The sequence below is a fragment of the Streptomyces sp. BJ20 genome (genome assembly GCF_022869105.1).
GTDB classification, from domain to species: Bacteria; Actinomycetota; Actinomycetes; order Streptomycetales; family Streptomycetaceae; genus Streptomyces; species Streptomyces griseoincarnatus.
Genome location: NZ_CP094918.1, coordinates 3,135,210 through 3,362,736, shown reverse-complemented (window position 1 = coordinate 3,362,736; position 227,527 = coordinate 3,135,210). Strand labels below are relative to the sequence as shown.

Below are 227,527 nucleotides of genomic sequence, written 5' to 3'. Positions count from 1 at the left end.
CGCTGGCCGTGTATCCGGGTGCCGTGGTGGCCGTGTCCCACGACCGCGGCTTCCAGGCGCGCTTTCCGGGTGAGCGGCTTCGGTTGCGGGAAGGGCGGCTGATCTGACCGCGCGTGCTCGCCCCTCCTGCGACCGCGCCGAGCTGAGTCCGGCGGCACCGTCCATGGGTGTGTGGCGTCGGGCCCTCGCTCGGGTCCGCGGTCGTGTCCTTGGGTGCGGGCACACCCTGTGCCGGGAGTCGGCCCTGCCGGGTCTGGCGTCTCCTGCGGACCACGGAGGAGACGCCGGAGCGGGTGGTGACACGGCCGCGGGGCCGTCAGGCTCCGGCCGCACCGGCCCCCGGCTGCACCAGCCCGAAACGGAAGAGGCTCTCCGCGGTGTCGACGACGGTCTGCGCGGCGTCGCGGGGCTCCCAGCCCAGGAGGGAACGGGCCTTCGTGTTGTCGATGACCGGGACACGGCCCCTCAGCGTCGCGGCCTCACGGAGCGAGGGCTCGGTCCGTGCCCGCTCCACCACTTCCCCGACGGTGAGTTCGCGTACGGGAAGGAGGTCGGCGGCAGCCGGGTACCTCTCCCGCAGGATGCCTGCCATCTCCCAGAAGCTCAGCGCGGGTCCGCTGACGCCGATGAACCGTTCGCCCGCCGCCCGGGGATGGAGCATGGCCCGCAGGTGGAGGTCCGCGGCGTCCCGCACGTCGACCACACCGAAGTGCATGACCGGCACGACAGGCATGTCGCCGTTCAGCATGGCGCGTACGAGACCCGCCGAGGCGGAGGGCCGGTCGCCGAGCACAGGTCCGAAGATGCCCGTGGGATTGACGACGGTCAGCTCGACGCCGCCCTTGTCCTTCACGTACTCCCAGGCGGCTCGTTCGGCGAGGGTCTTGGACTTGTGGTACGGGGGCAGGCCCTCGGTGTCGGGATCGGTCCAGTCCGCTTCCGAGTAGTGGCCGTCCTCCTTCACCGTGTAGCCGATGGCGGCGAAGGACGACGTCATCACCACGCGGGCCACGCCGGCCTCCCGGGCCGCGCCGATGACGCGGAGCGCGCCGTCCCTGGCCGGACGGATCAGCTCGTCCTCCGTCTCCGGTGGGGTGAACGGGAACGGCGAGGCGAGGTGAAGCACGTGGCCGACGCCGTCCATGGCGTCGGACCAGCCCCGGTCCTCGTCCAGGGAGGCCGTCCCGAACGTCAGCCCGCCGGCCGGATCGACACCGGCCTGACGGAGCGCTTCGAGCACGTCATCCCGCTGGCTCTCCTTCCGGATCGTCACTCGGGTGGGTACGCCCTCCCGGAGCAGACGGGCCACCGTGTGGCCGCCGAGGTATCCGGTGGCACCGGTGACCAGTACGGGTTCTCCGGCTTCCGCGAGCCGCTCGAGGTCTTCAGGGAACATGTGGGTCGTCCTTGGCATCGTGTGGGGTGGGCCGTGCCGCGGTGGCGGCCGGCCGTCTGGACACGAGCCTCCGTGACCTGAAGCGCTTCAAGTCAAGCGACGCGGACCGGCACGGCCGGACGCGGTCGCCGGGGCGCCTCCCGCGCCCGACACGGCGTCGTCCGTCGCGTGCGGCGGGTGGTACGCAGGGCGTCCCCGCGGCCGCCGCCGCGTCAGCGAAGGCCCTCGCGGGCGGCGGCGATCTCGGGCACGATCCGGCTCTCACCGTCGGCATCGCCACGCTCCCGCGCGGCCCACAGCTCCGCCTTGAGCGCGAGGTACCTCCGGCGGACGTGCATGCGCTCGATCTCCTCCTGGATTCTGGAGACGTTGCGTTCGAACAGTTCGCGCATCAGTGCGGCGTTGTCCTCACGGCCGTCCAGGAACCGCAGGTAGTCGCGCATGTCCTGGACACTCATACCGGTCGCCCTGAGGCAGCCCAACGCCTCGATCATCACCACCGCGTGTCCGCCGTAGCGACGATGGCCGCTGCTCTCGTCACGGGGAACGGGCCCGATCAGACCGATCTTCTCGTAGTACCGCAACGTCGCCTCGGACAGGCCACTGATCTTCGACATGTCCTGGATGCTCACCGAGGCCCTGTCGCCGTCCGTCGTCGTCATACCTCCAGCCTTGCCCACCTGAAGCGCTTGAGGTCAAGCGGGGCCCGGTCCCCGACGCCGACGATCCGGCAGCGAAGCCCTTGAGGGACGCCGGGGACGACCCCGGGCGCGATGCGGCGTGCGTCGCCGGCCGGCGACGGGTGACCGCGGCACGGGTGCGTTCCACCTCGCAGGCCGCGGTCGGCTCACCCGGCCTCTCGACGGCGAGCGACCGCTCGGAGGGCGAGCCAGCCGGCGCACGCGCCGACCGCGTACCAGAACAGGTCCGGTGCGTTGAAGGTCGAGCCGAGGACCAGGCGGGCGGCGGTGCTGCGGGCGGACAGTCCGGCGGGCAGTCCGGTCAGCTGGAGCAGCTCCACCGCCCAGCTCACCGCGAGCGCGATCCCCGCCGCCCGCGCTGGCGTCGAACGCGGCGCCAGCAGCACGACGAGGGTGAGGATCAGCAGGGTGTACAGCGCGTCCCCGCCGTACTTCGCGACGTCGCCCGTCGCCACCGCCCGCAGGCCCAGTCCCGCACCGACGGTCACCAGCGCCGCGACCGCCGCCAGGAGCCGCGTACGGCCCGTCGCCTCCGGTGCGGGCGGCCCGCTCCTGTCTGCGGGGCGGGCCGGCCGGACAGCTCTGTCGCTCATGGGGGACGAGTCTGCCAGCCGCCAACCGGAGGACCGTTGCCGACCTGTGTCCTACGGGGGCCCGAACCGCTGAACGGGGCGGTCGGCACGCACGTTAGTGAAGGGCGGACGGCCTCCGCGCCGCCCCCTTCCTCTACCCTGCGCACCGGCCACTGCAAGGAGTTCCACCATGGGCGTCACCGACCGGCTCGACCGTCACCAGCCACTGGTCCTCGGTCTGTTCCGCATCGTCATCGGGCTGCTGTTCACCAGTGAGGGTGCGGCCACCCTGTTCGGTGTGCTGGACCGGGACGCCACGCCCGCCGGTGACTGGCCCTTCTGGTACGCGGGGGTGATCGAGCTGGTCTGCGGCGCGCTCATCCTGCTCGGGGTCCTCACCCGGGCCGCCGCGTTCCTCAGCTCGGGCGCCATGGCCTTCGCCTATTTCACCGAGCACCAGCCGGACGGCCTCTTCCCCCTCCAGAACGGCGGCCTGTCACCGGCGCTGTTCTGCTGGGGGTTCCTGCTCCTCGTGTTCTTCGGGCCCGGGTCCCTGGCCCTGTCGGGCCTCTTCCGCCGCGATGCCACGGCCACGGCCGCGTCCGGAGTCCGCGGCTAGCCGAACCGGAAGCCGCCCCTGGCAACTCGCCGGGGGCGGCTTTCGCATGGCCGAAGCCGGTTTTCGCGGGACCGAAGGAGGCTTTCGCATTGATAGGCAAGCGAGCACTTGCCTATAGTGGGGGCGTGGCCGACGACCTCTTCAAAGCTCTGGCGGACGGAACCCGCCGCACGATCCTCGACGAGCTGACGGAGAAGTCCGGACAGACACTGTTCGAGATCTGTGCGCGCCTGAGCATGAAACACGGGCTCGGCATCTCACGCCAGGCGGTGTCACAGCACCTCGCCGTCCTGGAGGCGGCCGGGCTCGTCGAGACCCGGCGGGAGGGCCGGTACAAGTTCCACGACCTGAACGTCGCGCCGCTGCGGCACATCACCGAGCGCTGGCTCGACCCCCCTGCCCCCGCACCGGAGGAGGACCCCTCATGAAGATCCACCTGACCAGCGTCTTCGTCGACGACCAGACGAAGGCCCTGCGCTTCTACACCGACGTCCTCGGCTTCGTGAAGAAGCACGACGTCCCGCTGGGCGAGACGGACCGGTGGCTCACCGTCGCCTCGCCCGAGGAGCCGGACGGCACCGAGCTGCTGCTCGAGCCGTCCCACCACCCCGCGGTCAAGCCCTACCGGGACGCCCTCGTGGCCGACGGCATCCCCCTCGCGGTGTTCGCGGTGGACGACGTTCGGGCGGAGTACGAGCGTCTGCGGGAGCTGGGCGTCCGCTTCACCCAGGAGCCGCTGGAGATGGGACCCGTCACGACTGCCGTCTTCGACGACACGTGCGGGAATCTGATCCAGATCGCCTCACAGGCATAGGCCCGGCCCCCTCGGCCGATCCTGACCTCGCTCCACCCCGCATTGAACGTGTTCAAAAATGCGGGATAGGGTGAGGGCACTCGAAAAGGCCGGAGGGGCCCATGAAGATCGTTCTGCCCGGGGGAACCGGACAGGTGGGCACGATCCTGGACCGTGCGCTGAGCGCGGCCGGGCATGAGGTCGTCGTGCTGACCAGGCGGCCTCGTCGCCCCCAGGACGTCGCGTGGGACGGGGCGACCCCGGGCCCCTGGACCGAGGCGCTCGACGGCGCGGACGTCGTGGTCAACCTGGCGGGACGGAGCGTCTCCTGCCGGTACACCCCGGAGAATCTCCGCGCCATGATGGACTCCCGCGTCGGCTCGGCGCGGGCCGTGGGCGAGGCCATCGCCGCTGCTCGTCGGCCGCCGAAGGTGTGGCTCCAGATGAGCACCGCGACGATCTACGCCCACCGTTCCGACGCCGCGAACGACGAGGCGACGGGCGTCATCGGCGGCACGGAGAGCGGCGTGCCGGACTACTGGGCGTACAGCGTCGAGATCGCGAAGAACTGGGAGCGGGCGCAGGAGGAAGCGGCGACGCCCGGCACGCGGAAGGTGGCCCTGCGGGCGGCGATGGTGATGAGCCCTGACCGGGGCGGGGTGTTCGACATGCTGTCGTGGCTCGCCCGGCTCGGGCTGGGCGGACCGGTCGCCGGCGGCGGGCAGTACGTGTCGTGGATCCACGACGAGGACTTCGTGCGGGCGGTGGAGTTCCTGATCGCCCGGGAGGACGTGGAGGGCGCGGTGAACCTCGCCGCGCCCTGTCCGCTTCCTCAGCGGGAGTTCACGCGGGTGCTACGGAGGGCTTGGGGCGTGCCGGTGGGGTTGCCGGCGAGCCGGTGGATGGCGGAGGTCGGCGCGTTCGTGCTGCGCTCGGACACGGAGTTGCTGTTGAAGAGCCGGCGGGTGGTGCCGGGGCGGTTGGGGGACGCGGGGTTCGAATACGTCTGGACCGGGTGGGAGGGGGCGGCGGGAGATCTCGTGCGGAGGGCGCGGGGTGCGCGGACGGGGTCCGGTCGTCGTCGGGCGCGGGCGGGTGGGGGTTTGTCGCGCAGTTCCCCGCGCCCCTGAGAGTGGCCGCGTGCGGATCGGTGGGGGCCGGTCGCGCAGTTCCCCGCGCCCCTGAGAGCGTTCGCGTGCGGATCGGTGGACGTTGATCGCGCAGTCCCCCGCGCCCCTGAGAGTGGCCGCGTGCGGATCGGTGGGGGCCGGTCGCGCAGTCTCCCGCGCCCCCTTGGAGCACTTCACACGAAGCGCCATTTGTGGTCCTCAGTGCCGGTGTTCGCGAACCGCACCACCCGGGCGCTGTTCTCGGTGGACGTCCCGTCCACGGCGAGGACCTTGCCGCGGTGCCGGTTCTCGGTCCGGCGGTACGGCGGCTCCGGCGTCCAGGGCCGCCCGTCCGGGGACGCCGTGGGGAAGGCGGTGATCCGCCCGGTCGCGGGATGCGGACGCCCCGACGGGGCGGGCGGGTTGCGGGAACGGTCGATACGGGCATGACTGGGGCCGTAGGATCAAGTGATCTCGTGGGGGTGGTCATGCTCAGGCGGCGTCCGGGCACACCGACGCTCGAGGAGGTGGCGGCGCTCGCCGGTGTGGGGCGGGGCACCGTCTCCCGCGTCATCAACAACGCGGCGGGAGTCAAGGACACCACCCGCCGCGCCGTGCAGCGCGCCATCGCGGAGTTGGGGTACGTCCCCAACCTGGCTGCCCGCACGCTGGCGGGACGGCGCGCCGACGCGGTCGCGCTGGTCATGACGGAGCCGGACTGGCGGCAGTTCGGCGAGCCCTTCTTCTCCGAGATCGTGCGGTCCGTCGGGGACGCCCTGACGGAGACCGAGGTGCAGTTGCTGCTCACCCTGGTGCGCACGGACGCGGAACGGCAGCGGCTCGTGGAGTACGCGCGCGGCGGCCGGGTCGACGGCGTGATGCTGATGTCCGTGCACGCGACGGACCCGCTGCCCGACATGCTGGCCGAAGTGGGCCTGCCCACCGTGCTGCTGGGGCGTCGCTCGGGCGACGAGAGCGTGACCTACGTCGACGCGGACAACGTCGGAGGGGCGCGCGCCGCCGTGTCGCACCTGCTGGACACCGGCCGCCGCGCGGTCGCGACCATCACGGGGCCGCCCGACATGTACGTGGCCCAGTGCCGGCTGCGCGGTTACCGGGAGGCGATGGAGCGGGCGGGGGCCGAACCGCGGGAGTCCTGGACCGTGCGGGGCGACTTCTCGGCGGACAGCGGGCACCGCGCGATGGCCGAACTCCTCGAGCGGGCACCGGAGATCGACGGGGTGTTCGCCGCTTCGGACACCATGGCGGCGGGCGCGCTGGGAGCGCTCCGGGCCGCGGGCCGGCGGGTGCCGGACGACGTGGCGGTGATCGGGTTCGACGACTTCCCGCTCGCCCAGCACACCGACCCGAAACTCACGACGGTCCGTCAGCCGCTGGACGAGATCGGGCACGCGATGGTGCGGCTGCTCCTGGAGGAGATGCGGGAGCCGTCGACGGCCTGGCGGCACGTCATCCACCGCACGGAACTGGTGCTGCGCGACTCCGCCTGACCCGGCGCGGAATCCCGCGCCGTCGCGCGCGTGTCGAAAGTTTCGGGAGCGCTCCCGTCGTCCGAGGTCAAGTGGATCATCGCGTTGACCTGCGACTTCGAAAGGCGTTCGACGGATTGGCGCGCACAGGGTTGTCAGGGACATGGACGCCTTCTACAGTCCCCTCCCGGAACACCATTGGGAGCGCTCCCATCAATGGGGAGGCGGGAGCGCTCCCGCCGGTATCCCGCACCCCCACCCGAGAGGTCCCCCCATGCCACGGTTACGGCACCACCCCCGCACCCTGCGCGCCGTGTCGGCGGCGCTCCTCACCGCTCTCGCCGCGCTCGCGGCGATGCTGACCGCGACCGCCCCCGCCCAGGCCGACACCACGATCTGCGAGGAGTTCGGCTCGACCGTCATCCAGGGCCGCTACGTCGTCCAGAACAACCGCTGGGGCACCGGCGCCACCCAGTGCGTCACCGCCACCGACTCAGGCTTCCGGATCACGCAGGCCGACGGCTCGGTGCCGACCAACGGCGCGCCGAAGTCGTACCCCTCGGTCTTCAACGGCTGTCACTACACGAACTGTTCGCCGGGCACCGCGCTCCCCGCGCGCATCAGCGGCATCTCCTCCGCGCCCAGCAGCATCTCGTACAGCTATGTCAACAACGCCGTGTACAACGCCTCGTACGACATCTGGCTGGACCCGACGCCCCGCACCGACGGGGTGAACCGGACCGAGATCATGATCTGGTTCAACCGGGTGGGTCCGATCCAGCCGATCGGCTCGCAGGTGGGCACGGCCAACGTGGCCGGGCGCACCTGGGAGGTATGGTCCGGCGGCAACGGCACCAACGACGTGCTGTCGTTCGTCGCTCCGTCCGCGATCGGCAGCTGGAGCTTCGACGTGATGGACTTCGTCCGGGAGTCCGTCGCCCGTGGGATGGCGGGCAACGACTGGTACCTGACGAGCATCCAGGCCGGTTTCGAGCCGTGGCAGAACGGCGCGGGCCTCGCGGTGAACTCCTTCTCCTCGACCGTCAACACGGGCGGATCGCAGAACCCGGGCGACCCGAACGGACCGGGCACGCCGGCCGCCTGCACGGTGTCGTACGCGACGAACGTGTGGCCGGGCGGCTTCACCGCGAACGTCACGGTCACCAACAACGGTTCGGCTCCCGTGGACGGCTGGCGGCTCGGCTTCACCCTGCCCCCCGGGCAGAGCGTCGTGCACGCCTGGAACGCGTCCGTCACCCCCGCCTCGGGCGCGGTCACGGCGACCGGACCGGCCGACAACCCACGGATCGCCGCCGGCGGCAGCCAGACCTTCGGCTTCCAGGGCACCTACAGCGGCAGCTTCGCGCAGCCGGACGCCTTCCAGCTGAACGGCACCTCCTGCCGCACCGCCTAAGGGGTCACGGCCGCCTCATCCGCCGTGACCCCCCGCTTCCGGGGCCCGCTCTTCCCTCCCTGCACCGACGGGGCGGGCCCCTAAGCGCGTACGTCCCGCCGAGGGGGCGGCCCGTGAGCCGCGACCGCCGCCCCCGCCTCTCCGCGCCGCGGACGGCCGTGCCGGCGGCGGGTGCCGACGCACCCGCCGCCGGGCGGTCCCCTTCCGCCGCGGGACGGCCCCCGATCCCCCCGCCCGTCCGGTTGGCGCCCTCCCCGGCCGGGCGGGGCTCCAACCCCCGCTCCCCTACCCCTCTCGCACCACCCATGAAGAACTCAGCATCGGGACAGGAGACTCCATGGCTCTGAGAAGCAGACTGGTCTCTCTGGCAGCGGTACTGGCGACCCTCCTCGGAGGGCTCGGTCTCAGTTTCCTCTGGCAGAAGGACGCACAGGCGCACGGCGTGGCGATGATGCCCGGCTCGCGCACCTACCTGTGCCAGCTGGACGCCATCACCGGCACCGGCGCGCTCGACCCGACCAACCCCGCCTGCGAGGCCGCACTCAACCAGAGCGGCGCCACTGCCCTCTACAACTGGTTCGCCGTCCTCGACTCGCAGGCCGGCGGACGCGGTCCGGGCTACGTCCCGGACGGCACGCTGTGCAGCGCGGGCGACCGCTCGCCCTACGACTTCTCCGCGTACAACGCGGCTCGCTCCGACTGGCCGCGCACGCATCTGACGTCGGGCTCGACGATCAAGGTGCAGTACAGCAACTGGGCCGCGCACCCGGGTGACTTCCGGGTGTACATCACCAAGCCCGGCTGGTCGCCCACCTCGCAGCTGAAGTGGAACGACCTGGAGCTGATCCAGACCGTCACCAACCCGCCCCAGCAGGGCTCCCCGGGCACCAACGGGGGCCACTACCACTGGAACCTGAACCTGCCCTCGGGCCGCTCCGGTGACGCCCTGATCTTCATGCAGTGGGTGCGCTCGGACAGCCAGGAGAACTTCTTCTCCTGCTCCGACGTGGTCTTCGACGGCGGCAACGGCGAGGTCACCGGCATCCGCGGCTCGGGCAGCAACCCGGACCCCGGCACCGACCCCACCCCCGACCCGAGCGACCCGCCGCACACCGGTGAGTGCATGGCCGTCTACAGCGTGACCAACTCGTGGAACGGCGGTTTCCAGGGCTCCGTCGAGGTGATGAACCACGGGACGTCGCCGCTGAACGGCTGGGCCGTGCGGTGGAAGCCCGGGCAGGGCACCACGATCGGCAGCGCCTGGAACGGCACCCTCAGCACCGGATCGGACGGCACGGTGACGGTGCGGAACGCCTCCCACAACAGAACGATCGCCCCGGACGGGAGCGTGTCGTTCGGCTTCACGGCCACGTCCACCGGCAACAACTTCCCGGTGGGCACGATCGGTTGCGTCAATCCGTAGCGTCCGCGCGATGAACGGGTGAAAGGTCAGGTCCGGTGCGCCGTCCGCCCCTCCCCACCGGGGGGGGCGGACGGCGCTTCGCCGTTCCGGGGCCCGCCCGGTCGGGGCGGGTTCCCGCACCGGTGCGCAGGCACGGCGGGCGGCCTTCCGGCCGGCCCTGGTGCAGGGGTGCCGGCACGGCAGGGCCGACGACCGCGACGAACACGAAGAAGGCACCGGACACGGTCGCGCCGGCCGACAGCCCGGTCATCGACCCGCGCGCGGCCACCACGGCGCCGGGCGCCGGCGCCCCGATGCCCTGGGCGGCGTGTCCGACGAGGCAGCCGCCGGACACCATGCCCGCCGCCAACTGCGCGCCGTCGCCCCGCAGCTGAAGACCGGTGCGGTCGGGGGCGTCGTCCCGGGCGCACCGGCCGTTTCCGCATCGAGACGCACCTGCAACACCCCGTGCCGCACGTTTCCGCCTGCCGCGCCGTCACAGTCACTGAAGCGGCGTCGACCGACACAGGGGGTACACAGGATGAAGCGGCACGGGACACGACGGCCGGCCGGGGTGCTGCTGGCACTCACCGCGGCCTGCGGGCTGCTGCTCACCGGATGCAGCGGGGACGACGGCGGCGGGGCGCAGAAGAGCGACGCCTCCTACGGGGGCGGCAGCCACGACATGCCGCCCCCGCCCGCCCCGGAAGGCTCGAACCGGTTTGAGGGCGGCGAGCGGGAGGGCGAGCAGGAGTCACGGGAGGTGACCCCGGAACCCGACTACCTGTCGACGTTCGCGCTGGACGTCGACACCGCCTCCTACGGCTACGCGCGACGCACCCTCGACGAGGGCCGGCTGCCCGACCCGTCGACCGTGCGCCCGGAGGAGTTCGTCAACAGCTTCCGGCAGGACTACCCGCGCCCCGAGGGCGACGGCTTCAGGGTCACCGTGGACGGCGCCCGCACCGACGAGGAGGACTGGTCGCTGGTGCGGGTCGGGCTCGCCACCCGGACCGCCGAGGCGGACGGCGAACGGCCGCCCGCGGCCCTCACGTTCGTCATCGACATCTCCGGCTCGATGGGTGAACCGGGCCGGCTGGACCTGGCCCAGGAGGCGCTGGGCACCATGACCGACCGGCTGCGCGACGACGACTCGGTCGCCCTCGTCACCTTCAGCGGCGAGGCGGAGACCGTGCTGCCCATGACCCGGCTCGACGGCAACCGGGGTGAGATCCACGACGCGATCGACGGCCTCGAGCCGACCGACTCCACCAACCTCGGCGCCGGTGTCGAGACCGGTTACGAGGCCGCCGTGGAGGGGCTCCGCGAGAGCGCCACCAACCGGGTCGTCCTGGTGTCCGACGCGCTCGCCAACACCGGGGAGACGGAGGCCGACGCGATCCTGGAGCGCATCGCGGAATCCCGGCGCGAGCACGGCATCACCTTGTTCGGCGTCGGCGTCGGCAGCGACTACGGCGACGCCCTCATGGAGCGGCTCGCCGACCGGGGCGACGGCCACACGGTGTACGTGTCCGACGAGGAGGACGCCCGCGAGGTGTTCTGCGAGGAACTCCCCCGCAACATCGAGCTGACCGCCCGGGACGCCAAGGCGCAGGTGGCCTTCGACCCGGCGACGGTCGCCGAGTTCCGCCTGGTCGGCTACGACAACCGCAGGGTGGCCGACGAGGACTTCCGCGACGACCGGGTCGACGGCGGCGAGGTCGGCCCCGGCCACACCGTGACCGCCCTGTACGCGGTGCGCACCCGTCCAGGCGCCGGAGGGCACCTGGCCACGGCGACCGTGCGCTGGCTCGACCCCGACAGCCGTACCCCGCACGAGGAGACCGGCGACCTGGAGACCGACGGCCTCGAGGAGTCGGTGTGGCGGGCGCGGCCCCGGCTGACGGTGACCGCGACGGCGGCCTACTTCGCCGACGCGCTGCGCTCCCCCGGCCACCGGGACAGCGCGCTGCCGGGCGCCCCGGGCCTCGGCGAGCTGTCCGAGCGCGCCGGGTCGCTGGCCGCGCGGACCGAGGACGCGGACGTGCGGGAGCTGGCGGAGGCGATCCGTACGGCGAACCGGCTGGACTGATCGCCCCCGGACCGTTGACTCGTTCCTACGCACGGGTAAGTTGACTCCGGAGTAAGTAAGCACGGGCAGTACCAGCAGGACAGTCAGCCGCGACCGGGAGCCGTCATGGGCGTACGCAAGGATCTGAAACGGGCGAAACGACGGGCCGATCTGGCGGGCCGCACTTCGGTGGAAACCGTCAAGGACGAACGCGGGACCGTCCGCGAGGTCCGCACGGAGGTCCTGGCCGCCCACCCCGTCACGGGCACGACCGCCGACGTCCCGTTCACCAACGCGGACGAGGCGCCCGACGCGGTCGTGCTGCGCCGCGAGGAAGGGGGCGCCTGGCGCCCGGTCACGGCGGCGGCCTTCGCCGGGGAGGTCACCGCCGTGGCCAAGGGCCTGGTCGCGGCCGGTCTCGAGCCGGGCGACCGGGTCGCCGTGATGTCCCGGACCCGCTACGAGTGGACGCTCCTGGACTTCGCGATCTGGGCGGCCGGCGGGCAGACCGTGCCGGTGTATCCGACCTCCTCGGCGGACCAGGTGGAGTGGATCGTCCGGGACGCCGGCGTCCGGTACGTCGTCACGGAGACCCCGGACAACACCGCCACGGTTCGCGCCGGCACCGCCGCCCTGGACCCGGCGCCCGAGGTGTGGGAGCTGGACGCGGGCGCCGTGGACGGCCTCGTCGCCCGGGGCAGCGACGTCCCGGACGAGGAGGTCACCAAGCGGCGCACCGCCCTCACCGCCGACACGGTGGCGACCGTCTGCTACACCTCCGGCACCACGGGACGCCCCAAGGGCTGCGTGCTCACCCACGGCAACCTGTACGCCGAGTCCGCGAACACGGTCGAACTGCTGCACCCCGTCTTCAAGGCGGTCACCTCCCAGGCCGCCTCGACGCTGCTGTTCCTGCCGCTCGCCCACATCCTGGGCCGCACCCTGCAGATCTCCTGTCTCATGGCCCGCATCGAGACGGGGCACTGCCCGAGCATCAAGCCCGACGAACTGCGGCCCGCGCTCAAGTCGTTCCGCCCCACGTTCGTGGTGGGGGTGCCCTACCTCTTCGAGAAGATCCACGACACCGGGCGGGCCACCGCCGAGAAGATCGGGCGGGGCGCGTCCTTCGAGCGCGCCCACCGCGTCGCCGTCCGCTTCGCACGGGCCCACCTCGACCGCTTCCTCGGCCGAGGCAAGGGCCCCGGGCCCGGCCTGTACGCCGCGTGGGCGCTGTACGACCTGCTGGTCTACCGCAGGGTCCGCAAGGAGCTCGGCGGGCGCCTGCGGTACGCCATCAGCGGCGGCTCCCCGCTGGAGAAGGACCTCAACCTGTTCTTCTACGCGTCCGGCATCATGATCTACGAGGGCTACGGGCTCACCGAGACCACCGCCGCCGCGACCGTCGTCCCGCCGCTGTCCCCGCGCCCCGGCACGGTCGGCCGGCCGGTCCCGGGCACCGCGGTGCGCATCGCCGACGACAGCGAGGTGCTGATCAAGGGCGGCATCGTCTTCGGCTCGTACCGGAACAACCCGGTGGCCACCGAGGAGGTGCTGCGCGACGGCTGGTTCGCCACCGGGGACCTCGGCTCCCTCGACGAGGACGGCTATCTGACCATCACCGGCCGCAAGAAGGACATCATCGTCACCTCCGGCGGCAAGAACGTCTCCCCCTCCGTGCTGGAGGACCGGCTGCGCAGCCGCCCGCCGGTCGGGCAGTGCCTGGTCGTCGGCGACAACCGGCCCTTCGTGGCCGCGGTGGTCACCCTCGACCCGGAGACGGTGGCCCACTGGCTGTCGGTGCGCGGGAGGCCCGCCGACACCCCGATGTCCGAGGTGGTCCGCGACCCGCGCATGCACGCCGACGTGCAGAAAGCGGTGGACTACGCCAACGAGGCCGTCTCCCGCGCGGAGTCCATCCGTAAGTTCGTCGTCGTCGAGGGCGAGTTCACCGAGGAGAACGGTCTGCTCACCCCGTCGCTGAAGGTCAAGCGGAAGGCGGCGCAGGAGGCGTACGCGAAGGAGATCGCCGCACTGTACGTGTGAGCGGGACAGCGCGTGCCGTGCGCGTGAGCCGTCGGCCGGGCCGCCCGTGCCGTGCGTCGTGTGTCCTCAGCGCAGGTCGAGCCGCATCAGCACGCGGGGGTGGCCGGACAGCACCGAGGTGGTATCGGCGGCGTGGGCGAATCCGGCCCGCTCGAAGTTCTTGCGAAGCCCCGGGTAGGCCATGGTCAGGTCGACGCGGGCGTCGCCGTTGTCGAGGGGGTAGGCCTCGACGGCGGGGGCGCCCTGCGCGCGGGCGTACTCGACGGCTCCGGCGATCAGGGCGTGCGAGAGGCCCTCGCCCCGGTGGCCGGGGCGCACCCGGATGCACCACAAGGACCACACCGGCAGGTCGTCGACGTGCGGGATCTTGCGGTTGCGGGCGAAGGAGGTGTCCGCGCGCGGGGCGACGGCGGCCCAGCCTACGGGCGCGCCGTCCTCGTAGGCGAGCACTCCGAGGGGAGCGCCTGAACGAAGCAGCTCGGCGACGTGCTCGCCGCGGGCGGGGCCGCGCAGCTCGCGGTTGAGCTTGCTGGGGATGCGGTAGCTCAGGCACCAGCAGACGTTCGCCTGCGGCGACTTGGGACCGAGCAGGGCACGGACGTCCTCGAACTCGGAGGCCGGGCGGACTTCGACGGTCATGCGTCCACGATGGCACGAACGGCCCGCCGGCGCCGCCGTACGAGCGGCGCGGGCGGGCCCTGGTGTCAGTGCGCGGCCGGGGTCTCCTTCAGGAAGGCCGCGAGGCCTTCGAGCAGGCGGTCGACGTCCTCGTCGGAGGTGTAGCAGGCGAGGCCGACGCGCAGGCCGCCGGTGTCGCCGAGGCCGAGGTGGCGGGAGGCCTCCAGGGCGTAGAAGTGGCCGGAGGGGGCGTGGACGTTCCGTCCGGCGAGGAAGCGGTAGGCGTCCTCGGTGCGGCGGCCGTCGAGGGTGACCAGCAGGGTCGGGGTGCGGCGGGCGGCACGGGAGTGGACGGTCACCCCGTCGAGTGCCGCCAGGCCCTCCTCCAGGCGGGCCCGCAGCCGCGCCTCGTGCGCCCCGATCGCCTCGTACGCCGCGCCGAGCCGGGCGCGGCGGTCGCCGTCGCCCGGCCCGCCGAGCCCGGCGAGGACGTCGACGGCCGCGCGGGTGCCGGCCAGGAACTCGTAGGGCAGGGTGCCCAGCTCGAACCGCTCGGGTACCGCGTCCGAGGACGGCAGGAGCTTGTCCGGGCGCAGGGTCTCCAGCAGCTCCGGTGCGGCGGCCAGGACGCCGTGGTGCGGGCCGAGGAACTTGTACGGCGAGCAGACGAAGAAGTCCGCGCCCAGCGCCCGCACGTCGACCGGCGCGTGCGCCGTGTAGTGCACGCCGTCGACGTGGAGCAGGGCGCCCGCCTCGTGGACCAGCCGCGCGATCTCGGCGACCGGGGGCATGGTGCCGATCAGGTTGGAGGCGGCGGTGACCGCGACCAGACGGGTGCGCGGCGAGAGCTGGGCGCGGACGTGGTCGGCGGTCAGCTCCCCCGTGGCCGGGTCGAAGTCCGCGCGGCGGACGGTGGCACCGGTCCGTTCGGCCGCCTGTACCCACGGGCGGATGTTGGCGTCGTGGTCGAGCCGGGTGACCACCACCTCGTCGCCCTCCGCCCAGCCGGCGGCGAGGGTGCGGGCGGCGTCGTAGGTGAGCTGGGTGGCGCTGCGGCCGAAGACGACGCCTGCCGGGTCGGCGCCGAGCAGGTCGGCCATGGCGCGGCGCGCCTCGACGACGAGGGTGTCGGCGTGGCGCTCGCCGGGGAGCAGGCTGCCCCGGTTGGACAGCGGCCGCGCCAGGGCGTCGGCGATCGCCTCGATGACGGGGCGCGGCGTCTGGGTGCCGCCGGGGCCGTCGAAGTGGGCGGTGCCCGCGGCCAGCGCGGGTATGTCGGCGCGCAGGGCGGTGAGGTCGTACGTCACGGGAGCTTCCTGGAGGTCGGAGGGCGGTCAGGCGGCGGGGGCGTCGGGCGCCGGGGACCGCGGTGCCGTGGGCTGCGGCGCCGACGGCTGCGGAGGCCGGGGCGCCGACGGTTCCGGGGCCGGGGGCTGGGGTGCCGGCGGGTCGGTGAGCTGTTCGCGGAGGTAGTTCCAGACGACCGCGATCAGGGCGGCGACCGGCACGGCGAGCAGACTGCCGACGATGCCGGCCAGGCTGCCGCCCAGCGTCACCGCCAGCAGGACGACCGTCGCATGCAGACCGAGGCCGCGGCTCTGGATCATCGGCTGGAACACGTTGCCCTCGAGCTGCTGCACGACAATGATCACGGCGAGCACGAGCAAGGCGTTGACCAGCCCGTTGGACACCAGCGCGATCAGCACGGCGACGAACCCGGCGAACAGTGCGCCGACGATGGGCACGAACGCGGACACGAAGGTCAGGACCGCGAGCGGCAGGACCAGGGGCACGTCGAGGATCCACAGGCCGATGCCGATGAGCACGCCGTCGATGAGACCGACGAGCGCCTGCGACCGGACGAACGCGCCGAGGGTGTTCCAGCAGCGGGCGGCTACGGCCGGAACATCGGTGGCGAGCCGGCCGGGCAACTGGCGGCGCAGCCACGGAAGGAAACGCGGCCCGTCCTTCAGGAAGAAGAACATGAGGAAGAGCGCCAGCACGGCCGTCACGACGCCGCTGACGACGGTGCTCACCCCGGTGACGGCGGTGGTGGCGATGGACCCGGCGCTGTCCTGGAGACGGGCGATGGCCGCGTCCAGGGCGCTGGAGATCTGGGCGTCGTCGATGTTCAGCGGCGGGCCCTCCGCCCAGTCGCGCAGCTTCTGCACGCCCGCGACGACACCGTCGCCGAGTTCGCCGGACTCCGACGCGACGGGCACGGCGATGAGCGCCACGGTGCCCGCGCCGACCAGCAGGAACAGCACGGTCACCAGGGAGGCGGCGACCGCGGGGCGCAGTCCGCGCCGGAGCAGCCAGCGGGTCGGGGGCCAGGTGAGCGTGGTGAGCAGCAGGCCGACCACCAGGGGCCAGACCACCGACCACATCCGGCCCAGCAGCCAGAGGGCCACTCCGGTCGCCACCAGGACCAGCAGCAGTTCACCCGAGATGCGTGCCGAGGTGCGCAGCGCGGCGCGGGTTTTACCGGCGTTCAACGAGGCAGACATGGTGGAACCTTATGGTGCCCGCGGGGCGCGCGGTGATCGCGGGGCACAACGGGCAAGTACCGACGGGCCGTCAGGCGGGTGCCACCCCCTCCGGCGGGCCGGCGGGGGCGGCGTGCGGGGAGGGTCAGTCGAACGGGTCGAGCGTCAGGGACGCCCCCCGCGGGTCGCCGTCGTGGACGAGCGACTCGTGGGCGCCGACGTCGTCGAAGGCGAAGGCGTACGCCTTCCCGTCTGCCATGTGCGCGTGGACGGTCCGCGCGTAGTGGTTGGTGACCGGCTCCTGGTAGAAGCCTGCCGCGCTCCGGTCGGGCTGGTTCGGGTTGGCCAGCAGGGTGGTGCGGTTGAAGCCCGCGCACAGGGTGCGCGAGATCGGGCCGCGCACTTGGTCGTTGGGCGCGTCGAGGAGGCGGTGGCAGCCGAAGACGGACGAGGCGTCCGGCTTCTGGAAGGCGGTGACCTCGTTGCCGGCGCCGTCCCTGAAGCGCAGGACGCCGCCGGAGACCCGGCCGGTGTACCGGACGTCGGGGCGGTCGGCGAAGGGCGTGACGGTCAGGTCCGTGCCCGTGTACTTGTCCCAGACGCGGTTGACGTAGTCGTCCATGACGGACGCCGGGAGGGCGCCGGTCTCCACGCCGTACAGCGGGGACAGGGCGCGCAGCACGGTGCCGTCGGAGCGGGTCTGGATGAGGTTCGCCCAGCCGCCCGACTGTGCTCTGAGCGCGTTGAACACGCCCTTGTAGCCACCGGGCTTGAGCTTGCCCGCGCTCAGCGTGCTGCCGTCGCCGCGCCGCACGCCCACCGTGTAGGGCGCGGAGAACATGTCGACCTGGGTGCTGTTGATCCACAGTCCGGAGTCGTTGAGCGTGTACTCGGACCAGTTGAAGAGGATGTCGCGGTTGGGGTCGGTGGGGTTCTGCACGGCGGGCTGCACGAGGCCGCCGGTGGTGAGCCGGAACTCCATCTTGCGGCCGTAGGAGAAATAGATGCGGCCGGAGAACTTGGGGATCTGGATGGTGGTGGACCGGCCGGGTGCGGGGCCCGGGATGGAGGCGTCGGGCGCGGGGGTGGGCGGGTTGCCGCCCGCGGGCCAGGGGTGGAAGGCGCCGCTCGCGTCGGCCCAGCCCTGCCGGCCGGACGACAGCTCGGTGCCGAGGTTGTAGATGTGGACCTGTTCGGCGCGGCCCGAGTTGTTGGTGATGGTCAGCGGGATGGTGGCCGGGACCGCGGCGTGCGCGGGGGAGGTGACCCCGGCGGCGAGCCAGCCGCCGCCCAGCGCGGTGGCGATGCCCAGAGCCACGGCGGTGACCCGGCGTCTGAGGGTGCGCAGCATGGTCGTGCTCCGTTCGACGAGTGGCCGACTACAGGTGTGAGAGCGCTCTCAGGGAGCGTCCCGCCCTGGTATGGACCTGTCAACAGTTCAAGCACACATTGAGGAGGGGAAGATTCCGCATCTCGCGTGGGCGTGCTCCGGAAGTCGCGGTTCAGTCGTGCTGGACGACTCCGTGCGCCGAGAAGCTGACTGGGCCTCGGGAGGCCAGGTCGCCGGGTGGGAAGCCGGGGTGGTGACCCTCCTGGGCCCTTTCCGCCCCGCCCCCGCGCGGGGCACCCGGCCCCAGGGCGAGCCGGGAGACGATGCGGTAGCGGTCGCCCCGGTAGACGGAGCGGACGCACTCCACCGGACGCCCCTCGGTGTCGGTGGTGAGACGCTCGAACAGGAGAGCCGGCGACAGCTCGGGCACGTCGAGCAGCTCCGCCTCCGCGCGGGTCACCACGGTCGGCTCGACCGACTGGACGGCCTCGACGACCCGCACCCCGTGCCGGTCACGGAAGTGCTCGTACAGGTCGCCCTGTTCGAGCTCCGCCTCGGTGAGTCCCGGCACCAGGGCGGCGGGAAGATGCAGGTGCTCGATGGCCATCGGGGCGCCGTCCACCAGCCGCAGCCGGGCCGCGTACCGGACCTCGGCGGCCGGTGACACGCGCAGCCTGCGGCCCACGCGGGCACCGGCCGGGAGGGTGCGGAACTCGAGGATGCGGCTGGTCCACACGCCTTTGGCCTGCGGCACGGTCAACGCGGCGTGTTCCGGGACGAGTTCCTGGGTGATCTTCTCGGCGGCGACGAACATGCCCCGGCCGTGCTCACGCACCAGCAGCCCCGCGACCACGAGTTCGTCGACCGCTGCCCGCACGGTGGGCCGTGAGACCCCGAGTCGGGCGCAGAGGGCCCGCTCGGAGGGGACGGCCTCCCCGGGGCTGCGGGCCTCGATGAGTTCGAGGAGCGCGTCGCGCACCCGTTCACGCTTGAGCACCGCACCCGAGGCGGCGGGATCGATGGCCATACGGGTCTCTCCTCGTCGTCTCCCCGGGCGGGACGTGGGCGACTGGTATGCCCCCGACCTTAACTGGTCCGGTCACCGCCGGGACTCCTCCCGGTGCGAACAACTCCCCTCTTCACGCGCGGGGTTGACGCGCACATTGGTCTATGCCACCTTCTCTCGACAACAACTGGTAAGGCCCCGGCGGGCAACTGGTCAGTTCCGAGGACCGGTCCGTCACCGCGAGCCCCGCGCCGGGTGGCGCCCCCACGCCCGCCGCGCGGACGCACCCCCGTGCGCCACCCCCCACCGCGAAAGGACCACGGATGCGTACTCGTCCCCCCGGCCGCCGCGCCCGCGCGGCACTCGCCCTCACCGCCCTGCTGGGCGGCACCGCCCTCACCGGGTCCCCCGCCCCGGCCGCCACGGCCGCGGCCGGCCCGATCGCGGTGCAGTACCGCACCAGCGCCGCCGGTGCGACCGCCGACCAGAGCGAACCCTGGCTCAAGGTCCGCAACACCGGTTCCGCGCCGGTGCAGTTGAGCCAGGTGAAGATCCGCTACTACTTCAAGGCCGACGCCCCGGACACCGCGTACCGCTTCGCCTGCTCCTGGGCGGTCGTCGGCTGTGCGGCCGTCACCGGCACCTTCGGCACGCTCCCCCAGCCCACCGGGACGGCCGACCGCTACCTGGAGATCGGGTTCACGCCGTCCGCCGGGACGCTCGCGCCGGGCGCCGACACCGGGGACCTGCAACTGCGCTTCCACCGGGCCGACTGGCGGACGGTGCGGCAGAGCGACGACTACTCCTTCGGCGCCACGCGGACGTCGTACGCCGACTGGGACAAGGTGACCGCGCGGCTCGCGGGCGCCACCGTGTGGGGCGCGGGTCCCGGGGGCGACGAGCCGACCGACCCCACGGACCCGGCCGACCCGCCCGGCGAGGGCGGTCAGACGCTGTTCGACGACTTCGACTACGCGTCGCACACCGACCCCGATCTCGCGGCGCACGGCTGGAGCGTGCGCTCCGACGCGGGCGGCCCCGGGGTGCCCGGCGCCACCTGGGACCCCTCGAAGGTGACGTTCTCCTCCTCGGGCGGCAACTCGGTGATGGACCTGGAGACGTCCACCGCGGGCACCGGCGCGTCCACCACGCACACCGAGATCCTCACCCGGAGCATGAAGTTCGCGTACGGCACGTACGCGGCCCGGGTGCGCTTCTCGGACGCGCCCGTCTCCGGCCCGGACGGCGACCGGGTGGTGCAGACGTTCTTCACCATCAACGACCTCAAGGCTCCGATGGCCGACGACTACGCCGAGTACGACTTCGAGTACCTGCCCAACGGCGGCTGGGGCGAGCCGTCGTCGATCCTGTACACGACGTCCTGGGAGACCTACGCCCCGGACCCCTGGCAGGCCGTCAACCAGCACAGCGAGAGCCGCCGCAGCTTCGCCGGCTGGCACGACCTGGTCGTCACCATCGACGACTCCGGCATCACGTACTACGTCGACGGCAGCCACTTCGGCACGCATGACGCCGCGTACCTGCCGGAGCGTCCGATGTCGATCAATTTCAACCAGTGGCTGATCGACCTGGAGGGACAGCCGTCGACCACGCCCCGTGCGTACCACCAGCAGGTCGACTACGTTCTGCACGTCAAGGACGAGGTGCTGACGCCCGCGCAGGTCGCTGCGAAGATCGACGCGTTCCGCGCCTCGGGCACGTCCTTCGTGGACGAGGTGCCCGCGCCCTGACGGGCCGACGCGCCGGCCGGGCCTGCCTGTCGCGGGTCCGGCCGGCGCACCGCGTGACGTTCCCCGCGATTCAACTGATCGTCTCCCGGGGCTTCCGCCCGCGACGCCGGGGCGCTGGACTGTAGGCCACGACCCGAGCAACCGGGTTACGAGCAGACAACGTTGTCAGCACCTCACGGAAGGCAGGGAAGACCCCCGTCATGTGGAGAGCCACCGAGTCGCCCGCGCCGACGCCGCCTCCGGGCCGTCGCAGACTTCTCACCGCCGCCCTGGTCCTCGGATCGCTGGTCGCCGGGCTGGTACCGGCGTCCGGGGCGGCCGCCTCCCCGGACCGGAGCGACGTCGCGGCGTTCGACGCCGTCGACCCGTTCATCGGCACGCGCCTGGACACCTCCCAGAACAAGGGCAACAGCGCGTACGGCAACACCTACCCGGGAGCCACCGTCCCGTTCGGCATGGTGCAGTCCTCCCCCACCACGTACCGCTCGTCGGACGGGGACCAGAAGGGCGGCTACGAGTACACGGCGGACAGGCTCCGCGGCTTCGGCATGACCCGGCTGTCCGGCACCGGCTGCGAAGGCCGGTTCAGCGGCTTCGACTTCCCCGTGCTGCCGTACACCGGCGCGCTGCCCGGAGGCGCCCTGCCCACCGCGCCCGCCGACCGGATCACCGACTACCACCTCGGCTTCGACCACGCCGACGAGAAGGCCGACCCCGGCTACTACTCCGTCGGCCTCGCGAACGGCGTCGACGCGGAACTGACCGCGACGACCCGCACCGCGGTGAGCCGCTTCGACTTCCCCTCCGACGGCGGCGCGACGCTGCTGTTCGACGTCGCCGGGTCCAACAACCGGGTGTTCGGCAGCGAGGTGACGGTCGAGGGCGACACCGTGAGCGGCTGGGTGGAGGCCGCTTCGGTGTGCGACGAAGGCGGACGCTACCGGGCGTACTTCTCGACGACGTTCGACCGTCCGGTCCGCTCCCACGGCACCTGGCAGGGCTCCGAGGTGCACCCCGGGGCGGACACCGCCTCCGGCGGCACGACCAAGCACGGGGCGGGCGCCTACCTGGTGTTCGACCGGGGCGTCCGGGTCACCGCGAAGACCGGCCTGAGCTACGTGAGCGTCGAGGGCGCCGCGCGCAACGCGGCGGCGGAGACCCGCGGCAGGTCCTTCGACGCCGTCCGCGCGCAGTCCGCACGCGTGTGGCGGGACGCCCTCGGCACGCTGCGCGTGGACGGCGGCAGCCGGGAGCAGCGCGTCAAGTTCTACACCGCGCTGTACCACGCGCTGCTGCATCCGAACGTCTTCGACGACGTGAACGGCGACTACCGCGGCTACGACGGCAGGCTGCACCAGGTCGAGCGCGGCCGGCACCACTACGTCACCTACGCGGGCTGGGACATCTACCGCAGCCAGGCGCAGCTGGTCGCGCTGCTGTTCCCGAAGGTGGGCAGCGACATCAACCAGTCGCTCACCGACATGGCCCGGCAGACCGGCACCTGGCCCAACTGGCCGCACCTCAACCAGTCCCAGCAGAAGATGAGCGGCGACTCGCTGCAGTCGGTGGTCGCCTCGCTCGACGCGTTCGGCAGCACGGACTACGACCGGCGCGCGGCGCTGGAGTCGATGCGGTCGACGCAGACCCTGCCCGCCGACGCCACGCTGCGCCGGCACGCCTACCAGTACGCGACGGTCGGCTTCGTCGAGAGCCGCAAGGGCGACTCGGCGACGTCGAAGACGCTCGAGTACGCCGTGGACGACTTCGGCATCGCGCAGCTGGCGAAGCGGCTGGGCGACGAGGAGACGTACGACCGGTTCATGGTGCGGGCGCAGAGCTGGCGACACGTCTTCGACGACGCCGGCGGGCACATCCGGCCGCGTGAGCGTACCGGCTTCGACCGGGACTTCGACCTGGGTGAGCGGGGCAACCAGTTCGAGCAGGCGACGGGGTACCAGTACGGCTGGATGGTGCCGCACAACGTGGGCGCGCTGATCGAGAAGCGGGGCGGTACCGAGGCGGCCCTGCGGGACCTGGACGAGCACACGCGTGAGCTGGACGCCGGGGTGTACGGCACCAAGGGCGCCTATCTGAGCAACCAGCCCAGCTTCACCATGCCGTTCGTGTACCACTGGCTGGGCCGGCCGGACCGCACGGGCGAGGTGCTGCGCCGCGCGGCGGACGAGATGTACGGCACGACGCCCTCGGGGCTGCCCGGCAACGACGACCTCGGCTCGCTGAGCAGCTGGTACGTGTGGGCGAACATCGGCCTCTTCCCCGCGATCCCGGGCACCGCCGACCTGATGGTGAGCAGCCCGGTGTTCGAGCGGGTGGTGGTGGACAGTGCCGACAGCCGGCGCCGGATCACGCTCGACGCCCCCGGTGCCGGGCGGGCGCCGTACGTGGCGGCGCTGAGGGTCGACGGACGGGCCACCTCGAAGTCCTGGGTGTCCGCGGACTTCACCCGTGAGGGCGGCCGCCTCGACCTGCGGATGGCGCCGCGGCCCGGCGCCTGGGGCACCGGCGCGCGGGACCTGCCGCCGTCGTACGCGGACGGCACGGACGCCCGGAACAACATCGGCGTCACCCCGGACGGTCACGGGAACCTGGGGTCGCTCGACCTGAGCGACAACTCGCTGTCCCGGGAGCGGCTGGCCGAGGCGGGCGCGGCGCCGGGTGCGAAGCTGCCGCTGGGAGACACCGGGGTGGTGTTCACCTGGCCGGACACCGGGCCGGGCGAGCCCGACAACTGGATCCCGCACGGCCAGCGCGTCCCGCTGGGCGGCCGGCAGGCCACCGGGATCTCCTTCCTGGGGCTCGCCACCAACGGCCCGTCGCAGGGCACCGCGGTGGTCGAGTACACCGACGGCTCGACGCAGAGCGTGCCGGTCGGCCTCACCGACTGGACGCCCGGGACCGACCACCGGTTCGGCAACGAGCCGCTGGTGGTCACGACGGGCCGCAACCGGGCGGCGGGCGGTTCGGACACCGCGCAGACCAAGGTGTTCGGGACGCGTCCCGTGGCACTGGACCCGGCGAAGCGGGTGGCGGCCGTCGTGCTGCCGCGGGGCACCGACCGGGGTGTGATGCACGTCTTCGACGTGGCGCTCACCGACCGGCCGGTCGCTGCGGACGGGCAGGACGGCTGACGGCTGACGGCTGACCGTCGTACGCACGGAAGCCCTCGTTCCGATCGGAGCGGGGGCTTCTCTTGCCGTCGGCGGACGGGTGGCGCACGCTGGACCCATGAGTGCGAGCCCGACGCTCATCTCCTCCGTGCAGCGGGCCTTCCGGCTGCTGGAGGCGGCGAGCGCGCACGAGACGGGCGCACCGGCCAAGCAGCTGGCGCGGGAGACGGGTCTGCCCCTGGGCACCGCCTACCACCTGCTGCGCACCCTGGTGCACGACGGCTACCTGCGGAAACTCGACGACGGCGGCTTCGTCCTGGGCGACCGGCTGCAGTCCCTGCACGCCGGCGGCCGCAGCCAGGCGCTGCTGGCCCGGGTCCGGCCGGTCCTCTCCGCCTTGCGCGACGAGCTGTCCAGCGCCGCCTACCTCACCTTCTACGAGGACGGCGAGATCCGGGTCTCCGAGGTCGTGGACGGACCCCGCGCCCCGCGCGTCGACCTGTGGGTGGGGTTCGAGGACGCCGGCCACGCCACCGCGCTCGGCAAGACCGTGCTGCGGGAGCTGGACGACGACTCCCGCCAGGAGTACCTGTCCCGGCACACACTGAACGATCTCACCCCGCACACGGTCACCACGCCCGTGGAGCTGATCCGCAGGCTGGAGAACACGCCCCTCGCCCCGGCCGTCACGGACCTGGAGGAGTACGCGCTGGGCACGGTGTGCGTGGCGGTGCCGGTGTACAGCGGCGGCACCGTGGGCTCCCTCGGCGTGTCCATGCCCCGCAACCGCCTCGACCGGATCGACGAGGTCCGCGAACGTCTGCTGCCGACCGCCCACCGGATCACCCGCAGCCTGTCTCTCACTATGTGAAAACCGTGTCCTTGTGACGCCGGGCACCATCACTTTTCCTTGAAGAGGCACGCAAACCGGACACGCGCACAGGTGAGGAACCGGACAGCACATGAGTCACGCCCGTCAGCATGGACGCGACCACTCGCCCATACGGCCGTACCCGCGCGTGCTCTCGTGCCTTCGATCCCCAGGTGCCCGGGCGTGCGCGCACTGGGTCGCCGAGACGCCGGCGCTGCCCGTCCTGGTCCTCTGCGTCATCGTGGCCATCGACATGGCGGCCGGCACGGGCCGGATCTGGCTGCCCTTGCTCGCCACGGGCCCCGCGCTGGCGGCCGCCACCAGCCGGCCCCGCGGGGTACTGGGCGTGGGCGCCCTGGCCGTCCTGCTCGGCACGGGCATCGCCCACCGGCACGACATGGCCCTGGCGCACCTGTCCGTCGTGCTGGCCGCCCTGGTGACCGTCACCCTCGCCGGAACCCTCACCAGCGCGCTGCGCGCCCGGCGTGAGCGGGTGCTGGCCGCCGTGCGCTCCGTCGCGGAGACCGCGCAGCACGCGCTGCTCCAGCCGGTGCCGGAGACGGTCGGCCCGTTCCAGGCGGCGGTGCGCTACAGCGCTGCCGCCGCCGAGGCCAGGATCGGCGGCGACCTCTACGCCCTCGTCCCCACCCCGTACGGCGTGCGGATGATCGTCGGGGACGTGCGGGGCAAGGGCCTGCCCGCCGTGGGGACGGCCGCCCTGGTGCTCGGTGTGTTCCGGGAGGCCGCGTACGACGAGCCGGACCTGCTGGACGTGGTGGGCCGGATCGAGCGGAGCCTGGCCCGTAACCTGGGCGGCGACGACTTCGTCACCGCCGTCGTCGCCGGCTGCCCGGAGCCCGGACGGCTGGAGGTGGTCAACTGCGGCCACGCTCCCCCGCTGCTGATCCGCGGCACCGAGGTCACGGCCGTCGATCCCGTCCGTCCCACGCCCCCGCTGGGCCTGCGGGCCCTGTCGGAGGACACTCCCCGCCTCCAGGTGGTGCCCTTCGGAGACGGGGACCAGCTGCTCCTCTACACCGACGGCGTCACGGAGGCGCGGGACGCCGACCGCGCCTTCTACCCCCTGACCGAGGGGGTCACGCGGCACCTGTGTGACGAGCCGGCCCGGACGCTGGCCGCGCTGCACGAGGACCTGCTGGACCATGTGGGCGGCCGGCTGCACGACGACGCGGCGCTGCTCCTGCTGCGCAGGCCGGCCGCCGCACAGGGCGGGGAGCCCGCCGGGGCGCCCCTCGTGCCGGACGTGGACGGCGCCACGGCCGCTCGAGGGGCGTCCGCTTCAGGGCCGCTGGCTCCCAGGGCCGCTGATCCTCACGGTTGTTGAGCGGCGATCACGCGCCGGTACCCGTGACAGCTCTCCTTGAGGCCGCGCCGTGGGGTGGCGTGGCCGACGCGGAGAATGCCGTGCGGTGGTCACTTGACCGAGCCTCCGGTGATGCCGGCGGCGATGTATTTCTGGGCGAGGACGAGGAGGATCGCGGCGGGCACGGCGGAGAGCACGGCCGCGGCCATCACCGAGCCCCAGTCCCCGACGTGGGCCCCGATGTACTGGTAGATGCCCAGCGTGATCGGCTTCACGTCGTCCGTGGTGTTCAGGGTGAGGGCGAACATGAAGTCGCTCCAGGCGAACAGGAAGGCGAACAGGCCCGAGGTGATCAGGGCGTTGCGGCTCATCGGCAGCACCACCCGCAGGAACACCCGGACCGGTCCCGCCCCGTCGATCTCGGCGGCCTCGATCACCTCGCCGGGGATGGACACCATGAAGGAGCGCATCAGCACGATGGAGAAGGGGATGCCGAGCGAGGCGTCGGCGAGCATCAGCCCGGCGTAGGAGTTGACCAGGCCGAGGTCGACGTAGGAGGTGTAGAGGGCGTTGGCGATGACGATGCCCGGCACCATCTGGGTGATCAGGGTGCCGAAGACGATGGTGCGCGAGCCGCGGAGGCCGAAGCGGGCCAGGCCGTAGGCGGCGGGCGCGGCGACGGCGAGGCAGATCGCGACGGCGCCGGCGGACACCAGCAGGGACGTCAGCAGGTTGCCGCCCTGGTCGGTGAAGGCCTTGGTGAAGCCGGACAGGTCGAGTCCCGAGGGCACCGGGTCGACCTCGAGGAGGCCGGAGTCGGGCTGGAGCGCGGTGTTGAGCATCCAGTACAGCGGGAACAGCATCACCGCCAGGACGAGCAGACCGGCGACGGTGGAGCCCCAGCGGCGGCGGGAGGCGTTGGGCGCGTGGGCGGCCATGGCGGTCACTTCCCCTCGGTGCGGTTGGCCCGCAGGTAGAACACCGCGAACACGGCGGAGATCAGGATCAGGACGTTGCCGACGACCGCGCCGGCGCCGAAGTCCAGCTCCACGAAGGAGTTCTGGTAGGTGAGCGTGCCCAGGGTCTGGGTGGCGTCGGCGGGGCCGCCGTCGGTGAGGGCGAGGATCAGATCGAGGATCTTCACCGTCGACATGAAGCCCAGCACCAGCACGACCGTGATCACCGGTTTGAGCATCGGCAGGGTGACGGAGCGGAAGGCGCGCCAGGCGGAGGCGCCGTCCAGGGATGCGGCCTCGTACAGCTCCTTGGGGATCTCCTGGAGGCCGCCGTAGAGGATGACCATGTTGAACGGGATGCCGATCCAGATGTTCACCAGGATCACCGAGAGCAGCGCCATGCCGGGGCTGGTGAGCCACGGGGTGTGCCCGCCGAGGCCGAGGGTGTCGAGGAAGGTGTTCAGTACGCCGGTGTCCTGGTCGAGGACGCGGCGCCAGACGACGCCTGACACCACCATGGGTACCAGCCAGGGCAGCAGCATCAGCGAGCGCAGGACTCCGCCGAGGGGGAAGCGCCGGTTGAAGAAGACGGCGAGGGCGAGGCCGATGCAGAACTGGCCGAGCAGGGAGCCGGCGGTGAAGACGAGGGTGTGCCGGAGGGCCTTGCCGAAGAGGGCGTCCTGGAAGACGGACGACCAGTTGTCGGTGCCGTTGAAGGGCGCCTCGCCGGTGAAGAAGGTCTTCGGCGTGTAGTGCTGGAAGCTCATCACGACGTTGCGGACGAGCGGGTAGCCGAAGAACAGCAGCATGAAGACGACGGCGGGCGCGACGAAGCCCCACTGGGCGAGCCTGCGGCGCCGGCGGGCGCGGGCCGGGTCCGGCGCGGTGTCCTTCCGGTGCGCGGCGGCAGGCGGGGCGGTGACGGTGGACGTGGTCATGGGTGCGTACCTCAGTTCCCGCTCGTGGCCCGCTGCTGGGCCCGCTTCAGGGCGGCCTCGCTGGACTGGCCGGTCAGGGCGGACTGGAAGGCGCTCTGCAGGGCGAGGGAGACGGCCGGCCAGCCGGCGCCGAGCTGTGCGGTGCGGGAGCGGGCGGCGGCGACCTGGTCGGCCAGCGCGTCGAGTTCGGGCACCTGGGACCGCCACTCGGCGGCGGCCCGCTCGTCGGCGGGGACCATCCAGCTGTTGAGGGCGTAGGTGAGCTGTTCCTTCTCGCTCGTCAGGCAGGCGACGATGCGGCCGGCCGTGTGCTGGCGGCCGTCGTCGCCGGTGCGGGGCACGGTGAGCACGGCGCCGCCGAGCGGGGCGACGGAGTCGGCGCCCGCCTCGGGGACGGGGATCTCGGCGATGCCCCAGTCGAGGCCGGGGTCGCTGTTGAGGGTCTCGACCTGCCAGGGTCCGTTGATCATCATGGCGGCGTTACCCGCCATGAACTGGTCGTTGACGTCGGCCTGGGTCCAGTTGACCGTGGACCGGGAGAGCGAGCCGTCCTTCAGCAGCGCCTTCCAGAAGTCGAGCGCCTCGACCACCTCCGGGCTGTCCAGCTCGCGCTCGTCGCCGCCGTTGGACCACATGAACGGGGTGAACTGGAAGACGCCGTCCTCGGCGCCGCCCGCGCTCAGCGCCAGCCCGTAGCGCTTGCCGCGGGTCAGCTCGCGGGCCGCCTCGCGCAGTTCGTCCCAGGTGGGGGGGGTGCGGACGCCCGCCTCGGCGAGGACGGTCTTGTTGTAGAAGAGGGCGAGGGTGTTCACGGAGCGGGCGGCCCCGTAGTACGTGCCCCGGTAGGAGCCGAAGTCGACGATGCCGTCGGGGACGTGTTCGGTCGACAGGCCGAGGGTGCGCAGGTCGACCAGTCCGCCGGCCTCGGCGAACACCGGCATCTCGGAGGCGTCGAACTGGACGACGTCCGGCAGTGACTTCGACGAGGCCATGCGCAGCGCCTTCGTCATGACCTGGGACGCGGGGACGCTCTGCTGCTCGACGGTGACCCCGAGCCGCTTCCCGCAGCGGGCCATCGCCTCCGCGTCCCAGCGGTGGTAGGTCTCGTCGGTCGAGGAGTTCAGGACGGTGTACACGTCGTCGTCGCGCTCGGCTGCGCAGCCGGTCAGGGCCGCCGAGGCGACGAGGGCCGCGGCGGCGGCGAGCGAGGTGACGGCTCTGCGGGCGCGTCCGCGAGGGCGTGGACGACGTGCGGCAACCGTTGGATGTGCTGTCACGGTGGGTGCCCCTGGGTGGGACCGGCCCGGCGGGTACCGAGGCCGGCGGCTCTGTGGAAGGGTAGGTGAAGCGCTTCGACAACGGGCCCCCACGATCGAGGTCTCGTCTGGCGCTGCACCGGGGTGTAATTTGTTTTGCCTGATAACTAATACGCTGGCGCGCGTCGGTCGCGCTAGCCCCCCAGTGGCACGATCTTCTCGCGCCAGGGCGTGACAGGTTCTGCGGATCCTGTCATAGTTCCTGGTCAGAGGTTCCCCTCGCACCTCCTTCGCCCTCCCCATCCCGAGGAAGACCATGAAATTCACCGACGGCTTCTGGCGTATCCGCGACGGCGTCCAGATCTCGTACGCCACCGAGGTGCGAGACGTCCGCGCGGAATCGAAGCGCTTCACCGGCTATGCGTCGACGACGAAGGTGACGCGCCGGGGCGACACCCTGAACGCCCCACTGGTCACGGTCGACTGCTTCTCCCCCGCCGAGGGCGTCGTCGGCGTGCGGGTCACCCACCACGCCGGGAAGCGCCGACCCGGACCGGACTTCGCGCTCGCCGCCGAGGCCGGCGGTGCGGGCGAGGTGCGGCAGGACGGCGCGGTCACGGAGCTGACCAGCGGCCCGCTGACCCTGCGGCTGGACGCGGACAGCGGCTTCGGGCTCGCCTTCCTCGACGCGCACGGGCGGGAGCTGACCCGGGCGGGTGCCAAGAGCACGGCGTACGCCACCACCGCCGAGGGCGAGCACCACGTGCTGAGCCGGCTGTCCCTCGGCGTCGGCGAGCACGTCTACGGCCTGGGCGAGCGCTTCACCCCGTTCGTCAAGAACGGCCAGACCGTCGACGTGTGGCAGGCCGACGGCGGCACCAGCAGCGAACAGGCCTACAAGAACGTGCCGTTCTACCTGTCCTCACGCGGCTACGGCGTCTTCGTCAACCACCCCGGCGCGGTCTCCTTCGAGGTCGGTTCCGAGTCCGTCGGGCAGGTGCAGTTCAGCGTCGAGGACCAGACGCTGGAGTACTACGTGATCGCGGGTCCGACCCCTAAGGACGTCCTGGGCCGGTACACCGCGCTCACCGGCCGCCCGGCGCTGCCGCCCGCCTGGTCCTTCGGCCTGTGGCTGAGCACGTCGTTCACCACCTCGTACGACGAGGCGACCGTGACCTCGTTCGTCGACGGCATGGCGGAGCGCGGCATCCCGCTGTCGGTGTTCCACTTCGACTGCTTCTGGATGCGCGAGTACCAGTGGTGCGACTTCCGATGGGACCCGGAGGTGTTCCCGGACCCGGAGGGCATGCTGGCCCGGCTCAAGGACAAGGGCCTGCGGGTCAGCGTCTGGATCAACCCGTACATCGCGCAGAAGTCACCGCTGTTCGACGAGGCCGCGGCGCTCGGGCACCTGGTGCGCCGGCCCGACGGGGACGTGTGGCAGTGGGATCTGTGGCAGGCCGGCATGGGTCTGGTCGACTTCACCAGCCCCGACGCCCGCGCCTGGTTCCAGAGCAAGCTCAAGGCGCTGCTCGACCAGGGGGTGGACTGCTTCAAGACGGACTTCGGCGAGCGCATCCCGACGGACGTCGTCTGGCACGACGGCTCGGACCCCGCGCGGATGCACAACTACTACACCCACCTCTACAACCGCACCGTGTTCGAACTGCTGGAGAAGGAACGCGGGCAGGGCGAGGCGGTCCTCTTCGCCCGGTCTGCGACCGCCGGCGGCCAGCAGTACCCGGTGCACTGGGGCGGCGACTGCTGGTCGTCGTTCGAGGCGATGGCGGAGTCCCTGCGCGGCGGTCTTTCGCTGTCGCTGAGCGGGTTCGGCTTCTGGAGCCACGACATCGGCGGGTTCGAGGGCACGCCCGACCCGGAGGTGTTCAAGCGCTGGCTGGCGTTCGGGCTGCTGTCGTCGCACAGCAGACTGCACGGCTCCACGTCCTACCGGGTGCCGTGGGAGTTCGGCGACGAGGCGGTGGACGTCGCCCGGCAGTTCACGCTGCTGAAGCACCGGCTGATGCCGTACCTGTACGGCGCGGCGGCCGAGGCGCACCGCACGGGCGTGCCGATGATGCGGCCGATGCTCCTGGAGTTCCCTGCCGATCCGGCGTGCCGCCCGCTGGACCGCCAGTACATGCTGGGCCCCGACCTGCTGGTCGCGCCCGTGTTCGGCGCCGACGGCGACGTGGAGGTCTACCTGCCCGAGGGCACCTGGACGCATCTGCTGAGCGGCGAGCGGGTGACGGGCCCCTGCTGGCGCACCGAGCGCCACGGCTACGACAGCCTCCCCCTGTACGTCCGTGAGGGCGCGGTGCTGCCGCTGGCCGGGGACGACTCCCGCCCGGACGGCGACTGGCTGGAGGCGCCGGTGCTGCTGGTGCACCCGTCGGATGCGCCCGACTACGCGGCGGAGGTCACCGTCCCGGACGCGGCGGGCCTTCCCGCTGCGACGTTCCACGTCCGGCGGGACGGGGACGCGCTCCGGGTGACCGCGTCGGGCACGGACCGGCCGTTCACCGTGCGGGTGCCGGGCGGGGCGGAGGCTTCGGGCAGCGGGGAGGTTTCGGTGCCGGTGGGCTGAGGCTCCGGTGCGGTGAGGGCGGCCCGTTCCGGTGAGGGGGTCGGCGGGGCCGGGCGGTTCGTCGCGGGCGCGGCCCGGGCGTGCTCCCGCGCCGCGCGGTGGCCGCGAGCCGCCCGGCGGTGGGTGTCGCCGCCGGGCTCACGACCCCGGCCGCTGCTCGTCCGGGTGGGTGCCCGGGCCGTGGCCGGGGCCGGCCAAGGGGGTCGGGGACAGGGCCTCGGGTTCCTCGCCCGGCTCCAGCAGGGTGTGCGCCGCACCCACGATCAGCGGGTCCGGCTTGCCGAGCGCCTCGTGGTCCTTGGACGGGTAGTCGCAGCGGTCGAGGAGGCTGCGCATCGCCTCGAGGCGCCCGCGCCGCTTGTCGTTGTTCTTCACGACCGTCCACGGCGCGTGCGGGGTGTCCGTGGCGCGGAACATCTCCACCTTGGCCTTGGTGTAGTCGTCCCAGCGGTCCAGCGACTCCAGGTCCATCGGCGACAGCTTCCAGCGCCGCAGCGGGTCGACCTGGCGGATGGCGAACCGGGTGCGCTGCTCGGCCCGGGACACCGAGAACCAGAACTTCACCAGCATGATGCCGTCGTCGGTGAGCAGCCTCTCGAACTGCGGGGTCTGCTCCAGGAACAGCTGGTACTCCTCCTCCGAGCAGAAGCCCATCACCCGCTCGACGCCGGCCCGGTTGTACCAGGAGCGGTCGAAGAAGACGATCTCGCCGCGGGCCGGGAGATGGGCGACGTAGCGCTGGAAGTACCACTGCCCGGCCTCCCGCTCGGTCGGTTTCTCCAGGGCGACCACGCGGGCGCCGCGCGGGTTGAGGCGTTCCATGAACCGCTGGATGGTGCCGCCCTTGCCGGCCGCGTCGCGTCCCTCGCAGACGACGACCATCCGCTGGCCGGTGTCCTTCACCCACCGCTGCATCTTCAGCAGCTCGATCTGCAGGACACGCTTGGTGCGCTCGTACTCGGACCGGCGGATCTTCCGGTCGTACGGGTGGTTCTCGCGCCAGGTCTCGATGGGGGCGCCGTCGGCGTCGAGCAGCACGGGCCGCTCCGGCCGCCGGGCGTCCACCTCCAGCCCGTGCAGCAGGTTCTCGCCGGTGACGCGCGACTGCTTCGTTCCCGCGTCCGCGTCCGCACGGCCCTCGTGCGCGTCCGGGTGGTCACGCCCCTGTCGCTCGTCCGGGTGGTCGGCCGTCACGTCGTCTCCCGTCTTCCGGGGTCCCGTCCCACCGGGTTCCCCCTCGTGCAGCGTATGCCCGGACGGGCGTGCGCGGTGGTCCGGAAGCGTGTGCCCGCGCAGAGCGCGCCGAAGCATGGCGGCGGGTGTGATTCGGCGGCGGGCCGAGGGGAAGTCGGGGCGGGTGGAAAGGCGCGCCCGCGCGGGCGGTGGTCCGCGTGCCGCGCCGCCGCATCCGGCTGGAGAGGGTGAGGACGTGCAGATCGATCTCAAGGGCCGCACCGCGCTCGTCACGGGTTCCACCCAGGGCATCGGGGCGGCGATCGCCGCCGGGCTCGCGCGGGCGGGGGCGCGGGTCGGGGTGAACGGGCGGTCGGAGGAACGGGTGCGGGAGGGCGCGGCCGCGCTGGAGCGGGAGGTGCCCGGTGCCGAGGTGGTGCCGGTCGCGGCGGACGTGACCACGGAGGAGGGCGCCCGGCGGGTCGTGGAGACGCTCCCCCAGGTGGACATCCTGGTGAACAACCTCGGTGTGTTCGGGTCCGCCGACCCGCTGGAGATCAGCGACGACGAGTGGCGCCGCTACTTCGAGGTGAACGTCCTGGCGGCCGTGCGGCTGATCCGTCTCCTGCTGCCCGGGATGACCGAGCGCGGCTGGGGCCGGGTGCAGAACATCGCCAGCGACTCGGCGATCGTCACCCCGGCCGAGATGATCCACTACGGCATGTCGAAGACCGCGCTGCTGGCCGTGAGCCGCGGCTTCGCCAAGCAGGCGGCGGGCACGGGCGTCACGGTGAACTCGGTCGTCGCCGGACCCACGCACACGGGCGGGGTGGAGGACTTCGTCTACGAACTGGTGGACCGCGACCTGCCGTGGGACGAGGCGCAGCGCGCCTTCATGCGCGAGCACCGGCCGCAGTCGCTGCTGCAGCGGCTGATCGAGCCGGAGGAGATCGCGAACATGGTCGTGTATCTGGCCTCGGAGCAGGCGTCGGCGACGACGGGCGGTGCGGTGCGGGTGGACGGCGGGTACGTGGACTCGATCCTGCCGTGAGGTGACCCGGGCGGGGCGGGCCGGCACCCGCGGGGCAGGTGCCGGCGCGTCTCACCCTCGCCGCCGGCGTCCTAGGACCTGATCCGGTCCCGGATCCAGACGCCTGCGGGCTTGAGCGACCGCGTGCCGGCCCACGGGCCGTCCGCGGCGCAGGTTCCCGGGGTGAACACCGCCCCGCTGCGGTGGTCGTCGGAATAGTTCCAGTTCACCCAGCTGATCTTCTTCTGCGCCATGAGGTCGAGGTAGCGTCCGGACATCGCGAAGTCGTCGGCGCCCTCCCCGGCGTAGTTCTGCGTGCCGAACTCGGTGACGAACACGGGGATCCGGTCGGCGGCGCGGGAGAGGGCCGCGAGGTACTCGTCGCGGTGCGAGGCGGCGTAGAAGTGGAACGTGTACATGATGTTGGCCGCGTCGACCGGGTCGTTCACGACCTCCGACTCGTCGGCGCCCTCGGACACGCCGAACGAGGACCAGGCCCGGGTGCCGACGAGGACGAGCGCGTCGGGGTCGTTGCCGCGGATGACCGGGATGATCCGCTCGGCGTACTCCTTGATGCGGGACCAGCTCACGCCGTTGGGCTCGTTGGCGATCTCGTAGAGGACGTTGACGCGGTCCTTGTGGCGGCTCGTGATGTCGGTGAAGAACCTGGTGGCGCGGTCGAGGTTGGCCATGGGGTCGCCGGGGGTCAGCGTGTGCCAGTCGACGATCACGTAGAGACCGCGGTCGCTCGCCTGCCGGATCAGCCGGTCGGCGAGGGCGGTGAAGTGTGCGGGGTCGGTCTCGTAGCCGCCCTCCTGGACGTAGGTGGAGACGCGGAGGACGTCGGCGCGCCAGTCGTGGGCGAGGGCGTCGAGGGAGGCGTCCGTCAGGCACTGGGCGTACCACTGGGTGCCGTGGGTGCTCATGCCGCGCAGCTGGACGGGGACGCCGTGCTGGTTGCAGAGCCGCGTGCCGCAGACCTGGAGGCGGCCGCCTGCGTCGACGGGGGTGGCTGCGCGGTGGGTGATCGGCACGTCCGCACCGTAGCCGGTGGGGCGGGCGGCGGTGGCGGGGAGGGCGGCGGTCAGGAGGAGGAGCAGGGCGCCGGCGAGGACCGTGAGGAGCGCGGCGAGGCGCGGGCCCGGCTTCGGGTGGGGTTTCGGGCAGGCCGATGCCGTGTGGGGGGCCGGTGTCATGTGGGGGGACTCCGTCCGGGACATGGATTGTCAGGAAAGTTTCCTGACACGAGGAAACTGCTGTCGCGCGCGGACGACAAGGGGCGTGCTGAAGCTTTTGTGGCGCCGTGGCGCGCTCCGGCGCCTCAGCGCACGACGAGCTGGACGAGGGCGACGGTCCCCACGGCGACGACGAGGGCGCGCAGAACGGCGGGGCGGAAGCGGCGGCCCGTGGCGGCGCCGAGCTGGCCGCCCAGCGTGGAGCCGGCCGCGATGAGGGCGACGGCCGTCCAGTCGAAGTCGGCGACGAAGAGGAAGAAGACGGCGGCGACCGCGTTGACGACGGCGACGAGCACGTTCTTGACGGCGTTGAGCCGTTGGAGCGGCTCGTCGAGGAGCAGTCCCATCAGGGAGATGTAGATGATCCCTTGCGCGGCGGCGAAGTAGCCGCCGTAGACGCTGGCGAGCGTCAGCCCGGCGAACAGCGTCCGCCCGCCGTCCCGCCGCACGGGCCGGTCCGCGGACCGGCGTTCCCGGACCTTGCGGCCGATCAGCGGCTGGAGGGCGACGAGGACGAGGGCCAGCCCGACCAGACAGGGCACGATGGTCTCGAACGCCTCGGCGGGCAGCGCGAGCAACAGGACGGCGCCGGTGATCCCGCCGAGCGCGGAGCCGACGGCCAGTTTCCGGACACGGCGGCCCTGCCCGGCGAGTTCACGGCGGTAGCCGACGGCCCCGCTGACGGCGCCGGGCACGAGGCCGAGGGCGTTGGACACGGTGGCGGTGAGGGGTGACAGCCCGGCGGCGAGCAGCACGGGGAAGGTCACGAGCGTGCCGGACCCGACCACGGCGTTCAGGGCCCCGGCCCCGACGCCGGCGCCGAACACCCCCACCATCTCGAGCGGGGTCACGCCACGCCTCGCGCGGGCGGCGAGGGGCGGTGACGGAAGGGGGACGTGGGGACGCTCATGGGGGCACGCTAGCTGGCGGTCACTTCGGCGCCCGCCGAAACATGGCCGCAACGGGTCGCCTTGTCGCTTTCTCGGTATGTCACTGGGAGCACATCCCGGTGGCAACGTTTGCGACGCCGGGTGCCAGGCTTACCGCATGCGGATCGAGGGATACGAGGCCGGCCCGTTGGCCGCCGGGGAGACGATGCTGTCGCGCCCCGGGTTCTGGGCGCACCACCTGCTGGGAATCTGCGGCGACTGGCGCGGGGCCGAGCGTCCCGGCGCGGAGTCGTTCGGCGGCGACGGCGTCGACGTCGACGCCTTGGCGGACACTCTTCTGGACCCCGGGTGGTGGCCGGTGTTCCGTGTGACCGCGTCGAACGGCTCCGGAGTCGTCGTCGTGTACCGCAACGCGGTCGAGGACTACGGAATCGACCACTTGTTCGTGGAGCCAGGCCGGGACGCTGCCCGGCGCATCGTCGCCTGGGACGCGGACGTGTCGGGGGCCGGGCTGACGTGGCAGGACCTGCTGGCACTCGCGGACGATCCCGCGACGACGGCCGAGGGTGTCCACGACCCGGCCGCCCGGCTGCTCCTGCTCCTCCCCCTCCTCGCCGACCCGACGGTGCCCGACGGAGCACCGGCGCGCGTCGGCGCCGCCCTTGCCGCCGTGGGGGCACCGGAAGACACGGCCACGAGCACAGCCGAGTTCCTACTGGCCCGGCTGACGAGCAGGGCGTGGCACGACCCGGCGTGGACGTCGCCGCTGAGCGGCAGCTGATCGGCATGCGCAGGCGGGCACGGCGAGGAACTGCCGTCTCCTGCCGGTGCCGAGGGCTCACGGCGACCGATCGCGTGATGCCTGGCCACCGGTGCTCCCGGCGGTGTTCGGCCCAGGCCGCAGCGAGCGCGTGCCGTGCGGACCTGGCCGAGGCCTCCATTCGCCCGTGGGCGCGGTCGGGCATCTGGTCGTCCTGGCGCCGGCGCCGGGCGGAGGACACCGCCCCGTTCGGAGCGCGGCACCGCTGGACCGGACGGAGCCGGGCGTCCGGGCCGTGCTGTGCCGCGGACGGCCCGCCCGCCTCCGCGCACGGTCGCGCGGCGGCGGGCGGGCCACCCGGTTCTGTCGGCAGGTCTACGCCGCGCGGTCCATCGACGGCTTCGTACGCGGCTTGCGGCGGGGTGCCGCGTCGTCGCCGCGGCGGGCGCGGCCGCCGGCGGTGCGGTCCTGGGCGGACTGGGCGCCGCCCTTGGCCGTACCGCCCTGGCCCTGACCCTGGCCCTGCCGGCCCGGCGCGCCGCGACGGCGGCGGTTGCGGGACGGGGAGGAGGCGGCGCGGCGGGGGCGCTCCACGACCGGGACCGTGATGACGACCGGGACGCCGGAGGGCGTCCGCGCCCCGGTGATGCGGGTCAGCTCGTCGTCGCCCGGGCGTACCTGCGTGATGCGCGGGGTGATGCCCGCCTGGGACATCAGCCGGCTGACGTCGCGCCGCTGGTCCCGCGTGACCAGGGTGATCACGCTGCCGGACTCGCCGGCGCGGGCCGTGCGGCCGCCGCGGTGCAGGTAGTCCTTGGGGTCGCCGGGCGGGTCGACGTTGACGACCAGGCCGAGGTCGTCGACGTGGATGCCGCGCGCCGCGACGTTCGTCGCCACCAGCACGGTGACGTGACCGTCCTTGAACTGGGTGAGCGTCCGCGTCCGCTGCGGCTGCGACTTGCCGCCGTGCAGACCGGCGGCGCGCACGCCGTTGTTCAGCAGGTGCTTGGTGAGGCGGTCCACCGCGTGCTTGGTGTCGAGGAACATGATGACCCGGCCGTCGCGCGCGGCGATCTCCGTGGTCGTCTGCCGCTTGTCCGTCTCGTCGATGTGCAGCACGTGGTGCTCCATGGTCGTCACCGCGCCCGCGGACGGGTCGACGGAGTGGACCACCGGGTCGCTGAGGTAGCGGCGGACGAGCTGGTCGACGTTGCGGTCGAGCGTGGCGGAGAACAGCAGGCGCTGGCCGTCGGGGCGCACCTGGTCGAGCAGCCGGGTGACCTGCGGCATGAAGCCCATGTCGGTCATCTGGTCGGCCTCGTCGAGCACGGTGATGGCGACCTCGTCGAGTATGCAGTCGCCCCGGTCGACCAGGTCCTTCAGCCGTCCCGGCGTCGCGACGACGACCTCGGCGCCGGCGCGCAGCGCGGACGCCTGCTTGCCGATCGACAGTCCGCCGACCACGGTGGCGACCCGCAGCCGCACGGAGCGGGCGTACGGGGTCAGGGCGTCGTTGACCTGTCCGGCGAGTTCCCGGGTGGGGACGAGGACGAGGGCGAGCGGTTTGCGGGGCTCGGCACGGCGGCCGGCCGTGCGGGCGAGGAGCGGCAGGCCGAAGGCGAGGGTCTTGCCGGAGCCGGTGCGTCCACGGCCGAGCACGTCACGGCCGGCCAGGGAGTTCGGCAGCGTGGCCGCCTGGATGGGGAACGGCGCGGTGACGCCTTGACTGCCGAGGGTGGCGAGCATCTCGCCGGGGAGGCCGAGGTCCTCGAAGGCCTCCACCGCGGGGAGCGCGGGGGTGATCGTCTCGGGGAGGGCGAACTCCCCCGACGTCACGGTCCTGCGGCCCGAGCCTCCCTTGCCCTGCCCCTGCCGGGGCGCACCGCCTCGGCCGCCGGAGCCACCGAAGCGGCGGCCGCCGCTCTTGGGGGCGCCCTTGTAGGAGGAGCGTGTGCGGCCTGATCGATCGTTCGCGCGTGCCTGTGTCACGGAGAACCTTCCTTGATGTGGCGCGTCTCAAGGAATGTCCGCCGCAGTGGGACGCGGGGAATTGCAAGAACGAGCCTGGGTGAATGGGGCCGCGAGGGCGGTTCCGCCCGGTGAGGGCGCGGCCCGTGAGAAGCAGCGACGGGAGTGTGCACCTCTCCGTGTGATCCGTGTGAGATCTTGCTGCGCAGTAGGCGCCGGTGCTGGCGCAGTGCCGGTCCCTCCGACCCCGCGGGTCGATGACCGCACGACTACAACAGAGATCGACACTAGCACGGCGATCGCCGGAACACTGTGACGGGCGTCGCCCGCCCCTCCCCCCCCGGTCTTGAATTCGCCGCCTGCGGCTGGGAATATCCAGCCGGTGGAACGACCCTTGCTGTTCCTGGACGTGGACGGCCCTCTCAACCCGTACGCGGCCCGGCCCGAGAGGCGCCCCGAGGGCTGCATCACCCTCAGGGTGCCCCGTAACGGCGCCCTGGTCGACGAGGTGAGCCTCTCGTCCCGCCGGCGCCCCCTGCGCGTCTGGCTCAATCCTGAGCACGGACGTGACCTGCTCCGGCTGGAATACGACCTGTGCTGGGCGACGACATGGATGGACGAGGCCAACCACTGGATCGCACCGGCCCTCGGCCTCCCCGAACTCCCCTTCGTCGACTTCGGCGACACGCTGTTCCGGGAGCGCCCCGACGGAGTCCACTGGAAGACCGCGCCACTGGTGGAGTACGCCGGCGGCCGCCCCTTCGCCTGGGTGGACGACGAGCAGACCGAGCCCGACCGGGCCTACGTCGACGCCCACCACCGCGGGCCGGCGCTCCTGCACCACGTCGACCCACGCGTCGGCCTCCGCCACGACGACTTCCGCGCCCTCGCGGACTTCGTGGACGACTCATGTGACACCGGCCCTCGCCTGGTCCGTCAGGACGGCGTCACAGCCGCGCCCCCTCCCTCCTGGCGCCCGTGACGACACGCCGGAAGGGAAACGCGATGAGCAGCGCGGCCCCGACGAGGAGGCCGGCCGCGTAGAGCGGTCCCAGGGGTCCGGCTTCGGTGCCGAGCGTGGCTCCGGCCGCGACGGGGCCGACCGCGGCGCCCGCGTTGAGTGCCGCCGTCGCGTACGAGCCGGCCATCGTGGGGGCGCCCGCGGCCTCGTGGAGGACGCGGGCGATCAGTGTGCTGCCCAACGCGAACGACAGCGCACCCTGCGCGAACACGAGCGGGAGCAAGGCGGCCGGCTCGTGGGCCAGCACCGCCAGGGCCGGCCAGCCGACCAGCAGCGATGGGCCCGCGAGCGCGACGACCGGGCCGGGGTTCCGGTCGGACAGCCGTCCGGCGACGGTGACGCCCACGAACGAGCCGGCACCGAAGAGCACCAGCGCGACGGACACCCACAGCTCACCCAGCCCGGCCGTGTCGGTCACCACGGGTGCGAGGAAGGTGAGGCCGCCGAAGGTGCCCGCGTTCACCAGCGCGCCGAGCAGCATCACCAGGATCAGCCGTGGCCGGGCGAGTTGGGCGAGTTCCGTCCGCAGCGCCGGCTTGCCGGTCGCCTCGTGCTCGTCATGTGCCGCCGGGGTGCCTGCGAGGACGCCGACAGCCGCCGGCAGGCAGAGCGCGGCGACGGCCCAGAAGGTGGCCTGCCAGCCGGCTTCCGCGCCGAGCACCGCCCCGCCGGGCACGCCGGCGATCGTGGCCAGCGTCGTCCCGGACAGAAGAACGGCCAACGCGCGTCCCTTCCTGTCGGGCGGGACCAGGGTGGCCGCGGCCGTCAGGGCGACGGCGAGGAATCCCGCGTTCGCGAGCGCGGCGACGACTCGGGTGGAGAACAGGAGGGCGAAGCTCGTGGACAGGGCACCCACGGCGTGGGCCGCGGCGAAGGCGAGCAGGAAGCCCAGAAGGGCCGGGCGCCTGGGCCAGTTGCGGGCCGACGCGGCCACCAGCGGGGCTCCGACGATCATGCCGATCGCGTAGGCCGAGGTGAGCGAGCCCGCCGTCCCGACGGTGACGCCGAGATCCAGGGCGATGTCCGGCAGGAGGCCGGCGAGCATGAACTCCGAGGTGCCCATGGCGAAGACCGCCAGGGCAAGCAGGTACAGCGGAAGGGGCATCGAGTGGCTCCGGGGTGAGGAGAGGCACGAGAGGGTCATCTCGTCACCGCGGCCAGCCGTGAACACACGCACGTCCCACCGCGGGAGGCGGTGCGACGACGGAACGACGACTCGGTGGGTTCAGGGGCTGACGGCGTGACCGACAGCCCCCACCTCGTCCGACTCAGGACTCGACATGTCCTGCACGCTACCCGACCGATGTCTGCCGGAGCATCGCGGTTCTCCCCGGACGCCGTCCCGGGACCGACGAGCCGGCACCTCCGGGTCGTGGCAGGCGGCCACCGACTCGGCCGTGCGCTCGCCCCTTACGCCGTCCCGCCGGACGGCACCCTCGCCACCCCCGCGTGGATCCCGCTGTCCTCCTCCGCGGGCGCGGGTTCCGTACGGAACCATTCCGGGGCTGTGACCAGGCCCGGGTCGACCAGGTCGAGGCCGTCGAAGAAGCGGGCGACCTCGTCACGTGTGCGGAAGCCGAGGCGGATGCCGGCGCGGGCGTACTCCTCGGTGACCTGGCGGGCCAGGTCGGAGTGGAGGTCGGACGCGGCGTGGGACAGCACGAGGGCGCTGCCCGGCGGCAGCGCGTCCACCAGCTCCCGGACGATGCCCTGCGGGTCCTGGTCGTCGGGCAGGAAGTGGAGGAGGGCTATCAGGGACAGGGCGACGGGGCGTGAGAAGTCGAGGACGTCGCGGGCGTGCCGCAGTATCCCACCGGGGTCGCGCACGTCGGCCTGGACGTACTCCGTGGTGCCCTCGGGGCTGCTGACGAGCAGCGCCTCGGCGTGACGCAGCACGATGGGGTCGTTGTCGACGTATACGATCCGCGCCGCGGGGACCACGCGCTGCACGATCTGGTGGAGGTTCGGCTCGGTGGGGATGCCGGTGCCGATGTCGAGGAACTGGTCGACGCCCTGGTCGGCGAGCCAGGCGGTGGCGCGGTGCATGAAGGCGCGGTTCTGCCGGGCGGCGTCCTTGGCCTGCGGCGGGAGTCTGCGTCCGACGGCCTCGTCGACCGGGTAGTTGTCCTTGCCGCCCAGCAGCCAGTCGTAGACCCGCGCGGGCTGGGCCCTGGTGGTGTCGGTCCGCGGCGGGGTGGGGGGTGTGCCCGTCGGCATGACACGTCCGTTCCGGTGGGTACGACGGCTCCGACGCCCTGACGATCATCGAGTCTGGCACATCAAAGCCCCTGACGTCAGGGGTGGTTGACCGCTCGACGACCGCGCCCCGCGTCGGGAACGCGCTCGCGGAACCCCTCAGCGCCCCGCCGGCGGCGGAGCCGTGCTCTCCCTCAGCACCAGCCGCGCCGGCACCAGCGTGGTCCCCCGCTCCGGCCCCTCCTGCCGCATCTTGCGCAGCACCGCCTGCACACACAGCCGCCCCACCTCGGCGAAGTCCTGGTGCAACGTGGTCAGCGGGGGCAGGAACGACGACGCCTCCGGGATGTCGTCGAAACCGACCACGCTGACGTCTTCCGGCACCCGTCTGCCGTGCTCGTGCAGCGCTCGCAACAACCCCAGTGCCATCTGGTCGTTGGCGGCGAAGACGGCCGTGCAGTCCTCGCGGGCGGCGAGTTCGAGGCCGGCCCGGTGGCCGGACTCGGCCGACCAGTCGCCACGGACCAGCGGCGGCAGCTCCCGGCCCGCCTCGGTGAGCGCGGCACGCCAGGCGTCCGTACGGCGCTGCGCGGCGAACGAGTCCTCGGGGCCCGCGAGATGCCACACGGTGCGGTGGCCCAGGCCGAGCAGGTGCCGTACAGCGGCGCGGGTGCCGCCGTGCTGGTCGGTGTCGACGACCGTGTAGCGGTCACCGGCGTCGGAGTCGACGACCACCACCTGCACGTGCGGCGGGAGTTGGACCGTCGCCGCGTCCAGGAGGTGCACCTCCATGATGACGATCACGGCGTCGACGGCGAGTTCCTCGAGGCGGGTGAACGCGCCGCGCACCTCGTCCTGCGTGGGCACGGCGACCGGCAGCAGGGTCACCGCGTACCCCTCGTGCGCGGCGGAGTTGGCGATGGCCTCCAGGGTGCGCACGTTGCCGGTGGTGGAGAGCGAGAAGGTGATGACGCCGATGGTCCGGAACTCGCCGCGCTTGAGGGCGCGGGCGGCGCTGTTGGGCCGGTAGCCGAGCTCCTTCATCGCGGCGAGGACCTGGCGGCGGGTCTCCTCGGTCACCCCGGGGTAGCCGTTGGAGACGCGGGAGACCGTCTGGGCCGAGACCCCCGCGAGCCGTGCCACGTCCGCCATGGAGGCGGTGGCGCGGGCCCGGGTGCGGCGCCGGGGGGCGGGCGCGGCCGTCCCCCGGCCGTCTCCCGCCGTCGCGGCGGCCGGGCCGCCCGGGTTCACCACCGCGTCGTCGACCGTCTCCACGTGCTTCCCCCCGCCTTCCTGTCTCTCGTGTCACGGTCCGTCTGAGGACCCTTGACCGTCGTCATCGGGGCAGTGTAGACATGCCGCCACCAGATGTTTACGTAAACATAACAGCTCCACGCACCTCCCGGCCGAGCGATGTTTACGCAACCATCCGGACCGGGCGACCTGCCGCCCGGCTTCGTGCCGGGTGCCGAGCCGCTGGTTACCGGAACGCCGAACAGCGAGGAACGACATGACGACGCTGCAACCGCCGGCGGCCGCAGGGCCGCGGCCGGCCCCGCCTCCGGTGAGACGGGACCGGCGCTCGTGGAAGGGCTGGGGCTTCATCGGCCCGTTCGCGGCCGTGTTCGCCCTGGTGTTCCTCGCTCCGATCGCCTACTCGATCTACCTGAGCCTGTTCCGCGACCAGCTCATCGGCGGCACCACCTTCGTCGGGTTCGACAACTACCAGCAGGCGCTGAAGGACGAGCTGTTCTGGGCGTCGCTGGGCCGGGTAGCGCTGTTCCTGGTGGTCCAGGTGCCGATCATGCTGGGCATCGCCCTGCTGGTGGCGCTCGCCCTGGACAGCGGCCGGCTGTACGGCAAGAGCTTCTTCCGCATCACGATCTTCCTGCCGTACGCGGTGCCCGCCGTGGTCGCCACCCTGATGTGGGGCTTCATGTACGGCACCAAGTACGGCCTGGTCGGGGACTTCAACTCGGCCTTCGGCTGGTCGCTGCCCGACCCGCTCTCCGCCGACCTGGTGCTGGCCTCCATCGGCAACATCGTCACGTGGGAGTTCGTCGGCTACAACATGCTGATCTTCTACTCGGCGCTGCGGGTCGTCCCGCACTCCCTGTACGAGGCGGCGGAGATCGACGGTGCGAGCCAGTGGCGGGTGATCACCGCGATCAAGCTGCCCGCCATCCGCGGCGCACTGGTCATCGCGACGATCTTCTCCATCATCGGCAGCTTCCAGCTCTTCAACGAGCCGAGCATCCTGCGTCCGCTGGCCCGCAACGCCATCACGACCGACTACACGCCGAACTTCTACACGTACTCGCTGTCCTTCAGCGGCCAGCAGCACAACTACTCCGCGACCGTGGCCATCATCATGGGCCTGATCACGATGGTGGTCGCCTACGTCGTGCAGCTTCGTGGCATGCGCAAGGGAGCGTGACCCGATGACCACCCCTGTCACCACCCCCGCACCCGCCGCCACGGCCCCCGGCGCGGTGAAGAGCGCCCCGCGTCTGCGACGCGTCAAGGAACACCGCCCGGGCCGCCCGCGGCGCAGCAAGCTGCTGACCGTGCTGACCTCGCTGGTCGTCCTCTACACCGTGGTCCCGCTGATCTGGCTGGTCGTCAACGCGACGAAGACGCAGTCCGGGCTGGCGAGTTCCAACGGCCTGTGGTTCGCGGACGACTTCGCGCTGTGGGACAACATCCGGGACACGTTCACCTACGGCGACGGCATCTTCACCCGCTGGCTGCTCAACACCCTGCTGTACGTGGTGCTGGGCGCCGGCGGCGCGACCCTGCTGGCGGTGCTCGGCGGGTACGCGCTGGCGAAGTTCGACTTCCCCGGCAAGCGCGGCGTCTTCGCCACGGTGATCGGCGCGGTGGCGGTCCCGGGCACCGCGCTCGCCGTCCCCACCTTCCTGATGTTCAGCAAGATGGGGCTGACCGACACCCCGTGGGCGGTCATCCTGCCGTCGCTGGTGTCGCCGTTCGGCCTCTACCTGATGTGGGTCTTCGCCAGCGAGGCGATCCCCACGGAGCTGCTGGAGGCCGCCCGGATGGACGGCGCGGGCGAGGCGCGGACCTTCTTCACCGTCGCGCTCCCGCTGCTCGCCCCCGGCATCGTGACCGTGCTGCTGTTCACCACGGTCGCCACCTGGAACAACTACTTCCTGCCGCTGATCATGCTCAAGGACCCGGACTGGTACCCCCTGACGCTGGGCCTGAGCGCGTGGAACTCCCAGGCGGAGACCGTCGGCGGCGAAGTGATCTTCAACCTGGTGATCACCGGTTCGCTCCTCACGATCCTGCCGCTCGTCGTCGCGTTCCTGTTCCTCCAGAAGTACTGGCAGTCGGGTCTCGCCGCCGGAAGCGTCAAGGAGTGACCCGGAGGCCGGCCCGCCGGCCCCCACGACCTCACACCACCCCCACGCCCTGTCTCCCCCACCCCCCTCCCCTGTCCCACCCACGAAGAAGTGGATCCACACTCATGCGCAGAAGGACCAGCCGCCTGCTGGGCGGCATCGCCCTCGTGACCTCCCTCGCCCTCGGCGCCACCGCCTGCGGCGGCTCGGACGACGGCGCCGGCACCGAGCCGGTCTCCGCCGAGGACATCCAGGCGGCCCTGGACAAGGGCGGCACGGTCACCGTCTGGTCGTGGGAGCCCACGCTGAAGACGGTCGCCGCCGACTTCCAGAAGAAGCACCCCAAGGTCAAGGTCAACCTGGTGAGCGAGCGCTCCGGCGACAAGCACTACACGGCGCTGTCGAACGCCATATCCGCGGGCAAGGGCGTGCCGGACGTCGCCCAGCTCGAGTACTTCTCCATCGGCCAGTACTCCCTCACCAAGGGCCTGACCGATCTGTCCGGCTTCGGCGCGGACGAGCTGGCCTCCAAGTACACGCCGGGTCCGTGGAACGCCGTCACCGAGGGCGAGAAGGTGTACGGCCTGCCGATGGACTCCGGTCCGATGGCGCTGTTCTACAACAAGCAGGTCTTCGACAAGCACAAGATCGCCGTCCCGACCACCTGGGACGAGTACCTGGACGCGGCCCGCAAGCTGCACAAGGCGGACCCGAAGGCGTACATCGCCAACGACACCGGTGACGCCGGCTTCACCACCAGCCTGCTGTGGCAGGCCGGTTCGCGGCCCTACAAGGTCGACGGCACCAACGTGAAGATCGACTTCGGTGACGCGAACGCCAAGAAGTTCACGGACGTCTGGCAGAAGCTGATCGACGAGAAGCTGCTGGCGCCCGTCACCAGCTGGACCGACGACTGGTACAAGGGCCTCGGCGACGGAACCATCGCCACGCTGTCCACCGGGGCCTGGATGCCCGCCAACTTCGAGTCCGGCGTGCCGAACGCCTCCGGCCAGTGGCGTGCGGCCCCGCTGCCCGCGTGGGCCAAGGGGGACAAGGCCAGTGCGGAGAACGGCGGCAGCGCGCTGACCGTGCCCGCGCTCGCCAAGAACAAGGAACTGGCCTACGCCTTCGTGGAGTACGCCAACTCCGGTGAGGGCGTCGCCTCCCGTGTCTCCGAGGGCGCCTTCCCCGCCACCCAGGCGGAGCTGAAGTCCGCCGAGTTCCTGGGCAAGGAGTTCCCGTACTTCGGCGGCCAGAAGGCCAACGAGATCTTCGCCGACTCGGCCGCGAACGTCGCCGACGACTGGTCGTACCTGCCCTTCCAGGCGTACGCCAACTCGATCTTCAACGACACCGTCGGCAAGGCCTACATCTCCGGCACCCGGCTGGAGGAGGGCCTGAAGGCCTGGCAGGACGCCTCGGTGAAGTACGGCGAGGAGCAGGGCTTCACCGTCGAGAAGTAGCGGACACGCACCACCCCGCGGGGCGGCGCGCACCACGCCGCGCGCCGCCCCCGACGCGCCCACCGGAAGGACCACCATGATCTCCACCCTCCTGTCCCGCCGCGGCGGGCCGGACGGTGACACCGCCCCCCGTCTCCTCTTCGGCGCCGACTACAACCCGGAGCAGTGGCCCCGCTCCGTGTGGGAGGAGGACGTCCGGCTGATGCGGGAGGCCGGCGTCAACGTCGTCTCCGTCGGGATCTTCTCCTGGGCACGGCTCCAGCCGACGGCGGACACCTGGGACTTCGGCTGGCTGGACGACGTGCTCGGCCTGCTGCACGAGGGCGGCGTCGGCGTCGACCTGGCCACCGCGACCGCCTCCCCGCCGCCGTGGCTGACCACCGCCCACCCGGAGGTCCTCCCGGTGACCGCGACCGGCGAGACCCTGTGGCCGGGCGCCCGCCAGCACTGGCGGCCCACCTCGCCCGTCTTCCGCGAGCACGCGCTGCGCCTGGTCCGCACGCTCGCCGAGCGGTACAAGGACCACCCGGCACTGGTCGCCTGGCACGTCAGCAACGAGCTGGGCTGCCACAACGTGTACGACTACTCCGACGACGCGGCCCGCGCCTTCCGGGAGTGGCTGCGCGAGCGGTACCGCACGCTGGACGCGCTCAACGACGCCTGGGGCACCGCGTTCTGGTCGCAGCGCTACTCCGCGTGGGAGCAGATCCTGCCGCCGCGGCTCGCCGCCTCCCACCCCAACCCGACGCAACAGCTGGACTTCAAGCGCTTTTCGTCGGACGCGCTCAAGGACCACCTGCGCGCCGAGCGGGACCTCCTGCGGGAGATCACCCCGGACGTGCCGGTCACCACCAACTTCATGGTGATGGGCAACACCAAGGGCATGGACTACGCGGACTGGGCGGACGAGATCGACTTCGTCTCCAACGACCACTACGTGCACCCCGGCCCGCAGGACCGCGACGAGCTCTCCTTCTCCGCCAACCTCACCAGCGGCATCTCCGGCGGCCGGCCCTGGTTCCTCATGGAGCACTCCACCAGCGCCGTCAACTGGCAGCCGGTGAACGTGGCCAAGCGCCCCGGCGAGCTGGCCCGCGACTCCCTGCTGCACGTGGCGCACGGCGCGGACGCGGTCTGCTTCTTCCAGTGGCGGCAGTCCGCGGCGGGCGCGGAGAAGTACCACTCGGCGATGGTGCCGCACGCCGGCGCGGACAGCGACCTGTTCCGCGCGGTGACCGAACTCGGCGCCACGCTCAAGAAGCTGGCGCCGGTGGCCGGCAGCGAGCGGGAGCCCGCCCCGGTCGGGATCGTGTACGACTGGGACTCCTGGTGGGCGAGCGAGCAGGACTCGCACCCCACGGCCCTGCTGCGGTACCGGCAGGAGGCCCTCGACTGGTACTCGGCGCTGCTCCGTCTCGGCATCCGCGCCGACCTCGTCACCACCCGCTCGGACCTCCGGCGCCACCAGGTGCTGATCGCGCCGGTGCTCCACGTGGTGCCCGCCGACCTGGCGAAGACCCTCACCCGGTACACCGAGCAGGGCGGCCACCTGATCACGACGTACTTCTCCGGGGTCGTCGACGAGCACGACCACGTGTGGCTCGGCGGCTACCCGGGCGCCCTGCGGGACCTGCTGGGCATCCGCGTCGAGGAGTTCGGGCCGCTGCTCGCCGGGGACAGCGTGGAGCTGGACGACGCCACCACCGGCACCCTCTGGACCGACCGGATCACGGTGACCGCCGACGACACGGACGTCCTCGTCCGCTACCGCACCGGCGAGCAGGCCGGCCGTCCCGCCGTCACCCGGCGTCCCTCGGGCCGCGGCACCGCCGCGTACGTCTCCACGCGGCTCGGCGTGGACGGGCTGGCGGCGCTGCTGCCGCGTCTGCTGGCACCGGCCGGCGTGGAGAGCGAACTGCCCGCCGAGGCGCGGGGCTCGGTCGAGCCGGTGGTGCGCCGGGGTCCCGAGGGCCGGTTCCTGTTCCTGGTGAACCGGACCGACGACACCGTCCCGGTGCCGGGGCTCGACGGCGAGGTGCTGCTCGGCGACACCGGCGACGACGACGCCCTCACCCTGGGCCCGCGCGCCGTCGCCGTCCTGCGGCAGCCCGCCTCCTGACCGGCGGTCGTACCCCCCGGAACGGCACGGGCCGTTCCCGGGGGCCTCTTTCTCCCGGCCGTGTGCGCGGCCGGGCGTACCACCAGAGCGCGACCCACACACCCCACTGTTGGGAGCACACCGATGGCACGCACCCGCGACAGACGGCTCCTCACGGCCACCGGCCTGACCGCGGCCCTGGTCGCCGGGGCCGCGCTGGCCTCCGGCCCCACGTCCGCAGCCGAGGCCGCCGACCCGCCGTCCGTCACCGTACGGCCCGACCCCTCCTACCGGCAGCAGCCCTTCGAGGGCTGGGGCACCAGCCTCGTCTGGTTCGCCAACGCCACCGGCGACTACCCGCCGGAGATCCGCGAGAAGCTGGCGCGGCTCGTCTTCGGCGACGACGGACTGGCCCTGAACATCGCCCGCTACAACGTCGGCGGCGGCAACGCCCCCGACGTCGAGGACTACCTGCGGCCCGGCGGGGCGGTCGAGGGCTGGTGGAAGGCGCCCGCCGGCACCACCCGCGAGGACACCGGCTGGTGGGACCCGGACGACCCCGCCGACTGGAACGGCCGGGCCGACGCCACCCAGCGCTGGTGGGTCGACCGGATCAAGAAGGACATCACCCACTGGGAGACCTTCAGCAACTCCCCGCCCTGGTTCATGACGGTCAGCGGCTACGTCTCCGGCGGCTTCGACGCCACGCGCGACCAGTTGAGGAACGAGTCGGTCGACGACTTCGCCGCGTACGTGGCGGGCGTGACCCGGCGGCTGGAGAAGGCGCACGGCATCGAGGTCGCCACCGTCGACCCCTTCAACGAGCCGAACACCGACTACTGGTCCACCCGTCTCGGCCCCGACGGCGAACCGGTCGGCGGCCGCCAGGAGGGCGCCCACATGGGCCCCGAGCTCCAGGAGAAGGTGATCCGCGCGCTCGCCCCGGCGCTGCGCGAGGCGGGCACCAAGGCGCGGATCTCGGCGATGGACGAGACCAACCCGTCGCTCTTCGCCCGCAACTGGTCCGTCTACGGGCCCGAGACGCGGTCCCTGGTCGGCCAGTTGAACGTCCATACCTACGGCACCGGACAGCGCACCACCGTCCGTGACATCGCCAAGGCCGAGAACAAGCGGCTGTGGATGAGCGAGGTCGAGGGCGACTGGGGCGACGGGCAGAGCTTCACCGACATGCGCCCCGGGCTCGGCCTCGCCACGCGCATCGTCGACGACCTGCGCGAACTGGAGCCCCGCGCCTGGGTTCTGGCAGCCGGTCGAGGACCTCGACAACATGAAGCCGGGCGGCGAGTCCGCCAAGGGCGGCAACTGGGGCGAGATCCAGGTTCCGTTCAGCTGCACCGCCGAGGACACGCCGGCGACGTGTCCCGTCCGCACGAACACGAAGTTCGACACCGCCCGGAACTTCACCCACTTCATCCGGCCCGGCGACCGGCTGATCAAGGTGGACGACACCTCCAGCGCGGCGGCGGTGAGGCGGGACGGCAAGGGCGCCTCGGTCGTCCACGTCAACGACACGGCGACGGCGCGTGAGGTGACGGTGGATCTCTCCAAGTTCCGCCGGATCGTGCCCGAGGCGACCGTCACTCCCGTGGTGACCAGCGCCGACGGCAAACTGGTGCGGCACCGGGCGGTCCCGGTCACCGGCGGGTCGGCCACCGTCACCGTGCCCGCGCAGTCGGTGACGACCTTCGTGGTCGACGGCGTCCGCGGGGTCGCCGAGGACGCCCCGCTGCTGCGCGAGGGCCGCACCTACACGCTGACCGGCGCGCAGAGCGGCAAGGCGCTCACCCTGGCCGGCAACGGGACCGGTCTCGTCATCGCGGGCGGCGACGGCTCGGGGGCCCAGCGGTGGCGGCTCGGTGCCGTGCACCGGGACGACGGGACGCGCCAGCGGTACGAGTTCACCAACGGCGACCGGCGTCTGACCGTAAGGGACGACGTGCCGGTGGCCGCGCCCCGCACCGGGCGGCCCGATCCGGCCGCGCAGTGGATCGCGTCCACGACCGGCGACGGCACCTGGACCCTGGTCAACGCGGCCACCGGACGGCTGCTCGAAGTCGGCGGTCAGGCCACGCACGAGGGCGCGGCGGTGACCACGTGGCCGCCCAACTCCGGGGCGAACCAGCGGTGGAGGATCGCGGACGCGACGAGCTGATCCCGCTCCGGTGTGACTGGCGGCCCGGCGCGTGACGCACCGGGCCGCTCATCCCTGCGGCTGGCCGACGGTGACCACGCGCGCCCACTCCGGCGGGGTGTCCCGCCGGTACTCGGGATCCTCCTCGCGGGTCCTGCGAGGCGGGCGGGGGAACAGGCCGACCACCGTGCGGCGGAGCGGCCGTGACGGCGGCCAGCGGGTCTGGCCGTCGGTGAGGACCACGAGCACGTCGGGGCGGGGACGCGCGCCGAGCGCCCGGGTGACACCGGCCCGCAGATCGGTGCCGCCGCCTCCGACGAGCGGAATGCCCTCCGCGCGGCACAGCCGGTGCACCTCGTGGGGCGCGGCGTCGCACGGCACCACGGACACCAGGTCGCGGCGCCCGCCTACGGCACGGGAGATCGCCGTCACCTCCAGCAGGGCGCTGCCCAGTTCGGCGTCGCTGACCGAGCCGGAGGTGTCGACCACGACGGACACCCGGGGCGGGGTGCGCCGCAGGCTGGGCAGCACCGCGCCGGGCACACCGGCCGATCGCCTGGAGGGCCGGCCGTAGCCGTAGTCGTCGCCCGAGCCGGACGCGGAACGGCGGAGCGGAGCGCCGCGCCGAGCAGCTCCCACCAGGGCTGCGGCGGGTGGAACACCTCCTCGGCCCATCGCCGCCAGCGATTCGGCGTCCTGCCGGGCCGGCCGACGATGCCCTGGGCCACCCGGAAGCGGACCGCGTCGCGTTCCTGGTCGGTGAGGGCGTGCGCGCCGTCCGGGCCGAGGTCCCACTCCCGTTCGAGGCCGTCGGCGCCGCTGCCGCAGTCCAGCCAGACCATGGTGCGGGTGTGCGCGCCGAGGCGGAACCGGCACAGGTGGTCCTCCATCAGCAGCCCGGACTCCAGGCCCAGCGCCCCCGGCAGGACGACGCCCTCGGGCTGCGGCAGCACGTCCCCGTACGCGTCGTCGTTGATCTCGCAGTCGGCGGCGATGTTCATCCGCAGCCGCTCCCCCGGCCCGTCGATCCCGCGTGCGCGGGCCACGCGATCGCCGCGGCCGTGATGGTCGCCCAGCAGGTGGGACACCTCGTGCACCCAGACACCGGCCAGCTCCTCCAGCGACGTGGCGGCGACGAACGTGGGCGAGGCGTAGCACCGCCAGTACCGGTCGACGGCCATCGGGCCGCGGCGCACGCCCCGGCCCCGGTCGCCGGAGCGGCGGCGGGCGGTCGCGGTCTCGGTCATGGTGGGCGGCACGGCGTACTCGCGTACGCGCCGCCAGAGGGAGAGACGGGAGTCCTCGTCCACGGGGCGTGGGTGCATCAGCACTCGCCTTGCGTGGACGGGACCTCCCTTCTGTGAAGGAAGGAGGTGGTCATCGCCGTCAGATCAGTGCGCCGTGGATCACCCTGTCAGGTGGTTTTTCCGGAACGGGGCTGCCATGTCGTCGGAAACGTGCGGTAGTTGCGGTGTGAGTCGACCACTCGTACGGGAATCAATTGTCATGAACCTGCGGCCCGACGGTCGGGCCGCGGTCTCATGGAGGTGTGGGATGCACCGAAGACTCGCCGCCGCACTCGCCACCCCGGCCCTCGCCCTCGTGGGCGTCCTCGGCACGGCCACCGCCGCGGACGCGGCTCCCGCCGACAAGCCACAGGTCCTGGCCGGCTGGACCCAGACCAGCGCATCCAGCTACAGCCAGTGGGCCGCCGCACGCTCCAACCAGGGCGCCTGGTCCGCCTACGGGTTCGACTGGTCCACCGACTACTGCTCCTCCTCCCCCGACAACCCCTTCGGCTTCCCGTTCTCGAACGCCTGCGCCCGGCACGACTTCGGCTATCGCAACTACAAGGCCGCCGGTTCCTTCAGCGCCAACAAGTCCCGGCTCGACAGCGCCTTCCACGAGGACCTCAAGCGCGTGTGCAACGGCTACGGCGGCGCCACCAAGTCCGCCTGCAACAGCACCGCCTGAACCTACTACCAGGCCGTCAAGGCCTTCGGCTGACCCTCGTCCACCGAGCAGACACCGAGAGAGCACCGCGGGACACCGCGGGCCTCGCAGCCGGGTGACAACTCCCCGCCGCGAGGCCCGTGGTGACCTCCCGCGTCCGTCAACGGCGGGCGCGCACCAGCACGTAGAGGAAGTACGGCGTGCCGATGACCGCCGTCATCAGGCCGGCGCCCAGCTGCGCCGGGGCGATGACGGTGCGCCCCAGCAGGTCCGCCGTGCACACGAGCACGGCGCCCAGCAGCACCGCGACCGGCAGCACCCGGGTGTGCCGGCGGCCGACCAGGGCCCGCGCCGCGTGCGGAGCCACCAGGCCGACGAAGCCGATGGTGCCCGCGGCGGCCACGGCGGTCGCCGTCAGCAGCACGCTCAGCACGAGGAAGCCGAGCCGGCCCCGCGCGAGGTCGAGGCCGAGGAGTCTCGGTGTGTCCTCGTCCAGGGAGACCAGGTCGAGCTCCCGGTGCCGTACGCCCGCCGCAGCCACGCCGACCGCGAGCACCGCCGCGAGGGGCAGCACGTCGGGCAGGTCACGGCCGTAGGTGGAGCCCGACAGCCAGGTGAGCGCCTTGGTGGCGTTGAACGGGTCGGTGAGCACGATCAGCAGGCTGATCACTGCGGTCGTCCCGGACGCCACCCCGATGCCGACGAGCACCAGCCGGTTCTGCTGGAAGCCTCCGCGTGCCGCGAGCCCGAACACGAGGACCGCGGTGAGCGCGGATCCCGCGAAGGCGGCGGCCGAGACGCTCCATCCCCCGGCCATCGGGACGGTGGTCACCAGGACGACCGCGCCGAGCGCGCCGCCTCCGGAGACGCCGAGGACGGCGGGTTCCGCGAGCGGGTTGCGGGTGACGGCCTGGACGAGCGTGCCGGCCAGCGCGAGGGCGGCGCCGGCGAGGAGCGCGGCGAGCACCCGCGGGGTGCGCGTGTCCAGGACGAAGGAGACCGTCCGGCCCGCGTTGCCCCGCGCCCAGTGGGCCACGTCGCCCAGCAGCAGTTTGTGGTCGCCCAGCAGCAGCCCCGCGACGGCGACGCCGGCCAGGGCGAACACCAGCGCCGTGAGCGTGACGACGAAGACCCTACGGCTGCGGATGCTGAGCCTGTCGGGTGCGGCTGTGCCGCCCGTGTCGCGCAGCCGGGCCGCCATCACCACCAGGAACGCCGCCCCCACGAAGCTGGTGACCACACCGGTGGGCACCGCGACGGCGGTGTCGGCGTCGATCATGGCGCGCAGCAGCACATCCGCGCCGAGCACCAGCGCGGCACCGACGAGACCGGTGACCGCGGCGCCGACGCGCAGGCGCCGAACGCCGCGGACCCAGCGGGCGGGCGGGCGGGCGAGCGCCGGGGCGCACAGGCCGACGAAGCCGATCGGTCCCGCGAGGGTGACGGCCGCGGCGGACAGCAGCGTCGCCAGCACGACGGCCGTGACGCGGGTGGCCCGCACCGGCACGCCGAGGCCGCGCGCGGTGTCGTCGCCGAGCGCGAGGGCGTCCACCCGGCGCGCGACGAGGAACAGCCCGGCGAGCCCGATGACGACGACGGGCAGCATCTGCAGCACGCCGTCGAAGCCGTTCTGGCCGATGCTGCCCTGGTTCCACTGGTAGAGGCCCTCGGTCTCCTCCGGGAACAGCAGGAGCAGCCCCTCGGTGACGGCGGTCAGGCCGAGCGCGAGCGCGGTGCCGGCCAGCACGAGCCGTACGGTGCCCGCGCCGAGCCCGGACAGGCCGAGGACGACGGCCGCCGCGCCCAGACCGCCCGCGAAGGCGACGGCCGAGGAGGCGATCAGCGGCAGCGACAGGCCGGTGACGGCGACGACGCCGAGGGCGAAGTAGGAACCCGCGTTGACGGCGAGGGTGTCCGGGGACGCCAGGACGTTGCGGCTGACGGCCTGGAGGGCGAGGCCCGCGACGCCCAGGGCGGCGCCCACGAGCAGCCCCGCCGCCATCCGGGGCAGCCGCGAGGCGATGACGACGGACGCGTCGCCCGGGTCGGCCCGGCCGGTGAGGGCCTTGAGGACCTCGGCCGGGCCGACCGCGGCCGTGCCCTGCGTGACGTCGACGACGGCGAGGGCGGCGACCAGGAGCACGAGCGCGGTCGTCACCGCGGCCGCGCCCGCCCGGGACGGAACCGTCTCCGGGCGGACGGTGGGAGGGGTGGCGGTGACGGCCATGGGCTACTTCGTCAGCGCCGCGACGAGGGCGTCGACGTAACGCTCCATCGAGCCGGTGCCGCCGAACATCCATATGCCGTCGTCGAGGCGGTGCACGTCGCCGGACTTCACGAACGGCAGCGACTTCCACACGGCGTTGTTCTTCAGTTCGTTGCCGAACGGGTCGCTGGCGGCGTCCTGCTCGTTGCCGATGTAGGCGAACTGCACCGTGCCCAGGGCGGTCAGGCCCTCGACGTCGGTGGCGGCGAGGCCGTACGCCTCGTCGCCCTTGAGCTTCCACGCGTTCTTCAGGCCGAGCCGCTCGTTGACGCCGCCGATGAGCGAGCCGGAGGTGTAAGGGCGCAGGGAGACCTGGTTGGAGACGACGTAGCCGTCGGAGAAGGCGATCTCGGCGCCCTTCAGGCCGGCGTCCTCGAGGGCCTTGGCGCCCTCGGCGAGCTTGGCGTCGAAGTCCTTCTTCAGGGTGGCGGCCTGCTCGGTGGTGCCGGTGGCCTCGGCGATGAGGTCGAGGTTCTCCAGCATCTGCCCGACCGGGTCGGAGGCGTCGGCGGACTTCACCTCGAGGACCGGGGCGATCTTGCGCAGCTGCTTGACCGCGTTCGGCTGGAGGTCGGTGGTGGCGACGATGAGGTCGGGGTTCAGCGCGGCGATGGTGTCCGTGCTGGGCTCGCCGCGGGTGCCGATGTCCTTGGCGTCGTTGGTGAGCGGTACGGCGCTGTCCCAGGTCTTGTAGCCCTTGACGTCGGCCACGCCGACGGGCTCCACGCCGAGGGAGAGGAGATGCTCGACGACGTTCCACTCCGTGCCGACGACCTTCTTGGCGGGGCCGTCGAGCTCCACCTTGGCGCCGGACGCGTCGGTGAGGGTGATGGGCTCGGCCGACGCCTTGGGCGCCTCGTCGGCCGCGGGTTCGGTGGTGCCGCAGGCGGCGAGCAGCAGGGCAGCGGCGGCGGCCAGGGGCGCGGTGCGCAGGAGGCGTCTCATGAGGTGGTGCTGAGCCTTTCGCTTCGGGTGTGGTGACGGCCGAGGGCGCGGGTGCGCAGGCGGCCGGTGAGGGGGTCGGTGTCGACCTCGATGCGGATGCCGTAGACGGCGGTCAGCCGCTCGGGGGTGAGGACGGCTTCGGGTGCTCCCTCGGCGACGACGCGTCCGTCCGCCAGGAGCACGATGCGGTCGGCGACGGCGGCCGCCTGGTCGAGGTCGTGCAGCACGACCCCGACGGCGATGCCCTGGTCGTCCGCCAGGTCGCGTATCAGGTCGAGGAGTTCGACCTGGTAGCGCAGGTCGAGGTAGGTGGTGGGCTCGTCGAGGAGCAGCACGCCGGTCTCCTGGGCGAGACAGCCGGCCAGCCAGACGCGCTGGAGCTGTCCGCCGGAGAGGTGTTCGGCGCCGCGGTCGGCGAGGTCGGTGACGCCGGTGAGGGCGAGGGCGCGGTCGACGGCGGCCCGGCCGCCCGGGTCGGTGCCGCCCCAGCGGCCGCGGTGCGGGTAGCGGCCGAACTCCACGACGTCGCGCACGCTGAGGCCGCTGGGGGTGGGCCGGCTCTGCAGCAGCAGCGCGACGTGGCGGGCGAACTCCCGGGGGCCGAGCGCGAGCGCGTCGGTGGCGGCGTCGAGCGTGAGCGCGGCGTGCCGGGGGCGCTGGAGCCGGGCGACGGTGCGCAGCAGGGTCGACTTGCCGCTGCCGTTGGGGCCGACGAGCGCGGTCACCTCGCCGGGGCGCAGTGTCAGCTCCGCGGCGTGCACGACGTCCGTGCCGTCGTACGCCACGGTCACGCCGGTGGCCGCCAGTTCATGCCCTCGCAGGCCCGAGGACGCGTCTTCACCTGGAATCACGCGGCAAGGTTAGCCTACCCTTAATTCGGGTGACAGGGGGGTGGCCCGCGGGAGCCCGAAGGCGCGGGGCGCGTCCGGGCGCGCGGGGCGTCAGAACGCGTAGCGCACGCCCAGCCAAGGGGTGCGGCGCTCGATGAGCTCGCGGAGTCCCGCGAGGGCCTGGCGTTTGACGCCCGCGTGGTAGCGGAGGTTGAGGGCGCCGTTCTGGGAGCGCTTCGTCTCCTGCAGCCCGGGCTGCCACAGGACGTCCTCGCCGCGCGGGTGCCAGCGGAGGTTGACCTCGTGCAGGTCCGCGTTGTGGGTGAGCATGATGACCTCGGCCAGCGCCTGGCGCTTCACCCGCTCGGGCAGGACGTCGTCCATCTGCCGCAGCAGTTCGTCCCACGCGTCCTGCCAGCCGGGGCGGACCACGACGGGCGACAGGTTGAAGTGCACCTCGTAGCCCGCGTCGAGGAAGTCGGCGGCGGCGGCGATCCGCCGGTCCACCGGGCTGGTGCGCAGGTCCAGCAGGCGGGAGTCGTCGGCCGGCATGACGGAGAAGCGGATGCGGGTCCGGCCGCGGGGGTCCAGGTCCAGCAGGTCCGGGTTGACGAACTTGGTCGCGAACGACGCCTTCGCGGTGGGCCAGTCGCGGAAGGCGTGGATCAGGTCGGCGGTGTTGTCGCAGATCAGGGCGTCGACCGAGCAGTCGCCGTTCTCCCCGATGTCATACACCCACGCCTCGGGGTCGCACTGGTTCGGTTCCGTCTTGGGGCCCTGCGCGGCGACGTGACGGCCGAGGTGGGCGACGAGGGCGTCGATGTTCGTGAACAGCGTGATGGGGTTGGCGAAGCCCTTGCGGCGGGGGACGTAGCAGTACACGCAGGAGAGGGCGCAGCCGTTGGAGGGGCCGGGGGCGATCCAGTCCGCGGAGCGGCCGTTGGGGCGGGTGGTGAGCTTCTTCCTCACGCCGAGGACGAGAGTTTCCCGCTTGACGCGCATCCAGCGGTCCGCGCTGCCCTCGTTGCCGTGCAGGTCGGGGATGCGCCAGTGGGAGGGGACCTCGACGAGGCGGGCCTCGGGGAAGCGGGCGAGGATCTGACGGCCTCGGGGGGAGGCGGCGGCGGCCGGTTCGGCGTGGATCTCCTTCACCGCGAGGAGGCGGTGGGCTTCGCGGGAGTCGCGGAAGTGCGAGGAGGTCGGTGCCGTCGGCTCGGGGCGGGGCATCTCGTCGATGCCGAAGAGGGGCTCTTGGTGGGGCATGGGTCGGCTTCCCGGGTGGAGGTGACGGGCGCTGCCGCCGCTGTCCAGGGTACGGCTGCGGGCCGGTGGGAGCCTGCCGCGCCGTTCCCCGCGCCCCTTGAGGGGTGGTACCGGCCCGGTACGGGTTCGGGCCCGGTGGGGGTTGATCGCGCAGTTCCCCGCGCCCCTCTTGGGGCGGCACCGGTCCGATTACGGGTGCGGGTCCGGTGGGGGCCGAGCGCGCAGTTCCCCGCGCCCCTGAGGGTGTGCACTCACGGTGAGTGCAGCCCACCCAAGGGGCGCGGGGAACTGCGCGATCAACCCCCACTCGGCCGCAGCCGCCCCGCGACCGCGGGCCCAGGGGCCGTGGGCGCTGCCGTTACCCGCCGGAGGTGAACCGTTCCCAGACCCGGTGGGAGGCGAGGAGCGTGCGGACCTGGTCCAGGGCCGACGGGCCGGAGTCCGTCACCACGACACCCGGCGCGTCGGCGGGAACGCCAGCCGACGCGAGTGCCGCCTCACCCCCCGCCCACGCGGCGATCGCCTTCCCGTGCCGGAACGCCTCCTGGAGGAGCTGCACGACCCGGGGATCCGGCGCGGCCGGCGCAGCCCCCGGCGCACCCTTCCCGTCCGTGGCGCCCGGCGCGTCCGGCCCCGCCGCCGGCGGCCCGGCGAGCATCACCGCGTCGAACTCGATCGACCGCGCCGTGACGTGGCTGCGCTGCGCCGTGAGGGCGTGGTCGCCCGTACCGACCGTGCCGCCCGTCGGCGCGACGACCAGCGGGATCATGCCGGCCTCCAGCACGGCGTCCCGCACCGCGTGCACCCCTTCGAGGTCGCCGTCGGGGCCGGTGAGGATGCCGATGACGCGCCCGTCGACCGGCCAGGTCCCGCCGACCTGGGACAGCGCCGGGCTCGGCTCGACGTCGGCGAGCGGCACCGTCGGCTCCGGTGCGGGCAGGCCGAGGCCGTCGGCGACCCGGGAACACAGCTCGGGGTCGATGTTGGCGAGCACCTGGAGGGTGCGCACCCGGATGGCCTCCTCGTAGCACTTGCCCAGCTCGAAGGTGTACGCGCCGATGATGTGCTCGCGCTCGACCGGGCTCATGGAGAGCCAGAAGCGGCGGGGCTGGCTGCAGTGGTCGGAGAAGGACTCCGGCGCCTCGCGTACCTTCCGTCCCTCGGGGACGGTCACGGGCGTCTCGATGTAGGCGCCCATGTCGGCGCCCGCGGTGAACGGGCAGCCGCCGTCGAGGGAGTTGGGCTGGTAGGGCGCGACACCCCGGTGCACGGCGGTCTGGTGCATGCCGTCGCGCAGCATGTCGTTGACGGGCGCGTGCGGCCGGTTGATGGGCAGCTGCGGGAAGTTGGGGCCGCCGAGCCGGGTGATCTGCGTGTCGAGGTAGGAGAACAGCCGGCCGGCGAGCAGCGGGTCGTCGGTGACGTCGATGCCGGGCACGAGGTGGCCGACGTGGAAGGCGACCTGCTCGGTTTCGGCGAAGAAGTTCGACGGGTTGCGGTTGAGCGTCATCAGCCCGATCGGCTGCACCGGCGCGAGTTCCTCCGGCACGATGTTCGTCGGGTCGAGCAGATCGATGCCCTCGAAGGTCTGGTCCGGGGTGTCGGGGAAGGTCTGGATGCCCAGCTCCCACTGCGGGTAGGCGCCCGCCTCGATCGCGTCGGCGAGGTCCCGGCGGTGGAAGTCGGGGTCGTTGCCGTTGATGAGCTGCGCCTCGTCCCACACCAGGGAGTGCACGCCCAGCTTGGGCTTCCAGTGGAACTTCACCAGGGTGGTCCTGCCCTCCGCGTTGACGAGGCGGAAGGTGTGGACGCCGAAGCCCTCCATCATCCGGTACGAGCGCGGGATGCCGCGGTCGCCCATGAAGAAGAGGGTGTGGTGGGTGGCCTCGGTGTGCAGGGAGACGAAGTCCCAGAAGGTGTCGTGGGCGCTCTGGGCCTGGGGGATCTCCCGGTCGGGGTGCGGCTTGGCGGCGTGCACGACGTCGGGGAACTTGATGGCGTCCTGGATGAAGAAGACCGGGATGTTGTTGCCGACCAGGTCGAAGACGCCCTCGCTGGTGTAGAACTTCGTCGCGAAGCCGCGCGTGTCGCGCACGGTGTCGGCGGAGCCGCGCGAGCCGACGACCGTGGAGAAGCGCACGAAGACCGGCGTCTCGACGTCCGGGGCGAGGAACCCGGCCTTGGTCACGGCGGACGCGGTGCCGTAGCTCTGGAAGACGCCGTGCGCGCCGGCGCCGCGGGCGTGGACCACGCGCTCCGGGATGCGCTCGTGGTCGAAGTGCATGATCTTCTCGCGCAGGTGGTGGTCCTGGAGCAGGACCGGGCCGCGCGGGCCCGCCTTGAGCGAGTGGTCGGTGTCGTACAGCCGGGTGCCCTGGGCGTTCGTCAGATGGCTGCCGGACTGGGCCATGCGCGCCTGGTCGGCGCCCGTGGGGGATCCGGTGGGCGAGACGGTGGCCGGACCGCTCTGGTCGGGCTTGGGCGGCAGCGGCTCACGGGGTTCCACCGGCCGCTCCACCGTGGGCGGTTCGGGGGCGGGACGGCCGGGGATGCCGTCGGCCGGGGCCGACGTGCCGCCCTGCAGGGTCTCGGTGACCTTCTTGGCGGCGCGACGGACGGGGTTGGCCTCGCTCATGGATGAATGCTCCTCCGCTTCGGACCGGCCACGTCGGGGTGGCCGTGCTGCTTCACGTGCCGACTGCGGGTGACCCCGGGACGCAAGGTGCGAAAGGGACGTCGACCTCCGTCAACGTCTCATGGCTCGTTGTCCCGCGCAGGAGTCGCCCGCCGTTGGAGTGACCCCGGACCCCCGGCCCCCGCGTCACACCGGGCGGCTCTCCGCGCACCCTCCCTCTCCGTGGTCCGACCGCTCCCGCCGCGTACCCCTCACACCGGCTTCAAGACACATCGATTTCACGCCGCCGTACGGCGGAGGTGGCCCGTGGTCAGAAGAGCTGCCCCTGCTGGGCGTCGGGGGCCGTCCGGCGCGGGGCGGCGCGGCGCGGGGCGGGACGGCGCTCCGGGACCTCGTCACCGAAGAGCGGAGCGGTGCCGTACTCGTCCGGCTCGGCGGGGACGACGACGGGACCGGTGCCCACGTTGAGGCAGAGCGGGGCCTCGCTGTCGAAGTCCCCGGGCGTCATGGCCGTCCAGTCGCGTTCCCGACGCTCGCCCACCCGGCACCCCCGCTCCCCGTCCACCCGGAAAGGTTATCGGCAGGTCCGGTGCCCGCCGGACGCCGCGTCGTACGACGACACGGAGCGATGAGACGTAGGTCACACATGGAGGGCTGTCACACATCGCCGGGCTGTTCCGTCAGTGAAGCGACACCGCAACGACGGACCGACCTTGGAGAGCACATGAACGCGCGTATCGACTTCTTCGCCAACCCCGTCGCCGGCAAGGTGCTGCGGCACATCAACTCGGCGGGCAAGGCGGCGGGGGACGCCGGTCTGCCGCACGCCACCCAGGAGCTGGTGAAGATCCGCGCCAGCCAGATCAACGGCTGCGGCTTCTGCACCGACATGCACACCAAGGACGCCGCCGCCGCGGGCGAGACCCAGTTGCGCCTCAACCTGGTCGCCACCTGGCGCGAGGCCACCGTCTTCACGGAGGCGGAGCGCGCCGCGCTCGAACTGGCCGAACAGGGCACCCGCATCGCGGACGCGGCCGGCGGGGTGAGCGACGAGGCGTGGGCGAACGCCGCCAAGCACTACGACGACGACCAGCTCGCCGCGCTGATCTCGCTCATCGCGATCATCAACGCCTACAACCGGATCAACGTCATCAACCAGCAGCCCGCGGGCGACTACCAGCCGGGCCAGTTCGGCTGACGTCTCCCGCGAGCAGCTCACGTCTCCCGGAGAAGGGGCCCCTCCCGCCAAGGGAGGGGCCCCTTCCCGTCACATCTGGCCGAGCGCGGTGCGCAGGGCCGCCGGGGTGGCCGCCGCCCACGCCTGCGGCGAGCAGGAGTGCGGGTACGGCACCGGGGCGGGGGCGTCCGTGCGGCCGTAGCCGGCGAAGACCTCGGGCAGCCGGTAACCGCAGCGGGCGGCGGCCGCCGCGAGCCCGTCGGCGAGGGCACGCACCTCGTCGCCGAGGCCGTACCGGGCGAGGCCCAGCGCGATCAGGGCGTTGTCGTGCGGCCAGGCGCTGCCGCGGTGGTACGACAGCGGGTGGTAGGGCGTCTGCCCACTGGCCAGGGTCCGCACGGCCCAGCCGGAGAAGAAGTCCGGCTGCAGCAGCCGCCGCCCGGTGACGCGGGCCCGCTCCTCGTCGAGAATCCCCGACCACAGCAGATGACCCGCGTCGGAGCCCAGGGCGTCGGCCTGCCGGCCCGCGCCGTCCAGGGCGAGCGCGGGGAAGCCGGCCTCCGGCATCCAGAAGTCCCGCAGGAAACGCTCGCGCAGTCCCGCCGCGAGGTCGTCGAGGCGGCGGGCGTAGTCCTCGTCGTCCCAGACGTCCCTGGCCAGCCGGGCGGTGCGCAGCAGCGCGTCGTAGGCGTAGCCCTGGACCTCGGAGACGGCGAGGGGGCCCTCGGCCACCGTGCCGTCGGCGAAGCAGATGGAGCCCGGGGAGTCCTTCCAGTTCTGGTTGAGCAGGCCGCCCGGGTCCGGGGTGTAGACGAGGTAGCCGCGCTCCTGGAGTCCGCCGTCGGTGAGCATCCAGTCGACGGCGCGGCGGGCGTGCCGCTCCAGACGCGCGGCGAGCGTACGGTCGCCGGTGGTCTCCTGGTGGGCGTGCAGCAGGACCAGGAAGAGGGGCGTGGCATCGACGGTGCCGTAGTAGCGCCCGTAGGGGATCTGCCGGAAGTGGGCGAGTTCGCCCTTGCGCACCTCGTGGACGATGCGGCCGGGCTGCTCGCCGCGGAACCCGTCGTAGGTCTGTCCTTGGGTGGCGGCGAGCGCGCTGAGCGTGGCCGCCGCGGTCTCCGGCGCGTAGGGCAGCAGGAAGTGCGAGGTGAGGAGGGAGTCCCGGCCGAACAGGGTGAGGAACCAGGGGCTGCCGGCCGCGGGGACCGCGAGGTCCTCGCCGTCGACGCCGGCGGCGTGGACGGTCAGCAGGTCGAGGTCGGTCATGCCCTGGTCGAAGGCGCGGTCCAGGTCGGACGCGCCGGGCCCCGGGGTCTGCCGCGCCCGGGCCTGCTCGCGGGGGACGGGTGGGACCGGGGCGTGCGGTCGGGCGTGCACGATCAGGCGCAGCTCGGCCCGGCCGTGGGGCTCGAGGGAAAGCCGCCAGCGCAGGGTGCGGGCCGTGCCGCCGTCCGGCGTCTCGCGCACGGAGTCGGGGGCGGGCGCGCACTCCACGACCGTGCGGGCGTGCCAGTCGTCCCTGCGGTGGTCGAACCGCACGCCCCCGTGCACCGGCCGGGCGCTGTGCTCGGCACCCTGCCTCTCGTACGTCCGCCGGTCGGCGCGGAGTTCGAACAGGTCGGCGAAGTCGGCGTCGGCGGTGAGCTCCAGCTCGGCGGTGACCGGCTCGGGGAGGTTGCTGACGAAGGTGAGGCGCTCGGTGAGGCTCCCGCCCGTCACACTCTGGTCGCGGAACACCGTGTAGGCCGGCGGGGCCTCGCGGGTGCCGGGGGGCGTGAGGACGCTGACGGACGAGGCGCCGGCCGGGTCCTCCTCGGCCGGCCGGAGCGTGACCGGCGCGGCCCCGGCGACGCGGAGCTGCCAGCGGCTGAGGTGGCGCGCGTCGTGGGCGAACAGTCCGTCCGGCGCGGTGCCGCCCACGCCGTCGATGTCGCCGGCCGGGCCCAGTCGGGCGAGCGTGCCGTCGCGCACGAGCTGCACGCGCCCGGCGGTCTCGGTCATCGGGAGAGCTCCTCTTGGTCGGTGAGCGGCAGGTCGTACCCGGTGAGCACCGGGTCCGGGGCGTGGCCGGCCGGCGTCGGACCGGGGTCGTCACCCGTGTGGAGCAGGTCCAGGGCGAGGGCGGCCGTCCAGGAGAACTGCCGGGCGCCGCGGCCCTCGCCGGTCAGCGGGTCGACGTACTCGGCGAAGCCGGTGCGTCCGGCCTCCGCGACCACTGCCTCGCGCAGGCTCCGGGCGCGCGCGCCCCGGCCGTGGGTGCGCAGTCCGCGTTCGACGAGCCAGGCGGTGTTGAACCAGGCGGGGCCGCGCCAGTAGCGGGTGGCGTCGAAGGCCGGTCCGGTCAGGTCGTTGCTGGGGACGAGTCCGGTGGCGGGGGCCTGGAACCGCGGGCCGTCCAGGGTGTCCGTCAGGGCGCGGACGACGTCGGCGGGCAGGCCGGGCACGACGAGCGGCAGGAGTCCGGCGACGCCGGTGTGGTCGACCAGCGTGTCGTCGGCGAGGTCGCGCGCGCGGAAGATCCCGGCGGCGTCGTCCCACAGGCGGTCCACGAGCCTGCGGGTCAGCTCGGCGGCGCGCTCCGTGTGGCGGGAGCCGTCGTGTCCGAGGTGGTCCGCCATGCGGGCCAGGGCGAGTTCTCCGGTGACGAGGAGGGCGTTGAAGCCCGGGTCCTCCAGGGCGAACCGGTGCGTGGTGGCCCGGTCGTCGTAGCCGGCCGCGCGGTAGGTGGACGCGAGCCGCACGTAACGGCCGTAGTCCAGGTCGGTGGGCCGGTCGGCGGGGTCGCCGTGGTCGAGGTCGGCGCGGCGGAAGGTGTCGGCGGCCGGTTCGACGCGGGCGAGGGCACGGTCCCAGGCGGGGCTGTTGTCCATGCCGGGCTCCCACGGGTGGACGACCGCCGCCAGTCCCCCGCCGCCGAGGTCACGGCGGGTCAGGAGGTAGTCGTGCCAGGCGGTGAGGCGGGGCAGCACGCGGGACAGGAAGCCGCGCCGGGCGGACTCGGCGGGGTCGGCGCGGTGCACCAGCCAGGCGGCGAGGGCGTGCACCGGCGGCTGCACGATGCCGGAGGTCTCGGGCGCGGCGGGGGCGCCCGCGTCGTGGCCCGCGCGGGAGGACTGCCAGAAGTCGGGGCTCGGGAAGTAGGCGCCGTACGGGACTTCGGGGTTGAACACGATGTGCGGGATGCGTCCGTCGGCCCACTGGCCGGCCAGCAGGGACTCGAGTTCCTGCTGGGCGCGGCGCACGGAGAGGTGGCGCAGCCCGATGGCGACGAACGCCGAGTCCCAGCTCCACTGGTGGGGGTAGAGGGTGCGGGAGGGGACGGTGGAGGCGCCGGTCCAGTTGCCGAGGAGGACCCGCGCCGCACCGCGCCGCAGTGTCAGGTGGTCCGCGGGCGCGGTGGGCGCGGGCCGGCCGAGGGGGGTCTGCCGGTCGAGGAGGGACTTCACGCGCCGGACCTCTTCAGGAAGGCGGGGACGGAGCGGACGGCCTCCACGGGGTCGCCGGTGAGCCGGCATTCCAGGGCGAGGTGGCCGTCGTAACCGACGGTGTGCAGGGCGGCGAGCCAGGCGCGCCAGTCGAGGTGTCCCGCGCCGGGCTGGAAGCGGTTGGAGTCGGAGACCTGCGCGTGGCCGACGAGGTCGGCGTGGGCGAGGATCGCGGCGGCGGGGTCGGACTCCTCGATGTTCATGTGGTAGCTGTCGATGCCGATGCGCACCGAGTCGAGACCGGTGGCGCGGATCAGGTCGGCGGCCTGGTCGAGGCGGTTGACCATGTGGTCCTCGTAGCGGTTGAGCGGTTCGAGGAAGAGCGTGACACCTTCCCGGCGCGCGTGCTCGCCGAGTTCGGTCAGACCGGCGAGGAGGATCTCGCGGTCCTCGGCCTCGCCGCGCGGGGGTTCGAAGGGCGGCAGGCGGCGGGAGAACATGCCGTAGGAGGCGGGGGTCTGCGCGCCGGTGCCGCCGATCTCGGCGATGACGGTGAGCTGGGACTTCATCTGGGTGAGGGCGTCGCGGCGCAGGTCTTCGTCGAACGCGCCGAGGAAGTGGAGCATGTCGACGCACACGGTCGGCATGACGACGCCGTCCTTGCGCGCCTGCTTCAGCTCGTCGAGGCGGGAGGCGAAGTGCAGGTCGCCCTTGCCGCGGAGTTCGATCGCGTCGTATCCGGCCTGCTGGGCGAACTCCCATTTGGCCTGGAGGGTGTCTCCGGGCAGGAGTTGCTCCTGTACGGCGGTCTTGAGCATGTGGGGGGCCTTTCGGGCTCTCAGAATTCCAGGACGACCTGAAGGGCCTCGGCGGGCCGCTCGTCCAGCAGGACGTAGGCGTCCGCCGCGTCGGCGGCCGGGACGACATGGCTGACCAGGGAGGTGACGTCGACCTGGCCCTCCGCCACCAGCCGCAGGAAGGTGCGCTGGAGGCGTTCGACGCTCCAGCGTCCGGAGAGCTGGGGCGGCACGCCTCCGATCTGGGAGCAGACGAGCTGGACGCGGTTGTGGTGGAACTCGTCGCCGAGCCGGAGGCCGGTCCCGTCGCCCTGGTAGAAGCCGGAGGCGACGACGCGCCCGCCGACGGCGACGGAGCGGAGGGCCTCGTGCAGGGCGGGGTAGGCGCCGCTGATCTCGATGGCAAGGTCGGCGCCGAGTCCGCCGGTGGCCTCGCGGACGCGTTCGGCGACCTGGTCGGTGCGGGCGTTCAGCGTGGTGTGGGCGCCGTGGCGGCGGGCGGTGTCGAGGCGGCCGTCGAGGGCGTCGACGGCGGTGACGCGGGCGCCGCTCAGCTGGGCGAGACGGGTGGTGAGCAGGCCGATGACGCCCTGCCCGAAGACGGCCACGTCCTCGCCGAGGTGGATGTCGCCGGCCAGGACGGCGTTGTACGCGATGGCGCCGACCCGGGCGAAGGCGCCGGCCAGCGGGTCGAGACCGGCCGGGAGAGTGTGACCGATGACACGTTCGGCGGGAACGATTCCTTCGCTGCGATGTCCCCATATGCCCCATATGAGGTCACCTGTGATGGGAAGTCCGGGAGTGCCGTCCAGCTCCGGGGAGACCTCGACGACCTCGCCGACCTCGGAGTAGCCCCAGCCGGCCACCGGGTACTCGATGCCGGCCGCACCCTCGCGGAAGAGGCGCGCCTCCGGGTCCCAGGTGCGGGTCAGGTACGGGTTCGTGCCGCGGTACGCGGTGAGTTCGGTGCCCGCGGAGATGCCCGAGTAACGGGTGCGCACCCGCAGATGACCCGGCGGCAGGGGCTCTCTCTCGTGCTCGGCGATCTCCACATGACGGGGGCCGGTGAACTGGACGACGCGTTCCACGGATGGCTCTCCGGAGGGTGCGGTGGGCGGGTTGCGTCGACGATAGCTCTTACTTATGTCTTGTCAACAAGCAAAAGGGATGCTGAGATGCGCTGTCAGCAGACGTAAGTCGACACAAGGACGTGCAATGCGCTTGAGGACCCTGCGGTCGCGGATGACCGCGGTCGGCGTCGCGGCAGCCCTGGGGAGCGGGTTGCTGGCCGGCTGTTCCACCGGCGGCACCGGGCCCGGCGCCCCGGACCGCGAGATCAAGGTGTGGTCCCTGGAGAACCTCCCGGACCGGGCTGCGGCGACACGGAAGACCGTCGCCGGGTTCGAGAAGAAGACCGGGATCGACGTCCAGCTCGTCACGGTCGACGAGGGCCAGCTGCCCCAGCTGATCATGTCCGCCGCGGCGGCCGGTGAACTGCCCGACGTCATCGGCGCCGTGCCGATGGGCCAGGTCTGGCAGATGTACAGCAACGGCCTGCTCGACACCGAGATCCCGAAGCAGGTCATCGACGGGCACGGCCGGGACACCTTCAACGCCAACGCCCTCGAGCTGACCTCGGACGGCGCGACCAGCCTCAGCGTCCCCTCGGACTCCTGGCTCCAGCTGCTGGTGTACCGTCAGGACGACTTCGACGACGAGAAGCTGGCCGCGCCCGACACCTACGAGCGGGCGCTGACCGCCGCCGAGGCCCTCACCACCAAGGGCCACGACGGCGTCTCGGCCGCCACCGACCCGGGTGACGTCTTCACCTCGCAGAGCTTCGAGAGCATCGCCCTCGCCAACGACTGCCAGCTCGTCGACGACGACCACGAAGTGGCCCTCGACTCACCGCGGTGCCGGACCGCGTTCCGCACCTACGACAAGCTGGCCCGGGAGTACGGCGCCCCCGGCACGCAGACCGTCGACTCCACCCGCGCCACGTACTTCTCCGGCCGGTCCTCGATGATCGTCTGGTCCTCGTTCCTGCTGGACGAGCTGGCCGGCCTGCGCAAGGACGCGCTGCCCAGCTGCCCCGAGTGCCGCGAAAACCCGCGCTACCTGGCCGGCCACAGCGGCATCGTGACCTCCCTCAAGGGCCCGGACGCCGCCGAGCCCGCGCAGTTCGGCGAGATCACCTCCTGGGTGACGACGAAGACCGCGGAGACTGCCGCCTCCCGCGAGTTCATCCAGTACATGACGAGCGACGGCTACGAGTCGTGGTTCGGCATGGCCCCCGAGGGCAAGATCCCGGTCCGGCGCGGCACACGGGAGGACCCCGACCGCTACCTCGACGCCTGGCGCAACAGCGAGATCGGCGTGGACACCAGGAAGCCGTTCGACGAGGTCTACCCGCCCGAGCTGCTCGACCAGCTCGCCGACGGCGTCACCAACCTGCGCCGCTGGGGCATCACCCAGGGCGACGGCGCCCTGGTCGGCGCGACCAACGGCGAACTGCCCGTCCCCAAGGCCGTGGGCGCGATGACCAGCGGCCAGTCCTCCCCCGAGGAGACGGCACGCGAGGCCGACGAAGAGATCTCCGAACTGCAGCAGTCCCTCCAGTAGCAGCTTCCCGCACGCACGCCGCAAAGGTCCTTCCATGACAACTGCCCCCGCCGGCGCACAGAAGCGCCGGACCCCGTCGCCCCGGCCCACGGGCGGCCCCGGCAGGCCGGGCCGCCGCCCCGCGACCGCCCGAAGCCGCGCCAACCGGGCGGGCCTCGCCTTCGTCTCCCCCACCTTCCTGGTCGTGCTGGTGGTGGTCGTCCTGCCCATCGCCTGGACGGTGCTGCTGGCCTTCCAGGACGCCAAGCTCGTCGACATCCAGGGCATGGGCCTGTTCGGCAACTGGTCGCTCGACAACTTCGGCGACGTGTTCGCCTCGGCCGGCTTCTGGTCGAGTCTGAGGACCACCCTGATCTACACCGCGGGCAGCACCGCCGGCTCCGTCCTGCTCGGGCTGGTCGCCGCGCTCGCGCTGCGCAAGCCGTTCCGCGGACGCGGCCTGCTCCGGGCCGCGATGCTGCTGCCGTACGTGGCGCCCGTGGTGGCCGTCGCGTTCGTGTGGGAGGTCGCGCTCAGCCCGCAGTACGGCATCGTCAACGACTGGGGCCGCCGCCTGTTCGGCTGGGACGACCCCATCGCCTTCCTCTCCACCCGCGCGTACGAAGTCAACGTCCTCGGGGCGCACTTCGACATCCCGCTCGCGCTGCTCACCGTCATCGCGTTCGAGTGCTGGCGGTACTTCCCCTTCGCGTTCCTCTTCATCCTCGCCCGGCTCCAGGCCGTGCCCTCCGTGCTGGAGGAGGCCGCGACCGTGGACGGCGCGACGCCGCTCCAGCGCTTCCGGCACATCCTGCTCCCCCAGCTGATGCCGGTGATCGCGCTGCTGTGCGTGCTGCGGTTCATCATGACCTTCAACAAGTTCGACGACGTCTACCTGCTGACCGGCGGCGGCGCCGGCACCGACGTCGCGGCCGTCCGGGTCTACGACTTCCTCACCGCCCGCTACGACGTCGGCGCCGCCGCGGCGCAGGCCCTCGTGCTGGCCGCCTCGCTGATGATCCTGCTGGGCTTCTACTTCAAGTTCTTCGGCAACAAGGTCCAGGAGGAAGCGTGACCGGCAAGACCGCCCTGTCCCGGGCCCAGGTCGAGGACCGCGTCCTCGGCGTCCTGAAGTGGCTGGTGATCGCGTTCCTCGCGGCCATCACACTGCTGCCCTTCTACTACATGCTCCTGCTGTCCCTGAAGCCCATCGACGCGCTGCTGCTGGACCCCGGGTCGCTGTGGCTGTCGGCGAAGGACTTCACGGTCGCCACCTACCAGGACGTCATGCGCTCCACGGACGCGGGCGGGCAGGGCTTCGTACGCTTCCTGCTCAACTCGGCGCTGGTGTCCCTGGGCACGGTGCTGCTGACCCTCGTCGCCGCGGTGCCCGGTGCCTACGCGGTCAGCCGGCTGAAGTTCTTCGGGCACCGGCAGGTCAGCGCCCTGTTCCTGGCCGTCTACCTGTTCCCGGCGACGCTGCTCGCCGTCCCGCTGTTCGTGATCTTCGCCAGGATGGGGCTGTCCTCCAGCCTGGTGGGCCTCGCCGTGGTCTACGTGGCGCAGACGGTGCCGGTGTCGGTCTACATGCTGAAGAACTACCTGGTCACCATTCCGTACTCGATCGAGGAGGCGGCGGCGCTGGACGGGTGCAGCAGGCTGCAGACCGTGCGCAAGGTGATCCTGCCGCTCGCGCTGCCCTCGCTGATGGCGACCGGCCTGTACGTCTTCATGATCGCCTGGAACGAGTTCCTCTTCGCCCTGCTGTTCCTGGCCGCCGACCCGGACAAGTGGACGGTGTCTCTCGGTCTCGCGCAGCTCTCCAACGGCGTCGAGGTGCCCAAGACGGTTCTGATGGCCGGTTCGGTGGTGCTGACCATCCCCGTGGTATTCCTGTTCTTCGCCGCCGAACGGCTGCTCACCGAAGGCCTCACCAGCGGCGCCGACAAGAGCTGACGCCATGGGGGAACGTGTGACGACGCCGCAGCCGGTCAGCGCGGGCGGACTGCTGGACCTGATCCGCAGCGGACGCGCCAACACCCGGGCCGCCCTGCAACGCGCCACCGGGCTGTCCCGGTCCACCGTGGGACAGCGGCTCGACCTGCTCAACCGGGCCGGCTGGCTGCGGCACACCACGGGCACCTCCACCGGGGGCCGCCCCTCGGAGCGGATCGCCTTCGACCCCACGCACGCCTCGGTCCTCGCCGTGGACCTGGAGACACGGCACGCCCGGGCGGCGGTGCTCGACCTGACCGGCACGATCATCGCCGAGCACACCGGGCCGCTGGACATCACCGAGGGGCCGGACCACGTCCTGGACCATGTCACCCGGTGGTTCCCCGACCTGATCGCCGCGGCGGGCGCCGATCCGTCCCGCGTCTGCGGGGTCGGCCTGTCGGTGCCCGGCCCGGTCGACTGGGAGGTCGGCCGGGTCGTCGAGCCGCCCATCATGCCCGGCTGGGACCGCTACCCCATCCGCGAGCGCCTCCAGGACGCGTACGCGCGGCACGTGGGCGCGAGCCTGGAGGCCGGCCCGGTGCCCGTCCTGGTGGACAACGACGCCAACCTGATGGCGCTGGCCGAGCAGCAGGCCAACCACCGGGACTGCTGCGCGTTCGTGCTGGTGAAGGTCTCCACCGGCATCGGCGCCGGCGTGGTCGTCGACGGCCACGTCTACCGCGGCATAGACGGCGGCGCCGGCGACATCGGGCACATCCGGGTGCACGACCGGGCCGACGCGCTGTGCATGTGCGGCTCGTACGGCTGTCTGGCGGCCGTGGCGAGCGGCCGGGCCCTGGCGAAGGAGCTGTCCGGGGCGGACGGCAACGCCGCGTCCGGCTCCGACGTGAGACGGCTGCTCGCCGAGGGGCATCCGGACGCGATCCGGCTCGCCCGGGAGGCGGGCCGCCGGGTGGGCGAGGTGCTCGTCACCGTCGTCACCCTGCTCAACCCCGGTGTGCTGATGCTCGCCGGGGACCTGTCCGGGGTGCCGTTCATGACCGGGGTGCGTGAACTGCTCTACCAGCGGGCCATGCCCCGCACCACGGCCAACCTCCAGATCGTCACCTCCCGCCTCGGCGACCACGCCGGCCTCATAGGGGCCGCGACCACGGTCGTCGAGCACCTCTACTCCCCCGCGCGTGCGGACGCCCGGCTCGCCCGGATCCTCACGCAGTCAGGACGACCGTGACCTTCTCCCCCTGGACCCGCCGGCCCGTCGAGGTCGGCCTGGTCGGCGCGGGCCCCTGGGCCCGCGCCATGCACGCCCGGATCCTCGCCGCAGGACCCGAGACCCGGCTCACGGCCGTCTGGGCCCGCCGCGCCGAGGCGGCGCACGCGACGGCCTCCCCGTACGGGGCCGACGTGGCCGGTTCCTTCGAGGAGTTGCTCGACCGGTGCGAGGCGGTGGCGTTCGCCGTGCCGCCCGCCGTGCAGGCCGGGCTGGCGCCCCTGGCCGCGAGGCGGGGCAAGGCGCTGCTGCTGGAGAAGCCGCTCGGGCCGGACCTGGACGCGGCCCGGCGCGTCGCGGACGCGGTGGCCGACTCGGGCGTGGTCTCGCAGCTGGTGCTGACCAAGCGGTACCACCCGGTGACCCGGGCGTTCCTCGCCGCCGCGCGGGACGCCGAGGTGTCCGGCGCCCGGTCCTGCTATCTCCACGGCGCTTTCCGGGGCGGCGAGTTCGCGACGGGCTGGCGGCTGGAGCAGGGCGCGCTGCTCGACCTGGGCCCGCATCTGCTGGACCTGCTGGACGCCGCGGTCGGTCCGGTCAAGGCGATCCGCGGCACCGGCGACTCCCGTACCTGGCTGGAGCTGACCTGCGAGCACGAGAACGGCGCGGTCAGCCAGGCGTCGCTGTCCGGCGCGGTGAACGTGCCCCGAGCGGTCACCCGCGTCGAACTGTTCGGCGCCGGGGAGCCGTTGGTGTACGACACGTCGGAGATCGACCACGAGGAGTGCTGGCCGGTGCTGCGCCGGGAGTTCGCGACGGCGGTGCGCACCGGCGTCACGACCGCCCCGGACGCGGCACGCGGACTGTACCTCCAGGAGCTGATCGCGCGGGTGGCGTGACGGCACGTCACCCGCCCGCACGACGAAGGGGGCGCGCCCGCCGTGCGGGCGCGCCCCCTGTCGTGTACCGCCGTCGGCTCAGGACGCCGCACGCCTCGGCAGGCGCCAGCCGGGCCGCGGGAAGTGGCAGGTGTAGCCGTCCGGGTAGCGCTGGAGATAGTCCTGGTGCTCCGGCTCGGCCTCCCAGAAGTCCCCGGCCGGGGTCACCTCGGTGACCACCTTGCCGGGCCACAGTCCGGACGCCTCGACGTCGGCGATGGTCTCCTCGGCGACGCGCTTCTGCTCGTCGTCGTGGTAGAAGATCGCGGAGCGGTAGCTCATGCCGATGTCGTTGCCCTGGCGGTTCTTCGTCGTCGGGTCGTGGATCTGGAAGAAGTACTCCAGGATCGTCCGGTAGTCGGTGACCGCCGGGTCGTAGGTGATCTCGATGGACTCGGCGTGGGTGCCGTGGTTGCGGTAGGTCGCGTGGGGGACGTCGCCGCCGCTGTATCCCACCCGGGTGCTCAGCACGCCCGGCAGCGTGCGGATCAGCTCCTGCATGCCCCAGAAGCATCCGCCCGCGAGCAGCGCCCTCTCCTCGGTCCTTGTCATCGTGTGTCGCCCTTCTCCCAGGTGTGCTGCGACGTTCCTCAGTGAGAACCGCGCCGGGACCTGCATTGTTCCGGCCACGCCCGGTCCGCGGGACACCGGGTCGCGCGGTCCTCACGGGGAGCTCCGGGCGGGGGTCAGCGTCCCGGCCCCGAGGCGCACTCCAGGTCCTTCGGACGGACCTCGTCGGCCATCGCCCGCATGCCCTCGTCGGTGAAGTGGAGGTGGTCGCCGTTGTCGTGGGCGGGCCGGATGGACTCCGGGTCGCCGGGGTCGCGCACCGCCCGGTCGAAGTCGGCCACGGCGTCGAACAGTCCTCCGGTGCGGATGAACGCGTTGACCTCCTGGCGGACCGCCTCGGCCTGCGGGTCCCACTCGGGCCAGCCCTTGAACGGCGCGATCGTGGCGGCGACCACGCAGTGCCCGGCCGCGTGGACGCGGTCGGTGAGCAGGCGGTAGCCGTCGATCAGGTCCTGGGCCGTGACGCCGGTGTGCGCCTTGAGGTCGTTGACGCCCTCGAACAGCAGGACCGTGCGGACGCCCGGGTGGGACAGCACGTCGCGGTCGAGGCGGTTCAGGGCGCTGGGCGATGCGGTGTCGGCGAGCACCTTGTTGGCGGAGATGCCCGCGTTGGCCACGCCGCGGACGGTGGTGGCGTGGGAGTGCTGGAGGCGGCGGGAGAGGTAGTCGGGCCAGCGGCGGTTGAGGTCCGTGGTGGACTCCCAGCCGTCGGTGATGGAGTCGCCCAGCGCGACGACCGCGCCGGTGCGGGCGGGGGTGCGGACGGTGACGGCGTCCAGGTAGAACCAGGACGTGACAGTGGTCGTCCAGGGGGCGGCGGACTCGTCGGCGGTGTGGTCGCCCTGGGTGACGTACGAGGTCTGCATGGCCAGCCGGTGCCCGGTGGCGGGGCCTGCCGCGTCGGGGCTGTGCACGCTGACGACCAGGTTGGTGCGGGCCCGGACCCGTCCCGGGAGCGGGTCGCTGAGGACGAGGCCGCCGGGCGGGACCGTCACGCTCGTGCGGCCGTCGAAGGTGAGCCGGCGGTTGCTGCCGGGGACCAGGGCGGCGCCCTCCCGCTGGAGACCCGCGTACGCGCTGTCGAAGGTCAGCGGCCGGTCACCGAAGGCGTTGGAGAGCCGTACGCGCATCCGGTCGCCGCCGACGCTGGTGTGCACCACCAGCCGGTAGGCGCGGTCGGGCACGCCCGTGCCCAGCCGGAACGCGCTGGTGGCCCAGGTGACCACGTCGTGCCGGGGCGGTGCGCTCCCGGCCGCCGTGGGGGCGGGGCCGAGGAGGGCGGCGAGCAGGGCCAGGACGAACAGCCCGCGCAGCCGGGTCCCCCGCGGGGGAAGCCTTCGAGGGTGGAGCGTCGTGGTGTTCAGCGTCGCCTCCCACGTGTCCCGTGGTGTTGTCGTGACCCGTAGTGAGATTAGCGGCACCGGTCCGGTCCGGCACCGCCTGCATCAGGCCGTCATCGGCCGTTCATCTCCCGGTCTCCGGGACGGCGGGCGTCAGCGGCCGACGAAGGACTGGATGGCCGTGGCGGCGGCGCCCCGGGCCCACTCCTCGAACGGCAGCGGGCGGGTGCGGATCTCGCAGCGGGCGGCGGAGCCGAAGGCGGCCGCGGCGAAGGCGTCGCGGATCTGCCCGGCGAACAGGTCGTACGCGGCAAGTCCCTCACCGGAGATGATCACCCGTTCGGGGCCGAGCAGGTTGGCCACCGTGGCGATCCCCCGGCCGATGGCCTCCCCCGCCCGGGCGTAGACGGCGCGCGCCCCCGCGTTCCCCTGGCGCGCGAGAGCGAGGGCGTCCGCGGCGTCGACGACCGGGACTCCGGTCACCTCGCGGACCCGGGCGGTGATCGCCGCGTCGGAGGCGACGGCCTCCAGGCAGCCGCGGTCGCCGCAGTGGCAGGGCGGGCCGTCCGGGACCACGGGGACGTGGCCGATCTCCCCCGCGACGCCGTGCGCGCCGGAGACGACCCGCCCGTGCACCACGAGCCCGCAGCCGATGCCGGCGCCCACGGTGACGACGGCGAAGTCGGCCAGGCCCACGCCGTCGCCGAACCACTGCTCGGCCACGGTCAGCGCGCGGACGTCGTTGTCGACGGTGACCGGCAGCCCGGTCGCCTCCTCGGCGAGGCCGGCGAGGGGGACGTCGCGCCAGTCCAGGAAGGGTGACCGGCGCACCGTGCCCGCGGTGCGGTCCACGTCCCCGGCGACCGCGATGCCGAGCCCGAGGACCCCGACGCCGAACCCCTCGGCCTCGGTCAGCAGTTCCCGTACGAGGTCCGCGACGACCGGGAGGACCTCGGAGGGCGTCCGTCCGGGCAGGGGGACGCGCCGGGCGACGCGGATGCGGCAGCACAGGTCGGTGAGCACGCCGATGAGCTCGTCGCCGGTCGCCTTGAGCCCGGCGAACAGCGCCCGCCCGCCGTCGACCCGCACCGGGTTGGCCGGGCGGCCGACCGCCGGGCGGACCTCCGCGCCCGCGTCCTCCACCAGGAAACCGGCCTCGATCAGCGGCCGTACGGCCTTGGTGACCGCCGCCGGGGACAGGCCCGCCCGCCGGGCCGCCTCCTGCCGGGTGAGCGGGCCGTGCGTGAGGACGGTGGTGAAGATCTGGGAGGCCGCCGGGGTGTGCGCCGGGAACGTCCCGGCGGGCGAGGTCGAGGGCATGGCCGGGAACCTAGGCGCCTTATTTTCCACTGTCAATGAAAGAGGCCGTCTTTCTTTCGAAGGCCATACAGAGCGCCCTTTCACCTTGTAAATGCAAGAGTCGACCCCCTCTTGACACGTGATCGAAGGTCACGTTTGGGTGTGCGGTGCAACCCCTGACGCTGATCGTGAGGCACCATGCCGCTCATCACCCGCTCCCCGGACACCGGGGTCTGGCTGCTGACCACCCCGCGCACGTCGTACGCGCTGCGGATCGACGGGACCGGCGCGCCCTGTCATGTGGCGTGGGGTCCTCGCCTCACGCCGGAGGAGGCGGACACGCTCGCGGCGACCTTCGCGGAGCCGTCGAACAGCTTCGAGGGGCGGCCGCCCGTGGGCGAGGAGCTGCCCGTCGACGGCGGCACCCGCTACGGGCCGCCCTCGCTCCAGGTGCGGCACGCGGACGGATCCCGCGCCTTCGAGTGGAAGCCGGCCGGCCACCGGGTGGACGACTCGGTGCCGGGCCGCGAGGAGCTGGTCCTGGAGTTCCGGGACCGGGTGGTCCCGCTGGCGGTCGCACTGCACTACCGGGTCCGCGCCGACACGGACGTGATCGAGCGCTGGACCGTGCTGCGCAACGACGGCGACGAGCGCGTGGACCTGCTGCGCGCCGACTCCGCCGCGTGGACGCTGCCGCCGCTGGCCGACTACCGGCTGAGCCATGTCACCGGCCAGTGGTCGGCGGAGACGCGGCTGCGCCGGGAGCGGCTGGCGCACGGGGAGACCGTGCTGACCAGCCGGCGCGGCATCACCAGCCACCACGCCAACCCGTGGACCATGCTCGACGACGGCACCGCCGACGAGGACCGCGGCCGGGTGTGGAGCACGGCCCTGGCGTGGAGCGGCAGCTGGCGGATCACCGTGCAGCGCACGCCGGACGATCGGGCGGGGCTGACCGGCGGCGTGGGGCACGAGGGGACGTTCGTGCCGCTCGCACCGGGTGAGGAGTTCACCACGCCGGTGGCGGCCGGGCTGTTCACCGACGGCGGTTTCGGCGCGGCGAGCCGGGCGTGGCACGCGTACGTCCGGACGCATGTGCTGCGGCACGCCGACGAGACGGCGCCGGTGCTCTACAACTCCTGGGAGGCCACCGGCTTCGACGTGGACGAGGCGAGCCAGCTCGCGCTCGCCGAGCGGGCGGCCCGGCTCGGGGTGGAGCTGTATGTCGTGGACGACGGCTGGTTCGGCGCGCGCCGCAGCGACCGGGCGGGCCTCGGCGACTGGGCGCCGGCACCTGACCGCTTCCCGCACGGTCTGCGGCCGCTGTCCGACGCCGTGCACCGGCTCGGCATGCGGTTCGGCCTCTGGGTGGAGCCCGAGATGGTCAACCCGGACAGCGACCTGTACCGGGCGCACCCCGACTGGGTGCTGCATCTGCCGGGCCGTCCGCGCACCGAGCTGCGCAACCAGCTCGTGCTGAACTTCGCCCGGCAGGACGTCGCCGACTGGGCCTTCGGCCGGCTCACCCGGCTGGTCGCCGAGCACCGCGTGGACTTCCTCAAGTGGGACATGAACCGTGTCTTCGGCGAGTCCGGCTGGGCGGGCCCGGAGGGCGGCAACGACCGGCTGTGGACGCGCTACGTGCACCAGCTGTACGGCGTGCTGGACCGGCTGCGTCAGGCGCACCCGGAGCTGCGGATCGAGACGTGCAGCGGGGGCGGCGGCCGGGTCGACCTGGGCATCCTCGCCCGCACCGACCAGGCGTGGACGTCCGACAACACCGACGCCGTGGACCGGCTGGGCATCCAGCGGGGCTTCAGCCAGGTGTATCCGGCGCGGGTGATGTCGGCGTGGGTGACGGACGTGCCCAACCAGCTCACCCGGCTGTCCGTGCCGCTGCGGTTCCGGTTCCACGCGGCGATGGCCGGGCTGCTGGGTCTCGGCGGCGACCTCACCCGCTGGAGCGAGGAGGAACTGGCCGAGGCCGCGGCACTGGTGGCGCGGTACAAGGAGATCCGGCACCTGGTGCAGCACGGCGACCAGTACCGGATCGGCGACCCGTACGGCGACGGCGCGTCGGCCGTGCAGTACGTGGCCGCGGACGGGGGTGAGGCGGTGGTGCTGGTCTTCCGCGCCAGCCCGCGGCACGGGTCCCCGCGGGTGCCGCTCCGGCTGCGCGGTCTGCCGTCGGGCGTCCGCTTCCGGGACACGGGGACGGGAACGGTGCACCACGCGACGGTGCTGACGGAGTACGGACTTGACGTCGGACTGCCGAGCGGCGACTGGGCGAGCGCCGTGATCCACCTGGAGCGGGTGCCGGACGGCGCCGGGGACCGGGCGGAGCGCTGAGAAGGGGAGGCGGTCAGGCGGAGAGGGCGATACGCGCGGTGATGCTCTTGCCCTCCGCCTCCTGACGGACGTCGAGGGCATCGGCGACGGCCATGACGATCTCGAGACCGTGCTGCCCCACCCGGCCCGGGTCGGCGTCCCGGGGCCGCGGCGCCTCCGGGTTGCCGTCGTGGACGACCACCTCCACGGCGTCGCCGAAGACCCGCAGGTCCAGCCCGACGGGGCCCGGCGCGTACTTGCGGGCGTTGGTCACCAGTTCGCTGACCACGAGCTGGGTGATCTCCACCACCCGATCCGGCACCGGCAGGCCGTTCTCCGTCCGCGCCCGCTCGAGGAACTCGGCCGCCAGGTGGCGTGCCTGCGCTATCCACGCGCCCTCGGCGTCCAGGGCGTAGGAAGCCCTCAGCCGAGGCACGCCAGGCATCGTCTCCCCCTCGTCGACAGAAACTGATTCCATCCGGTCCGCCTTTACTCGATCACACCGCGCGACTACCCGCATCGCTCCCCCGCACGCCCAAGAAGTGTGACAGGTCCGTCGGACAGGTCAGCCTGCCAGGTGCCGCTCGAGCCAGTCACCTGCGGTGCGGCGGAACAGACGACGGTTGTCGGCGCGGCGGAAGTCGTGACCTTCGTCACGCAGCAGGAGCAGCTCCGCCTCCAGGCCGCGTTCCCGCGCGGCCCTGACGAACTGCTCGGACTCACCGGGCGGCACGTTGGTGTCGTGCTCGCCGTGCACGGCGAGGACCGGGGCACGCAGGGCGTCGACCCGGCTCATCGGCGACAGGGCGCGCAGCAGGTCGCGGTCGCGTTCCGGATGGCCGTACTTGTGCGCGGCGGACTGCGCGATCCAGGGCTCGGTCCCGGCGAAGAAGGTGGTCAGGTCCGACATGCCGCACACGGCCACGCCGGTGCGGAACAGGTCGGGGTGCCACACCAGGGACGCCATGGTGAGGTAGCCGCCGTAGGAGCGGCCCATGACGGCCATCCGGCGGGGGTCGGCGAGGCCCTGCACCATGACGTGCGCCGCGCAGTCCGCGACGTCGTCGATGGCCGAGAAGCGTCCGGCGCCCAGGTCGGCGTCGGTGAAGCTGCGGCCGTGGCCGGAGGAGCCGCGCACGTCGGGGGCGAACACGTCCAGGCCGCGGCCGAGCAGCTCCAGGTAGAGCGGTTCGAGGACGGGGCGTTCCTGTTCCTCCGGCCCGCCGTGCAGATGCAGGACGCAGGGTGCGGGTTCGCCGGGTGAACGGCCGGGCGCGCGGTAGTACCAGCCGCCGAGCTGGAGGCCGTCCCGGGCGACGGGCCGCACGGGCGTGGGGCGCACCGGGGTGAGGCCGGGCGGGAAGGCGTCCTCGTCGCGGGAGGACCAGGGGGTGCGCAGGGGCGCGCCGTGCGGCAGCCACCAGACGCCGGGGTGACGTCCCGACCCGGACAGCGCGACGACGGGCGCGTCGGGGCCGGCGGTGGGCGCGATCCGGGTGACGACCTCGTGCGGCAGGTCGACGCGGCGCGCGTCACCGGCCGAGGGCGGGGTGACCGAGCGGGGCGCGGCGCCGTACGGCGGGGCGGCCTTCAGCGCGCGCAGTTCCAGTTCGCTGACCCCGAGCCGGTTCCACGACAGCACGGCGCGGCGGCCGTCGCGGCCGAGGGCGAGGAGTTCGAGGCCGCAGTCGTCGCGTTCGGCGACCACCCGGGTGCTGTGGAGCCCGCCGCGCGTGTCGAGGTGGGCGGCGAGCAGGGCCGCGTACTCGCGTCCGGCGTCGCTGCGCAGCCAGAGCGTGCCCGCCGACGGGGCGAAGCCGCCCACCCAGGGGTCTCCGTCGGCGACCGGGAAGGCGCAGGTCACGGCCGAGTCCACGGTGCGGACGACCAGGGCCTCGCGGCGTCCGCGGGGGCCCCGGTAGACGAGGGCGAGGCGGCCGTCGCGGCTGAGGTCGCACACGCGCTGGTTGGCGGCGCCGCGTTCGCTGAACAGCAGGACGGGCGCGGCGGTGCCCTCCGGGTCGACGAGGTAGGCGGACAGGGTCCGCTCCTCCAGCTCACGGCCGGACCCGGGCAGCACGCCGCCGTCGGCGGAACCCAGCCGCCCGCCGGCCGGGTCGAGCAGGACGGCGCGGCCTCCGCGGCCCGCCCACTGCGGCGCGTGCTCGGTACCGGGCGGTCCGGGCGCCTCCGCGTGGTACCGGTCGGCGTGGCCGGGCGGTGCGGACTCGGTGACGGTCACCGCGATCGCGGAGCCGTCGTGCTGCCAGCAGCCGAGCCGCGCGGACGTGCCCGACTCACCGCCGGCCAGCAGATGCCGGCCGCTGCCGTCGGGGCGTACGCACAGCACCCGGGTCAGCTCGCCGCCGCCGGGCGCCGTGGTGTAGGCGATCCACCGGCCGTCCGGCGACCAGGACACCTCAGTGACGGGGTGCGGGTCGCCGTCGAGCCGACGCACCTCCGGGCCGTCGACAGGACCGGTCCACAGCTGCGGCACCCCGGCCCGGTCGCAGATGAAGGCGACGTGCCGGCCGCTGGGGTCGGCGGAGGGGTACCAGCAGCCGTGCACCGCCGGGGGCGGCAGGTCGTACGGCGCCGAGGTGTCGGCCAGGGGGGCGGACTCCGGGGCGTGGAGCGCGCTGCCGGGGTTGCGGGTCGCCGTCATCGGATCCCGTGGGTCTGGAGCCACGTCTCGAGCAGGGCGATCTGCCACAGGGCGTTGGCGCCGCGCCGGGTGCGGTGGGCGTCGGGCTCGGCGAGGAGCCGCTCCACGTACTCGTCGCGGAACACGCCGCGCGCCCGGGCCTCGGGGGCGGTCATGGTGTCGCGGACCCGCTGGAGGACGGGCCCGGCCATGTGCCGGATCGCCGGGACCGGGAAATAGCCCTTGGGCCGGTCGACGACCTCCCGCGGCAGCACACGGCGGCCCGCGGCCTTCAGGACGCCCTTGCCGCCGTCGGCGAGCTTCAGCTCGGGCGGGCAGGCGGCGGCCAGTTCCACCAGCTCGTGGTCGAGGAACGGCACCCGGGCCTCCAGACCCCAGTCCATGGTCATGTTGTCGACCCGCTTGACCGGGTCGTCGACCATCATCACCAGGGTGTCCAGGCGGAGTTGGGCGTCCAGGGCGGTGTCGGCGCCGTCCTGCGCCATGTGCTCGCGGATGAACTCCGCCGAGGTGTCCCGGTCGGGCAGCATCTCCGGGCGCAGCACGTCCGCCATGTCGGCGTGGGAGCGGTCGGCGTAGGCGTCGACGTACGCCTCGGCGGCCCGCTCGCGGGGCGCGCCCGCCATGGCCGGGTACCAGTCGTAGCCGGCGAACACCTCGTCGGCGCCCTGCCCGCTCTGCACGACCTTGACCTCCTTGGCGATCTGCTCGGACAGCAGGTGGAAGGCGACCACGTCGTGGCTCATCATGGGTTCGCTCATGGCGCGGACGGCTCCGTCGAGGGCGCCGGCGACCCGGTCGGAGGGCACCATCAGCTGGTGGTGGCGGGTGTCGAAGTGCCGGGCCACCAGGTCGGAGTAGTGGAACTCGTCGCCGTCCTCGTCGCCCTCGGACTCGAAGCCGACGCTGAAGGTCGCCAGGTCCCGCTGCCCCTCGTCGGCCAGCAGCGCGACGATCAGGCTGGAGTCCAGCCCTCCGGAGAGCAGCACGCCCACGGGCACGTCGGCGACCATGCGGCGGCGCACGGCGGTGCGCAGGGCGTCCAGGACCGCGTCGGTCCAGTCGTCGGCGGTGAGGTCCGCGTAGGCGGGGCGCCGGGTGTGGAGGGGGTGCCAGTAGCGGCGGTCGTGCTGGGTGCCGTCGGGCTCGACGACGCGCACGGTGGCCGGGGGCAGCTTGCGGACGCCGTTGAGGACGGTGCGGGGCGCGACGACCGTGGCGTGCCAGCTCAGGTACTGGTGCAGCGCGACCGGGTCGAGGGAGGTGTCGACGCCGCCGCCCGCGAGCAGGGCGGGCAGCGAGGAGGCGAACCTCAGCCGCTCGGCGGTGGCCGAGAGGTAGAGAGGCTTGATGCCCAGCCGGTCGCGGCCGAGGACGACGCGGCCGGTGTCCTGCTCGACGATCACGAAGGCGAACATGCCGTGGAAGCGGTCGACGCAGTCGGCGCCCCACTGCTGGTACGCCTTCAGCACCACCTCGGTGTCGGAGTGCGAGAAGAAGCGGTGCCCGAGGGCGTGCAGTTCGTCGCGCAGCTCACGGTAGTTGTAGACGCAGCCGTTGAAGACCCCGGTGAGGCGGGCGCCCGGGTCGGTCATGGGCTGGGCGCCGCACTCCGACAGGTCGATGATCTTCAGCCGCCGGTGTCCGAGGGCGACCGGGCCCTGGGACCACAGGCCGCGTCCGTCCGGGCCGCGCGGTGCGAGCCGGTCGGTCATGCGCTCCACCGCCGCGATGTCGGGCCGGCCACCGTCGAGCCGTATCTCCCCGCTGAGGCCGCACATCAGCAGTTCCTCCCTTCCCTCGGTTCCCGGTCCCTCGGGGCGGTGTCCTGCTGGATGACGGCGTGGCTGTTCTCGGACATGGGGTGGTGATCACTCTCCTGGTTCGGGATCGGGTGGCGGGCCCGCCGCCGGACGCGGCGCGGCCGGTGCGCCGGATCAGCCCGGCGTGACCGGGTGGAGGCGGGAGCGGCCGCCCGCGTGCCGGGTGGCGGCCTGGGGGCGCGCGCGACGGGTTCCGGCGCGGGCCTGGAGGCGGTCGCCACGCGTCTCGGTGACGAGCAGGTCGATGCCGGTCGGCAGGTCGGCCTCGCGGACCGTGCGGCGCAGCCGGTCGGCCGCGCTGCCGGCGGCGAGAGCCTCGTCGAGCAGGTCGCGCACGGTGACGAAGTCGCCGGACGCCTCCAGGGCCGGGCGCAGCCGGTGCAGCATGCGGCGCAGCACCAGGTGGGCGGGGGCGGCGCGGCGGGTCCACGGGTCGACCAGCGGGCCTTCCAGGCCGGAGCGCGCGGCGCGCCAGCCGGCGGCGCGCAGCCATTCGTGGTGACCGTCGCAGCGCGGGTCTGCGCCGCGTTCCAAGCGGTGGCAGGCGTCGCGCACCAGCGCCCGGAAGAGGCCGGCGATCAGCACGACCGTCTCGGCGCGCGGGCAGGCGTCGCCGATCCGCAGCTCCAGCGTCCGCTGGTGGGCGGAGGGACGTACGTCCTGGTAGAGCATGCCGGTGTCGCTGATGACGCCGGAACCGATCAGTTCGGCGACGGCGGCGTCGTACGCGGCGGCGTCCCGGTAGCAGCCGGCCGGGCCGGCGGTGGGCCAGCGCTGCCAGAGCATGGTGCGCCAGGAGGCGTAGCCGGTGTCGGAGCCCAGCCAGTACGGGGAGCTGGCGGACAGCGCGAGCAGCGGCGGCAGCCAGGGCGACACCAGGCACATGGCGCGGACCGCGGTGTCGCGGTCGGGCACGTCGGCGTGCACCTGGGCGCTGCAGATGAGCTGTTCGTCGGCGACCCGGCGGTACTCCTCCGCCATCCGCCGGAAGCGGGGGTCGGCGGTGACGTCGCGCGGGGTCACCCGGGCCAGCGGTACGGTGCCGGCGGCGACGACGGCCAGGCCCTCATGGGCGGCCGCGGCGGCCAGGCGGCGCCGGGTGCCGGACAGGTCGGCGTAGAGCCCGTCGAGGGTGTCGTGGACCTCGCTGTTGCTCTCCACCGCGGACTGCTGCAGCTCGCTGCTGAAACCGGTGGTGCCGAGTCTTTCCAACAGCCGTCCGGCCCGTGGCACGAGTCGCCCGCTCTCCGCGTCCAGGACGTGGAATTCTTCCTCTGCTCCGATACGCACCGTCACCGCCGGTTTCCCCTTGCCCTAGTCCTGTGCCGGCCCCGCGACGGCTCAGGAAGCCACCGGCGGCGCTTTCGGCACACCCCGGGTGCCCCGGATGGCGCAAGAGCAATCGAACAGCCCTCGTCAACGGCGTACGGACCACCGAGTGCGGGGGGCGGTCAGCTCGTTCGGAGGCGGTGGCTGTCGCGCAGGTCGAAGACCTCGTCGAGGCCGGTGAGGTGGAGCAGCCGGCGCAGCGCCTCGGGCACGGCCACGAGGATCAGTCCGGCGCCCGCCGCGACGACGTGGTTGCGTACGGCGATCAGCGCGGTGATGCCGCTGGAGTCGCAGAAGCCCAGCTCGCCCAGGTCCACCACGAGCATCAGCCCGGCGGAGACGACCGCGCCGACGGCGGCCCGGCGCAGTTGGTGGGCGTTGCTGTGGTCGAGGTCGCCGGCCACCTCGAGGAGGGCGCCGGCGGGCGTGCGGGACGAGACGATCGTCAGGGGTTTCATGGGGGTCGCTCTGTTCGTTCCGTGAAACTCGTGCTGAGAAGGGTGGTCGGGGGGCCGGTATCAGGCGGTGGCGGGGACGCCGATCGCGAGGAGCGCGGTGTCGTCGTCGAGGCCGTCGCCGAAGTCGCTCAGCAGCCCGGTGAGGGCGTCGACCAGGGCGCGGCCGCCCGCGGGGGCGCGCGCCGCGGCGAACGACCGCAGCGCGTCGTAGCCGTAGAGCTCCCGGTCGGGGCCGACGCGGGCCTCGGTGAGGCCGTCGGTGTAGAGCAGCAGCGTGTCACCGGGCCCCAGCACGGTGCTCACCTCGACGAACTGCGCCGTGGGGAGGACGCCGACCAGCATGCCGCCGAGGGTGCTCAGGAACTCGGCCGTGCCGTCGGCGCGCAGGATCAGCGCGGGGGGATGGCCGCCGGAGGCGAGCCGGATTTCCAGGGTGTCCCCCACCCGTTCGAACACGCCGGCCACGGCGGTGCAGTAGCGGGGGTCGTCGCCGGTGTAGCGCGCCATGAGGGCCTTGTTGAGGGTCCGCAGGTCGTCCACCGGGTCCGCGTCCTGGATCATGGCGGCGCGGAGGGTGTAGCGGGTGAGCGAGGTCAGGGCCGCGGCCTGGGGGCCCTTGCCGCAGACGTCGCCGAGGAAGAAGGCGGTCCGGGTGTCGTCCAGGGCGAACAGGTCGTAGAAGTCGCCGCCGAGCTCCATCGGGGAGGCCGTGTGGTAGTAGCCGGCCGTCTCCACCCCGGGGAGGTCGGGGAGGGTGTCGGGCAGCAGGCTGCGCTGGAGCACGGCCAGGGCCTCGCGCAGCTGGGCGCGGTCGGCCTCGGCCTGTTCGCGCGCCTCCTCGGCGGCCCGGCGGGCGCGCAGCAGTTCCTGCTCGTAGGCGCGCCGGTCGGTGGCGTCGAAGACGGTGGTGCGGATCAGCAGCGGCTCGCCGTCGGAACCGCGCTTGAGGGTGGAGGTGACCAGCACCGGCAGCCGGGGTCCGGCGGCGGTGCGCATCTCCAGCGCGACGCCGCCGAGATGTCCCTGCATGCGGAGCAGCGGGGCGAAGTGCGTCTCGTGGTAGAGCCGGCCGCCGACCGTGAGCAGGTCGCTGAAGCGCTTGCGGCCGACGACCTCCTCGCGGGAGAGGCCGAGCCAACCCAGCAGGGTGGCGTTGATCTTGGCTATGGTGCCGTCCATCAGGGTGGACAGGTAGCCGCACGGCGCCGACTCGTACAGGTCCTCCGCCGAGTCCTCCAGCAGGGCGCTGAACGCGGGGCCGGTGCCGGTCGTCTCCGCGTCGGGGTCGTCCGCGGCGCCCGGGTTCAACGGGCTCCTGAGGACAGGAAGGCGCGGATCGCCGATGCGGTGGCCTCGGGGGCGCTGAGCTGCGGGCAGTGGCCGACGGCGTCGAGGGTGACCAGTTCGCTGCCCTCCACGGCGGCGTGGACGTACGCGCCGACCTCGCGGGGCGCGATGGCGTCCTGCTCGCACTCCAGGATCAGGGTGGGCACGGTGACGGTCTCCAGGTCCTTGCGGCTGTCGGAAAGGAAGGTCGTGCGGGCGAAGACCCGGGCGATGTCCGGGTCGGTCGCGCAGAAGCTGTTGGTCAGCTCCTCGCCGAGCTCCGGGCGGTCCGGGTTGCCCATGATGAGCGGTGCCATGGTGGCCGACCAGCCGAGGTAGTTGGACTCCAGCGACTCCAGCAGCTCGTCGATGTCCTCGGCGCTGAAGCCGCCGCGGTAGCCGTCCTCGTCGATGTAGCGCGGCGAGGGGCAGACCATGACCAGGGCGCCGATGCGCTCCGGGGCGGCGGCCGCGGCCAGCACGCCGGTCATCGCGCTCACCGAGTGGCCGACGACGATCGCGTCGCGCAGGTCGAGCTCCTCGCAGACCTCCACCAGGTCGCGGGCGTAGCCGTCGAGGGAGGAGTAGCGGTCCTCGCTCCAGGCGGACAGGTCGGAGCGGCCGGCGCCGACGTAGTCGAAGAGCACCAGCGGGTGGTCCTCTGCGAGGAAGGGCTCGACCAGGCGCCACATGTTCTGGTCGCAGCCGAAGCCGTGGACGAGAACGACGGGCCGCCCGGTGGCGGCACCGGTCACCCGGACGTTGTTCCTGCGCAGGATGCTCATCCGCCCATGCTCGCACGCCGGGCACGGTGGCCGTCGACGGCCTCAGACGATGACGTCGCCCGGGGGACGGGCCCCGTCGGCGCGTGCCCCGCCGGTGCGGGCCTCCAGGGCGCGCAGCACGGCCACCATGTCCTCGTCGCCGTGTCCGCCCGTCACGGTCTCCTCGAAGAGGGCGTGGCACACGTCGAGCAGCGGGGAGGCCACCCCGGCCGCGCGGGCGGCCTCGGCGATCAGCCGGTTGTTCTTCAGCACGTCGGTGGCGGCGGCCTGGACCGCGAAGTCCCGGGCGAGCAGCTTGGGCGCCTTCATCCGGGACACGGAGCTGGCCATGGGGCCCGCGTCCAGCACGTCGAGGAAGCGGGCGCGGTCCAGTCCGTGCCGGTCGGCGAAGTGGAACGCCTCGGTGAGCCCTGTGACCTGGGTGATCAGGAAGATGTTGACGGCGAGCTTCATCAGCAGGGCGCCCGGCACCGGCCCGCAGTCGAAGCTCTCCCTGCACATCGGGGCGAGCAGCGGGCGCACGTCCGCGAGGACGGAGTCCTCGCCGGCCAGCATCGCGACGAGTTCTCCCTGCTCGGCGGGGACGCGGGAGCCGGACACGGGGGCCTCGGCGTAGGCGCCTCCGGCGGCGCGTACGTCCTTCTCCAGCGCGGCGGAGTACTCGGCGGAGGTGGTGCCCATGTGGACGACGGTGCGTCCGGCCAGGCGCGTTCCGAAGGCGGGGGTGCCGCGGCCGAGCACCGCGTCGACGGCCGCCTCGTCGGCCAGCATCAGCAGCACGGTGTCCGCCCGCTCGAAGACCTCCGCCGGACTCGCGGCCACCTCGGCGCCGGCCTCGCTCAGGGGCGCGCACCGCTCCAGGGTGCGGTTCCACACGACGAGCGGGATGCCGGCGCGCGCGAGGTTGAGCGCCATGGGCCGCCCCATGACCCCGAGTCCGACGAAGCCCACACGCATGCCGCACCATCCGTTCCCCGGCTCTCCGCTATGACCGCTGTCATAGTAGCGCCCTTCATGACGGCGGTCATAGGGTGGATCGACGGGACGCTCGACGAGATGCGGGAGGCCGGGATGGCAGGGGCCGAGCGGGGGCCGCGGGAGCGGATGGTCTTCAGCGCCGCCCAGCTGATCCGGCGCGCGGGGGTCGGCGCGACGGGCATGCGCGAGGTGGCCGCCCACGCGCGGGCGCCGCGCGGCTCGCTCCAGCACTACTTCCCCGACGGCAAGGAGCAGCTCGTCAACGAGGCCGTCGGCTGGGCCGGGAGGTACGCGGGGAACCGGGTCCCACGGTTCCTCGCCGCGCTGCCCGAGCCGACGCCGTCCGGCCTGTTCTCCGAGATGGTCCGCCAGTGGACCGACGAGTACGAGACCGAGGGGTTCGAGGGCGGCTGCCCGGTCGCGGCGGCCACGGTGGACTGCGCCCGTACGGCGGACTCCACGCGGCAGGCCGCGGAGGCCGCCTTCACCCGGTGGACGGGCGCGGTGGCCGGCGCCCTGACGGACATGGGCGTGCCCGAGGAGCGCAGCCGCCCGCTCGCCACGCTGATGATCAGCTCTCTCGAAGGGGCGCTCCTGATCGCCCGGGCCGAGCGCAGCGTCCGCGCCCTGACGACGGCGGTCCGCGAACTCGGCCCCTTGCTGGACGCGGCGGTGCCCCGGCCCGCGGCTGACGGCGGAACGGGCGAAGCCGTCGGAAGCTGACGCCGCGTTGACTACAGTGATCGCGCCAGTATCCGGCGTTTCCTGGACCTATGGATCTGTGAGGTAATCGCGAACCATGTCGACCGAAACGTTTGAGTTCCAGGTAGAGGCTCGTCAGCTGCTCCAGCTGATGATCCACTCGGTCTACTCGAACAAGGACGTCTTCCTCCGTGAGCTCGTCTCCAACGCCTCGGACGCGCTCGACAAGCTGCGGCTGGCCAAGCTGCGCGACGACACGCTCGACGCCGACGTCTCCGACCTGCACATCGAGCTGGAGACCGACCGGGAGGCCCGGACGCTCACCGTGCGGGACAACGGCGTCGGCATGTCGTACGACGAGGTCGGCGAGCTGATCGGGACCATCGCCAACTCGGGCACGGCGCAGTTCCTGAAGGAGCTGAAGGAGGCGCAGGACGCGGCCGGGGCGGAGGGGCTGATCGGGCAGTTCGGCGTCGGCTTCTACTCCGGGTTCATGGTCGCCGACGAGGTGACCCTGGTGACCCGCAAGGCCGGGGAGAAGCAGGGCACCCGCTGGTCCTCGCGCGGCGAGGGCACGTACACGCTGGAACGGGTCGACGACGCACCGCAGGGCACCTCCGTCGTGCTGCACCTCAAGCCCGCCGATCCGGACAACCAGCTGCACGACTACACGTCGGTGTGGAAGCTCAGGGAGATCGTCAAGCGCTACTCGGACTTCATCACCTGGCCGATCCGGCTCGTCGGGGAGAAGGACGGCGAGGGCGACGACGGCGAGGCCGCCGAGCCCGAGACGCTGAACTCGATGAAGGCGCTGTGGGCGCGCCCGCGCGACGAGGTCTCCGAGGACGAGTACCACGAGCTGTACAAGCACATCGGCCACGACTGGCGCGAGCCTCTGGAGACGATCCAGCTGCACGCGGAGGGCACCTTCGAGTACCAGGCCCTGCTGTTCGTCCCGTCGCACGCCCCGCACGACCTGTTCCGGCAGAACATGCGGCACGGCCTCCAGCTGTACGTGAAGCGCGTGTTCATCATGGACGACTGCGAGGCGCTGCTCCCGTCGTACCTGCGGTTCGTCAAGGGCGTGGTGGACGCGCAGGACCTCTCGCTCAACGTGTCCCGCGAGATCCTCCAGCAGGACCGGCACATCCGCATGATGCAGCGCCGCCTCACCAAGAAGGTGCTGTCCTCGGTGAAGAGCATGATGACCGCGGACGCGGAGAAGTACGCCACGTTCTGGCGGGAGTTCGGCGCGGTGTTGAAGGAGGGTCTGGTCACCGATCCCGACAACCGGGACGCGCTGCTCGCGGTGGCGTCGTTCGCCTCCACGCACGAGGACGGCGAGGCGGTCACGCTCAAGCGGTACGTCGAGCGGATGCCGGAGGGCCAGGACGACATCTACTACATCACCGGCGAGTCCCGCGAGACGGTCGACAACTCCCCGCACATGGAGGCGTTCCGGGAGCGCGGCATCGAGGTGCTGCTGCTCACCGACCCGGTCGACGAGGTGTGGGCGGACGCCGTCGGCGAGTTCGAGGGCAAGCGGCTGCGGTCGGTCGCCAAGGGCGAGATCGACCTGGACGCGCGCGAGGACGACAGGAGCGAGGACGAGCAGAAGCAGCAGGCGGAGGCGTACGCGGCTCTGCTCGGCTGGATGCGCGAGCGGCTGGACGACGACGTCAAGGAGGTCCGTCTGTCGACGCGGCTCACCCGCTCCCCGGCCTGTCTAGTCGCCGACGCGGACGACCTCACTCCGGCGCTGGAGAACATGTACCGGGCCATGGGCCAGGAGGTGCCGCACAGCAGGCGCATCCTCGAGCTCAACCCGGACCACGCCCTGGTGAAGGGGCTGAACGAGGCGTACGCGGAGCGGGAGGACCGCTCGGAGCTCGCCGACACCGCCGAACTGCTGTACACCCTGGCCGTGGTGGCGGAGGGCGGCCGGCCCAAGGACCCGGCACGGTTCGTGCGGCTGACGGCGGACCGCCTGGAGCGCACGCTGTGAGGTGAGGCGGCTCTCCTGGACGCCGCGGCCCGCCGTCCCCGCCCGTCAGACGCGGGCGGGCCCGGCGGGCCTCCCCTTGCGGGCCGCTTCCCGCAGCCGCCTGCCGCGGCGGGTCGCGCCCCAGGGCTTCAGGACGGAGATCGCCGTCATGAAGACGTAGGCGGACAGGGACACGACCGGGCCCGTCAGGACGTCCCCGCCGTCCGGCAGCGCGTGCCCGGCGGACACGGCCGCCACCGCGTCGTTCACGCCCGGCCGCAGCGCGAAGACGGTCGCGGTGGTGGTGGCGAGAGTCAGCCAGAACTTGGTCCACACCCAGCGGTGCCGGGCCAGCCCCCAGGGCGTGCCCAGGGCCAGGACCAGACCGCTGACGAGGGTCAGCAGCGCGATCGGCAGCAGCAGCCGGTCGGCGAACAGCTGCATGGACCGCACGGCCGCCTCCACCGTGGCGGGCGACCCTGTGGTGTTCGCGGCCACGCCGAGCGCGAGCAGCCCGGCGGAGAGCCCCAGCCAGCCGGCGGAGGCGACGACATGGACGACGAGGAAGGCCCGGCGTGCGGGGCGGTCGAGTCTCACGCCGTCCACGGTGCCGGTCCCGCCCGGTCAGGACATCCCACGACGGGAGTAACCGCGCGTACCGACATGGGCGTACGTCGCGTAGGGCGGGGGCACACGTGAGCGGTGACCACAGCAGACCTCCTCTTCGCCCTCCTCGGCGCGGTCGCCCTGGCCGCGGCCGTGCTCCCGCGGCTGCTGGCCCGCAAGCCGCTGTCGCTGCCCCTGGTGTTCCTGGCGCTCGGCGCCGCCGTCCAGCTGCTGCCGCTCCCGCTGCCGGACATCGACCCGGTGGCGGACGGGGTGTGGGTGGAGCACGTCGCGGAGATCTGCGTGGTCCTCTCCCTCATGGGCGCGGGCCTCGCCCTGAACCGGCCCTTCGGCCGCGCGACCTGGCAGGGCGTGTGGCGTCAGCTCGGCATCACGATGCCGCTGACCATAGCCGCCGCCGCCGCCCTCGCCTGGGGCCTGCTGGACTGGCCGGTGGCAGCCGCGCTGCTGCTGGCGGCGGTGCTCGCGCCGACCGACCCGGTGCTCGCCTCCGAGGTGCGCGTCGGTGAGCCCACGGACGCCGAGCACGACGAGGACGAGGTCCGCTTCACCCTGACCGGTGAGGCGGGGCTGAACGACGGGCTCGCCTTCCCGTTCGTCGCCGCCGCGACGGCCCTCGCCGCCGCGGGCGGGCAGATCACCGGCGGCGGTGTCGGCCACTGGCTGCTGGTGGACGTGCTGTACAAGTGCACGGCGGGAGTGGCCGCGGGGCTGGCCGTCGGGGCGCTGCTGGGCCGGCTGTTCTTCCGGGCCCGGTGGCGGGCGATGCGGCTGTCGGAGCACAGCGAGGGGTTCGTCGCCCTCGGCGTGACGTTCCTCGCGTACGGGGTGACGGAGCTGGTGCACGGCTACGGCTTCCTGGCGGTGTTCGTCACCGCCTGCCGGATCCGCTCGGCGGAGCGCACGCACGGCTACCACGGGGTGCTGCACGACTTCGTGGAGCAGATCGAGCGGCTGCTGACGGCGGGGCTGCTGTTCCTGGCGGGCGCGTTCGTCGCCCAGGGCGGTCTGGGACCGCTCAGCTGGCAGGGCGCGGCGGTCGGCATGATGCTGCTGCTCGTCGTCCGCCCGCTGGCCGGGTGGGTCGCCCAGTTCGGCGCGGCGGCGGGCCCGCGGGAGCGGGTGGTCACGGCGTTCTTCGGCATCCGCGGCATCGGCTCCCTGTTCTACCTGGCGTACGCGCTGGACTCGCACGACTTCGGGGTGCCCCCCGAGGTGCTGTGGGCGGTGGTGACCTTCACGGTGGTCGCCTCGGTGGTGCTGCACGGGGTGAGTGCCACGCCGGTCATCTCCCGTCTGGACCGGTTGCGGCTGCACCGGGCCAGGACGAACGGCGCCGGGCCTGATCCCCACGACCACGAGGTGGCGGGCGAGCGCCTCTGAACGCCCCGCGCCACGGGCGTCCGGCGAGCGGTCCGTCCCGATGTGCGGGGCCGCCGGGTTCGGTGTTGTGTGGGGATCATGCGGCGCGAGGACGGGCGGCCGGGCCCCGGGGACGACGTCGAGGCGGTCCTCGACGAGCTGTACGCGCTGCCGCCGTCGGAGTTCGTCGCCCGGCGGGAGGAGCGCGCGGCGCGGGCCCGGACACGGCGCCGCGTCCAGGACGCCCGCCGTATCCACGCCGCCCGCCGTCCCACCCTCGCCGGGTGGGCCGCGAACCTTCTGCGGCGGTCGCGGCCCGACGAGGCGCAGCGCTTCCTGGAGCTGGGGCGCGCGCTGCGGGAGGCGTACACCACGCTCGATCCGAGCGGTCTGAAGGAGCTGTCGGCGCAGCGGCGGCGCATCGTCTCCGAGATGTCACGGCAGGCGGCGGCGCTGGCGCGGGAGGCGGGTCGTCCGCTGTCGGACGCGGTGCAGCGGGACGTCGAGACGACTCTGCGGGCGGTGCTGGCCGACCCGGAGGCCGCCGCGGTGTGGGAGGCGGGCCGGGTGGAGGGCGTGCTCACCCCTCCCTCGGAGTTCGGCGCGGACGCCGTCGCCGCCGTGCCGCCGCGCCGCGAGTCCACGCCCGCCCGGACGTCCCGCAAGGACGCGACGACGGCGCGCGGGAAGAAGGACGAGGAGGCCGAGCGGCGGCGCGCCGAGCGGGAGGAGCGCGCCGCCCGGGCCCGGGAGGAGGCGCGGGACGCCGAGAAGCGGCTGCGCGAGCGGCGCACGGCCCGCGAGGAGGCCGCGGCGGCGCTGGAACGGGCGGACGAGCAGGAGCGGGAGGCGGGTGAGCGGGTGGCCGCCCTGGAGGAACAGCTCGCCCGGGCCCGTACGGAGCGGGAGCGGACGCACGCGGAACTCGGCGAGGCGCGCGAGCGCGACCGGGCGGCGGAGGTGGAACTGGCGGAAGCCGAGCGCGAGGCGGCGGCCACCGCGCGCCGGGCCGCACGGGCGGAGAGGGACAACACGTGACCGGGCAGCACGGAAGACGGCGGAGCGGGGAGAGACAGGTGCGGCGCTGCGGGTACGCGGGAACCGCACCCGCCTGCCGGCACGCCCGGGCGGGGCGGCCGGACGGAGCGGAGCACGGGAGGTGCGTCACGTGACGGAGCGGGGACGGGCCGCCCGCCGGACGGGGGCCGCGGCATGACGCACGACGACACGCGGGGCCCGGCGGACGGTGTCGCCCGGGCCGTGCCGGCGTCGCTGCCCTCGCTGCTGGCGTCCCTCGACGCCGGCGCGTACGTGGTGGACGCGACGGGCGCGGTCGTGGCCGTGAACGCGCGGGCCGAGGAGCTCCTGGGGCGGCCGGCCGGGGACTTCCTGGGCCGGGACGCGCACGAGCTGCTGCACCGCAGCCGGTACGGCGCCACCCTGCCGCTCGCCCAGTGCGGGATGCGGCGGGCCTACATGGCGGGCCGCACCGTGCAGTCGGAGGAGGAGTGGTTCGAGCGCGGCGACGGGTCGCTCCTCCCGGTGTCCTGGCTGGTCACACCGTGCCGCACGGACGACGGGACGGTCCGCACGCTGGTGGTGTTCCACGCGCCGCACGACCCGGAGGAGACGCGCACCCCGGGCGACCGGTTCAGCAGCCCGCTGCCCGAGCTGGAGCGGCTGGCCCTGCTGGCGGAGACCACCACCCAGCTGACCGCCACCCTGGACGTCGAGCAGGCGCTGCGCAGGCTGGTGCGGCTGGTCGCGCCGCAGCTCGCCGACTGGGCGGTCGTCGACCTGGTCACCGAGCGCGGCCGGGTCCACCGGTCGACCGTCGTGCACGCGCGGGACGGCGACCTGGTGCGGCGCGAGGACCTCGAGGGGCCCCTCCCCTCCGTCCCGGAGGACTCGCTGCTGCCGCTGGCGCGGGCGCTGCGTGGGGTCTCCGCCGCGCTGGCAGGGCCCTCCCCGCGGCTCGCGTCGGACTCCCCGCTCGGGGCGCGGCAGGCCCGCCTGTTCGCGGAGTCGGGCATCCACTCCGCGGCCGTCGCGCCGATCCGGGGCGTGCGGGAGGTGCTGGGCGCCCTGACTCTGGGCCGCTCGGACCGGCGGGAGGCGTTCACCCCGGATGATCTGCCCTTGCTGGAGGACATCTGCCGCCGGGCGGGACTGGCGCTGGACAACGCCCGGCTCTACGAGCGGCAGCGCACGGTCGCCGAGACCATGCAGCGCCATCTGCTGCCGCAGCTCCCGCACGTGCCCGGCCTGGAGATGAGCGCCCGGTACCTGGCCGCACCGGACGCCTCGCAGGTGGGCGGCGACTGGTACGACGCGTTCATGCTGCCGGACGGGGCGACCGCGCTGGCCGTCGGGGACGTCGTCGGGCACGACCTGGACGCGGCGGCGGGCATGGCGCAGCTGCGCAACGTGCTGCGTGCCTACGCGTGGGCGCAGCAGGAGCCGCCGAACGCCATCGTGTCGCGGCTGGACCAGGCGGCCATGCACATCACCGACGTCACCATGGCGACCCTGCTGTTCGCCCGCCTGGACCGGGAGGACGACGGGCGGTGGACGCTGACGTGGACCAACGCGGGTCACCCTCCCCCGCTGCTGGTCACCCGGGACGGCGAGGCGCGCTTCCTCACCGGCGGGCACGGCATGCTGCTCGGCACCGCCCTGGAGCGGCCGCGCCCCGACGGTCAGGCCGAAGTGCCGCCCGGAGCCACGCTGTTGTTGTACACGGACGGCCTGGTCGAGGAGCCGAGCCGGTCGCTGGACGACGGCCTGGAGCTGCTGCGCACGCATGCGGCCACGCTGGCGGAGCACCCGCCGGCGCGGTTCACCGACCTGGTGCTTGAGCGCACCCGCCCGGCCGGCAACGACGACGACGTCGCCCTCCTCACCGTGCGCGTGCCCGTGGAGTAGGACGCCCGCCCTGGTAGCGGCCTGCGCCCACACAACCGGCGACTTGGCATAGACCTGCCATGATCCAGTCGCTAGGCTTCGCCCCAACTCGTTAGAGAGCGCTCTCAGACGTGTGTGTTCCACCCCCACCTCTGCTGGAACGACGAAGGGCGACCTTCCATGAGACGACGCACCGGACTCACGCACGCGGCCGTGGCCGCGGCACTCCTGATCGGCAGCTGGACGGCGGCCGGCACGCTCCCCGCCTCGGCGCAGGAGGCCCCCGCCTCCACCGCGGCCGACGCCTCCGCGCCCGCCTCCCCCGCACTCCTCGACGCCATGCGGCGCGACCTCGGCCTGACCCGCGCCGAGGCGGAGGACCGGCTGGCCGCCGAGCGGCGGGCCACCGCACTGGCCCCCACGGCACGCAAGACCGCCGGATCCGCCTACGGGGGCGCCTGGTTCGACGCCCGGAGCGGCAGGCTGACCGTCGCCGTCACCCCGGACGCCGGCGCCACGACCGTCCGCACCCTGCGCGAGTCCGGCGCCGCCGTCCGCACCGTCGAGCACACCGAACAGCAGCTGGACACGGCCAAGTCCCGCCTGGACCGGCTCGACGCCCCGGCGGGCGTGGCCAGTTGGGCCGTGGACCCGGCCGCCAACACGGTCGTGGTGAACGTGGTCGAGGACGCACGGAGCGACAACGATGTCCGCGCCTTCGTGCGGAAGGCACGCGCGGCCGGCCCGGTGACCGTACGGACGGTCGCGGACGCGCCGTCCACGTTCGCCGCGGGCACGGTCGGCGGCGACCCGTACTACACGGGCAACGTCCGTTGCTCCATAGGCTTCTCGGTGCACGGCGGGTTCGTCACCGCCGGGCACTGCGGGGGCGTCGGCCAGCAGGTGCGCGGCTGGGACGGTTCGTACATCGGGAACTTCCAGGGCTCCTCGTTCCCGGGCAACGACTACGCCTGGGTGAACGTGGGCAGCGGCTGGTGGACCGTGCCGGTGGTGCTCGGCTGGGGCACCGTGCCGGACCAGCTGGTGCGCGGCTCGGCCGAGGCCCCGGTCGGCGCCTCGATCTGCCGCTCGGGTTCGACGACCCGCTGGCACTGCGGGCGCGTGCTGGCCAAGAACGAGACCGTGAACTACGCCCAGGGCGCGGTGCACCAGATGACGAAGACCAGCGTGTGCGCCGAGGGCGGTGACTCGGGCGGGTCGTTCATCAGCGGCGACCAGGCGCAGGGCGTCACCTCCGGCGGCTGGGGCAACTGCTCCAGCGGGGGCGAGACCTGGTTCCAGCCGGTCAACGAGATCCTCAACCGCTACGGGCTGACGCTGCACACGGCCTGACGGCCGCCCCCCTCCGCACCCCAGCGGGCCCCGCCGAACTCCTCGGCGGGGCCCGCTCCTTGCGCTGTCCGGACACCCCACGGCACGCACTCCACAACAGTTACCGGTCCGTAACTCACTCGCGGGTTACCGCCGGTAAGTGAGCGCTGTTAATTTTCGGATTCATCTTCTGCAGCCGCAGCGAGGAGAGAGCCGTGAGCCGTATCAGCAGCGTGCTGACCACCGTCGTCGCGACGACGGCCTGTGTGTGCGCGTCCGCGTCGCCCGCCGCGGCGAGCGACCCCGTCGTGTCGCGGGGTGTCACCATCCCCGCCTTCTACACCCCGCCCGCCGAACTCCCGCCGGGCAACGGCAAGCTGATCCGCCATGAGCCCCTGCGCCTCGGGCTGAGCCTGCCCGGCCTGAACGGCCGCCGCCTGCCGGGCACGGCCACCCGCCTGATGTACACCTCCACCGACTCGAACGGGCAGCCGGTGGCCGTCACCGGCGCCTACATCGAGCCGTCCGCCGGCTGGAAGGGCTCCGGACCGCGCCCCCTGGTCGTCGTCGGCTCCGGCACCATGGGCCAGGGCGACCAGTGCGCGCCCTCCCTCGCCCTGGAGAACCCGCTCACCCTCACCGGGCAGACCGTGTCCTTCGGTTACGAGACCCTCGCGGTCCACCGGCTGCTCGCCACCGGCGCGGCGGTCGTCGTCACCGACTACGTCGGCCTCGGCGCCACCGACCGGCTGCACACCTACGTCAACCGCGTCGACGAGGGGCACGCCATGCTGGACGCGGCCCGGGCGGCGCGCTCCGTGCCCGGCGCGTCCGTCACCGCCGCCTCCCGCGTGGGGATGTACGGCTACAGCCAGGGCGGCGGGGCCAGCGCCGCCGCGGCCGAACTCCAGCGCACCTACGCGCCCGACGTCCCGCTGGTCGGCACCTACAGCGGCGCGCCGCCCGCCGATCTGACGGAGGTGACGAAGGGCATCGACGGCAGCGCGCTCGCCGGTGCGCTCGGTTGGTCCATCAACGGGTTCGCCCAGGCAGCGCCGGCGCTGCGGGAGGTCGTCGAGGCGAACCTGAACGACGCGGGGCGCAAGGCGCTGAAGGACATCTCCACCACCTGCGTGGGCGACGCGATCCTGGGCTACGGCTTCACGAAGAGCACCAGATGGACCACGAGCGGGAAGTCCGTCGGCGAGATCATCGCGGGAGAGCCCGCCGCCCGGGCCGTCCTGGACGACCAGCGTCTCGGCCGGCTGCAGCCCACCGGCCCGGTCCGCCTGGCGACGGGGACACAGGACGACATCGTGCCGCACGCGCAGGCGCGGCAACTGGCCGTGGACTGGTGCAAGAAGGGCGCCGACGTCACCTACAAGGCGGTCAGACTGCCGAACCTGGGCGACAAGCTGCTCACCAACCACCTGGTGCCGCTGCTGACCGACCAGGGCGACGCGGTGGACTGGCTGGCCGACCGGCTCAAGGGCAAGGCGGCGCGCTCCAACTGCTGGACCATGCCCGCACAGCCGTGAGCACCCGGGAATGACATGAGCCCCGCCCCGCGGTTGCGGGACGGGGCTCATGAGCGGAGCGCCGGGCAGGCCTTGCACCTGCATCTCCCCGCAGGAAGCGGGGCGTCTTTCCTTGGACCACCAACGCACGGCCGGGCGGCGGAGATTCGTTCTCGCCGTGACCTGAGAAAACCATAGCGGAGATCGGCTCACCCGTCACATCGGTCACATGGACAGCCCGGCCGGGGCGCGTGCGAACTTCTCCTCGACCTCCGCCCGCTCGGCCGCGTCGGGCCGGGCGGACCGGCAGGACGGCCCGGCGCTGGCGCCGGACATCAGTTCGGAACACGGGCCCGGCTTACGGTCCGGCAGGCCCAGGACGTGGCCCAGTTCATGGGCGGCGATCCGGACCGTGGAGTGACCGTCCGCCACCGCCTCCCGGCCGAAGTACACGGTGCCGCTGCCCAGGCCGCCGGGCACGGCGCGCGGCCAGCCGTCGACGACGACGATCCGGATGTCCGCCGCTTCGCCGGACGCCGCCGGACGCAGCTCCACCACGTCGACGCTGTCGTTCCAGATCGCCGCGCCCCGGTCGACGGCGGAAGCGAACTCCCCGGCCCGGCCGGTGTCGTAGGTGAGCACCCGGGTCTCCCCCGGAGGGGCCGCCGAGTCGACCGTCCTGACGGCCACGGCCTGTCCCCCCACCACGGGGCCCGCCAGGACGAGCACGGCGGCCACGGCGCCGGTGAGCGTACGGATCCGCATGGTCGACCTCCTGTGGGGGGCAGGCGGCGGTCGAAGTGCCGCTTCGGAGCGGCTTCCCGCCGCCCGGCCCGTCAATCACGGGACCCCGGCGATTCAGAAGTCACGCTGCTCAATCCCATGCGACGTACCGGTTGGACTTCCGGTTCGCTCGGGGGCACTGTGGGCCCAGGATCAGCACCGTCCCACGGGACACCCCGCTCGCACCACCGGAGACCGCACCGATGAACCACCTCGCCGCCCCCGACCGCTACGACGGCGCCATGCGCTACCGGCGCACCGGGCGCTCGGGGCTCGACCTGCCCATGCTGTCGCTCGGCTACTGGCACAACTTCGGTGACGACCGGTCCTTCGAGAGCCAGCGGGCCATCGCGCTGCGCGCCTTCGACCTGGGCATCACCCACCACGACCTGGCCAACAACTACGGCCCGCCCTACGGCTCCGCCGAGATCAACTTCGGCCGGCTGATGAAGCGGGACCTGGCGCCGTACCGGGACGAGATGGTGATCTCCACCAAGGCCGGCTGGGACATGTGGCCCGGCCCCTACGGCCAGGGCGGCGGCTCCCGGAAGTACCTGCTGGCCTCCCTGGACCAGTCCCTGAAGCGGATGGGGCTGGAGTACGTGGACATCTTCTACTCGCACCGGCTGGACGCCACCACGCCGCTCGAGGAGACCATGGGCGCCCTGGACACCGCGGTGCGCCAGGGGAAGGCGCTCTACGTCGGCATCTCCTCGTACGACGCCGAGCGCAGCCGGCAGGCCGCGGAGATCCTGCGCGACCTGGGCACCCCGCTGCTGATCCACCAGCCGTCGTACAACATGCTGAACCGCTGGATCGAGACGGACGGGCTGCTGGACGTGGCCGACGAGGAGGGCTTCGGCGTCATCGGGTTCACCGCACTGGCGCAGGGACTCCTCACCGGGCGCTACCTGGACGGCGTGCCGCAGGACTCGCGGGCCGCGGCAGGTACGTCGTTCGACGCGGGCTGGCTGACCGACGACATGCTGCGCAGGCTGCGCGCGCTGAACGACATCGCCGCCCGGCGCGGGCAGACCCTGGCGCAGATGGCGCTGGCCTGGGCGTTGCGCGACCCCCGGGTGACGTCGCTGGTGATCGGCGCCTCGCGGACCGAGCAGCTGGAGCAGAACGTGGCCGCGCTGGAGAACCTCGACTTCACCGCCGAGGAACTCGCGGAGATCGACTCCTGCGCCACGGACGGCGGCGTGGACCTGTGGCGGGACGCCCGCCTCGGCGCGCTCGGCTGACCGGCGGCCGGTCGGGGCGAGGTGTGCCCGGCCCGGTTCTGGGAACTGAGGTGCTCTGAACGGCTTGGCCCCCACCTCCCGGACGGCCGCACATGCAGACCTTCCTCCCCTACCCCGACTTCGGCGGAACCGCGCTGGTCCTCGACCGCAAGCGGCTCGGCAAGCAGCGGGTGGAGGCGCTCCAGGTCCTGCGCGGGCTGATCGTGCCGGGCTACGGCTGGCGCCGTCATCCCGCGGTGCGCATGTGGACGGGGTACGAGGAGGCGCTGGTGCGCTACGGCCTGGAGATCTGCCGGGTCTGGCGCGAGCGGGGCCACCAGGACAGCTGTGCGGCCACCCTGGTCGCCGACCTGGCCACGGTCCGGCCCGGGGCGGCGGTACGGGAGCAGGACGAGCTGGCCGGGGCCGGTGAGCTGCCGCCGTGGCTCGGCGACGAGGCCGTGCACCGCAGTCACCGCTCCGCGCTGGTGCGGAAGGACCCCGAGGTGTACCGGGAGCTGTTCCCCGACGAGCCGGACGACCTGCCGTACTTCTGGCCGTCCTCCGACCGCGACCCGGAGGCGGCGGCCGGCTGAGCCCCGGCGCGACTCGCACGCGCGCCGGGGCTCACCTGTGCCTCAGCGGGAGGACAGGTAGTCCTCGACGCCGGGGGCGGTGTGCGCGTCCTCCGCGTTCACCACGCCGCCGACCGCCTTCGCGTCCGGCTTGAGCACGTACGTCTCCACGCTCGCGGGCCGGTTCACGTCGGAGAAGTCCTGCGGTGTGCCGAGCCCGGTGTCGGCGTTCGACTGGGAGCGGTGCGCCTTGACGACGTCCTCCCTGGTCAGGCCGCCCGCCTCGCACGCCTTGGCGAGGTCCTCGCCGATGAGCTTCGCGGCGTTGTAGCCGGACAGCACGCCGGAGTCGACGGGCGAGTCCGGGTACTTCTTCTTGTACGAGGCCACCATCTTCTCCACCCCGGGCAGGTCGGAGCTGACGGCGGGCGCCGCGCTGACCACGCTCAGCAGGGCCGCGAGGGCGGGCGCGGCCGGCGTCTCCATCAGCTGGGGCGCGAACCCGGGCGCGCTGCTGACCACGGGGACCTTCAGGCCGCGCGAGGCGGCGACGCCCACGAGGGACGCCGTCTGCGCCGGGCCCGCGCTGATCAGGACGGCCTTGACGCCCTGCTTGCGCAGCGCCGACACCTGCGCCGACAGATCGGTGTCGGTGGCCTGGATCTTCTGCCCGGCCACCTTCATCCCGGCCCGCTCCGCCGCCCAGGTGGAGCCCTCCAGGGCGTTGGCGCCGTAGTCGCCCTCGAAGTAGACGTGGCCGATGGTGTCGCCCTTCTTCAGGCCCTTGGTGCGGGTGAGGAAGTCGACGGCGGCGATCATGTCGACGTCGTAGGTGGTGCCGAGCACCTGGACGGCGTCCTTGCCGAGCAGGGAGGCCGCCCAGGCCTGCGGGAAGGTGAGCATCTTGTCCCGCTGGATGTCGTCGAGCAGGGCGGCCACCACCGGGGAGCCGATGACCTGCGGCAGCGCCACCACGTCGGGGGCGATGTCGGCGTAGGCGGTGACGGCCTTCTGCACGTCGTAGCCGTGGTCCTTGACGACGATCTCGACCTTGCGGTCGCAGATGCCGCCCTCGGCGTTGGTCTCGTCGGCCCACATCTGCTGGGCCTGCACGATGCTCTTGCCGAGCGTCGCGTAGGGGCCGGTCAGGTCGGTGAGGGCGCCGAGCTTGATCGTGTCGTCGTCGACGCCGGGTCCGGTGCGGACGCCGTCGGCGGCGTCGCCCTTGCCGTCGCCCTCCGCCTTGGAGCTGCACCCGGTGGCGGCGAGCAGCAGCGCGAGGGTTCCGGCGAGGACGGCCCCGGCGGCGCGGACGCGGGGGCGGCGGGTGTGTCTGGTGGTCACGGGGTGTGCTCCTTGGGTCGTGCGGCCGCGGCCGGCGGCGGGGGCGAGGGAAGGACGGTGTCCTGAGTGGTGGTCGGGGTGCGGCGGCGCCGCAGGCGGTCGCGGGCCCGGCGGGCCAGACCGTGCAGCCCGTCGGGGGCGTACAGCAGGACCAGGACGATGGCGGCGCCGTACAGGTAGCGGGCGGCCTCGGTGGGGCCGACGGCGCCCTCGGCGGAGCCGGGCGCGGCGACCAGCGGGAGCTGGTCGGCGTAGCGGGTCATCAGCAGCGGCAGCGCGGTGACGAAGACGGCGCCGGCGGTGGCTCCGGCGACCGAGCCCAGGCCGCCGATCACGATCATCGCGAGGTAGTCGACGGACAGCACAAGACCGAAGTAGTCGGGCACCACCCGGCGGAAGGCGAGCGCCAGCAGCACACCTGCGAGGCCCGCGTACATCGACGAGACCACGAAGGCGGCGGAGCGGTGCCGGGCCACGTCGACGCCCATCACGGCGGCGGCGGTCTCGCTGTCGCGGAGGGCGGCCAGCGCCCGGCCGGGGCGGGAGCGGAGCAGGCCGCGGGCGGTGAACCAGGTGAGCGCGAACAGCGCCAGGCCCAGGAACCACAGCCGCTCCTCCGCGCCGAACGGCACACCGAGGACGGTCAGTTCGTCGCCCGTGTCGAAGGTGAAGCCGCCGAGGGACAGCGGGGGCACGGAGCGGCCGTTGAAGCCGCCGGTGACCGACTCGGCGGTGAGCAGGACGTGGTGGCCGAGGAACACCAGGGCGAGGGTGGCGATGCCGAGGTAGATGCCCTTGACCCGGCCGGCGACGGGACTGAACAGCCCGCCGGCGAGGCCCGCCATCAGTACCGCGAGGGGCACGGCGAGCGCGGTCGGCAGGCCAGGACCCGGGTCGCCGGCCAGCCAGGTGTAGCCGTAGGCGCCGACGGCCAGGAAGAAGGCGTGACCGAGGGAGAGTTGTCCCGCGGTGCCGCTGAGCAGGGCGAGGCCGATGGCGCCGATGGCGGCCGCCATCGAGAACAGGCCGATGCGCAGCCAGAAGGCGTCCAGATAGAACGGCGGCAGGCACAGCAGCACGGCGACCGTCAGCAGGGTGGCGCGGCGGCGGGTGAGGAGCGCGCGGAGACGGTCAGACACGGGCCGCTCCCTTCGCGCCGAACAGCCCGTTGGGCCGCACGAGGAGCACGAGCAGCATCACGGCGTAGGGGGCGACATCGCCGAACCCGTCGCCGAGCACGTGCAGTTCGGACTGGTAGCCGACGACGAGCGCCTCGGTCAGCCCGATGACCAGACTGCCGGCGAGGGCGCCCGTCGGGGAGGCGAGTCCGCCGAGGATGGCGGCGGGGAAGGCGTTGAGCGCGATCTGGCCGGTGGTGCGCTCCAGACCGGGGGCGGGGAACGCCGCGAGGAACACCGCGGCCAGCGCGGCGAGCGCGCCCGCCAGGCACCAGGCGCCCGCCCGCACCCGGCCGAGGTGGACGCCCATCAGCGCTGCGGCCTCCATGTCCTCGGCCGCCGCCCGCAGCGACAGGCCCCAGGGGGTGAACCGGAACAGGGCGAAGACCCCGGTGATGACGACGGCCGACACGGCGATCGCGGCGAGCCGGCTGTCCGCGACGGTGACCGGGCCGAGTTCGGTCACCGCGTCGCCCCAAGGGTCGCCGAGCGTCAGCAGGTCCCCGCCGATGCGCCGGGCCAGCTCGGTGAGCAGCACGATGTCGATGCCTATGGTGACGATGGTCTGTACGTGCGCGGAGTGCGCGTCGTGGCCGCCGCGCTGGAGCAGGAACCGGTCCAGCGCCCCGGCCAGGGCGGCCGTCACGATCACCGCGAGGGCGAGCGCCCCGGCGAAGCCCAGGTCGTCGTGGAGGACGGCGACCAGATAGCCGCCGAACAGCAGCAGCGAGCCGTGGGCGAAGTTGAGCACGCCCGAGGCCTTGAAGATGACGACGAAGCCGAGGGCGACCAGCGCGTACACCGCGCCGAGGGCCAGTCCGCCCAGCAGGCTGTCCAGGAGATCCGTCATGCCGCGTCCTCCCCGGTCGCGTCGGTGCCGAGGTAGGCGCGCAGGACCTCCGGGTCCCGGCGGACCTCGTCGGGCGTGCCGTGCGCGATGGTCCGGCCGAAGTCCAGCACGGTGACCTCGTCGGCGAGACGCATCACCAGACCCATGTCGTGCTCCACGAGGACGACGGAAAGGCCGAGTTCGGCACGGAGTTCGGCCACCACCTCGGCGGTGCGGGCGCGTTCGGCGGCGTTCATGCCGGCCACCGGTTCGTCGAGCAGCAGTACACGGGGCTCCAGGCAGAGGGCGCGGGCGAGTTCGACGCGCTTGCGGTCGCCGTAGGACAGCAGGCCGACCGGTGAGTCGAAGTGGGCTCCGAGGCCGGTGAGTTCGGCGATCTCGCGGGCGCGGGCGAGGTGCTCGCGCTGTTCGCGCCGGGCGCCCGGCAGCCGGAGGGCGCTCGCGGTGAATCCGGCGCGGGTGAGGGCGTGCCGGCCGAGCATCAGGTTGTCGGCGACGGTGCCCTGGGTGGTGACGATGTTCTGGAAGGTGCGGGCCATGCCGAGCGCGGCGATGCGGTGCGGTGCGAGCCGGGTCAGCTCCGTGCCGCCGAGGGTGACGGTGCCGGATGCGGGGCGGCACAGCCCGGACAGCACGTTGAAGCATGTGGACTTGCCGGCGCCGTTCGGGCCGATGAGCGCGTGCACCGAGCCGGGGGCCACGGTGAAGGAGACCCCGTCGAGCGCGGTGAGCCCGGCGAAGCGGACGGTGACGTCCCGAACGGTGAGCTCGGGCGGGGCGGTGGTGGTGCGGGCCTTGACGGTGCGGGCCTCGGTGGTGCGGGCCTTGCTGCTGCGGGCCTCGGTGGTGCGGTCGTTCACGCGGCCCCCTGGTCCTGCGCCGACTCGCCCAGGTACAGGCGGCGTACGGCGTCGGTGCGGGCGAGTTCGTCGGCGGGCCCGGACAAGCGGGTCTCCCCCACCTCCAGGACATGCGCGTGGCTCGCGAGCGAGAGCGCCATGCCGGCGTTCTGCTCGACGAGCAGCACGGCGGTGCCCTGCGCGTTGATCTCCCGGACCACCTCTGCGATGCGGTGCACCATCTGCGGGGCGAGGCCCAGGGAGGGTTCGTCCAGGAGCAGCAGGCGGGGCGCGGCCATCAGGGCGCGGCCGATGGCGAGCATCTGCTGCTCGCCGCCGGACAGGAGCCCGGCGGGCTGGTGGGTGCGTTCGGCGAGCCGGGGGAAGAGCGTGAAGACGCGGTCGCGGGCCTCCTGGACCTGGGCGCGTCCGCGCCGTCCGAGGCCGAGGCCGCCGGAGCGGAGGTTCTCGTCGACCGACAGCCCGGCGAACACCCGCCGTCCCTCGGGTACCTGGACGACGCCGGCGCGGACCGCGGCGACCGGGTCCTTGCCGTCGAGCACCGTGTCGCCGTAGCGGATGCGGCCGGCCGTGACCGCGCCGCGGTGCAGGCGGAGCGTGCCGGAGACGGCGCGCAGCAGCGTGGTCTTGCCGGCGCCGTTCGCGCCGAGCAGGGCCACGACCGTGGCGGGGGGCACGGTCAAGGACACGGAGCGGAGGGCGGACAGGGCTCGGCCGTACGTCACGTCGACGTCCTCGACGTGCAGGGTGGGGCCACCGTCCGGTGGTGCTTCGGGCATCACGACTCCTCGGGGTCGTCGCGTGGGTCTGCGACGGCTTCGGGGGAAGGGGTGCTTACGACAGCACGGGGGTGCGGAGGGGGTACAGCGGTCTGTGGCCGCACGCTGCGGTGTACCAACGGGGGTGGGGGTGGGTTGTGCGGATGCCCATGCGGGCGGCTCGTTGGTCGGTACGCCCGGGCGGCGGTGGTTCTTGTTGTGGCGCGGCTGCGGGGCGGTGGGGGCTGAGCGCGCCGTTCCCCGCGCCCCCTGCGGGCGCACCCGGCTGCGGGGCGGTGGGGGCTGAGCGCGCCGTTCCCCGCGCCCCCTCGGGCGCACCCGGCTGCCGGACCGTGGGGGCTGAGCGCGCCGTTCCCCGCGCCCCCTGCGGGCGCACCCGGCTGCGGGGCGGTGGGGGCTGAGCGCGCCGTTCCCCGCGCCCCCTCGGGCGCACCCGGCTGCCGGACCGTGGGGGCTGAGCGCGCCGTTCCCCGCGCCCCGGCGGGGCGCTCTATGGCTCCTGGCGGTGGAGGAGGTTGTGGGCTGTCAGGGCCAGGGTGGTTTCCACCAGGTCTGTGGGGCGGGAGAGGTTGCGGCCTGTCAGCTGTTCGTAGCGGCGGAGGCGGTTGAGGACGGTGTTGCGGTGGCAGTAGAGGCGTCGGCCCGCCCGCTGGGCGGAGCCGTCGCAGGCGAGCCAGGTGGCGAGGGTGTCCAGGAGGACCTCGGCGTCGGCGGGTTCCAGGGCGGCGAGCGGGCCGAGCAGCCGGTCGGTCAGCGCCGCCGCGAGGTCGGGGTTCGACGCGACCAGCGCCGCCGGCAGATGTTCGGTCAGCCGGACCGTGCCGCCCGCCTCCGGACACAGCCGAAGCGCGGTGTCCGCCAGCCGTCGCGCCTCCCCCACCGCGGCCAGTCCGTCGACGGTGCCACTGACGCCCACCCGCACGCCGGGCGGCTGCTCGTCCGGGACGACCGTCGCCGGGTCGCCCTCGACGAGGACGATGCCGTGGTCGGCGTCCACGCCGGTGTGCCAGTGCACACGCACACCGGGGGCGAGGGCCGCCTGGGCACCCGTACAGCCGGCGGACCGCGTCGCCTCGACGGCGACGACGACGTACCGGCCGTGCTCGGGCAGGTCCAGCGCCTCGGCCGCCTCGGGCAGGTCGGCGATCCTGCTGGTGCCGTCCAGCAGCGCCGCGGCCAGCAGACGCACCCTGTTCTCCCTCCGCCATGACATCTGCCGCTCGGTCTGCCGGTACGCGTCGGCGACGATCATGCTGTGCTCGTCGACGAACTCCCACACGTCGGACGCGACGTGCACCAGCAGCCGCACGTCCTCCGGCGCCGCCCGGGACGTCTCGTCGACCAGGCCCTGCCACACCAGCGAGCCGCCCAGCCGGAAGGCGTGCAGCACCGCGTCCAGCGGCAGGCCCTGTTCGGCGCGGGTGGCGCCGATCTTCCAGGAGCAGCGGCGCGCCGCGTCACGGGCGCCCCGCGGGTCCAGCAGCGAGGAGATGCTGTGCCGCAGCGAGCGGTGCACCTCCTGCCACGTGGCGACGGCGTCGTCCTCGACGGCGGTGCGGTAGGCCGGCTCCTGCTCCTGGAGCACCGCGACCAGCCTGTCGGTGAGCTGCGGCAGGTCGTCCAGCAGGATGCGGGCGGCCCGGTGCAGCACGCGCAGCGCGTCGGCGTCGATCAGCGACCGCACGCGTGGCGTCCGCGACCGAGGTGCGGGCACGGGTCCGGGACGCAGCAGGGTTCGTGGCCGTACGGCGTGAGGCATCGCGCATTCCCCCCAGGGTCGGGCTTCCGGGCGGTGCCCGTGCGGCGGCCCCGTACCGGCGCCCGGCAGGTACGGGGAGCCCGCGGGCCGGCCGCCGTCGGACTCGTCCTGCCCCGAAGGATGGCATACCGTCCGGTCGGTCCCTAGAGTCGTGCACCGGTCTTTTCCTCCTGCTCGACCAGACGCACCAGCTCGACCCGGGAACGGAGGCCGAGCGTGGCGAACACGTTCCGCAGGTGGTAGTCGACGGTCCGGGTGGACACGGAGAGGCTGAGGGCCACCTCCCGGTTGGTGGCGCCCGCGGCCACGTAGCGGGCGATCCGCATCTGCTGCGGGGTGAGGCGGGCCAGATCGCCGGCGCCCACGGACGCGGCGGGGGCCGCGTTCGGGGCGGCGCCCCCGGCCCTGAGCTCGGCGGCGGCCTGCTGCGCCCACAGAGGGGCGCCGCAGCGTTCGAAGCCGAGGCGGGCCTCCTCCAGACGGGCGCGGGCCTCGCGGAGGCGGCGTCTGCGGCGCAGCCACTTGCCGTAGAGGAGTTCGGTACGGGCGCGTTCGAAGTCACCCGCGGTGTCGTCGTGCCGGTCGAGCGCGCGCAGGTACAGCTCGTCGGCGGCGTCGGGACCGGCCAGCAGGGCACGGCAGCGCAGGAGTTGGGAGGGGGCCTGGGGGTCGGCGCCGCAGGCCGCCCACAGGACGAAGTCCTCCACGACCGCCTCCGCGTGCTGGGGGCGCCCGGCGGACGCTGCGGCCTCCACGAAACAGGGGACGGCGAGCATCCACACCGCGAAGTGGCCGCGGCGGGCGCCGGGGCGGACCAGCGGGCCGAGTCGCTGCGCCGCTTCGCGGGGGCGGCCGGCGCCGAGGTCGGCGCGGGCCACGGCCCAGTGCGCGAGGGTCGCGGCCTGGGCGAGCCCGTGTCGGCGTGCGGTGCGCAGGGCCGCCTCGGCGTGTTCGGCCACCAGGTCCGCCTCGCCCTCGATGGACGCGGCGAGCGCGAGGACGGCGTGGTGGTGGGCGGCGGTGTTGCGCTGCCCGGTGCGCTCGGCGGCGCGGTGGCCCTCCTCGGCATGGGTGCGGGCGAGCTGGTGGCGGCCCGCGCGGAGTTCGGCGTAGGCGAGGTACTCGAGGGCTCGGGGTTCGAGGGCGGCGGAGCCAGTGGTGCGGGCGGCGGCGAGGGCGCGGGCGCCCGCGCGGCGGGCGGAGGTGACGTCGCCGAGCATCAGCGCTGCGGCGGCGGAGCGGAGGAGGTGGTCGGGGTCGGAGCCGTGGAGGCCGTTGTCGACGACGCGGCGGAGGGGGGTGGCGGCGAGGTCGAAGCGGGCGAGGAGGACGGCGCGCATGCCGTCGCGGTGGTCACGGAAGGGGTCGCCGTCCGGCGGTGACATCGTGGTCGGGACGCCGCTCGGCTGCGGGTCCGTGGGCGGGACGCCGCTCGGCTGCGGGTCCGTGGTCGGGACGCCGCTCGGCTGGAGGTCCGTGGGCGGGACGCCGCTCGACCGGGAGTCCGCAGGCAGGGCTCCGCTAGACCGGGAATCCATGGGCAGGGCGCCGCTCGGCTGGAGGTAGGTGGGCGGGACGCCGCTCGGCTGGGAGTCCGTGGGCGGCGCGCCACCCACCCTGGAATCCGTGGACAGGGCGCCGCCCGCCCTGGAATCCGTGGACAGGGCACCGCCCGCCCGCGAATCCGCGGGCGGGGCGCACGCCGTGCGGGGTGCTGTTACGCCCACCCGTGCCGCTGGGCCCCCCAGGCCGTCAGGGTGCCGGAGGAGGCACGACTGCACGCAACCGCGGGAGACGTCGCCGACTGCACGGCTTACCGCGTCGGGCGGCCCCAAGGCCTCTACGGCAGCGGGCGTCGGGCGGCAGGTGCAGGCGGACACGGCGGGTGGCGTCGGCGTCGGCGGGCTGGGGGTCGGGGCGCTTCGCGGGACGCGGACGCAGGCTTCTGCCAGAGGGAACGTCGGTGGTGTGTGGGTGGGGGCCAGGGCCGAGAGGCAGGCGGTGGGGTCGCCCGCGGACCAGGCCGCGTCCGCCGCGCCCAGGGTCGCGCGGGCCGCGGCGGGCGGGGGCAGGAGGTCGGCCGCGAGCAGGAAGGACTCCCGGGCGTCCTCCACCGGGCCGTCGGCCAGGAGTACCGCGCCCCGCAGGAGTTCCGCGCCTCCACGCACCGAGGCCGGCGCGGAACGGCCGCGCGCCCGGTCCAGCAGGCGTAGCGCGTCGGCGGCGTGGCCGGCGAGGAGTGCCTGCTCGGCGGCGGCTAGGTGGCGGCGGGCCCGTTCCGCCTGGTCCGGGGTGAGGTCGGCGGCGCGGGCCAGGGCCCGGAGGCGGAGGGCGGGGGGCGCGGTGGACGACGGGTCGGTCGCCGCCGCGGCCAGGGAGGCCGCCACGGCGGGAGCGGGCGCGCCGACCGCCCACGCACGGTGGAGGAGCGGGAGGAGGTCCTCGCGGTCGGTCGCGGCCTCGGCGAGGGAGAGATGCGCGGCACGGCGGTCCTCGGGGGACGCGGTGGCGTACACCGCCCGGGCCATCAGCCCGCTGCGGAAGCGGAGCCGGCCCTCGCCGCGGGTCAGCAGGTCGGGCAGCGGGGCGGTCGCCGCCGCGTGGGCCGCCCGGAGGACGAGTGCCGCGTCCGCGTCCTCCTCCCCCGTCGCACATGCGGCGGCCGCCGTCGTCAGGAGCAGGCCGCCGGGGTCGTCGGGCAGGCGGCCGCCGGCCACGTCGGCCAGCACCTCACCGTCGGCCGTCGGCCGGGGCAGGGAGCGTCGCCCGCCCAGCTGGGCCGGCGACAGACGCCGGACCAGCGCCAGCAGCAGCGCCGGGTTGCCCTCGGCCGCCGTGATCAGCTCCTCCTGTACGGCGGGGTCGACGGCGCTGTCCGTGCGCTCCCGGATCAGCAGTGCCGCGTCGCCGGGGGTGAGCGGGCCCAGGCGCAGGACGGGCAGGTCCGCCAGTTCCGGTGGCGGGGGGCGGTGGCCGGCGACCGTCAGGAGGAGCGTCGTGCGTACGGCCGTCTCCCGTATCCGCGTGGCGGTGCGGGCGAGCGCGGCGCGGGACGGGGCGTCCCACAGGTCCGCGTCGTCCATGCAGACGAGGAGCGGGCCGGCGGTCCGGAGGGCCTCGTCCAGCCCGTGCGCGCCGTCGGCGCGTACGTACCGCACGGGGCCCGTGCGGAAGAGTCGGGCGGCGTGGTCGAGGAACGTGGTGCGGCCGCAACCGGGTTCACCGGTCACGACGCGGACGCCGCCGTCGGTGCGCAGCGCGTCCAGCAGCTCGGCGGTCAGCCGCTGCCGCGCGGTCGTCTGTCCGGTCATTCCAGCGACCTTACTCACGCGTAAGGTCGTGCGGAAGGTATACGTCCGCGACTGGATGAAACATGAACGGCCGCTCCACCAGCGGCTTTTGCGGTGTGACGTCCCCCTCGGACTGTGCTGTGGCCCAAGCGCGGCGGCGGGCCGCGTTGCCCGCGCACAACGCCGGTGGCGGCCCGCGCCGCGCGCGGACCGCCACCGGTCGGTGTCGTCAGGAGGTGTGCGGGCAGTTGCCCCGCGACTCCTCGATCGTCAGGCTCGGCCGCGGCAGCGGGCAGAGGAACTGCTCGTACCGGGTGTCGTTGTCGATGAAGCGCTTCAGCCACGAAATGCTGTACTTCGCGATCGTCGTGTCCGACGTGTTCGGGGTGAAGTGGCTGGCGTTGTTGAGCTCCAGGTACGCCCGGTCCAGGGAGGACGGCAGGGTGTTGTAGAACGGCTCGGCGTGGCTGGCGACGGGCGCGATGGAGTCGCCGTCGGCGCCGAAGATCAGGGTGGGGGTCCGGAGCTCGGGCCAGGTCTTGTCGAGGTTCCAGGGCGTCAGCGGGATGGCGGCCTGGAGGGACGGCCGGGTCTTGGCGGCCTCGAGGGAGCCGCCGCCGCCCATGGAGTGCCCCATGACGCCCAGCCGGCCGCTGTCGACGCGGCTGCGGACGAGGCTCCGCTGGGTGAGGTAGTCCAGCGCGGCCAGCAGCTGGTCGCCCCGGGAGCCGGGCTGGTCGACGGTGGTGAGGGTGTCGATGGTGAACACCACGAAGCCCTGCGAGGCCAGGCGCGGGCCCAGCCAGGAGATGGAGGACTCGAGAGCGGTGAAGCCGGGCGAGATGGCGATCGCGCCGAAGGTGCCGTCGGCGGTGGTCGTCGGGTAGTAGATCGTGCCGCCGCCGAAGCCGGTCGCGGAGAGCCGGGACACGGAGGTCTGCGAGACGGCGTACGGGCCGCGCAGGGCCTCGATGCTGGACTCGGTGGGGGCCGGGCCGCGCTCGTAGGGGTTGTCGGCGGCGTGGGCGCCGGGGCCGGTGAGGGTGCTGAGGCCGACGACGGCGGCGAGCGCCGCGGTCAGTCCGGCCAGGCGGCCGGTCCTGCGCCTGCTGGTGTGGGGGTGCTGCTGCACGACGAGTGGTCCTCTCTGTCATGGCGGTCGCCGGGCCGGCCGGCGCACGGGGTCACTGCGTGGGCCGGGGAGCCGTGCGGAGGCCGGGGCGGTGCCTTCTGACTGGCGGTGCCACTGTCGGTCGGGAGGGGGTGGGCGGGGATCGGTGAAATCACCGGTCTTGTGGGAGGGCGTGGGTGTGCGGGGTTCGTTGACCGCGGGGCGGTGGGGGCTTGGCGCGCAGTTCCCCGCGCCCCTGTCGGCCCGCGGGCCGGTGGGGTTGCGCGCGCAGGTCCCCGCGCCCCAGGGGTAGGCCGGTGCGCGCGTCAGGCCGCGGGCCCGTCGGGGCTGCGCGCGCAGTTCCCCGCGCCCCTGTCGGGCCGCGGGCCGGTGGGGTTGCGCGCGCAGGCCGCGCCCCTGTGATGGGCCGGTGTGCGCGTCAGGCCGCGGGCCCGTCGGGGCTGCGCGCGCAGTCCCTCGCGCCTCTGTCGGGCCGCGGGTCTGTGAGGGCTGAACGCGCGGCTCACCGCGCCCCTGGGGGTCGCGCCTCAGGAGGACGCTGTCAGGGCCGACGACGCGGCTGCGGTGGCGAGGTAGAAGGCGGGGAACGCCAGGTTGTGCAGTACTCGGGCGCGCAGGTGGAAGGCGATCGCGCCCAGGTAGAACAGGACGAGACCGCAGGCCGCGGCCACGCCGAGGGGGCGCAGTGCGCCGACGAGGACGCCGAGGAGGAGGCCCGCCGCGCCGGCCAGCTTCAGGACGGCCAGCCAGGGGATCCACGATCGGGGGACACCCACCAGCGCCGAGTTGGCGAGCACGAAGCGTGCCCCGGCGAGGTCGGCGACGGCCATGGCCACGTTGACGGCGGCGGTGAGCACGACGACGACGAGAAGTGCGAGCGGGACATCGGTCATGCCTCCAGGGTTCGCGGGCTGCTCGACACCGTCCAATACCTGCTTCTATAACCTGGAGGCATGGATGTGGACACGCGTCTCCTCCGGTACTTCGCCGCGGTGGCGGAGGAGGGCAGCCTCACCGGGGCCGCGCGGCGGCTGTTCGTCTCGCAGCCCGCGCTGACCAAGCAGATGCGGCGCCTGGAGGACGCTCTCGGGGTACGGCTCTTCGCGCGTTCACGCTCGGGGATGGCGCTGACCGAGGCCGGCCGTGAGTTCGCCTCCCGGGTGCCCGCACTGCTGGACGGATGGGACGAGGCGGTGCGGGCGACCGGCCGGGCGGCGCGGATACTGCGCCTGGGCTTCCTGGACGCGGGCGCGGTGGGACCCGTCCCCGAGGTCATCGCGGAGTTTCGTCGCGCACGGCCGGAGTGGCGGGTGGAACTGCGGCAGTTCGACTGGTCGGACCCGAGCGCGGGCCTGGCCCGGGGGGAGGTGGATGCCGCAGTGGTGCGTCTGCCGTTCCCCGGTCAGGAGAGCTACGCGGTGCGGGAGTTGTTCGCCGAGGAGCGTGGCGTGCTGCTGCCGGCCCGGCACCCGCTGGCGACCCGGGAGACGGTGGACTTCCACGAGCTCCGGGACGAGCCGTTCGTCGCGGCCGGGGCCGAGACCGGCACCTGGAGGGAACACTGGCTGGGGGCGGAGGAACGGGACGCCGGGCATCCCGTCCGGGTCGGCGCCGTGACCAGCCGTCCCGACGAGTGGCTGGGAGCGGTGGCCGGCGGGTGCGTGGCACTGGCCCCCGCGTCGGCGGCCCGCTTCCACTCCCGCCCGGATGTGGTGTTCCGGCCGGTCCACGGGCTCTCACCGTCCCGGGTGGGGCTGGCCCGGCCTCGGCGGCGGAGGGACGAGGCTGTGCTGGACGAACTGTTGCGGGCCGTCTCGCGGCGGCTGGGAGGACGGCCCCTGGGGGGCTGGGCCGGTGTCGGCGTTCGGCCGCGGGCCGGTGGGGGTTGAGCGCGCAGTTCCCCGCGGCTCTCAGGAAGATTCACTCGGCCTCGTCGAAGAGTGAGGCATGTGTATGAACGGCCGGGGTACCCGGGCGCATACGGTCACCGTCGGAGTCGGCGCCGACGGTGGCGGCGACGGCGCCGCCGGTTCCGGGGCGCCGTCGTTCTATGCGGCGTCGTAGACGTGGGCCCGGCCGCCGACCCACTTCACCCAGGCGGGGTCGTCCAGCAGCTGTTCGCCCTCCGGAAGCCCCACACGGCGCAGGAACTCCACGACGTCACGGTCGGAGTAGGCGAGGCCGACGATCTCTCCGCGCACGGTGACGCGCCGGCCCCCCGAGCCCAGCGGCGGGTGTACCACGATCGGAGGCTTCCTCATCCCTCCAGCATCCGTCCGTGCCGTCGCGTATGCACGCCGGGACCGCCTGTCACCCGACTGGACCGCCGGACGAGCCGGACGGACGCCCGCCGTGCTGGTATGGAAGCGGCCTCCATGCCTACCCGGAGGGAGCTGGGAATGCACGAGATGTGGTGCGGTGCAGACACTTCGGGGGAGCCGGTCTGGCACGTTCTCACCCCGGACAAGACCTCGACGCTGTGCGGGGTGGACAAGGAGGATGAATCGCCACGGCGCGACACGACGGACCGGCACTGCTTCACCTGCATGAAGTCGTTCCAGGCCGTCGTGGCGTCCCGCTGAGAGCCACGGCCGCCCCCGCCGGCGCCGGCGGGCCCGGGCACCGTCCGGGTCCGCCGGCGCCGTTTCAGTGACAGCCGCTTCCCCCCGGACCGTGGGCGTGCTCCCCCGCGTCCGGGCTGTGCGTGTCCAGCCGGCAGAAACAGGATGCCTCGACCGGTACGTCCGCCAGCGCCGCCGCCTGCCGCAGCTGCCGGGCGACGATCGCGGCCTCGCCGGTCTTTCCGGTGCGCAGCAGGCACTCGTGGAAGCCGTGCAGCGCCCAGACGTTGTCCGGGTGCTGGAGCGGCCGGGGCAGGGTGTCGTCGAGGCCCAGGTCGGCGCGGTATACGGCCTCCGCCTCGGCGACCCGGCCCTGTTCGAGGAGCAGCGCGCCGAGGGCGTGCCGGGCGGGCTGCATCCAGCCCCACGGCTCGTCGTACGGCAGGGTGTCGTCCCGTTCGACCGCCAGTTCGAGCGCGGCGAAGGCGGTGTCGTGGTCGCCCTTGCGGTAGGCGAGTTCGCCGTCGAGCATCGCGGAGGCGATGGCGAGGATGTCGTGGCAGGTGTTGTTGAACAGCATCCTGCTCCCGGGGACGCGGTCCACGGCCGCGCGGAACTTCTCCCGCTCGGCGTCGGCGCCGTCCGTGTCGCCCTTCACGCCGAGGGCGACGCCTCGGGCGTAGTGCAGCATCGCGGTCGTGACGCAGTACAGCTCGGGATCTTCGGGGAACGGCAGCGCGAGGATGTCGTCCCAGCGGCCGAAGCGGATCAGCACGTGGAAGCGCATCGCCAGGAATCCCTCCAGCCAGTCCGCCATGGGCGGGCTCTCCACCCGCAGGAGCTTCTCCGGCACGGCGGCCTCGAGCCGGGCGGCGGCGTCCAGGGCCACCTCGGACTGTCCGGCGAACATCGCGCCGTAGATCCGGAAGTGGTGGTTGTGGCAGCGGTAGAGCGTGTAGAAGTTCATCGCGCCGGCCCGCTGGAGGTACTTCTCGTCGGCGGTGATCGCGGCGGTGTTGTCCGAGACGACACGGCGGTAGTCGCCGCACAGCACCTCGAGATGCGAGGGCATGTGGAGCAGGTGCCCGGCGTCGGGCACCGCCCCGCGCAGCCGGTCGGCGACGGTGAGGGCGGCCTCCGGGGTCGGGGACATCTCCATGAGGTGGATGTAGAGGTGCACGACACCCGGGTGCGTGGCTCCGGCCTCGGTGGCGAGGGCGCCGTCGAGCACCTCCTTGGCCTCCAGGGTGCGGGCGCCGTCGGCGGGGCGCCCGGTCCTCAGGTCCCACAGCTGCCAGGGCGTGAGGTTCATCAGCGCGTCGGCGCAGAGCACGGCCACGTCCAGGTCGCCGGGTGCGCTCTCGTACACGGCGAGCATGCGGTCCGCGTACGGCTCGTTCCAGACGGAGCAGTCCTCCGCGGGGCGGTCCTGCGGGTAGCGGGCGCGCAGGGCCTCGACGAGGGCACGCTCGACGGGGGTGGCGCGGGCCTCGGCCGCCTGGTGGGCGCGCTCGACAGCCGCGTGGGTGCGCTGGACGGTGCGGTCGAGGTCCTCGGCGTCGAAGGCCTCCCAGGGTTTGTTGTAGTTCGGGCCGAGGGCGTAGGCGATGCCCCAGTGGGCCATGGCGCAGCCGGGGTCGGCGTCGGCGGCCTTCTGGTAACAGGCGACCGCCTCCTCGTGGTTGAAGGCGTAGGTCCACATCAGCCCGCGGTCGAACCAGAGTTGCGCCTCGGGAGAGGTCGTCGACACGGGCCGTCCGTAGGAGCCGAGGTCGTAGTAGTCGTCCATGGTGCCCGCCTCCCGGGGGTTCCGGCGACGTCGGCCGCCGCCCGTCGGCGGCCGACGTCCCGTGGGGACGAAACCGACGATAGCGGGGCACGGGCGGTCGCGCAGGCGCGCCGGGAAACCCGTCCCGAGGCAGGTCGGACGCTCACGAGGAGCTGCGGTGACGGCACCTTGATCATGGCGTTGGTCCAGCGCATCCGCCGCGGGGTCTGGGGGTGGCAGTCGGAGGTGATCGAGCAGGGCGCGGTCGCGGGTGGCCTGTGCGGTCCGGGCGAGTATCCCCCGAGCCCGGTCTCCGGGCTTCGCCCGAGGGCCTGGGCGGCCTGCCGGCTCGCCGGGCGACGAGAGTGACGCGGGCCGCCGCTGTCTTGAACAGGAAGGCTGCTTGGACAGCGGGTCGCCGTCGGTGATCGTGGTCTCGTGGGCGGCGCGTCCAGGGTGTCCGTCGGGCGGCCGGTGGCCCTCGGGGTGGTCCCGGTGACCGTAGCGGATCGGCACGGACATCACGCCGTCGCGGAACGCCGCGGTCCACAGCCGGCCCGGAGCACCCCGCGCGGGGTGGTGATCTGGACCAGGTCTCCGTGGGGGCCTCGCCGTGGGAGTGCAGGATCGAGGCGGACGGCACCCACCGTTCGACGCCCTCCTCCGTCACCCCGTCCGCGAGGTGCAGGCCGATGCGGGCCGGCCAAGGGTCGCCGGGGGGCTAAGGGATGCGTGCGGCTCGGGGGTTGGTGATCCGGTCCGGCGAACTGTCCACGGGGGACCGGTCCCCACGGTGCGGCGATGTCGCGGAGGCGGGCACCCGCCCCTCCATCGGTCAGACCATCACACCACGTACATGTCATGCGACTCTGGGTGACTGTCTGACACACCTTCACCATTCCTTCGGGTCTTGTGCGCCGACGGGCTGGCAAGGGCCGTACGGCCCTCCCTAGGATGTATTTCCTGTCCAGCCAGTCCAGTTGGCGCGGCACTCCGCAGGGGGAACGATGCACACCGGTAAGCAGCTGTCCACCGAGATCGACGCAACCGTGCCGACGGCCGCGCGCATGTACGACTACTACCTCGGCGGCAAGGACAACTACGCCGCGGACCGCGCCGCGGTCGAGGAGCTCGACAAGGTGGTGCCGAGCACCCGCCGCCTGGCCTTGAACAACCGCCGTTTCCTGCAGCGCGTGGTCCGCACGCTCACCCAGGAGTACGGCATCCGGCAGTACCTGGACCACGGCTCCGGCCTGCCCACGCAGGACAACGTGCACCAGGTGGCGCAGCGCGTCGACCCCACCACCCACGTCGTGTACGTCGACAACGACCCGATGGTGTCGGTGCACGGACGGGCCCTGCTGGAGCAGGACGAGCGCACGGTGGTCATCCAGGCGGACATGCGCGACACCGACGGGATATTCGGCCACTCCGAGACCCAGCGGCTGATCAACTTCGACGAGCCGGTGTGCGTCCTGTTCAACTCCGTCTTCCACTGCATCCCGGACAGTGACACCGACGGTCCGTCGGCCGTCGCCAACCGGGTGCGGGAGCGGCTGGCGCCGGGCAGCTTCATGGTCATGTGCCAGCTGGTCAGCGAGGACCCGAAGGTCCGCGAGTTCGTCACCGACTTCATGGACCAGGTGACGCAGGGGCACTGGGGTCGGGTTCGCACGGAGAAGGACGTCGAGGTGCTCTTCGACGGCCTGGAGATCCTGGACCCGGGCCTGGTGGAGGTGTCCACCTGGCGTCCTGACACGGACGTGGCGCCCCGTCAGCTCACCCAGGAATGGATCGAGTTCGGCGGCGTCGGCCGACTTCCTTCGTAACCCTCACGCACGACCGACGCCCCTTCCGGGACTCGGGAGGGGCGTCGGTCGTGCCGGCTCAGGAAGGCCGTGCCGTCTCAGGAGGAGAGCGCGTAGCGTTCGTCCATCCTGCGGCGCAGCATCTCGACGGATTCGCGGGGCGTGAGCGCCTCGTCGGCGAGACGGTCGAGCACGATCCGGTACTCCTCGGTCTCGTCGCGGTCCTCGAGGAAGTTGGCGCTTCGGATGTGCTCCAGGTAGACCACGTCGGGCAGGTCGAGTCCGCCGAAGCGCAGATAGGTCACCGGGATGGCGGGCGCCGAGGCGTTGGTGACGTTCAGCGGGACGATCTGCAGGGTGACGTTGGGCCGCTGGGCCATCTTGGCCAGGTGGTCGAGCTGGTCGCGCATCACGGTGCGGTCACCGAGGACGCGCAGCAGGACCGACTCGTCGATGACGGCCCACAGCTGCGGGGCGTCCTCGCGGAGCAGCAGCTGGGCGCGGCGCATGCGCAGCTCGACCCGGCGCTGCACCTCGCCCGCCGGGGCGTTGGGCAGTCCGCGCTCGACGACCGCGCGGGTGTAGTCGGCGGTCTGCAGCAGTCCGGGGACGTACTGGATCTCGAACGTACGGATGGTGGCGGCGGCCTCCTGGAGTCCGACCAGGCGGTCGAACCACTCGGGCATCAGCCGCTTGTCGTACCGCTGCCACCAGCCCGGCTCCCCGGCCCGCTGGAGCAGCTTGAGAAGGACGGAGGCCTCGTAGTCGTCGGTGCCGTAGAGCTCGAGCAGCGCCCGGACGTCCGTCTCGGTCGGCGGGCGGCGGCCCTTCCCGGACTCGATGCGGGACAGCTTGGCCCCGCTGAAGCCGACGGAGCGGGCCGCCTGGTCCTGGGACAGCCCGGCGTCCTCACGGAAACCGGCCAACTGCACGCCCACCAGCATCTTGAGCAGGGTCGGCGCGGGCTCGGGCCTGTCCAGGTAGGGTTCCAGACGGGAGATGCGATGCGACGCGGCGGACATCCTGACTCCCAGCAGACCGGCACAAGGGCGATTCAGACTATCGCATCTGATGCTGCCTCACCGCACGCGGATGCGAAATGCCGACCGAAGTGGGGCAGTTGGATTCCGCTTCACCGGCGCCGGTCCCCAGGGCCGGCACCGGCCGCGCGGCGGACGGCGGGCGCGGCGGCCCGTCGTCGGACGAGGTGAACCGTCACCGGACCAGATGGTCGAACTCGCCGTCCTTGGCACCCGCCAGGAAGGCGGCCAGCTCGGCGGCGGTGTACACGAGGGCCGGGCCGTCTGGGTCACGGGAGTTGCGCATCGCGACGTCACCGTCGGACAGCGGCGCGACCTCGACACAGTTGCCTTCGGCGTTGCTGTGCCGGCTCTTGATCCAGCGGGCGTCCAACTGGCTGGCCCGCACTCCGTTCCGCACTCCAGGCACCGCTGTCTCCTTGCTGCTGATCTCGTCCCGCCCCGCACGGCCGTACCGCGCACTTGGCGAAAATTCTCGCGCAATTTCCCGTGCAATTGCACGGGAGCGCTGACAGCGTGGATAATAGCCGTGGCGTCAACCCCCTTGGGAGCGCCCCGTCCTGACGTCGCATCGAGGAGATGCCGTGTCATCACCTGTGCACATGACGCTCCGGCCGAGGACCTCGGCCGTCTTACCGGCAGGTGGTGGCGGCGCCGGCTCGTTCGGCCCGCTGCCCGCGGTGCCGCACGAGGACGGGTCCCCACTGCAGACGGTGCCCGCCGCCGCCCCCCACGCGGCGGTGAGCATCGCCTGCAGCAGGGAGGGCCTCGCGCGAGCGCGGTCCTTCACCCGCGACACCCTCGGGGGGTGGTCGCTGCACCAGTGCGGCGACGACGCCGCCCTGATCATGACCGAGCTGGCCGCCAACGCCGTGCTGCACGCGGCGTCGCGCTGCCCGGGTGAGCCGGACGTACGGCTGGGGTTCCGTCTGGAGCCGGCGCACCTGCTGCTCACGGTCACCGACCCCGACGACCGCCCGCCCGTGCGGCAGCCTCCCGGCGCAGACGCCGACCTGGAGGAGCACGGCCGAGGGCTGCGCATCGTCGACGCCCTGTCGGAGGCGTGGGGCTGGTTCCCCGCCGTCCCGGCAGGCAAGACGGTGTGGGCCCGGTTGTCCACCCGCCCGCCCACCTGACACGACTGCCGCGGAAAGGCACCCACGCCATGCGCAGCGCTTCTACGGAACAGCCGAGCAGCGAGCGCCCAGTGCGCCACACGTCCCCCACCGGAGTGGCCCGGTCCACACCTCTCACGGCCCTGTCCCAGGTGCCATGGGCCGGCATGCAGGACTCCACCGGATCAGCGGCCGCCATTCCCCTGCTGCTCAACGGCATCGCCTGGGGTGACGCCGACACCGCCCGGGCCGCACTCGAGGATCTGCGGAAACGGATCTGCCAGTACGGCTTCGTCACGGAACAGGCGACCGCCGCCACGGTCCCGTTCCTCTGGGAGCTGGCCCAGCTGCCGCACGTCACCGTGCGGGCGGGGATCATCCAGCTGCTCAAGGCCATCGCCGACGCCCGGCAGTGGGAGAGCACGGCGGCCGCGTACCCCAAGCTGCTCAACCGACGTGAGAACCCGGTGGTGTGGGAGCGGGCCGCCCGGCAGGCGGTGCGGGCCCGGCGCGGCGAGCTGAACCGGCTGCTGTCGGAGCCGGACACGGAGATCGCCCGCGCCAGCACGGAGCTGGCCCGCGCACTGGCCGACTGAGGCCCGCGCGGCGCCGCACCCGCGGACGCCGCCGTACGCCCACGGCCCGGCACGGGCCGTGCACCGCCGCGTGCCCCGTCACGGGCCGCGGTGCACGAGCCGCGCCGCACCGCCCGGCGCACCACGGCCCGGCACGGGCCGCACACTCCGGGCCCCCCGGGGAGGGGACCGGTCAGGAAGACGCGCGACTGCTCTTGGGGACGGGTCGCGCGTCGGGGGGAGGGTCGCGCGCGGCCGAGGGGGGAAGGCCGCGCGCGACCCGCACACACGCACTTCTCGAACCTACGGTCCGCCCCACCGAACTGAGGCAGATCGTCAATCTGCCGCAGGACGAGCACGGCAAGGCGTTCCCGGTCGCTGGTGACGCGGTCGTCGGGCCTGTCCTGTTCCGCGGTAGGTGACGGCGTCAGGTCGCACCGAGGCCGTTCAGGAGGGTGTCGGCGACCAGATCGGCGGCCTGCGGGGGTTCCAGGTCGGGGAACCGGTGGGCGACGGTGTCGACGAGTTCGTCCAGGATCGTCCGCGCCCAGGCCGCGTCGACGCCTGCTCGCAGGTAGCCCTCGTCCAGCGCGCGGCGGATGAAGGCGTCGAGGCGCGCACTCTGCTCCTCCCGGCGGGCCCAGGCGACGGGGTCCTTCTGCATCATCAGGCGCACGTCGACCGGCCATTCGCGGCTGACGGGGATGATCCCCTCCAGGTAACGGTGGAGGGCGACCTGCAAGGGGGACTCGCCCAGGCGGGCTTCGTCCAGGACGCGTTCGGCGGAGTCGAGCTTGGCTTGGAAGACGGCGCTGAGCAGGGATTCACGGTTTGCGAAGCGGCGGTGGACGGTCGTCCGGTCCACCCCGGCGGCGGCGGCGATGGCCGCCATGGAGGCGCCCGGGTCCTCCGCCAGGAGTCGAGCTCCGGCACGGAGCACGGCAGTCAGGTTACGCGCGGCATCAGCTCTCATGATGCCGACATTCTACGCCCGTGCTTTACTTAATTAACTAACATCACCACGTGAGATGCGACACTAGAAATTAACACATCACACGTGTTGCACTTAGGTCAGCTTCGTCTACAGTGAAGTTGCTGTTCCGTTCGGGGCAGTGAAGCAGATGATGAAACGAGGCACGCGTCATGCCACGAACCTGGCTCATCACGGGGGGCTCACAGGGCCTGGGCAGGGCCCTGGTGCTCGCGGTCCTGGAGGCCGGCGACAACGTTGTGGTGACTTCCCGCAAGCCTGAGGCACTGGCTTCCCTGAGGGCCGAGCACCCGGACCAGCTGGAGGCGGTGGCGCTGGACGTCACCTCCGCGTCCCAGTCCCGGGGCGTGGTGGCCGCCGCGGTGGAGCGGTTCGGATCGGTGGACGTCGTCGTCAACAACGCCGGCTACGCCACCAGCGGCTCGATCGAGGACTTCCCCGAGGACGAGTTCCGCGCGCAGGTCGACACCAACTTGTACGGCGTGGTCAACATGACCCGGGCGGTCCTTCCCGTCATGCGCCGCCAGCGGTCCGGGCACATCGTGCAGATCTCCTCCATCGGCGGACGTGTGGGTGGGACGCCGGGTCTGAGCGCCTACCAGACCGCGAAGTTCGCCGTCGAGGGGTTCTCCGAGGCCTTGGCGAACGAGGTTGCACCCTTCGGTGTCAAGGTCACCATCGTCGAGCCGGGCGGCATCCGCACCGGCTGGGCCACGGGTGCCGCGGAGCCTTCCGGTCCCGTGACCCCCGACTACGAGGAGACCGTGGGCCTGTGGCTGGCCCGGTTCGCCGACTACGCCGGCAACGAGCCCGGTGACCCGGACCGCATGGCCCGCGCGATCATCGGTGCCGTGGACGCCGAGGAGCCCCCGCGCCGGCTGCTGCTCGGCAGCGACGCCCTGGAGATCGCGATCAGCTCGGAGGAAAGCCGTCTGGCCGAGGCCCGCACGTGGGCAGAGGTCAGCCGTTCCGCGGACTACCCCACCACCTGACGGCACTGTGCGGGCGCGGCGGCGGGCCGGTCGAAGCACCGGATCCCCGGGGGCCGCCCGCGCCGACCGCCCCGCGCAGTACGGCCTGTCCGGCCGCATCCGGACCTGTGGTCCCGACCGCGCCCTGGCCACCGGCCGCGGCTGCGCACCGGCGCCGTCACGCTGAACGGATCGCCGATCGGCTTCGACGGCCCCTTCGGCAGCTACAAGGTCGGCGGCCTCGGCCGTGAGTACGGCAAGGCCGGTCCGACCGGCAAGTCAGCCCCGCCGTCGCGGTCCGGACGGGACTTCCGCTCCACGCCCTGTAGCCCGGACGGTTCACCCGACCGAGCGGACCGATGGCGCATGGCGCGAGCCTGGGGATCAGCTTCGTGCGACGAACAGCCGTCCCGCCGCCCTGGCGAGCGGCAACCCCGGCCAGTGAGGAACCGCCCTGCCCCGCAGCCGAACCCTGAACGGCGCGCGGTGGCCAGACCGCCGGCCCGCCACCCCGCACGACCGAACGACAAGGAGCAGGGATGAGTACCGACGACGCCTACGAGCAGGCGCTGGACACCGCACGCGACCTCCTGGGACAGCGCCTGGAGCTCCCGATGAGTCCCGGCGAACCGGCCTCCGGAGCCGATTTCCGCAAGGTCGCGACTGTGCACACGTTCGGGGACTCATGGACCCGTACCGCACTGTCGACGCACGACCGGTCCCTGGTCTCCGTCGCCATCGCCGCAACGCTGGGCGCATTCGAACCGCTGCGCGGGCAGCTGCGCATCGCGCTCAACAACGGCGTCACGCAGGACGAGATCGTCGACCTCTTCATCCACCTCGCCGTCTACGCGGGGGCGGCCCGTGCCTTCGAGACGTATCAGGTCGCCCTGTCCGTCTTCGCCGAGGAGGCCTCCTCCTGAGAGACGCTGCTCGGCACCCTGCCGAACCTACCGAAGACTCCTCCGCGCAGGCTGCCGCACTGGTCGCATTGGCGCAGAAACCAACGGGCCACGGCCCGGCACAACCACTGCCGGTGACGACTTACCGCCCTCGCGACCGGATGGATCACGACGTCGCACCGGAGTCCCAGGAGCACGGGGAACCGCGCGAGCAACACCCGCGGCGCCGCACCCGCCCAAGGGGCTGCCACCCACGGTGAGAGGGCGGCTGCGGCGCCGTCCGGGCCGGGCGCGCAGGTCCCCGCGCCCCTTACGGGGCGGCCTACCCTCGCCTCGCTTGGCCCGACAGTGTAGACATGGCACATGGTCCGACTCATGGGTCGATCCCGGACCCGGTCGCCCCAGCGGGCCGGAGCGGCCGCTTCCGTACGGCGCCGGCGGCAGGAGAGCGGCCGCTCCGGGTGGCATCCGATGGCAGGGCTGCGGTCGGTGCTGACCGGGCGCAGCGTCGCCGGACAGGTGTTCTTCCTGCTCCTGGTGATGGTGCTGCTGCTGGTCGTCGCGGCCGTCGTGGCGCTGGTGCTGCAGGCGCAGCGGGACAGCACCCAGGAGGCCCGCAACCGCTCCCTCGCCGTCGCCGAGACCTTCGCCAACTCCCCCGGCATCGTCGAGGCCCTGGAGTCCCCCGACCCCACGGCCGTGCTCCAGCCGCGCGCCGAGGCCGCCCGTAAGGCGTCGCGCGTCGACTTCGTCGTGGTGATGAACACCGACGGCATCCGCTACACGCACCCCCGGCCCGACCGCATCGGCAAGCAGTTCGTCGGCACCGTCGCCCCCGCGCTGGCGGGCGAGCCGGTCGTGGAGGAGATCGACGGGACCATCGGGCGGCTCGTGCAGGCCGTGGTGCCGGTGGAGGACCCGGACGGCAAGGTGGTCGGCCTGGTGTCGGCCGGCATCACGCTGGAGAACGTCGGCGGGGCGGCCGAGGCGCAGCTGCCGCTGGTGCTGGGCGCGGCCGCCGCCGCGCTGGCCCTGGCGACCGGCGGCGCCGCCCTGATCAGCAGACGTCTGCGGCACCAGACGCACGGTCTGGGCCCGCACGAGATGACCCGGATGTACGAACACCACGACGCCGTGCTGCACGCCGTGCGCGAGGGCGTGATGATCCTCGACGGCGACGGCACCCTGCTGCTCGCCAACGACGAGGCGCGCCGTCTGTTCAGCCTCCCCGAGGACGCGGAGGGCCGGCACGTACGGGATCTGGGTCTGGATCCGGCCACGACGGAGCTGCTGTCCTCGGGCCGTACGGCCACGGACGAGGTGTTTCCGGTGGGCGACCGGCTGCTCGCGGTCAACCAGCGGCCCACCGACCCGGCGGGACGGCACCGGGGCAGCGTCACCAGCGTCCGCGACACCACGGAGCTGCGGGCGCTGTCCGGCCGGGCGGAGGAGTCCCGCGAGCGGCTCAACATGCTCTACGACGCGGGCGTGGGCATCGGCACCAGCCTGGACGTGGCGCGGACGGCGCAGGAGCTGTCGGACCTGGCCGTGCCGCGGTTCGCCGACTTCGTCACCGTGGACCTGTTCGAGTCGGTGCTGGCGGGCGGGCAGCCGGACGCGGCCGCCGCGCTGCGTCGCACGGCCCGCGCCGGCGTCGACGAGGACGCTCCGCTGTATCCGAGGGACCACCAGATCCGGTTCGTGGAGTCCTCCCCGCAGGGCCGGAGCCTGGCCACCGGCCGCGCGGTCCTGGAGCCCCGGCTCGACGAGGCGCCCGGCTGGCAGGCGCAGGACAAGGAGCGCTCCGCCCAGGTCGTCGAGTACGGCGTCCACTCGCTGATCGCTGTGCCGCTGCGGGCCGGCTCGCTGGTCCTGGGCGTGGTCAGCTTCTGGCGTTCGCGCAAGCCGGAGCCGTTCGACGAGGAGGAGCTGGCGCTGGCGGAGGAGCTGGTGGCGCGGGCCGCGGTGTCCATCGACAACGCCCGCCGCTACACGCGTGAGCACAGCATGGCGGTGACGCTGCAGCGCAGCCTGCTGCCGCGCACGCTGCCCGAGCAGAACGCGCTGGAGATCGCCTACCGCTATCTGCCGGCGCAGGCCGGGGTGGGCGGCGACTGGTTCGACGTGCTGCCGCTGTCCGGCGCCCGGGTGGCGCTGGTGGTCGGGGACGTCGTCGGGCACGGTCTGCACGCGGCGGCCACCATGGGCCGGCTGCGCACGGCGGTGCACAACTTCTCCGCGCTGGACCTGCCGCCCGGCGAGCTGCTCGCGCTGCTGGACGAGCTGGTCGGCCGGATCGACCAGGACGAGGCGCAGGACGAGCACGTCGCCCCGGTCATCGGGGCGACCTGCCTGTACGTGGTGTACGACCCGGTGTCGCGGCGCTGCTCGGTGGCGCGCGCGGGGCATCCGCCGCCGGCGCTGGCCCGGCCGGACGGGCGGGTGGAGTTCCCGGACGTGCCCGCCGGCCCCCCGCTGGGCCTGGGCGGGCTGCCGTTCGAGTCGGCGGAGCTGGAGCTGCCGGAGGGCAGCAGGCTGGTGCTGTACACCGACGGGCTGGTCGAGGACCGCGAGCACGACATCGACGTCGGTCTGGAGCGGCTGCGGGAGGCGCTGGCGGGCGCCGGGGGTTCCCCGGAGGAGACCTGCCGGGCCGTGCTGGACGCGCGGCGTCCGGGGAAGGCGGCCGACGACGTCGCGCTGATCGTGGCACGGACCCGGGCGCTGCCCGCCGACCGGATCGCCGAGTGGCCGGTGCCTCCGGACCCGGCGGCGGTGGGCGAGCTGCGGGCGGCGGTGACGCGGAAGCTCGCCGAGTGGGGTCTCGACGAGCTGACGTTCGGCACGGAGCTGATCCTCAGTGAGCTGGTGACCAACGCGATGCGGCACGGCGGCGCCCCCATCCAGGTGCGGATGCTGTACGAGCGTCATCTGATCTGCGAGGTCTACGACAGCAGCAGCACCGCCCCGCATCTGCGGTACGCGACCATGACGGACGAGGGCGGGCGCGGACTGTTCCTGGTGGCGCAGCTGGCCGAGCGCTGGGGCACCCGCTATCTGCCCGCGGGGAAGGTGATCTGGGCGGAGCAGAACCTGCCGGAGACCCCCGGCACCTTGCCATAAGATCACGCAGGGACATGGCATAAGGTCGGCTTATGGGCTCATAGGCCGGACCCGCGTACCAGGTAAGGCAAGCCTGAGTTTAGGCTTCCCCACGAGACGCCTGTCATCGCTCGAAGGGAACCTGACCATGCCCCGCCCCCTGCGGGTAGCCATCGTCGGATCCGGCCCCGCCGGGATCTACGCCGCCGACGCCCTGCTCAAGTCCGACGTGGCCGCCGGCCCCGGCGTGTCCATCGACATCTTCGAGCGGATGCCTGCGCCGTTCGGACTGATCCGTTACGGCGTCGCCCCCGACCACCCGCGGATCAAGGGCATCATCACGGCCCTCCACCAGGTGCTCGACAAGCCGCAGATCCGGCTCTTCGGCAACGTGGACTACGGCACCGACGTGCACCTCGACGACCTCCGCGCCTTCTACGACGGCGTGATCTTCGCCACCGGCGCCATGGCCGACCGCGCGCTGCCGATCCCGGGCATCGACCTGGACGGCTCCTACGGCGCCGCGGACTTCGTGTCCTGGTACGACGGCCACCCGGACGTGCCCCGCACCTGGCCGCTGGAGGCGGAGAAGGTCGCGGTGCTCGGCGTCGGCAACGTCGCCCTCGACGTGGCGCGCATCCTCGCCAAGACGGCCGACGAACTGCTGCCCACGGAGATCCCGCCGAACGTCCACGAGGGCCTGAAGGCCAACAAGGCGATGGAGATCCACGTCTTCGGCCGCCGGGGCCCGGCGCAGGCCAAGTTCAGCCCGATGGAGCTGCGGGAGCTGGACCACTCCCCCAGCATCGAGGTGATCGTCGACCCCGAGGACATCGACTACGACGACGGCTCGATCGCCACCCGGCGCGGCAACAAGCAGGCCGACATGGTCGCCAAGACCCTGGAGAACTGGGCGATCCGCGACGTCGGCGACCGCCCGCACAAGCTGTTCCTGCACTTCTTCGAGTCGCCCACCGAGATCCTCGGCGAGGACGGCAAGGTCGTCGGCCTGCGCACCGAGCGCACCGCCCTCGACGGCACCGGCAACGTCAAGGGCACCGGCGAGTTCAAGGACTGGGCCGTCACCGCGGTGTACCGCGCGGTCGGCTACCTCTCCGACAAGCTGCCCAAGCTGCCCTGGGACATCGACTCGGGCACCGTCCCGGACGCGGGCGGCCGGGTAATCCAGGAGACCGGCGAACACCTGACGTCGACGTACGTCACCGGCTGGATCCGGCGCGGTCCGGTGGGCCTGATCGGGCACACCAAGGGCGACGCCAACGAGACGGTGGCCAACCTGCTGGACGACTACAGGAACGACCGGCTCGGCACGCCGGGCTCCCCGGACCCCGAGGCCGTGGACGCGTTCCTGGCCGGGCGTGGCGTCCGTTACACCACGTGGGACGGCTGGTACCGCCTGGACGCGGCGGAGAAGGCGCTGGGCGAGCCGCAGGGCCGTGAGCGCGTGAAGATCGTCGAGCGCGAGGACATGCTCCGCGAGAGCGGCGCCTGACATCCCGCGGCCCCGGGAAGGGGCCGGTCCGTCGGGCGTCCGGCCGGTTCCGTACCGGCCGGACGCCCGGCGTCGTCATTCCAGCAGGGCGAGCCGGGCCGTCTCCCCCGGGTCCACACGCACCGCGCGGTGCCCGGGCAGGTGCACCTCGATCGGGTGGCGGCCGGCGGACGGCACGGTGATCTCCAGCGATCCGCTCTCCAGCCGCAGCCGCACGCCCCAGTGGCCGTGGTAGCGGACGGTGATGCCGTAGGACGACAGCTCCGGCAGCGGCACGGGATCCAGCCACAGGGCCCCGCCGCGCGTCTCCAGACCGGTCAGGCCGCGCTGCACCAGGTCGAGGGTGCCCGCCATGGCCCCGAGGTGGATGCCCTCGCCCGTGGTACCGCCCTGGATGTCGGCGATGTCCGACTGGAGGGCCTCCTTGCAGAACTTCCACGCGTCCCTGCGGCGTGCCCGGGCCAGGACCCAGCCGTGCACCAGGCCGCTCAGGGTGGAGCCGTGACTGGTGCGGCGCAGGTAGTGGTCCACCGTGCGCCGCCAGGTCCGCTCGTCCAGGCTCAGTCCCAGGCGCCGGAAGACGCCCTGGAGTTCGGACGGTGAGAACAGGTAGCCGAGCATGAGGACGTCCGCCTGCTTGGACGCCTGGTAGCGGTTGACGGTGTCGCCCTCCGCCTCCAGGATCCGGTCGAGCCGCCTGATGTCCCCGTACCGGCGCCGGTAGCCCCGCCAGTCCAGCTCGGCGAGGTCGCCGTACCCCTCGAACTGGCTGATGACGCCGTCGTGGAAGGGGACGTGCAGGGTGCGGGAGACGTGGTCCCAGTGGTCGAGTTCGGCCTCGTCCAGGCCGGTGCGCTCGGCCAGCTCCCGGCGGCGCGGCTCGGGCAGGTGGCGCAGCACCTCCAGGGTGCGGGCCAGCACCCAGGCGGCGGTGACGTTGGTGTAGGCGTTGTCGTCGAGGCCGGGCCCGGAGGCGTCCGGGTAGGCCTCGTGGTACTCGTCGGGGCCCACCACGCCCTTGATGCGGAACCGGCCCAGCTGCTCGTCGAAGGACGCGGAGTCGGCCCAGAAGCGGGAGATCCGCAACAGCATCTCGGCGCCCTTGGTGTGCAGGAACTCCTCGTCCCCGGCGGCCTCGCAGTACTGCCACACGTTGTAGGCGATGGCCGAGCCGACGTGGTGCTGGAGGTGCGAGTGGTCGGGCAGCCAGCGGCCCGAACGGGGGTTGAGGTGCAGCTGCTGCGTCTCCTCACGGCCGTCGCTGCCGGACTGCCACGGGTACATCGCGCCGCGCCGACCGGCGTCGTGCGCCGCCGTACGGGCGCGTTCGAGGCGCCGGTACCGATAGTGCAGCAGCGCCCGGGAGACCTCAGGGAAGTGCAGGTTCAGGTACGGCAGGACGAACAGCTCGTCCCAGAACACGTGCCCCCGGTACGCCTCCCCGTGCAGGCCGCGGGCCGGCACCCCCACGTCCAGGTCGGCGGTGTGCGGGGAGAGGGTCTGCAGGACGTGGAAGAGGTGCAGCCGCAGGATGCGCCCCACCTCGTCGGGCACGTCCGGCTCCGCCCGCCGCCACAGCTGGTGCCAGGCCGTCAGATGGGGGGCCAGCAGCTCGTCGAAGGGGGCGGCCCGGTGCACCCGGTCGACGGCGGCGTGCAGCGGGTCGCTGATCGCCGGGTCGCGTGAGGTGTGCAGGGCGACGACCTTGTCGACCGTCAGGGTCTTCCCGTCCGTCAGGTCCAGCCGGGTCGTCTGCACCGCGCGAGGCAGGTCGTGGCGGACGGTGACGGACGCGGGCGAGGTCAGCCGGGCGGCGCAGGCGATCCGGACGTCGGAGGTCCGGGTGCGGCAGCGCAGCCACACGGCGTCCTGCTGCGAGGTGCCGGTGACCACGTGGGTGAGGTGGCGGCCGTCCAGGTCGGCGTAGCGGGGCACCCCGGCGTTGGTGACGCCGCCGTCGAGCGCCGCCTCGACCTCGAGCGGCCCGGAGAAGCCCTCGGCGGTGAACTCGGTGCGCAGGCCCGCGAGGTGGGGGTCCGCCATGTGGACGAACCTCAGCTGCCGCACCAGGAGCACACCGTCCGCCCCGAGTCCGAACCGGGTCCGGCGCTCCATCAGGCCGGAGGAAAGGTGCAGGGTGACGGCGTGGTCGAGGACGGGCGTGGTGTCGGGGGTGAGCCAGATACCGCCGGGCCTGCGGAAACGCAGGGGCAGCCAGTTGGGCAGGTTGACGACGTCCTCGTTCGCCACCTGGCGGCCGCCGACCGAGGAGACGAGCCGGTTGTAGACGCCTGCCGCGTAGGTGCCGGGGTAGTGCACGGTGTCGGCGGCGCACTCCGCGAGGACGCCACGGGTGGCGAAGTAGCCGTTGCCGAGGGTGCACAGGGATTCCCGCAGGCGCTCGTCGGCGGGGTCGTAGCCCTCGTACTGCCAGGTCCAGCCCGTCACTTCGCCGCTCCTCCCGCCGACGACCGCCGCGCACGCGACCTTGCGGCCCGTGCGAGAGCGCCGGGACCCGGACGGTCCGGCCCGGCGCCGTCACCGGCGGCGAGTCCTCCCGGCCGCGGGGCCGGGCGGTCCCGCCGCGACCGGAACGGCGCTCCGAGTACCCCCGTCCGGAGCGGAACACACGCCGCCGGGACCGCGGGCTACCGCTCACCCACCGGCACCCGCCACACCAGGGTGGTTCCGCCGCCCGGGGTGTCCGTGACCTCGAAGGAACCGCCGAGCTGCGCGGCGCGCTCGGCCATGTTGCGCAGACCGCTGCGGCGCCCGCCGGGCGGCAGGCCCACGCCGTCGTCCGCGACGGTCAGCCGCACCTCGCGCCCGTCGGTCTCCACTGCCACCTGGGCGTGGCTCGCCCGGGCGTGCCGGGCGACGTTGGTGAGCGCCTCGGAGAGCACGGCCACCAGGTGGTCGGCGGCCTCCTTGGACACATGGGTGTCGATCAGGCCCTCCATCCGCACGCTGGGCGCGAAGCCCAGCAGCGGGGCGGCCTCCCCGACGAGCCGGACGACGCGGGCGCGCAGGCCGGTCCCGGCGCCGCCCGCGGCGTGGGAGCGCAGGCCGAAGATGGTCGTGCGGATGATCTTGATGGTCTCGTCGAGGTCGCCGACGGCCCGCAGGACCCGCTCGGAGGCTCCCTTGTGCTCGATGAACCGGCCGGCGCTCTGCAGGGTCATGCCGGTGGCGAACAGCCTCTGGATGGCCAGGTCGTGCAGGTCGCGGGCGATGCGGTCGCGGTCCTCCAGGACGGCGATCTGTTCGGCGTCCTGGCGGCGCTCGGCCAGCTCCATCGCCACGGCGGCCTGGGCGGCGAAGCCCCGCAGGGGTTCGATCTCCTTGTCCGTGAAGGCATGGCCACCGGCCGCTCGGACCAGCAGCAGGATGCCGCGCACACCGTCCTCGCCGCCGATCGGCACCGCCACGGCGGGCCCCAGACCGGTGAACGTCTGCGGGCCCGCAGACACGCGTTCGTCGTGGGCGATGTCCGTCGAGGTGACGGGCGCGGCGGACGCGAAGGCCCGGCCGAGGAGACTGCCCTCGACCGGCACCACCAGGCCGCGATGCGTCTCGGCGTCCTGGCCGAGGGCGAGTTCCACGGCCAGCGAGTCGGTGCCCTCCATGGGCACCGCGACGACGGCGAGGGCGGCTCCGGTGATCTCCCGGGCCCGCTCGGCGACTCGCAGCAGCGCCTCGCCGCGCTCGCTGCCGGACATCAGCCCGTGGGTGATCTCGGCGTTGGCCTGGAGCCAGCGCTCCCGCAGCCGGGACTCCTCGTAGAGGCGGGCGTTGTCGATGGCGACGCCGGCGGCGACGGCCAGGGTCGACAGGACCGACTCGTCCTCCTCGTCGAACTGTGTCCCGCCACGCTTCTCGGTCAGGTAGAGGTTGCCGAAGACCTGGTCGCGGACGCGGATCGGGACGCCGAGGAACGTGTTCATCGGCGGGTGGTGCGGCGGGAAGCCGTAGGAGGCGGGGTGCTCGGACAGCTTCGGCACCCGCAGCGGCCGCGGATGGCGGATCAGCTCGCCGAGGATGCCGTGGCCCTCCGGGTAATGGCCGATGCGGGCGATCTCCTCGTCACTGACGCCGACGGTGTGGAAGGCGGACAGCCGCTTGCCGTCCGGGCCGATCACGCCGAGGGCGGCGTACTGTGCGTCCACCAGCGCGGCGGCGGCCTCGACGATGGAGCGCAGCGCCTGCTCCAGATCGAGCTCCCGCCCGACGGAGAGGACCGCCTCGAGGAGGCTGCGCACCCGGTCGCGGGTGCCGCGGGCCGCGTCGATGCGCGCCTGCAGCTCCTCCAGCAGTTCGTCCAGCCTGAGCTGCGGCAGACGTACGCGCGCGTCCTCGCCCCGCTCCGGGGCCGTGTCCCGGCCGGCGTCAGTCACCCGTGCGCCTCCTGTCCCCACACGCCGGCACCGTCCGCCCGGCGTCCCTCCGGCGCGGGCGTCGATAACGATCCGGTAAACGTGACGGTACGGCATCGGGCGGGCCGCGGACGTGCGCGGTGTCAGACCTCCAGCTCGTTCTCGATGCGGCGCATCTGATGGCGCGCCATGGCCAGGTTGGCCCGGCCGGCGTCCAGCACCAGGTAGAGGAACAGGCCGTTGCCGCCGCGCCCCTTGAGCAGGCGGATGAGGTGGTACTGGCTGTTGAGGGTGATGAGGATGTCCTCGATCTCCTCCTTGAGCCCCAGCAGCTCCATGGTGCGGAGCTTGGACCGCACGACGTCGGTGTTGCCGGCGGCGGCGACCTCCAGGTTGAAGTCCTTGCCGCCGCCCAGGGTGCCGAGGGCCATGCCGCTGGTGTAGTCGACGAGGGCGGCGGCCGTGGCGCCGTCGATGGAGCTGAGGCATTCCTTGAGCGCGGTCTCGGTGTTCGCCATGGGTGGTGTCCTCTCCGGATCGTGAAGGGTGGTACGGGCCGGCGCCGGCGGTGTGCGGGCGTCCGGCCGGATGGTGGGTTCGGTGGATACGGGTCAGCCGCCGGTCCGCGGCCGGTGGGCGGGACGCTGCGGGGTCCGTACGGGGAGGGTGCCGATGGGCCGGGACCGGTCGGCCGGGTCCGGGACCCCGTCGCCTGCGGCGGTCCTGTCGGCGTGGCGTCCGCCGCCGGGGCCGATACGGGCGTCGACCAGTTCCGCGATCCGGGCGCCGCTGCGCCGGCCCTCCAGGTGGAGCCGCCCGACGTTGACCCGGTCGTCGGCGAGGAGGGTGAGCACGGCGGTGGTGCCGGCCGCGTAGGTGGCGATGTAGCCGTGGGCGCCGCGCACCATGAGTTCGCGGAAGTCGCCGCGTCCGGCCGCGTCCGTCATCCGGTGGGCGACGCCCAGCGCGGCGGCGGTGAGCGCGGCGAGCCCCTCGGGTTCGGTGCCGGGCACGTCGTGGGCGAGGACGAGTCCGTCGACGGTGGCCGCGAGGGAGCCTGCCAGCCGCGGGACGCGGGTGCGGAGCCGACGCAGTTCGTCCAGCACGTCGGTCTCGACGGCCATGAGCAGTCTCCTTTCGGCACGCTGCCGGCGCGTGCGGATCACAGTGCCTCCAAGGCGTCCAGGAGCCGTCTCAGCAGCGCTGTGTCGGGCTCGTCCCAGTCGGCGCGGCCCGCGCCGGGGACGGGGTGGACGGGCGGGGCGGGCACGAGGGGTGCGGGGGCGACCAGTCCTTCGGCGGCCAGCCGGCGCAGTTCGACGAGGGTGTGGAAGGTGCGGTGGGCGAGGGCGGAGGCGATCTGCGCCGCGGTGCGTCCGCCGTCGACCAGGGCGAGCGCGCGGCCCCTGCGGGGCGGCAGCACGGCCGGGTCGGCGTCGGGGGTCCGGGCGAGCGGCGCGGTGTCGACGGCCGCGTCGGGCCATATGCGGTCCAGCAGGGCGCGGCGGCGGTACGACTCGCGCAGCACGGTCGCGACGGTCACGGGGCGGACCGCGCCGAGCCAGTGCGCGACGCCGGGGCGGAAGCGCAGGGCGGTGCCGTCGTGGGCGAGCGCGAAGTACGCGGCGTCGAACAGCGCGCCCAGATGGGCCAGTTCCAGGGCGCCGGCGGTGAGGCGTCCGCTGTCGACGAGCTGGCGGCCGACCCGCTGCCGGGACCCGGCCCGCTCGACGGCCTCCCACCAGCCGGCCGGGGCGAGGGCGCCGCTGCGGGTGAGCAGGTCGCCGAGGGCGGGGCTGTGGGCGGACTCGACGTGGACCACGTGTCCGGCGGCGAGGTAGAAGATGCCGGAGCGGGTGGTGAGCGCCCCGGTGGCCCGGTCGGCGGCGAGGGTGTCCAGCAGCTCGGGGGCGGATCCGTCCGCGCGGGCGGCGGCAGCGGTCATCCGAGCACCATCCGGTCCGCCATCTCGGCCAGCCGGATGCGGGCCAGGGCGAGGTTGCCGTCGGCGCGGTCCAGCGACAGGAACAGGAAGACCGTGCTGTCGAAGGTGGTGACGACGAACCGGAGCAGGTGGAAGGCGTCGGCGGTGGTGAGGATCAGGTCCTCGACGGGCGGCTCCTTGCCCTGGCCGGCGTGCGCGGGGGCGAGGGCGCCGCTCTCCATCGCCAGTCGGGCCAGTTCGGCGGTCTCGGCGGCGGTCGCCTCCACGTCGCCGCCCGGCGCCTCCCCCACCGCGCCCAGGGCGAGCCCGCTGATCCAGTCGACCACCAGGGCGCCACGTGCCCCGGGCAGCCGCATGGCTTCCAACAGACTCTCGTCGATTCCGGGCACGCCGGATCCCCCTCCTCGCACGGCTGTACCGCGAACGTGACGTCGACGCTACGGTGTGTGCTCGATCGAGGTGGGGGCTTTGGCGTTTTCCCGTGGAATATGCGACGTGGGGGTCGGGACGCTGGTAGGGTCCGCGACTTTCGCCCCCGGTGCGAGGCGGGACGCGAGGCCCGCGCGGGCGGTTCCGGAAGGCCTGGGGGAACGGGTGTGCGGGTGGCGGTTCCTGTGACCCGGGGGTGTCGGCCGTCCGGGCGGGCCGTGTGCGGGACGGGCCGCCGTACGGCGGAACCCGGCGTCCCGTCGTCCGGCGCGGGCGACGATACTGAGGGCAGCACGTGCCCCCGCTGACGACTGGACCCATGCCGATCTCTGCCACAGCCCGCCCCACCGTCCCTCCCACCGTCCGGACGACCCGCGGCCGCCACGTCGGGGAGCGGGCCGACGAGACGCTCCGGCGCGGCCTCTCCGCCCTCAAGGACGCCGGGACCATCGACGACTTCCTGGAGCTCCCGGCGGACGACACCAAGCCCGACCTGGTGTTCGAGTCCCGGACGCGGGTGGGGGACGGGGTCACGGTCCGCGCCCGCCTCGCCCTCTCCCCCGCCAAGGCGAAGGGACCGGACCGCGACTGGCTCCTGGTCGCCGAGGCGGAACGCCCCTGGGACCCCTCCTGGCCGTCCCCGGTCACGATGTTCTGGCCGCAGGAGCCGGACGCCGCCTGGAACCACGACCCGGCGTCAGGACTACGCCCCGGCGAGATCAACCCGCTCCCGGAGGACGACAAGGACGTACGGCGCCGGCTGCGCGACTGTGCCCGCGACCCCTGGTACGTCCACGTCGTCGTCCACGAGGCGATGACCCCGGACGAGCGCGGGTACGTCCCGCTCGCGCACTGGCTGCCGCCGGGTCTGCGACACCGGGTCGTCGAGCACCGGGCCACCCCGCAGCAGGCACGGGTGACGAACTGGGCACTGCGGGAGTTCGACGTGGAGGTCCCCAGGGGCGGCGCTGCGGTGCTGCCCGGCCGCCCGGTCCCCGAGGGGTACGAGCCGGACGCCTTCGCGGTGCGCGCGGTGTTCCTCGACGGCACGGAGCCCACGGACCTGGTGGACGCGGTGCTGCGTCACGACGCTCTGCCGAGAGAGCTTCCGGAGCGGGCCGAGGAGGCGCTGACCGCGCTGCGCGAGGACTGGCACCTGCTCACCGTCGCCGAGGAACTGGAGCGGGAGCGGGCGCTGGTGGCGATGTACGCCGAGGCGCTGGACGCGATGACGAAGTCCCGCGACCTGTACCGGGAGGCCGCCGAACGCGCCCACGAGGCGCTGGAGGCGTACCGGGAGATGGGGCTCGCCCCACCACCCCCGGCCACACAGCCGCCCCGCCCCCGGCCCCCGGCCCCGCTCCAGCACCTGACGCGCACCCTGGAACGCCTGAAGCCGGGCGGTTCCCGCCGCGGCCGGTCCTCCGCGGAGGAGACGGCCCCGGCCCCCGAACCGGAAGCGGAACCTTCGGACAAGGGGTGAGCCGGGGTCGGACGCACGCCGCCGGGCGGGCTTCCGCCGCGGACGGCTGCCCGGAGGAGACGGCCCCAGCCCCCGAACCGGAAGCGGAACCTTCGGACAAGAGGTGAGCCGGGGTCGGACGCACGCCGCCGGGCGGGCTTCCGCCGCGGACGGCTGCCCGGAGGAGACGGCCCGCCGCCCGAGCCGAAGACGGAGCCCTCGGACAGGCGCCGGGGGATGAAGGGAACCCGGCGTCAGGCTGGAGCGCCCGAGGGCAGACGCTCCCACCGGGCCACAGGGAGGAGACGGCACGGACCGGGCGACGCACACACCGTCATGCCGGACCATCCGAAACCCGGCTCGTCCTGCGTGGGCGCCCCTCCCCGGAGGAGACGGGCCCAGCGCACCGTCCGACACGGGTGCGCCGGACGGCGGGCGGTGGTGGAGGCGCACCGTAGGTGTCTCTCCTCCACCGCCCGCGTCGCCGGCAGGCGATCAGTCCGTGGCGTGGTGCGGTTCCGCCGGGGGCCACGGGGACCAGCGGGTGCCCGGGGGCGGGGTGGCCACGCGGACCACCAGTGCCGCCAGGGCCACCAGTGCCGCCGCGATCGCGGCCGAGGTGGCGAGCCAGTCCGGGGCGAGCGCCAGGTCGACCGCCCTCGGCAGGGTGGCCTCGGTGAACGAGCCGCCGTAGGCGTGGGCGACGGCCAGTACCGTCGCCGCGGCGACCCCCGCCGCGAGCACGACCACCGCGGGGCGCACGACGAGGATCAGGGCGAGCACCGTGCACAGCACGGACATGCCGACGGCGAGGGCGTGGACGTTGAGTGACACGCCGTCACGCTGCAGCGGGAAGTGGGTCACCGCGCAGACCGCGAGGGCGACGGCCGCCAGCCAGCTGATCCAGATCGCCGACCGGGGCACGGGCCGTGACGCACGGGCGCGCGCGGCGGCGGGGCGGGGACGGCGGGCCGGCCGCGGGGTGCGGCGGGTGGCGGGGCGACGGCCCCCGATCCGCAACGCGCCGCCGCGGCCCGCCGGGGCGCGCTCCGGCTCGGGCCGGAGGTGCCGCTGGGCCTCCCTCTGACCTTCCGCCTCCTGCGCGGGCCGGGCCGACTCCGCGACGGCCGCGCGGAGGAGATGCTCGGGGGGACGCTGGGCGGCCAGACGGTCGATCAGTTCGACCAGTTCGTCCACGGACCGGCCGGTGGCGGCGGCGCGCAGGGCCTCCTCACGGCAGTGCGGCGCGAGGGGCTCGTTGTGCAGCAGCGCGACGAGGAGGGTGACGTCCTCGACCGAGCGGTGGGCGGCGGCCGCGCGGATGGTCTCGTCCGCGCTGGCCGCGTCACGGGGCGGACGGGTCAGCAGGGCGACCAGCCGGGTGACGTCCTCCACGGACCGGTCGACACCGGCGGCGCGCAGCGCGTCGACGACGGCACGGGTGTGCTCGGGCGACCGTTCGAGTGCGGTGATCAGGTCGACGACCTCCTCCAGGGGACGGTCGGACACGGCGGCGTGCACCAGATCGGTGACCGGATCGGCGTACACCCGTTCGGTCGCCCCGGGTGCCGCACCCGGCAGGCCGGAGGAATCCGGCACGTCACCGAGGCGGCGCGGCACTCCCTGCTCCCTCACCGGCTCCCTCGTGGTGTCGACGGGATCCACCAGATCGACCGTCGCCACCGGGTCCCGGGGCCCCTCCGCCCCGGCGGGTTCGCGCGGCCGGTCGACCGGATCGCGCGGATGGTTGCCGTGCACGGGATCGCGTGGGTGGCCGGTGTCGGCCTGACGGACCGTGCGGTCCGTCCCGGACGGATCACGCGGAGGCGCGGTGCCCCCGCCCGCGCCGGCCGCGTACCGCGCGTCGGCCGGGGCCGTGCGGTCCGCCGTCCGGTGACGCGCCCAGGCCGGTTCGGGCCGGTGCGCGCCGGTCGCGGTGCCCGTCGTGCCGACGGGCGGGGCCGCGGCCGTATCCACGGGTATGCCCGGTTCGTTGGAGGAGGACGAGGAGAAAGTGGTCATGATCGACTCCAGGGGAAGACTGATGACCATTACTAGGCTCCCCCACCGCGGGCTGCCACTTGACTGAGCCGCAGGGATGACCTGCGGCGATTGCGTGTTTCGGGTGTTGTTCACGGGGCAACGGTCGCGAGCGGCGCATGGCCGGTCCCCGCCGCCATACCGGGACCCGGAACGGGAATCCGTTTCCTCGAGGACTGTGTCGGGGGTGAGGCCGCGCCACGCGGCCACCGGAAGGAGGGCAGTGACCTTGGACACAACGACCGTGGTGTGGGGCGTCGCGGTCCTCGCGGCCCTGGTGCTGGCGGGCGCCGTGGCCGTGCTGGTCCGTCTCGTCCGCACACGGCGGGAGTTGCGGCGGGCGGGGCTGCCCACCGGGCCCCGCTGGGTGTTCTGGGGCGCGGTGCTCTACCTGGTGCTACCGGCCGATCTCGTACCCGATCCGGTGTACCTGGACGACATCGGCGTCCTGCTGCTCGCTCTGCGCACCATGCGTGGTTCCGTCGGCGCGGGGGCGCCCGGAGTGCCCGGAAGGCGCCCGGGACGACAACCCGCCGATGATTACGCTCCGTGAGGAAACCAACCACCCGTTCGATTCGTATAAGTCTCTGGAAGCCAACGCAAGTCGGCGGACCAAGCGGCGGCGCACAGAGGGCCGTTGCCTGATCGGCGCAGCACCGACGAGGGAGAGACGATGCAACCGTTCGCGCTCAACTACGCCCGTCCGGCGGTGGAGTTGGCCGTTGCCACTCCGTATGCGTATGACTCCGGACTGCAGTTGAACGTCCTCGGTGACGGGCGGATCGCGGCCTGCGACCACGCCCTGTTGCGCGAGGTGGGGACGACCACGTCCACCGCGGGCTCCAAGACCCACTTCGACGACTGAACGCGGACCGTAGACCATGACCGTGCTGATCCTCACCTGCGAGGAGGATGTGACCGCCGACATGGTGGTGGTCCACCTGAACGGCGCAGGGGTGCCGGTGGTCCGTCTCGACCCCGCCGATCTCACCGGCGGCGTCTCGCTGTCCGGCGAGTACGTCCACGGCCGGTTCCGCGGCCATCTGTCCGCCGGGGGGCGGCTGGTGAGCATAAACGGGCTGCGGTCGGTGTGGGTGCGCCGCCCCGGCACTCCGGCCGAGCGCGCCCCGCAGCCGTCCGCCTGGCTGACCGAAGAAGCGTCGCAGGCCCTCTACGGCATGCTGCGGGGCTGCGACGCGCGCTGGATGAACCACCCGGACGCCGCACGACAGGCCCGCCACAAGCCGTGGCAGCTGCGCCTGGCCCAGCGCTGCGGACTGCCCGTGCCGGCGACGGTGATCACGACGTTCCCGCGCGCGGCGCGGGAGTTCGCGGAGCGTTTCCCGGACCTGGTGGTCAAGCCGGTGTCGGGCGCGCACCCGCAGGATCCGCCGCGGGCCGTGCCGACGAGCAGGGTGGCGCCGGACACGGACTTCTCGGCGGTGGCCTACGGGCCGACGCTCCTTCAGCGGCGGATCGTCAAGCAGGCGGACATCCGGCTCACCGTGGTGGGCGACGTGCTGCTGGCGGCCCGCAAGGCGACGGCGCCGGACGCCGACCCGCAGGTGGTGGACGTGCGGTTCACCGCGCCGGGACCGCCGTGGGAGCCGGTGGAGGTCCCGCCGCGGACCGCGGACGCCGTGCTCGACTACATGCGCCGGGCGGAACTGGCGTACGGGGCACTCGACTTCGCGGAGGACGCGGACGGGACCTGGTGGTTCCTGGAGTGCAACCAGTCGGGGCAGTTCGGGTTCGTCGAGGTGGAGACGGAACAGCCGATCGCGCGGACCATCGCGGAGTGGCTGTCCCGTCCCGTCCCCGAGGAGCCGGCGGAGCCGGCCGGTTCGGTCACCACGGCGCGGTGAGCCCGGCGCGGTGGGCCGCGGTCACCGCGCCGACGAGAGGGTGTACGCGCGCGTCAGTGCGGCCGGGGGCCGGGCAGCAGGGCGGTGCGCTGCCAGCCGTTGCCGGGGGCCTGCTGCGGCCGGTCGAGGCCGGGGCCGTAGCCGGGCGACTGCAGGGGCCGCATGACCGACTCCAGTTCCCTGCTCACGCGTTCGGCCTCGCGGCGGACCTGTGCGGGCACGTCGCCGCACTCCGCGATGAGTCGGTCGTAGATGGGGGAATCCTGGAACACCCGACAACGCGCCTTTCTGCTCGGCGTCCCCGGTGCGGGGCCGCGACTGCCGAGTGTATGCGGCCAACGGGGGTGAAGTGGGCGTTCCGGGCGTCAGGCGCCCGTCGTGGAGCCGGGCCGGACGATCATCAGGACGGTGACGGTCGCCCAGAGCAAGTTGAACACGCCGGTGAACATGGCGAGTTGGACGGTGCTGCGATGATCGACGGGCCGTCGCCCGGTCACCTGCGCGACGAGTTCGTCCTGACGGGGGAGCACGAGGGCGATGAGCGTACCGGCGGCCACCGCGGTGAGGAACACCGAGGCGACGAGCCAGGCGTCGCCGAGGACGCCCATCGCGAGGCCGGTCGCCAGACCCAGCACCGGCACGAGCACGCCGAGCCCGGCGTAGACGCGGCAGATCCGGTGGAGCAGCTCCACGGTGCCGGCCGCGCGCGGGCCGGGGTCGGCCCCGTCCGCCGGGGCCGCGCGGCGCACGGCCGGCGGGAACATGCTGGCGGCGACGGTCACCGGACCGACGGCGACGATGGCGGCCAGGACGTGGAGGGACAGGAGCAGCTTGGTCACCGGGGCTCTTTCCTTGACGTGATCGGCGGGATCGGCGCGACCGGCCCGATCCGCGGGATGCCGGGTTCACGCTAGAAGCCGTCGCGGCGGCCGGACAGCGGCTGGACCGACAGTTCCCCACGGATTCCCGCCAGCCGTGGTGACCAGGCATGGCGTGACCCGGACCGGGTGGGGACGGGTGGCGGGAATCTGTCTAGGGTGGCGTTCATGCACTCCGTGGCGATCCTCGTACTGGACGGTGTGGTGCCGTTCGACATGGCGGCCCCCATGCAGGTGTTCGACTTCACGCGGCTGCCCGACGGCCGGCGTCCGTACCGCGTCCGGCTGTGCGCCGAGCGGCCGGAGGTGGCCGCGGACGGCGGCTTCGCGCTGCGCGTCGACCGCGGTCCGGAGGCGCTCGCGGACGCCGACACGGTGATCGTGCCGGGACGCGCCCCGGGCTCCCCGCCGCCCTCCCCCGCGGTGCTCTCGGCGCTGCGCCAGGCGGCCGAGGCGGGCACCCGGATCGCGTCGGTGTGCGTGGGCGCCTTCGTGCTGGCGGAGGCGGGCCTGCTGGACGGGCTGCGCGCCACCACGCACTGGGTGGCCGCCGAGGAGTTCGCGCGCGCGTACCCACGGGTGGAGGTGGAGCCGGACGTGCTCTACGTGGACAACGGGCGGATCCTCACCTCGGCCGGCGCGGCCGCCGCGCTCGACATGTGCCTGCACATGATCCGCCGTGACTTCGGGTCGGCGGTGGCGGCGAACGCCGCGCGGATGTCGGTGATGCCGCTGGAGCGCGAGGGCGGGCAGGCCCAGTTCATCGTGCACGAGCACCCGCCCGTGCCGCGCGGCTCGGACCTGGAGCCGCTGCTGGGGTGGATCGAGGACAACGTGGCGCACGAGGTGACGCTCGCCGCGATGGCGGCGCGAGCGGGGATGAGCGAGCGCACCTTCAGCCGCCGCTTCCGCGAGCAGACCGGCACCACGCCGCTGCAGTGGCTGCTGCGGGCCCGGGTGCGGCGCGCCCAGTACCTGCTGGAGAACAGCGACCACACGGTGGAACGTATCGCGCAGCAAGCCGGGTTCGGCTCCCCCACGGCGTTCCGCGAGCGGTTCCGCAAGGTGGTGGGGACGACCCCGTACGCCTATCGCAGGTCGTTCAGGGGCGGGCGCGGCCCGGCCGTCCCGGCGGACGCCCGGGCCGCGGGCTCAGACGGCCAGCGACAGTCCGCTCTCGCCGTCCGCCTCGGATGACCGGCGGCGGTCCGTCCGGGCACGGACGAGAAGGTCGTCGGCGCGCGCGACGGCGTCGTGGATGCCGGCCGTGCCCATCGTCACGCAGAGCCGACGGGTGACGTCCTCGAGTTCCCTGGCCACCGCCGGAGTCTGTCGTTCCGCCTGCGCGATCCGCAGCGTCGCATACCGCGTCAGCAGCTGCCTGACGACCTTCGGATCCGGTACGAGCACGTAGCGCCCCTTTCCTGTTTTCGGTGCGCATGCCCGAAGACGGCGAAGCCACGCACATCCCGCGCCTTGCTGATCGAAAATGACCGAAAACATTCACACTGCGACCGGGCCACCTGGCCACCTGGTCACTCGGGCCCCGGGGGAACGGACGACGGCTCAGGCCACCTGACCACTGTGCAGCGCCGTGTACGCGCCGCCCCGCCGCAGCAACTCCTCGTGCGTGCCGACCTCCTGGATCGCCCCGTCGGCCATCACCACGATCCGGTCGGCCCCGCGCACCGTGGACAGCCGGTGCGCCACGACGAACGTGGTCCGCCCGCGCAGCAGGCGGGCGAGCGCCTCCTGCACCAACGCCTCCGAACGCGTGTCCAGAGCGGACGTCGCCTCGTCCAGCACCAGCACCTTCGGGTCCCGTATCAGGGCGCGGGCGATGGCCAGCCGCTGGCGCTGACCGCCCGACAGCCGCGCCCCGCGCTCCCCGACGAGGGTGTCCAGGCCCTGCGGCAGCCGGTCGACGAACTCCAGCGCGTTGGCGTCGCGCAGCGCGCCCCGCACCGTCTCCTCGTCCGCGTCGTCCATGCCGTAGGCGACGTTCTCCCGCACGGTGCCGTCGAAGAGGACCGACTCCTGGGGCACCACGGACAGGAATCGCCGGTAGGTGCGCAGGTCCAGGGTGTTCATGTCGGTGCCGTCGACCAGCAGCCGGCCGGAGGTGGGGCGGATGAACCCGATGACGAGGTTGAGCACCGTGGACTTGCCCGCGCCGGACGCGCCGACCAGGGCGACGGTCTCGCCCGGGGCGACGTCGAGGGTGAGGTCCCGTACGGCTGGGCGGTCGTCGCCGTCGTAGGCGTGCCCGACGCCCTCGAAGGTCACCGCGCCGCGCAGCGCGGTGAGTTCGGCCTTGCCCTCGTTGTCCTCCAGCTCCGGCGCCTGCAGCACCTCGCCGACGGAGCGCACGGACTCCAGCCCCTTGGTGATGACCGGGGCCAGACCCGCCAGCGTGGTGGTGGAGTTGGTGAGCGTGGTCAGGAAGGCGCTGAGCATCACGACATCGCCGGCGGTGACGCCCCAGACGTCGTGGTACGACACGAGGGCGGCGCCGGCCAGCACCATCACGCCGACCACGTTGAGGACCACCCACGCCAGCGAACCGAACCGCCCGTTGACCAGGTCGAGGCGCATCCCGGAGGTGAGCAGCCGGTCGAGGGTGCCGTGCATGCGGCGCAGCGCCTTGCCCTCCAGGCCGTGGGCGCGGGTGACGGGGATCAGCCGGGTCATCTCGGTGACGCGGGAGGACAGCGTCTCCACCTCGTGCCGGAAGTGCTCGTTGTGGGTGCGCAGCCGCGCCCTCAGCCGGGCCACGAGCAGGGCCGCGGCAGGCACGACGACGAGGAAGACGGGCAGGAACTCGGGGGTGCGTACACCGATGATGATCAGTCCGCCGGCCAGCACGGTGAGCGCGCCGAGCCCGGTCTCCGCGGTCTGCTGCACCATCTGCTCGACGGTCTCGACGTCGCGGACCACCTTGGCCTGGAGCACGCCCGCGCTGACCCGGGAGTGGTAGCCGATGGAGAGCTGCTGCATGCGCGTGCACAGCGCGGAGCGCAGGGCGGTGCCCATGCGGCGGACGCTGCCGTAGAGGAGGCGGACGTACAGCACGTGCAGCGGGTAGTTGACCAGCAGGATGAACATGATGACGCCGGTGCTGGTCCACAGCCGGGAGACCGGCTGGTGCTGGACGACGGTGTCGATGATGGACGCGGTGATCAGCGGCAGCAGCCAGACGGGGCTGTGCTTGACGGTGAAGACGACGACGGCCGCGGCCAGCCGGCCGCGGTCCGCACGGAACAGGTAGCCGAGGGTGCGCACGGGGTGCTCGCCCCGGTAGCGGTGGTCGAGCGGTCTCATCTGCGGCGATGCCATGGGCGGTGGTCCTCCCCCTGTGAGGCGCCGCCCCGGACGGATCGCGGCGCACGAACGGCGCCCGGCGCCCCCAGGGGGGCGCCGGGCGCGGGAGCGGCCGCTCAGGCCGCGTCGAGCTCCGCGATCTCCTCGGCGCTCAGCTCGAGGCCGGCGGCGCGCACGGAGTCCTGGACGGACTCGGGGCGGCTCGCACCCGGGATCGGCACGACGACCGGCGACTTGGCGAGCATCCAGGCGAGGCACACCTGGTGCGCGCTCACCCCGTGCTCCTGCGCCACGCGCGCGAACGGCGCGTAGGTGGAGCCGAGTTCACCGGCCTTGGAGATGCCGCCGAACGGGCTCCAGGGCAGGAAGGCGACACCGAGTTCGTCGCACAGCTCCAGTTCCGGCTCGCTGGAGCGGAAGGCGGGAGAGAACTGGTTCTGCACGGAGACGAGACGCCCGCCGAGGATCTCCTGGGCCTGCCGGATCTGCTCGGGGTTCGCGTTGGAGATGCCCGCCATGCGGATCTTCCCCTCGTCGAGCAGGTCGCGGATCGCGCCGACGGACTCGGCGTACGGGACGCGGGGGTCGGGCCGGTGGAACTGGTAGAGGCCGATCGCCTCCACGCCCAGCCGGCGCAGGGACGCCTCACAGGCCCGCTTCAGGTACTCCGGGCGCCCGTCGAGGGTCCAGCTGCCGTCGCCGGGGCGCAGATGCCCGCCCTTGGTGGCGACCAGGACGTCACCGCCCCGCTCGTGGGTGGAGAGCGCCTTCGCGATCAGGCTCTCGTTGTGCCCCACCTCCCCGGCGTCCCGGTGGTAGGCGTCCGCGGTGTCGATCAGGGTGACACCGGCGTCCAGGGCGGCTTGCAGGGTGGCCAGCGAACGGGACTCGTCGGGCCGTCCCTCGATCGACATGGGCATCCCGCCCAGTCCGATCGCGGACACCTCGACCTCACCGATACGACGCATGTGCATGTGCGCGAAGCCCCTTCCGGCTGTCGTGCTGGCGATCGTGGAAAGCGCATACCAGCCTCGCCGCCGGGTGCCCGGAAATCCAACAGGAAAATCCGAACGGATTCATCGGACCGGTCGCTGAATCGCCCCGTACGCCTCCGGTCCGCTTCACCGCGCGCCTCTCCGCCCCCGGCGTTACGCTGCGCGGAGCCCCACCGTTCCGTCCCCGTCCCGGAGGTTCCGATGGCCCCGCTCCTCAATCCGTACCTCAACTTCGACGGCAACGCCCGGCAGGCGATGGAGTACTACAAGGAGGTCTTCGGCGGGGAGCTGAACATGCACACCTTCGGGGAGGCCGGCGGCGCCGGGGAGGAGTTCGCCGACAAGATCATGCACGGCATGCTCACCACCCCCGACGGCTTCACGATCATGGGTTCGGACGGGCCTCCCGGCATGGAGTACGCCCCCGGCAACAACTTCGCCGTCAGTCTCAGCGGCGAGGAGGAGGACACGCTGCGCCGCTACTGGGAGAAGCTGTCCGACGGGGGCCAGGTGTCGGTGCCGCTGGAGCGTCAGATGTGGGGCGACGTCTTCGGGATGTGCACGGACCGGTACGGCGTGCCGTGGATGGTCAACATCAACACACGGGAGGGCTGAGGCGGCCGCCGTACGGCCGGTGGTTGACACGGCGTTCCGGCCGGGATCATCGTGCAGGCCTGGCGCGCGCCGGCGGGGCGCGGCGCGGACACCGGCCCGGCAGCGCGAGGCGCCCCGGGGAGAGGCGGCGGCATGCGGATCGGACTGCTCGGCACCGGGCCCTGGGCGCGGGCGGCACACGCCCCCGCGCTGAGTGAACACCCCGGCCTGGACTTCGTCGGTGTCTGGGGCCGCAGACCCGAGGCCGCGGGGGAGCTGGCCGCGGTGCACGGCGTCCGGGCCTACGACGACGTCGACGCGCTGCTCGCCGACGTGGACGCCGTCGCCGTGGCGCTGCCACCGGCCGTGCAGGCGGACCTGGCGGTGCGGGCCGCGCGCGCGGGCCGCCATCTGCTGCTCGACAAGCCGATCGCGACGACGGTGGCCCAGGGGCGCGCGGTCGTGGAGGCCGCCGACGCGGCGGGCGTGGCCTCCGTGGTCTTCTTCACCACCCGCTTCCAGCCGGAACCGCAGGCCTGGATCGAGGAACAGGCGCGCGTGGGCGGCTGGTTCACCGGGCGGGCGCAGTGGCTCGGCGCGGTGTTCACCTCCGAGGACAACCCCTTCGCCGCCTCGCCCTGGCGGCAGGAGAAGGGCGCCCTGTGGGACGTCGGCCCGCACGCCTTGTCCGTGCTGCTGCCGGTGCTGGGCGAGCCGCGCCGGGTGACGGCGGCGGCGTACGGACCCGGTGACACCGTGCATCTCGTGCTGGACCACTCCGGCGGCGCGTCGAGCAGTACGACCCTGAGTCTGACCGCTCCCCCGGCCGCGGCGGGCGCCATGACGGAGCTGCGGGGCGAGTCCGGGGTGACCGTGCTGCCGGAGGCCCGGGGCGACGTCGTCCCGGCGCTCGGCCGGGCCGCGGACGCGCTGATCGCCGCGGCGGCCGGCTCCGGGGAGCCACACCCGTGCGACGCGCGGTTCGCCTTCACGGTCACCCGGATCCTCGCCAACGCGGAGACGCTGCTGCACAGCGGCACCCGCTGAAGCCTTTCCCGTGCGGACCGAGGCGGCCCCGTTCCCGGCACCCTGCGGAGTGCGGCCGGTGCGCTGCGTACTCGGTCCGCTCCGGTCGGCTTAAACGATCCTTAAGGACCGGTTAAGCGATCGTGCGCCCTTTGTCGTGCATTCAAGTAACCGCAGGTCAGAGGGTGTTGGGGACAAGTCGGACCCGTTGGCGGGCCCGGCCCTGGTCCCTACCATCGGTGCCACACGCCGGTCCCGACGCACGGCCTGAGAGCGCTCTCACCAGCCTCCCGGACGGGTCGGGCCGGTGTGCCCCACCGGAACCGCACGAGCACTATGGAGACCCCCCACATGACTCCTCGGCACCAGCGCACCCTCGGCCGCCGCAAGCTGCTCTTCGCCCTCGGCGGAGCCGCCGTGGCGCTGCCTGCGGCCGCTGCGATCGCCCCCCACGCCCTCGCCGGCCAGTCCGGTGAGGGCGGCTCCGGCACGAAGGCGGCCGCCTCGCTGCCGCTGACGATCGTCAACGACAGCGGCTCCTTCGACAACGCCTCGGTGCACCTGTACGTCGTGGGCAACGCCGACGGCCGCCAGGTCCGGCTCACCCCCGACGGCACGCTCGCCCCCATCGACCTGGCCGACAACGGCGAGGACGGCTTCACCGACTACGCGCTCAGCCTCTCCGGCAACGAGACAACGCTGTCACTGCCGTACATGTCCGGCCGCGTCTACGTGGCGCTCGGCGAAAAGCTGAAGTTCAAGGCCGTCGCGGACGGCAGCGGCGCCGCCGCGCTGCAGTACCCGGCCGGGTGGGTGTCCTCGGACCCGAACTACGGCGTGCTGCACGACTGCGCGGAGTTCACGTACAACTCCGCCGGTCTGTTCTGCAACACCACCATGGTCGACATGTTCAGCGTGCCGCTGAGCATCCGCCTCACGGGCGCCGACGACCAGACCACGGGCACGGTCCGCCCCGGGGGCCGCGCGGCCGCGTTCGCCGCCGTCGGGGGGACCGAGGGCTTCGACCGGCTGGTGGTGGACGACACCCGGATCATCGCGCCCGGCCACGGCCTGGACGCCGGGCTGTTCGCCGAGGACTACCTCGCCCCGTACATCGACGAGGTGTGGAGCACCTACACCGGCCGGGACCTGAAGGTCACCACCAACGCCGGCACCTTCACCGGGCGGGTGCGCGGGGACCGGTTCACCTTCGACGGACCCGCGCAGGTCGCGTTCGACAAGCCGTCCACCCGGGACGTGCTGTTCTGCGACGGAGCCCTGGCCGCGCCCAACGACGGCACCACGGGCCCGGTCGCCGCGATCCTGGGCGCGGGCTTCAACCGCTCGACGCTGCTCAGCCACCCCGAGCAGCCCACCACCGACCCCGCGGAGTTCTACCTGTCCGAGCTGACCAACCACTACTCCAAGGCCATGCACGCGGCCACAGAGGACGGCAGGGCGTACGGCTTCGCCTTCGACGACGTGGCGGACTTCGCCTCCTACATCCAGGACACGGCGCCCACCGCCCTGCGGCTGACGCTCACCCCCTTCGAGTGAGCGTGGAGCAGGTTTCCCCGGGGCGGGGCACGGTACCCCGGCATGCACGGGGAGGCCCCGCACCCGGGGCCCCGGGCGCCCGACGGCGGGCGCCCGGGCGCTCCGGATGCACGGCGGGCCTCCGCGGTGAAGGCTGAGTACGGGACCCGGCGCCCGGCGCCGGGCCGTACCAGCGATCCGGACCCGAGGAGCCCGAAGATGTCGACGTCCCAGCCCGACGCGTCCCGGCAGAGCGAGGACCGCGCCACCCCGGACAGCCTGCTCCACACCCGCACCGGCAACGAGGTGTCGCCGGAAGACCTGGTTCTCGCCAGCGGCAAGGACCTCACCCCGCAGAACATCGAGTGGGCCAGGCGGAAGCTGGCCGAGGAAGGTCCCTCCGCGATGGAGAAGATCCTTCCGTAGTCCGCCGCACGGCCGGTCCCCGCTCCCTCGGCAGCGGGACGCCGTCGGGCCCGGTGCACAGCGCGTGCACCGGGCCCGACGGCGTCGTGTACGTCCCCGACGGCGTTCAGGAGCGGCTGTCGGGCAGTTCCGTCTCGTCCTCCACGACGTGCACGGCGGCCTCCTCCGCGCCCGCCGCGCCGCCGTCGATGCCGACGTCGTCGGCGACGGACTCCTTGGTGGTGTCGGTGTGCGCGCCCTCGTCCGGTGCGACCAGACGTCCCGCGCGGGCGGTGCCCGCCTCCGGGTCGACCGGCTCGCCCTCGCCGCCCGGCAGGTCGCCCACTCCGTCGCCGGCCTCCGTGGAGGGATCCGGCACCTCCTGGGACAGCCGTTCGTCCAGCGTCTCCCCGTCGTGCTGCTCGGCGGCGGTGACGCCGTGCTTGGTGACGCCCACCGCCTTCTCCGGCGGTGAGTAGCCCTCGTCGAGCATGTCGTCGTAGTCCCGCTCGTCGAGGGCGTCCTGCATGTCGAGCGGGGCGCCATCCTCCTGCTGCTCGTTGGTCCCGGTGGGCTGGTAGACGTCGTCCCCCATCGGTTCGGAGCCCATGGCGTCCTCCCTGTCGTGCTGCGTCGGCTCGCGCCGTCTCGGTGTCCGATCCGCGTTTCCCGTGAGGCGGTCTCTAACCCCGAGAGCTGCCGGACCTGCGGTAAAACCGCCGGATCTCACTCCCGTGGCGTGTCCGTGGCGGGCGCGACGCGGATGTCGTAGTCCTCGACCCGGTGGACGGGCCAGGTCCGCGCGTAGGCGTTGGGTCTGCTGCCGACGCGGGTGATCTCGGCGACCGGGACCCGTTCGGCGGTGCGCCGGATGTCCTCGGCCGTCATGTTCTCGTTGTTCCCGGCGGTCGCGCCGGAGGAGCAGCCCGTGTAGTAGCCGATGGGGATGGACTCGTGGCCGGTGATCAGACAGGGCGGGGTGACGCCGAGCCGGTGCAGTCCCTCGGCGGTGCGGGCCCAGTCCTCGCGGCTCGCGGCGGAGCGGTTCGCGGTGTGCACCGCCACGGTCAGCTGCACCGCCAGGTGGCCTGCCAGTCCCACCGCGACCACCGTCCGCAGCACCGTGCGCCACCGTCCGCGCGGCGCCGTGACCAGGTACCAAAGGGCGTCGGCGACGGAAATCGCGAGCAGCGCGTAGGCGGGCTGGAGGAAGCGCGGCGCCGCGTACGCGATGGTGAAGAGGTACGGCAGGGCGGCGGTGGCGGCACAGGCCAGCGGCACGGCGGTGCGCAGCGCGCGGCCGGCCCGTACGGCCACGACCAGGCCGAGCACGGCGAGCACCGGCAGCACGAACCACCACAGGGTGATCACCGGGTGGGGCATCTCCCCGGTGCAGGGGCGGCACAGGGCACGTCCGCCGAGGCTGCGGAGCTGGTCGTCGACGGCCATGTGGAGGCCGAGTCCGCCCTGGATGCGGGACGCCTCGGCCAGTCGCTCGGAGAGGCCGCCGAACGACGCGTACGCCTCGATCGCCCAGGGCGCCCCGCCGGCCAGCAGTCCGCCCACGACGGCCGCCAGGAGGCGGGGGCGTCGCCACACCGCCGCGAGGACGAGCAGCGGGATCGTCACCCACACGGCGTCGGTGGGCCGCATCCACGCCATGAGCGCGGTCCCCGCGACGACGGCCCACAGCATGCCCCGGGAGGAGGTGTCCTCGCGGTGGCGCAGGAACGCGCCCACGGCGATCAGCGCGCCGACGGCCACCCAGTAGTTGGGCATGGCCTGGGGACCGTAGAAGAGGGTCACCCACAGGGAGGCGAAGAAGGCGCCGGCGACGACCAGCACGCGGATGGGGAACAGTCCGCGCCAGACGCGCAGGGCGAGGTACAGGCCGAGTCCGGAGAGCAGCGCGAGGTAGATCCGCAGCAGCACGGTGGAGTCCGACCAGGACGCGACGGGCGCGACCAGCAGGGAGACGCCGCGGGAGCGGGGTGCGCTGAAGAAGGCGGCCGGGTGGTGGGTGGTGACCTGGCTGGTGTAGACGATCTCGTCCCAGCCAAGACCCAACGTCGGCCGGATCAGTGCGAGTTGCGCCAGGGTGAAGACGGCGGCGAGCACCGCGAGCGGCCGTGTGTCGCCAGCCGCCCTGGGGCCGGCGGACCGTGAGCGTTCCCCGCTCCGCCGGGTGACGGTCGGCGGGGCGCCCGCGCCGTGGGTCATCGTCCGTCCTTCGCTGCCGCCGGTCTGGAGTCCCGTCTCCCGTCATGGGCCTCATGGGCCCCACGTCTTGAGGAAGACGGATATGGGGGGATCATGGCCAAAGCTAACCCGGACCGGTCGGCCGCGCAGGCGGTACACGGCCGAAAATCGTCTGAACGCTTCATCAGCGCGGGTGGGGGCGGCGGTGCGGGGGCTGTTCGGGCGACTGTCGCGGGGCGGGCACCGGCACCTGGCCCTCCACGGGGTGGTCCACGCCGACGGTCAGCTCCCTGCCGTGGTGACGGAGGGTCAGCGGCGGTCCGGATCGCAGCCGGTACGTGGTGCGCTCGGCGGTGATCTCCACGTGGAGGCACCGGTCGCGGTGGCCGAGGGTGAAGGCGAGCCGGCGCAGTCCGGGCGGCAGCCGGGGAGTGAAGCGGAGGCCGTCGTCGTCCCAGCGCATGCCGCCGAACCCGGCGACCAGCGCGGTCCATGCCCCGGCCATCGAGGCGATGTGGAGTCCGTCGCGGGTGTTGTGTTCCAGGTCCGCGAGGTCCATCAGCGCGGCCTCGGCGGTGTACGCGTACGCCAGGTCGAGGTGTCCGGTGCGGGCGGCCATCACGGCCTGGACGCAGGCGGACAGGGAGGAGTCGCGGACGGTCAGCGGCTCGTAGTAGGCGAAGTTGCGGGCGATCTGCTCCTCGTCGTGGCGCTCCTCGAACCAGTCGGCGCGGGTGTGCATCGCGAGCACCAGGTCGGCTTGTTTGATCACCTGTTTGCGGTAGAGGTCGAAGTACGGGAAGTTCAGCATCAGCGGGTAGTGCTCGGCGCGGGTGCCGGCGAAGTTCCAGCGCTGGTGGCGGGTGAAGCCCGCGTGCTGCTCGTGCACGCCGAGCTCCTCGTTGTAGGGCAGGTGCACCGCCTCGGCGGCGTCCCGCCAGCTCGCGCTCTCCTCCTCGTCGACGTCCAGCTCGGCCGCCCGGTCGGGGTGGCGCTTGCACACGTCGGCGGCGGCGAGCAGGTTCGCGCGGGCCATGAGGTTGGTGTACGTGTTGTCGTCGGCGACGGCGCTGTACTCGTCCGGTCCGGTGACCCCGTCGATGTGGAAGACGCCCCGGTCGTCGTGGTGGCCCAGGGAGCGCCACAGCCGGGCGGTCTCCACCAGCAGTTCCACGCCCGTGTCACGCTCGAAGCGCTCGTCGCCGGTGGCCTGGACGTACCGCACGACGGCGTCGGCGATGCCCGCGTTGACATGGAAGGCGGCGGTGCCGGCCGGCCAGTACGCGGAGCCCTCCGGGCCCTCGATGGTGCGCCAGGGGAACGCGGCGCCGCGCAGGCCGAGCTGGGCGGCGCGCTCGCGCGCGACGGGCAGGGTGCTCTGCCGCCAGCGCAGCGCCTCGGCGGCCGCCTGCGGCACCGTGCAGATCAGCAGGGGCAGCACGAACACCTCGGTGTCCCAGAAGGCGTGCCCGTCGTAGCCGGAGCCGGTGAGGCCCTTGGCGGGTATCGCGCGCCGCTCGGCGCGGGCGCCCGCCTGGAGGACGTGGAACAGGGCGAAGCGCACGGCCTGCTGGATCTCCTCGTCGCCGTCGACCTCCACGTCGGCGCGGCTCCAGAAGGCGTCCAGGTACTCGCGCTGTTCGTCGAGCAGGCCCTGCCAGCCGCTGTGCGCGGCGGCCGCCAGCGCCGCCTCCACCTGGTCGCTCATCGCGGGCCGGGAGCGGACGCCGGACCAGCCGTGGGCGACGAACTTCTCCACCCGCAGCCGCTCGCCCGGCTCCAGCACGGAGGTGACCGTCAGCCGGGCCGTGTCGACGTCGCTCTCGCCGGCGGTGACGGTCCGTCCGGGCCCGTCGACGACGTGGTCGGCGGCGACGGCGACCCGCAGGCCGCTGCGCCGGGTGCGGTGCACCAGCCGCAGCCGGCCGCCGTGGGCGAAGTCCTCCTCGTGCTCCAGCGGGGACCGCAGCGCGCGGGCGGCGCGCGGGTCGCCGTCGGGTTCTGGCAGGGACTCGTTGGCGACGAGTTCGGACTGCACCACCACCCGGGCGCGGCTGTCGACGGGTTCCACCTCGTAGGCGACGGCGGCGACGGCCCGCTGGGTGAGGGAGACCAGCCGGGTGGAGCGCACCCGGACGGTGGAGCCGGCCGGCGAGGTCCACTCGCAGACCCGGGTCAGCACGCCCCGGCGCAGGTCGAGGGTGCGTTCGTGGTGGACGAGCCGTCCGTAGCGCAGGTCGAACGGCTCGTCGTCGACGAGGAGCCGGATCACCTTGCCGTTGGTGACGTCGATGACGGTCTGCCCGGACTCGGGGTAGCCGTAGCCGGCCTCTGCGTAGGGCAGCGGGTGGAGTTCGTGGACGCCGTTGAGGTAGGAGCCGGGCAGGCCGTGCGGCTCGCCCTCGTCGAGGTTGCCGCGCCAGCCGACGTGGCCGTTGGACAGCGCGAACACCGACTCGCTCTGCGGCAGCCGCTCCAGGTCCAGGCCGTGTTCCCGCACGGTCCAGGGGTCGATGTCGTACCAGCGGTCGCCCCGGGTCACGCGTCACCCCCGAGCTCGGACAGGTCCGCGACGACCGTGTCGGCGCCGTGCGCGTACAGGGCCTCGGCCTGTCCGACGCGGTCGACGCCGACGACGTACCCGAACTTTCCGGCGCGTCCGGCGTCCATCCCGGCCAGCGCGTCCTCGAACACCGCGGCCCGCGCGGGCTCCACGCCCAGCTCGGCGGCGGCGGCGAGGAAGGTGTCGGGCGCGGGCTTGCCCGGCAGGCCCCGCCCGGCGGCGACCACCCCGTCGATCCGTACGTCGAAGAGGTCCTCGGCGTCGATGGAGCGCAGCACGTCACGGCAGTTGGCGCTGGACGAGACGATCGCGGTGCGCAGACCGCGGGCACGGACGGCGTGCAGATACGCCAGGGTGCTGTCGTAGGGCTCCACGCCGTCGGTGCGGATCCTGGCGAGCAGCAGTTCGTTCTTGCGGTTGCCCAGCCCGTGCACGGTGGCGGCGGATGGCGGGTCGTCAGGGCCGCCCGCGGGCAGCTCGATGCCGCGGGAGGCGAGGAAGGTGCGCACCCCGTCGGCGCGCGGCCTGCCGTCCACGTACGCGTCGTAGTCGGCGGCGGTGAAGGGCGCGAAGCCCTCGCCGTCCCGCTCGCGCAGGAAGGCGTCGAACATCTCCTTCCACGCGGCGGCGTGTACCACGGCCGTCCTCGTGACCACGCCGTCGAGGTCGAAGAGGCACGCCTCGATGTCTTCGGGCAGACCCAGATCCGTCATACCGTCACGGTTCCCCGTACGGGCCGGGACAGAGAGTGAGGCGGGCCACACGGGTGGCGGGGTGCGGCTTCCCGGGTGACACACTCTGCCCTGTGGCGCTGACCTTCGACGACCTCCTCCGCCGCGCCCGCTCCCTTTCCCGGGACGGGCGGCGCGCGATCCTCGGCATCGCCGGAAGCCCCGGGGCGGGCAAGTCCACGCTCGCGGAACGCCTGGTCCGCGAGCTGAACGGCACGGGCGAGCCGTGGGTGGCGTACGTCCCCATGGACGGCTTCCACCTGGCCGACGCGGAGCTGGAGCGGCTGGGCCGCCGGGACCGCAAGGGTGCCCCCGACACCTTCGACGCGGCCGGGTACGCGGCGCTGCTGCGACGGTTGCGGGACGAGTCCGAGGCAGGCGAGGTGATGTACGCCCCCGCCTTCGAACGTGAGCTGGAGCAGCCGCTGGCCGGGGCGGTCCCCGTGCCCCCGGCCGCGCGGCTCGTGGTCACGGAGGGCAACTACCTGCTGCTCGGCACCGGGGCGTGGACGCGGGTGCGCACGCTGCTGGACGAGGTGTGGTTCTGCGCGGCGGACGAGGAGCGGCGGGTGCGTCGGCTGATCGCCCGTCACGAACGGTTCGGCAAGTCGCACGAGGAGGCGGTCGCCTGGGTGGAGCGCTCCGACGAGCGCAACGCCGCCCTGGTGGCGGCGACCCGTGGCCGCGCGGACCTGGTGGTGCCGGTGGAGGAACTGGCCTGACGGCGCGGCGCGCTGGGGCAACTGGCCGGGTGAGGAACGTGCTTGGCGGAATCGTCACGGTGACGCACGCCGGGGGCGCGTCGGTGCCAGAGTGGGGCGCATGAGGCGTCAGGTGATGGTGTGGGCACGGAGGTGGGGGGTGCCCGCACTGGTCGTCGTGCTGCTGGGGCAGATGGCCGTGGCGATGGTCACGACCGCCCTGCGGCAGACGCCGACGATCGACGAACCCGTCTACGTGGGGACGGCCGCGGTCTACCTGGACGAGCACAGCCTCCGCTTCAATCCCGAGCATCCGCCGCTCGGCAAGTTGGTGATCGCCGCCGGAGTACTGGTCGCCGACGCTCGCCTGGAGTCCGGGTTCGGCGGCGATCAGACGGAGTTGGGGCGTCGGCTGCTGTACGAGTCTGGCAACGATCCGTGGCGCGTGATGTTCTGGGCGCGCCTGCCGGTGATCGTGCTGACGCTCGCGTTCGGACTGGTGGTGTTCGCGTTCGCGCGCGAACTGGCGGGTCGGGCGGGCGCGTTGACGGCGCTCGCGCTCTACTGCCTCTCCCCCGACGTGATCGCGCACGGCTCACTGGCCACGCTGGACGTTCCGGCCGCCGGTCTCGTGCTGACGTCGGCGTGGCTGCTGTGGCGGGCCCGGACACGGCCGCGCCTGTACGTGCCGCCGGCCGGCGGTGCGTTCGGGGCGGCGCTGGCCACGAAGATGAGCGTGCTGCCCGCGCTGCCGGTGCTGGTGGTCGTCGCGGCGGTGTCGGTGTGGTGTGCCGGACCACGCCGGGTGACGCGGGCGGTCGCCGGGGCCACGGTGTTCGCGCTGACCGCGTGCGCCGCCGTGTGGGCGGCGTACCTGGCCGTCGATCCCCGGCTGCGGTGGGGGCCGCCGCAGCACATCCCCGCGGTCGGCGGACTGCGCGGCCTCGCCGTCCAGCTGCTGCCGCTGCCCGAGCCGTTCCGGGACGGCATGCGGCTTCAGTTCGGCCTGGAGAACCGGCCCTGGCAGGGCTTCCTCTTCGGGGAGCTGTACACGGGGTCGCTCTGGTACTACCTGCCGGTCGCGCTGCTGGTGAAGACGCCGCTGGGCGCGCTGGCGCTGTGGGCGGCGGGCGCGGTGACGGTGACTGCCCTGCGCCCGCTGCGGCCCGCGGTGCCGTATCTGCTGGCGGCGCCCGCGGTGCTGCTCGCCGCGGCCATGTACGGGTCGCGGGACTTCGGCACCCGGTACGCGGTGTTCCTGCCGATGTTCCTCGCGGTGGCCGCCGGGTGCGTGGTGCTCGTGCGGTGGCGGTGGGCCCCGGTGGTGACGGGCGCGCTGGTGGCGTTCGTCGCCGTCAGTTCGCTGCGGACGTTCCCCTTCTATCTGCCGTACTCCAACGAGGCGTTCGGCGGTCCGGAGCGGACCCGGTACCGGCTCCACGACTCCAACGTCGACTGGGGCCAGGACCTCGGCCGGCTCGCCGACCGGCTGCACGAGCGGTACCGGGGCGAGCGGATCTGGCTGGTGTACAAGGGCGCGGGCGTACCCGCGTACTACGGGATCGACGCCCGCGATCCGCGCCGGGTACCGCCCGACATGGTGCACGGGGTGCTGGTGGTGTCGGACTCGGCGGCGGCCAAGGCGACCGGGCGGCTGGCCGAACTCGTCGCCGGCAGCACGCGGATCGACCAGGTGGGGCACTCGATCACGATCTACCGGAGGTGAGCCGGCCGCACCGGCTCACGCTCGTACGTCAGCCGTCGACCGGCTGGGCCGCGCGCCGGAAGCCGACCGCGCTCACGTGCCGCATCACCGTACTGGCCACGCGGTAGCGGCCGTTGGGCACCTCGGCGGAGCGGCGGACGTGCACGGTGAGCGGGCCCGCCCACTCGTAGCCCTTGCGGGCGGCGTGCCGGGCCAGCCGGTCGGTGAGCACCTGGCCCACGCTGTCGCCGCGCCGGGTCAGCTCCTCGTGGACGGGAGCGGACAGTTCCACGTCGTAGGCGTTGGGGACCATCACCCTTCCCGCGTGGCACACCACCGCGTTGCTGTCGCACTCGCGCCGCAGGGCGTCGACGAGTTCGAGCGGATCACGCCCGGACATCCGCGCCCGGAGGGCCTCCCATCGGTTCTCCAGTGCCGTTTCCAGCGCGCTGAGTGCGCTCATGCTGTCACCTGCCGAAAATGCGGTCGCGTCGGGACGTGGGCGGGTGGTGCGGCGGACATGGCGTTCGGACCAGGCCGCGCGGCCGGGGAACGGCCCCGCGGCATGGTCCGAAGGTCAGGTCCTACCGCTCCTCGTAGTCGTCGGGCTTGATCTCGGCCTCCTCCAGCGCCTCGCGCATGGTCCGGCCGGTGCCGCCCTGCGCCTGCGCGTCACCCTCGCGCCGCGACTCGAGGGTCTCGTCGGTGTCGTGCGTCTTCGGCCGGTTCTCCTCGGGGACGGTCATGTCCGCGGTGCTCCTCGTCTTGCAGGGGGGGGGTTGCGATGTCGCTGCGCGGCTGTGGCGGCGATCCGTGGTGGCACGGTGTCGCCGTGCGGCGCTGAGATGCCGGGTTCCCTGAGCGGGCGGGGATATCCCCCGTGAGTCGGGGGCGGTCTTCGCCGTGCGCTTCCGGGCGGCGGCGTGCCGGGCGCCGGCGGTCCGTTCCGTGGCCGGTCCCCGTCGGTGACCGCGCTGGTGGAGCGAGGGGTTGGGCTATGTTGAACCCTCGTGGGAGACAAGGGAGGCGCACCGGTGCCATCGCCGCAGCAGGCACGCGCACAGGCATCCGCGATCACCTCGGCCAAGGCGGGTCAGGAGCCGGAGCCGTCCCCCACGGCCCAGCTCCGCGCCCTCTTCGACCGGCCCCGGCTCTCCCCCGGCCAGCGGCGCATCGCGCAGTACCTGATCGAGCACATCACCGAGGCCGCGTTCCTGTCCATCACCGATCTCGCGGACCGGGTCGGGGTGAGCCAGCCCTCGGTGACCCGGTTCGCGTCCGCGGTCGGTTTCAGCGGCTACCCGGCGCTGCGGGAGAAGCTCCAGTCGATCACCCTCGGCACCCGGCCGGGTGCCGGCGCCGGTCCGGCCGAGGAGTTCCGGGGCAACGAACTGCAGGCGGCGGTCGACGCCGAGATCGAGAACCTGGAGAACCTGCGCCGCGACCTCGCCGACACCGACCGCGTCATCGAGGTGGGCCGCGCCCTGTCCGCCTCCACCCCGCTCACCGTGCTGGGCCTGCGCATCTCCGTGTCGCTCGCCGAGTACTTCGCGTACGCCGCCCGGCGTATCCACCCGGACGTACGGCTGGTGACCCTCGGCGGCAGCGTGGCGTACGACGCGCTGCTGCAGTCGCGGGAAGCGGGCGGGACGTGGGTGCTGGCGTTCTCCATGCCCCGGCACGCCCAGGAGACGCTGACGGCGGTGCGGGTGGCGCGCAGCGCCGGGCTGAAGGTCGCGCTGATCACGGACCTGGCGCTGGGGCCGCTCGTCGACGAGGCGGACGTCACCTTCGCCATCGGCACCGGCTCCCGCCTGGTCTTCGACTCGTACGCGGCGCCCGGCGTGATGTGCGCGGCGCTGCTGCAGGCCATGACGGACGCCGACCCGGAACGCACGCAGGCCCGGCTGGAGGACTACGAGCAGGTCGCCGACGAGCACCACTTCTTCCTCCGGGACTGAGTCCCGCGCCTCGGCCCCCGCCTTCGGAAACCGCGCTGCCGGTTACCGCCGGTTCGTGGCCTCTCGCGGGGCATCGCGCACTTTGAATAAGGCATGAATGTTTTCATGCGCCTTGCCAAGCAGACGGCATATATAAATACTGCTCACGGATCGCGGCCCGGCCGCTCCGGACCGCGCTCCACTCGTCGCACCCGCCCGCCCGGAAAGGCCGAAGGGCCCGCCACGCGCCGCACCCATGTGTCGCCGCGGCCACCCGCACGGTTCCCTCCCGGCACCCGCACGAACACCCGGGGCCGTCGGTCTCCACCCGCTCCGGCGGCCAGGGTGTTCGGCCGGGCTTCCCCTGCCCGGCCAACCGTGGCGGTCCCGGTCATCCCCTAGACCGGGACCGCCCCACCCCGTCGCCCGTGCCGGCGACGCCGTACACCCGGAAGCGAAGATCATGCCTCTGACGTCCACGCGCCTCGGACCCGACTGGCCCCGCCAGGTGAAGACCCCCGGGAGCTACGACTGGGAACGGTCGGCCGCCAAGTGGCTGCGCGAGCTGGTCCCGGCGCGCTACGCGAGCTACCCGGCGTTCGTCCGGCACCCCGTACTGCTGGCCCGTCACGCCCAGATCCAGGTCGAGCACGAGATACGGGTGGCGCGCACCGCGCTGCAGACCGCCCGCGCGGACCTGCCCCGCCTCGGCCTGCACGAGGGCGCCATCGAGCACACGATCAAGCTGTACGCGGCCGAGCTGACGCAGCTCCAGCACATCGCGCGGAGCGTGCGGGCGGTCACCCAGGCGCTGGGCGAGAGCGCCCGCTGACCCGGCCCGGCCGCCGCGCTCCCGCGCCCCCGGTGCACGGAGCGCGCGGGGCCCGCACACCCCGCGTCGGGGCCTGCCCGACCTGGTCCGCCCCGTACGGCGGGCACCGGTCCCGCGCGGGCGCGTCCGTACCGCCGCGGCCCGGCCCGGAGCGGGAGTCGAAGCGAACAAGCCGGTCAACGAATACACGCAGGTGTGCCATGCTCGGTGCGTGAAGAGCGATCCCGGTGTCCCGGTCGAGTCCGGCACGTTCCCGGACGTGGTGGAACTGGCCAGGGTCGTCGCCCGGCAGCGGGCCGAGATGGACCGGCTGCGCGAACAGGCCGCCACGTCGGTCGTCATGGAGCGTGCCAAGGGCGTCGTGATGGCCCTGGACGGCTCCAGTGCCGACGCCGCCGAGGAGATCCTGCACGCGCGCGCCAAGGCCGCCCGCCGTACCCCGCTGGAGGAGTGCTGGATCACCCTGGGCGAGCTGACGCCCGTCCCCCCGTGCGACGAGGCGTCCACGCCCCGCCCGCAGGGGGACGACGGATCCGCGAAGGCCACGACGGACGCGCCGGAGCCCTTCTCCGCACCCGACGACGTCGCCGACGCCCTGAGCCGCCTCGGCCGCGCCCTGGTCCACGTGGACACGCACCAGGCCCTCGCCCGGTGCCTGCTGGACCATCTCGCCCCGGACTTGGACGCGGAGTCCGTGATGATCTACGTCCGCCGGTCCGGCGGCGGTCTGGAGCTCGCCGGGCACGCCGGCATCGACGACGGGCTGGCGGCCCGCTGGCGTCTGGTCCCCCCGTTCAGCGGGGTGGCCGTCGTGGAGGCCCTGCGCTCCGGTGAACCCTGCTGGCTGGAGGACTTCGCCCGGGACAGCACGCGCTACATGCTGATCGGTGAGCCGCCCGAGCGGTGGCAGTCCCGGGTCTGGCTGCCCCTGCGCGGCGGGGACGGCTCCGAGGTGTGCATCGGCGTGCTGCGCGGACGCCCGGGCGTCTTCGCCCCGCGCGAACGCGCGCATCTGCGGGGCGTCGCCCGGCTGTGCGCGGGACGCGTGCGCAGCTTCACCTCCGCCGCGGTGCCGGTCCCCGAGGGCGAGGCGGACGCCGTCCAGTCGCTGTTCGCGGCGCTCCCCGTCCCGGCGATGCTGCTGACGCCCGTCGTCTCGTCCTCCGGCGACGTGGAGGACTTCCGCGTCGACGCGGCCACCGCCCAGGCGGCCGACCTCCTCGGGGACTCCTCCGGGAACCTGGCGGGGCGGCGGCTGCGGGAGGTGCGGCCGGACCTCACGGACCTGCCGGTGTGGCAGGGCTGCCTGGACGCTCTGACGGGCGGCGGGCCGTACGACAGCGAGCCGTTCGCGCACCAGGAGACCGTGGACGGCGTCCTGGCGCTGGCCACCTACTCGGTGCGGGTGACCCGCCTGGAGGGCGCGCTGGTCGTCGCCTGGCTGCGGCACGCCTCCTCGGACAGGCAGGAGCAGCGGCTGGCGGAGCTGCAGCGGCTGGGCAGCATCGGCTGGGCCAACTGGAACCTGTCGCGGGACGAGGCGTCCTGGTCGGCGCAGGTCTTCGCGATCCTCGACCGGGACCCGGCGGACGGCCCGGTGCGGCTGGACGGCCTGCCCGGGCTCGCGCTGCCCGAGGACCGGGCAGCGCTGCGGTCCGCCGTCGAGACGCTGCTGCGCGAGGGCCTGCCGTTCGACGCGGCGTTCCGGATCCGCGGGAGGCACGGCGTACGGCATCTGCGGCTGGTCGCCGAGGTGGTGGCGGACGCCCACGGCACCCCCTTCGAGGTGCACGGGGTCGTGCAGGACCTGACCGCGCGGCGCCGGGCGGAACTGGCGCTGGTGGAGAGCGAGCGGGCGATCCTCACCCAGCACGACGTGCTCCAGTCGGAGCGGGTCCTGGTGGCCCGGCTGCAGCACGCGCTGCTGCCGCTGCCCGACAAGGTGATCGACCTGTCCGGGCTGCGTGTGGAGGTCGCGTACCTGCCCGCGCAGGCCGGCATCCACGTCGGCGGGGACTGGTTCAGCGCGGTCGAGCTGCCCGACGGGGACTCCCTGTTCGTCATCGGGGACGTGGCCGGTCACGGCGTGGACGCGGTCGCCACGATGGCGCAGCTGCGCTTCACCGCGAAGGGCATGGTCAGCACCGGCTCGTCGCTGACGGGCGCGCTGTCCCGGCTGAACTCGCTGCTGCTGCACACCCGGGACGCGCACGGCACCGCGACGATGGTCCTCGCCCGCTACCACGCGGCGGACCGCCGGCTGGTGTGGGCGCAGGCCGGCCATCCGCCGCCGCTGCTGCTGCGCGACGGCGAGGCGACGTACCTGCCCCGGCCCCCGGGCATGCTGCTGGGCGCGACCTCGGCCCCGTACTTCGAGGAGACCGAACACCACCTCGAACCGGGCGACCGGGTACTCCTCTACACCGACGGCCTGGTCGAACGCGCCCCGGAGAACATCGACGTGAGCCTCGCCCGCCTCGCCGAGGCGGCCGTGGCCCAGCCCGAGGACGCCCCCGGCTCCCTCAGCACCCTCCTGGACGTGATGCTGGAGGACGAACGGCGCGACGACGTGTGCGTGCTGGACATCCGGGTGCCGCGGGAGCCGTGACGGGCGGGCCGTACCGGCCCCCCGGCCTATGCCGCGTCGTCACCCGCCGGCCCGCCCGTGTGCGACTCCAGGGCCCGGCGGGTGTCGTCGCCGTAGACGCCCGTCTCGTCGCCGCGGATGCCGTACCACAGCTGGAAGCGGGCGACCGCCTCGCGGAGGGTCGCGTCGTAGCGGCCGTCGGTCCTGCCGTCGCGGTAGACGTCGGGAACGCGCAGCAGACGTTCCTGGAGGGCGGCCACGTCGGGGCCCGCGTCGCCCTCGCGCAGGAAGCCGTCCTCCACGGGGGCGGCCGTGCGCGGCGGCGCCGGGGCGGCGGCCGCGGGCGGCGAGGCCGGGACGGTGGCGCGGTCGTCGGCGGGCCGCTCGGTGAACAGCAGCGCCCCGCCGAACCCGGCCAGCGCGGCGACGGCCACCACGAGGACCGGCGCGGCCCTGCGCAGCCGTGACGGCCGGGCGAACTCCGGCGGCGGGCCGCCCGGCACCGGCGGAAGCTCCTGCGTGACGTCCTCCGCCCCGGCCGGGGGCCGGTCCGGCGGCACCTCCTCGTGCACCCCGTCGCCCCGCTCGACCTCCCGGAACAGCTCGGCGAGCGCGTCGGTGCGGCGCGCGCGCAGCACGCGGACGGGTTCGAGGGGCGGCCCCTCGGCGGGCCCGGACCCCGGTGGACTGGTCACATCGCTCTCCTTCCGTGCCTGACGCGGGAGTTGAGCCGCCTACGGTGAGAGATACGTGACCGGGGCCCGGCCGGTTCAGCCGCGGGCGTCCCCGCTCTCCCGCAGGAATCGGTGCAAGGAGACCGTCGTCGCGGCGACGAACGCGTCCCGGGTCCTGTCGTCGAGGGCGTCGAGCGACAGGTAGGGGTTGAGGTCCTCCAGCTCGACCAGCAGCAGCTCCCCGCCCGGCGCCCGGCAGGCGTCGACCCGCTGGATGCCGTGGGCGAGGGTGTTCCACTCGACGAAGCGCCGGGCGAAGTCCAGGTCGCCCGGGGCGGGCCGGTAGGGCTCCAGCCGCCAGCGCGCGGCGGGGTCGGGGGCGTGGAGGGCGTACTGGAAGTCCTGGTCGACGAAGTAGAACGAGACCTCGTAGGCGAAGTCGACGTACGGCTGCACGAGGACGTCGCCGTCGACCGGGGCGGACGCCTCGGCGGCGGGGACGATCCGCAGGCCGTGCGAGTCGGCGCCGAGCCGCGGCTTGACGACGTACCGGTCCGCGCGGGGCAGCCGGTGCAGGTCCTCGGGCCGGCCGACGGTGGGGACGACCGGCATTCCGGCGTCGGTCAGGTCCAGCAGGTACTGCTTTCCGGCCATGTCCCCGCGCCCGGTGAGCGGGTTGTAGACGGGCGCACCGGTGGCGAGCGCTCGCGCGCGGAACTCCTCGTGGGCGTCGAGGTACCCCAGCACGGGGCCGCTGTTCCGCACGACGACCGCGTCGAACGCACCCATCAGCGCGGCGGCGTCCCGCGGATGGCAGAGAGCGAGGTCGAACTCCTCCCGCAGCCGGGAGGTCAGAAAGATGTCCTCGTCGCAGTACCGCCGCCCACGGGCCGGGTAGGCCAGATCGGTGACGTACAGGATGCGGGGGCGGGCGGCGGGCATCAGGGCTCCTCGGGGCGACGGCGTACGCCCGTGAGGATGACACGGGTGCGCGGAGCCCTCGAAGGCAGCCTGCCGTCAGTGCAGCGTCGGCCGGTAGATCAGTTCCTGGATGCGGTCGTCCAGTGTGCGGTGTTCCAGCAGTTCCAGGTCGAAGTCGGCCGCGCCCGCGAAGACGCGGTCCTGGCCGGTGCGGCCGGTGACGACCGGGAAGACCGTCACCTGGAGGCGGTCGACCAGGCCGGCCGCCATCAGGGCACGGTTCATCGACAGGCTGCCGTGCGAGCGCAGCGGTACGTCGGACTCCTCCTTGAGGCGGGCCACCACGTCGACGGCGTCGCCTCTGACGAGCGTGGCGTCCGGCCAGTCCAGCGGGTCCTGGAGCGTGTTCGAGACGACGATCGTCGGCAGGTTGCGCATCCGGGTGACCCAGGGGTCGCGGACGTCCGACTCGTCGGTGCTCCCGGCCAGCATCCGGGCGAAGGCCCGGTAGGTGTTCGCGCCGAAGACCATGCGCTGCTCCCCCGCGTGCTGGGCGAGCCGGTGGTCGAGGAGCTGCGGGCCCTGTTTGCCCCAGTAGCCGGTCCAGTCGCCGCTCGCGGCGCCGTAGCCGTCGAGGCTGGAGAAGACGTCGAAGGTGTAGGTCGCGGTCATGCGGGTCTCCTCGAAGGGTGCGGCGGGGCGGCCCGGTGGTCGGCCGGCAGGGAGGACCCCGTCGCCGTGCGAAGTTCATCGCTCTGCCCGCCACCGTTCCGCAGATCACCCGTCGCCGCACGTCAGAAGGTGATCGTCGCCGCCACCGGTAGGTGGTCGCTGCGGGTGGCCGGCAGGGTCCAGGCCGACGTGGCGCGTACGCCGTCGACGAGGATCTGGTCGATGCGGACCACCGGGAAGCCGGACGGCCACGTGAACCCGAACCCCGCGCCCGCCGTCGTCTGCGCCGAGGCGAAGCGGGAGGTGAGCGGGCGCAGGGCGCGGTCGTCGGCGGAGCCGTTGAGGTCGCCCAGCAGCAGCGAGCGGGGGGCGTTCTCCGCCCGGATGCGGGTCGTGAGGCGGCGCAGTGCCTCGTCGCGGGCCGCTGTCGTGAAGCCGGCCGTGGGGCGCACCCGGACCGACGGGAGGTGGGCGACGTAGACGGTCAGGGGGCCGTGCGGTGTCCCGGCCGTGGCGCGCAGGGCGCGCGACCACGGCATGATCGGCAGGCTGGTCGCGTCGCTCAGCGGATACACGCTCCAGACGCCGACCGTCCCCTGGTGGAAGTGGTGGCGGTAGACGGGCGCCAGGGCTCGTTCGTACGCCGGTGCCGTCTCGGGGCTCAGTTCCTCCAGGGCGAGGATGTCCGGGTGCGCGGCGAGCAGCCTGCGCACGGTGTCCTGCGGGTCGGGGTTGTCCTGGTTGACGTTGTGGCTGACGACGGTGAGGTCGCCGCCGGGGGCCGACTTGTCGGTGAGGGTGCCGCCGAAGGCCGTCAGCCACAGGGCGAGGGGCAGGACGGCGGCTGCCAGGGCGGTGCGGGAGCGCCGCAGCAGGGCTGCGGCGAACAGGGCCGGGAGGGCGAGCGCCGTCCACGGGAGCATCGTGTCCGTGAGGTTGCCCAGGTGGCCGGGGGCCGTCGGGATCCAGCCGGGGCGTGCGAGGACCCCGGCCAGGAGGACGGCGCAGGTGGTGGTCAGGATGCCGCGGGGCCGCTCGACCGGGACGGCTGCGGGGGCGGGCGTCGTCGTCATCGCCGGTCAGCCCTCGGAGCCGTGGGTCCGCGGGCGGGCGCGCAGGCCGTCGATCAGGGTGCGGCTCGCTTCCAGCGCGGCCGTCAGGCCCTCGGCCGGTGTCGTGTTCGCCCGCTGGTGCAGCACCGCCCCGAGCAGCAGGTGCGTGCCGTCGGTCTTCGCCGCCCACAGGAGGTTGCCGCCCGCCGGGGTGCTGGAGCCGGTCTTGAGGCCGACGACGCCCGACGTGCCGAGGAGGGTGTTGCCGTTGGCCACCCGGCCGACCCCCGGCACGGTGGTCTCACGGGTCGCCACGATGTCCCGCAGGACGGGGAGCCGCATCGCCTCGCGGGCGAGTTTCAGCTGGTCGGCGGCCGTGCTGGTGGTCGTGGGCTCGATGCCGCTGGCGTCCGTGTACGTCGTGTCGCGCATGCCCAGGTCGCGCGCGGCGCGCTGCATCTTCCGTACGAACGCCTCTTCGCTGCCTGCGTCCCAGCGCGCCAGCAGGCGCGCGATGTTGTTCGCCGAGGGGAGCAGCAGCAGGTGCAGGAGCTCGCGCTCGGTGCGGCGGTCGCCGGGTGTGACGACGACGGTCGACTCGCCGCCCACGCCGGCCTCGTGGGCGGCCTGCGGGTCCACCTCGATCCGCGGGCCCTCCTCGCCCGGGCGCAGGGGGTGTCCGGTGAGGACGACGTACGCGGTCATCACCTTCGTCAGGCTCGCGATCGGTACGGGCCGCTGCGCGCCGTGCGTGAGGACCTGGCCGGATCCCTCCAGGGTCACGGCGGCCTGTCCCTCCCCCGGCCACGGGATGCCGCCGTCGTCGGTGATCTCCGTCGGGGCGCCCTGCTGTCGGGCGGACGCGTCCCGGTCGGTGCGGGGCAGGGCCACCAAGGCGGTGAGGGCGGCCAGGAGCAGCAGGGCGCCGACGGCCGTCCAGGTACGGCGGGGGGCTGAGGGCAGGGGGAACATGTGGGGGCCACCTCCGGGCTGACGCACGTCGAGTACGGCAGCAAGACTGCGGGGGTGGTGCGTCCGCACGGCGGGCCCCGGGGGGCGGGCGGCGCTCGGCGGGACATCGGTTGTGCATCAGGGGTGCGATGCACCAAGGGCGCCCCGCTCGACGGTGGTTGCTCAACGGTCGTTGCCCTCCGGGGGCAGACGCACCTGCGCCACCGCTCCCCCGTCGTCCGGATGGTTGCGGAAGCCGAGCCGTGCGCCGATCACCTTCGCCTGGCCCTCGGCGATCGTCAGGCCCAGTCCGTGCCCCCGGCCCCTCTGCTCCGCTCCCGTACGGAACCGCTGCGGGCCGTGGGCCAGCAGGTCCGGCGGGAAGCCGGGGCCGTGGTCGCGCACCGTGATCGTCAGGCCGGAGACACCGACCTCCACGGGCGTCGCGCCGTGCCGGTGGGCGTTGATGACCAGGTTGGTGACGATGCGGTCCAGCCGGCGCGGGTCCGTCTCGGCCACCGGGTCGCCGGTCGCGGTGACCGTGGCAGGAAGGCCGGTGCGGGCCACCGACTCCTCGACCAGCTCGGCGAGGGGCACCCGCCGGGGTTCGACCCGCTCCGCGCCCGCGTCGAGGCGGGAGATCTCCAGCAGGTCCTCGACGAGGTCGCGCAGCACCCGTACCCGGTCCCGGACCAGGTCGGTCGCCTCGCCCTCGGGCAGCAGGCCGGCCGAGGTGACCAGACCCATCAGCGGGGTGCGCAGTTCATGGGCGACGTCCGCGGTGAAGCGCTGTTCGCCGGCCAGACGGTCGCGCAGGCTGTCGGCCATCGCGTCGACCGTCGCCGCGATCTCGGTGATCTCGTCGCCGCCGCGGCGGCCCATCCCGGTGCGCGCCTGGAGATCCCCCGCGGTGATACGGCGTGCCGTGCGGGCCACCCGGCGCAGGCGGCGGGCGGGCAGTTCCGTGGCGAGGGCCGTCGCCGGGATCACGACGGCGAGGGTGACAAGGGAGTACTTCCACAGGTGCCGGTCCAGGGCCTGCCGGGTGAGCAGGTCCGCCGTCATGTCCGTACGGAGCGCGTGGAGCTGTCCGTTCTTCCGCTCGGCGGCCCAGTAGACGGGGGCGGGCGGTCCGTCCTCGTAGTACGTGCCCTGTCCGTGCCGTTCGACCTGGCGCAGCAGGGCGTCCGGGAGTTCGGCCGGGTCCGCGAGGGGCTCGGGGCGGCCGGTGCGGCGGGCGTCCTGCTGCGCCCGGTCGAGCTGCTCGACGGCCCTGACCGCGCCCTCGTGCATCGACCGGCGCAGCGTCGACTCGTGCACCAGCACTCCCACCGTGAGGGCCATCGCGGCGCAGGCGGTGGACACCAGAAGGATGATCTTCCAGTGCAGGGAACGCAGGTTGAGCAGCGCGCGTACGATCGGCATGCCGGTGCTCCGGGTCATCGGCGCAGTTTGTAGCCGAAACCGCGGACGGTCTCGATACGGTCGGCGCCGATCTTCTTGCGCAGCCGCTGCACGCACAGGTCGACCACGCGGGAATCGCCGTCCCAGCCGTAGTCCCACACGTTGCGCAGCAGGGTCTGGCGGTCCAGCACGATGCCGGGGTGCTCGGCGAACTCCAGGAGCAGCCGCAGTTCGGTCGGGGCGAGGGCGATCTCCTCGCCGTCCCGGTACACCTCCAGCGCCGCCGGGTCGACGGCCAGGTCGCCGAAGACGAGCCGGTCCGCCGTCCCCGCCCGCGTGCCCTGCTCCCGCTGCTGCGCGGGCGCGAAGGTGGCGCGGCGCAGGAGGGAGCGGATCCGGGCCACGAGGACGGCGGTGTCCACCGGTTTGACGACGTAGTCGTCGGCGCCGGCCTCGAGGCCGGAGACCACGTCGAGGGAGTCGCCGCGGGCCGACATCATCAGGACGGGGGCCGTGCTGGTCTCCCGGATCCGGCGGCACAGGCCGATGCCGTCCAGGCCGGGCAGCATCACGTCGAGAAGCAGCAGGTCGGGACGGTCGTCCCGGAACCGCTCCAGTCCGTCGAGCCCGTCGGCGGCCGTGGTGACCCGGTAGCCGTAGCGCTCGAGGGCCAGGGCGACGGAGCGGCGGATCACCTCGTCGTCCTCGACGAGCAGAACGGTGACGGCGGAGGTGTCAGGCATGTGCTTCCGGTTCGGGTAGGCGGCGGGGCAGGCCCTCCATGATGCCTCGCCGCCCGGGTGATCCCCCGGGAAGAAGAGCTTGCACCGCTCGTCCGACCTGCGGTGATGCGGGGCGGATACACAGCCGATGCACAGTCGCGCGGTCCCCGGTACGACATCGCCGCGTCCGCTGGTCGACGGCTGGGTCGCCGACCGGCGCATCGAGCAGTTCCGTCAGCTGTGGACCAGCCCCCGCGCCTGCGACTGACGCAGCGGGGCCCGGCGGTGTGCGTGCGCCGGGCCCCGGCCGGGGAGGGCGGGTCAGCGTCTGCGGGGCCGGCCCGCGCCGATGCCGGCCACGTGCAGGGCCAGGGCTGTGAGCCCCAGCAGCATCACGTTCACCGAGGAGAACACGTCGTTGGTCGCGATGTCCGCCGCGTTGATCAGGAAGGCGATGAAGAACAGCACCGCCGCCACTATGCCGAGCATGAACGAGCTCCTTCCGTAGGGGTGTTGCCCGTATGCCCGGCCTTCGCGCGTGCAGACCCGTCACTTCGTGGGCAAGTGCCGGAAGTCCCGGGAAGCGGCCCTCACCCCACAGAAGAGGGTACTGAGTGCCTTTACTCGTGGCACTCAGTGCCATACTCTGTGGCCGTGCGCGGTGGCACGGCCACCGGGCAGGCGCGTGCGCGGGCGACCGGGCACGTGGAAGTCCGGCCGAGTGCAGGGAGTTGACCAGCGTGTACCACTTCTCAGGGAGCGTCGTTCAGCAGGCAGCCGGCTCCACGCGCCTGCTCGAACCGAAGGGCCCCGAAGGGCGCGGCACCGACCAGGAGGCCATGCTCTTCCAGCGCTGCACCTGGTGCGGCACCGCGATGTACCACCGGCTGCTGTGCCCGGTCTGTCAGGGCAGCGACCTGCGCACGGAACGCAGCGCGGGCTTCGGCACGGTACGCCACTCGACGGTGCTGCACCGCAACACCCCGGCGGCGCGCAACGTCTCGCTGATAGAGATGGCCGAGGGGTTCGTGGTGCGGGGCCGGGTCATGGGCCCGCCGATCGGCATCCACAGCGGCGACCGGGTGCGGCTGTCGACGGCCGAGGACCCGGTGCGCGGCGAGCCGGTGTTCCAGCTCGTCGACGAGCCGTTGCGGGCCTGGACCTGACAGCCGCAACCCGCCTCGGACGAGGGCGGGTTCAGGACGTGACGCGGATGCCCACCGTGCCGTCCACGCCTCGGCGCAGGCGGCTGCCCAGCAGGGTGAGACGGCCCATCAGCCCGTACTTGCGGGCGATCAGCTGCCGGTAGCGGGCGGTCGTGGCCGCGTCACAGATCTCCGCGGTGGCCGGGACCTGGTCGCCGGTCGGATTGCCGCGCACGTCGCAGGGGCCCACGAGGACGTCCCCGCGGGCGCGGATCCGCTTCACCTTCCACGAGTCGGCGGCGGTCCACACACCGAGCGCGTCGCCGTCGCGCACCACCCACACCGGGGTGGCGACGGGCGTGCCGTTCTTCCGGTAGCTGGTGAGCAGCAGGTACTTCCCTGCCCCGAGCCGGTCCCGCAACGCGTCGTCCATACGTCAAGTCTAGGCCTACTCGGCAGGTGCCGCCGGGAGTTGCCCGCGCCCTACAGGCGGCGGGCCACGAACACGAACTCCCGGCCGGGGCGGTCGGGTGCGTCCCGTACGTCCTCCAGCGCGTAGCCGTGGTCCACGAGGTCCGTCCCGACCTCCTCCCGCTCCCGGAACCGCAGGGTCGAGTCCGAGGTCAGCACCTCACCGTCCGACGCGAACACGTACGTCGTGCGAAAGGAGACCAACGGGCCGTCCACGGAGGTCACTTCGTGCCAGCTCTCCACCCCGCCAGCGCCGGGCACGTCGGCGCGGACGTACGACTGCTCACGGGTCCAGGACTCCCAGGCGCGCCGGGCCGGGTCGCGGGTCTCGAAGACCAGGCGGCCGCCGGGGCGCAGGGCCGCGTGGGCGCCGCGCAGGGTGGCGTGCCAGGCGCCGGGGTCCGCGATCGCCTGGGCGACGTTCGCGGTCATGGTGGCCAGGTCGGCCGTGAGCGGCGGCAGGTCCGTCGCGTCGCCCTCGATCCAGCGGACGCGCCCGGCGCCCGGCTTGGCGCGGGCCACGTCGAGGGAGGCGCCGGCCGGGTCGACCCCCACGACGTCGATCCCCTCGTCCGCGAGGAGCAGCGCGAACACACCCGTGCCGCAGCCGATGTCCAGCACCCGGCGGGCACCGAACTCCCGCGCCATGCGCAGATAGGCGTCGAGGTCGCTCCGGTCGGGGTCGAGCGGGTCGTGGAGGGCGGCGAGACGAGGGTGAACGAAGCAGGCGTCAGTCACGGGCGCGGCCCGCCGCGCGTACGGCGGCCGCCATCCGCCGCACCGCCTCCGTGAGCACCTCGGGCGAGGTGGCGAGGTTGAGCCGGGCGTGGCCCGCGCCGCCCGTGCCGAAGGGCGGACCGCCGGTGAGCGCCACCCGGCCGTGCGCGAGGAACGCCTCGGCGGGGTCGTCGCCCAGGCCGAGGTCCCGGCAGTCCAGCCAGGCGAGGTAGGTGGCGTCGCCCGGGCGGTACCGGACCGCGGGCAGCTGCTCGGCGAGGAGGCCGGCCAGCAGCCGGCGGTTGGCGTCGAGGCCGTCGAGCAGGGCGTCCAGCCAGCCGGTGGCGTCACGCAGGGCGGCGGTGTGGGCGAGGATGCCGACGTGGCTCGGGCCGTGGCCGACCACCTCCGGCATCCGGGCCAGGTCGTCGCCCGCGCCGGGCCCCGCGATCGCGAGGGCCGCCTTGAGGCCGGCCAGGTTCCACGCCTTCGACGCCGACATCAGCGACAGCCCGCGCTCGGCGCCGGGCACGCTCAGGTACGGCACGAAGCGCGCGCCGCCGAACACCAGGGGCGCGTGGATCTCGTCGGCGACGACCCGGACACCGTGCCGCTCGGCGAGCGCGGCCACCGCGGTCAGCTCCTCGGCGGTGTGCACGGTGCCGGTGGGGTTGTGCGGGCTGCACAGCAGGTACGCTGCCCGGCCGCCGCCCTCGGTCGCCCCGCGGAAGGCACGCTCCAGGACGTCCAGGTCGAGCCGCCCGTCGTCGCCGAGCGGCGCCTCGACGATCCGGCGGTCCGCGTGCCGCGCGAAGTCGTAGAAGGGCGGGTAGACCGGCGGGTTCACCACGACGGGGTCGCCGGGGCCGGTGACCAGCCGGAGCATCTCGACCACGCCCAGCATCACGTCCGGCACGATCGCGGCGCGCTCCACGGCGAGGCCGGGCCAGTTCCACCGCTTGTCGGCGAAGGCGGCCAGCGCCTCGGCGTAGGCGGTCCCGGCGGGATACCCGGTGTCGCCGGACTCCATCGCCTCGGTGACCGTCCGCACGACCGGCCCGGGCGGTGTCACGTCCATCTCGGCCACCCACACGGGGAGGACGTCCTCGGCGTAGGTCCGCCACTTCATGCTGGTGCGGCGGCGCAGCTGATCCAGGGAAAGGGCCTTCAGGGGATTCGGTTCACCGGACGTGTCGTGCGGGATCCTGGTCATGAAGCACACGATAGGGGGCGTGGTGTGGACCCACATCAGGATTCCGGGGCGCCGCCCGGCGACGGCGGCGCGGCGGTACGGGAGATCGCCTGCGACGAGTCGGGGTCGGACGGCGAGAACCTGACCGGCGGGAACACCGACGTGTTCGCGCACGCCGGTGTCCAGGTCCCCGTCGCGGACGCGGCCCGGGCCCTGCGGGAGATCCGTGACCGGATCCGCTCCCCGGCCACCGAGTACAAGGCGACCCATCTGCTGCGGGAGAAGCACCGGACGGTGCTGGAGTGGTTCCTCGCGCCGGGCGGGCCGGTCCACGGCGCGGCGCGGGTGCACCTCACCGAGAAGTCCTTCTTCGTGCTGGACCGGCTGGCCGGTGTTCTGCTCGACGACCGGGGCGCGGCGGCGGAGCTGTACCGCACGGTACGGGAGGCGCTGGGCGCGGAGGACGGGCAGCGGTTCCTGTCCGTGGCGAACCGACTGCTGCGCACCCGCAACGGGGCGGAGCCGGGGTCCTCGGTGCCGCTGTTCTTCGAGACCCTGGACGGGCTGCGCCGGGCCTGCGCGGGTACGGACGCGGGTTCGGTGCTGGGGCGGCTGGCGGCGGGACGCGGGCGGGCGGAGGCCTACCGGGCGGGGCTCCTGGACGGCCCGGCGGTGCGGATCCCCGTCCTCAACCCGCTGCTCCCGGCGATCGTCGCCACGGCCGCGTACTGGAGCGGACCTGAACGCCGGCCGGTGCGGCTGGTGCACGACCGGCAGAACCTGCTGACGCCCGGGCGGATCGCGTGGATCGAGGAGACCGCCCGGCGGTCCGGCGTCGCCCTGACGGAGCTGCGGCTGGTGGTCGCGCGGGACGACCCGCGGGTGCAGCTGGCGGACTTCCTCGCCGGGATCGCCCGCAAGGCGGCCGGCGACGCGCTGCGCGGCGACGGCGACCCGGGGCTCGTCGCACTGCTGCGTCCCTATGTCGACCCGGCATCCCTGTGGGGCGACGGGGGCACGGCGGACGCGCTCGGCCTGTCCGCGCCCAACTCCTCGGTGCGCGCGCGGAACTGAGGCGGACATCGCCTCGTCCGTGCTGAACACGACGGGCTCCGCAGCCGTATGGACGAGGGGCGCTCTGCTCGAGGGAGGCCCCCGCGGTGCGCGCACCGCGCTGTCGAGGTTCTGGAGCCATGCATGAGGCACGCACGACGACGGGTGGTCCGGCGAGTGACACGGCTGGCGGCTGTCGGCGGACTCCTGCTGGGGGGCACGATGGTCACGCACGCCGTGGCGAGTGAGCCCGGCACACCCGACGCCGTCCCGTTCTCCACCGCCTCCCCCGCGGACGCGCACACGTCCGGTCCGGGCGCAGACGTGGTCCGGCGGCTCGGCACGTCCCGTACGGCGGGCAGTTGGGTCGGCGAGGACGGCAGGACGGTCGTCGCCGTCACCGACGAGGAGGCGGCGGCCGAGGTGCGGGCGGCGGGCGCCGAGCCGCGGATGGTGCGGCACAGCATGGACGACTTCGACTCCGCGACGCGGACGCTGAGTTCGGCGCCGCGGGTGCCCGGCACGGCCTGGATGAAGGACTACCGGTCGAACCAGGTCGTGGTGCGCGGCGACAGCACGGTGTCCGAGGACGACTGGTCGTCGCTCACCGAAGTGGCCGACGGCATCGGCGACTTCGTCACCATGGAGCGGGTCGGGGGCACCTTCACCACCCGCCTGGCCGGCGGGCTGCCCGTGCTGTCGACGGCGGGCCGTTGCTCGGCCGGCTTCAACGTCACCGACGGGCGGCGGGAGTTCATCCTCACCGCCGGGCACTGCGGGCCGCAGGGGTCGGTGTGGTTCTCCGACGACGGGGGCCGGAAGAAGGTCGGCACCACGGTCGGCGGCAGCTTCCCCGGCGACGACTACTCGCTGATCGCGTACGAGGGCGGCAAGGCCGGCGAGAACGCCGGGGTGGTCGCGGTGGGCGGCGGCAAGGGCGTGCGGATCACCGGGGTGGCCGATCCGACGGTGGGGCAGCGGATCTTCCGCAGCGGCAGCACCAGCGGGCTGCGCGACGGGGAGGTGACCGCGCTCGACGTGACGGTCAACTACCCGGAGGGGACGGTCGGCGGGCTGATCGAGTCGGACGTGTGCGCGGAGCCCGGGGACAGCGGCGGGCCGATGTTCTCCGAGGGGGTCGCGCTCGGCGTCACCTCCGGCGGCAGCGGCGACTGCCGCTCGGGCGGCATCACGTACTTCCAGCCGTTGACGAAGGCGCTGGCGGACCTGGACCTGAAGCTGATCGTGGCGCCCGGGGCGGACGGCGGGAGCCCCTCCCCCGAGCCGTCGCAGGCGCAGGGCGTGGCGGCGCCGGACGCGGCCACACCGGGGTCGTCGACGTCGGTGCGGGGCATCCTGCCGGACCCGTCGACGCTGGTGTCGCGGCTGGCCGACCCGCGGAACGTGGGTCCGGGGCTGCTGGTGATGGGCGGGAGTCTGGTGGCGCTGGTGGCGTCACGGTGGATCAGGGCCGAACAGGACCGCAAGGCCTACCGAAGGCAGTACTCGGAGATGTGGGGGTGAGACGGGAAGGGCACCCGTGCGGTCACGGGTGCCCGATCGTGATGCCGAGGCCGGCCGTCAGGCCGCCTCCGCGGCCTCCTGCGGGAGGGCCGTGGCCCACTCCTGGACCAGGCGCTGGTACTCCTCGCGCTGTTCGACGCTGAGTGTCCCGCCCGACCGGAGCCACAGGGCCCGGATCTCCTCGTTGACCTCGGCAGCCGATCGCTCGGAGGAGGGTTCAACAGTGGTGGACATACCGTGAAGCATACGTCCCCCGAGGTGAAGACGCTGTGAGTAATCGCACGCCGATCGGGCAATTCGGACGTGTCACTGATCACGTCCATCTGCCCTCCAAGGTGGGCGAGTTCACACCCTCGGACATGCGGGGGCGCCCGGCCCGGAGACCGGGCGCCGGGGGTCCTCAGGTGCCCGGCTTGCGGCCGTACACGTAGACGTCGTCACCCTTCTTCAGCAGCGACCAGTACTTCTTGGCGGCGGTGCCGGTCATGTTGACGCAGCCGTGGGAACCGGGCGGGTTCCACATGCTGACGCCGACCGAGTGGAACGCCTGGCCGCCGTCGAAGAACTGGCTGTACGGCATCGGCACGTCGTAGATGGTCGAGACGTGGTTCTTGTTCCGCCAGTAGACCTTCTTGAGGCCGGTGCGGGTCTCGTAGCCGTTGCGTCCGGTGCGCACGGGGACCGGACCGTAGACGAGCTTCTTGCCGTCCTGGATCCAGCTCAGCTGGAGGGTGAGGTCGACACAGGCGATGCGCCCCTTGTTGGTGGGGCATTTGCCCGCCTTGTTCGGGTTCTTCCCGACGGCCTTCTGCTTGTTCATCAGGTTCATCACGCCCCAGGTCACGGGGCCGGCGTACCCGATGTTGGGCCTGATGCCGTGCTTGGTCTGGAAGGCCCGGATGGCCTTGCAGTCGGCGGCGGACTGCTTGCCGTCGACCGGGCGGCCGAGGAACTTCTCGACCTTCTTCTGGTACGGCCCCGCCGACGTGGTGCAACTGGCGGCCTGGGCCGGCGTCGCACCGATCGCGAGTGTGAGCGGAGCCACCAGAGCGGTGACCCCCAGGGCGACGACACCCCGTCTTCTCAAGTCCCCCATGGTCCGTTATGCCTCTCCCGCGGGAACGTGCGCTGGACCGCGCACTCTGCCAGGTAGACGGCGAACGGGGGAAATCGGTTGTACGCGCGACCGGACCGTTATGTCCGTCACGGCGGGCGCTTCGGTATGAGTCGTGTCACGCGGAACCACACCGGGCGCGGGGACGGTCACCGCCCGGTGTGGTCCACGGCCCGGTGGAAGCCGTGGTTGACGGCCGTGATGCCGCCGTCGACGGTCAGGGTGGTGCCGGTGATCCAGGCCGCGTCACGGGAGGCGAGGAAGGTCACGGCCGCCGCGATGTCCTCCGGCTCGCCGATCCGGCGCAGCGGGTAGACCTGGGAGACCGCCGCCAGGTCGTCGTCCCGGCCGTCCCAGGCGCGGGTGCGGACCGTGCCCGGCGCGACGAGATTGACCCGGACGCCCCGGGGCCCCGCGTGCCCGGCGAGGGTGCGGGTGAGGGAGATCAGGCCGGCCTTGGCGGCGCTGTAGGCGTGGTTGCCGAAGTCCTGCAGCCCGTTGACCGAGCCGACGGTGACGATCGCGCCCCGTCCGGACGCCTCCAGGTGCGGCAGGGCGGCGCGGCAGCAGCGGTAGGCGCCGGTGAGGGTGACGTCCAGGTCCGCCGCCCACTCCTCCTCGGGCTCGTCCTCGAAGCGGGGCGCGTCGGGGGTGCAGTGCGCCGCGTTGTTCACCAGGACGTCCAGCGAGCCGAAGGCGCGGACGGCGTGGGCGACCGCCGCCTCGACGGACGCCTGGTCCCCCACGTCGCAGGCGATGGCCTCCACCGTGAGTCCGCGGTCGCGGAGCGCAGCCGCCGTGCGCTCCCCCGCCTCCGGGTCGGCGTCGGCGACCAGGACGCGCGCGCCCTCGTCGGCGAACCGTGTCGCGGTGGCGGCGCCGATGCCGCGCGCCGCCCCGGTGATGAGAACCCCGTATCCCGCGAAGCGCCCTGTGTCCGTCGTCATGGGGCGACGGTAGCGGCTCGGACGATCACCGCGCCCGGCTTTTCCCCGGCGTCCGGAGGGTCAGCGGTAGCCGGTGACGTCGGCCGGGCGGCCCGCGTCCTGCACCTCGACCAGATAGCGCCAGGAGTCGGGGCGGCTGCCGTCGAGGTCGGTGAAGCCGTACTCCTGGGCGAGTCCGCCGCTGGACAGGGAGGAGCCGTTGAAGCGGGCCACCTCGGGGTCGCCCGCGAGCGCGGCGACGGCGCGCCCGACGTAGCGCGGGGTCTCGGAGATGGCGAAGTGCGGCACCTTCTCCAGCGCGTCGCGCCAGTTGTCCTCCCGCACCCCGAAGTGGTCGAGCATGATCTCCGAGCGCATCCAGCCCGGGGTGAGGGCGACGGCGGTCGCGCCGCGCGGGCCGAGTTCGTGGCCGAGGGCGAACGCCATGCGCAGCACCGAGGACTTGGCGAGGTCGTAGAAGAAGGAGACCCGGTAGTGGTCGCGGTTGTAGTCCGCCGTGCCGTCGGTGACCTCGACGACCAGTCCGCCCGGGTGGCGCAGCAGCAGCGGCAGGGCGTGGTGGCTGGTGATCGCGTGCGTCTCCACGGCGAGGCGCAGCAGCCGCAGTCCCTTGTCGAGGTCGTGCTCCCAGACGGGCGCGTCCCAGTCGAAGAGGGTCTCGCCGCCCCAGATGTCGTTGACGAGGACGTCGAGGCGGCCCTGCTCGGCGGCGATCCGGTCGACGAGGGCCTCCACCTGCGCCGGGTCCAGGTGGTCGGCGGGGACGGCGATGCCGTGGCCGCCCGCCTCGGTGACCAGGTCGGCGGTGTCCTCGATCGTCTCGGGCCGGTCGTACTCGGAGCGGCGGGCGCGGGTGGAGCGGCCCGTGACGTAGACCGTGGCGCCCGCCGCGCCGAGTTCCACGGCGATGCCCCGTCCCGCTCCCCGGGTCGCCCCGGCCACCAGCGCGACCTTGTCCCGCAACGGCTGTGTCATTCACGGCCTCCCGTGCCTCGATCCGTCGTACGACGCCGAGCCTGACGGGTAAGCCGGACATCCTCTGTCGCCTTTTCCGCGGTTCGGGCCGTGGGATCACCCGGAAGCCGGTACGTCCGGGTGACCCCGTCGCCTCAGTGACCGCGGGCGCTTCAGTGGCCGGCCGCACTTCAGTGGCCGCCTGCAGTTCAGTGGCCGCGGGCGATCCATTCGTCCAGGTGCGGGGCCTCGGCGCCGATGGTGGTCGGGTCGCCGTGGCCGGTGAGCACCTTCGTCTCCGGGGGCAGGGTGAGCAACCGGTCCCGGATGGAGTCGACGATCGTCGGGAAGTGGGAGAAGGAACGGCCGGTGGCGCCGGGACCGCCCTGGAAGAGGGTGTCGCCCGTGAACACGGTGCCGAGCCCCGGGTCGTACAGGCAGACCGCGCCCGGTGCGTGGCCCGGGGTGTGCAGCACGGTGAGGTCGGCGCCGCCGGCCTCGATGACCTGCCCGTCGGCCAGCCAGGCGTCGGGGTCGCGGTCCGGGTGGGTCTGCTGCCACAACTGGAGGTCGTCGGGGTGCAGCCAGATCGTGGCGCCGGTGCGCTCGGCGAGGGCGGGCGCGGCGTCGATGTGGTCGTTGTGGGCGTGGGTGCACACGATGGCGGTCAGGCGCCGGTCGCCCACCGCCTCGGCGATGGCGTCGGCGTCGTGGGCGGCGTCGATGACGACGGCCTCGTGGTCGTCGCCGACGATCCACACGTTGTTGTCGACGTTCCAGGTGCCGCCGTCGAGGCGGAACTGGCCGGAGGTGACGAGCCGTTCGATGCGGGCGGCCATCACAGCACCACCACCGAACGCAGCACGTCGCCGCGGTGCATCCGCTCGAACGCCTTCTCCACCTCGTCCAGGGCGATGGTCTCCGTGACGAACGCCCCGAGGTCCAGGCGGCCCTGGAGGTGCAGGTCGATCAGCATCGGGAAGTCGCGGGACGGCAGGCAGTCGCCGTACCAGGAGGACTTGAGGGAGCCGCCGCGGCCGAAGACGTCGAGGAGCGGCAACTCGATCTTCATGTCCGGGGTGGGCACGCCGACCAGGACGACCGTACCGGCCAGGTCACGGGCGTAGAACGCCTGCCGGTAGGTCTCGGGGCGGCCGACGGCCTCGATGACGACGTCGGCGCCGAAGCCTCCGGTGAGGTCGCGGATCGCCTCGACGGGGTCGGCCGTACGGGAGTTGACGGTGTGGGTGGCGCCCATGGAGCGGGCGGTCTCCAGCTTGCGGTCGTCGATGTCCACGGCGATGATCTTCGCCGCGCCGGCCAGCCGGGAGCCGGCGATCGCCGCGTCGCCGACGCCGCCGCAGCCGATGACGGCGACCGAGTCGCCGCGGCCCACGTTGCCGGTGTTGATCGCGGCGCCGATGCCGGCCATCACGCCGCAGCCGAGCAGCCCGGCGACCTCCGGCGCCACGGCCGGGTCGACCTTGGTGCACTGCCCGGCGGCGACCAGGGTCTTCTCCGCGAAGGCGCCGATGCCGAGCGCCGGGGAGAGCTCGGTGCCGTCGGTGAGGGTCATCTTCTGCCGCGCGTTGTGCGTGTCGAAGCAGTACCAGGGGCGTCCGCGCAGACAGGCGCGGCAGTTGCCGCACACCGCTCGCCAGTTGAGGATCACGAAGTCCCCGGGCGCCACGTCGGTGACGTCGTCGCCCACCGACTCGACGACGCCCGCCGCCTCGTGGCCGAGGAGGAAGGGGAAGTCGTCGTTGATGCCGCCCTGTTTGTAGTGCAGGTCCGTGTGGCACACCCCGCAGGCCTGGACGCGTACGACCGCCTCGCCGGGTCCCGGGTCGGGTACGACGACCGTCTCGATCCGTACCGGCTCGTCCTTGCCGGGCGCGATCACGCCGCGTACTTCCTGCGCCATGCTGCTGACTCCTTCGTCGGCCGGGTCCGTCTCCCCCGTCGTCCTCGACCCTACGCGGGAATGATCGGCTCCGCCGCCCACCGTGCGGTGCGTCCGCCCGGGCGACGTAGCCTGAACATCCGTCCGACGCCGAGGGGGGCAAGTGAGCATCGCCGTCACAGAGGATCCGTCCGGGCCGCCGGCCTGGCGGCTGCTGCTGTCGTACGTACGGCCGCACCGCTGGGCGCTGCTGGGCGGCGCCCTGCTGTCGCTGGTGACGGGCGCGACGGGGCTGGCGCTGCCGCTGGTGGCGAGGGAGCTGATCGACGACCTCGCGCACGACCGGGCCGTCACCGGGGCGCTGCTGCTGATGTCGGCACTGGTGATCGGCAACACGGTGCTGGGCGCGGTGGGTTCGTACGTGCTGCGGCGCGCGGCGGAGTCGGTGGTGCTGGGGGCTCGGCGCACGCTGTCCTCGTACCTGCTGCGGCTGCGGATCGCCGCCGTCGACCGGACCGAGCCGGGCGATCTGATGGCCCGGATCACCTCCGACACCACGCTGCTGCGGACGGTGACCACCGACTCGCTGATCGGGCTGGGCACGGGCGGGCTCACGCTGCTCGCCACCGTGGCGCTGATGGGGTACGTGGAGCCGGTGCTGCTGGCGGTCACGCTGGGCGTGCTCGCGCTGGCGGGGACGCTGCTCGGGGTGGTCGTGCCGCGGATCCGGCGGGCGTCGAAGCAGGCGCAGGACGCGGTGGGCGTGATGGGGGCGTCGCTGGAGCGGGTGCTGGGCGCGTTGCGCACGGTGAAGGCGTCCGGCGCCGAGCCGCGGGAGGAGCGGACGCTGCACGACGCGGCGCGCGAGTCCTGGCGCATGAGCGTGCGGGCCGCCAAGTGGTCGGCCGCGGCGGGCAACACGGCGGGGCTGGCGATGCAGCTCGCGTTCATCACCGTGCTCGCGGTGGGCGGGGCGCGGGTGGCGACCGGGGCCATCGACATCGGGACACTGGTGGCGTTCCTGCTGTTCGTGTTCTACCTGATGGCGCCGATCTCGCAGGTCGTGGGCGCGGTCACGCAGTACCAGGCGGGCAGCGCCGCGCTCGCCCGCATCGAGGAGGCGCTGCGCCTCCCCTCCGAACCGGCCGCGCCGCCCGCCGCGTTGCCGTCGCCCGGCGCAACGCCCGCGGCCGTCGCCTTCGAGGACGTGCGGTTCCGCTACACCGAGGATCTGCCGTACGTCCACCACGGGGTGACGTTCGCCGTGCCCCCGCAGGGGCTGACGGCGTTCGTCGGCCCGTCCGGCGCGGGCAAGACGACGGTGTTCTCCCTCATCGAGCGGTTCTACGACCCGGAGTCCGGTGTGATCACCGTCGACGGCCGGGACCTCGGGGAGTGGGACCTGGCGGAGCTGCGGGCGGCGATCGGGTACGTCGAGCAGGACGCGCCCGTGCTGTCGGGTTCCCTGCGGGACAACCTGCTGCTGGGCAACCCGGACGCGGGCGAGGACGCGCTGACGCGGGTGCTGAAGACGACCCGGCTGGACGGGCTGGTCGCCCGGCTGCCCCAGGGGCTCGACACCCTCGTCGGCCACCGCGGCACCAAGCTGTCCGGCGGCGAACGCCAGCGGGTCGCCATCGCCCGCGCCCTGCTCCGCCGCCCGCGCCTGCTCCTCCTCGACGAGGCGACGTCGCAGCTGGACGCGGTGAACGAGGCGGCCCTGCGCGACACGGTCGCGGACGTCGCCCGCACGACGACGGTGCTGGTGGTCGCCCACCGTCTGTCGACCGTGACGGCGGCGGACCGCATCGTGGTGATGGACGCGGGGCGCGTGCGGGCGGTGGGTACGCACAGGGAGCTGGTCGCCGGGGATCCGCTGTACGCGGAACTGGCGGCCACGCAGTTCCTGGCCACGGCGGGTTGAGGGGAGCGGGGGACGCGAGGCTGGTCCGTGCCTGCCCCGAGGACGCTTCGCGCGAGCAGGCGCCTCCGCCGGGGCGTCATGCGCGGTCGCCGGCCGGCGCCGCCCCGCCGGGGCCCTCGCCCCGCCGCTCAGCGACCGTGAGCCTCCGGCCGTTCCCAGTGGAGCGCGGCCAGGCGGGGCAGTCGGCGCGTCATTTCGCGGTGGTCGTCGAAATCGAAGCTCCAGGAGCGGTCCAGCTCCGGGTACCGGATGGTCCACCCGCCGTCGGGAAGTTCTCCGCCGGTCGCCTGGAGGTGAGCGTTCCGGACGATGCTCAGCACCTCCTCGCACTCGAGATCGCGTCCGTCGGCCGCCGAGGCGCGCACGACGGGCAGTTCCGCCAGGGCATCGGGGTCGGCGACCGCGCGCTCGAAGATCTCGCGCCCCTGGGCGATCAACCAGCCACGGAAGTAGTCGAAGCCGTCGTCGGAGCATCCGCCGTTGATCACGTAGGCAGCGGCCCACAGCGGGTTCGTGTAGGAGTCCGCCATCAGGCCCCACAGCGCCTGCTGAGCCGCGACGATCTCCTCGACGGGGTGTGCCGCCAGATGTGAGGCCGCCCGGCGGGCGACGTCATCGGCGTCGTCCGGGGCGGGCGCCCGATCGCGGGCTGCCTCGATGATCTGCCAGAAGCGTTGTCTGTCCATGGCGGCGGAGCATGCCACCCGGTACTGACATCGAGCCGGTCGCGCCCCCGCCGGACAGGCGCCACGCTTGCCCGGGGCCGCTCCGGGGAGGACGCTCGTAGGTGAGGCCCACGAGGCCTGATTCCGGGGCCGGGGCCTCCTGAGGAGGTGGGTCATCATGACGACCGCGGCACAGCCCGTGTTCGGTACCGACACCCTGCGCCGGGGCATCGAGGCGGACACGCCGGAGATGCTGAAGTCGCTCTACGCGGACGACGCGGAGCTGCGCGTCGTGGACCACGTCAGCGGGCCGAGCCACCCGAAGGTGCTGCACGGCAAGGACGAGATCGCCGCGATGCTGGACGACGTCTACAGCCGCGACATGACGCACGCGCTGGAGGCGTGCGTCGTGCAGGGCGATCACGCCGCCTACTGCGAGAGCTGCCGCTACGCGGACGGCGTGCGGGTGCTCTCGGAGTCCATGCTGACGTTGCGCGACGGCAAGATCACGGGGCAGGTGTTGATCCAGGCGTGGGACGAGTGACACCAGGGGGCCGTCGTCCTCGTCGCGTCGACGCGTTCCTGGCGCCGTCGGGGCGGGGGCCGGCGTGCCGCACCGCGGGCCACGCCGGGCACGCGCCCGTGTGACGCAGCGGCGGTTCGCCGGCGAGGACGCGCAGCCCGACCGTGTCCTCGCCGGCCCGGGGGGGGCCGGCTGGGGTGCCGGGCGGGAAGGACCACGCAGAGCCCGTCCCTGGGCAGCGGACCCCGGCCGGGGCGGTGGAACAGGCTGGTATGACTGGGTGCATGCATGCAGACACCGCCCAGTCGGCCATCGACACGTTCGTCTCGGCGTTCAACGCCTCCGACGATGCCTACGTGACCTCCCTGCTGTCACAGGCGCTCACCTCGGACGTGGTCCTCTGGGGTCCGCTCGGCCGCAGCGAGGGCATCGAGGCGGTGGAGCGGTTCGTGCTGGACATCCGGCGGCACCCGGCCGGACCGGGCACGATGGTCCGCTGTTCGGGGGTGGACATGCCGGACGAGTGGGCGCGGTACCGGTGGGTGTTCACCACTCCGGGCGGTGGTCCGCGGCTCGCCGGGACCGACGTCGTCCATCTGCGGCGGGGCCTGATCGACCAGATGATCGTCTTCGCGGGTGATCTCTCGCCGGCGGGTTGACGCCTGGTCAAGCCGCCGCCGGCGGGCGTCCGACAGGTCCTAGACCTCCGGCGCCCCCGCCGGCCGGAGGATCGCCAGCAGCTGGCGGACCAGTTCGTCGACGACCTCGTCGAGGGTGGCCTCGACCCACCCCGCGTTCCAGTCGTGCAGCAGCCCGTTGACGCTGCCGATGAAACCGGTCGCGGCGAGGCGGTGGTCGCGGGGCGGGGCCTCGCCGCGGGCGACGGCCGCGTCCGCCTCGGCGCAGATCAGGTCGACCCAGCGGGCGCGGCGGGCAAGCCGCTGCTCCTCCAGGCGCGGGCTCACCCCGATGATCTCGACGAAGGCGATGCGGACGCGCCGAGGGTCGCGGGTGACGTCGGCGGCATAGGCGCGGAAGATCGCGGCGGCGCGCTCGGCGAGCGGCGCGTCCGCCGTCCCGGCCGCCGCGGCGAGCACCGCCGTCTCGGCCCAGTCGTTGACCTGGAGGTGCAGCGCGGCGAGGACGTCCTCCAGGGTGCGGAACTCCTCGTAGAACTGGCGGGTGGACAGTCCGGCGGCCTCGCTGAGGGCGGCGACGGTGGTGTTCCGGTAGCCGGGCCCGCCGCCGAAGAGTTCGAGGGCCGCCTCGAGGAAACGCCGGCGCCGCTCGGCCTTCCGCTCCTCGGCGGACTTCCCGGCGTACCGGCCGCTCGGTGCGCTCAGTCTGCCCGCCACCGGTTCTCCTCTCCCCGCGCCCGGCAATTTTGTCGTGTCCGCGGTCTTGTGGAGAACCCCTGACCGTCCCTACTTTTCAGTAAGTTCAATCTGAAAGCACGTCTGTTCAGATTCACCTCCTTCCGTTTGGCATGTCCCGATCATGGCGCCCCCACCCGCAGAGGAGACCCCGCCATGCCGATCCGCAGCAGGCATCTGTGCACCCTCGCCGCCGCCGTCGTCCTGACCCTCACCGCCCCCGGCGCCGTCGCGAGCGCCGCCGGACAGGCTTCCTCCGCGGACCTGCGGGAGGTGCTGTTCGTGGGCAACAACTGGGACGGCACCGCCGACGTCATCGAGTCCGGCGGTGACTTCGGCCGGATCGGCCGGATCAACGTGATCCCCGACAAGGACCGGCGGATGGCGGAGATCAACGCCAACCCGATCCGCTGGATCTACTTCATGGCGATCCGCAACACCGTCGGCGAGGGCCACGACCAGTTCGTGGACGACATGTACTCCACCCCGGACGGCACCTCGGTGGTGGTCTCCCGCCCCAGCTTCGCGGACGTCGTCTCCCTCGACCTGGCCACCGGACGCGTCAACTGGCGCTTCCCGGTGTCCGGTTACCGCTCCGACCACATGGCGGTCTCCCCTGACGGCACGCGCGTCGCCGTCTCCGCCTCGACGTCCAACACCGTGCATGTCCTGGACATCGGGACCGGCGAGGAGGTCGGCTCGTTCAAGACCGGCGACAAGCCGCACGAGAACGTGTTCAGCCGGGACGGGCGCTACATCTGGAACATGTCCATCGGCGAGGTGAACACCGACCTGGACGCGCCCTGGCTGGACTGGACGAAGGGCGACCGCAAGATCACGGTCGCCGACGCCCGGACGTTCGAGCAGGTCAGGGTGATCGACATGCGGGAGCGGCTGGACGCGGCGGGCTTCACGGGGTACTCGGACGCGGTCCGCCCCGCCGCCTTCTCCCCCGACGAGTCGAAGCTGTACTTCCAGGTGTCGTTCTTCAACGGCTTCTTCGAGTACGACGTCACCACCGACCGGATCAGCCGCGTCAAGACCCTGCCGAAGAACCCGGCCACCAGCGAGGACCGCACCACCTGGGTGAACGACTCACGCCACCACGGCATCACCATGAAGCCCGACGGGACCAAGCTGTGCGTGGCGGGCACCATGGACGACTACGCGACCGTGGTCGACCGCGACACCTTCGAGCACGGCCCGCTGGTCCCCGTCTCCAAGCCGTACTGGGCGACGGTCAGCGGTGACGGGGAGTCCTGCGTGGTGTCCGAGAGCGGTGCCGACCAGGTCACCGCGATCGACTTCGCGACCGGCGAGAAGACCGTGTCCGTCCCGGTCGGCGACCACCCGCAGCGGGTGCGGCTCGGGCAGGTGCGGGAGGGCTGGACCGGTCCGTCGGGCGGCTGACCCGCGCCCGCGCTCGCACCGCACCCCCACCCACAAGGGGCACCTCAACTCCCCACCCGCCGCGTCACGTTGAGCAGGTGCTCCCTGCGGCCCAGCGGGTTGTGGCCGGTGCGGGGCCGGGACGGCACGGGGCCCGCTCGGCGAGCGGGACGGGGTGACGGCGGTGACCGTCCACACCGGTCACGGAAGAATCGTCCCGGGGCCGTGTGAGCCGCGCGGACAGGGGTAGTCGCCACGTATCACCTCCGACCGAGGGAAGGGGGTCCGTGGAAGAGTCGCATCTACTCGCAGCGCCCGGGCCGTTTCCACCGAGGCGAAGCGGCCCGGACCGTCAGCGCGGCGGCAGCCGGTGGAGGGCCACCTCCGAGAGCCGGCCGTCATCGGCGGCGGCGGTCATATAGGTGCAGTGGGGCTGCCGGCGGCGATCCGTCGGGGACCCCGGATTGAGCAAGCGAAGTCCCGTGGGAGCCGTGGTGTCCCACGGGATGTGACTGTGCCCGAAGACGAGGACGTCGAGATCCGGGAAGCGTTCCGCGCACCGTGTCTCCCGCCCCTGCGCCGGACCGGTCTCGTGCACCGCCCCGAGGCGCAGCCCGCCGAGTTCCGCGCGGGCCACCTCGGGGAGCCGGGCGCGCAGCGCGGGGCCGTCGTTGTTGCCGTATACGGCGAGGAGCCTGCGGCTGCGGCTCTCCAGCAGGTCGAGGGTGTCGGTGTCGACCCAGTCCCCCGCGTGCACGACGACGTCGGCGCGGGGGATCTCCTCCAGCAGCGGCTCGGGGAGCTTCTTGGCGCGCTTCGGCAGATGGGTGTCGGACATCAGGAGCAGACGCACGGTGGGGAGCCTAGACGTCGGGAGCGGTGGGGCACGCGTACACGCCGCCGGGCCGCGCATCCTGGGATGCGGGCCCGGTGACGGCGGGAGTCAGTCCTCGCCGCGCACGATGTTCCCCTCAACCCAGCCGGCCGGGGCGGCCGGCACGGGGCCCCGGTCGACCGCGGGGAGGCAGGTCCGCAGCGGTTCCTGATCCCGCAGGCGCCGTGCGCGCGCCCAGCCGGTCTCCGGACGCCGTGTCCGGGGCTTGTCCGTCTTCTCCGTGATCACGTCACATCATCTTCCTTCTGCGGTCACCGGCGGGCCGGGTCCCCCGGTGCCGTACGGGTCAAACACCCCACCTCCGCATGACCGACACGGGCAGTTCACGCGTTGGGACGGGCGACGCTGATGTCGCCGAGGGCCGACTCCGGGTCGCGTTCCAGGGCGACGTCCCCCAACGACAGGACACCGACGGCGTGTTCGTCCTCGACCACGGGGACACGCCGCACGGCGTGTTCACGCATCGCCCGCACCGCGAGGTCCAGCGTGTCGTCGGGCCGTACGGTCACCAGTTCCTCGCTGCACGCGCGGGCCACGGTGGTCTCCTCGGGGTCGACGCCCTCGGCGAGCGGGCGCACCACGAGGTCCCGGTCGGTGACCAGTCCCCGCAGCCTTCCGTCGTCGGTGACCAGCACGGCGCCGAGGTCGCGGTCCCTCATGATGCGGGCGACCTGTGCCACGGAGGTGTGCGGTCCGACGGTCACCGGCGCGGCGGTCATGATGTCGCGGACGTACTGGGCCATGTCGCTTTCCTTCCCTCGGCTGGTCCGGCTTCCCCGGCCGGACCGATGAGGGGGCGGGTACCCGTCACGCGGCGGGCGGCACCGTCAGCGCCGCACGGTGAACTCCGCCCATACCTGTTTCCCGCCGCTGACCGGCAGGGTGCCCCAGGCCGCCGACACCGCCTCGACGAGGAGGATGCCGCGGCCCCCGGTGGCCTCCCAGCCGATGCTGGTCGGCCTGACCGGCGAGCGCGGCGAGGCGTCCGCGACCGCGAGGCGCAGCCGGTCCCCGATCAGGGTGAGGTCGAGACGGACCTTGCCGTCGGTGTGCACCAGGGCGTTGGTGACCAGCTCGGACACGGCGAGCAGCGGCGCGTCGATCTCCTCGGTGACGCTCCAGGAGCGCAGGGTGCGCCGGGTGAAGCGGCGGGCGTGACCGACCGCCTGCGGCACCCGCCACACCGTCCAGCTCTCCCGCAGCGGACGGGTGTCCATGCCGTCGTAACGCATCAGCAGCAGTGCGACGTCGTCGCTGCGGAGCGCCTTGCCGAGCAGCGCGTCCGCGACGGGCCCGAGGTCGGCCGGGTCGGCGGCGGCCACCTGCCGGGCGAACCGCTCCATGCCCGTGTCGATGTCGGAGTCGGGCGACTCCACCAGACCGTCCGTGGTGAGGGCGACCAGCGTGCCGGGCTGGAGCCGCAGCGGGCTCATGGGGAAGTCGCACTGCCGCACCACCCCGAGCGGCGGGCCGCCCTCCGCCTCCGCGATCTCGGTGCGCCCGTCCGGATGGCGCAGCACCGGCGGCAGATGCCCGGCGCGTACGCACCAGGCGCTGCCCGCCTCCATGTCGACGTCGACGTAGCAGCACGTGGCGAAGAGATCGGTCTCCAGGTCGACGAGGAGCCGGTTGGCGTGCGAGACCACCACGTCCGGCGGGTGGCCCTCGACGGCGTAGGCCCGCAGGGCGGTGCGCATCTGTCCCATGAGGGTGGCGGCGCCGGCGCTGTGGCCCTGCACGTCGCCGATGACGAGGGCCACGTGGTTGTCGGGCAGCGGGATGACGTCGTACCAGTCGCCGCCGAGTTCCAGTCCGGCGGTGCTGGGCAGGTAGCGGGCGACGGCCACCGCGCCCGGCAGCCGGGGCAGGCGGCGCGGCAGCAGCTGGCGCTGGAGCATGCCGACCAGTTCGTGCTCGGCGTCGAGGGCACGGGCCCGTGTCAGGGCCTGCCCGGCCAGGTTCGCGGCGGCGGTGAGCAGGGTGCGCTCGTCCGCGCCGATGTCGTGCGGGGCGTCCCAGCCGACGAGGCAGGCGCCGGCCATGCGGTTGCCTGCGGGCAGCGGCAGCACGGCGAGACCGCCGGGACCGACCTCGGCGAGGGCCGGCTCCAGCGGGGAGCCGGCCGGCCATGTCGCGAGGCGGCCCTCGCGCAGCGCTGCGGCCAGGGTCGGCATGGTGCGCACGGGCGCGTCGGGCCACTCGGTGCGCCACTCCGACCGCCACACCTCCGGCCAGGCCTCCGGCTCGGGCGGGTCCAGGACCGTGACGACGAGCCGGTCGCTCTCCAGCTCGGCGAGCGCGATCCGGTCGGCGCGCAGCGGGCGGCGCAGCGCGGCCACCACGGCCTTGCCGACGTCCCGCACGGTGACGGCGGTGGACAGGGCTGCGGCCAGGCGCTGCACCCGGGCCACGTCGGTGACGTCGGCGCGCAGCGAGGAGGCGTCGGCGACAGTGCCGACGAGACGGGCCGGACGTCCCTCGCCGCCGTGCTCCAGCCGGCCGCGCAGCCGCAGCCACCGGGGCGGACCGGCGGGCTGGAGCACCCGGAACTCCAGCTCGCGGTCGCCGATCGTCATGTGGTCGGCCTCCACCACGGACATCAGCGAGGGCAGGTCCTCGGGGACGGCCAGGCCCAGCAGGGTCTCCACCCGCCCGTCGAAGTCGTCCGGGTCGAGTCCGAACAGGTCGAGGACGTCGTCGTGCACCCGGAGCCGGCCGGTGTCCATGGCGAGGCTGAAGCCGCCCGGCGGCAGGTCCGCGCCCTCGGCGGTGACGGGCGGCGCGGGGAAGGCGACGGCGTCCGCGACGAGGGCGAGGCACGCCCGGTCGTCGGCGTCGAACCCGCCGGGCCGCTCGCTCACCGCGAGCAGACAGCCGCCGCCGTCGTGGCGCACGGGCAGGGCGGCGAGGTGGAACTCGCGGCGGGGCGTGCGGCGCGACTGGGACTGGGCGGCCAGGTCCCTCGGGCCGAGATACACCGTGTGTCCCCGGTGCGCCTCGGCGACCGGGGAGCGGCCGGCGGCGGAGTAGCAGTCGCGCACCCCGCACAGCGTGCGCGGCACCCCCGCGGTCTCCGCCAGGCACAGCAGCTCGCCGTCCTCGCCGAGGCTGTAGAAGCCGGCGAAGGCGGCCCCGGCGAAGACGAGGGCCTGTTCCAGGATGCGGCGCAGCCGGTCGGTCGCGTGAGGGTCGGCCGCGAGCGCGCTCAGTGCGCCTTCGGCGCGCGGCGTTCTCGTGCTGCGTCCCGCAGCGCCCTCACCGACCACGTTGGCCATTACAGCGCTAATAGGACACAAGCGCAGCCCCTGTGCGCGAACGGCACGCGGCAGGGCCGCGCCGGTGCTCACGCGGGGTACGCGCCCGGCTCGCGGTGCGCGCGCCCGCGACGGTGCGTGGCCCGGGCCACCCGGACGTCCGCGGGGCTCCGCCCCGGACCCCGCGCCTCGAACGCCGGAGGGGCTGAGCTCGCCTTACCGCGACGCAACGGGGTATCCGCACAGATGCGCGCCCGGGGCGTCCCGCTCGCCGTGCGGGACGCCCTCCCGCAGGGGAGATTGGGTGCGGGGCGCGAGGAGGTGGTCGGCGTGTCCGAAGGACAGGCGTCCGCGCGGTCGCACGCCCCCGTGGGCCGTCCGCTGCTGTCGCTGACGCTGGCCGCGCTGATGGACGAGGTGCACGCCCACTCCGGCGCCGTGTATCTCCTCTCCCCCGACCAGCCCGTGCTGGAGATGGCCGTGATGGCGGGGCTGCCCCGCGCCTTCGCCGCACCGTGGGAGCGGGTCGGGCTGAGCGCGCCGATCCCCGTCTCCGACGCGGTGCGCGAACGGCGGCTGGTGTGGGTGGGCGGCGGCGAGGAGATGGCCCGTCACTACCCCCGGATCGCCATGGTCCTCCCCTACCCCTTCTCCCTGGCCGCGCTCCCGGTGGCGACGCCGGCGAAGACGTACGGCGCGGTCTTCGTCACCTGGCCGGGCTCGCACCCCCCGGAGCTGTCGGACCGGGAGCGTGAGCATCTCACCGCCGCCTGCGACCGGCTCGCGGTGCGGCTTGAGCGGGCCGCCGAGCACAGTCTGAGCCTCGCCCACGAGCCGGACCTGCTGGCCGCGCCGGTGGTGGGCGGGGTGGCCGGCTCGCTGGGCACGGTGGAGGCGGCCCGGATGGTGTCCCGGCTGCCGTACGGGCTGTGCTCGCTCGATCTGCACGGGCGGGTCGCGTTCGCCAACGCCGCCGCGTCCGACCTGCTCGGCGTGGCGCCGGACCGGCTGCCGGGCGCGCATCTGTGGGCGGCGGTGCCGTGGCTGAACGACCCGGTGTACGAGGACCGGTACCGGGCGGCGCTGTTCAGCCAGGACGTCACGTCGTTCGTGGCGCTGCGGCCGCCCGACACCTGGCTGTCCTTCCGGCTGTACCCGAGCACGACCGGTATCAGCATGCGGATCAGCCGGGCCCGCGCGGTGACGGAGATGAACCGCGCGGCGCCGCCGCAGGCGGGTGCGGGCACGGACCGGCTGGTGACCATCACGCAGGTGCTCGGTCTGGCCGGGGCGCTGACCGAGGCGGTCGGGGTGCAGGACGTGGTGCAGCTGGTCGCGGACGAGATCGTCCCGGCGGTGGGCGGCCAGGGGCTGGTGGTCCTCGGCTCCCGCGCGGGCCGGCTGCGTGTGCTCGGGCACCGCGGGTACGCGGACCCGCTGGTGGTGGAGCGGTTCGACGGGCTGCCGCTGTCCGAGCCGACGCCGGGCGGTCAGGTGCTGCGCACCGGGGTGCCCGCCTTCTTCGAGTCGCGGGGGGACCTGGAGCGGCTGTACCCGGCGCTGCAGACGCATCCGTCGGAGTTCTCGGCGTGGGCGTACCTGCCGCTGATCGCCTCGGGCCGCCCGGTGGGGACGTGTGTGCTGTCGTACGGGGCGCCGCACCGGTTCGCGACGGAGGAGCGGGCGGTGCTGACGAGTCTGGCGGGTCTGATCGCCCAGGCGCTGGAGCGGGCGATGCTCTACGACGTGAAGCACCGGCTGGCGCACGGGCTTCAGGAGGCGCTGCTGCCGAGCACCCTGCCGGCGCTGGAGGGGATCGAGGCCGCCGCCCGGTATCTGCCCGCCACCCGGGGCATGGAGATCGGCGGCGACTTCTACGACCTGGTGCCGACCGACGGGGTGGCGGCGGCGGTGATCGGGGACGTGCAGGGGCACAACGTGACGGCGGCCGGGCTGATGGGCCAGGTCCGTACGGCGGTGCGGGCGTACACGGCGGTGGGACAGGCGCCGGACGAGGTGATGCGCAGCACCAACCGGCTGCTGCTGGACCTGGGCGCGGAGCTGTTCGCGAGCTGTCTGTATCTGCGGCTCGACGCGGTGCGCGGGCGGGCCGTGATGGCGCGGGCGGGGCATCCGCCGCCGCTGCTGCGCCGTCCCGACGGGCGGGTGCGGGTCCTCGACCTGGCTGGCGGGCCGCTGCTGGGCATCGACGGCACGGCGGCCTATCCCTCGACGGAGGTGGCGCTGCCGCCCGGTTCACTGCTCGTCCTGTACACGGACGGTCTGGTGGAGTCGCCGGGCGTCGACCTGGAGGACGCCCTCGCCGAGCTGTGCGGCCGGCTCACCGAGCTCGGCGACCTGCGGCTGGACGAGCTGGCGGAGGCGCTGGTGCGGCACGGCCCGCACTCGGCGGACCGGCTGGACGACACGGCGGTGCTGCTGCTGAGGTCCCTGCCGCGCTGACCGGCCCCGCGGCGCGGAGACGCCCCGGCCCGCACACGGCCGGGGCGCCTCAGGCACACGGTTCCGACGCGCGCGGGTCAGTGCGTCCGGGACAGCCCGGAGTCCTGACCGGAGTGACGGCCGGAGCCCGTACCGGTCCCGTCCTGTCCGCCCGCGCCGTCCTGTCCGCCCGCGCCGTCCTGTCCGGTGCCGGCGTCCTGGCCGTCCGCCTGTTCACCGGCGCCGGCCTCGTCACCGGCGCCCGCCTGGTCGTCCGCGCCCGCCTCACCGTCGCCGACGTCCTGGCCCGCGCCCTGCTCCTGGCCGCCCGCCTGGCCGCCGGCGCCCGCACCGCCGTCGCCGAGGGTCGCGCCGACGGCCTCGAGGGCGGTGGTGACGGGCTGGAAGAACGTCTCGCCGCCCACCGTGCAGTCACCGCTGCCACCGGAGGTCAGACCGATGGCCAGACCGTCCTGGGTGAAGAGGGAGCCGCCGCTGTCGCCGGGCTCCGCGCACACGTCGGTCTGGATGAGCCCGGTGACCGTGCCCTCGGGGTAGTTCACGGTGGCGTTCAGGCCGAGCACCTGGCCGTCGGCGAGGCCGGTGGTACTGCCCATGCGGAACACCTGCTGTCCGACGGTGGCCTCGGCGGCCTGGACGACCGGCACCGTCTGGCCGCCGACGTTCACCTCGCTCGGGGCCTCGGTGGCCGGGTCGTCGTAGGTGAGGAGCGCGAAGTCGCCCGCGCCGGGGAACAGCGCCTGATCGACCGTGGCGATCGGTTCGCCGCCCTGCTGGTCGGACCACTGGTCGCCGGCGGCGGCGCAGTGTCCGGCGGTGAGGAACGCCGGGCTGCCGTCGCCCGCTGTGACGTTGAAGCCGAGCGAACAGCGCGCCCCGCCCGCGAAGATGGCGTCGCCGCCGGACGCGAAGGTGCGGAAGGTGCCCGCGGACTTCTTGAGGGTGGCCATGCCGGAGCCGAGGTTCTCGACGGTGGACTCCAGCTGGTCCCACTTGTCGCCGGTGACCGTGCTGTCCGCGGTGACGAGGATCTTGTTGGTGCGCGGGTCGACCGCCCAGGAGGTGCCCGGGATCGTCGCCTCCGACTTCAACGTCCCTGCTCCGGCCTCGAGTTCGGTCATGCTGTTGTCGACCCAGCGGACCTCCGCGCCCGCGCTGCGGACCTTGAGGGCCATGGTGTTCTCGCCGCGCACCACGTTGACGACGAGCTGCTTGTCCTCGCCGTCGTACCAGGCGCCCGCGTAGGCGTCGCCGAGCGTTCCGGCGAGCCGGGTGGCGAGGTCCGAGGCGTCGCCCGCCTTCAGTGTCTTCGGCGCGGCCGCGACGCCGTCCGACGCGCCGTCCTGGGACGCGTTGGCGTTGGGGAGCAGGATCGCGGCGGCGCCGAGGGCCACCACACCTCCCACCGCCATCGCGGCCTTGCGCTTCGGGATTCGCTTGTGACTCAAACTTCTCGACCTCCTGGGGGGACCGGAGTCGTGCCGCCGTCCGACGGCTGTTCGGGGCGCCTGGACGGTCGTTGGTACGCAAGGGAGTTGAGGGGTGTTCAACGCGGAGCGGATCCTCACCGTCCGCCACCGGACGGGGACGCTCGGTGTCCGACCCCCGGTCGAATCCCGGCTTCGGCGAATCTGCACAGCGAATGCCCAACCCGGTCACCTGACCCGCCGTCCGTTCACAGGCCGCGCATCCGGGACACGCCTTTGCGGCCGGTGTGTCGCTTTCCGGCACCGGGGGCGCAAGCGGCCGGATGCGTCGATGCCGTGGCCCATGTGAAGAAGTCGCCGCCGAGCCGTGCCCTCGTCTGCACGGTTGGGTGCCTCCTGGGCGCAAGTTGCCTGGTGGGGCGTGTGAGGGATTGGAAGCGGCCGGTTGCCGCGTGCTTTGATCCATCGCACCGCAAGGCCGTTCCGGGCTCCCGGCGACGGGCGCTCGGAGCGCCCGCGGTCGCGGCCTTCATCTGTCCCCAGAGGGGGGCCGCTCCCCCCTTGTGAAAGTCCATACGAAGGGAAGTTCCATCATGAACTCCACCCCCCAGGTCGAGACCGTCGAGATCGCCGACGCCGAGCTCGACGCCGTCTCCGGCGGTCTGTCCGTCAACGCCGTGAACACCCTCACCGGCGCCCTGGACGGCATCGCCCCGGTTTCCGGCCTGGTCGACACGGCCGTCGGCACCGTCGAGGGTGTCACCGGCCTGAACACGGCCCCGGTCACCAACCTGGTCGCCGGTCTCTGATCGCGCCCTCGTTCCGCCGAGTCCCGGAGCCGTACCCCGGCTCCGGGACTCTGTGGTGCGTCCGCAGTCCTTCCGTCACGTCGCACAGTTCACCCAGGTGAGGGAAGACCCGTGCAATTCCGCCAACAGGCCCTCGCCAGGCTCCAGTCGCCGGAGGATCTCGACCTCCCGGTGCGTTTCGCCCGCCCGCAGGGCTGGCTGGTGCTGTCCGTCACCGTGATCGCGATGGCCGCCGCGTCCGTGTGGGCGCTGACCGGCTCGGTCACCTCCACGGTCCAGGCGCCCGCCATCCTCACGTACGGGCAGGGCAGTTACATCCTGCAGAGCCCCGTCGCCGGTCAGGTCACCGCCGTGCTCGCGCGCGAGGGCGAGCGGCTGCCGGCCGGCTCCCCCGTGCTCAGGGTCCGTACCCCGGAGGGGGACGAGGTGGTGCGTACCCTTCAGGCGGGCCGGATCACCGCGCTCGCCGCCGGCGCCGGGCAGATCATCGCGACCGGCGCGGACGTCGCCGCGGTGGAGAAGGTGAGCCGCGCGAAGGCCCCGCTGTACGCGACGGTGTACGTGCCCGCGCAGAAGGCCGCCGGCATTCCCGCGCACGCCTCCGTCGACCTGACGGTGCAGTCGGTGCCGAGCCAGGAGTACGGCGTGCTGCGCGGCGAGGTGACGGAGGTGGACCGCTCCGCGCAGTCCCCACGCCAGATCGCCGCGTTCCTCGGCGACACCCAGCTCGGCGAGGAGTTCACCCGGGGCGGCAGGCCCGTGGCGGTCACCGTGAAGCTGAAGCGCTCCGACAGCACGGAGAGCGGCTACGCGTGGTCCTCGGCCGACGGCCCGCCGTTCGAGCTGACGTCGATGACCCTGGCGACCGGTTCCATCCGGCTGTCCGACCGGCGTCCCGTGGATTGGCTGCTGCCGTGAGCACCGCACAGGAGACCCGCGGCAGACGCCGCGCCGCACCGCCGCGCCGCAAGGTGCCCACGTCCAGGGTCAGGACGGTCCGTACGCCCACCGTGCTCCAGATGGAGGCCGTGGAGTGCGGCGCCGCCTCGCTCGCGATGGTGCTGGGCCACTACGGCCGTCACGTCCCGCTGGAGGAGCTGCGCATCGCGTGCGGCGTCTCGCGGGACGGCTCGCGCGCCAGCAACCTGCTGAAGGCGGCCCGCAGTTACGGGCTGACCGCCAAGGGCATGCAGATGGACCTGGCCGCCCTCGCCGAGGTGACGGCGCCGGCCATCCTGTTCTGGGAGTTCAACCACTACGTCGTCTACGACGGCATGGGCCGCCGCCTCGGCCGTCGCGGGGTCTACGTCAACGACCCCGCCAAAGGCCGCCGGTTCGTGCCGCTGGAGGAGTTCGACGGCAGCTTCACCGGCGTGGTGCTGGTGATGGAACCCGGCGAGGACTTCACCCGGGGCGGCCGCAGGCCGGGCGTGCTCGGCGCGATGCCGGCGCGGCTGCGCGGTACCGCGGGCACCATGCCCGCCGTGGTGCTGACCAGTCTGCTGCTGGTGGCGGTGGGCGCGGCGCTGCCCGGCCTCAGCCGTACCTACATCGACGAGTTCCTGATCGGGCAGCAGACGTCGATGCTGGACGTGCTGTTCGCGTCGATGGGCGCCTGCGTCCTGCTGACGCTGCTGCTGACCTGGCTCCAGCAGGCGAACCTGCTGCGCGGCCGGCTGATCTCGTCCACGCTGTCCAGCGCGCGTTTCCTGCGTCATCTGCTGCGGCTGCCGGTGACGTTCTTCTCCCAGCGCAGCCCCGCCGACCTGGTGCAACGCCTCCAGTCCAACGACGCGGTGGCCGAGACTCTGGCCCGTGATCTGTCGGCGGCCGGCGTCGACGCGGTCGTGGTGGTGCTGTACGCGGTGCTGCTGTACACGTACGACCCGCAGCTCACGTTCGTGGGCATCGGGGTGGCGCTGCTGAACATCCTGGCGATGCGGATCGTGATCCGGCTGCGCGCCACCCGGACGGCGAAGCTGCGCGCGGACACGGCGCGGCTCACCAACACCGCGTACACGGGGCTCCAGCTGATCGAGACGCTGAAGGCCACCGGCGGCGAGGACGGCTACTTCCGCAAGTGGGCCGGGCAGCACGCCACCACGCTGGAGGAGCAGCAGCGGCTCGGGGTGCCGAGCGCGTGGCTGGGCATCGTCGCGCCGACGCTGGCCACGCTGAACAGCGCGCTGATCCTGTGGATCGGCGGCATGCGGGCGGTCGAGGGGCACATCTCGGTCGGTCTGCTGGTCGCCTTCCAGGCGTTGGTCGCCCGGTTCACGGCGCCGCTGACCCGGCTGAACGGGGTGGCGGGCCGCATCCAGGACTTCGCCGCCGACGTGGCCCGGCTGAAGGACGTCGAGAACTTCCGGGCGGACCCGCTGTACGGGCGTCCGGGCGCCGGTGAGTCGACCCGGCGGCTGCACGGGCATGTGGAGCTGCAGAACCTGACCTTCGGCTACAACCCGCTGGACAAGCCGCTGCTGACCGGCTTCGACCTGACGGTCGGTCCGGGCCAGCAGGTGGCGCTGGTGGGCGGCTCGGGCAGCGGCAAGTCGACCGTGTCGCGGCTGATCTCGGGGCTGTACACGCCGTGGGAGGGCGTGATCCGGATCGACGGGCAGCGCATCGAGGACATCCCGCGCGGGGCGCTGGCCGCGTCCGTCTCCTTCGTCGACCAGGACGTGTTCCTGTTCGAGGGGACGGTGCGGGACAACGTGGCGCTGTGGGACCCGTCCATCCCCGACGAGGCGGTGGTCGAGGCGCTGAAGGACGCGGCGCTGTACGACGTGATCGTGCGCCGTCCGGGCGGCATCCACAGCCCGGTCGAGCAGGACGGCCGGAACTTCTCCGGCGGTCAGCGCCAGCGTCTGGAGATCGCGCGGGCGCTGGTGCGCCGGCCGAGCATCCTGGTGCTCGACGAGGTCACCAGCGCGCTGGACGCCGAGACGGAGCTGGTGGTGATGGACAACCTGCGCCGCCGCGGCTGCGCGTGCGTGGTGATCGCGCACCGGCTGTCCACGGTCCGCGACAGCGACGAGATCGTCGTGCTGGACCAGGGCACGGTCGTGGAGCGCGGACGGCACGAGGAGCTGGTGGCGCGCGGCGGCGCGTACGCGGCGCTGGTCAGGGAGCGATGAGATGACTGCCGTGCAGGAGGGGCGGGGCGGCGACGTCGTCCTGGGCGCGCTCGGCGCGCTGGGCGCCCCGATCGACTGCTCCGGGTTCGGGCGGCTGGACCTGGAGGGGCCGCAGGTGCTGTGGCTGATCGCGTCCGGCGCCGTGGACCTGTTCGCGGTGGACGCGGAGCAGCAGGGGCACTGGCACCACCTGGGCCGTCTGGAGGCGGGCTCGCTGGTGCCGGGCCCGGTGGCGGGCCCGGCGCACACGCTGGTGGCGCGGCCGCTGCGGGACTGCGTGGTGCACCGCATCGCGCTGCGTGAGCTGTACCAGGAGGCCCACACCCAGACCTGGTCCTACGACGAGTACGGCAACCCGCAGTACGTGCCGCCGACGACGAGTCCGCTGGAGTACGCGCTCGCGCTGGGCGTGGGCCGCAGCCTCGCCGTGCTGTTCCAGGCGCCGATGGCGACGGAGCGGGCGGCGGCGCCCACCGACGACGACGTGTTCTGGATGCAGGTGCCCCCGGGCAGCGTGCAGTACGGCTCCGTGTACGGCGCGGAGGCCGCGGCCGATCTGCTGATGGATCCGTCACTGTGGCAGAGCATGGTCGACCAGCAGTACCGGCTGATGACCACGCTGGACCGGTGGATCGAGCAGCTGGAGGAGACGCACGAGTCGCGCACCGCGCAGGGCATCGCGGCCGGCGAGGCGGTGCGGGCGCACGCCGACCGGACGCTGCTCGCGTCGATCGGCAAGCGGTCGGGGCAGCGCACGACGGCCGCGGACGCGGACGCCACGTACGCGGCCTGCGAGCTGGTGGCGCGGGCGGCGGGGATCACGCTGGCCTCGCCGGCCCGGTCCGGCACCGGCGCCGACCGGCTGGATCCGGTGGAGCAGGTGGCGCTGGCCTCGCGGCTGCGCACCCGGGTGGTGCGTCTTGAGGGCCGGTGGTGGCGCGACGACGTGGGGCCGCTGGTGGGTCACCGCGCCCTGTCGGGGGCGCCGGTGGCGCTGGTGTGGCGGCGCGGCGGCTATGTGGCCGTTCATCCGTCGACGGGCCGGGAGACCCCGGTGGAGAAGGCGAACGCCGAGGAGTTCGAGCCGCGCGCGGTGATGTTCTACCGTCCGCTGCCCGAGCGGCGGCTGAGCCCGCTGCGGCTGATGCGGTTCTGCATGGGCGGCACCCGGGGCGACCTGACGGGGCTGCTGCTGAGCGGTCTGGTGACGGTGGCGCTCGGGGCGCTGGTGCCGCTGGCGACGGGCCGGGTGCTCGGCGAGTACGTGCCGAAGGCCCGGACGGACCTCATCGTGCAGGTGTGTCTGGCGGTGATCCTCAGCAGTGTGGTCGCGGCCGCGTTCATGCTGCTGCAGAACCTCACGCTGCTGCGGCTGGAGGGCCGGGTGGAGGCCACGCTCCAGCCGGCGGTGTGGGACAGGCTGCTCCGGCTGCCGACCCGGTTCTTCACGGAGCGGTCCACGGGTGAGCTGGCGAGCGCGGCGATGGGCATCAGCGCCATCCGCCGGATGCTGGCCGGTGTCGGGCCCACGGTGACCCAGTCGGTCACGGTGGGCGCGGTGAACCTGGCGCTGCTGCTGTGGTTCAGCGTGCCGATGGCGCTGGCCGCGATGGGCATGCTGGTGGTGATCGCGGGCGTGTTCCTGGGTCTTGGGCTGTGGCAGGTGCGCTGGCAGCGACGGTTGGTGGTGCTTGCCAACAAGCTGAACAACCAGGCGTTCCAGACGCTGCGCGGGCTCCCGAAGCTGCGCGTGGCGGCGGCGGAGAACTACGCGTACGCGGCCTGGGCGTCGCAGTTCGCGCGCAGCCGTGAGCTCCAGCAGAAGGCCGGGCGGATCAGGAATCTGACGGCGGTGCTGGGCGCGGTGTATCTGCCGCTGTGCACGCTGGGGATGTTCATGCTGCTGGCGGGTCCGGCGCGCGGGTCGATGACGGCGGCGGAGTTCCTCACCTTCAACACGTCGGTGACGATGGTGCTGACGTCGGTGACCCAGCTGACCGGCTCGTTCGTCTCGGCGGTCGCCGCCCTGCCGCTGTTCGAGCAGATCCGGCCGGTGCTGGACGCGACGCCCGAGGTGCGCGCGGCGAGCACCCGGCCGGGGCCGCTGACCGGTGCGATCGAGGCGCGGCGGGTGTCGTTCCGCTACTCCGACGACGGCCCGCTGGTGCTGGACGACGTGTCCTTCGAGGCACGGCCTGGCGAGTTCGTGGCGGTGGTCGGCCCGAGCGGCTGCGGCAAGTCGACGCTGCTGCGGCTGCTCATCGGCTTCGACCGCCCGCAGTCCGGCAGCGTGCTGTACGACGGTCAGGACCTGGCGGCGCTCGACCAGTCGGCGGTGCGCCGCCAGTGCGGTGTGGTGCTCCAGCACGCCCAGCCGTTCACCGGGTCGATCCTGGACGTGATCTGCGGGAGCGAGCCGTACACGCCGGAGGAGGCGATGGCGGCTGCGGAGATGGCGGGGCTGGCCGAGGACATCCGGCGGATGCCGATGGGGCTGCACACCATCGTGTCCGGCAGCGGGGCTGTCTCGGGCGGCCAGCGGCAGCGGCTGATGATCGCCCAGGCGCTGATCCGCCGTCCACGGATCCTCTTCTTCGACGAGGCGACCAGCGCCCTGGACAACGAGACGCAGCGCACGGTCATCGAGAGCACCAAGGCGCTGCGGGCGACCCGCATCGTCATCGCGCACCGCCTGTCGACGGTGCTGGACGCGGACCGGGTGGTGGTGATGGAGGCCGGCAAGGTGGTCCAGCAGGGCACGCCCGCCGAGCTGCTCGCCGACACACAGGGGCGCCTGCACGAGCTGGTGCGCCGGCAGCTCGCCTGAGCCGTCAGGCGCCCGCGCCCGGGTACGGCGCCCCCGAGGGCGTCCCGGCCGCCACGTAGGCCTCGTACAGCGCCCGGGCGGGCGCCTCCGGGCCGGCGTGCGGTCCCTCGAAGCGCTCGCCGCGCGCCCACGCGTCCAGCGCGGAGAGGCACACGTCCCAGCCGGCGCTGTTGCGGGCGGCGGTGTTCTCGGCTCCCAGCACGTTGGTGAGGGTGAAGCGGGTGCGCTTCTCCCCCAGTTCCTCCAGGTCGAAGTGGATTTCGTCCTCCTCCCAGGTGAAGGAGAGGTGGCTGGGCGGATCGACGGCGACGACCCGGCCGGTGGAGTCCTCCAGGGCGGGGTCGCCGCTGAAGACGACGGCGCCGCCGGGACGCAGGTCGATGTCGGCGCGCGAGGGGAACCAGTGGACGAGTTCGTCGGCGTCGGTGACGAACCTCCAGACCCGGTCGACGGGGTGGTCGTACTCGCGGACGAAGCGGACGGCGGGGCGGCCGTCGTCCAGGGTGAGGAACGTGCCGGTGGGCTCGGCGGCCATGGCGATCAGTCCTTCGAGGTCGGTTCGGTGGTGTCCGGCCGCGTGTCCAGGCGGCGGCCCAGCGCGTCGAGGCTCTCGCCCCACAGCTTCCGGTACGGCGCCAGCCAGGCGTCGAGGGCGGCGAGCGGGGCGGGGTCGAGGGTGTGCACGCGGCGCTGCGCCTCCTGGCGGACCCGGACCAGGCCGGCCTCGCGCAGCACCTTGAGGTGCTTGGAGGCGCTGGGCTGGCTCAGCTCGCACGCCTGCGCGATCTCCCCCACGGTCCGTGGGCCGGTCCGCAGCAGCGCGACGACGGCCCGCCGGTGCGGGTCGGCGAGGGCGGCCCAGAGGGCGGCGTCGGACATGGACCCCATATTCCTCCGTGGTTATATTCCTGTCAAGGAATGAAAGCTATCGGGAAGGAAGGCCCCCGCGTACCCGGCCATGGCTCGTATCCGCCCTTCCGTGCGGGCCGCCCGTTGGCCGGGGCGGGAAGTGGGTACCCACGGGCCATGCGGACCAGCGTGGTGGATGTCGGGTCGAAGACCGTCCGGCTCGTCGTGTCGGACACGGAGGGCGGTGCGCCCCTGCCCGTCCACACCGCCAAGTGGCGGCTGCGGCTGTCCGAGCAGGTCACGCCCGGCGGACCGGTGCCGGACCGCGCCATGGAGGACCTGGTGGACGCCGTCGCGGCGGCGGACCGGGCCGCCACGCGGTGGGGTGCCGCCGGTCCCCTGGCCTTCGCCACGGCCGTGGTGCGCGGGGCCCCGAACCGGCACGAGGTGCTGCGCACGGTGCGGGAGCGGACCGGCGTCGACCTGTGCACGCTGCCCGGCGAGGTCGAGGCGGAGCTGACCTTCCTCGCCGCGCGCCGCTGGATGGGCTGGCGCTGCGGTCCGCTGGCCGTGCTGGACATCGGCGGCGGCTCCCTGGAGGTCGCCTTCGGTCGCGGCAGGCTGCCCGACTTCGCCGCCTCGCTGCCGCTGGGCGCGGCGCGGCTGACCCATGAGTACTTCGCGGACGAGGACCCGCCCTCGCCGGACCGGGTGCGCGCCCTGCGCCGGCGGGTGCGTCACCAGCTGCGCGACGCGGCGGCCCGGATCCGCTGGGAGGGCCCGCGCACGGCGGTGGCCACCTCCCGTACCTTCCAGCAGCTCGGCCGGCTGTGCGGGGCCGCGCCCGGACGGCACGGCCCGTTCGTGGAGCGGGTGCTGTCGGCCGCCGACCTGCGCGGGGCGGTCGACCGGCTGGCCGCCCTGCCCGCCGCCGAACGCGCCCGGCTGCCCGGCATCTCCGCGCCCCGCGCGACGCAGAGCCTGGCGGGCGCCGTGGTGGCGCACACCGCGATGAAGCTGACCGGCCTGGCGACGGTGACGATCTGCCCCTGGGCCCTGCGCGAGGGGGTGCTGCTGCGCCATGTGGAGGACGGCCCGGCCTGGTGGGCGGAGATCGCCCGGCGCAGCGAGAAGGAGTCGGACGGCGCGGGCCCGGTGCCGCTGCGCATCGCCGCCGCCCGGCACTGAGCGGTACGAACACGATCAGCACGAGGTGAGGAGACCCCGTTGTCCGAGCACGACGAGACCCCGAAGCCGTCCGATTCGGCCCTCGACGAGGTGCTGCGCGAGGTGGAGGAGGCCGAGCGCCGCGCCCAGGAGTCCGACGAGGACCGCCGCCACCACGGCGAGGCGGGAGAGGCGATCACGCCGAACACCCAGGCGCAGGAGGAGTCGGAGGGCGAGTAGCCGGACGCCCGCGCCCTACTGCGGCGGCGCCCCGAGGGGGCGGGCGGCGAGGGCGCGGGCGACGCCCAGCAGGTTCGCGGCCATCGCACGGCCCGTACTGCGGGACCAGTCGTGGCCGCTGCCGCCCTCCAGGAAGCTGGGGCCGGGTCCCGGGCCCTGGTTCCAGTACGTCCACGCCTGGCCGGGGATGGTGTAGCCGATGTCCTGGAGCCCGCCGGTGATCTGGCTGATCACATGGTGGGCGCCGTCCTCGTTGCCGGTGACGACGACGCCGGCGACCCGGTTGTAGGCGACCGGGCGTCCGTCGTCGTCGGTCTCGGACATCAAGCCCTCCATGCGCTCCAGGACGCGCTTGGCCACCGAGGACGGCTGGCCCAGCCACGTCGGCGAGGCCATCACGAGGATCTCGGACGCGAGCAGCTTCTCGTGCACCCCGGGCCAGTCGTCGCCGTCGTGCACGGCCTCGCTGACCACGCCGGGGGCGATGTCCAGGTCCACGGCGCGGACGACGCCGACCTCGACGCCCTCCCGCTCCAGCTGCTCGGTGACGGTCCGGAACAGCGCCTCGGTGTTGGAGGTCTCCGGCGACTTCTTGAGCGTGCAGTTGATCACCAATGCCTTCATGGGGTCATGGGGTACCCCGCACACGCGCCCCCGCCACGCCGCCGGGCGTTTCCGTCCGCCGTACGGGTACTCGGGGCCCATGGACGACCCCCGAGACGAACCTCTGCTGCCCGCCCCGCGCGGGCCGCTCAGCCGCGCCGTGACGACGTATCTGCGGGGCGCCGGCCCGCTGCCCTCCGAGGCGGAGGTCGCCGCCGCCCCGGTGTACGGCGAGGACCTCCAGCTGGCCCTCTACCTCTGCTACGAACTGCACTACCGCGGCTTCGCGGACGTGGCGCCCACCCTGGAGTGGGACCCGGACCTGCTGCGGACACGGGCCGCCATGGAGCGGCGCTTCCTCGCCGCGCTCCGTGAGGACGCCCCGCGCCACGACAGTGTGGACGACGCACTGGCCGGGATCCTGGTCGAGCCGGTGGACGGCACGGGCGTCAGCCACTTCCTGCGCGACAAGGGCGAGCTGTGGCAGCTGCGCGAGTACGCGGCCCTGCGCTCCCTGTACCACCTGAAGGAGGCCGACCCGCACGCCTGGGTGCTGCCGCGGCTGCGCGGCCGGGCCAAGGCGGCGATGGCGGCCGTCGAGTTCGACGAGTACGGCGGCGGGCGCGCCGACCGGGTGCACGCCCGGCTGTGGGCCGACCTGATGACGGACCTGGGCCTGGACACCACGTACGGCCGCCATCTGGACGCGGCCTGCGCGGAGGCGCTGGTCACGGTGAACCTGATGTCGCTGTTCGGGCTGCACCGCACGCTGCGGGGCGCTCTGGTGGGCCACTTCGCGACGGTCGAGATCACGTCCTCGCCGGGGTCCCGGCGTCTGGCCGAGGCCATGCGCCGCACGGGCGCGGGTCCCGCCGCCGAGCACTTCTACGACGAGCACGTGGAGGCGGACGCGGTGCACGAGCAGGTGGTCCGCAAGGACGTCATAGGTGGTCTGCTGGAGGACGAGCCGGAGCTGGCGCCGGACGTCGCCTTCGGCGTGGCGGCCACGGTGTTCACGGAGGACCGGCTCGGCGACCGGCTGCTCGCCGACTGGGGCGAGGGCCGCTCCGCGCTGCGCACTCCCCTGTCGCAGGAGGTCACCCATGGCTCTTGAGCAACGGGGTACTCGGCCGCCCGTGAAAAGTCTGGTACTCCCGGGCGTGTACGCCCCGCAGGAGGACACCGCGCTGCTGGCGGCGGCCCTGGCCGACGAGCCGGTGGAGCCGGGCGCGGCCGTCCTCGACGTCGGCACCGGTTCCGGTGCCCTGGCCCTGACGGCCGCCCGGCGCGGCGCCCGGGTGACCGCGGTCGACGTGTCACGGCGGGCCGTGTACGCGGCCCGGCTGAACGCGCTGCGGGCCGGTCTCCCGCTCGAGGTCGTCCGCGGCAACCTGTTCGAACCCGTGCGGGGACGGTCGTTCGACCTGGTCCTCGCCAACCCCCCGTACGTGCCCGCCCCCAGGGCGCACCGGCCGCCGCGCGGCCCGGCCCGCGCCTGGGACGCGGGCGGCGACGGGCGGCTCGTGCTCGACCGGATCTGCCATGAGGCGCCGGGTCTATTGCGGCCGGGCGGGGTGCTGCTGCTGGTGCAGTCGGCGCTCAGCGACCCCGGTGCGACCGTGGACTGTCTGCGGTCCGCGGGGCTGAAATCGGCGGTGACGCAGCGGCAGCGGATCGCCTTCGGCCCGGTGCTGCGGACTCGGGTGGCGTGGCTGCGGGAGCGCGGGCTGCTGTCCCCGGACGAGAACGACGAGGAACTGGTGGTCGTCCGTGCCGAACAGCCCGTCTGATCCCGTGCGGCCGGCCGGCGCCGGCGCCTCGGAGGCCGCGTCCGGCGAGGCCCGCCGGGTCGTCATGAGCCGCAAGGGGCCGATGCTGGTGGAGGGTCCGGTGGAGGTGGAGCTGGAGGACGGTTCGGTGGTGTCCTCCGACCGCTTCCAGGTGGCCCTGTGCACCTGCCGGCGCAGCCGCCGCTACCCCTGGTGCGACACCAGCCACCGCGACCGCGCCTGACCTTCCGGTCACAGCGCTCCGGAAAAGCCCGGAGGCCGGCGGGCGGCCCCACTCCGCCCGCCGGCCTCCCATGGGATCGCACTGCCCGCGCGGTGCCCCGTACTCCCCAGTCCGCGGGCCGCCACGCGGTCACGGGAACCGTGCGATCCCGGTCTCTAGAAGGCGAAGACGCTCGAGCCGTGCGCGTTCATCTCGCAGTCGTTGGAGAAGACGCGCTCGTAGGAGACCCTCTTGCCCTGCCAGACGCCGTCCACGGTGACCAGCACCGGGTCGTACACCATCGGGCACATGGCGTCCTCGGTCCGGGTCAGCGCGCTCAGGTCGCCGCCGACGGCGGCCAGTTCGGCGCAGGCCGAGCCGGCGGCCGGGTGGGTGCCGGAGGGGCCCGGGGCACAGGTCAGGGTGACCGCGCGTTCCGGTGTGGCGGTCGTCGCGCTGACGCCCTTGCCTACGGTGAGCACCAGGGCAGAGGGGGCGTAGAGCGCGGACGGGGCATCTCCCGGGGCGGCGAGCGCGGCCCCGGAGAGGGGGGCGCAGACGGCGGTGGCCGTGAGACCGAGGGTGATGGCCCAGCGCGCGGTGTTCCGCATTGTGTGCATCCTTCCGCTTCGTTTCTTCGGTTGCCGGCCCGTGCTCGGTTGGTGCCGAACCGGCGTGCCGGAGTCTGCCGAGTCCCCGGCGGAAACTCATCTCGACCCCACGCATTTCAGTAACATTGCGTATTGAATCAGTGGCGCGAAGTGACCAAGCGAACGCGCGTCGACCCGGTAAACACACGGCTCCCGCAGGAGCGAAGTTGCCAGATGGCCGAATATCCGCCGCCCGTTAATCGGCCTGAAACATTCCGATTTCGTCGCGCACAGGGCGAAGAGAAACCCCTTGCAGTCATGAAAGGGACGCTCCCCGGTCACTTCCGAACACCCCGCGCGTCACGCCGGGCGGAGGGAACGTCCTGTCACCGGACGCTGGACGCGACCGGCGCATACCGGCCAGTATGCGTCGGGACCACGAGGCACCACGAGGCACCACGAGACAGGGCGGGACGGATGGCGAAGCACTGGGCCGACTTCCAGTACGAGATCTACCTGAACGGGATGACGGGGGCAGTGCCGCGGCTGCCGACCGACCTGTCCCGGCTGGAGGAGCTGACGGAGCGGCGCCTCGGCCCCGGCCCGGTCGGCTACGTCGCCGGCAGCGCGGGCGACGGCAGCACCGCCCGCGCGAACCGGGCCGCCCTGGACCGCCGCCGGATCGTGCCGCGCATGCTGCGGGACGTCCACGAACGCGACCTGTCGGTGGAACTGCTGGGACGTCAGCTGCCCGCGCCGCTCGCCCTGGCGCCGGTCGGCGTGCTGTCGATCATGCATCCGGACGCGGAGCCGGCGGCCGCGCGCGCCGCGGCCGCCCAGGGCGTGCCGTTCGTGCTGTCGTCCGCGTCGAGCACGCCGATGGAGCAGGTCGCCGAGGCGATGGGGGACGCGGAGCGCTGGTTCCAGCTGTACTGGCCGAAGGACGTGGAGGTGGCACGGTCCTTCCTGACCCGGGCGAAGGAGGCCGGGTACACGGCGCTGGTCGTCACCCTGGACACGCCCCTGCTGTCCTGGCGGCCACGCGACCTCGACCAGGCGTACCTGCCGTTCCTGCACGGCGTGGGCACCGCCAACTACTTCTCCGACCCGGCGTTCCGGGCGGGGCTCGCCAAGCCGGTGCACGAGGACCCGAACGCGGCGGTGATGCACTTCGTGGGCATGTTCGCCGACCCGGCGAAGACCTGGCCGGATCTGGCGTTCCTGCGGGAGAACTGGGACGGCCCGATCGTCCTGAAGGGCGTGTGCCACCCCGACGACGCCCGCCTCGCGGCCGACGCGGGCATGGACGGCGTGGTGGTGTCCAACCACGGGGGCCGGCAGGTGGCGGGCGCGGTCGCCGCCGCGGACGCCCTGCCCGGTGTGGTGCGGGCCGTCGGCGACCGGCTCACCGTGCTGTTCGACAGCGGGGTGCGCACCGGCGACGACGTCTTCAAGGCGCTCGCCCTGGGCGCGCGGGCGGTGCTGGTGGGCCGTCCGTACGTGTACGGGCTGGGCCTGGACGGGCAGGCGGGCGTGGAGCACGTGATCCGCTGCCTGCTCGCCGAACTCGACCTCACCCTCGCCCTGTCGGGGCACTCGGGTCCGGGCACGGTGGGTCCCGACGACCTCACCGAGGCAGGGGCCTGACGTCCCGTCCGGGGCGGCCGCCGGGCCGCCCCGGGGGGCGCGGCTCAGCTCACCGGTCCGGCAGGCCGGCGTAGCGGGCGGAGGGGGCCGTCGGGCCGGTGACGGACAGGGACTCGCTGGACGCGTCGGCGGAGCGGACCGGTTCGGCGGCCCAGCGCTGCTCCACGGTCCGGTCGCGCACCTTGACGACGATGTCGGCGTTCGTGTCAGGGGCCGACGGGGTGAGCGCCAGCTGCACGTCCCAGCGCGGGACCAGCTCGCCCTGCACCGTGAGGTCGTACCGCACGTCGTCGGCGGTCCGGTCGCCCGAGTCGGCGCAGGCGCCGAGGACGACCACGCCGGCGTCCTTGTGCGAGTCCAGGCACAGCCCCGGGTCGGCCACGCTGCGCAGCAGTCCGTCCTCCTCGTACGTCCACTGCTGGGTCCACGCCGAGGAGCACTTCGCCAGCCGGGTGCCGGAGCCGTCCTGGGGTTCGTCGCGGGTGTCCAGGCACAGGCCGGAGGCGATGTTGCGCAGCCGGGTGCGGTCGGGCGCCGAGGGCAGTCCGGCCGCGCCGGGCGGGGAGGCGGACGGCACGGCGGCGCGGCCGCCCGCGCCGGTGGCGCCGGTCGGGTCGGCGGAACCCCCGTCGGGGCTGGACGATCCGGCGATGAGCACGCTGACCAGCACGCCGGCGGACACCGCGCCGAGGCCGGTGAGCAGGGTGCGGGTGGAGCGCACCGGGTCGGGCAGCGCCATGGCGAGCCGGTCGGGGACCGGGAGCCGGGAGAGCAGCCGGTGCCGGACGCCTGCCTGGCCGTCCCCGCCGCCGCGGCGACGGCGGCGTCCGCTCCGTCCCGAGCGCGGGCCGGACACGGCGCGGCCCGGTCGCGAGTCCAGATAGCGCCGGGCCCCCCACCCCAGCACCGCCTCCGCGAGGAGCGTGCCCAGTCCGGACTCGAAGTGGCCGAGCTGCTCGGCCGCGCTGCGGCAGTAGCGGCACTCGGCCATGTGCCGGCGCACGTCGGGCAGCAGCTCGCCGCCCCGGCGGATGGGCACGTCGAGCAGCCGGTTGTAGAAGCGGCACTCCTGGGTGGGCGCCAGTTCCTGGTGGGCGCGCACGAGACCCTGACGGAACTTGTCGCGGGCCTGCTCGAGCGCCCCCGACGCGAGGTCGACGTCCGTGCCGAGCAGCCCGGCGGGCACGGATACCGGCTCGGCCTCGACCTCGACGTGCCAGAGCAGACAGCGCGCGAGCGCGGGCAGGGACCGGAACGCCCGCTGGGCGAGGGTGCGGTTCTCCGGCGTCATGGTCGACGCCGCGCGCATGCCCCGGCCGCCCGCCGGTTTCAGCAGCCCCGGCAGCACCTCGGCCACATGGTCGTCGGCGGCCCACTCGCGGACCGTGTCCCGCACCCCCACGAGAAGGACGGGACGGAGGGCCACGGCGGACTCGCCGAGCGCGACCCGGTCGAGCACACGGTGCAGGGCGGCCCCGGTGACCATGGCGGCGGTCCGCCCGCCGGCGGCGAGGCACACGGTCGCGTAGTCGTGCATCGCGTGCCAGTGGCGCGCCGTCAGGAGGGCGACGGACCGCGCGGCTTCCGCCTCCGGACGTCCCCGCAGCCGCGCGGCCAGCGCCTCGTCGGATTCCCCGGGATCACCGCCCGGCGGGGGATAGGGAGGACGAGGGGGGTGGGGGGTGTGCACTGAGATTGGTTCCTTCCCACAGCGCATGTGACATTCGAGCGTTTCCGACACCGAAAAGGGACGCAGGATTGGTGCATACCTCTTGGGTGTGGCGCGGGGGGCGGGAATTGTCCGGCGGCGCTTCCGACCCGTTTCGTCAACTCGCGGGCGCCCCCGGCCTTTACCCCCTCACGGGTGGCTCACTCTCGCACAACCCCTGCGCGGCCAACAAGGCGGTCGGGCAACATCCCCGCGTTGACAGAAAGTCAAAAAGAGAAGAGGTCGGTGAAACCGTGTTCCGGCATTCACGGCGGCCTTTTCCTGGAGGCGGCACGGTTCTTCGAAAAGAGGTGACGGGAAGGTGTGGCCAAGGTGTGATGTGAAGGCTCGTGCCACTCCCCCGGTGTGCCTTTTCCACGGCGCGCACCCCGTGTGAACGGCGCGTCCGCACCGCCGGGCCGCGCACGCTGCCGGAGCGCCCGGGGGCACGGTGCACTGGTGGGACCCTTCTCGGAGGTCACGCGCGGCGACGGCGGCACTCTCCCGCGCGCCCGGCCGCCGGCCCGCTCCCTCCCGCCCCTCGGCCGGCGGCCACGGGAAGGCACCCCTCCGGGGTGGGCGTCAGATCTGCCAGGACCGCAGCCGGTCGGCGGCGCCGTACACGTCGGTCGCGCCGGAGATCAGGTCGCGCGCGAGGTCGACCAGGGCACCGTAGGGCGGGTCGATGCCGGCGCCGCTGACGTACATGTAGGCGACGGCTGTGGCGCAGGCGAAGCGGGCGTTGGCCGAGGGCAGCGGGCGGAGCACGGCGAGGGTGTGCAGCAGGGCGGCGGCCCGCCATGCGGCGTCCGAGTTCACGCCGAGCCGGGGCGGGTCGACGCGGTGCCGGGCGACGGCCGCGACGAGGGCGGAGAAGTCGTTGACGGTGGGCTGGTCCGGGAGGACCTCCTCGTGCCGCTGGAGCAGCCAGGGCACGTCGATGTGCAGCACGGGCGGCATCGGTCAGGCGGCCCGTCCCGCGCCCTTGGCGGGCGGTTCGTCGTCGGGGAACGCGGCGGCGAACTCGTCGGCGTGCGTGGCGAAGAAGCGGCGGAAGGCATCGGCGCCCTCCTGGAGGGCGCGGTGACGGGCGATGTCCGCCGCTGCCGCCTCCCGTACGAGCGCCTTCATGGACGTGCCGCGTTCCTTGGCGATCTGCCGCAGGTCCTCGAGCTCGCGGTCGCTGAACTCCACGTTGAGAGCTGGCATGGAATTACGGTACCGCTCGGGTACTGAACAGTAAATAGCCGCAGGTCGGAGCGTGTGCGGAGGGGTACCAAGGGTATGGGCGCGGGCCGGTGACCGCGGCGGTCGCCGGCCCGCGCGGGAAGGGAGCCGGTCAGCCCTGGTCGGCCACGAAGGCGGCCATCCGGGTCAGGGCGGCGTTCCAGTTGATGGTGTGCTCGTTGGTCGACCAGGACTGGATGTCGTCGATGAAGCAGAACTGTCCGACGCAGCCCTGCAGTTTCGACTGGGCGAACGGGTCCTGGATGCTGGAGTTGGGTCCGCCGGACAGGGTGCCGGCGGGCGGGTTGGGCAGGTTGGGGTCGAGCTGGCGGGCGTACCACCGGCTGTGCTGGTTCTTGGCGTGGACCTCGCCGTAACCGGTGACGTAGGACATGTTCAGCGCGTTGCGGCCGAGGATGTAGTCCATGCTCTGCAGCGCGCCGTCCCGGTACTTCGCCGCGCCCGTGAGGTCGAAGGCGGTGGCGAGGACGACGGCGTTGTTGAGGATCTGGTGGCTGGAGCCCCAGTCGTAGACGTTGCCCTCCGGCGCGTACGGCATCCCGTACGGGTGCTCCTTCAGGGTGGCCAGGTAACGGTCGGCGCCCGCGACCACCGAGCGGCGGACCTTGTCGAGGCCGGGCAGCTTGTTCGGCACGGTGGCGAGGTCGAGCCGGCCGGCCGCGGCGGTGCGCGCCCAGTCGAAGCCGATCGGTCCGAAGATGTCCTGGGTGTGCACCGGGGACTTCAGCACGTGGTCCTTGAACCGGCGCTCACCGGTGGTGAGGTAGAGCTCGGCGGCCGCCCAGTAGAACTCGTCGGACACGGTGTCGTCGGGGTACGCGCCGCCGCCGATGCCGTCGTCCGGGTCGGCGAGCCGGTCCGGGTGGGCCACCGCGGCCGCCCAGGCCTTGCGCGCCGCCGTCAGGGCGCGGTCCGCGAACTTCTTGTCGTAGGGGCGGTACAGCCGGGCCGCCTGGGCCGCCGTGGCGGCGAGGTTCAGGGTGGCGGCGGTGGTCGGCGGGTGCAGCTCCCGCTTCTGCGGGTCGTCGCTGGGCAGCAGGGGCAGCCCGGTCCACTGCTCGTCGTGGATCTTGTGGTGGGCCATGCCGGCCAGCGGCTCGCCGTCGGGCACCTGCATCTTCAGCAGGAACTCCAGCTCCCAGCGGGCCTCGTCGAGGATGTCGGGGACCTTGTTGCCGCTCTCCGGGATGTCCAGGGTGCGGTCGCCCAGCTTGTGCGCCTCGCCGGTGCGGGCGTGCTTGGCGCGCTCGTAGGTGCTGAGCACCTCCCAGGTGCTGATGCCGCCGTTGACGACGTACTTGCCGTGGTCGCCCGCGTCGTACCAGCCGCCGGTGACGTCCAGGGTGTAGTCGCACTCCCCGGGCCGGCAGGGCACCGCGCCGTCGCCCTGGTTCGGGGCGACGTCCACGTGGCCGGCCGGGCGGCCGTAGCCGGGGCGCAGGTCCTCACGGATCTCCACGCCGCTGCGCTGGGTGTAGTAGTACTTCGCCGAGTCCAGCCGCAGCCGCTCGTACGCCTCGGCGTCGATGTCGAAGGGATGGCTGGTCTCGCCGTCCGCCGTCAGGGTGAAGCCGGTGCCGCGCCCCCGGTAGGAGCCGAAGTCGACGGAGTGGACGTTCTGCCCGGACGAGGCGTCGACGCCGCGCGGCACGGTCCATCCGGCGCGGACCACGCGGCCGCGGCCGTCCTTGAGCTGCCAGGCCAGCTTCTCGGTGGCGTCGGTGACGAGCGTGGCGTTCTTGGGCCCGGCGGGCAGATAGCCCACCTGGTTCACCCGGACGCGCGGCCCGGTGTCCGGCTCGTACGGCTCGGGGGCGACGCCGCCGAGCAGCGACACGTCGTCCACGCAGAACCGCCAGGGGTCCGGGCTGCCGCCGAGCTGGAAGCCGACCTGTGCCTGCTCCGTGCTCACCGGTGCGGTGAAGGTGTACGCATACGTGTCGCCGGACACGCTGAGCTGCGGCGACACCTCGTGGTAGGTGTCGTACGGGTCCACCTGGAGGCCGACGATCGCCCGGACCACGTGACCGGCGGGCGAGCCGGTCGCGCTGAAGGAGAAGCGGTACGTCTCCCCCTCCACCAGCGTGATGTCGTTGTGGCCCACGATCGCGTCCCAGCGGTTGGCGGTGCCGCCGGGCACGTCGGCGCACAGGCGGCCCTCGGAGGCGCCCGCGGTGACGCCCTCGGAGGCCCACCAGGGGTCGGTGCCGTCGTCGAACGTGCCGTTGCGGATCTGCTCGACCTCGTCCGCCCCGGCCGGGGCCGCGGGCATCGCGGTGAGCGCGGTCGCCAGCAGACCGGTGAGGGTCAGCAGCGCGGTTCTGCGTCGTTTCACGTCAGGGCTCCTCTGCGGAGGTACGGGGGTACGAGGGCGCGAATGGGAGCGCTCCCAACTCCGTGCGCCGCCCATGGTTGTGGCAGATGTGACACCCCGTCAACGGTCGTGACACGAAGAGAGCGTTTCGGGGTGGTACGGAGTCGGCGGCACCGGTTCCCGTTCACGTCGGGCGCGGACGCACTAGGCTGGGACTCTGGCGATACACCGGTTCACGGTGAGTGTGCGCGATGGAGTGGCGACGATGAGGCCGGACGACCCGTTCGACGATGCGGTGACGGCCCGGGCCGTCATCGCCGCCGACGGCACGCTCACGCAGTGGAGCGAGGGAGCGCGCCTGCTGCTGGGACACCGGCCCGAGGAGGTCGTCGGCCGCCACGCCGCCGAGCTGCTGGCCGACGGCGCGGGACCGCTGCCGCTGCCCGAGGACCGCTGGAGCGGCACGCTGGTGCTGCGCCACCGCGACGGCGGCACGGTGAGCGTGTGGGTGCTCGCCCACCACCGGCAGCCCTCCGGCGACGGCCCCGGCGAGTGGCTCGCGGTCACCCCGCTGGAGGCCACCGACTACGACCTGCCCGACGACCCGCTGGTCAGGAAGGCCGTCTTCCAGTCTCCGTGCGCCACGATGGTCTTCGACCAGGCGCTGCGGCTGCGCGGGGTCAACGACGCGATGGCCCTGCTCCTCGGGCTGCCGGCCGACCATCTGCGCGGGCTGCGGCCCACCGACATCGGGGGCCGGCCGCAGCACAGCGAGCTGGAGCGGCAGCTGCGGCACGTGCTGCGCACCGGGCGGCCGCACGACATGCAGACCCATATGAAGGCGAGGGCCGAGAGCCACGCGCACGCCTGGCTGGCCCGGCTGGCGCCGCTCACCGACCGGTCGGGGCGGGTGCGGGGCGTGTGCGTGACCGCCCACGACTTCACCGAGCAGTTCCGGGCCCGGGAGCGGCTCCAGCTGGTCAACGAAGCCAGCTCACGCATCGGCACCACCCTGGACGTCACCCGGACGGCGCAGGAGCTCGCGGACGTCTGCGTGCCCGCGCTCGCCGACTTCGTCTCCGTGGAACTGCTGGAGCCGGAGGAGGGCGGCGACGAGACGCCCGGCCGGCTGTCTCCGCCGGTGTCGCTGCGCCGGGTCGCCCAGCAGGCACTGGCCCACGACACCCCGACGGACTCCGCCCCGGTGGGTGAGCTGGTCGTCTACCCGGAGAACTCGCCGCAGGCGGACTCGCTGGCCGCCGGCCACAGCATCGTCGCCTCCGTGCCGTCCGGTGACCTGGACTCCTGGCTGTCGGAGGACGAGACGCAGGCCCGGCGGATCGAGAAGTCCGGCGTGCACACGATCCTGTCCGTGCCGCTCCAGGCCCGCGGCGCCACCCTCGGGGTGGCCGCCTTCGCCCGCTCCAGCCAGCCGGAGGCGTTCACCCACGACGACGTGCTGTTGGCCGAGGAGGTCACGGCACGCGCCGCCGTCTGCATCGACAACGCCCGCCGCTACTCGCGGGAGCGGGAGACCACGCTCACCCTCCAGCGGAGCCTGCTGCCCCGGTCCCTGCCACGGACGGCGGCCCTGGAGGCGGCCACCCGCTATCTGCCGGCCGCGCGCTCCGGAGTGGGCGGCGACTGGTTCGACGTGATCCCGCTGTCCGGGATGCGGGTCGCCATGGTGGTCGGGGACGTCGTGGGGCACGGCATCCAGGCATCGGCGACGATGGGCCGGCTGCGCACGGCCGTGCGCACCCTCGCCGACATCGATCTCGCCCCCGACGAGCTGCTCACCCATCTCGACGACCTGGTGCTGCACCTGTCCGAGGAGGCGGCAGGCGACTCCGGGCCCGGGGAGGTCGGCGCGACCTGTCTGTACGCGGTGTACGACCCGGTGTCGCGGCGCTGCACGCTGTCCCGGGCGGGGCATCCGCCGCCCGTGGTGATCCCGCCGCACGGGTCCGCGCTCCATCTCGAACTGCCGTCGGGGCCGCCGTTGGGGCTCGGCGGGCTGCCGTTCGAGTCGGCCGAGTTCGAGCTGGCCGACGACAGCGTGCTGGCGTTCTACACCGACGGGCTGGTCACCTCGCGGGAGCGGGACGCCGGGCAGGGCGAGGCCCTGCTGCTCGAGGCGCTGTCCGGCGCGTCGGGTCCGCTGGACGAGACGTGCGACCGGGTGCTGAACAGCGTGCTGGTGCCGGGCGGCGCGACGGACGACGTGGCGCTGCTGCTGGCCCGTCTGCGGGGGCTGCCGTCCTCCCAGGTCGCCACCTGGGACATCCCGGCCGATCCGGCGCTGGTCGCCCCCATCCGCAAGCAGGTCCTCGACCAGCTCGCCGCGTGGGAGCTCACCGACGCCTCGTTCACGGCGGAGCTCGTGGTGAGCGAGCTGGTCACCAACGCCATCCGCTACGGCGCCCCGCCGATCCGGCTGCGGCTGATCCATGACGCGACGACCCTGATCTGCGAGGTCTCCGACACCAGCCACACGGCTCCGCACCTGCGCCGCGCCAAGACCTGGGACGAGGGCGGGCGCGGCCTCCTCCTGGTCGCCCAGCTCACCCAGCGATGGGGCACCCGCCACACGACGGAGGGCAAGACGATCTGGGCGGAACTGGTCCTGGCGGACATGGAGTGACCCCGGCGGGGGCCGCTCCACGGAGGTGAGCGGTCCCCGCCGGGGCCGGGCGCCTCAGTGCCCCGCCACCGGGTGGGGCGTGTACGGCTCGGCGAGTTCCTCGAGCTCCTTGTCCGTCAGGGCCAGGTCGACCGCCGCCACCGCGTCCTCGATGTGGGACGGCTTCGCCGCGCCGACGACGGGAGCGGTGACCGTGTCCTGGTGGAGCAGCCAGGCGAGGCCGACCTGGGCGCGGGGCACGCCGCGGGCCTCGGCGACGCGGGCGACCGCCTCGACGATCGCGCGGTCGCCCTCCTGGTAGAGGGTGCTGCCGAACCGGTCGGTGGCGCTGCGCTCGGTGGTGACGTCCCAGTCGCGGGTGAGGCGGCCGCGGGCCAGCGGGCTCCAGGGCAGCACGCCGACGCCCTGGTCGGCGCAGAGCGGCAGCATCTCCCGCTCCTCCTCGCGGTAGAGCAGGTTGTAGTGGTTCTGCATGGACACGAACGTGGTCCAGCCGCGCAGTTCGGCGGTGTACTGCGCCTTGGAGAACTGCCAGGCGTACATCGAACTGGCCCCGATGTAGCGGACCTTGCCCGCCTTGACGACGTCGTGCAGCGCCTCCATCGTCTCCTCGACCGGGGTGTGCGGGTCCCAGCGGTGGATCTGGTACAGGTCGACGTAGTCGGTGCCGAGGCGGCGCAGACTGTGGTCCAGCTCGGTCATGATCGCCTTGCGGGAGAGGCCCGCGCCGTTGGGCCCGGGCCGCATCCGGCCGTGCACCTTGGTGGCGAGGACGACATCGTCGCGGCGGGCGAAGTCGCGCAGCGCCCGGCCGACGATCTCCTCACTGGTGCCGTCCGAGTACACGTTCGCGGTGTCGAAGAAGGTGATCCCCGCTTCCAGCGCCTGCCGGATCAGCGGCCGGGACGCCTCCTCGTCCAGGGTCCACTCGTGGTTGCCGCGGCCGGGGTCGCCGTAGGTCATGCAGCCCAGGCAGACGCGCGAGACCTCCAGGCCCGTCGAACCGAGCTTCACGTACTGCATCGTTGCTGCTCCTGCCGTCGGGAACGGTTGCTGTCGCAGGAGCGAGCGTACGTGTTCGCGCGCACTCGAGGCGGGGTGCCGCTCAGCCGTTCCGCAGGAGGTCCAGGCCCCGCTCCCAGCCGAACTCCCGTCGCTCACCGTCCCGTCCGCCCTCCACCGCGTAAGGGTCGGCGAAGCGGACGCCCATGCCCCGCAGCCGGGCCACGGCGTCCCGGTAGGCGGGATGGACGGCGAGCGCGTCGGCGACGCAGGGCAGGACGGCGATCGGCACGCCGAGCCCGGCCGCCTCGCACAGGGTGCCGACGGCGAGGGTGTCGGCGATGCCCGCCGCCCACTTGTTGACGGTGTTGAAGGTGGCGGGGGCGACCACCACCGCGTCGGGCGCCGGGAAGGGACGGGGGTCGCCCGGACGGCGCCAGGCGGAGCGGATCGGGCGGCCGGTCTGCGTCTCGACGCCGGCGGCGTCGAAGAAGCCGTTCATCGCCGTCGGGGTGGCGATGACACCGACCTCCCAGTGCCGCTCCTGCGCGGCGGTGATCAGCTTGCTGACGTCCGCGGCGACGCCGGCGGCGCAGACGACGACGTAGAGGAAGGGCTTGTCGGTCACCCCCGCACCCTAGCCACGCAAAACCGTTTGCCGGTACCGGGCGGCAGGCCCCAGGATCCTGCCCATGTCCACGCACTTGTGTCCGCTGCCCTGGTCCGCCCACGCCGTCGTCGCGGTCCGGCAGCAGCAGTCCGGCGCCCGGGAAGGCACCACTCCCCCGCGCCCGTGACCGCCGCGCTGCTCGCGGGGCTGCTGGCCGGGTACGGCATCGCGATCCCCGTGGGCGCCGTCGGCACCTACCTCGTCTCCCTCTCCGCCCGCACGTCCCTGCGCACCGGCGTGTCCGCGGCGCTCGGCGTCGCCACGGCCGACGGCCTGTACGCGCTCGCCGCGGTCCTCGGCGGCTCCGCCCTGGCCTCGGCGCTGCGCCCCGCCCTGGGCCCGCTGCGCTGGGTGTGCGTCCTCGTCCTGGCCGCGCTGGCGGCGTGGGGCGCGGCCGGCGCGATACGGCAGTACCGCGGCCGCCGGCTCACCACACGGGCCGCACCGGCGCCCCCGAGCGCCCTGCCGGCGTATCTGACGCTGCTGGGCATCACCTTGCTCAACCCGACCACGGTGATCTACTTCGCGGCACTGGTCCTCGGCTCACAGGGCGGATCGGCGGCCGGGGCGGCGGAGCAAACCGTCTTCGTGACGGCGGCCTTCGCGGCGTCGGCGAGCTGGCAGGTGCTCCTGGCGGGCGGCGGCGCCCTGCTGGGCCGGGCCCTGACCGGCCACCGGGGGCGGCTGGCGACGGCGCTGGTGGCGAGCGGGGTGATGACGGCACTGGCGCTACGGATGGCACTGACACCGGGCTACGTGTAGCCCCTTTGGCGTTCGAGGAGCGGGGTGCGGGGCGGAGCCCCGGCATGGGAAGGGCAAGGGCGGCGGGGCGGAACAGCTGCCCCACGCCCCAGCGGCCCCCGCACCGCTCACCGCGCCCGCGCGAGCAGCGGCGTGACGTCGTCCTCCGGCGCCTTCGGAAGCGTGCCGACGACCGCCGTGCACAGCTCCGCCAGGAAGGCGTCGCCGCCGGCCCGGGCCCGGGCGCCGCGTACACGCTCCATGCCGACACCGTCACCTCGTGGAGGCCGACGAGGCGAGCGACGCGGAGTGCTGCTCGATCGGCGCGGCCTGCGTCTACGCGGTGTACGACCCCGCCGCCCGCACCTGCGCGGTCGCCCTGGCCGGACAGCCGCCCGCCTCACCGGAGGCAGGCCGAGCCGCCGCTCGCGGGGGGACGCCGTCGTACCGGGTGAGGACGTCGTCGGCCCAGACGCAGCGCAGCTCCGTGCCCCACACGGCGAGCCCGAGGCCCGCGTGCGTGAGCAGGGACCGCAGGACGGGTCCGGCCGAGCCCTCGAGCAGATCCGCCGGGCCGGGCGGTCGGGGGTCCGGTGCTGTCACGATCCAGCCTCCCGGTGCCGGTCACACGCGTGCCGCACGTCGGGCCGCCCGGAGAGGACGGCGGGGCGCGGAGGGGCCCGCGTCCATGGAAACGGGGTCGTGCCGCTGCTCTCAACCCGCCCGCCCGGCCTGCCCGCGCGGCGGGGGTCGGACCATGTTTCCCGGGCACTGGTCCTCCACGGCCGGGACACGCCGCCCGGCGCGGACGACTTCCGGGTGCGGCGGGTGGGGAGCGATGATCGACCCGACCGCACAACGCGAGAACGATGGGACGGATGCCATGCCTCTCGAAGGCGAGTACGAGCCCAGCCCGACGGCCTGGGTGCGGGAACAGGTGGACCTGATCGAGCGGTCCGGCGGCACGGAGGGGACGACGCTGCAGGGCAAGCCGGTCGTCGTGCTCACCAGCCGGGGCGCGAAGAGCGGCAAACTGCGCAAGACCCCGGTGATGCGGGTGGAGCACGACGGCCGGTACGCGGTGGTCGCCTCGCTGGGCGGTGCGCCGAAGCACCCGGTCTGGTACTTCAACCTGAAGGCCCATCCGCAGGCCGAGCTCCGGGACGGCACGGCCAAGTGGGACGTGACGGCCCGTGAGGTCACCGGTGAGGAGAAGGCCGAGTGGTGGAAGCGCGCGGTCGAGGCGTTCCCTCAGTACGAGGAGTACCAGAAGAAGACCAGCCGGGAGATCCCGGTGTTCGTGCTGGAGCGCTCCGCCCAGGGCTGACGGGGCCGGTGCGGCGGTCCGGGAGATTGTCCCGGACGGGTCGCGCATGAAGCCCCGGCCGCCGGGCACACGAGCGTCAGGCCCCGCCGCGTTCCCCCGTCGCGGCGGGGCCCTCCCATGCCTCCGCCGCGCCGCGCTCGGTGACGTCCAGGAAGACCTGGGCCGCCTCGGGGACCACGCGGACGATGGACCGCTTGATGCGCACGGCGACCTCTTCCACCCGCTCGCTGTCCAGTCCCGGCACAAGGTCGACACGGGCGGCCACCAGGGCGGTGTCGAGGCCCGTCTTCATGGTGAACAGCGCCTCCACGCTGTCGATCTCGGGCTGGGCGCGCAGCAGTTCCCGGATCCGGTCGCTGGCCCGCGGGTCGGCGGCCTCGCCGATGAGCTGGTCGCGGGCCTCGCGGCCGAGCCGGTAGGCGACGTATCCCAGCAGCAGCCCGATGGCGAGCGAGGCGGACGCCTCCCACACCACCTGCCCGGTGATCATGTGCAGCGCCATGCCGGCCATGGCGAGGGTGACGCCGACGACCGCGGTGCCGTCCTCGGCGATGACGGTGCGCAGCGCCGGATCGCCCAGTCCGCCGCCCTGACGGCGTACCTGGTAGAGGGCGCGCAGCAGCGAGCCGCCCTCGGCGAGGAGGGCCACGCCGAGCACGACCAGCCCGGCGACGTACCCGCTGAGGTGCTCCTCTCCCCCGCTCCGCAGCGCGTCGATCCCCTGGTAGAAGGAGAAGCAGCCGCCCATCACGAAGATGCCGACGGCCGCGAGCAGCGACCAGAAGAACCGCTCCTTGCCGTAGCCGAAGGGGTGACGGCGGTCGGCCGGACGGCGGCTGCGGCGCAGGGCGGCGAGCAGGAAGATCTCGTTCAGGCTGTCCGCCACCGAGTGCGCCGCCTCCGACAGCAGCGCGGGGGAGGACGCGACCAGGCCGCCTACGGCCTTGGCGGCGGCGATCACGAGGTTGGCCGCGAGCGCCACCAGGACGGTGAGCCGCGTTCTGCGATCCGATCGTGTAGTCACGACGGGCAATTGCCCCGGTCGGCCCAGCTCATACCGTGCGGTCGGGGGAAAACGGGGAACGCGGTGACAGGGACGACGTGAAAACGACGACAGAGGGAGACCACCATGGGCGGCCGCGACGACGCGGGCGGCGGCAACAGCGCGTACGGCAGGAAGGCGTTCAAACGGTCCCCGGCGCACTTCCAGGACCGGATCACCGCCGACGGGCGAGACGGGTGGCCGGTGGAGGCCGGGCGTTACCGGCTGGTGGTGAGCCGCGCCTGTCCCTGGGCGAGCCGGGCGCTGGTGTCCCGGCGGCTGCTGGGACTGGAGGACGCGGTGTCCCTGGCCGTCGCGGACCCGGTCCAGGACGACCGCAGCTGGCGTTTCACCCTGGACCCCGACGGCCGCGACCCGGTGCTCGGCATCCGTTACCTCAGCGAGGCGTACGACCGCCGGGAGACGGACTACCCGGGCGGGGTGAGCGTGCCGGCCGTCGTGGACGTGCCCAGCGGGAAGCTGGTCACCAACGACTACCAGCAGATCACCCTGGACTTCGCCACCGAGTGGACGGCCCTGCACCGCGAGGGGGCGCCCGACCTGTACCCGGAGAAGCTGCGCGACGAGATCGACGCGGTGATGGACGACGTCTTCCGGGACGTCAACAACGGGGTGTACCGCGCGGGTTTCGCCACCGGGCAGGAGGAGTACGAGGCCGCCTTCACGCGGCTGTTCCGGCGGCTGGAGTCGCTGGAGCGGCGGCTGGAGCGGCAGCGGTACCTGGTCGGGGACACCATCACCGAGGCGGACATCCGGCTGTTCACCACGCTGGTGCGGTTCGACCCCGTGTATCACGGCCACTTCAAGTGCAACCTGTGGAAGCTGACGGAGAGCCAGGTGCTGTGGGCGTACGTCCGCGACCTGTACCAGACGCCGGGGTTCGGCGACACCGTCGACTTCGACCACATCAAGCGGCACTACTACCAGGTGCACACCGGCATCAACCCCTCCGGCATCGTCCCCCTCGGGCCCGGCCTGTCCGGCTGGACGACTCCCCATCACCGCGAGGAGCTGGGCGGCCGGCCCTTCGGCGACGGCACCCCGCCCGGCCCGGTGCCGCCCGGTGAGGAGATCCCGGCGCCGGGCCGCCCCTGACCCACCATCCCTGACGACCGACCCGATCTAGGAGAAGCGACGTGGCGAAGAAGAGCAAGAAGGCGAAGAAGAAGCTGCCCCTGGCGTACAAGCCGATCGGCTTCGCGCTGGGCTGGACCGGCGGCACCGTGGCGGGCATGGCCTTCCAGAAGACCTGGAAGGTGATCAAGAAGGAGGACAACGCGCCGGACGCGCTGGACCGCGACCGCGGCTGGGGCGAGATTCTGCTGGCCGCGGCGATTCAGGGGGCGATCTTCGCGGTGGTGCGGAGTGCGGTGGATCGCGCCGGGGCGAAGGCGATCGAGCGGTCCACGGGGACGTGGCCGGTTCCCGACAAGGGGGGCCGCGACTGAGCCCGACGCCCCGGGACTCCGCCCCGGACCCCGCTCCTCGAACGGCCGGTGGGGCTGACCATGGTCAGCCCCACCGGCGTTCTCACCCCTGCTTCGGTGCCATCGGCACGCCCCTCCGCACGGTGAAGGAGTGACCCGCCGGGTCGGCGTACCCGCGTTCCTCGGCCGCGCCGGACGGGTCCCCGCTTTCCACAGGGCGGCCGCCCAGACTCACGATCCTGCGTTCCACCCCGTCCAGATCCTCCGCGACGAACTCCAGGTGCGCCTGGAGGGAGTTCTCCGGGCGCGGCCAGCTCGGGGCGGTCGCGTTCATGTCGCGGCGCAGGGCGAGGCGGAAACCCTCGCCGGTGCGGACCTCCACCCGGTTGGCGCTCGCGTCGACGTGCTCCGCCTCCAGCAACTCCTTGTAGAACTCGGCGAGTTTCTCGGGTTCGGCGCAGTCGAGCACCACCACGCCCGTGGTCACCAGTGCCATGTCTCCTCCGCGGCCTCGGATGCGGGGCGCTCCGGCCCCCTCCGGTGACACCTGTCCGCGCTCACCGTTTTCACTCATCGATCAAAGTGGCGAGAAACTCGGTCACAGAGCGAAGACATATGTCATTCGAACATGCTCAAATGCAGTCGTCCGCAGGTAACTTGCTTACAGGGAACCGGTGTTGGGACCGGCGGCCCTTCCGGGAGCTTGGAGCAGGCTGGAGGCGATGGCGTCGTGCGGTTCGAACCCCCGCCGCTGACGCGGCATCTGCGCGTGCGCCGCGACCGGGGCCACACCGTGCTGGAGTTGCACGGTGAGATCGACATCGCGGCCGCCGGGGAGATCGTGCCGCACCTCGATCTGGCGACCGCCGACCCGGACGCCCGAGTCGTCATCGATCTGACCCACATCACCTTCTTCGACCTCTCCGGGCTGCGCCTGCTCCACCGGGCCCGGCACCGGCTCGCCGACGGACACCTGCAGTTGGTGTGCGTCCATCCGCTGACCCTGCGGGTGCTGAGGGTCACCGGATTGACCCGGCTGCTGCCGCCGTGGCCCTCCCTGGACTCGGCGCTGACCGCGCCCGGGTCGAGGTCCGGGCCCGCGTAGCCCGCCGCGGGTCCGCCCGCCCGTGCGCCCCCTCCGTGCCCCCGGTGCCGGGGCCGGTCCCCCAACTGCCCGGTCTGTTCCGTGAGATGGCGGGCATCCGGACGGGAGGGAAGGAGGGCCGTCGCCATGACGACTCCGGTGAAGCGACCGACCGCGCGCGTGCCCGGCTGGGTGAAGGCGCTGGGCGCGACGGTGGTGGTGCTGGCCGTGCTGTTCGCCGGGATCCGGCTGAGCGTACTGCCGGGCCTGAAGGACCTGTTCGGCACGGAGACCCGCGACCGCTCGGGGCCCGCGCTGCTGGAGTCCATCCAGGACATCAGCCGCTACGACGCCGCCTCGGGCAACTTCCAGGTGGTGGTGGACCTGGAGAAGGACACCAAGTTCCTGCCGGACGCGGTCCGCGGCAGCCGCACCCTGTACGTGGGCGCGGGCACCGTGGACGCCTACGTGGACCTCGGCGGGCTGAAGGAGGGCGACGTCCGCGTGGACGAGGACCGCACCTCCGCCTCCCTGCGGCTGCCCCACGCCCGTCTCGGCACTCCCGCGCTGGACGTGGACCGCTCCTACGCCGTCTCCAAGCAGCGCGGCCTGCTCGACCGGCTCGGGGATCTGTTCTCGGACAACCCCAACAGCGAACAGGCCGTGCAGAAGCTCGCCGTGCGGCACATCCGGGAGGCGGCCGAGGAGAGCGAGCTGACCGCGCGGGCGGAGGCCAACACCCGGGAGATGCTCCAGGGCCTGCTGCGCTCCCTGGGCTTCGAACGGGTGCGGATCACCTTCGGCGGCTGACCGGACTGTCCGGTCCGACCGGGGGTAACCGCCGTAGCACTCACGCACCTTGACGACTGGAGGACTTCCGATGGCCCGCGCTGCCCCCCGACCGCTTCCGCTGCCCCTCAGGCTGCTGGTGCTCCTGTGCGCCGTCGCCTTCATGGTGGTCTTCGCGGTGGTGCTGGCCCGGCTCACACTCCAGCCGTCCCCCGCCTCGGAGGCCCTGACGCACACCAACCTGCACCCGGGCCGCTCCCTGCAGGCCTATCTGGACCAGCCGGCGCTGCGTGACGCGTTCAAGCAGATCGGCGGCAACATCCTGCTGGGTGTGCCCTTCGGGGTGCTCGCGCCGGTCGTCGCGCCCCGCACCCGGGGATTCCTGCGGATCCTCTTCCTGACGGCCGTGGTGATGCTGCTGGTGGAGGTGGCGCAGGGCGCACTGGTCACCGGCCGCGCCTTCGACATCGACGACGTCATCCTCAACACCGCGGGTGCGCTGCTCGGTTATCTGCTCGTGGGCCGGCGGATGAGCCGGGCGGTGCACACGCACCGCAAGAAGGAGTGAGCCCGCGGCACAGCGCGCCGTACGCCTCCGTCCCCGGCGGGCGGAGGCGTACGGCTGCCTAGGGCTGCTCCTTCTGCTGCTCGCGGACCCGGGGGGCCTGGCGCGAGGACCACGTGAACTTGTCCCCGCCCACCCAGCGGACCGTGTCGGGGTCGTCCAGGTCGTGCACCCTGATGCCGTACGCGGCGGCTGCCTGCAGCACGTCGGTGATGTCCCTGGCCTCGCCGACGACCTGTCCGTCGATCTCCACGATCCGGAACGGCGGAGGTCCCGGCTGCACCCCGAGCACCGTGATCCGCGGCTGCGACATGTACGGACTCGCGCTTTCGGTCATGCATCGAGAGTAGACCCAAACGGCATGATCACGGCTTTCCGGGCATAAGGCCCGAGGTGCTCAGGGGCGGCGCCAGACGTCGTTCGTCAGGTGCGAACCGGCCTGCGGCCCCATGCGGAGCATCCCGCCGTCCACGCTCCACGAGGCGCCGGTGACGTACGAGGCGTCGGGGCCGGAGAGGAAGGCGATCACCGCGGCGACCTCCCGGGCGTCGCCGGGGCGGCCGAGGGGGATGCCGGGGCGGCTCTCGGTGCGCGGGTCGGTGTCCTCCTGGCCGGTCATGGGGGTGGCGATCTCGCCGGGGGCGACCGCGTTCACCGTGATGCCGTGCTCGGCCAGTTCCAGCGCCATCACCTGGGTGAGCAGCCCGAGCCCGCCCTTGGCCGCGCAGTACGGGGCGGCCCCCACCCGCGGCTGGTGCTCGTGCACGGAGGTCACGTTGACGATCCGGCCGCCCTCACCCTGCCGGATCATGTGCCGCGCCGCCTTCTGCGAGCACAGGAACGGGCCGAGCAGGTCGACGTCCAGGACCTCGCGCACCGTCTCGGGCTCCAGGTCGAGGAACGGCGTCATGGTGCCGGTGCCGGCGTTGTTGACCAGCACGTCGACACGTCCCAGCCGTTCGCACAGCGCGTCCACCGTGTCCGCGGCGCCGGGCAGCGCGGTCAGGTCCAGATGGACGACCTCGGCGCGGCAGCCGTGCGAGCGCACCTCCTCGGCGGTCTCCTCCGCGCCCTCCCGGTCGCTGTGGTACGTGATGCCCACGTCCATGCCGGCGGCGGCGAGCCGTACGGCGGTGGCCCGGCCGATGCCGGAGTCCGCGCCGGTGATCACGGCGACCTTGCCGTTGACGGGGGTGGAGAGGGACATGCGGGCCTCCTCGTCGTCGGTGTCCGGGGTGCCGGGTCGCAGTACCCGCGGCGGCGCGGGCCAATCTCCGCCGGACGCGGCGTGCGGCCCCGGGCGCCCTGGGGAACCCTGGAGCGAGGAGGTGACCATGGACCCCGTCGAGGCGCTGGAGGACATCGCCTTCCTGCTGGAGCGGGCGCTGGCTCCGACGTACCGCGTCCGTGCCTTCCGCACCGCGGCGCGGACGCTGGCGGAGCTGGGCCCGGACGAGGTGCGCGAGCGGGCGGCCGCCGGGACGCTGGAGCGGCTCAAGGGCGTCGGGCCGAAGACCGCGCAGGTGGCGGTGGAGGCGCTGGACGGGCAGGTCCCCGGGTATCTGCGCAAGCTGCGCGAGGAGGCCGAGCAGGAGCCCGCGGACCGGGCCGGCCAAGAGCTGCGTGCGCTGCTTCGCGGGGACTGCCATCTGCACTCGGACTGGTCGGACGGGGGCAGCCCGATCGAGGAGATGGGCCGCACCGCCGCCGGTCTCGGCCACGAGTGGGCGGTGCTGACGGACCACTCCCCCCGGCTGACCGTGGCGCGCGGGCTGTCGGCCGAACGGCTGCGGGAGCAGCTGGGCGTGGTCGCGGCGCTGAACGAGAGGTGGGCGCCGTTCCGGCTGCTCACCGGCATCGAGTGCGACATCCTCGAGGACGGCTCCCTCGACCAGGAGCCGGAGCTGCTGGAGCGACTGGACGTGGTCGTGGTGTCCGTGCACTCCAAGCTGCGGATGGACGCCCGGTCGATGACCCGCCGGATGGTGGCCGCCGTGCGCGACCCGCACTCCGACGTCCTCGGGCACTGCACCGGGCGGCTGCTGAGCGGGCGGGGACGGCCCGAGTCGGAGTTCGACGCGGACGAGGTGTTCGCGGCGTGCGCGGAGACCGGCACCGCCGTGGAGATCAACAGCCGGCCCGAGCGGCTCGACCCGCCCCGGCGGCTGTTGCGGCGGGCGGTGGACGCGGGGGTGCTGTTCTCCGTCGACACGGACGCGCACGCGCCCGGGCAGCTGGACTGGCAGATCCTCGGGTGTGCCCGCGCCGAGGAGTGCGGGGTGCCGCCCGAGCGGGTGGTCACCACCTGGTCGCTGGAGGAGCTGCTCGCCTGGGCGCGGGAGCGCAGGACGCCGGCCGGAGTGACGGGCGGCGGCGGTGGTACCCGTACCGGTCCGCGAGGAGAGGAAGGACCTTCATGACACGGGCGGCGGTCTTCGACGTCGACGGCACTCTGGCCGACACCAACCATCTGCACGTCACGGCCTGGTGGGAGGCGTTCCGGCAGGCCGGGCACCAGGTGCCCATGCACGCCGTCCACCGGGCCGTGGGGCTGCCCTCCACCGACCTGATCGCGCACGTCCTCGGCGAGGACCGGGACACCTCCCGCGACGCGGAGCTGAGCGCCGCGCACAAGACGCTCTACGGGCAGTACTTCGACCGGCTGCCCGCGCTTCCCGACGCAGGGCGGCTGCTGGAGCGGCTGCACGACGGCGGCTGGACGGTGGTGCTCGCCACCTCGGCCGGCGGGGCGGAGCTGGGCGCGCTGCGCCGCGCGATCGACGCGGACCGGGCGATCTCCGCGACGGCGAGCGCCGATGACGTGGACGAGGGCAAGCCGGCGCCCGAGCCCGTCGAGCACGCGCTGGAGCTGGCCGGGGTGCCCGCCGAACGCGCGGTGTTCGTCGGCGACACCGTGTGGGACATGCGGGCGGGGACCCGCGCCGGGGTGCGCTGTGTGGGCCTGCTGT

At 73.2% G+C, this 227,527-nt stretch carries 203 protein-coding genes and 4 pseudogenes (2 of these 207 only partly in view); 91 read left to right on the top strand and 116 right to left on the bottom strand.

Annotated features, from left to right (window positions below; translation table 11 throughout):
- Positions 1–107: the 3' portion of an ABC-F family ATP-binding cassette domain-containing protein gene (locus MTR79_RS15195; protein ID WP_244790643.1), read on the top strand. 1,555 nt of this gene lie to the left of the window's left edge; 107 of the gene's 1,662 nt are visible here — the last part of the coding sequence; the start codon falls outside the window, past its left edge; it ends in the stop codon at positions 105–107.
- Positions 108–316: 209 nt separating this feature from the next.
- Here MTR79_RS15195 and MTR79_RS15190 read toward each other — a convergent pair whose 3' ends face one another.
- The 3 genes from MTR79_RS15190 to MTR79_RS15180 all read right to left on the bottom strand — a co-directional run bounded on the left by MTR79_RS15190 (position 317) and on the right by MTR79_RS15180 (position 2,690).
- Positions 317–1,396, bottom strand: a complete 1,080-nt coding sequence (locus tag MTR79_RS15190) for an aldehyde reductase (protein WP_244790641.1) — start codon at positions 1,394–1,396, stop codon at positions 317–319.
- 212 nt (positions 1,397–1,608) lie between these two features.
- Positions 1,609–2,058, bottom strand: a complete 450-nt coding sequence (locus MTR79_RS15185) for a MerR family transcriptional regulator (RefSeq protein ID WP_189364426.1) — start codon at positions 2,056–2,058, stop codon at positions 1,609–1,611.
- 185 nt (positions 2,059–2,243) lie between these two features.
- Complete coding sequence (locus MTR79_RS15180) at positions 2,244–2,690, bottom strand: DUF2809 domain-containing protein (RefSeq protein WP_244790639.1); 447 nt, start codon at positions 2,688–2,690, stop codon at positions 2,244–2,246.
- A 169-nt stretch (positions 2,691–2,859) separates the two neighbouring features.
- Here MTR79_RS15180 and MTR79_RS15175 point away from each other — a divergent pair, with 169 nt between their 5' ends.
- The 4 genes from MTR79_RS15175 to MTR79_RS15160 all read left to right on the top strand — a co-directional run bounded on the left by MTR79_RS15175 (position 2,860) and on the right by MTR79_RS15160 (position 5,211).
- Complete coding sequence (locus tag MTR79_RS15175) at positions 2,860–3,288, top strand: DoxX family protein (protein ID WP_086701832.1); 429 nt, start codon at positions 2,860–2,862, stop codon at positions 3,286–3,288.
- Positions 3,289–3,413: 125 nt separating this feature from the next.
- Entirely contained in the window at positions 3,414–3,716 is a 303-nt protein-coding gene (locus MTR79_RS15170) for a metalloregulator ArsR/SmtB family transcription factor (RefSeq protein ID WP_163038080.1), read from the top strand.
- Positions 3,713–4,102 (top strand): VOC family protein, encoded by a 390-nt coding sequence (locus tag MTR79_RS15165; protein WP_048454766.1) that lies wholly within the window; start codon positions 3,713–3,715, stop codon positions 4,100–4,102. The genes MTR79_RS15170 and MTR79_RS15165 overlap by 4 nt, the downstream gene beginning before the upstream one ends.
- Positions 4,103–4,203: 101 nt before the next feature.
- Entirely contained in the window at positions 4,204–5,211 is a 1,008-nt protein-coding gene (locus MTR79_RS15160) for a TIGR01777 family oxidoreductase (protein WP_244790636.1), read from the top strand.
- A 176-nt stretch (positions 5,212–5,387) separates the two neighbouring features.
- On the opposite strand, the pseudogene MTR79_RS15155 reads toward MTR79_RS15160, so the two are convergent.
- Positions 5,388–5,573, bottom strand: a pseudogene (locus MTR79_RS15155) (hypothetical protein); the annotation flags it as partial.
- A gap of 105 nt (positions 5,574–5,678) precedes the next feature.
- Here MTR79_RS15155 and MTR79_RS15150 point away from each other — a divergent pair.
- From MTR79_RS15150 to MTR79_RS15130, 5 genes are all read left to right on the top strand, one after another.
- Entirely contained in the window at positions 5,679–6,701 is a 1,023-nt protein-coding gene (locus tag MTR79_RS15150; protein WP_086705363.1) for a LacI family DNA-binding transcriptional regulator, read from the top strand.
- Between the two features lie 253 nt (positions 6,702–6,954).
- Complete coding sequence (locus MTR79_RS15145; protein WP_244790634.1) at positions 6,955–8,094, top strand: cellulose binding domain-containing protein; 1,140 nt, start codon at positions 6,955–6,957, stop codon at positions 8,092–8,094.
- A 337-nt stretch (positions 8,095–8,431) separates the two neighbouring features.
- A complete protein-coding gene (locus tag MTR79_RS15140; protein ID WP_189364430.1) occupies positions 8,432–9,517 on the top strand; it encodes a lytic polysaccharide monooxygenase in 1,086 nt (361 codons plus the stop codon).
- Between the two features lie 520 nt (positions 9,518–10,037).
- Positions 10,038–11,588: a VWA domain-containing protein gene (locus MTR79_RS15135; protein ID WP_244790632.1), complete on the top strand. Its 1,551-nt coding sequence runs from the start codon at positions 10,038–10,040 to the stop codon at positions 11,586–11,588.
- A gap of 105 nt (positions 11,589–11,693) precedes the next feature.
- Positions 11,694–13,610, top strand: a complete 1,917-nt coding sequence (locus MTR79_RS15130) for an AMP-dependent synthetase/ligase (protein ID WP_244790630.1) — start codon at positions 11,694–11,696, stop codon at positions 13,608–13,610.
- 66 nt (positions 13,611–13,676) lie between these two features.
- On the opposite strand, the gene MTR79_RS15125 is transcribed toward MTR79_RS15130, so the two are convergent.
- From MTR79_RS15125 to MTR79_RS15105, 5 genes are all read right to left on the bottom strand, one after another.
- Positions 13,677–14,249 carry a GNAT family N-acetyltransferase gene (locus MTR79_RS15125; RefSeq protein ID WP_086702194.1) on the bottom strand — a complete coding sequence of 191 codons (573 nt, stop codon included), beginning with the start codon at positions 14,247–14,249 and terminating at the stop codon, positions 13,677–13,679.
- 65 nt (positions 14,250–14,314) lie between these two features.
- On the bottom strand, positions 14,315–15,535 hold the full coding sequence (locus tag MTR79_RS15120) for a cysteine desulfurase-like protein (protein ID WP_086702195.1): 1,221 nt from the start codon (positions 15,533–15,535) through the stop codon (positions 14,315–14,317).
- Between the two features lie 27 nt (positions 15,536–15,562).
- Positions 15,563–16,735 (bottom strand): AI-2E family transporter, encoded by a 1,173-nt coding sequence (locus MTR79_RS15115; protein WP_175445846.1) that lies wholly within the window; start codon positions 16,733–16,735, stop codon positions 15,563–15,565.
- 124 nt (positions 16,736–16,859) lie between these two features.
- Complete coding sequence (locus tag MTR79_RS15110; protein ID WP_189364435.1) at positions 16,860–18,065, bottom strand: glycoside hydrolase family 64 protein; 1,206 nt, start codon at positions 18,063–18,065, stop codon at positions 16,860–16,862.
- Between the two features lie 151 nt (positions 18,066–18,216).
- Positions 18,217–19,071, bottom strand: a complete 855-nt coding sequence (locus tag MTR79_RS15105) for a GntR family transcriptional regulator (protein ID WP_244790628.1) — start codon at positions 19,069–19,071, stop codon at positions 18,217–18,219.
- Positions 19,072–19,373: 302 nt separating this feature from the next.
- Between MTR79_RS15105 and MTR79_RS15100 the strand changes: the two genes are divergently transcribed.
- The 4 genes from MTR79_RS15100 to MTR79_RS15085 all read left to right on the top strand — a co-directional run bounded on the left by MTR79_RS15100 (position 19,374) and on the right by MTR79_RS15085 (position 26,145).
- Positions 19,374–20,801 carry a cellulose binding domain-containing protein gene (locus MTR79_RS15100; protein ID WP_244790626.1) on the top strand — a complete coding sequence of 476 codons (1,428 nt, stop codon included), beginning with the start codon at positions 19,374–19,376 and terminating at the stop codon, positions 20,799–20,801.
- A 200-nt stretch (positions 20,802–21,001) separates the two neighbouring features.
- Positions 21,002–23,950, top strand: coding sequence for a GH92 family glycosyl hydrolase (locus MTR79_RS15095; protein WP_244790624.1), 2,949 nt, complete (start codon positions 21,002–21,004; stop codon positions 23,948–23,950).
- A gap of 97 nt (positions 23,951–24,047) precedes the next feature.
- Positions 24,048–24,800 carry an IclR family transcriptional regulator gene (locus MTR79_RS15090; RefSeq protein WP_244790622.1) on the top strand — a complete coding sequence of 251 codons (753 nt, stop codon included), beginning with the start codon at positions 24,048–24,050 and terminating at the stop codon, positions 24,798–24,800.
- Positions 24,801–25,053: 253 nt separating this feature from the next.
- Positions 25,054–26,145, top strand: coding sequence for a PP2C family protein-serine/threonine phosphatase (locus tag MTR79_RS15085; protein ID WP_244793176.1), 1,092 nt, complete (start codon positions 25,054–25,056; stop codon positions 26,143–26,145).
- Positions 26,146–26,234: 89 nt separating this feature from the next.
- Here MTR79_RS15085 and MTR79_RS15080 read toward each other — a convergent pair whose 3' ends face one another.
- From MTR79_RS15080 to MTR79_RS15070, 3 genes are read right to left on the bottom strand one after another with little or no spacing between them, the layout of a single operon-like run.
- A complete protein-coding gene (locus MTR79_RS15080) occupies positions 26,235–27,062 on the bottom strand; it encodes a carbohydrate ABC transporter permease (RefSeq protein WP_086705012.1) in 828 nt (275 codons plus the stop codon).
- 5 nt (positions 27,063–27,067) lie between these two features.
- Positions 27,068–28,018, bottom strand: a complete 951-nt coding sequence (locus tag MTR79_RS15075; protein WP_244790620.1) for a sugar ABC transporter permease — start codon at positions 28,016–28,018, stop codon at positions 27,068–27,070.
- A gap of 11 nt (positions 28,019–28,029) precedes the next feature.
- Positions 28,030–29,295: a sugar ABC transporter substrate-binding protein gene (locus MTR79_RS15070; RefSeq protein WP_244790617.1), complete on the bottom strand. Its 1,266-nt coding sequence runs from the start codon at positions 29,293–29,295 to the stop codon at positions 28,030–28,032.
- Between the two features lie 295 nt (positions 29,296–29,590).
- On the opposite strand from MTR79_RS15070, the gene yicI reads away from it, so the two are divergent.
- Positions 29,591–31,861, top strand: a complete 2,271-nt coding sequence (yicI, locus tag MTR79_RS15065) for an alpha-xylosidase (RefSeq protein ID WP_244790615.1) — start codon at positions 29,591–29,593, stop codon at positions 31,859–31,861.
- 138 nt (positions 31,862–31,999) lie between these two features.
- Here yicI and ppk2 read toward each other — a convergent pair whose 3' ends face one another.
- A complete protein-coding gene (gene ppk2, locus MTR79_RS15060; protein ID WP_244793174.1) occupies positions 32,000–32,944 on the bottom strand; it encodes a polyphosphate kinase 2 in 945 nt (314 codons plus the stop codon).
- Between the two features lie 346 nt (positions 32,945–33,290).
- Between ppk2 and MTR79_RS15055 the strand changes: the two genes are divergently transcribed.
- Positions 33,291–34,085 (top strand): SDR family oxidoreductase, encoded by a 795-nt coding sequence (locus MTR79_RS15055; RefSeq protein WP_048454785.1) that lies wholly within the window; start codon positions 33,291–33,293, stop codon positions 34,083–34,085.
- Positions 34,086–34,156: 71 nt separating this feature from the next.
- Here MTR79_RS15055 and MTR79_RS15050 read toward each other — a convergent pair whose 3' ends face one another.
- Together MTR79_RS15050 and MTR79_RS15045 are read right to left on the bottom strand one after the other, a co-directional pair.
- Positions 34,157–35,260 (bottom strand): glycoside hydrolase family 5 protein, encoded by a 1,104-nt coding sequence (locus MTR79_RS15050; protein ID WP_189364444.1) that lies wholly within the window; start codon positions 35,258–35,260, stop codon positions 34,157–34,159.
- 125 nt (positions 35,261–35,385) lie between these two features.
- On the bottom strand, positions 35,386–36,150 hold the full coding sequence (locus MTR79_RS15045) for a sulfite exporter TauE/SafE family protein (protein ID WP_048454786.1): 765 nt from the start codon (positions 36,148–36,150) through the stop codon (positions 35,386–35,388).
- A 196-nt stretch (positions 36,151–36,346) separates the two neighbouring features.
- Here MTR79_RS15045 and MTR79_RS15040 point away from each other — a divergent pair, with 196 nt between their 5' ends.
- On the top strand, positions 36,347–36,970 hold the full coding sequence (locus MTR79_RS15040; RefSeq protein WP_244790613.1) for a hypothetical protein: 624 nt from the start codon (positions 36,347–36,349) through the stop codon (positions 36,968–36,970).
- Between the two features lie 354 nt (positions 36,971–37,324).
- Here MTR79_RS15040 and MTR79_RS15035 read toward each other — a convergent pair whose 3' ends face one another.
- Entirely contained in the window at positions 37,325–38,938 is a 1,614-nt protein-coding gene (locus MTR79_RS15035) for a DEAD/DEAH box helicase (protein WP_210909378.1), read from the bottom strand.
- A 361-nt stretch (positions 38,939–39,299) separates the two neighbouring features.
- On the opposite strand from MTR79_RS15035, the gene MTR79_RS15030 reads away from it, so the two are divergent.
- On the top strand, positions 39,300–39,899 hold the full coding sequence (locus MTR79_RS15030; RefSeq protein WP_086704360.1) for a hypothetical protein: 600 nt from the start codon (positions 39,300–39,302) through the stop codon (positions 39,897–39,899).
- Here MTR79_RS15030 and MTR79_RS15025 read toward each other — a convergent pair.
- The 3 genes from MTR79_RS15025 to MTR79_RS15015 all read right to left on the bottom strand — a co-directional run bounded on the left by MTR79_RS15025 (position 39,865) and on the right by MTR79_RS15015 (position 43,286).
- The gene (locus MTR79_RS15025; protein WP_244790611.1) at positions 39,865–41,043 is read right to left on the bottom strand and encodes a Cmx/CmrA family chloramphenicol efflux MFS transporter; all 1,179 of its coding nucleotides are present in this window, start codon (positions 41,041–41,043) and stop codon (positions 39,865–39,867) included. The two genes, MTR79_RS15030 and MTR79_RS15025, sit on opposite strands and share 35 nt — an antisense overlap.
- Before the next feature lie 305 nt (positions 41,044–41,348).
- On the bottom strand, positions 41,349–42,155 hold the full coding sequence (locus MTR79_RS15020) for an SAM-dependent methyltransferase (RefSeq protein ID WP_189364448.1): 807 nt from the start codon (positions 42,153–42,155) through the stop codon (positions 41,349–41,351).
- A gap of 138 nt (positions 42,156–42,293) precedes the next feature.
- Positions 42,294–43,286, bottom strand: coding sequence for a LacI family DNA-binding transcriptional regulator (locus MTR79_RS15015; RefSeq protein WP_163080338.1), 993 nt, complete (start codon positions 43,284–43,286; stop codon positions 42,294–42,296).
- A gap of 358 nt (positions 43,287–43,644) precedes the next feature.
- Between MTR79_RS15015 and MTR79_RS15010 the strand changes: the two genes are divergently transcribed.
- From MTR79_RS15010 to MTR79_RS14990, 5 genes and pseudogenes are all read left to right on the top strand, one after another.
- Complete coding sequence (locus MTR79_RS15010) at positions 43,645–44,571, top strand: sugar ABC transporter permease (protein ID WP_048454791.1); 927 nt, start codon at positions 43,645–43,647, stop codon at positions 44,569–44,571.
- Positions 44,572–44,575: 4 nt separating this feature from the next.
- Complete coding sequence (locus tag MTR79_RS15005) at positions 44,576–45,517, top strand: carbohydrate ABC transporter permease (RefSeq protein WP_086704364.1); 942 nt, start codon at positions 44,576–44,578, stop codon at positions 45,515–45,517.
- A gap of 104 nt (positions 45,518–45,621) precedes the next feature.
- Positions 45,622–46,959, top strand: a complete 1,338-nt coding sequence (locus MTR79_RS15000; protein ID WP_244790609.1) for an extracellular solute-binding protein — start codon at positions 45,622–45,624, stop codon at positions 46,957–46,959.
- A gap of 76 nt (positions 46,960–47,035) precedes the next feature.
- Positions 47,036–49,078, top strand: a complete 2,043-nt coding sequence (locus MTR79_RS14995) for a beta-galactosidase (RefSeq protein WP_086702138.1) — start codon at positions 47,036–47,038, stop codon at positions 49,076–49,078.
- 123 nt (positions 49,079–49,201) lie between these two features.
- Positions 49,202–51,230, top strand: a pseudogene (locus tag MTR79_RS14990) (RICIN domain-containing protein).
- A gap of 48 nt (positions 51,231–51,278) precedes the next feature.
- On the opposite strand, the pseudogene MTR79_RS14985 reads toward MTR79_RS14990, so the two are convergent.
- A pseudogene (locus tag MTR79_RS14985) lies at positions 51,279–52,390 on the bottom strand (VWA-like domain-containing protein); the annotation flags it as partial.
- Between the two features lie 373 nt (positions 52,391–52,763).
- Between MTR79_RS14985 and MTR79_RS14980 the strand changes: the two are divergent.
- Entirely contained in the window at positions 52,764–53,183 is a 420-nt protein-coding gene (locus MTR79_RS14980; protein WP_244790607.1) for a phospholipase, read from the top strand.
- A gap of 139 nt (positions 53,184–53,322) precedes the next feature.
- Here the strand turns inward: MTR79_RS14980 and MTR79_RS14975 are convergent, their stop codons facing one another.
- The 6 genes from MTR79_RS14975 to MTR79_RS14950 form a co-directional block, all read right to left on the bottom strand.
- Positions 53,323–55,389, bottom strand: coding sequence for an iron ABC transporter permease (locus tag MTR79_RS14975; RefSeq protein ID WP_244790605.1), 2,067 nt, complete (start codon positions 55,387–55,389; stop codon positions 53,323–53,325).
- 3 nt (positions 55,390–55,392) lie between these two features.
- Positions 55,393–56,373, bottom strand: coding sequence for an iron-siderophore ABC transporter substrate-binding protein (locus MTR79_RS14970; RefSeq protein ID WP_244790603.1), 981 nt, complete (start codon positions 56,371–56,373; stop codon positions 55,393–55,395).
- Positions 56,370–57,224 (bottom strand): ABC transporter ATP-binding protein, encoded by an 855-nt coding sequence (locus MTR79_RS14965; protein WP_107080773.1) that lies wholly within the window; start codon positions 57,222–57,224, stop codon positions 56,370–56,372. The genes MTR79_RS14970 and MTR79_RS14965 overlap by 4 nt, the downstream gene beginning before the upstream one ends.
- 90 nt (positions 57,225–57,314) lie before the next feature.
- Positions 57,315–58,466 (bottom strand): spore photoproduct lyase family protein, encoded by a 1,152-nt coding sequence (locus MTR79_RS14960; protein ID WP_244790601.1) that lies wholly within the window; start codon positions 58,464–58,466, stop codon positions 57,315–57,317.
- A gap of 358 nt (positions 58,467–58,824) precedes the next feature.
- Complete coding sequence (locus tag MTR79_RS14955) at positions 58,825–61,101, bottom strand: catalase (protein ID WP_244790599.1); 2,277 nt, start codon at positions 61,099–61,101, stop codon at positions 58,825–58,827.
- A gap of 310 nt (positions 61,102–61,411) precedes the next feature.
- Positions 61,412–61,642: a hypothetical protein gene (locus MTR79_RS14950; RefSeq protein WP_048454804.1), complete on the bottom strand. Its 231-nt coding sequence runs from the start codon at positions 61,640–61,642 to the stop codon at positions 61,412–61,414.
- A gap of 183 nt (positions 61,643–61,825) precedes the next feature.
- Here MTR79_RS14950 and MTR79_RS14945 point away from each other — a divergent pair, with 183 nt between their 5' ends.
- Positions 61,826–62,299: a carboxymuconolactone decarboxylase family protein gene (locus MTR79_RS14945; protein WP_048454805.1), complete on the top strand. Its 474-nt coding sequence runs from the start codon at positions 61,826–61,828 to the stop codon at positions 62,297–62,299.
- Between the two features lie 69 nt (positions 62,300–62,368).
- Here the strand turns inward: MTR79_RS14945 and MTR79_RS14940 are convergent, their stop codons facing one another.
- Genes MTR79_RS14940 through MTR79_RS14925 form a run of 4 tightly spaced genes read right to left on the bottom strand, consistent with a single transcriptional unit; the run spans position 62,369 to position 67,588 of the window.
- Complete coding sequence (locus MTR79_RS14940) at positions 62,369–64,279, bottom strand: glycogen debranching N-terminal domain-containing protein (protein WP_244790597.1); 1,911 nt, start codon at positions 64,277–64,279, stop codon at positions 62,369–62,371.
- Positions 64,276–65,724, bottom strand: coding sequence for a hypothetical protein (locus MTR79_RS14935; RefSeq protein ID WP_244790595.1), 1,449 nt, complete (start codon positions 65,722–65,724; stop codon positions 64,276–64,278). Before MTR79_RS14935 ends, MTR79_RS14940 begins: the two co-directional genes overlap by 4 nt.
- Positions 65,721–66,521 carry a sugar phosphate isomerase/epimerase family protein gene (locus tag MTR79_RS14930; RefSeq protein WP_086702382.1) on the bottom strand — a complete coding sequence of 267 codons (801 nt, stop codon included), beginning with the start codon at positions 66,519–66,521 and terminating at the stop codon, positions 65,721–65,723. Before MTR79_RS14930 ends, MTR79_RS14935 begins: the two co-directional genes overlap by 4 nt.
- Before the next feature lie 20 nt (positions 66,522–66,541).
- Positions 66,542–67,588 (bottom strand): zinc-binding alcohol dehydrogenase, encoded by a 1,047-nt coding sequence (locus MTR79_RS14925; RefSeq protein WP_107500443.1) that lies wholly within the window; start codon positions 67,586–67,588, stop codon positions 66,542–66,544.
- Positions 67,589–67,715: 127 nt separating this feature from the next.
- Here MTR79_RS14925 and MTR79_RS14920 point away from each other — a divergent pair, with 127 nt between their 5' ends.
- From MTR79_RS14920 to MTR79_RS14900, 5 genes are read left to right on the top strand one after another with little or no spacing between them, the layout of a single operon-like run.
- Positions 67,716–69,122: an extracellular solute-binding protein gene (locus MTR79_RS14920; protein ID WP_086702385.1), complete on the top strand. Its 1,407-nt coding sequence runs from the start codon at positions 67,716–67,718 to the stop codon at positions 69,120–69,122.
- Between the two features lie 34 nt (positions 69,123–69,156).
- Positions 69,157–70,176, top strand: a complete 1,020-nt coding sequence (locus MTR79_RS14915; RefSeq protein ID WP_086702387.1) for a sugar ABC transporter permease — start codon at positions 69,157–69,159, stop codon at positions 70,174–70,176.
- Positions 70,173–71,057: a carbohydrate ABC transporter permease gene (locus tag MTR79_RS14910; protein WP_086702388.1), complete on the top strand. Its 885-nt coding sequence runs from the start codon at positions 70,173–70,175 to the stop codon at positions 71,055–71,057. Before MTR79_RS14915 ends, MTR79_RS14910 begins: the two co-directional genes overlap by 4 nt.
- Positions 71,058–71,061: 4 nt before the next feature.
- A complete protein-coding gene (locus MTR79_RS14905) occupies positions 71,062–72,291 on the top strand; it encodes an ROK family protein (protein ID WP_086702390.1) in 1,230 nt (409 codons plus the stop codon).
- The gene (locus tag MTR79_RS14900) at positions 72,288–73,169 is read left to right on the top strand and encodes a Gfo/Idh/MocA family oxidoreductase (RefSeq protein WP_189364458.1); all 882 of its coding nucleotides are present in this window, start codon (positions 72,288–72,290) and stop codon (positions 73,167–73,169) included. The genes MTR79_RS14905 and MTR79_RS14900 overlap by 4 nt, the downstream gene beginning before the upstream one ends.
- A 78-nt stretch (positions 73,170–73,247) precedes the next feature.
- On the opposite strand, the gene msrA is transcribed toward MTR79_RS14900, so the two are convergent.
- The 3 genes from msrA to MTR79_RS14885 form a co-directional block, all read right to left on the bottom strand.
- Positions 73,248–73,760, bottom strand: a complete 513-nt coding sequence (gene msrA / locus MTR79_RS14895) for a peptide-methionine (S)-S-oxide reductase MsrA (RefSeq protein ID WP_048454808.1) — start codon at positions 73,758–73,760, stop codon at positions 73,248–73,250.
- Positions 73,761–73,894: 134 nt separating this feature from the next.
- Positions 73,895–75,067 (bottom strand): SGNH/GDSL hydrolase family protein, encoded by a 1,173-nt coding sequence (locus MTR79_RS14890; RefSeq protein ID WP_244793170.1) that lies wholly within the window; start codon positions 75,065–75,067, stop codon positions 73,895–73,897.
- Positions 75,068–75,271: 204 nt separating this feature from the next.
- On the bottom strand, positions 75,272–76,438 hold the full coding sequence (locus tag MTR79_RS14885) for an ROK family transcriptional regulator (RefSeq protein WP_244790593.1): 1,167 nt from the start codon (positions 76,436–76,438) through the stop codon (positions 75,272–75,274).
- 177 nt (positions 76,439–76,615) lie between these two features.
- Here MTR79_RS14885 and MTR79_RS14880 point away from each other — a divergent pair, with 177 nt between their 5' ends.
- Positions 76,616–78,766 carry an alpha-galactosidase gene (locus MTR79_RS14880; RefSeq protein ID WP_244790591.1) on the top strand — a complete coding sequence of 717 codons (2,151 nt, stop codon included), beginning with the start codon at positions 76,616–76,618 and terminating at the stop codon, positions 78,764–78,766.
- A gap of 13 nt (positions 78,767–78,779) precedes the next feature.
- Here MTR79_RS14880 and MTR79_RS14875 read toward each other — a convergent pair whose 3' ends face one another.
- From MTR79_RS14875 to MTR79_RS14840, 8 genes are all read right to left on the bottom strand, one after another.
- Positions 78,780–79,223 (bottom strand): ATP-binding protein, encoded by a 444-nt coding sequence (locus MTR79_RS14875; RefSeq protein ID WP_244790589.1) that lies wholly within the window; start codon positions 79,221–79,223, stop codon positions 78,780–78,782.
- A gap of 87 nt (positions 79,224–79,310) precedes the next feature.
- The gene (locus tag MTR79_RS14870; protein ID WP_189364461.1) at positions 79,311–81,410 is read right to left on the bottom strand and encodes a prolyl oligopeptidase family serine peptidase; all 2,100 of its coding nucleotides are present in this window, start codon (positions 81,408–81,410) and stop codon (positions 79,311–79,313) included.
- Complete coding sequence (locus MTR79_RS14865) at positions 81,407–83,191, bottom strand: N-acetylglutaminylglutamine amidotransferase (protein WP_244790587.1); 1,785 nt, start codon at positions 83,189–83,191, stop codon at positions 81,407–81,409. Before MTR79_RS14865 ends, MTR79_RS14870 begins: the two co-directional genes overlap by 4 nt.
- 156 nt (positions 83,192–83,347) lie before the next feature.
- On the bottom strand, positions 83,348–84,529 hold the full coding sequence (locus MTR79_RS14860) for a glutamate--cysteine ligase (RefSeq protein ID WP_244790585.1): 1,182 nt from the start codon (positions 84,527–84,529) through the stop codon (positions 83,348–83,350).
- A gap of 155 nt (positions 84,530–84,684) precedes the next feature.
- Positions 84,685–85,020 (bottom strand): STAS domain-containing protein, encoded by a 336-nt coding sequence (locus MTR79_RS14855; RefSeq protein ID WP_189364463.1) that lies wholly within the window; start codon positions 85,018–85,020, stop codon positions 84,685–84,687.
- A 60-nt stretch (positions 85,021–85,080) separates the two neighbouring features.
- Positions 85,081–86,328: a SpoIIE family protein phosphatase gene (locus MTR79_RS14850; protein ID WP_086702405.1), complete on the bottom strand. Its 1,248-nt coding sequence runs from the start codon at positions 86,326–86,328 to the stop codon at positions 85,081–85,083.
- Complete coding sequence (locus tag MTR79_RS14845) at positions 86,325–87,131, bottom strand: alpha/beta hydrolase (RefSeq protein ID WP_086702406.1); 807 nt, start codon at positions 87,129–87,131, stop codon at positions 86,325–86,327. Before MTR79_RS14845 ends, MTR79_RS14850 begins: the two co-directional genes overlap by 4 nt.
- Positions 87,132–87,173: 42 nt before the next feature.
- On the bottom strand, positions 87,174–88,088 hold the full coding sequence (locus MTR79_RS14840) for an NAD(P)-dependent oxidoreductase (protein WP_189364465.1): 915 nt from the start codon (positions 88,086–88,088) through the stop codon (positions 87,174–87,176).
- A gap of 114 nt (positions 88,089–88,202) precedes the next feature.
- On the opposite strand from MTR79_RS14840, the gene MTR79_RS14835 reads away from it, so the two are divergent.
- Together MTR79_RS14835 and htpG are read left to right on the top strand one after the other, a co-directional pair.
- Complete coding sequence (locus tag MTR79_RS14835) at positions 88,203–88,832, top strand: TetR/AcrR family transcriptional regulator (RefSeq protein WP_086702415.1); 630 nt, start codon at positions 88,203–88,205, stop codon at positions 88,830–88,832.
- Between the two features lie 76 nt (positions 88,833–88,908).
- Positions 88,909–90,816, top strand: a complete 1,908-nt coding sequence (htpG, locus tag MTR79_RS14830; RefSeq protein WP_244790583.1) for a molecular chaperone HtpG — start codon at positions 88,909–88,911, stop codon at positions 90,814–90,816.
- Between the two features lie 45 nt (positions 90,817–90,861).
- On the opposite strand, the gene MTR79_RS14825 is transcribed toward htpG, so the two are convergent.
- On the bottom strand, positions 90,862–91,392 hold the full coding sequence (locus tag MTR79_RS14825) for a DUF2269 family protein (RefSeq protein ID WP_244790581.1): 531 nt from the start codon (positions 91,390–91,392) through the stop codon (positions 90,862–90,864).
- 105 nt (positions 91,393–91,497) lie between these two features.
- Between MTR79_RS14825 and MTR79_RS14820 the strand changes: the two genes are divergently transcribed.
- From MTR79_RS14820 to MTR79_RS14800, 5 genes are all read left to right on the top strand, one after another.
- Positions 91,498–92,805 carry a cation:proton antiporter gene (locus MTR79_RS14820; protein WP_086702411.1) on the top strand — a complete coding sequence of 436 codons (1,308 nt, stop codon included), beginning with the start codon at positions 91,498–91,500 and terminating at the stop codon, positions 92,803–92,805.
- Positions 92,806–92,883: 78 nt separating this feature from the next.
- Entirely contained in the window at positions 92,884–93,822 is a 939-nt protein-coding gene (locus MTR79_RS14815) for a hypothetical protein (RefSeq protein WP_244790578.1), read from the top strand.
- Between the two features lie 174 nt (positions 93,823–93,996).
- Positions 93,997–95,709 carry a SpoIIE family protein phosphatase gene (locus MTR79_RS14810; protein ID WP_244790575.1) on the top strand — a complete coding sequence of 571 codons (1,713 nt, stop codon included), beginning with the start codon at positions 93,997–93,999 and terminating at the stop codon, positions 95,707–95,709.
- A gap of 159 nt (positions 95,710–95,868) precedes the next feature.
- Positions 95,869–97,041 (top strand): S1 family peptidase, encoded by a 1,173-nt coding sequence (locus MTR79_RS14805; RefSeq protein WP_244790573.1) that lies wholly within the window; start codon positions 95,869–95,871, stop codon positions 97,039–97,041.
- 194 nt (positions 97,042–97,235) lie between these two features.
- Positions 97,236–98,558 (top strand): lipase family protein, encoded by a 1,323-nt coding sequence (locus MTR79_RS14800; protein WP_189364468.1) that lies wholly within the window; start codon positions 97,236–97,238, stop codon positions 98,556–98,558.
- Positions 98,559–98,762: 204 nt separating this feature from the next.
- On the opposite strand, the gene MTR79_RS14795 is transcribed toward MTR79_RS14800, so the two are convergent.
- On the bottom strand, positions 98,763–99,302 hold the full coding sequence (locus MTR79_RS14795; protein WP_244790571.1) for a snapalysin family zinc-dependent metalloprotease: 540 nt from the start codon (positions 99,300–99,302) through the stop codon (positions 98,763–98,765).
- A 221-nt stretch (positions 99,303–99,523) separates the two neighbouring features.
- Between MTR79_RS14795 and mgrA the strand changes: the two genes are divergently transcribed.
- A complete protein-coding gene (mgrA, locus tag MTR79_RS14790; protein ID WP_086703699.1) occupies positions 99,524–100,567 on the top strand; it encodes an L-glyceraldehyde 3-phosphate reductase in 1,044 nt (347 codons plus the stop codon).
- Between the two features lie 92 nt (positions 100,568–100,659).
- Positions 100,660–101,142 carry an MSMEG_6728 family protein gene (locus MTR79_RS14785; protein WP_086703701.1) on the top strand — a complete coding sequence of 161 codons (483 nt, stop codon included), beginning with the start codon at positions 100,660–100,662 and terminating at the stop codon, positions 101,140–101,142.
- 42 nt (positions 101,143–101,184) lie between these two features.
- On the opposite strand, the gene MTR79_RS14780 is transcribed toward MTR79_RS14785, so the two are convergent.
- The 9 genes from MTR79_RS14780 to MTR79_RS14740 form a co-directional block, all read right to left on the bottom strand.
- Complete coding sequence (locus tag MTR79_RS14780; RefSeq protein ID WP_086703704.1) at positions 101,185–102,465, bottom strand: ABC transporter substrate-binding protein; 1,281 nt, start codon at positions 102,463–102,465, stop codon at positions 101,185–101,187.
- A complete protein-coding gene (locus MTR79_RS14775; RefSeq protein ID WP_244790569.1) occupies positions 102,462–103,604 on the bottom strand; it encodes a branched-chain amino acid ABC transporter permease in 1,143 nt (380 codons plus the stop codon). The genes MTR79_RS14780 and MTR79_RS14775 overlap by 4 nt, the downstream gene beginning before the upstream one ends.
- A complete protein-coding gene (locus tag MTR79_RS14770) occupies positions 103,597–104,493 on the bottom strand; it encodes a branched-chain amino acid ABC transporter permease (RefSeq protein ID WP_048454831.1) in 897 nt (298 codons plus the stop codon). The genes MTR79_RS14775 and MTR79_RS14770 overlap by 8 nt, the downstream gene beginning before the upstream one ends.
- Positions 104,490–105,353, bottom strand: coding sequence for an ABC transporter ATP-binding protein (locus MTR79_RS14765; protein ID WP_189364470.1), 864 nt, complete (start codon positions 105,351–105,353; stop codon positions 104,490–104,492). The genes MTR79_RS14770 and MTR79_RS14765 overlap by 4 nt, the downstream gene beginning before the upstream one ends.
- A complete protein-coding gene (locus MTR79_RS14760; protein ID WP_048454833.1) occupies positions 105,350–106,132 on the bottom strand; it encodes an ABC transporter ATP-binding protein in 783 nt (260 codons plus the stop codon). The genes MTR79_RS14765 and MTR79_RS14760 overlap by 4 nt, the downstream gene beginning before the upstream one ends.
- A gap of 490 nt (positions 106,133–106,622) precedes the next feature.
- Positions 106,623–107,891, bottom strand: a complete 1,269-nt coding sequence (locus MTR79_RS14755; RefSeq protein WP_244790567.1) for a helix-turn-helix domain-containing protein — start codon at positions 107,889–107,891, stop codon at positions 106,623–106,625.
- Between the two features lie 143 nt (positions 107,892–108,034).
- On the bottom strand, positions 108,035–111,202 hold the full coding sequence (locus MTR79_RS14750; protein ID WP_244790565.1) for a LuxR family transcriptional regulator: 3,168 nt from the start codon (positions 111,200–111,202) through the stop codon (positions 108,035–108,037).
- A 208-nt stretch (positions 111,203–111,410) separates the two neighbouring features.
- Complete coding sequence (locus MTR79_RS14745; protein WP_244790562.1) at positions 111,411–112,313, bottom strand: alpha/beta hydrolase; 903 nt, start codon at positions 112,311–112,313, stop codon at positions 111,411–111,413.
- 527 nt (positions 112,314–112,840) lie between these two features.
- Positions 112,841–113,206: a DoxX family protein gene (locus MTR79_RS14740; RefSeq protein WP_244790560.1), complete on the bottom strand. Its 366-nt coding sequence runs from the start codon at positions 113,204–113,206 to the stop codon at positions 112,841–112,843.
- A 60-nt stretch (positions 113,207–113,266) separates the two neighbouring features.
- On the opposite strand from MTR79_RS14740, the gene MTR79_RS14735 reads away from it, so the two are divergent.
- Entirely contained in the window at positions 113,267–114,202 is a 936-nt protein-coding gene (locus MTR79_RS14735) for a LysR family transcriptional regulator (protein WP_244790558.1), read from the top strand.
- Positions 114,203–114,361: 159 nt separating this feature from the next.
- On the opposite strand, the gene MTR79_RS14730 is transcribed toward MTR79_RS14735, so the two are convergent.
- The gene (locus tag MTR79_RS14730) at positions 114,362–114,574 is read right to left on the bottom strand and encodes a hypothetical protein (RefSeq protein ID WP_156702440.1); all 213 of its coding nucleotides are present in this window, start codon (positions 114,572–114,574) and stop codon (positions 114,362–114,364) included.
- Between the two features lie 138 nt (positions 114,575–114,712).
- Between MTR79_RS14730 and MTR79_RS14725 the strand changes: the two genes are divergently transcribed.
- Positions 114,713–114,895, top strand: coding sequence for a hypothetical protein (locus MTR79_RS14725; RefSeq protein WP_231628292.1), 183 nt, complete (start codon positions 114,713–114,715; stop codon positions 114,893–114,895).
- A 64-nt stretch (positions 114,896–114,959) separates the two neighbouring features.
- On the opposite strand, the gene MTR79_RS14720 is transcribed toward MTR79_RS14725, so the two are convergent.
- Together MTR79_RS14720 and MTR79_RS14715 are read right to left on the bottom strand one after the other, a co-directional pair.
- Positions 114,960–116,663, bottom strand: coding sequence for a hypothetical protein (locus tag MTR79_RS14720; protein ID WP_086701897.1), 1,704 nt, complete (start codon positions 116,661–116,663; stop codon positions 114,960–114,962).
- 137 nt (positions 116,664–116,800) lie between these two features.
- Positions 116,801–116,986, bottom strand: a pseudogene (locus MTR79_RS14715) (hypothetical protein); the annotation flags it as partial.
- 663 nt (positions 116,987–117,649) lie between these two features.
- On the opposite strand from MTR79_RS14715, the gene MTR79_RS14710 reads away from it, so the two are divergent.
- Positions 117,650–118,471, top strand: coding sequence for an SAM-dependent methyltransferase (locus MTR79_RS14710; protein ID WP_086701898.1), 822 nt, complete (start codon positions 117,650–117,652; stop codon positions 118,469–118,471).
- A 77-nt stretch (positions 118,472–118,548) separates the two neighbouring features.
- Here the strand turns inward: MTR79_RS14710 and MTR79_RS14705 are convergent, their stop codons facing one another.
- On the bottom strand, positions 118,549–119,472 hold the full coding sequence (locus MTR79_RS14705) for a helix-turn-helix transcriptional regulator (protein WP_048454841.1): 924 nt from the start codon (positions 119,470–119,472) through the stop codon (positions 118,549–118,551).
- Between the two features lie 193 nt (positions 119,473–119,665).
- Positions 119,666–119,899: a DUF397 domain-containing protein gene (locus tag MTR79_RS14700; protein ID WP_086701899.1), complete on the bottom strand. Its 234-nt coding sequence runs from the start codon at positions 119,897–119,899 to the stop codon at positions 119,666–119,668.
- 193 nt (positions 119,900–120,092) lie between these two features.
- On the opposite strand from MTR79_RS14700, the gene MTR79_RS14695 reads away from it, so the two are divergent.
- Complete coding sequence (locus MTR79_RS14695) at positions 120,093–120,626, top strand: ATP-binding protein (protein WP_086701901.1); 534 nt, start codon at positions 120,093–120,095, stop codon at positions 120,624–120,626.
- 29 nt (positions 120,627–120,655) lie between these two features.
- Positions 120,656–121,201: a hypothetical protein gene (locus MTR79_RS14690; RefSeq protein ID WP_189364475.1), complete on the top strand. Its 546-nt coding sequence runs from the start codon at positions 120,656–120,658 to the stop codon at positions 121,199–121,201.
- Between the two features lie 406 nt (positions 121,202–121,607).
- Here the strand turns inward: MTR79_RS14690 and MTR79_RS14685 are convergent, their stop codons facing one another.
- Entirely contained in the window at positions 121,608–122,120 is a 513-nt protein-coding gene (locus MTR79_RS14685; protein ID WP_286159719.1) for a TetR family transcriptional regulator, read from the bottom strand.
- A gap of 203 nt (positions 122,121–122,323) precedes the next feature.
- On the opposite strand from MTR79_RS14685, the gene MTR79_RS14680 reads away from it, so the two are divergent.
- The 4 genes from MTR79_RS14680 (at position 122,324) to MTR79_RS14665 (ending at position 128,659) form a co-directional block, all read left to right on the top strand.
- A complete protein-coding gene (locus MTR79_RS14680; RefSeq protein WP_189364476.1) occupies positions 122,324–123,163 on the top strand; it encodes an oxidoreductase in 840 nt (279 codons plus the stop codon).
- A gap of 518 nt (positions 123,164–123,681) precedes the next feature.
- Positions 123,682–124,065 (top strand): carboxymuconolactone decarboxylase family protein, encoded by a 384-nt coding sequence (locus tag MTR79_RS14675; RefSeq protein WP_244790556.1) that lies wholly within the window; start codon positions 123,682–123,684, stop codon positions 124,063–124,065.
- A 450-nt stretch (positions 124,066–124,515) separates the two neighbouring features.
- Positions 124,516–127,167 (top strand): SpoIIE family protein phosphatase, encoded by a 2,652-nt coding sequence (locus MTR79_RS14670; RefSeq protein ID WP_244790554.1) that lies wholly within the window; start codon positions 124,516–124,518, stop codon positions 127,165–127,167.
- A gap of 127 nt (positions 127,168–127,294) precedes the next feature.
- The gene (locus tag MTR79_RS14665) at positions 127,295–128,659 is read left to right on the top strand and encodes an FAD-dependent oxidoreductase (protein ID WP_244790552.1); all 1,365 of its coding nucleotides are present in this window, start codon (positions 127,295–127,297) and stop codon (positions 128,657–128,659) included.
- Between the two features lie 75 nt (positions 128,660–128,734).
- Here MTR79_RS14665 and MTR79_RS14660 read toward each other — a convergent pair whose 3' ends face one another.
- From MTR79_RS14660 to MTR79_RS14635, 6 genes are all read right to left on the bottom strand, one after another.
- Positions 128,735–131,107, bottom strand: a complete 2,373-nt coding sequence (locus tag MTR79_RS14660; RefSeq protein ID WP_244790550.1) for a glycosyl hydrolase family 65 protein — start codon at positions 131,105–131,107, stop codon at positions 128,735–128,737.
- A gap of 200 nt (positions 131,108–131,307) precedes the next feature.
- On the bottom strand, positions 131,308–133,053 hold the full coding sequence (locus MTR79_RS14655) for a GAF domain-containing sensor histidine kinase (RefSeq protein WP_244790548.1): 1,746 nt from the start codon (positions 133,051–133,053) through the stop codon (positions 131,308–131,310).
- 122 nt (positions 133,054–133,175) lie between these two features.
- Positions 133,176–133,550 (bottom strand): hypothetical protein, encoded by a 375-nt coding sequence (locus tag MTR79_RS14650; RefSeq protein WP_048454853.1) that lies wholly within the window; start codon positions 133,548–133,550, stop codon positions 133,176–133,178.
- Between the two features lie 93 nt (positions 133,551–133,643).
- A complete protein-coding gene (locus MTR79_RS14645; protein WP_189364480.1) occupies positions 133,644–134,156 on the bottom strand; it encodes a roadblock/LC7 domain-containing protein in 513 nt (170 codons plus the stop codon).
- 38 nt (positions 134,157–134,194) lie between these two features.
- Positions 134,195–134,977: a hypothetical protein gene (locus tag MTR79_RS14640; RefSeq protein WP_114875641.1), complete on the bottom strand. Its 783-nt coding sequence runs from the start codon at positions 134,975–134,977 to the stop codon at positions 134,195–134,197.
- Positions 134,974–135,366, bottom strand: a complete 393-nt coding sequence (locus MTR79_RS14635; protein WP_019527252.1) for a hypothetical protein — start codon at positions 135,364–135,366, stop codon at positions 134,974–134,976. Before MTR79_RS14635 ends, MTR79_RS14640 begins: the two co-directional genes overlap by 4 nt.
- A 359-nt stretch (positions 135,367–135,725) precedes the next feature.
- On the opposite strand from MTR79_RS14635, the gene MTR79_RS14630 reads away from it, so the two are divergent.
- Positions 135,726–136,889, top strand: coding sequence for a hypothetical protein (locus MTR79_RS14630; RefSeq protein ID WP_189364481.1), 1,164 nt, complete (start codon positions 135,726–135,728; stop codon positions 136,887–136,889).
- A gap of 474 nt (positions 136,890–137,363) precedes the next feature.
- Here MTR79_RS14630 and MTR79_RS14625 read toward each other — a convergent pair whose 3' ends face one another.
- Complete coding sequence (locus tag MTR79_RS14625) at positions 137,364–138,890, bottom strand: hypothetical protein (protein ID WP_244790546.1); 1,527 nt, start codon at positions 138,888–138,890, stop codon at positions 137,364–137,366.
- A 247-nt stretch (positions 138,891–139,137) separates the two neighbouring features.
- Between MTR79_RS14625 and MTR79_RS14620 the strand changes: the two genes are divergently transcribed.
- The 3 genes from MTR79_RS14620 (at position 139,138) to tgmB (ending at position 140,773) form a co-directional block, all read left to right on the top strand.
- A complete protein-coding gene (locus MTR79_RS14620; RefSeq protein WP_175445908.1) occupies positions 139,138–139,461 on the top strand; it encodes a YkvA family protein in 324 nt (107 codons plus the stop codon).
- 120 nt (positions 139,462–139,581) lie between these two features.
- Positions 139,582–139,773 (top strand): putative ATP-grasp-modified RiPP, encoded by a 192-nt coding sequence (gene tgmA / locus MTR79_RS14615; protein WP_004935783.1) that lies wholly within the window; start codon positions 139,582–139,584, stop codon positions 139,771–139,773.
- Positions 139,774–139,789: 16 nt separating this feature from the next.
- Complete coding sequence (tgmB, locus tag MTR79_RS14610) at positions 139,790–140,773, top strand: ATP-grasp ribosomal peptide maturase (RefSeq protein ID WP_244790544.1); 984 nt, start codon at positions 139,790–139,792, stop codon at positions 140,771–140,773.
- A gap of 53 nt (positions 140,774–140,826) precedes the next feature.
- On the opposite strand, the gene MTR79_RS14605 is transcribed toward tgmB, so the two are convergent.
- Both MTR79_RS14605 and MTR79_RS14600 read right to left on the bottom strand, forming a co-directional pair.
- Entirely contained in the window at positions 140,827–141,045 is a 219-nt protein-coding gene (locus MTR79_RS14605; protein WP_086703554.1) for a hypothetical protein, read from the bottom strand.
- Between the two features lie 93 nt (positions 141,046–141,138).
- Complete coding sequence (locus tag MTR79_RS14600) at positions 141,139–141,612, bottom strand: hypothetical protein (RefSeq protein ID WP_048454859.1); 474 nt, start codon at positions 141,610–141,612, stop codon at positions 141,139–141,141.
- 207 nt (positions 141,613–141,819) lie between these two features.
- On the opposite strand from MTR79_RS14600, the gene MTR79_RS14595 reads away from it, so the two are divergent.
- The gene (locus tag MTR79_RS14595) at positions 141,820–142,848 is read left to right on the top strand and encodes a helix-turn-helix domain-containing protein (RefSeq protein ID WP_086703573.1); all 1,029 of its coding nucleotides are present in this window, start codon (positions 141,820–141,822) and stop codon (positions 142,846–142,848) included.
- Here the strand turns inward: MTR79_RS14595 and MTR79_RS14590 are convergent.
- From MTR79_RS14590 to MTR79_RS14580, 3 genes are all read right to left on the bottom strand, one after another.
- Positions 142,804–143,061 (bottom strand): DUF5133 domain-containing protein, encoded by a 258-nt coding sequence (locus tag MTR79_RS14590; RefSeq protein ID WP_189364483.1) that lies wholly within the window; start codon positions 143,059–143,061, stop codon positions 142,804–142,806. The genes MTR79_RS14595 and MTR79_RS14590 overlap by 45 nt on opposite strands.
- 156 nt (positions 143,062–143,217) lie before the next feature.
- Positions 143,218–144,987 carry an ABC transporter ATP-binding protein gene (locus tag MTR79_RS14585; RefSeq protein ID WP_244790542.1) on the bottom strand — a complete coding sequence of 590 codons (1,770 nt, stop codon included), beginning with the start codon at positions 144,985–144,987 and terminating at the stop codon, positions 143,218–143,220.
- A gap of 101 nt (positions 144,988–145,088) precedes the next feature.
- Positions 145,089–145,946, bottom strand: coding sequence for an aldo/keto reductase (locus MTR79_RS14580; protein WP_244790540.1), 858 nt, complete (start codon positions 145,944–145,946; stop codon positions 145,089–145,091).
- 222 nt (positions 145,947–146,168) lie between these two features.
- Between MTR79_RS14580 and MTR79_RS14575 the strand changes: the two genes are divergently transcribed.
- The 4 genes from MTR79_RS14575 (at position 146,169) to MTR79_RS14560 (ending at position 149,549) form a co-directional block, all read left to right on the top strand.
- Positions 146,169–146,582 carry a VOC family protein gene (locus MTR79_RS14575; protein WP_086703564.1) on the top strand — a complete coding sequence of 138 codons (414 nt, stop codon included), beginning with the start codon at positions 146,169–146,171 and terminating at the stop codon, positions 146,580–146,582.
- A gap of 132 nt (positions 146,583–146,714) precedes the next feature.
- Entirely contained in the window at positions 146,715–147,608 is an 894-nt protein-coding gene (locus MTR79_RS14570) for a Gfo/Idh/MocA family oxidoreductase (RefSeq protein WP_086703567.1), read from the top strand.
- A 330-nt stretch (positions 147,609–147,938) separates the two neighbouring features.
- Positions 147,939–149,144 (top strand): glycoside hydrolase family 64 protein, encoded by a 1,206-nt coding sequence (locus tag MTR79_RS14565; RefSeq protein ID WP_114875635.1) that lies wholly within the window; start codon positions 147,939–147,941, stop codon positions 149,142–149,144.
- Positions 149,145–149,342: 198 nt separating this feature from the next.
- On the top strand, positions 149,343–149,549 hold the full coding sequence (locus MTR79_RS14560; protein ID WP_048454866.1) for a hypothetical protein: 207 nt from the start codon (positions 149,343–149,345) through the stop codon (positions 149,547–149,549).
- Between the two features lie 106 nt (positions 149,550–149,655).
- On the opposite strand, the gene MTR79_RS14555 is transcribed toward MTR79_RS14560, so the two are convergent.
- From MTR79_RS14555 to MTR79_RS14540, 4 genes are all read right to left on the bottom strand, one after another.
- The gene (locus MTR79_RS14555) at positions 149,656–150,138 is read right to left on the bottom strand and encodes a DUF5709 domain-containing protein (protein WP_048454867.1); all 483 of its coding nucleotides are present in this window, start codon (positions 150,136–150,138) and stop codon (positions 149,656–149,658) included.
- Between the two features lie 116 nt (positions 150,139–150,254).
- On the bottom strand, positions 150,255–151,748 hold the full coding sequence (locus MTR79_RS14550) for a hypothetical protein (RefSeq protein WP_244790538.1): 1,494 nt from the start codon (positions 151,746–151,748) through the stop codon (positions 150,255–150,257).
- 163 nt (positions 151,749–151,911) lie between these two features.
- Positions 151,912–154,269 carry a glycoside hydrolase family 65 protein gene (locus MTR79_RS14545; protein WP_189364486.1) on the bottom strand — a complete coding sequence of 786 codons (2,358 nt, stop codon included), beginning with the start codon at positions 154,267–154,269 and terminating at the stop codon, positions 151,912–151,914.
- Positions 154,266–155,003 (bottom strand): beta-phosphoglucomutase family hydrolase, encoded by a 738-nt coding sequence (locus MTR79_RS14540; protein ID WP_244790536.1) that lies wholly within the window; start codon positions 155,001–155,003, stop codon positions 154,266–154,268. Before MTR79_RS14540 ends, MTR79_RS14545 begins: the two co-directional genes overlap by 4 nt.
- 92 nt (positions 155,004–155,095) lie before the next feature.
- On the opposite strand from MTR79_RS14540, the gene MTR79_RS14535 reads away from it, so the two are divergent.
- Both MTR79_RS14535 and MTR79_RS14530 read left to right on the top strand, forming a co-directional pair.
- Positions 155,096–155,743, top strand: coding sequence for a nucleoside/nucleotide kinase family protein (locus MTR79_RS14535; RefSeq protein ID WP_244790534.1), 648 nt, complete (start codon positions 155,096–155,098; stop codon positions 155,741–155,743).
- A gap of 100 nt (positions 155,744–155,843) precedes the next feature.
- The gene (locus MTR79_RS14530) at positions 155,844–157,448 is read left to right on the top strand and encodes a phospholipid carrier-dependent glycosyltransferase (RefSeq protein ID WP_244790532.1); all 1,605 of its coding nucleotides are present in this window, start codon (positions 155,844–155,846) and stop codon (positions 157,446–157,448) included.
- Between the two features lie 28 nt (positions 157,449–157,476).
- Here the strand turns inward: MTR79_RS14530 and MTR79_RS14525 are convergent, their stop codons facing one another.
- Positions 157,477–157,890 (bottom strand): DUF3662 domain-containing protein, encoded by a 414-nt coding sequence (locus MTR79_RS14525; RefSeq protein WP_086703918.1) that lies wholly within the window; start codon positions 157,888–157,890, stop codon positions 157,477–157,479.
- A 121-nt stretch (positions 157,891–158,011) separates the two neighbouring features.
- On the bottom strand, positions 158,012–158,173 hold the full coding sequence (locus MTR79_RS14520) for a hypothetical protein (protein WP_167338208.1): 162 nt from the start codon (positions 158,171–158,173) through the stop codon (positions 158,012–158,014).
- Between the two features lie 288 nt (positions 158,174–158,461).
- On the opposite strand from MTR79_RS14520, the gene MTR79_RS14515 reads away from it, so the two are divergent.
- The 3 genes from MTR79_RS14515 to MTR79_RS14505 all read left to right on the top strand — a co-directional run bounded on the left by MTR79_RS14515 (position 158,462) and on the right by MTR79_RS14505 (position 162,807).
- Positions 158,462–159,388, top strand: coding sequence for a MurR/RpiR family transcriptional regulator (locus MTR79_RS14515; protein WP_244790529.1), 927 nt, complete (start codon positions 158,462–158,464; stop codon positions 159,386–159,388).
- A gap of 442 nt (positions 159,389–159,830) precedes the next feature.
- Entirely contained in the window at positions 159,831–160,199 is a 369-nt protein-coding gene (locus MTR79_RS14510) for a hypothetical protein (RefSeq protein WP_086703921.1), read from the top strand.
- 301 nt (positions 160,200–160,500) lie between these two features.
- Positions 160,501–162,807, top strand: a complete 2,307-nt coding sequence (locus MTR79_RS14505; protein WP_244793167.1) for a SpoIIE family protein phosphatase — start codon at positions 160,501–160,503, stop codon at positions 162,805–162,807.
- Between the two features lie 26 nt (positions 162,808–162,833).
- On the opposite strand, the gene MTR79_RS14500 is transcribed toward MTR79_RS14505, so the two are convergent.
- The 8 genes from MTR79_RS14500 to MTR79_RS14465 all read right to left on the bottom strand — a co-directional run bounded on the left by MTR79_RS14500 (position 162,834) and on the right by MTR79_RS14465 (position 169,671).
- Positions 162,834–163,481, bottom strand: a complete 648-nt coding sequence (locus MTR79_RS14500; protein WP_189364490.1) for a peptidoglycan-binding domain-containing protein — start codon at positions 163,479–163,481, stop codon at positions 162,834–162,836.
- Between the two features lie 75 nt (positions 163,482–163,556).
- Entirely contained in the window at positions 163,557–164,402 is an 846-nt protein-coding gene (locus MTR79_RS14495; protein WP_086703924.1) for a hypothetical protein, read from the bottom strand.
- Between the two features lie 75 nt (positions 164,403–164,477).
- On the bottom strand, positions 164,478–165,053 hold the full coding sequence (locus tag MTR79_RS14490; RefSeq protein ID WP_086703925.1) for a dihydrofolate reductase family protein: 576 nt from the start codon (positions 165,051–165,053) through the stop codon (positions 164,478–164,480).
- Positions 165,054–165,175: 122 nt separating this feature from the next.
- The gene (locus tag MTR79_RS14485; protein WP_244790527.1) at positions 165,176–166,126 is read right to left on the bottom strand and encodes an endonuclease/exonuclease/phosphatase family protein; all 951 of its coding nucleotides are present in this window, start codon (positions 166,124–166,126) and stop codon (positions 165,176–165,178) included.
- Positions 166,127–166,132: 6 nt separating this feature from the next.
- Entirely contained in the window at positions 166,133–167,077 is a 945-nt protein-coding gene (locus MTR79_RS14480) for a D-alanyl-D-alanine carboxypeptidase (protein ID WP_244790525.1), read from the bottom strand.
- A 162-nt stretch (positions 167,078–167,239) separates the two neighbouring features.
- On the bottom strand, positions 167,240–168,481 hold the full coding sequence (locus MTR79_RS14475; protein WP_189364605.1) for a HAMP domain-containing sensor histidine kinase: 1,242 nt from the start codon (positions 168,479–168,481) through the stop codon (positions 167,240–167,242).
- Positions 168,482–168,495: 14 nt separating this feature from the next.
- Positions 168,496–169,203 (bottom strand): two-component system response regulator CseB, encoded by a 708-nt coding sequence (gene cseB, locus MTR79_RS14470; RefSeq protein ID WP_175445923.1) that lies wholly within the window; start codon positions 169,201–169,203, stop codon positions 168,496–168,498.
- 300 nt (positions 169,204–169,503) lie between these two features.
- A complete protein-coding gene (locus tag MTR79_RS14465; RefSeq protein WP_167741544.1) occupies positions 169,504–169,671 on the bottom strand; it encodes a hypothetical protein in 168 nt (55 codons plus the stop codon).
- A gap of 251 nt (positions 169,672–169,922) precedes the next feature.
- Here MTR79_RS14465 and MTR79_RS14460 point away from each other — a divergent pair, with 251 nt between their 5' ends.
- A complete protein-coding gene (locus MTR79_RS14460; RefSeq protein ID WP_122216415.1) occupies positions 169,923–170,348 on the top strand; it encodes a zinc ribbon domain-containing protein in 426 nt (141 codons plus the stop codon).
- Positions 170,349–170,379: 31 nt separating this feature from the next.
- Here the strand turns inward: MTR79_RS14460 and MTR79_RS14455 are convergent, their stop codons facing one another.
- From MTR79_RS14455 to MTR79_RS14445, 3 genes are read right to left on the bottom strand one after another with little or no spacing between them, the layout of a single operon-like run.
- The gene (locus tag MTR79_RS14455) at positions 170,380–170,760 is read right to left on the bottom strand and encodes a PPOX class F420-dependent oxidoreductase (RefSeq protein WP_048454883.1); all 381 of its coding nucleotides are present in this window, start codon (positions 170,758–170,760) and stop codon (positions 170,380–170,382) included.
- Positions 170,761–170,810: 50 nt separating this feature from the next.
- Complete coding sequence (locus MTR79_RS14450; protein WP_189364494.1) at positions 170,811–171,536, bottom strand: class I SAM-dependent methyltransferase; 726 nt, start codon at positions 171,534–171,536, stop codon at positions 170,811–170,813.
- Complete coding sequence (locus MTR79_RS14445) at positions 171,529–172,728, bottom strand: aminotransferase class I/II-fold pyridoxal phosphate-dependent enzyme (protein WP_244790523.1); 1,200 nt, start codon at positions 172,726–172,728, stop codon at positions 171,529–171,531. Before MTR79_RS14445 ends, MTR79_RS14450 begins: the two co-directional genes overlap by 8 nt.
- 24 nt (positions 172,729–172,752) lie before the next feature.
- Between MTR79_RS14445 and MTR79_RS14440 the strand changes: the two genes are divergently transcribed.
- Both MTR79_RS14440 and MTR79_RS14435 read left to right on the top strand, forming a co-directional pair.
- The gene (locus MTR79_RS14440) at positions 172,753–173,781 is read left to right on the top strand and encodes a hypothetical protein (protein WP_244790521.1); all 1,029 of its coding nucleotides are present in this window, start codon (positions 172,753–172,755) and stop codon (positions 173,779–173,781) included.
- 123 nt (positions 173,782–173,904) lie between these two features.
- Positions 173,905–175,284, top strand: a complete 1,380-nt coding sequence (locus tag MTR79_RS14435; protein WP_244790519.1) for a S1 family peptidase — start codon at positions 173,905–173,907, stop codon at positions 175,282–175,284.
- A gap of 57 nt (positions 175,285–175,341) precedes the next feature.
- On the opposite strand, the gene MTR79_RS14430 is transcribed toward MTR79_RS14435, so the two are convergent.
- From MTR79_RS14430 to MTR79_RS14405, 6 genes are all read right to left on the bottom strand, one after another.
- Entirely contained in the window at positions 175,342–175,530 is a 189-nt protein-coding gene (locus MTR79_RS14430; protein ID WP_086703821.1) for a hypothetical protein, read from the bottom strand.
- A 154-nt stretch (positions 175,531–175,684) separates the two neighbouring features.
- On the bottom strand, positions 175,685–176,380 hold the full coding sequence (locus MTR79_RS14425) for a L,D-transpeptidase family protein (protein ID WP_086703822.1): 696 nt from the start codon (positions 176,378–176,380) through the stop codon (positions 175,685–175,687).
- A gap of 167 nt (positions 176,381–176,547) precedes the next feature.
- Positions 176,548–177,345, bottom strand: coding sequence for an SDR family NAD(P)-dependent oxidoreductase (locus tag MTR79_RS14420; RefSeq protein ID WP_244790517.1), 798 nt, complete (start codon positions 177,343–177,345; stop codon positions 176,548–176,550).
- 60 nt (positions 177,346–177,405) lie between these two features.
- Complete coding sequence (locus tag MTR79_RS14415) at positions 177,406–178,320, bottom strand: SDR family oxidoreductase (RefSeq protein ID WP_189364499.1); 915 nt, start codon at positions 178,318–178,320, stop codon at positions 177,406–177,408.
- Between the two features lie 188 nt (positions 178,321–178,508).
- Positions 178,509–179,138, bottom strand: coding sequence for an MBL fold metallo-hydrolase (locus MTR79_RS14410; protein WP_244790515.1), 630 nt, complete (start codon positions 179,136–179,138; stop codon positions 178,509–178,511).
- Positions 179,138–180,223, bottom strand: a complete 1,086-nt coding sequence (locus MTR79_RS14405) for an S-(hydroxymethyl)mycothiol dehydrogenase (RefSeq protein ID WP_048454892.1) — start codon at positions 180,221–180,223, stop codon at positions 179,138–179,140. The genes MTR79_RS14410 and MTR79_RS14405 overlap by 1 nt, the downstream gene beginning before the upstream one ends.
- 148 nt (positions 180,224–180,371) lie before the next feature.
- Between MTR79_RS14405 and MTR79_RS14400 the strand changes: the two genes are divergently transcribed.
- Entirely contained in the window at positions 180,372–182,126 is a 1,755-nt protein-coding gene (locus MTR79_RS14400) for an ABC transporter ATP-binding protein (protein ID WP_189364606.1), read from the top strand.
- Positions 182,127–182,254: 128 nt separating this feature from the next.
- Here the strand turns inward: MTR79_RS14400 and MTR79_RS14395 are convergent, their stop codons facing one another.
- Complete coding sequence (locus MTR79_RS14395) at positions 182,255–182,812, bottom strand: DUF4240 domain-containing protein (RefSeq protein WP_244790513.1); 558 nt, start codon at positions 182,810–182,812, stop codon at positions 182,255–182,257.
- A gap of 157 nt (positions 182,813–182,969) precedes the next feature.
- Between MTR79_RS14395 and MTR79_RS14390 the strand changes: the two genes are divergently transcribed.
- Together MTR79_RS14390 and MTR79_RS14385 are read left to right on the top strand one after the other, a co-directional pair.
- Positions 182,970–183,335: a nuclear transport factor 2 family protein gene (locus tag MTR79_RS14390; RefSeq protein WP_048454894.1), complete on the top strand. Its 366-nt coding sequence runs from the start codon at positions 182,970–182,972 to the stop codon at positions 183,333–183,335.
- Between the two features lie 263 nt (positions 183,336–183,598).
- Positions 183,599–183,973 carry a nuclear transport factor 2 family protein gene (locus MTR79_RS14385; protein WP_244790511.1) on the top strand — a complete coding sequence of 125 codons (375 nt, stop codon included), beginning with the start codon at positions 183,599–183,601 and terminating at the stop codon, positions 183,971–183,973.
- A gap of 39 nt (positions 183,974–184,012) precedes the next feature.
- On the opposite strand, the gene MTR79_RS14380 is transcribed toward MTR79_RS14385, so the two are convergent.
- Positions 184,013–184,669: a TetR/AcrR family transcriptional regulator gene (locus tag MTR79_RS14380; RefSeq protein WP_086699271.1), complete on the bottom strand. Its 657-nt coding sequence runs from the start codon at positions 184,667–184,669 to the stop codon at positions 184,013–184,015.
- A 174-nt stretch (positions 184,670–184,843) separates the two neighbouring features.
- Between MTR79_RS14380 and MTR79_RS14375 the strand changes: the two genes are divergently transcribed.
- On the top strand, positions 184,844–186,097 hold the full coding sequence (locus tag MTR79_RS14375) for a YncE family protein (RefSeq protein ID WP_244790508.1): 1,254 nt from the start codon (positions 184,844–184,846) through the stop codon (positions 186,095–186,097).
- 331 nt (positions 186,098–186,428) lie between these two features.
- Here MTR79_RS14375 and MTR79_RS14370 read toward each other — a convergent pair whose 3' ends face one another.
- The 4 genes from MTR79_RS14370 to MTR79_RS14355 all read right to left on the bottom strand — a co-directional run bounded on the left by MTR79_RS14370 (position 186,429) and on the right by MTR79_RS14355 (position 190,246).
- Positions 186,429–186,929 carry a metallophosphoesterase gene (locus MTR79_RS14370; protein WP_244790506.1) on the bottom strand — a complete coding sequence of 167 codons (501 nt, stop codon included), beginning with the start codon at positions 186,927–186,929 and terminating at the stop codon, positions 186,429–186,431.
- 90 nt (positions 186,930–187,019) lie between these two features.
- A complete protein-coding gene (locus MTR79_RS14365) occupies positions 187,020–187,199 on the bottom strand; it encodes a hypothetical protein (RefSeq protein ID WP_086699276.1) in 180 nt (59 codons plus the stop codon).
- Positions 187,200–187,294: 95 nt separating this feature from the next.
- Positions 187,295–187,714 (bottom strand): CBS domain-containing protein, encoded by a 420-nt coding sequence (locus tag MTR79_RS14360; protein ID WP_086699278.1) that lies wholly within the window; start codon positions 187,712–187,714, stop codon positions 187,295–187,297.
- Positions 187,715–187,798: 84 nt separating this feature from the next.
- Entirely contained in the window at positions 187,799–190,246 is a 2,448-nt protein-coding gene (locus MTR79_RS14355) for a SpoIIE family protein phosphatase (protein WP_244790504.1), read from the bottom strand.
- Positions 190,247–190,546: 300 nt separating this feature from the next.
- Between MTR79_RS14355 and MTR79_RS14350 the strand changes: the two genes are divergently transcribed.
- Entirely contained in the window at positions 190,547–192,688 is a 2,142-nt protein-coding gene (locus MTR79_RS14350) for a SpoIIE family protein phosphatase (protein WP_244793165.1), read from the top strand.
- Positions 192,689–192,765: 77 nt separating this feature from the next.
- Here MTR79_RS14350 and MTR79_RS14345 read toward each other — a convergent pair whose 3' ends face one another.
- The gene (locus MTR79_RS14345) at positions 192,766–194,136 is read right to left on the bottom strand and encodes a S1 family peptidase (protein ID WP_244790502.1); all 1,371 of its coding nucleotides are present in this window, start codon (positions 194,134–194,136) and stop codon (positions 192,766–192,768) included.
- A 572-nt stretch (positions 194,137–194,708) separates the two neighbouring features.
- On the opposite strand from MTR79_RS14345, the gene MTR79_RS14340 reads away from it, so the two are divergent.
- The 4 genes from MTR79_RS14340 (at position 194,709) to MTR79_RS14325 (ending at position 200,888) form a co-directional block, all read left to right on the top strand.
- Positions 194,709–194,924 carry a hypothetical protein gene (locus MTR79_RS14340; RefSeq protein ID WP_019527181.1) on the top strand — a complete coding sequence of 72 codons (216 nt, stop codon included), beginning with the start codon at positions 194,709–194,711 and terminating at the stop codon, positions 194,922–194,924.
- A gap of 111 nt (positions 194,925–195,035) precedes the next feature.
- A complete protein-coding gene (locus tag MTR79_RS14335) occupies positions 195,036–195,842 on the top strand; it encodes an HlyD family efflux transporter periplasmic adaptor subunit (protein ID WP_086699282.1) in 807 nt (268 codons plus the stop codon).
- Complete coding sequence (locus MTR79_RS14330) at positions 195,839–198,061, top strand: NHLP family bacteriocin export ABC transporter peptidase/permease/ATPase subunit (protein ID WP_086699283.1); 2,223 nt, start codon at positions 195,839–195,841, stop codon at positions 198,059–198,061. The genes MTR79_RS14335 and MTR79_RS14330 overlap by 4 nt, the downstream gene beginning before the upstream one ends.
- A 1-nt stretch (position 198,062) precedes the next feature.
- Entirely contained in the window at positions 198,063–200,888 is a 2,826-nt protein-coding gene (locus MTR79_RS14325) for an NHLP bacteriocin export ABC transporter permease/ATPase subunit (protein WP_189364517.1), read from the top strand.
- Between the two features lie 4 nt (positions 200,889–200,892).
- On the opposite strand, the gene MTR79_RS14320 is transcribed toward MTR79_RS14325, so the two are convergent.
- Positions 200,893–201,423: an SRPBCC family protein gene (locus MTR79_RS14320; protein WP_244790500.1), complete on the bottom strand. Its 531-nt coding sequence runs from the start codon at positions 201,421–201,423 to the stop codon at positions 200,893–200,895.
- Between the two features lie 5 nt (positions 201,424–201,428).
- Positions 201,429–201,767, bottom strand: a complete 339-nt coding sequence (locus MTR79_RS14315; protein WP_048454907.1) for a metalloregulator ArsR/SmtB family transcription factor — start codon at positions 201,765–201,767, stop codon at positions 201,429–201,431.
- A gap of 147 nt (positions 201,768–201,914) precedes the next feature.
- Between MTR79_RS14315 and MTR79_RS14310 the strand changes: the two genes are divergently transcribed.
- Together MTR79_RS14310 and MTR79_RS14305 are read left to right on the top strand one after the other, a co-directional pair.
- Entirely contained in the window at positions 201,915–202,925 is a 1,011-nt protein-coding gene (locus MTR79_RS14310) for a Ppx/GppA family phosphatase (RefSeq protein WP_244790498.1), read from the top strand.
- Between the two features lie 39 nt (positions 202,926–202,964).
- Positions 202,965–203,144: a hypothetical protein gene (locus MTR79_RS14305; protein WP_086699290.1), complete on the top strand. Its 180-nt coding sequence runs from the start codon at positions 202,965–202,967 to the stop codon at positions 203,142–203,144.
- Positions 203,145–203,159: 15 nt separating this feature from the next.
- Here MTR79_RS14305 and MTR79_RS14300 read toward each other — a convergent pair whose 3' ends face one another.
- Entirely contained in the window at positions 203,160–203,768 is a 609-nt protein-coding gene (locus tag MTR79_RS14300) for a flavodoxin family protein (RefSeq protein WP_244790496.1), read from the bottom strand.
- A 79-nt stretch (positions 203,769–203,847) separates the two neighbouring features.
- On the opposite strand from MTR79_RS14300, the gene MTR79_RS14295 reads away from it, so the two are divergent.
- From MTR79_RS14295 to MTR79_RS14285, 3 genes are read left to right on the top strand one after another with little or no spacing between them, the layout of a single operon-like run.
- A complete protein-coding gene (locus MTR79_RS14295) occupies positions 203,848–204,861 on the top strand; it encodes an iron-containing redox enzyme family protein (RefSeq protein WP_086699293.1) in 1,014 nt (337 codons plus the stop codon).
- A 46-nt stretch (positions 204,862–204,907) separates the two neighbouring features.
- The gene (locus MTR79_RS14290; RefSeq protein ID WP_189364608.1) at positions 204,908–205,537 is read left to right on the top strand and encodes a HemK2/MTQ2 family protein methyltransferase; all 630 of its coding nucleotides are present in this window, start codon (positions 204,908–204,910) and stop codon (positions 205,535–205,537) included.
- Between the two features lie 4 nt (positions 205,538–205,541).
- Positions 205,542–205,760 carry a CDGSH iron-sulfur domain-containing protein gene (locus MTR79_RS14285; protein WP_225252649.1) on the top strand — a complete coding sequence of 73 codons (219 nt, stop codon included), beginning with the start codon at positions 205,542–205,544 and terminating at the stop codon, positions 205,758–205,760.
- 155 nt (positions 205,761–205,915) lie between these two features.
- Here the strand turns inward: MTR79_RS14285 and MTR79_RS14280 are convergent, their stop codons facing one another.
- Entirely contained in the window at positions 205,916–206,350 is a 435-nt protein-coding gene (locus MTR79_RS14280) for a subtilase-type protease inhibitor (protein WP_086699296.1), read from the bottom strand.
- Between the two features lie 456 nt (positions 206,351–206,806).
- Here MTR79_RS14280 and MTR79_RS14275 point away from each other — a divergent pair, with 456 nt between their 5' ends.
- Entirely contained in the window at positions 206,807–207,976 is a 1,170-nt protein-coding gene (locus MTR79_RS14275; RefSeq protein WP_244790494.1) for a lactate 2-monooxygenase, read from the top strand.
- Positions 207,977–208,025: 49 nt separating this feature from the next.
- Here MTR79_RS14275 and MTR79_RS14270 read toward each other — a convergent pair whose 3' ends face one another.
- The 4 genes from MTR79_RS14270 to MTR79_RS14255 form a co-directional block, all read right to left on the bottom strand.
- A complete protein-coding gene (locus MTR79_RS14270; RefSeq protein WP_189364522.1) occupies positions 208,026–209,666 on the bottom strand; it encodes an RICIN domain-containing protein in 1,641 nt (546 codons plus the stop codon).
- 600 nt (positions 209,667–210,266) lie between these two features.
- On the bottom strand, positions 210,267–210,644 hold the full coding sequence (locus tag MTR79_RS14265; protein ID WP_033275292.1) for a toxin Doc: 378 nt from the start codon (positions 210,642–210,644) through the stop codon (positions 210,267–210,269).
- A gap of 3 nt (positions 210,645–210,647) precedes the next feature.
- Complete coding sequence (locus MTR79_RS14260) at positions 210,648–210,893, bottom strand: hypothetical protein (RefSeq protein ID WP_048454916.1); 246 nt, start codon at positions 210,891–210,893, stop codon at positions 210,648–210,650.
- A gap of 130 nt (positions 210,894–211,023) precedes the next feature.
- Complete coding sequence (locus MTR79_RS14255; protein WP_189364524.1) at positions 211,024–213,267, bottom strand: glycoside hydrolase family 9 protein; 2,244 nt, start codon at positions 213,265–213,267, stop codon at positions 211,024–211,026.
- A gap of 244 nt (positions 213,268–213,511) precedes the next feature.
- Between MTR79_RS14255 and MTR79_RS14250 the strand changes: the two genes are divergently transcribed.
- Positions 213,512–215,890, top strand: coding sequence for a SpoIIE family protein phosphatase (locus MTR79_RS14250; RefSeq protein ID WP_244790492.1), 2,379 nt, complete (start codon positions 213,512–213,514; stop codon positions 215,888–215,890).
- A 54-nt stretch (positions 215,891–215,944) separates the two neighbouring features.
- Here the strand turns inward: MTR79_RS14250 and MTR79_RS14245 are convergent, their stop codons facing one another.
- Both MTR79_RS14245 and MTR79_RS14240 read right to left on the bottom strand, forming a co-directional pair.
- On the bottom strand, positions 215,945–216,913 hold the full coding sequence (locus MTR79_RS14245; RefSeq protein ID WP_189364528.1) for an aldo/keto reductase: 969 nt from the start codon (positions 216,911–216,913) through the stop codon (positions 215,945–215,947).
- An 82-nt stretch (positions 216,914–216,995) separates the two neighbouring features.
- On the bottom strand, positions 216,996–217,520 hold the full coding sequence (locus tag MTR79_RS14240; protein ID WP_086703629.1) for a flavoprotein: 525 nt from the start codon (positions 217,518–217,520) through the stop codon (positions 216,996–216,998).
- A gap of 165 nt (positions 217,521–217,685) precedes the next feature.
- On the opposite strand from MTR79_RS14240, the gene MTR79_RS14235 reads away from it, so the two are divergent.
- Positions 217,686–218,324, top strand: a complete 639-nt coding sequence (locus tag MTR79_RS14235) for a LysE family transporter (RefSeq protein ID WP_086703630.1) — start codon at positions 217,686–217,688, stop codon at positions 218,322–218,324.
- Between the two features lie 107 nt (positions 218,325–218,431).
- Here MTR79_RS14235 and MTR79_RS33590 read toward each other — a convergent pair whose 3' ends face one another.
- A complete protein-coding gene (locus MTR79_RS33590; protein WP_279954235.1) occupies positions 218,432–218,566 on the bottom strand; it encodes a hypothetical protein in 135 nt (44 codons plus the stop codon).
- A gap of 73 nt (positions 218,567–218,639) precedes the next feature.
- Positions 218,640–218,906 (bottom strand): hypothetical protein, encoded by a 267-nt coding sequence (locus MTR79_RS14230; protein WP_189364530.1) that lies wholly within the window; start codon positions 218,904–218,906, stop codon positions 218,640–218,642.
- A 280-nt stretch (positions 218,907–219,186) separates the two neighbouring features.
- On the opposite strand from MTR79_RS14230, the gene MTR79_RS14225 reads away from it, so the two are divergent.
- The gene (locus MTR79_RS14225; protein ID WP_086703632.1) at positions 219,187–219,630 is read left to right on the top strand and encodes a nitroreductase family deazaflavin-dependent oxidoreductase; all 444 of its coding nucleotides are present in this window, start codon (positions 219,187–219,189) and stop codon (positions 219,628–219,630) included.
- A 76-nt stretch (positions 219,631–219,706) separates the two neighbouring features.
- On the opposite strand, the gene MTR79_RS14220 is transcribed toward MTR79_RS14225, so the two are convergent.
- Entirely contained in the window at positions 219,707–220,654 is a 948-nt protein-coding gene (locus MTR79_RS14220) for a cation diffusion facilitator family transporter (RefSeq protein ID WP_107500474.1), read from the bottom strand.
- A gap of 105 nt (positions 220,655–220,759) precedes the next feature.
- On the opposite strand from MTR79_RS14220, the gene MTR79_RS14215 reads away from it, so the two are divergent.
- Together MTR79_RS14215 and MTR79_RS14210 are read left to right on the top strand one after the other, a co-directional pair.
- Complete coding sequence (locus MTR79_RS14215) at positions 220,760–221,788, top strand: glutathione S-transferase C-terminal domain-containing protein (RefSeq protein WP_086703636.1); 1,029 nt, start codon at positions 220,760–220,762, stop codon at positions 221,786–221,788.
- 41 nt (positions 221,789–221,829) lie between these two features.
- Positions 221,830–222,141 (top strand): DUF4235 domain-containing protein, encoded by a 312-nt coding sequence (locus tag MTR79_RS14210; protein ID WP_086703637.1) that lies wholly within the window; start codon positions 221,830–221,832, stop codon positions 222,139–222,141.
- An 82-nt stretch (positions 222,142–222,223) separates the two neighbouring features.
- On the opposite strand, the gene MTR79_RS14205 is transcribed toward MTR79_RS14210, so the two are convergent.
- Complete coding sequence (locus MTR79_RS14205; RefSeq protein WP_086703640.1) at positions 222,224–222,616, bottom strand: VOC family protein; 393 nt, start codon at positions 222,614–222,616, stop codon at positions 222,224–222,226.
- 234 nt (positions 222,617–222,850) lie between these two features.
- On the opposite strand from MTR79_RS14205, the gene MTR79_RS14200 reads away from it, so the two are divergent.
- The 3 genes from MTR79_RS14200 (at position 222,851) to MTR79_RS14190 (ending at position 224,561) form a co-directional block, all read left to right on the top strand.
- Positions 222,851–223,225 (top strand): STAS domain-containing protein, encoded by a 375-nt coding sequence (locus MTR79_RS14200; RefSeq protein ID WP_244790491.1) that lies wholly within the window; start codon positions 222,851–222,853, stop codon positions 223,223–223,225.
- 126 nt (positions 223,226–223,351) lie between these two features.
- Positions 223,352–224,014, top strand: coding sequence for a DUF4230 domain-containing protein (locus MTR79_RS14195; protein WP_189364532.1), 663 nt, complete (start codon positions 223,352–223,354; stop codon positions 224,012–224,014).
- A 70-nt stretch (positions 224,015–224,084) separates the two neighbouring features.
- Positions 224,085–224,561, top strand: coding sequence for a VanZ family protein (locus MTR79_RS14190; protein WP_107500478.1), 477 nt, complete (start codon positions 224,085–224,087; stop codon positions 224,559–224,561).
- Positions 224,562–224,619: 58 nt separating this feature from the next.
- Here the strand turns inward: MTR79_RS14190 and MTR79_RS14185 are convergent, their stop codons facing one another.
- Together MTR79_RS14185 and MTR79_RS14180 are read right to left on the bottom strand one after the other, a co-directional pair.
- Positions 224,620–224,895, bottom strand: coding sequence for a hypothetical protein (locus tag MTR79_RS14185; RefSeq protein ID WP_048454930.1), 276 nt, complete (start codon positions 224,893–224,895; stop codon positions 224,620–224,622).
- Positions 224,896–224,955: 60 nt separating this feature from the next.
- A complete protein-coding gene (locus MTR79_RS14180; RefSeq protein ID WP_048454931.1) occupies positions 224,956–225,765 on the bottom strand; it encodes an SDR family oxidoreductase in 810 nt (269 codons plus the stop codon).
- Between the two features lie 127 nt (positions 225,766–225,892).
- On the opposite strand from MTR79_RS14180, the gene MTR79_RS14175 reads away from it, so the two are divergent.
- Both MTR79_RS14175 and MTR79_RS14170 read left to right on the top strand, forming a co-directional pair.
- Entirely contained in the window at positions 225,893–226,978 is a 1,086-nt protein-coding gene (locus MTR79_RS14175) for a PHP domain-containing protein (protein WP_244790488.1), read from the top strand.
- On the top strand, positions 226,975–227,527 hold the 5' portion of the coding sequence (locus MTR79_RS14170; RefSeq protein ID WP_244790486.1) for an HAD family hydrolase. Its footprint extends 104 nt past the window's final position; the window shows 553 of its 657 coding nt (coding positions 1–553); its start codon is at positions 226,975–226,977; the stop codon falls past the right edge of the window. Before MTR79_RS14175 ends, MTR79_RS14170 begins: the two co-directional genes overlap by 4 nt.

Coding starts and splice junctions, on each gene's coding strand:
- MTR79_RS15190 (WP_244790641.1), bottom strand. CDS start 1,396: ATGTTCCCTGAAGACCTCGAGCGGCTCGCGGAAGCCGGAGAACCCGTA.
- MTR79_RS15185 (WP_189364426.1), bottom strand. CDS start 2,058: ATGACGACGACGGACGGCGACAGGGCCTCGGTGAGCATCCAGGACATG.
- MTR79_RS15180 (WP_244790639.1), bottom strand. CDS start 2,690: ATGAGCGACAGAGCTGTCCGGCCGGCCCGCCCCGCAGACAGGAGCGGG.
- MTR79_RS15175 (WP_086701832.1), top strand. CDS start 2,860: ATGGGCGTCACCGACCGGCTCGACCGTCACCAGCCACTGGTCCTCGGT.
- MTR79_RS15165 (WP_048454766.1), top strand. CDS start 3,713: ATGAAGATCCACCTGACCAGCGTCTTCGTCGACGACCAGACGAAGGCC.
- MTR79_RS15160 (WP_244790636.1), top strand. CDS start 4,204: ATGAAGATCGTTCTGCCCGGGGGAACCGGACAGGTGGGCACGATCCTG.
- MTR79_RS15150 (WP_086705363.1), top strand. CDS start 5,679: ATGCTCAGGCGGCGTCCGGGCACACCGACGCTCGAGGAGGTGGCGGCG.
- MTR79_RS15145 (WP_244790634.1), top strand. CDS start 6,955: ATGCCACGGTTACGGCACCACCCCCGCACCCTGCGCGCCGTGTCGGCG.
- MTR79_RS15140 (WP_189364430.1), top strand. CDS start 8,432: ATGGCTCTGAGAAGCAGACTGGTCTCTCTGGCAGCGGTACTGGCGACC.
- MTR79_RS15135 (WP_244790632.1), top strand. CDS start 10,038: ATGAAGCGGCACGGGACACGACGGCCGGCCGGGGTGCTGCTGGCACTC.
- MTR79_RS15130 (WP_244790630.1), top strand. CDS start 11,694: ATGGGCGTACGCAAGGATCTGAAACGGGCGAAACGACGGGCCGATCTG.
- MTR79_RS15125 (WP_086702194.1), bottom strand. CDS start 14,249: ATGACCGTCGAAGTCCGCCCGGCCTCCGAGTTCGAGGACGTCCGTGCC.
- MTR79_RS15115 (WP_175445846.1), bottom strand. CDS start 16,735: ATGTCTGCCTCGTTGAACGCCGGTAAAACCCGCGCCGCGCTGCGCACC.
- MTR79_RS15110 (WP_189364435.1), bottom strand. CDS start 18,065: ATGCTGCGCACCCTCAGACGCCGGGTCACCGCCGTGGCTCTGGGCATC.
- MTR79_RS15105 (WP_244790628.1), bottom strand. CDS start 19,071: ATGGCCATCGATCCCGCCGCCTCGGGTGCGGTGCTCAAGCGTGAACGG.
- MTR79_RS15100 (WP_244790626.1), top strand. CDS start 19,374: ATGCGTACTCGTCCCCCCGGCCGCCGCGCCCGCGCGGCACTCGCCCTC.
- MTR79_RS15095 (WP_244790624.1), top strand. CDS start 21,002: ATGTGGAGAGCCACCGAGTCGCCCGCGCCGACGCCGCCTCCGGGCCGT.
- MTR79_RS15090 (WP_244790622.1), top strand. CDS start 24,048: ATGAGTGCGAGCCCGACGCTCATCTCCTCCGTGCAGCGGGCCTTCCGG.
- MTR79_RS15085 (WP_244793176.1), top strand. CDS start 25,054: ATGGCGGCCGGCACGGGCCGGATCTGGCTGCCCTTGCTCGCCACGGGC.
- MTR79_RS15080 (WP_086705012.1), bottom strand. CDS start 27,062: ATGGCCGCCCACGCGCCCAACGCCTCCCGCCGCCGCTGGGGCTCCACC.
- MTR79_RS15075 (WP_244790620.1), bottom strand. CDS start 28,018: ATGACCACGTCCACCGTCACCGCCCCGCCTGCCGCCGCGCACCGGAAG.
- yicI (WP_244790615.1), top strand. CDS start 29,591: ATGAAATTCACCGACGGCTTCTGGCGTATCCGCGACGGCGTCCAGATC.
- MTR79_RS15050 (WP_189364444.1), bottom strand. CDS start 35,260: ATGACACCGGCCCCCCACACGGCATCGGCCTGCCCGAAACCCCACCCG.
- MTR79_RS15040 (WP_244790613.1), top strand. CDS start 36,347: ATGCGGATCGAGGGATACGAGGCCGGCCCGTTGGCCGCCGGGGAGACG.
- MTR79_RS15025 (WP_244790611.1), bottom strand. CDS start 41,043: ATGCCCCTTCCGCTGTACCTGCTTGCCCTGGCGGTCTTCGCCATGGGC.
- MTR79_RS15020 (WP_189364448.1), bottom strand. CDS start 42,155: ATGCCGACGGGCACACCCCCCACCCCGCCGCGGACCGACACCACCAGG.
- MTR79_RS15015 (WP_163080338.1), bottom strand. CDS start 43,286: ATGGCGGACGTGGCACGGCTCGCGGGGGTCTCGGCCCAGACGGTCTCC.
- MTR79_RS15010 (WP_048454791.1), top strand. CDS start 43,645: ATGACGACGCTGCAACCGCCGGCGGCCGCAGGGCCGCGGCCGGCCCCG.
- MTR79_RS15005 (WP_086704364.1), top strand. CDS start 44,576: ATGACCACCCCTGTCACCACCCCCGCACCCGCCGCCACGGCCCCCGGC.
- MTR79_RS15000 (WP_244790609.1), top strand. CDS start 45,622: ATGCGCAGAAGGACCAGCCGCCTGCTGGGCGGCATCGCCCTCGTGACC.
- MTR79_RS14995 (WP_086702138.1), top strand. CDS start 47,036: ATGATCTCCACCCTCCTGTCCCGCCGCGGCGGGCCGGACGGTGACACC.
- MTR79_RS14980 (WP_244790607.1), top strand. CDS start 52,764: ATGCACCGAAGACTCGCCGCCGCACTCGCCACCCCGGCCCTCGCCCTC.
- MTR79_RS14975 (WP_244790605.1), bottom strand. CDS start 55,389: ATGGCCGTCACCGCCACCCCTCCCACCGTCCGCCCGGAGACGGTTCCG.
- MTR79_RS14970 (WP_244790603.1), bottom strand. CDS start 56,373: ATGAGACGCCTCCTGCGCACCGCGCCCCTGGCCGCCGCCGCTGCCCTG.
- MTR79_RS14960 (WP_244790601.1), bottom strand. CDS start 58,466: ATGCCCCACCAAGAGCCCCTCTTCGGCATCGACGAGATGCCCCGCCCC.
- MTR79_RS14955 (WP_244790599.1), bottom strand. CDS start 61,101: ATGAGCGAGGCCAACCCCGTCCGTCGCGCCGCCAAGAAGGTCACCGAG.
- MTR79_RS14945 (WP_048454805.1), top strand. CDS start 61,826: ATGAACGCGCGTATCGACTTCTTCGCCAACCCCGTCGCCGGCAAGGTG.
- MTR79_RS14940 (WP_244790597.1), bottom strand. CDS start 64,279: ATGACCGAGACCGCCGGGCGCGTGCAGCTCGTGCGCGACGGCACGCTC.
- MTR79_RS14930 (WP_086702382.1), bottom strand. CDS start 66,521: ATGCTCAAGACCGCCGTACAGGAGCAACTCCTGCCCGGAGACACCCTC.
- MTR79_RS14920 (WP_086702385.1), top strand. CDS start 67,716: ATGCGCTTGAGGACCCTGCGGTCGCGGATGACCGCGGTCGGCGTCGCG.
- MTR79_RS14915 (WP_086702387.1), top strand. CDS start 69,157: ATGACAACTGCCCCCGCCGGCGCACAGAAGCGCCGGACCCCGTCGCCC.
- MTR79_RS14905 (WP_086702390.1), top strand. CDS start 71,062: ATGGGGGAACGTGTGACGACGCCGCAGCCGGTCAGCGCGGGCGGACTG.
- msrA (WP_048454808.1), bottom strand. CDS start 73,760: ATGACAAGGACCGAGGAGAGGGCGCTGCTCGCGGGCGGATGCTTCTGG.
- MTR79_RS14885 (WP_244790593.1), bottom strand. CDS start 76,438: ATGCCCTCGACCTCGCCCGCCGGGACGTTCCCGGCGCACACCCCGGCG.
- MTR79_RS14880 (WP_244790591.1), top strand. CDS start 76,616: ATGCCGCTCATCACCCGCTCCCCGGACACCGGGGTCTGGCTGCTGACC.
- MTR79_RS14875 (WP_244790589.1), bottom strand. CDS start 79,223: ATGGAATCAGTTTCTGTCGACGAGGGGGAGACGATGCCTGGCGTGCCT.
- MTR79_RS14870 (WP_189364461.1), bottom strand. CDS start 81,410: ATGACGGCGACCCGCAACCCCGGCAGCGCGCTCCACGCCCCGGAGTCC.
- MTR79_RS14865 (WP_244790587.1), bottom strand. CDS start 83,191: ATGTGCGGCCTCAGCGGGGAGATACGGCTCGACGGTGGCCGGCCCGAC.
- MTR79_RS14855 (WP_189364463.1), bottom strand. CDS start 85,020: ATGAAACCCCTGACGATCGTCTCGTCCCGCACGCCCGCCGGCGCCCTC.
- MTR79_RS14845 (WP_086702406.1), bottom strand. CDS start 87,131: ATGAGCATCCTGCGCAGGAACAACGTCCGGGTGACCGGTGCCGCCACC.
- MTR79_RS14840 (WP_189364465.1), bottom strand. CDS start 88,088: ATGCGTGTGGGCTTCGTCGGACTCGGGGTCATGGGGCGGCCCATGGCG.
- MTR79_RS14835 (WP_086702415.1), top strand. CDS start 88,203: ATGGCAGGGGCCGAGCGGGGGCCGCGGGAGCGGATGGTCTTCAGCGCC.
- htpG (WP_244790583.1), top strand. CDS start 88,909: ATGTCGACCGAAACGTTTGAGTTCCAGGTAGAGGCTCGTCAGCTGCTC.
- MTR79_RS14815 (WP_244790578.1), top strand. CDS start 92,884: ATGCGGCGCGAGGACGGGCGGCCGGGCCCCGGGGACGACGTCGAGGCG.
- MTR79_RS14810 (WP_244790575.1), top strand. CDS start 93,997: ATGACGCACGACGACACGCGGGGCCCGGCGGACGGTGTCGCCCGGGCC.
- MTR79_RS14805 (WP_244790573.1), top strand. CDS start 95,869: ATGAGACGACGCACCGGACTCACGCACGCGGCCGTGGCCGCGGCACTC.
- MTR79_RS14795 (WP_244790571.1), bottom strand. CDS start 99,302: ATGCGGATCCGTACGCTCACCGGCGCCGTGGCCGCCGTGCTCGTCCTG.
- mgrA (WP_086703699.1), top strand. CDS start 99,524: ATGAACCACCTCGCCGCCCCCGACCGCTACGACGGCGCCATGCGCTAC.
- MTR79_RS14785 (WP_086703701.1), top strand. CDS start 100,660: ATGCAGACCTTCCTCCCCTACCCCGACTTCGGCGGAACCGCGCTGGTC.
- MTR79_RS14770 (WP_048454831.1), bottom strand. CDS start 104,493: ATGACGGATCTCCTGGACAGCCTGCTGGGCGGACTGGCCCTCGGCGCG.
- MTR79_RS14760 (WP_048454833.1), bottom strand. CDS start 106,132: ATGCCCGAAGCACCACCGGACGGTGGCCCCACCCTGCACGTCGAGGAC.
- MTR79_RS14755 (WP_244790567.1), bottom strand. CDS start 107,891: ATGCCTCACGCCGTACGGCCACGAACCCTGCTGCGTCCCGGACCCGTG.
- MTR79_RS14750 (WP_244790565.1), bottom strand. CDS start 111,202: ATGACCGGACAGACGACCGCGCGGCAGCGGCTGACCGCCGAGCTGCTG.
- MTR79_RS14740 (WP_244790560.1), bottom strand. CDS start 113,206: ATGACCGATGTCCCGCTCGCACTTCTCGTCGTCGTCGTGCTCACCGCC.
- MTR79_RS14735 (WP_244790558.1), top strand. CDS start 113,267: ATGGATGTGGACACGCGTCTCCTCCGGTACTTCGCCGCGGTGGCGGAG.
- MTR79_RS14730 (WP_156702440.1), bottom strand. CDS start 114,574: ATGAGGAAGCCTCCGATCGTGGTACACCCGCCGCTGGGCTCGGGGGGC.
- MTR79_RS14725 (WP_231628292.1), top strand. CDS start 114,713: ATGCACGAGATGTGGTGCGGTGCAGACACTTCGGGGGAGCCGGTCTGG.
- MTR79_RS14720 (WP_086701897.1), bottom strand. CDS start 116,663: ATGGACGACTACTACGACCTCGGCTCCTACGGACGGCCCGTGTCGACG.
- MTR79_RS14710 (WP_086701898.1), top strand. CDS start 117,650: ATGCACACCGGTAAGCAGCTGTCCACCGAGATCGACGCAACCGTGCCG.
- MTR79_RS14705 (WP_048454841.1), bottom strand. CDS start 119,472: ATGTCCGCCGCGTCGCATCGCATCTCCCGTCTGGAACCCTACCTGGAC.
- MTR79_RS14695 (WP_086701901.1), top strand. CDS start 120,093: ATGACGCTCCGGCCGAGGACCTCGGCCGTCTTACCGGCAGGTGGTGGC.
- MTR79_RS14690 (WP_189364475.1), top strand. CDS start 120,656: ATGCGCAGCGCTTCTACGGAACAGCCGAGCAGCGAGCGCCCAGTGCGC.
- MTR79_RS14680 (WP_189364476.1), top strand. CDS start 122,324: ATGCCACGAACCTGGCTCATCACGGGGGGCTCACAGGGCCTGGGCAGG.
- MTR79_RS14675 (WP_244790556.1), top strand. CDS start 123,682: ATGAGTACCGACGACGCCTACGAGCAGGCGCTGGACACCGCACGCGAC.
- MTR79_RS14670 (WP_244790554.1), top strand. CDS start 124,516: ATGGCAGGGCTGCGGTCGGTGCTGACCGGGCGCAGCGTCGCCGGACAG.
- MTR79_RS14665 (WP_244790552.1), top strand. CDS start 127,295: ATGCCCCGCCCCCTGCGGGTAGCCATCGTCGGATCCGGCCCCGCCGGG.
- MTR79_RS14650 (WP_048454853.1), bottom strand. CDS start 133,550: ATGGCGAACACCGAGACCGCGCTCAAGGAATGCCTCAGCTCCATCGAC.
- MTR79_RS14645 (WP_189364480.1), bottom strand. CDS start 134,156: ATGGCCGTCGAGACCGACGTGCTGGACGAACTGCGTCGGCTCCGCACC.
- MTR79_RS14640 (WP_114875641.1), bottom strand. CDS start 134,977: ATGACCGCTGCCGCCGCCCGCGCGGACGGATCCGCCCCCGAGCTGCTG.
- MTR79_RS14630 (WP_189364481.1), top strand. CDS start 135,726: ATGCCGATCTCTGCCACAGCCCGCCCCACCGTCCCTCCCACCGTCCGG.
- MTR79_RS14625 (WP_244790546.1), bottom strand. CDS start 138,890: ATGACCACTTTCTCCTCGTCCTCCTCCAACGAACCGGGCATACCCGTG.
- tgmA (WP_004935783.1), top strand. CDS start 139,582: ATGCAACCGTTCGCGCTCAACTACGCCCGTCCGGCGGTGGAGTTGGCC.
- tgmB (WP_244790544.1), top strand. CDS start 139,790: ATGACCGTGCTGATCCTCACCTGCGAGGAGGATGTGACCGCCGACATG.
- MTR79_RS14595 (WP_086703573.1), top strand. CDS start 141,820: ATGCACTCCGTGGCGATCCTCGTACTGGACGGTGTGGTGCCGTTCGAC.
- MTR79_RS14585 (WP_244790542.1), bottom strand. CDS start 144,987: ATGGCATCGCCGCAGATGAGACCGCTCGACCACCGCTACCGGGGCGAG.
- MTR79_RS14580 (WP_244790540.1), bottom strand. CDS start 145,946: ATGCACATGCGTCGTATCGGTGAGGTCGAGGTGTCCGCGATCGGACTG.
- MTR79_RS14575 (WP_086703564.1), top strand. CDS start 146,169: ATGGCCCCGCTCCTCAATCCGTACCTCAACTTCGACGGCAACGCCCGG.
- MTR79_RS14570 (WP_086703567.1), top strand. CDS start 146,715: ATGCGGATCGGACTGCTCGGCACCGGGCCCTGGGCGCGGGCGGCACAC.
- MTR79_RS14565 (WP_114875635.1), top strand. CDS start 147,939: ATGACTCCTCGGCACCAGCGCACCCTCGGCCGCCGCAAGCTGCTCTTC.
- MTR79_RS14560 (WP_048454866.1), top strand. CDS start 149,343: ATGTCGACGTCCCAGCCCGACGCGTCCCGGCAGAGCGAGGACCGCGCC.
- MTR79_RS14555 (WP_048454867.1), bottom strand. CDS start 150,138: ATGGGCTCCGAACCGATGGGGGACGACGTCTACCAGCCCACCGGGACC.
- MTR79_RS14550 (WP_244790538.1), bottom strand. CDS start 151,748: ATGACCCACGGCGCGGGCGCCCCGCCGACCGTCACCCGGCGGAGCGGG.
- MTR79_RS14540 (WP_244790536.1), bottom strand. CDS start 155,003: ATGACGGATCTGGGTCTGCCCGAAGACATCGAGGCGTGCCTCTTCGAC.
- MTR79_RS14530 (WP_244790532.1), top strand. CDS start 155,844: ATGAGGCGTCAGGTGATGGTGTGGGCACGGAGGTGGGGGGTGCCCGCA.
- MTR79_RS14525 (WP_086703918.1), bottom strand. CDS start 157,890: ATGAGCGCACTCAGCGCGCTGGAAACGGCACTGGAGAACCGATGGGAG.
- MTR79_RS14520 (WP_167338208.1), bottom strand. CDS start 158,173: ATGACCGTCCCCGAGGAGAACCGGCCGAAGACGCACGACACCGACGAG.
- MTR79_RS14510 (WP_086703921.1), top strand. CDS start 159,831: ATGCCTCTGACGTCCACGCGCCTCGGACCCGACTGGCCCCGCCAGGTG.
- MTR79_RS14505 (WP_244793167.1), top strand. CDS start 160,501: ATGGACCGGCTGCGCGAACAGGCCGCCACGTCGGTCGTCATGGAGCGT.
- MTR79_RS14495 (WP_086703924.1), bottom strand. CDS start 164,402: ATGCCCGCCGCCCGCCCCCGCATCCTGTACGTCACCGATCTGGCCTAC.
- MTR79_RS14490 (WP_086703925.1), bottom strand. CDS start 165,053: ATGACCGCGACCTACACCTTCGACGTCTTCTCCAGCCTCGACGGCTAC.
- MTR79_RS14485 (WP_244790527.1), bottom strand. CDS start 166,126: ATGACGACGACGCCCGCCCCCGCAGCCGTCCCGGTCGAGCGGCCCCGC.
- MTR79_RS14480 (WP_244790525.1), bottom strand. CDS start 167,077: ATGTTCCCCCTGCCCTCAGCCCCCCGCCGTACCTGGACGGCCGTCGGC.
- MTR79_RS14475 (WP_189364605.1), bottom strand. CDS start 168,481: ATGCCGATCGTACGCGCGCTGCTCAACCTGCGTTCCCTGCACTGGAAG.
- cseB (WP_175445923.1), bottom strand. CDS start 169,203: ATGCCTGACACCTCCGCCGTCACCGTTCTGCTCGTCGAGGACGACGAG.
- MTR79_RS14465 (WP_167741544.1), bottom strand. CDS start 169,671: ATGCTCGGCATAGTGGCGGCGGTGCTGTTCTTCATCGCCTTCCTGATC.
- MTR79_RS14455 (WP_048454883.1), bottom strand. CDS start 170,760: ATGGACGACGCGTTGCGGGACCGGCTCGGGGCAGGGAAGTACCTGCTG.
- MTR79_RS14445 (WP_244790523.1), bottom strand. CDS start 172,728: ATGACCAGGATCCCGCACGACACGTCCGGTGAACCGAATCCCCTGAAG.
- MTR79_RS14435 (WP_244790519.1), top strand. CDS start 173,905: ATGAGGCACGCACGACGACGGGTGGTCCGGCGAGTGACACGGCTGGCG.
- MTR79_RS14430 (WP_086703821.1), bottom strand. CDS start 175,530: ATGCTTCACGGTATGTCCACCACTGTTGAACCCTCCTCCGAGCGATCG.
- MTR79_RS14425 (WP_086703822.1), bottom strand. CDS start 176,380: ATGGGGGACTTGAGAAGACGGGGTGTCGTCGCCCTGGGGGTCACCGCT.
- MTR79_RS14420 (WP_244790517.1), bottom strand. CDS start 177,345: ATGACGACGGACACAGGGCGCTTCGCGGGATACGGGGTTCTCATCACC.
- MTR79_RS14415 (WP_189364499.1), bottom strand. CDS start 178,320: ATGACACAGCCGTTGCGGGACAAGGTCGCGCTGGTGGCCGGGGCGACC.
- MTR79_RS14410 (WP_244790515.1), bottom strand. CDS start 179,138: ATGGCCGCCCGCATCGAACGGCTCGTCACCTCCGGCCAGTTCCGCCTC.
- MTR79_RS14405 (WP_048454892.1), bottom strand. CDS start 180,223: ATGGCGCAGGAAGTACGCGGCGTGATCGCGCCCGGCAAGGACGAGCCG.
- MTR79_RS14395 (WP_244790513.1), bottom strand. CDS start 182,812: ATGGACAGACAACGCTTCTGGCAGATCATCGAGGCAGCCCGCGATCGG.
- MTR79_RS14390 (WP_048454894.1), top strand. CDS start 182,970: ATGACGACCGCGGCACAGCCCGTGTTCGGTACCGACACCCTGCGCCGG.
- MTR79_RS14385 (WP_244790511.1), top strand. CDS start 183,599: ATGCATGCAGACACCGCCCAGTCGGCCATCGACACGTTCGTCTCGGCG.
- MTR79_RS14375 (WP_244790508.1), top strand. CDS start 184,844: ATGCCGATCCGCAGCAGGCATCTGTGCACCCTCGCCGCCGCCGTCGTC.
- MTR79_RS14360 (WP_086699278.1), bottom strand. CDS start 187,714: ATGGCCCAGTACGTCCGCGACATCATGACCGCCGCGCCGGTGACCGTC.
- MTR79_RS14355 (WP_244790504.1), bottom strand. CDS start 190,246: ATGGCCAACGTGGTCGGTGAGGGCGCTGCGGGACGCAGCACGAGAACG.
- MTR79_RS14340 (WP_019527181.1), top strand. CDS start 194,709: ATGAACTCCACCCCCCAGGTCGAGACCGTCGAGATCGCCGACGCCGAG.
- MTR79_RS14325 (WP_189364517.1), top strand. CDS start 198,063: ATGACTGCCGTGCAGGAGGGGCGGGGCGGCGACGTCGTCCTGGGCGCG.
- MTR79_RS14320 (WP_244790500.1), bottom strand. CDS start 201,423: ATGGCCGCCGAGCCCACCGGCACGTTCCTCACCCTGGACGACGGCCGC.
- MTR79_RS14315 (WP_048454907.1), bottom strand. CDS start 201,767: ATGTCCGACGCCGCCCTCTGGGCCGCCCTCGCCGACCCGCACCGGCGG.
- MTR79_RS14310 (WP_244790498.1), top strand. CDS start 201,915: ATGCGGACCAGCGTGGTGGATGTCGGGTCGAAGACCGTCCGGCTCGTC.
- MTR79_RS14300 (WP_244790496.1), bottom strand. CDS start 203,768: ATGAAGGCATTGGTGATCAACTGCACGCTCAAGAAGTCGCCGGAGACC.
- MTR79_RS14295 (WP_086699293.1), top strand. CDS start 203,848: ATGGACGACCCCCGAGACGAACCTCTGCTGCCCGCCCCGCGCGGGCCG.
- MTR79_RS14280 (WP_086699296.1), bottom strand. CDS start 206,350: ATGCGGAACACCGCGCGCTGGGCCATCACCCTCGGTCTCACGGCCACC.
- MTR79_RS14275 (WP_244790494.1), top strand. CDS start 206,807: ATGGCGAAGCACTGGGCCGACTTCCAGTACGAGATCTACCTGAACGGG.
- MTR79_RS14265 (WP_033275292.1), bottom strand. CDS start 210,644: ATGCCGCCCGTGCTGCACATCGACGTGCCCTGGCTGCTCCAGCGGCAC.
- MTR79_RS14260 (WP_048454916.1), bottom strand. CDS start 210,893: ATGCCAGCTCTCAACGTGGAGTTCAGCGACCGCGAGCTCGAGGACCTG.
- MTR79_RS14250 (WP_244790492.1), top strand. CDS start 213,512: ATGAGGCCGGACGACCCGTTCGACGATGCGGTGACGGCCCGGGCCGTC.
- MTR79_RS14245 (WP_189364528.1), bottom strand. CDS start 216,913: ATGCAGTACGTGAAGCTCGGTTCGACGGGCCTGGAGGTCTCGCGCGTC.
- MTR79_RS33590 (WP_279954235.1), bottom strand. CDS start 218,566: ATGGAGCGTGTACGCGGCGCCCGGGCCCGGGCCGGCGGCGACGCCTTC.
- MTR79_RS14225 (WP_086703632.1), top strand. CDS start 219,187: ATGCCTCTCGAAGGCGAGTACGAGCCCAGCCCGACGGCCTGGGTGCGG.
- MTR79_RS14215 (WP_086703636.1), top strand. CDS start 220,760: ATGGGCGGCCGCGACGACGCGGGCGGCGGCAACAGCGCGTACGGCAGG.
- MTR79_RS14205 (WP_086703640.1), bottom strand. CDS start 222,616: ATGGCACTGGTGACCACGGGCGTGGTGGTGCTCGACTGCGCCGAACCC.
- MTR79_RS14195 (WP_189364532.1), top strand. CDS start 223,352: ATGACGACTCCGGTGAAGCGACCGACCGCGCGCGTGCCCGGCTGGGTG.
- MTR79_RS14190 (WP_107500478.1), top strand. CDS start 224,085: ATGGCCCGCGCTGCCCCCCGACCGCTTCCGCTGCCCCTCAGGCTGCTG.
- MTR79_RS14185 (WP_048454930.1), bottom strand. CDS start 224,895: ATGACCGAAAGCGCGAGTCCGTACATGTCGCAGCCGCGGATCACGGTG.
- MTR79_RS14180 (WP_048454931.1), bottom strand. CDS start 225,765: ATGTCCCTCTCCACCCCCGTCAACGGCAAGGTCGCCGTGATCACCGGC.
- MTR79_RS14175 (WP_244790488.1), top strand. CDS start 225,893: ATGGACCCCGTCGAGGCGCTGGAGGACATCGCCTTCCTGCTGGAGCGG.